Origin of the sequence: Aliivibrio sp. EL58 (assembly GCF_900312675.1) — a bacterium.
In the GTDB taxonomy this organism is placed as follows: Bacteria; Pseudomonadota; Gammaproteobacteria; order Enterobacterales; family Vibrionaceae; genus Aliivibrio.
On record NZ_OMPC01000008.1, the window covers coordinates 115,343 to 288,386 of the forward strand.

A 173,044-nucleotide genomic window follows, 5' to 3' on the forward strand; every position below is an offset into this window, starting at 1 on the left:
CGCGTCATTAAGGATATAAGCGGCTTGCTTTGGCGTGTTAGTTGGATAGATAGGTACAGGAACTGAACGCAATTGCATAGTAGCAAAATCAGCGATTGTCCAGCGAGGCATGTTATTTGAGAATATACCCACCTTTTCTTGCACATTTAACCCATGAGCCAATAGCGCTAATGATAGCGTATCCATCTGCTCTCCAAATTCACCCCAAGTAATGTCACTCCATGCAGCGCACTGAGTGTCACTCCAAGCACCACATTTACGTTCACGTAATGCTGTTGCATTGGGTTTATTTGCGATATGTTTGCGGATCTCTTTTACAATATGTAGGTTTTGAATAGTCATCTCGAATTCACCTTTAGGCTTACACTTGTAAGCTATAATCTGCACAAAGTGTACAAGTGGCAGTAAAAAAGGCAACTATTTCTCTGTATAAAATGTAAGTATTGTTGTGTGAAACTCATTTCCGCTTGCTCTATTAACAAATTGATTATTTAAAATCTACATTTTGTTTATATCGTACAGCTACCTACAAAAAAGGCAGCGTCAATTCGCTGCCTTTCTATTTATTACTTTTATTATAGCTTTAAAACATCATACCTTTGCTTGAAGCTACAACTTCTTCACCACAAATAAGCATTAGTTGATCTCTCATCCAGATATGCCCTTTGTCTTTTTGGTATGAATCATGCCAGCTTAAATAACCACTGATGCCTTTTGATTCAATCGGTAATGGAAGGATCGCAAGTTGATCACGATTAGGCATAGAATTCACCAACCATTTTGGAGCTACGGTAATTAATTCAGATTGAGAAACAACATATAAGATATTACTGATACTTGCGCCTTTATACGCTTGCTCATACAGTGAATCCATATAAATGTGATCCGCAAATCCTTTCGTATTTTCAAGACGAGCTGGCACTGCATGTTTTTCATTTGCCAATTGCTCTTTAGTAATACCGCCTTGAATACGAGGGTGATTAACTGAAGTCACAACAACAAGTTCATCCGTAAATAACTCAGTACTCATATAACCAGGTTCATCAAAGCGCACATAATCAATCACGAAATCCACTTCTTGATAACGTAGCTTTTGAGCAATTTCTGGATCATGCTCACCTGATAATTTCAGATTAATGTATGGCGATTTTTGTTGAATATCTCGCATGATGCGCGGGGCAAAACGAATATCTGATGGACTACAAATGGATAGCTTAAATTGTCTTGCTGATGTTTCAGGAGAAAAAGTAGAGCTTGGCAGCTCGTTCTTCACTAACTGCAGAGCTTGTCGCATTGGAGCAAACAGTTGACGTGCTCGCTGAGTTGGCTGAATACCTCTTCCATGACGAATAAATAGTTCGTCGTTGAACATCACTTTCAAGCGAGAAACCGCATTACTTACCGCAGGTTGCGACATCCCTAAATTTTGCGCAGCACGAGTAATATTTTGCTCCTGCATTACGGCATCAAAAACAGTTAATAAATTTAAATCAACACTGCGTAATACTTGTTCTGAACTTGCAACAGGTACGGAAATAGGGCTAGGTTCTGACATATTCATTTAATGACTCTCTCAATCGGCCAATCGGCAATTTTATTCAAATTAATAGTTAATCATGGCTGCATATTTTTATTATTATTTCGAGATATTGATCTCATATATGTTAGCCAGTTCTTAATCATCATTACTGAATAGATTTACAAAATCCATAGCACCTACAGAATTTTAATTTTAATTTATGCTTAATGAATTTAAATAACAAAATAAAACTTATGGATCAGATAATTAGCAATAAATATAAATTTATCTAAAGCCATATTGAATCCGTTTTTTCCTACAAACCAAAAAAAACCATGCAATATTGCATGGCTTAATAATAAGAAACATCAATCAATTATGTTAAAAAAGTGACGATATTCGATTTAAGTCTGATTGTATTGCACCCGCCGTTACTTCCCTACCTGCGCCAGGTCCTCTAATAACTAATGGATTATCTTTATACCATTTGCTTTCAATGGCAAAGATATTATCGCAAGGGAGTAAATTAGCTAATGCATGATGCTCTGCAAGTGCTTCGATACTCACAGTAGCGCTCCCATCTTTGTTTAAACGAGCAACATAACGCAAAACCTTTTGCTCTTTTTGTGCTTTCTCTAAACGCTCAAGCAAGGCAAGATTAATTAGCTCTCCTTTTGCGAGAAAGTCATCCAAGCTAACATCTTTTAATTCCGCAGGAACCAAAGACTCAACTTTAACTTGCGTTGGTTCAATCTTCAATCCAGCTTCACGCGCTAAGATCACCAATTTTCTCATGACATCAGAACCATCTAAATCATTTCTAGGATCCGGTTCAGTTAAGCCTTGTTGCCAAGCTAGATCGACTAACTCAGTAAAAGGGACATCACCATTATACTGTTGAAATAACCATGATAAAGTTCCAGAAAAAATACCTGATAACGCAACTATTTCATCACCGCTTTCTCGTAAATCTCTAACGGTGTGATTAATAGGAAGACCGGCGCCTACTGTTGCATTATACAACCAGTGACGCCCTGTTTTTGCAAACGCATCCACCATTGCTTGATATTCTTCGCTTGGCGCTGAACCCGCCACTTTGTTTGCAGAAATAAGATGAATCCCCTGCTCTGCAATTTTCGTATATTGTTGTGACAGCTCGGCACTTGCGGTGACATCAAGCACGACAACATCATCGTAGCCTTGAACTAATCCAAGCTTTTCTATCCAATCAAAATTCTGATATGAAATCGCTTCATCATCAAATTTTTCAACTACTGACGTTGAATCTAGTCCATCAAAATCTAACCAATGACGATGACGGTCAATGACACCGACAAGTGAAAACTGCATACCATGACGTTTTTCAAGATTACGTTTTTGATCAGTAAAAAGAGACAACCATTGAGAACCAATATTGCCATGCCCACACAGCACAAGCGCAACACGTTTTTGAGCTTGGAATAAATGAGTATGGATATCATTAATTACTGGAGTCGTATCCACTTTACGTAATATCGCAACTAAACTTAAACCAGATTCAGATTCACACACAAACTCTAGTGGGCAGTTCTTTAATTGATGGTAAAAGCCATGGCTATGAATCGCATTACTCGTCACGCCAGCACCAACCGCCGCAATCATCGAATAGCCTTCTTTAAGCTTGATTTCAGCATGAACCGCTGAGTTCTGTAACACCTCTAATGCTTCATGAACGACTTCTGAAGTATAAGTAAGTAATAACGTAAACTGATCAGCCTGCGCTTCTAATGCCAAAGGTTGAAGTTGAGAGCGAGTAAGAAGAGAAAGTACCTCTTGTTTCGCACGTTCAAAATCTTGTCCACGACCAAAACCTAATTGGATCAAATACACATCTTCTAATGAAGTAACGATCTTTGCACCACGACCAGAAGCCAATACACGTTCAATACGAGTCGAGCCAGATTCTGGCTGGTAACTACAACGTAAGCTTAAATCCAATGCACTTTGAGCAACAGGTTGCAGGGTTCGGCTGTGTAATACTGGTGCCGCTAATCGAGCCAACTCACTCGCTTCATCTAAACGAAGCAAAGGCAATAAGCAAGCATCTGCCACTTTTCGAGGATCGGCACTAAATACCCCAGCGACATCACTCCAAATAGTAACGCGAGAGACTTCAGCTAATGCCCCGATCATGGTCGCTGAATAGTCAGAGCCATTACGACCAAGTAGAACGGTTTCTCCTTTTTGATCGCGAGCCATAAAGCCGGTGATCACGATTCGTCCATGAGGATGCTGAGCCATTTGCTCTTTAAATAGCGGCCACGACAGTGAACGGTCTACTTCAGGTTGAGCAGCTCGCTCCGCACGTAAAAAAGTTCGAGAATCGAGTGGCGCTGCCTGTAAATCTATTTGATTTAAATACGCAGAAAGCAGTCGAGATGACCATACCTCACCATGCCCAAGAACATCAGCCTGTTGAACTTCAGTTAATGGCGCGTGCAATTGACCAATAGCAATCAGTTCTTTATGCAGTAGCTCAAGTAATGGTTCCGCATTTTCAGCGCTAAGTAATTCTGAAATCAGCTCTTGTTGGTACTTGCGTAAAGACTCCAAGACTTCATGTGCTAATCGGCCATCTTTTAATAAACCATCAAACCATTCTAAAATTCGGTTTGTGGTGTTGCCCGCAGCAGACACGACAACCAGATCATGCTCGCTTGAGTATTCTTTTAAAATAGTCGCGACACGGCGATAGCATTCTGGATCGGCAAGGCTGCTACCACCAAACTTATGTAATTGACGTGGTACTAATCCTGTCATTACTTCACCTCTGCAGCGATAACGAAGGCTTGTTTCAGATCCGCGATAAGATCACGGCTGTCTTCTAATCCAACCGAAATACGTAGCAGTGTTGGAACTAAACCCGCTTCGGCTTGTGCTTCATCTGACATTGCTCGGTGAGTCATAGTACCTGGGTGCGCAATCAAACTTTCTACACCACCAAGAGATTCTGCTAAAGAGAAATATTTTAGCTCTTTCACAAACACTTTCAGCTGTTCTAGTGATCCATTTAGCTCAAAACTTAACATCGCACCAAAGCCTGCTTGCTGACGCTTTGCAATCTCATGTCCTGGATGTTCAGGTAAACTTGGGTGATAAATTGTTCCTACTAAAGCTTCTTCTTGAAGGCACTTAAGCACCTCCATTGCATTCTCTTCATGTACTCGCATACGAGCACTAAGGGTACGAATTCCACGTAAGGTTAGGTAGCTATCAAAAGCCGTTCCCGTCGCACCAATACAGTTTCCCCACCACGCAAGATCATCTGCGTGTTCTTGTGTTTTAGCGATTAATACACCGCCGACTACATCTGAATGACCGTTAATGTATTTGGTTGTCGAATGAAGGACAAAGTCAGCACCTAAAGTTAAAGGTTGCTGTAATACAGGAGAAAGGAAGGTGTTGTCGACAGCGACTAAAGCGCCGACTTTTGCAGCTTTTTGACAAATCTCAGCAATATCAACCACTCGAACTAATGGATTAGAAGGGGTCTCTAATAGAATAAGTTTTGGCTTTTTAGCAATCGCAGCATCAAGTGCGTCGGTATCAGATTGGTCGACAAATAGAGTTTTGAAGTCACCTTTATTAGCACGAGTATTAAATAAACGATACGTACCGCCATAACAGTCATGAGGCGCAACAATAAGATCATCTGGGCCAAGCAGAGCTGAAACCATTAGATTAAGTGCTGAAGTTCCGCAGTTTGTAACAACCGCACCAGCACCACACTCTAAATCAGATAAAGTGGTTTCTAATTGAGTTCGGGTTGGGTTACCTGAGCGAGCATAATCGTATTTTGGTACATCACCAAATTCAGGGAAGCTGTAGTTAGTTGATAAGTAGATAGGAGGTACAACCGCATTGTGTTGTGAGTCAGTCTCAATACCGGTACGAACAGCAATAGTTGCAGGTTTTCTCTCGCTCATAATTTCCCTTCCAAACTGCTAGGCAGTGGCCTGATACCAATCACCTTAATGAGATATAAAGCGGTAATTTTCTACTCATCTATCTCAGATGACTGATATAATCTAATCCATAAGTTATATTCTTCTACTTTACCATCACAAAATGAGACGTCAATACTTCTAGACGTCTATATATCTTTGCTTATAGCCGTAAATATCGCTAGAATTAGCCTATCGTATTTTAAACAACAATAATCCAGAACGAAGGTGAACAATGGCTGATTGGAATGGTGACTATTTAAGTCCTTATGCCGAACACGGTAAGAAAAGCGAACAAGTAAAAAAAATTACTGTTTCTATTCCAACAAAGGTACTACAAATCCTTACTGATGAACGTACGCGTCGCCAAGTAAGTAACCTACGTCACGCAACGAACAGCGAATTATTATGTGAAGCATTCCTTCATGCTTACACTGGCCAACCTTTACCAACAGATGAAGACTTACGTAAAGATCGCCCAGATGATATTCCAGCAGAAGCAAAGGCCTTAATGACTGCAATGGGTATTGAGTTCGAAGCATTTGATGAAGAGTAAATATTGAACTTTTTCTAACCAACAGGGTCTACTGTTGGTTAGCTCACATTTCTGATCATTCCCTATTTTCTTTATCCTCTCCATTTTCACATTAATTCCAATTTCAAAATATCTTCCTACGTGAACCTCATCTCATAAATATACTCAATCACTCCTACCAAATGTGATTATCGTCAATAGATGACCTGTACCCAAATTTTCTCCTCCCTAGCTCTACGCCCTACTCTTTATAAAGTAAGGATGAGTTCAACATTATGATTTATTTTTAATCTATTTCTCGTCAACTGAATTGAATGCTTATGAAACCGCCCTACACTGCCTTGGTTAAGTAAACATTCTTAAATAAAAATATCCTGTTAAAGGAAAAGGGATTTAAGATGAAAATGAACAAATACACTTTGCTTGCTGCAACAATCTCAGCCGCCCTGCTTGCTCCAACCGCTTCTGCTGTTGATTTTAGCGGATATGTTCGTTCTGGTGTCGGTCTGAGTGGAGACTCAGGCGAGAATATAGGTTATGAGAAAAGTAAGGTTGGTCGTTTAGGTAATGAAAACGATACTTTCTTTGAAGTTGGTTTAGGGCAAGAGTTATACAATGAAGACGGCGTAAGTTTTTACCTAGATTCATTAATCGCCCATGCAGTTGATGGTAACAATGATTGGGAAGCGAGTGATTCAGCCCTTCGTGTTATTAATATTCAAGCTAAGGGTCTTATCAAAAACGACAAAGATGCGGTAGTTTGGACAGGTAAACGCTACTACCAACGTCGTGATGTTCATATTACTGATTTCTACTACCTAAACACTTCAAGCGGTGCTGGTGCTGGTATCGAAAACTTATCTCTAGGTGGCGGAAAGTTGTCTACAGCAATCATCATGGACGCAGGTAAGCAAGATGGTTCAGCAAAATATGGTTGGGTTGAAAATAAAGTCGATCCAACACTAGATCCAACTTGGGAGCAAACTGGTTATGCTTCAGATGATGTTGATGCTTATACGTTAGATGTTCGCTATGCTGGCATTAACCTATGGGAAAATGCATCTCTTGAACTAGCGGGGGCTTATAACTTTGCTAATGCAAAAGATGGCCAAACAGTCGTCGCTGATGATGGCGTGTTATTGACTGCCATTTTACAACAAGGTTTAGATTCTGGCTTTAACCAAACGGTTTTCCAATATGGTACTAGCTCTTACGCTGCACAAATGCCAGGTTTAGGTGGCGGCAATAACTTTGACCGTTCAGGTGTAAACAATGACGGTACTGGTTTCCGTGTTCTTAACTGGGGTGTAGTTGGCCTAGGCGATAATTGGGAAGTGGGTCATCAAGTAATGTTTGCAAGCGCCTCTGATATTGGTGAAAATTCTTGGGACCAAGCATCACAAGGTTATGCAGGTTTAAACAAGTTCGATCATACTCTAGCTAACGTTGTTGTTCGTCCTGCTTATAAGTGGAACAACATCATGAAAACCATTGCTGAAGTTGGTTACTACACAGAAGAAAAAGACGACAACAAAGCATCTGCATCTAAGTTAACATTAGCGCAAGCTTGGTCTGCTGGCTCTAGTTTCTGGGCACGTCCTGAAATCCGTGTTTATGGTTCATACTTTATGGACTTAGAAGATAACCACTTCGGTGATACTGTACCTGGAGACGCTGATTCAGAATTTAGTGTCGGTGTTCAGTTTGAAGCGTGGTGGTAATACCTAAACGTACATAATAAAATACAGAATAACCGATATTTTGATATTGGTTATTCTTATTAACCACCTTTTGGAGTCATAATGAAACTCAATAGCATTGCCTTACTTTGTGGCTTATTTCTTACTGGTTGTCAAAATACTCAGACACTTAATTTATCAACGCCTTCTGTTGGTACTGTTTCAAGTATCGAACAACTAGATACTCAATCATTACCACTATCAAGTTCAACTAATATTATCATTTCAAATGCCACTCAAAAAATAAACAGTGATAATATTCAAAGCCCTGTAATCAATATTGCCCTACCTATTAACCAAGGTCCATTAAGTATAGAGCTAACCAGTAAAATAAAGGACAGTGTATTTTCACCGGTTGCCGCTATCTATGATGAAAACCAAAAAATCATACAAACAATTCCAGCGTCCGATTTTAATTATGTAAAGCCTCGCCTTTCCAAAGGAAATCGATTAGTTGCAGAGTTCTCATTTTTTCCATCAAATACAATTTCAGCAGCGAACCTGATCATTTACACAACTCAAGTCGAATTACAAAAACAGACAGAAGTTATTCATCCTGCTCGCTTAGATGCAGAAGCAAGAGGGAATTACTTCCCTGAAGCCAAAGATATCCCAATGCCACATGCGTTAACTGGCGAGTTAGTCATTGATATCAAACCATATACTTCACATTCGTTTTTTGGTTCAAATTCAAAAGAAAATAATACACCAAAAGAATCACTAAAAGTTAATGAAGAGACGGTGCAATATTATTCTCATAATATCCAGAAGGCTGTTTCAGAAGACAATATACCAAAAGCACTCAGTCTATTAGAAGAGGCTAAAGCATTACATATTGATGGTGCAGAAGAAATATTCGTAAACGCCATTAATAGTAAATAACCAAACAATAGTTCTATTAGATATATCTAACGAACCCCCAACAAAAAGGCTTCCTCATCAAACGATGTAGGAAGCCTTTTTTATGCTTACAAGAAAGACAAAAGCGACTTACGCTTCCATGTAGTTCTCTGGCATTTCAATACGTGCTACGCCTGAATCAACGGCTGCTTGTGCTACTGCTTTAGCAACGCGAGGAAGTAGACGAGGATCCATTGGTTTAGGAATGATGTAACCTTTACCAAACTCTAGTGCATCAACCCCTGCGGCTTTTAATACTTCAGCAGGTACTGGTTCTTTTGTTAACTGACGAATCGCTTCAACTGCAGCTAACTTCATCTCATCGTTAATCACGCTTGCACGAACATCTAGTGCGCCACGGAAAATGAATGGGAAACAAAGCACATTGTTTACTTGGTTTGGATAATCTGAACGACCCGTACCCATGATTAAATCATCACGAACCTCATGAGCAAGTTCAGGTTTAATTTCTGGATCAGGGTTTGAACATGCAAATACAACGGGCTTGTCAGCCATTAACTTTAACGCTTCAGGTGGTAATAGGTTTGGACCTGATACCCCTAAGAATAAATCTGCACCTTCAATAACATCTTCAAGCGTGCGCTTATCCGTGTTATTAGCAAAACGTTGTTTGTATTCATTAATATCATCACGACGAGTGTGAATTACGCCTTTACGATCCAACATGTAGATCTTCTCACGCATTGCACCACACTTGATCAATTGCTCCATACACGCAACTGCAGCAGCGCCAGCACCAAGACAAACGATGATCGCATCTTCTAATTTTTTACCTTGTAGCTCAATCGCATTCAGCATGCCCGCCGCTGTTACAATCGCGGTGCCATGTTGATCATCATGGAATACAGGTACATCACAACGCTCAATCAGGCGACGTTCAATCTCAAAACAATCAGGTGCTTTGATATCTTCTAGGTTGATACCACCAAAAGTATCTGCGATGTTCGCAACCGTATCAACAAACTCATCGATAGTGCGGTGTTTTACTTCGATATCAATAGAATCCAAACCAGCAAAGCGTTTGAAAAGTAATGATTTACCTTCCATAACAGGCTTTGAAGCCAAAGGACCTAAGTTACCTAAACCAAGAATAGCAGTGCCGTTTGAGATAACTGCAACCATGTTGCCTTTTGATGTGTACTTATAAACATCATCTGGATTCTTTGCGATTTCACGTACTGGTTCAGCAACGCCTGGGCTATAGGCCAAAGCTAGGTCTTCTGCAGTATTTGCAGGCTTCGTCAGTGCTATTTCAATTTTACCCGGAGTTGGATAAGCGTGATAATGGAGAGCTTGTTCGCGAAAGTCGTCAGACATGATGTTTTCCTGAATGCTAATAATTATAAGAGGATTGTTTCAAAACAGTGAATTATATAATAGTTGATCTAGTTCAAACTTCATAGTCTTGGCATACACATCGTACCAACAAGAATAAGGGATTAAATGGAGAAACTCTGTTTTACAGGCATAAAAAAAGGAGCCCTATAGGACTCCTCTTTTATCGGAAATTGGTAATTATTTCTTAGAACCAATTGCACCGAAACGTTTGTTGAAACGATCAACACGGCCGCCAGTATCTACGATACGTTGCTTACCAGTGTAGAACGGGTGACATTCGCCACATACGTCTAGGTGGATTGTGTCTTTGCCTAGCGCAGATTTGAATTCAAATTCGTTGCCGCAAGAACAAGTAGCTTGAACAGCTTTGTATTCTGGGTGGATACCTACTTTCATGGGGAAAACCTTATAGTTTAGGCCGTGTCGCCATCCGAATCTAAGCCGAACACCACACGTAGTTTAACAAAAATAGTAAGCGTAAACAGATTACACCTACTTAAGGTCGCGTATAATAATGAATCCTGAGCGATCAATCAACTAATCTGTTACTTTTTTCACCGATTATTTTACTCCGTTGCGATATTCTTATCTAAGAGTAGACTATTCCCTATCTTATTCCTTACTGATGTTAGCCATGCCGTATTCAATCGCCCACATTGCACTGCCTGTTCCTCTTGACCGCACCTTTGATTATTTAATCAAACCGGGTCAAACACCTGCCATTGGCGGTCGTGTAAAGGTGCCTTTTGGTCGTCAACGTTTGATTGGCATCGTTGTGAAGCTCAGTAATGAATCTGAATTTTCTCGTGAAAAATTAAAAGGCATTGATGCGGTACTTGATAACAGTTCATTGTGGCCTCCTCATCTTTATAAGCTACTTAATTGGAGCAGTACCTATTATCAATATCCTTTAGGGGAGACCTTAGCTAACGCAATGCCTGCATGGTTACGTAAAGGCCGAGAAGCCAGTTTTTCCGCATTAAAAGCATGGCAAGTCACTGAGCTAGGCAAAAACCAAGATCTCAATAAACTGACTCGTGCCCCTAAGCAAGCTAAAGCTCTCAATTTAGTGCGCCATCAACAATGCAGCCATGAACAAATGCTTGAGGAAGAAATTACCCCTGCCACGTTAAAAGCGGTAGCAGATAAAGGTTGGATAGAAGAGATCTCTCTTGCTCCAAAACCGAGTTATTGGCAGCGCAATGTTGAAGTTACCCAAGAGAAACCACAACTCAATGAAGAACAAGCCATTGCGATTGCAACCGTCAATGCAAGTCCTGAATTCGGCTGTTACTTATTAGATGGCGTAACAGGTTCAGGAAAAACCGAAGTTTATTTGCAATTATTAGAGCCCATTCTAAAAGCAGGTCGCCAAGCTCTGGTTTTGGTTCCTGAAATTGGCTTAACCCCACAAACGATTAATCGCTTTAAACGTCGCTTCAATGTTCCTGTCGATGTAATTCACTCAGGTCTAAATGACACTGAACGCTTAAATTCATGGTTGGCAGCACGAGACAATCACGCTGGCATTATCATAGGCACTCGCTCAGCCCTTTTCACTCCATTTAATGATCTTGGTATTATCATTGTGGATGAAGAGCACGATGCTTCTTATAAGCAACAAGACAGTATGAGATATCACGCTCGTGACTTAGCCGTAATGCGTGCCAATTTAGATAACATCCCTATTATTTTAGGTTCAGCAACGCCTGCGCTAGAGACGTTACACAACGCTAAAATTGGAAAATATCATCACTTAACGCTAACGAAACGTGCTGGTACGGCAATTCCAGCTCGTCATGGAGTATTAGACGTAAAAGGCCTGTATTTAAATAGTGGATTATCTGCACCCTTGATCGCTCAAATGAGAAAACACTTATCTGAAGGCAATCAGGTCATGCTGTTTTTAAACCGTCGAGGCTTCTCTCCTGCCTTAATGTGCCACGAATGTGGTTGGATGGCAGAATGTAAACGTTGCGATGCTTTCTACACCTTCCACCAGCACAGTAGCGAGATCCGTTGTCACCATTGCGGCTCACAACAGCCAATTATGCATCAATGCGGTGGATGTGGCTCAACTCAGTTAATCTCAGTTGGTGTCGGCACAGAGCAACTTGAAACTCAGTTAATGAACTTATTTCCTGAGTACAAGACGGTACGCATTGATAGAGACAGTACTCGTCGAAAAGGCAGCCTAGAGAATTATTTAGAAGCGATCAAAAATAATGAATATCAAATTCTGATTGGTACTCAAATGTTAGCTAAAGGCCACCATTTTCCCAATGTTACTTTGGTAGGGCTAATTGATGTCGATAGCTCGCTATTTAGTAGTGATTTTCGCGCACCAGAGCGCCTAGCTCAGTTATTTATTCAAGTGGCAGGACGTGCAGGACGTGCGAGTAAGCCGGGGGAAGTGATTTTACAGACCCACCACCCTGAACACTCCCTATTACAGAGCTTATTACATCAAGGCTATGGGCACTTTGCTGAGTATGCTTTACAAGAGCGTAAATTTGCACAATTGCCACCTTACACCCACTTGTCTCTGTTTAGAGCGGAATCAAATAACAATGAAAATGTAGAGCAGTTTCTACGCCAAGTGCGTGATATTTTAGAAAGTCACCCACAGTTTCATGATGCAACTCCTGTACTCGGTCCCATTCCAGCACCTTTAGCACGACGCGCTGGAAAATACCGTTGGCAACTGCTTTTTCAAGCTCCGAATAGAACCGTTATGCAATCCATGTTACGTGGTGCAAAAACAGCGATTGAATTGCTTCCTCTCGCAAAAAAAATTCGCTGGACGCTAGATATAGAGCCACAAGACCTTAGTTAATTTAAGGAATTACATGGCGATTGTTTTTGCACAAAAAGAAAACAATCGGCCTTCATGTGAGTCAAGTCACAATATAGATGTAACTTTTGTTAAATCACCCGTATTTAAATCTTTATTTTGCACATAAAATATCTCTTAAAATAATTAGGCAATCGTTTACTTTAGATTTAATTTTAGTTGGGAGAGGAATATTATGGCGACAATGAAGGATGTTGCTTTATCGGCAGGTGTATCAACAGCTACCGTATCACGAGCGTTAATGACTCCAGAGAAGGTTTCACTATCGACCCGTAAGCGCGTTGATGATGCCATTTCAGAAACGGGATATTCTCCAACGACATTAACACGTACGTTGCGCCGTAATGAATCAAAAACAATTGTGACTATTGTTCCTGATATTTGTGACCCTTACTTCAGTGACATCTTACGAGGTATTGAAGACGCCGCAGTAGAGAATGGTTATGTCATTTTAGTTGGCGACAGCAGCCAACAACAAAAACGTGAGCAGTCTTTTGTAAATCTTGTTTACACTAAGCAAGTGGATGGAATGGTATTGCTAGGTTCCGATCTTCCTTTTAATGCCAGTCGTCAAGAACAAAAGAACTTACCTCCTCTTGTAATGGCATGTGAATATGCACCAGAACTCGAACTTCCAACCGTACATATCGATAACCTCACTGCCGCATTTGAAGCCGTAAACTACCTAACCAAATTAGGTCACAAACGAGTGGCTGAATTATCAGGCCCTGAAAGCTCTTCGTTATGTCAGTTTAGACATCAAGGTTACCAACAAGCCTTACGCCGCGCAGGTATCGCAATGAATAATGCCTATATTCATTATGGTAACTTTACTTTTGAAGCAGGCGCTGCAGCAATAACTCAACTACTCTCTCTCTCTTCACCACCAACGGCTGTTTTTTGTCACAATGACATCATGGCTATTGGCGCAATTCAAAAAGCAAAACAGATGGGCTTTCGTGTTCCACAAGATATTTCAATTATGGGTTTTGATGATATTGAATTCTCACAATACTGCGATCCGCCATTAACCACTATTTCGCAGCCTCGCTATGAAATTGGTCGTCAATCCATGCTCATGCTACTAGAGCTATTAAAAGGCAATGATGTTCGTTCAGGCTCACGATTATTAGAATCATCTTTAGTTGTCAGAGAGAGTACCGCACCACCAAAAAATCGTTAAACTTAAGATTAAAACGATAGATAATGAGAATAATTCATTAGAAATGGTTCTTTAAAGTAATCTATTTGTCTAAATAGTGACTTTTTGCGTACTTTTTTACACAAGTACTGGTATGAGTTCATACAACTGATTACCATGAACTACTCTCTTTAAAATCTAGTAAAGTAAAGAACTGTGGCTAATAAAGATTACGTAAAACGTGGACGCTCTCCTAAGAAAGCGACAAAAAAAACAACCAAGAAAAAAGGCGCTAAGCAACCTGTATCGACAGGTTCAACGCCATGGAAAGCCGTGGCTGTTGCAGGCCTCTTAGTTGCTGTTTTTGGCTATGCACTTTACTTTTTAAACGACGCTCCAACACCAGAGAAAAAAACAACGGTAACGGAAGTCGCTCCAGTAAAAACGAAAAAGAAAACCGATAGTGAAGATATCCCTCCAATGCCAGAAGAGCAATGGAGCTATATGGATGAACTGCCAAATAAAGAAATTGAAGTCGTACAAAAAGATCTGAAAGTCTCAGAGATCCCTTACATTATGCAATGTGGTGCCTATAAATCGAGCTCGCAAGCTGAAGAACGTAAAATGGATATCGCTTTTCAGGGCTTAAGCTCAACGGTACGAAAAAAATCAGGAAGCAGTTGGTATCGTGTCGTTCTTGGCCCATACAAATTTAAACGTGATGCAGAAAAAGATCGCCATAAATTACAACGCGCTAAAATTGAGCCTTGTGCAATTTGGAAAGATCAATAATCACGTAGCATAAGAACAGCGATTAAAATCGCCAATAGCATCACACATTTAAAAAGGAGCGCATTGAGTGCTCCTTTTTTCTATCCATTCAACTTGAAAACCCTTCCCCTTCCCCCCATTACAGTAGTAATAATCATGAAGATGGTGCCATGCTTTAATTAATGACATTATCGAATAAGAGGTTTTACTCGTGACTACAATTGTTTCTGTACGCCGTGAAGGCAAAGTCGTGGTTGCTGGCGATGGCCAAGCATCTCAAGGTGATATGATCGCCAAAGGTAACGTTAAAAAAGTACGTCGCCTATACAATGATTCAGTACTTGTTGGCTTTGCAGGCAGCACTGCCGATGCCTTTATTCTGTTCGACCTGTGTGAACGTAAATTAGAAATGCACCAAGGCAACCTAACTAAAGCTGCGGTTGAGTTAGCAAAAGAGTGGCGCAGTGACCGTACTCTACGTCGTCTTGAAGCAATGTTAATCGTTGCTGATAAAACGACCTCTTTAATCATCAGTGGTACAGGTGATTTAATCAATGCTGATAATGATCTATTAACCATTGGTTCTGGTGGTTACTTTGCTCGCTCTGCAGCGACGGCATTACTAGAAAACACCGATTTAGATGCTCGTGAAATTGCCACAAAAGCACTGACTATTGCTGGCGATATTGACGTCTACACTAACCATAATCATACCGTTGAAGAACTGAACGTTTAACGACAAATAATAAGGAATACCCATGTCTGAGATGACTCCTCGTGAAATTGTACACGAATTAGATAGCCATATTATTGGTCAAGATAAAGCAAAACGTTCAGTGGCAATCGCATTGCGTAACCGCTGGCGTCGTATGCAACTTAACCCTGAGCTTCGCTCTGAAGTAACGCCTAAAAATATTTTGATGATAGGTCCAACAGGTGTTGGTAAAACTGAAATTGCCCGCCGTTTAGCTAAATTAGCAAACGCGCCATTCATTAAAGTTGAAGCGACTAAGTTCACCGAAGTGGGCTATGTTGGCAAAGAAGTTGATAGCATCATTCGTGACTTAACTGATGTGGCAATGAAAATGACCCATCAACAAGCGGTAGAAAAAGTAAAATTCCGCGCTGAAGAGCAAGCAGAAGATCGCATCCTTGATATTTTATTACCACCAGCACGCGATGCATGGGGTAAAAATGAAGAAGGTGATAATAACTCTGGCACTCGCCAATCTTTCCGTAAGAAATTACGTGAAGGCAAACTAGACGACAAAGAAATTGAAGTTGATGTTGCAGCCCCTCAAGTTGGCGTAGAGATCATGGCTCCTCCTGGTATGGAAGAGATGACAAACCAACTTCAAGGCATGTTCCAGAATCTTTCTGGCGGCGACACCACTAAAAAGCGCAAAATGAAGATTAAAGATGCGCTTAAAGCACTGACTGAAGAAGAAGGTGTGAAGCTGGTTAATCCTGAAGAGCTAAAAGAACAAGCCATCTTCAATGTTGAAAACCATGGCATTGTCTTTATCGATGAAATTGATAAGATCTGTAAAGGCTCAAACTCTCAGTCTGGTGATGTTTCCCGTGAAGGTGTACAACGTGATTTACTTCCGTTAGTTGAAGGCAGCACAGTAAGTACTAAACACGGCATGGTAAAAACAGACCACATGCTATTTATCACATCGGGTGCTTTCCAAATGGCAAAACCATCTGATTTAATCCCAGAACTACAAGGTCGTTTACCGATCCGAGTTGAGCTTGAAGCACTTACAGCTAATGACTTTAAACGTATTCTAACAGAGCCAAATGCATCGTTAACAGAGCAATACATTGCTTTATTGGCGACAGAGAATGTGAATGTTGAGTTTACTGAAGATGGGATTAGCCGTATTGCTGAATCTGCATTCCAAGTGAACGAAAGCACAGAAAATATTGGTGCTCGTCGTCTGCATACCGTGATGGAGCGTCTGATGGAAGAGATCTCTTATGACGCATCAGAAAAAGACGGTGAAAGCCTTGTGGTTGATGCAGATTATGTCACTTTGCGTTTAGGTAAATTAGTTGCAGATGAAGATTTAAGCCGCTTTATCCTGTAATAAATAATTATCACACCAAAAATAAAGCCTTACTCTATAAAATGAGTAAGGCTTTTTCTTGATTGTCATTTAATCAAAAATAGCGATTAAGCTAAAATCTCCCAAGAATGTGTCATTTCAATGCCTTCCCCCAGCATTAGACACACAGAACAATATTTTTGTAATGAATCCGCAGTCACCTTCTCAACAACTGCCTTATCAAGATCATGACCTGATACTTCGAAGTGAATATTTACATGAGTAAATATTTTTGGTGCCGTTGCTCTGCGCTCACTTGATACTTTTGCGATGCAAGCTGTGACTGCTTGATCTGCTGATTTCAAACCATCAACAACATCAACTGAACTGCAGCCACCCGCAGCCATTAGCACTAATTCCATTGGGCTTGGTGCCTTTTCTCCACCATTACCATCCATTACAACAGAGTGACCAGATTGAGATTGACCTAAGAAAGTAAATCCATCAATCCATTTAACTTCAGCGTTCATAAAAGCCTCTTTACTATATAAAAGGAAAACTCGTGATCCATTTCACGAAATTGTGCCCTTGGTCGCACATTTCATACGATCAAAGTCAAGAAATCAACGGCGAAACAGGGTATGATTTTATCAATTATCTCAACGAACATGCAGCCTTGTTCCGATAACCATATTGTATAGGCCAAACTGATATTTGGCTCAGTTATTTTAAAATGGACATCGCCTACTTGGCAAACGCAGAGGAAGTATAAAGTATGGTTCTAGGTAAACCTCAGACAGATCCAACATTAGAGTGGTTCTTATCTCATTGTCACATTCATAAGTATCCTTCAAAAAGTACTTTGATCCACGCTGGTGAAAAAGCTGAGACTCTTTACTACATCGTAAAAGGTTCTGTTGCTGTACTAATTAAAGATGAAGAAGGAAAGGAAATGATCCTTTCTTACCTTAACCAAGGTGACTTCATTGGTGAGCTTGGCTTGTTTGAAGAAGGTCAAGAACGTTCAGCATGGGTTCGTGCAAAAAGTCCTTGTGAAGTTGCTGAGATTTCATTTAAGAAATTCCGTCAACTTATCCAAGTAAACCCAGATATTCTGATGCGTCTTTCTGCTCAAATGGCAACTCGTCTACAAATCACTAGCCAAAAAGTAGGTGATTTAGCATTCCTAGACGTTACAGGCCGTATCGCTCAGACTCTATTGAATCTAGCTAAACAACCAGATGCAATGACTCACCCAGATGGCATGCAAATTAAGATCACTCGTCAAGAGATCGGTCAAATTGTAGGTTGTTCACGTGAAACTGTTGGCCGTATCTTGAAGATGCTTGAAGAGCAAAACTTGATTTCTGCACACGGTAAAACAATTGTAGTTTACGGTACTCGTTAATTTAACGCTTACCTTAAACAAATAAAAACGCAGCCCTTGAGCTGCGTTTTTTTATGCCTAAATTTTAGAATTAACTGTCTGTGCTTTCAAAAATCTTATCAGCAGATGCAGCGACAAATCCTGTATATATCTTGCCATTAGGTAGCGAATAACGCTTAGCAAACTCATAAAATCCACCAGGAATTTCAAACTCACCCTCAGTAAAATTCACTTTGACTTTATCCGCCATTGTTGATGACTGTTCTAAGTAAACCTCAGGAGAGCCTTTCACTTCACCACCCACTTCGTTCATTGCAAAACCTGCATCACGTAAGTGTTTGTTCACATCAACCACTTCAGCAAACGCTTCAAGCTGATTAACGTAAACCGTAAAGTGATTAGCGCCATAACCATGAGCCGCTAACCAAGAAGCGTACTCACTTTCCTTCGCTAATACTTGATAGTCTTCGAAACTTAATGTCCAAGGCCTACCGGAAGAAAGAAAATCACTGGTGGCAAAATAGTGGGCTGGTACTTGTTCAACCAAGCCATGAATAATGTCCTGTATTTCAGGTGATAGCTCTTCTACTAATAATTCACTAATAAAAACGAGTGGCGCATTAGGATCTGGGTGCTCAAAATGCTGCGCTTTCAGTTTTTTAGCTTCAAAGTCATAAGTCTCACACGCTTTATAGCCTATTGCTAAAAATGGTGCAGCAAGAGTCTGTAGTCCAACTTTAGGTAAATTAAACGTACGTAGCGCAATATGATCGTTAATCAGTTCATCGTTATTAGATAGTAATTGATGGACCTTCCCAGCAGATGGGGATAAGCGCGCAATATAATCTTGCCACAATGACGAAAATAAAGAGTTTACATTATTCATGTTTATCGCCTCTTATAGAGTTAAACCCGGAGAGAGTTGAGCTGGAATTTCACACGCATCGCCTTCCATTGATGCCATTGGGTATGCACAATAATCCGCAGCGTAATAAGCACTTGGTTTCATGTTTCCTGATGCACCCGGACCACCAAATGGCGCGTCACCACTTGCTCCAGTCAATTGACGGTTACGATTTACAATACCTGCACGAATATGCTCTACAAAATATTCCCACTCACTGTCATCCGTTGAAACAAGGCCTGCTGATAAACCATAACGGGTGTCATTAGCAAGCTCTACGGCTTCTTCTAATGTCTCGTAACGCACCACTTGCAGTAATGGTCCAAAGTATTCTTCATCTGGTAATTCAGCAACTTTAGTCGCGTCAATAATACCGGGTGAAACGAAGGCATGACCTAAGCTTTTGGCTTCGAGTAAAGACTCGCCACCCAAGTCTTGTAAACTCTTCTGGGCGTTTAGAATAAATTCTGCCGCTGCTACTGATATTTGCGAGCCCATAAACGGAGCGTTATCAGCAAACGGTTGGTCAACAACGATACTTTTTGCCACTTCAACAAGGCGAACTAACAATTCATCGCCTGCTTTTCCAATAGGAACATATAAGCGACGAGCACATGTACAACGTTGACCCGCACTAATGAATGCCGATTGAATAATGGTATAAACTGCCGCTTCTTGATCACCAAAATCTTTTGAAATAACCATCGGATTATTGCCGCCCATTTCTAGAGCCAGCATTTTTCCTGTGTCTCCTGAGAATTGACGATGCAGGATATGTCCAGTATTCGCACTACCGGTAAATAACAGGCCATCAATACCTTTAGCGCCCGCTAACGCTTCACCTGTTGCACGAGCACCTTGTACTAGGTTAATAACACCATTTGGCAAGCCTGCTTGTTGCCATAATTTCATGATCACTTCACTGGTCCATGGCGTCTGCTCTGAAGGTTTTAACACGACTGTGTTACCGGCAAGCAGTGCTGGAACAATATGACCATTAGGAAGGTGCCCAGGGAAGTTGTACGGCCCAAAGACAGCCATAACACCTAAAGGGCGATGTCTAAGTACAATTTTATTTCCTGCGGCTTCTCGCTCTTTATAGGGCGTTCTTTCATGATAAGCACGAATAGAAATGGCGATCTTACCAACCATCGCACCGGCTTCCGTTTTGGTTTCCCAGAATGGTTTACCGGTTTCTTTAGCAATCACTTCTGCTATTTGATCTGCATTTTCTTTTACTAACTCAGCAAAACGCTCAATGATCACTTGGCGCGCTTCAAAAGGCTGTTTTTTCCACTCAATAAAGGCATGGCGTGCCGCACCAACGGCTGACTCAACCTGTTCTTTGGTTGCGCTGTTCCCTTCCCACACCACTTCACTGTTGTACGGGCTTACTGATTGTATTGTTTCACCATTACCTGAAACCCAATCCCCTGCAATCCAATGTGTCATATCCTTTGTCCTCTATTGAGCTAATAAACGTACGTAATCATCCACTTCTACTTGCAATGCCGTTGCCGCTTCTTGTGTTAAATGAACGGTATCGGTCGCTTTATCATAAGCGGCGGTGGTTGCTGTTGCTCTGAAATTCTCAAACGATGTATTTGCAATTAAATACTGCTGCGAGCTGTTATGCTCAGTGATGATCACTTTAGCTTTAAATGAATTTCGCACTGATTCAATGCTGCGCAAATCACATTCAACCGTCGGCCCTGCATCAAAAATATCGACATAACCTCGACAGCGGAAACCTTCATTTTCTAATAGTCTTAGAGCCGGTTTAGTATTGTCATGTACCTTACCAATCACCGCTTGCGCTTCTTTACTTAATAAGCTGACATAAATCGGTAATTTAGGCATAAGATCCGCAATAAAACCTTTATAACCAATCCCCGTTAGGTAATCAGCTTCGGTAAAATCGATCGAAAAAAAGTGCTTTTGTAGCCATTTCCAAAAAGGAGATTGTCCCTCCTCATCTGAGACACCACGCATTTCAGCAAAAATGGTGTCTGAGAAACGGTGCGGGTGCTCTGCCATCATTAAAAAACGCGCTTTAGACATTAAGCGGCCATTAAGGCCTTCACGAAATTCGGGACGTAAGAAAAGCGTACAGATCTCTGTGCTACCAGTATAATTACTGCCAAAAGTCAGTACTTTCACGACATTATTAACATTGAGTTTACGTGAGAAATGAACCACTTTACTGATGTGATAATTATAGAAAGGTGAATCCAAACCAACTGCGGCTTCTACCCCTGTCGTTCCCGTAACCTCACCGGTGACCGAATCTTCCCCAACCATGAGGTAACCTTCCGTGCCAGGGGATTGAACTTCTTTTTCAAAGCTCCCAATAGAGTGATCAATTCGATTTCGTAATTGCTCTTCATTGACAGGTAGTGAGGTAAAGCCGTGGCCAGATTCTACGGCACACTGATGAAGTGCAGGATAATCTTCCTGAGTGATAGGACGAATAACAAGCATCAATATTCCCTCCGATGCGATGTTTCATAGACTGTGCTAAGTCCAATAGATAAAACTTCAAGGCTATCTATTGGAATGAACACCTAGGTTTTAAATCTAAATAAAAAGAGGGCAACCCAAACTCCGGAGTTGCCCAAATCCCTATATGAATCTATTTATTTAATGACGCAAGTGCCTTATCTAAACGAGTAAAACCAAGCTCAACGTCTTCTTTTGTGATCACTAATGATGGTGTAAAACGAACTACATTCACGCCAGCCACAAGTACCATTAGGCCTTGTTCTCCTGCGGCAACAAGGACATCACGAGCACGACCTTGCCATGCTTCATTTAATGCTGCGCCAAGTAGTAAACCTTTGCCACGGATCTCTGCGAACATATCGTATTTTACATTTAACGCTTCTAATCCATCGCGGAACCATTGCTCACGCTCTTTTACGCCAGCCAATGTTTCTGGTTTGGATACTTCTTCAATCACAGCTTCAGCCACTGCACACGCTAATGGGTTACCACCATAGGTTGAACCGTGAGTACCCACTTTTAAATGTTGAGCCAACTCTGTCGTTGTTAACATGGCACCAATAGGGAAACCACCACCTAACGATTTTGCTGTACTTAAAATATCAGGGGTAACACCTAGACCTTGATAAGCATAAAAGTCACCAGTACGACCATTACCGGTTTGTACTTCATCAAAAATAAGCAGCGCGTTGTATTTATCACACAGGGCTCTTACACCTTCTACAAATTCTGATGTAGGTGAGATCAGTCCACCTTCACCTTGCAATGGTTCCATCATAATTGCACAAGTCTTTTCTGACATGTGCGCTTCTAGTTCTGCAAGATTATTGTATTCAAGGTGAGAAATATCACCTGGTTTAGGTCCAAAACCATCAGAATAAGCTGCTTGACCACCAACCGTTACTGTAAAGAAAGTTCGACCGTGAAAGCCTTGTTTAAATGCGATGATTTCACTTTTCTCTGCACCATGAACATCAACTGCCCAGCGTCGAGCTAATTTCAATGCTGCTTCGTTCGCTTCTGCACCAGAATTCGCAAAAAATACTTTTTCTGCAAATGACACTTCAGTTAATTTTTTCGCTAAACGAATAGCAGGTTCATTGGTCATTACATTACTAAGATGCCACAGCTTTTGTGACTGCTCTTGCAAGGCATTAACCATGATAGGATGACAATGCCCTAAGCAACTCACGGCAATACCACCAGCAAAATCAATGTACTCTTTTCCTGCTTGATCCCATATACGAGCCCCTTCCCCTTTAACTGGAATAATTTCCATTGGGTTATAACAAGGTACCATTACATCATTAAAATCGTTACGTTCGACGTTTGAATTGGTCGTCATCACACTTTCCTTCTGCGTATGCCGTTTTTCAGCATAGTATTTACAAACCATTAACCTTTTCAATAGCACAAAATTCTTTTTTTGAACTAAAAAAGTTCCATTTTATATCGACAAATGACTGAAGAGTCAGTTTATTAGAATAGTTATAATTCAAAGCTATAGTAGGCGACTAGATAAGTAAACGAATTTATAAGAATAGAAGGCATTGCTCTTATGCATAAATCATCAGATAAAAAATGCACAACAGAGACAAAAGAAAAAGTAAGAAGGGTGAGCTAGATCGCTCTAGGGAATTGAGAAGATATTAATTATTTATTAAAAAAATTAGCAAGAATATCGTGACCTTGCTCTGTCATTATCGATTCAGGGTGAAATTGTACCGCTTCTATCGGTAATGTTTTATGGCAAAAACCCATAATTTCATCCATATCACCCACTTCATTTTCCGTCCATGCAGTGACTTCAAAGCAACTAGGTAAGGTCTCAGCTTTAACAACAAGAGAGTGATAACGAGTAACAGTAAGAGGATTATTCAACCCTTGGAATACACTTTGATTGGTATGAATAATTGGGGAGGTTTTTCCATGCATCACTTTTTTAGCACGTACCACATCACCACCAAATACTTGAGCAATGGCTTGATGACCTAAACACACGCCAAGGATTGGTAATTTTCCTGCGAAATATTCAATGGCTTGCAAAGAAATGCCAGCCTCGTTAGGAGTACAAGGGCCGGGAGAGATAACTAAGTGAGATGGGTTAAGTACTTCAATGCCTGCAATGTCAATTTCATCATTACGAACCACTTTTACCTCTGCACCTAACTCACAGAAATACTGATATAAGTTATAGGTAAACGAATCATAATTGTCGATCATTAACAGCATAAAAAACTACTTAGGAAGATAAATAAGAAATAAAAATTGCCCGTAAGGAAACCCTACGAGCAATCTATTTTATCAGAGCGACAGACTATGGGCGAGTAACAAAACCAACCGCTTCAAACGCTTTTTTCAATGTAACTGCTGCACGCTCAGAGGCTTTCTCTGCACCCGCTTTCATTACAGAATCCATGTAGGCACGATCTTCACGAATACGCTTGTATTCAGATTGAATCGGCTCAAGCATAGTCACAATTGCTTCACCAACGTCTTTCTTGAATGGACCGTACATTTCAACACCTTGGTATTGAGCTTCGATCTCTTCAAATGTTTTACCTGATGCCGCAGAGTACAGACCCATAAGGTTTGAAATACCCGCTTTATTTTCCCAATCATGAGCAATACGCGGTGGCATTTCTGCATCTGTTTGTGCTTTATTAATCTTCTTAAGAATCGACTTAGGATCTTCTAGCAGCGTAATAACGTTCTTACGGTTATCATCTGATTTAGACATTTTCTTCGTCGCATCTTGCAGGCTCATTACACGCGCATTCACTTGTGGAATGTACGGTTCTGGCACGGTAAATAATGGCGCTTCAGGGCTATAGATATTGTTAAAACGGTTGGCAATATCACGCGCTAATTCTAAATGTTGCTTTTGATCACTACCTACAGGCACTTGATGTGCGCCATAAAGTAGAATATCTGCCGCCATTAATACTGGGTAATCAAACAAACCTACGTTAATGTCATTTGCATAACGTTTTGATTTATCTTTGAATTGAGTCATACGATTCAATTCACCCATTTGAGTGTAACAGTTAAGAAGCCAACCAAGTTGAGCATGCTCTGGTACGTGCGACTGAACAAATAGCGTGCTCTTCTTTGGATCAACACCAACCGCTAGACAAATTGCCAGTGCATCGAGTGTTGCTTCATGCAGTGCTTTAGGATCTTGGCGAACCGTAATTGCATGAAGGTCTACTACACAATACTGACAATCATAATCGTCTTGCATCTGTTGCCATTGACGTAGAGCACCCAAGTAGTTACCGATACTTAGTTCACCTGATGGTTGAACACCACTTAATACGATGGGCTTGCTCATGGTTATGATTCCTTGTTTAACTGTAAAAATTAAATGATCCACGATGGGATCATTTAATGGTTATTCTATTGTATTGATAGTCTTTATTTGTACTTATCAATGAATACTATCTTGCCACACTCATCACGGCTAATAAATGATTAAATTCATCACTTACTACATCTGGCTTACTGTCTGCTATTGGCTCGCCATGGTTATAGCCATAAGTCAGGCCAAAGCTATAACAACCCGCCGCTTGTGCCGCTTGAATATCATTTCTTGAATCACCCACCATCAACATCTCAGAAGCGCTTAATTGATGCTTATCGAGTAACCAATTTAGTGCAAATGGGTTTGGTTTTTTCTCAACGAAGGTATCGCCACCAATAACATCAACAAAAAGGTGAGCCAATTGATGTTGCTCAAGCAATTCTGGAACAAATTGCGCAGGTTTATTAGTCACTAAAGCTAAGGTGTATCCTTGCTGATGAAGTGCTTCTAGTGTCTCTTTTACCTTTGGATACAAGTGACTTAACTCATGTCCACCATCATGGTAGTGATGATCTAAACGAGCACGAGCTTGCTTAATCAATTCAGGGTCTAGCCCTTCTTGAACGGTAACACTTTGGCTTAGTGCACGAGAAACAAGAACATCAGCACCGTTACCAATCCAATGAGACGCTTGTTCTAGTGTTACTCTTGGGTAACCTACATCTTGCATAGCAAGGTCAACTGCGCGAGCTAAATCTGGAACACTATCAAGCAGCGTTCCATCTAAATCAAAAGCGATCAGTTTGATGTTTTCAAACATGATTCTTAGTTACCTTTCACTTTTGCTAATTCAGCGCGCATTTCATCAATCACTTCTTTGTAGTTTGGTTGATTGAAAATAGCAGAGCCTGCAACGAACATGTCTGCACCCGCTTCAGCGATTTCACGGATGTTATCAACCTTCACACCACCATCAATTTCAAGACGAATATTACGGCCTGATTCATCGATAAGTTTACGAACTGCACGCAGTTTATCTAGAGTATGAGGAATGAATGATTGACCACCAAAACCTGGGTTTACAGACATAAGTAAGATCATATCTACTTTATCCATAATGTAATCAAGGCAAGATAATGGTGTTGCTGGGTTTAATACCACACCAGCCTGACAGCCGTTTTCTTTAATTAATTGAAGAGTGCGATCAACATGTTCTGATGCTTCTACATGGAAAGTGATCATTGTTGCGCCTGCTTTAGCGAACTCAGGAACAATGCTATCGACTGGCTTAACCATTAAATGAACATCGATAGGAGCAGTAATGCCGTAATCACGCAGTGCTTTACAGATTGGCGCGCCAAACGTTAGGTTTGGTACATAGTGGTTATCCATTACGTCGAAGTGAACGACATCGGCACCTGACGCTAATACTTTTTCAACGTCTTCACCAAGACGAGCAAAATCAGCAGAGAGAATAGATGGTGCGATCAAAAAATCTTTCATGTTGAGCCTCAGGTTAATCATTATTTAAGTACCGCTATAACGATATAGCGCAATCGATTAAATCGACGGCGCAATTCTACCTGATAATTACAAACCTGTCTTAGGCTCTGTTAACCTTTTGAACGGAATTTTGAAGGGGAATGTTCTATTTACTCAGTACATTTAGGCGCATAAAACAGAGCCATTAGCTCATCTACTTTATTTCTGCTACCACCATTTCGACTAATAGTGCGTTTCACCTTAATCGTATTCAAGGTTGCACCATGGTACAAACGTCGTGTGAGTGTTGTATCGTGGTTAGAAATCAGAACGGGGATATCACGCTCAAATGCTGCTTTTTCAGCGATATCAGCCAATGCAGCCTGATCATCTAATGAAAAACCGTTACCGGCATAAGAGGTAAAATTCGCGGTTGTTGATAGTGGTGCATAAGGAGGATCACAATAAATCACGCAGCCTTTACGAGCACGCTTAAATGTTTCTACGTATCCCTCACAAACAAACGTTGCTTTCTTAGCTTTTTCAGCAAAAAAGTACATCTCTTTCTCAGGGAAATACGGCTTCTTATACGAACCAAAAGGCACATTAAAACCGCCTTTTTTGTTATAACGGCATAAACCATTAAAACCATGACGATTCATGTATAGGAAAAGTAACGATCGACGATAAGTATCTGTACATTGATTAAATTCAATACGTAGATCGAGATACACTTCTTTTTGATTGTATTCTGGTTGGAATAACGCACGAGCGTCTTCAACAAAACGTTCTGGGTCATCTTTAAGGTGATTATAAAGATTAATCAAATCAGGATTGATATCGGCAAGAAGGTATTGATCATAGTCAGTATTCAAAAAAACTGAGCCCGCACCGACAAAAGGTTCGATCAGTTTTCTAGCATCGGGAAGATGGCGTTGAATTTCTTCTACCAGGCTATATTTACCGCCAGCCCACTTGAGAAATGCACGATGCTTTTTCATACGTCTTTTACGCCCTATTACCTTGATCCAGAAAGCGGGGGATTGTACCCTATTTTTTCACTATGGTCTGTTTATCTTAGCGCTTATTTTACAGAATCAATCTCTCGATGCACCTGCACTAAAGATTTCGCCCAAGGCCCTAAGCTTTGTACTGAACTTGGTAATGTTTGCACTGCACCACGCGCTGCTGAGATTGAAGCATAATCACCAAAAGTAACGATGTACCAAATAGAACCATTCCGCAATGCTTGATAGATTCGAGCTGATTTTTCAATCTGGTGCTCAAGTAGAAACTCTTGTACTGCTTCTTCATTAGTTAACGCTGCTAGCTGTAAGATATAACGTTTTTGAGAAATACCTTTTAACTCGCTATTCGCCAAACTAAATGTGATGTTTGAACTAGCTTCCTGTTTAACTTCAGGCTCAGTTATTGACTCTTCTTTTACTGTTTCAACAGTCACGGCGCGAGGCTCATCTTTCACCGTCGCATCTTCTTGCTCTAATGCATCTTCTGAATCACCAACTAAAGAGTCGACCAACTCTGAAGGAACAACAACACGCTTACCCTCTTCAACAGTCGTCTCAGCAATGATAGGTGTATCGATCACTTCGGGAGGAATAGTATGAGTATCATCTTCTGGTAAGTTCACACTTTTTAATTCGGTACTATTAATCGCACCGCTAATTTGATTATCTAATCCAGCCGCTAGTTTTGTATCGTTTTCTAGTACCGTATCTACCACAGAAGATATAGGTACTGTGGTTGCTTGATTTAACCACCAATAGCCACCCGCAGCTGCCAATAATAGAACCCCTGCCACGCCTAAGATACCAATAGGAGAACTTGTCACTGGGCGAATAATAACTCGGCGTTCTTTTTTCTTTTCACCTAATGCAATTAACTCTGCAGGAAGAGGATTACTTTTATCTACCAAATTACGGATACGACGCTTCTCTTCGCCATTTGCTTTAAAGCGAACCACCAACATTTCAGTAAACGTTGCGGCTTCTTCAGCGCTCAATAATTCAATATCAATATCGATAGGTTTATTATCTTGCCCATAAGACATTCTTGATAATGCTGGTATTAATTTCCCAGCCTCTGAAAAGAGCAGAACGTTGATTTGCCAATTTGGCGTTGATTGTGCTTTTTGCACTAAAAGCCAAAGTTCACTGAGTAATTCAGTAGAAAGTAAATGTGCGTCATCAATAACCAACAATAAGTTACACGTTTCGCCAGCTAACATACGACCAATACTGTCGACAACAGTATCAAACTCATTAAAAAGTGGGTCTCGGACCACTTGTTTTAAGATGATCCCACGCTGCTGTTGAATCGATTGATTTTTGTGGCACATAAGCAGAGCTTGATTGGCATCATCACTCCACTTTTCAAGATAGCGCTGAGCAAGCCATGACTTTCCAGAGCCTTTGACTCCTTCAATATGTACTAAATTAGAACCAAAACGAGACACAAATTGAATGCGTGATAACACATCAATTTGGCTTTCTAATTCCAACACAGTTAAATCATGACCAATACTCATATTTTACGCCTTACATTGCTCAATTACATCAGCAAGCACATCTTCAGAAACACCAGTTACGACTTCAGAACTGCCAATTGATGTTGGCAATACCAAACGTAACTTACCTGACAACACTTTCTTGTCACGCATCATGTGCTTCATAAATGCATCTACTGTCATCTCTTTGGGTGCTTTAAGTGGCAACTTCGCTTTTTCTAATAGAGCACAAATACGCTCTACGTCATTTTGCGAAATTAACCCTTCTTTTTGAGCTGTTACTGCCGCCATTACTGTGCCTGCAGAAACCGCTTCACCGTGAAGCCAATTACCGTAACCCATTTCAGCTTCAATCGCATGACCAAAAGTATGACCTAGGTTCAAGAGTGCACGCATCCCTGATTCTTTTTCATCTTTTGCTACAACATCTGCCTTAATTTGACAACAACGTGAAATAGCATAAACCAACGCATCATGATCCAATGCATACAGTTTATCCATGTTCTCATCAAGCCAGTCAAAGAATTCACGGTCAATAATAATGCCGTATTTAATCACCTCAGCCATCCCTGCTGCGAATTCACGCTCAGGTAATGTTTTCAGGCAATTAATATCAATAATAACGGCTTTTGGTTGATAAAATGCACCCACCATATTCTTACCAAGCGGATGATTTATTGCAGTTTTACCACCAACAGATGAATCAACTTGAGAAAGAAGTGTTGTAGGTATCTGAATAAAATCAACGCCACGTTGATAACATGCGGAAGCAAAACCAACCACATCACCAACAACTCCGCCCCCTAAGGCTACAATCGTTACGTCACGACTGTGATTTTCCTCAAGCAGAAAAGTTAGGATTTTATTGAAAGTGTCTAGATTCTTATATTGCTCACCATCGTCTAATTCCAACAATGATACTTGGCATTCAAACGTGTTTAATGTGTCGATGACTTGCTGAGCATACAACGGTGCAACCGTTACATTACTGATAACGACAACACGTTTTTTGGCAGGTATTACAGATGAAAAATGCGCCGGGTTGCAAAACAACTCGGCGCCGATAGAGATGGGATAGCTACGTTCTGCTAAATCTACATGAATCGTTTCCATGATTCGTTCCCAGTATCTGTCTTAGTAAATGACTTGAATTAACGCTCTTCAAGCATTTGGATGATTTGATTTGCAACTACTTTTGCACTTTGATCATCGGTGCGAACAACGTAATCAGACACTTCTTCATAAAGTGCGTTACGCTCTTTCGCTAGTGCTTCTAACACTTCACGAGGTTCATCAGTTTGAAGCAACGGACGTTTTTTATCGCGTTGTGTGCGAGCTAATTGCTTCTCAATTGTAGTTTCAAGATATACAACAACACCACGAGCAGATAAACGATTGCGACTCTCTTTACTAATAACAGAGCCACCACCCGTCGCAAGTACAATGCCTTGCTCTTGAGTTAAATCGTTAATTACACCTTCTTCACGTACACGGAATCCTTCTTCACCTTCCACGTCGAATACCCAAGCAATATCTGCGCCTGTGCGTTCTTCGATTACCGTGTCAGAATCAAGAAACTCCATATGAAGTTGCTGTGCTAAGTGTCTACCAATTGTACTTTTGCCGGCGCCCATTGGGCCAACAAGGAAAATATTTCGTTTTTCAGCCATTTTTTAGAAATTATGCAAAGTTCATTAACGACATTGCCAACAGTTGTCTCTTCTAGACATGCTTCTGTGGCACCATATTCCTCACAGATATTTTGTGATCAGACTAAAAATTATCTCAGTTAATAGCTAGTGATTGCAATAGCTAGATGAAAAGTTCAGCATAATAATTTTTTTTACTCCTTATTTTAATAACATTTCACACCTTAAAATAACGCTATCTTATTACTGTATAACAACTTTTGGGGTAACGAAGATTAATAATTCTTTTTTACCTATATTTTCTGAGCTGCGACGAAATAGTGCTCCTAGCAGAGGAAGATCGCCTAACAAGGGAACTTTTTCTACACTATTTGATAAGGAATGCTGATAGATACCACCTAAAACCACCGTCTCACCATTATCTACTAACACTTGAGTTCCTATTCGCTGAGTATCAATTGCTACCGCCTCACCTGTTCCGGTTTTAACGACCTGACCGGGTCTATCTTGCGTCACAATCAAATCAAGAACCAAGCGATTATCTGGGGTTATTTGTGGTGTCACCATTAAACTTAACACTGCTTTTCTAAAAGAGACCGATGCAGCTCCACCCGAAGAGGCTTCTAAGTATGGGATCTCGGTTCCTTGCTCAATATAAGCTGGTTGTTTGTTGGTAGTGATCAGTCGAGGGCTCGAAATTATTTCAGCCTTAGACTCCGCTTGCAGCGCCGAAAGTTCCAGATCCAACAATAAGTTAGAGCCTAATTTGGCGACCTGAAAAGCGACACTCGATGCTGCTGGATTTATCAACCCAAGATTTACATTTAAAAAATCATCAACAGGAAGTCCAGATTTACCACCATCATAGAGCCCAATCGTCGCTAAATTATTTTCAATTGAACCGCCAATCGTAGTACTGCCATTAATATTAGTTACCCCCCAACGAACGCCAAGTTCATCTAAGTGCCCTTCATTAATAGTGACAATTCTTGCTTCAATCTGAACTTGTTTGATGGGTACATCTAAGGTTTCAATAATATCTTTAATAACGTCAATACTTTCTGGTAAGTCACGCAGTAATAGTGAGTTGGTTCGCTCATCAACGGTGATGCTACCGCGCTGAGAGAGCATAGTTACCTCACCATCTCCAGTGAAAAGTTCGGCAATATCGGAAGCTTTAGCATAGCTAATTGGAAGTATGACAGAAGAAAGTTCCGTTAATTCCGAGGCCATTTTTGCTTGCTCTAAACTCTTTTTCTTTTGTATATCAAATTCTGATGTTGGAGCTACCAAGACCACATTACCTTCAACACGCTTGTCTAAATACTTGGCCTTTAGAATGATATCTAAAACTTGTTGCCACGGTACGCCATCTAAACGCAGCGTTAAATTGCCTTCTACCGAGTCTGATACCACTAAATTAAAATCATTATAATCCGCGATCAACTGCAATACATGCCGCACTGATATATCTTGGAAGTTAATCGAAATCGGTTTGTTTTTATGATTATTTAATAAGAGATCATCCGAGCCCGTTGATTTCTTAGACTTAGAAACGATAACTTTCACTTGTTGATCTATTACATCGTAATCGTATTGATAGGTGTCATTCACCTCCACCGATAATCTTGTGCTACTCCCTTCTCTAAAGGTTTCAATTCGAGAAACTACTGTAGAAAAATCGTCAACATCCAAGATAACTAACTTATCATCGCTGATCTTCGTGTCATGCAACTCAATAATTAATTTACGATCTTCTTTTTTAAAATCAACCAAAGCCGATGAAGAGGCGAGATCAATGATGATCACCCCCTCTTTTTTCTGACCCAATTTAAAATCCACGTTCAAAAATTGATTCGTCACTATTTGATTCGCCTGAACCGCCAAGCTCACCCAACTGACAATAAAAATGGCACTACATTGAATACTGAACAATTTGATACTTTCTCTGCACCCTTGCAACATGCCTAATCCCTATTTTTGTTCCGCACTTATCTTAATACCAAGGCGAACTTTCTTTTCTTCCAGCAACCCAAACCATCACTTAAGATCTCTTTGATAATGATTTTATTTGATTGAATACTGATGAACTTCCCATTGTTCTGTCCTATATATTGGCCTTTACGGACATTAACCACGTTGCCACTTGGGGTTTCTATCAAGGCGATAACATCAGACTCAAACCCCATCATTCCTTTCAATCTCAACTGTTCCAAAGAGTAGTATTCCAGTGGATCTTTTTTCTTTCTAAGCAGTGGCTGCCAACAGTCCTTTGTCTCTAACGGTTGTGAGTTTATCTCTGTTTGATTTGGTAATGAAAAGGGAGAACGGAGATTCGCTTTAGTATATAACTCAACATCAAAAGAGATCGCGGGAGATAAGCCTTCAATTTCAGCTGCTCCTTTTTGTTTCGCTTCACTATAAAAGAGATCCAATGGTTCTTTATTCGCTTTGCAACCAATAAGAGAGAGCATAAAAATAATGAAAGTTATCAACCTAAATCGATTATTCATAAGCGCTCTTAAGTTGATAGGTATTTGCCATCACTCGAACGTGCAACATATCACTCTCTGGCGTGACTCTTTGAATATCCACCACATCTAAGCTAATCATCCGCGGCAGATCGGCAATGGCTTCTGAAAATGCACCTATGTCATGGTACTTGCCTGTTGCTTCAATATTCAGTGGTAACTTATAGAAGAAAGGCTGTTCTTCTCTCTCACCCCAATCAATTCGCGTAAAGCTTAATTGATGATTAATACCAACCTGATTAATAGACGAAAGCACACTTGCTAACTCTTTCTGTTCTGGTAATTGCCGCGCTAAAAAATCATAGCGTAAGTTCAACTCACTAAGTTGATGATTTATTTGAGGCTCCACTGCCATTTGGCTATATTTATATTCAACTGCACTTCTTAACGAGAGTTCTTCTGCTTTCAACTGCTCGATATCATCACTAAGGGGCTGCAAAAAAAACCAATATCCGGCACTTTGAACCACAAGACATAACAGTAAAATAACCAATATTTTTGGCAGCAGTGGCCACTCTGCTATTTCATCCAAATCCAACGCTAACCAGTCAGTCATAATCCCTCAAAGCCCACAAAAGGAAGTAGCGAAAATGAAACGTCAAAACGGTTAACCTCGCTATCAAATACAGATCGTTCAGAAACAATAGAGTGCATTTTCACTGATGTTATATATTGCGATTGTTCTAATTTATCTAACATACTGGCAAGGTGAGCATGACTGTCACTCACCCCATTTAGTTCCACCTTCCTTTCATGGATACGAACTCTATTAAGATAAATACCCTCTGTAATAATCTCAGGTAACGTATTCAGTAATTGAGTGGTTTTATTTTTATTCTGTTGCAGTTCTTCCACCGCCGTTAAGCGCTGTAATCTCTCTTGATACTGTTTTTTGATGGTGTTTAATTGTATTAACTCTTGTTCCAGTTTCTCTATATGCGCTTCTAGGGATCCATTTCTCTTCGCTTGCTGTGAGTACTGACTGTGCAAATAATTAAAACCACGCCATTGGATCATTGCAGCTAAGACAATGACAACAATCAATACCAATACAAACTGGTACTTATGCTTGGTTCGCTCTTTCTCCCTCCAAGGCAATAAGTTTATTTGGTAAGCCATTCAATTCCTCTTAATCCCAAACCTAAAGCCGAGGCATATTGATTAATAGGTGTATCTACAGAAGGCAGTGACTTACTTGATGGTTGAAATAAGGAGAGAAGATTAAATTCTAAAATCGGCAATGATATTTCATCACTCAATAAATAAGCTAAATCGGGATACAGGGAGCCACCACCAGTAATCCACACGCCTTCTACTTTGTGATCGTGAATTGAAGAATATAGAGTGATTTGACGACGAATATGTTCGGATAATTGAGCGATGTATTGCTCTCTATTATTTGTATTTTGAACCATTGATGCACCAAAAGTAACTTGCTTACTGTATAAGTGCTGATTAGGAGAGGCGATACAAAATATGAGTTGTTGATATCCAATATCGACTAACATCCAGTTATTTTTATCCGGATAGGCCATCACCCCTCGCTGCCATAACGCTAATAATGAGTGCGAATGTATTTCTGCGAGTACCGTCAGAAAGCCAGCACTTTCTATGCACTCCTGACGAGAGTGAACAATCTCTTTACGGGTAGCGAATACTTGATAATTCGTTATTTTAAAATCATCACTTTCCAACGGTTTTATCATAGAGAAATCGATATTTAATTCAGCAGAAGAGAGCGATGTTTGTTTTTCAAACGCATGAATCAGAGTAAATTCTATTTCTTTGTCATCCAATTGGCTGTCTATCTGAATTAACTTACTCATTATGTGATGATCAGGAATAGAAAAAGCGACCCGTTTTTGATTTGATTTTAATCTTCTTTTTAATTGAGATAACTGCAGTTTTACACTTTCATTTAATAATCGACCTCCCTCAACAAATACTGACGCAGACAATGGTATTTCATGATAGCCAACCAATTCTAATTGACCTCTTTTTAACCTTACTGAGACGGCTTTAATGCTATGATGCCCTATATCTAAACCGGTAATGGTGGGATAGTTCATCTTGGGTTAACTCCAGGTAATAAATAAATATCTCAAATTTAAGCGTTTATTTGCGTTATCTTTTGTTGTGTTATATTTATACTACTCAGTTACGGGTTAGAAACGACAATACAGATTAAAGTAAACGGGAATTATCAGGTGAAGTTCATAAAGGCACTGCTTATAGCTACATTGGTTTGCATTATTCTTGGGGTCACAACAATTTTTGGTTTTTACCAATATGTGAAACCAGAATTACCAGACGTGGCAACATTGAAAGATGTACAACTACAAACACCAATGCAGGTATATAGCCGCGATGGTAAATTAATTGCTCAATTTGGCGAGAAGCGTCGTATTCCTCTTAAATTAGAAGAGATGCCTCCTCATTTACTTGAAGCGATTATTGCAACCGAAGACAGTCGCTTTTATAGCCACTATGGTTTTGACCCTATCGGTATTACTCGTGCTGCTTTTGCTGTTTTAGCTTCTGGCTCAGCAAAACAAGGGGCGAGTACCATTACTCAACAACTTGCGCGTAATTTCTTCTTATCTAATGAGAAGAAAATCATGCGTAAGATTAAAGAGATTTTTATTGCCGTTCATATCGAGCAATTACTAACAAAACAAGAGATCTTAGAACTCTATCTAAATAAGATTTATCTTGGTTACCGCTCTTATGGCGTTGGCGCAGCAGCTCATGTTTATTTTGGTAAAGAAATTGGACAGCTCACTTTAGGTGAAGTTGCCATTATTGCAGGCCTACCAAAAGCCCCATCGACAATGAATCCTATCTATTCTGTTGATCGTGCAACGACTCGTCGCAATGTTGTTTTAGCTCGTATGCTTGATGAAGGTTACATTACTAAGCAAGAATTTGAAGATGCTAGAGCCGAAGTTATCATCTCTAAATACCACGGAGCAGAGATTGAACTTCAAGCGCCTTACATTGCAGAAATCGCTCGTGCTTGGATGGTGAATAAGTACGGTGAAGAAGCCGCTTACACTTCTGGTATGAATATCTACACGACTGTCGATTCAAAAATGCAAGCAGCAGCAAACAAAGCATCAATTGATAATCTACTGGCTTATGACGAACGTCATGGCTTCCGTGGTGCAGTGAAAACAGTGTGGGAACCAAAAGCAACACCATTAGATGAAGATGCAATTATTAAGCATTTAAGAAATGAACCTTCTTATGGTGATCTAATGCCTGCCGTTGTTCTTTCTGTTAAAGGAAAAACAGCAACGGTTGATATTAAAAATACAGGTATTGCAACTATCCCTTGGGACGGTTTGAAATGGGCTCGTCGCTTTAAAACAGACAAACGCCAAGGCCCTGCGCCTCGTCGTGCCGCTGATATCTTAGCTGCAGGTGAGCAAGTGTATGTTCGCCCATTAAGCCAAGAGACTACCGATGACGTAACAACAACGGTGTGGAAGCTAAGCCAAGTGCCTGCTGCAAATACCGCGTTTGTTGCTATGGACCCAACCGATGGAGCTATCACCTCTTTAGTAGGTGGTTTCAACTTTGTTCACAACAAATTTAACCGTGCTACTCAGTCTGTGCGTCAAGTTGGTTCTAGTATTAAGCCATTTATCTACTCTGCTGCTCTTTACCACGGTAAAACACTAGCAAGCTTAGTAAATGATGCTCCGATCAATACTTGGGATCAGAGTCAAGGTACAGCATGGCGACCTAAGAATTCGCCACCAACTTATGTTGGCCCTGCTCGCCTACGTATTGGTTTAGCTCAATCTAAAAACGTAATGGCTGTTCGTGTGTTACGTGAAGTCGGTTTAGATGAAACCATTGATTACCTGACTCGCTTTGGCTTTAAAAAAGAAGACATCCCACACTCTGAAACCATTGCACTAGGTGCGGGTAGCTTAACGCCAGTACAAATGGCACAAGGCTTCTCTGTATTTGCCAACAATGGTTACTACGTAGAGCCTTACTACATTGACCACATCAATGGTCCATTTGGTGATGAAGTTTATAAAGCAACGCCAAAAACCATTTGCCAAAGTGATTGTTCTCAACAAAATGATGACGACTCTCCTTATGCTAAAAAAGTTATCTCAGCGCAAAATGCATTCTTAGTTAAACAAATGATGTATAGCAATATCTGGGGTGGCGGTAGCTGGCGTAAAGGCACTGGCTGGAATGGTACTGGCTGGCGTGCACAAGTTCTAAAACGTCGTGATATTGGTGGTAAAACAGGGACAACTAATGACTCAGTTGATGCATGGTATAACGGCTATGGCCCCAATGTAGTGGCAACGGCATGGGTTGGTTTTGATAATCCATCACACCGATTAGGCTATACCACTAAAAACGACAACATGACCAAAGAAGAGATGCCTACCGGTGGCGAAGCTGGCGGTAAAACGGCTATTTACGCTTGGGTTAATTTTATGAAAGTTGCGCTTGATGGTGTTCCAGAAGAGAGCCAACGTCTTCCTGCTAATATCATCAAGGTAAAAATAGATCGCGAAACAGGTCTATTAACCAATAAAAATGATGAAACCAGTATGTGGGAATATTTTGCTGGTGGAACTGAGCCGACAGAATACGTAAAACAAGATTTCCAAGATACGCTTTATTCATCTGGTGATACGGATGGTGATGGTGAAGAAGACGAAAGTTTATTCTAAATCAATTATCTAAAGAAAATAAAAAGGGACGCTACTTAAGCGTCCCTTTTTTATTCTTAACAGCCTAGAGTTAGAGGTTTAATTAATAACGGCTGTCATTTTATGTTCTATTTCTTTCGCTAGCGCTTCGTAACGACTTCTTAATGGCGAACCCGGACGATAAGCCAATACGATTTGACGATGCGGGATCGGCGCTTTAGCGGGTAAATAACACACCCCATCTCGCTCTTTTTCTTTTGGTACAGAAAGGTATGGCATCAATGTTATCCCACTACCCGCAGCAACCATATTACGCAAGGTTTCTAAACTAGTGGCCTTGAAGTGATCATCATCTTTAGCTCCTGCAGCAAAGCAGAATCCTAAAGCTTGATCTCGTAAGCAATGACCATCACCTAGCATTAAGACAGATTCCCCACTTAAGCGCGACATATCAATTGACTCTTCAGACGCCCATTTATGATCTTTAGGAACGGCTAAAACCATTGGCTCGTCATAAACAGGGACTTCAATAAAATTATTTGTTTCATCTACAGAAGCCAATATCATGCAGTCAATTTTACCTTCTTCAAGCATCTTAACTAATTGATGAGTTTGCGCTTCATGAAGATATAAGTTTAAATCAGGAAACTGTGCTTTTAGTGTTGGAACAATCCAAGGTAAAACATAAGGTCCAACAGTAGGTATAAAACCTAGATGTAATGGCCCCGTCATTTCCTTGCCTTGTTGGTTAGCAAGTTCAGAGAAACGTTTAACTTCAATGAGGATCCGTTTAGCCTGCTCTACTAATTGTAAGCCTGCATCAGTAAATAACACCTTACGACTGGTTCTTTCCAATAAGGTTAATCCAACCTCTTCTTCTAGCTTCTTGATCTGTCCACTTAATGTCGGCTGACTAACAAAACAAGACTCTGCCGCCTTACGAAAATGTTTATGCTCAGCAAGTGCGACCAAGTACTCAAAATCACGGATATTCATGTATTACACTCCTGACAGCTTTGATTCATAATATGACAATATAGTTGATAGATTTTAACGATTGAAACGATAACACCAAACGATTAGAACTATCAAGCAAGCTTTTGCATAATAGCTACATCAACCGGGCAGACCCCGAATAAGAAATTCAAAATTAATTAAAATTTAAAGGACATCATTATGTTTACATCTAAAGAAGGTCAATCAGTTCCTCAAGTTACTTTTCCAACACGTAAAGGCGATGCTTGGGTTAACGTAACAACAGAAGAACTATTTAAAGACAAAACCGTTATCGTATTTAGCCTTCCAGGTGCATTTACTCCAACGTGTTCTTCAAGCCACCTACCTCGTTACAACGAGCTGCATTCTGTATTTAAAGAGAATGGTGTAGATGACATCTTATGTGTTTCTGTAAACGATACGTTTGTAATGAACGCATGGAAAGCAGATCAAGAAGCTGAAAACATTACTTTCATTCCAGATGGTAACGGTGAGTTCACAGATGGCATGGGTATGCTAGTTGAGAAAAATGACATCGGTTTTGGTAAGCGTTCATGGCGTTACAGCATGCTAGTTAAAAATGGCGTAGTTGAAAAAATGTTTATCGAAGAAGATGTTGCAGGCGACCCGTTCAACGTATCTGATGCTGATACTATGCTGAACTACCTAGCTCCTGAACACAAAGAGCAAGAGTCAATCACTGTATTTACAAAACCAGGTTGTCCTTTCTGTGTGAAAGCAAAACAAAACCTAATCGATAAAGGTCTTAACTACGAAGAAGTTGTATTGGGTAAAGATGCAACAACAGTAAGCCTACGTGCAATTACTGGTCGTTCTACCGTTCCTCAAGTATTCATCGGTGGCAAACACATCGGTGGCAGCGAAGAACTAGAAACGTTCCTAGGTTAATCAATTAAGATAGACCATCAACTAGCCCACCACTTTGTGGGCTAGTTAATCACTTCAAAGATTAGAAAACACAGCAACGCAAAATACTCAAACTAACCTATTATCTGACTGACTTAAAAAAAATAATAAAAGTCGGAAGGGTTCGTTCATTCAAAATAAAGCGATTACGAGAGAATTATTATGAAACAAGTCAATGTAGATGTAGCTGTTATCGGTGGTGGTACAGCAGGTTTAGGCTCTTACCGTGCAGCAAAAGCACATACTGACAGTGTTGTCATGATTGAAGGCGGACCTTATGGTACCACTTGTGCTCGTGTTGGTTGCATGCCATCAAAGCTATTAATTGCAGCAGCAGAAAGCGTTCACCAAATTGAAAAAGCACCTCAATTTGGTATTCACCCTCAAGGTGAGATCGTAATTAATGGCCGTGAAGTCATGGACCGAGTAAAATTTGAACGTGACCGTTTTGTTGGCTTTGTTTTAGAAGGCGTTGATGAAATACCAGCAGAAGATAAAATCTCTGGTTACGCTAAATTTTTAGATGACAACACGTTACAAGTTGACGACCACACTATCGTCACTGCAAAACGCATTGTTATCGCAACAGGCTCTCGCCCTGCTTACCCTGCAGTATGGAATGAGTTAGGTGATCGTTTGATCATCAATGATGATGTATTTAATTGGGATGATTTACCAAAATCAGTCGCGGTATTTGGCCCTGGCGTTATTGGCCTTGAGCTTGGTCAATCGCTTCACCGTTTAGGTGTTGAAACCAAGCTATTTGGTTTAGGAGGTCAAGTTGGTCCGGTAACAGACCCTGAAGTGATGGCGTATGCAAACAAAGCCTTCAATGAAGAGTTTTATCTTGATGCTGATGTAAAAGTAGAAAGCATGAAGCGTATTACTACTGAGTCAGGTGAAGATCGCGTTGAAATTAAATTCATCAACAAACAAGGTGAACTAGAAACTAATCTTGTTGAATATGTATTAGCCGCAACAGGCCGTCGCCCAAATACCGATAAATTAGGTCTAGAGAATACTTCTCTTGAACTAGATGCTCGTGGCGTACCAACCGCTGATCACTACACATTACAAACATCACAACCAACTATTTTCATTGCGGGTGATGCAAGTAATCAACTGCCACTATTACACGAAGCAGCAGACCAAGCTCGTATTGCGGGTGATAACGCAGGTCGTTTCCCCGAGATCCGTGCAGGCCTTCGCCGTTCGAAAATCTCAGCGGTTTTCTCTGACCCACAAATTGCGATGGTTGGTGAAACGTATAAAGAAATTACAACACGTTTAGGCACTTGTGGTTGTTTCGCAACAGGCGAAGTCTCTTTTGAAAACCAAGGTCGCTCACGAGTGATGCTACGTAATAAAGGGATTCTTCATGTATACGGAGAACAAGGAACAGGTCGTTTCCTAGGTGCTGAAATGATGGGCCCAAATGCGGAGCACTTAGCACACCTATTGGCTTGGGCACATCAAAATAAGATGACGATATCAGACATGCTCGATATGCCTTTCTACCACCCAGTGATTGAAGAAGGCGTTCGTACTGCCCTTCGTGATTTAAATGCTAAATTACACTTAGGCCCAGAGACGATCAAACATTGTATGGATTGTGGCCCAGGTTGTTAATCTGATTCAATAATGCCTAAAAAATAAAAGACCAATGTTTGCGCATTGGTCTTTTTGCATTTAAAGTTCAGATCATTACGTATTAGTCTAAGAATCTATCATCATGTCATGTAAAACTTGCCGTTCAGACATCTTTAAACAAAAGCTCGGTCGTTGCTCTCGTTGCATGAAACAGCTGACTTTTCTCTCTATCGGTGGCTGGCTTACCTGGCTAGAGTTCTTTCAATCAACCCCCTATCAAATAGAAGCGATTGCTACTTTTATGATAAGTAGTGCTTTTACTGGGTTACTTAGTCTGCATCTATTAATGATGTTCTACTATCGATTAACATCAAAAAACACTATGACGTACAAAAAATAAAGCCCCGATATCAAAATAGATATCAGGGCCTCTTAGAATCTTTCTAAGAAAAAGCAGTATTAATAAGACTAGTATCTAATTAAAAAGTTCACCACATTTTCTTTTTTATTTTGAGTATTTAGTTAACTGTCTCGCATAACTATTGTAATACTCATTAAGCAACACTGGTTTTAATGATCACTTGTTCTTGTAGGTTAACTTCAAGTGCAACCTCATCACATGCGTGTTGACGAGGACACTGATCACAATCTTTCAGAACTTTCTCAGGCAGCAATGAGCGAGAGGTTGGAATAAAGTCTTGCTTCATAAAGAACTCAGGAACACGAGTTAGTACAAAGACTTTCTTAATCGCCATCTCACGAGCTTTCTCAACTAAGTGTTGAACAATCGCCTTGCCTTGACCTTGGCTCTGCCAACCCGCTTCAACACCGAGTGAGCGAATCTCTGCTAAGCCAGAATCGTATACATATAAAGAGGCACACCCTGTAACCTCACCATGATGCTCTGATACAGCAAACGAGCCGATATCACGCACTAATTCATTACGATTACGAGGTAAGTTCTCACCAAGGCCAGCCCAATACGCAACCATTCCTTCTAACGCATCTAAATCAGTTAAACGAGCTGGACGTACTTTCACGCCAGTTGAATCGCGCTCTTCTAAACGTTTACCTGCTTGCTCTACAGCATAAGCGACCTGCTCTGGTGCAACGCCACCAAGTGCACAACGTTTAGCTAAACAAGATTCAATGGTTAAGATCTCATATACATCGTCTTCAATTACATCAGAGAATGCTTTTAATTCTGCGATAGAAAGCTCTTCTAGTGCACAGCCTTTCTCAATCGCTCCGACAACAGCTACACCGACAATATGGTGCGCTTCACGGAATGGGATGCCTTTTGCTACTAAGTAATCCGCTAACTCTGTTGAGTTTGCATAACCTTGTTTTGCCGCTTCAAGTGTACGCTCACCATTGATTTTGATGCCTTCAAAACATAAAGCGGCCATTTCGATACAATCAGACCAGCTGTCTAGGGCATCAAATAAGCCTTCTTTGTCTTCTTGCATATCCTTGTTGTAAGCCAGAGGTAGCGCTTTTACTGTCATCATCATGCCAGCCAATGCTCCGTAGACACGACCACATTTACCACGAATAAGCTCTAATGCATCTGGGTTTTTCTTTTGTGGCATTAACGATGAACCTGACGTTACCGTATCAGCCAGCTCAATGAAGTTTGATTCACCTGAGTTATAAAAAATCATATCTTCTGCAAGACGCGATAAATGAACCATTGAGATAGAAGCAATCGACATTAACTCCATCACATGATCACGATCCGATACCGAATCTAAACTGTTACGCGTTGCACGTTGGAAACCAAGATTACGAGCCAGTTTCTCACGATCCATTGGATAAGCAGTACCCGCTAGCGCGCCTGACCCTAATGGACAAGTATCTAAACGATTAATCGCATCTTCAAGACGAGAGTGATCACGCTCAATCATTTCAACATAAGCTAAACACCAATGAGCAAATGTCACCGGTTGTGCACGCTGTAAGTGTGTATAACCCGGAAGTACCGTTGCTTGATGCTCAGACGCAACATTAACTAACTGATTAAGAAGTAGATCAAGAGTACGAAGTAATTGGTGGCCTTGTTGACGACACCACAGTTTTAAATCCGTCGCGACTTGGTCGTTACGCGAACGACCTGTATGTAATTTCTTGCCTAGGTCACCAACTTTACCAATCAGTTGTGTTTCTACCCAGCTATGAATATCTTCAGCATCAGACAATAAAATCTGCTCTGGATCTTCCATCACCTCTAATTTTAATTCATTCAGTGCTAATTCAAGCTTTTGCTGCTCAAGATCATTAATAACATTGACAGAAAGTAGTGCTTTAGACCATGCAATAGAACCAACAATATCTTGTTCTGCAAGGCGATAATCGATACGAAGTGAATCGTTAAACTGTTTAAATCTTGTGTCTGCTGCTTGACTAAAACGTCCGCCCCATAATGCCATGGTGTTTCTCCTAAATGCACAGTGCTCACTGCTTTTTGCAAATATTAATTCTGATTCAATTCAGTATTTTTCTTGATGGTTCAAACTTACGGCAATTCACGACAAAAATAAAGGTTTAATTCACTTTAATTACATATTTATTCATTAAACCGTAAGGTATCTTTATTGTAATCGTTTAGACAAAAAAATCGAAGCGCATTTAATAACTAAATGCGCTTCGACTAGTGTAAATCAAATTGTTTAACAGTTGTTATTAATTATATTTTAGCCACTGACGTCTGTTAATGGGAACCTTAGCCTATTTGCTATTTAGTGCACGAATACGACTTGATAGTGAGTAAAGACGAATAAAGCCTTCAGCATGGCTTTGGTCATACACTTCATCTGCACCAAACGTTGCAAACTCTTCAGAGTATAAACTGTTATCAGAACGCTTCTGAGTTACTGTCGCTTGACCTTTATATAGCTTAATCACAACATCACCATTCACATCTTGTGCTAGCTCTTCAGTCGCCGCCAAGATTGATTTACATAGTGGAGTGAACCAACGGCCATCATAAACAAGATGAGACGCTTTAATGCCTAGCTCTTCACGGAACTCAAACGATGCTTTATCTAGAACCAATTGCTCAACAGCACGCAACGCTTCATTAATAATCGTACCGCCCGGAGTTTCATAACAGCCACGAGATTTCATGCCAACTAAACGGTTTTCTACGATATCAATACGACCAACACCGTGCTTGATGCCTTTCTCGTTTAGGTAAACAACCACTTCATAAGGGGTCATCGCTTTACCATCAACAGCAACAACCGCGCCTTTTTCTACTTTAATTGATACTGTTTCTGATTCATTTGGCGCTTGTTCTGGATCAACCGTCCATGCCCAGCAATCATCATTTGGCGCATTCCATGTATCTTCAAGCACACCACCTTCTGTAGAGATATGCCATGCATTCGCATCACGAGAATAAATCTTAGTTAATGATGCTGAACAAGGGATATTACGCTCAGCTAGGTAATCAAGACACTCTTCACGACTCACTAAATCCCACTCACGCCATGGCGCAATTACGTGTAGATCTGGTGCTAATGCAGCAAAGGCACCTTCAAAACGGATTTGGTCGTTACCTTTACCGGTACAACCGTGACAAAGTGCATCAGCACCCACTTGGCGCGCTACTTCTACTTGTGCTTTTGCGATAATAGGACGAGCCATTGAAGTACCTAGTAGGTACTTACCTTCATAAAGCGCACCCGTTTTTAATGTTGGGAAGATATATTCTGATACCATTTCTTCTTTTAGATCAGCGATATAACATTCAGAAGCACCCGATGCGATGGCTTTTGCTTCAATGCCTTCAAGCTCTTCTTCACCTTGACCAACATCGGCAACAAAAGCGATAACTTCACAGCCGTAGTTTTCTTTTAACCATGGAATAATTACTGACGTATCTAGACCACCAGAGTATGCAACAACAACCTTGTTTACTTCTACTTTCTTGCTCATTCTATTCTCCTTGATCCGCATACTCGCGGTGACTGTATTCTTAAAAATTTAAACTTAAAAAATGGGACTTATTGCCTATTAAGGCTGAAACTGGGTGCCAATGCTGTTTCCAATAAACAACTCAGCTAATTTTTCTGGAGAGCGCCATGACGCCACTTCTATCGCTCTTCCTAATTCTTGTGCCGCTTCTAGTGCCGCACGAACTTTCACAATCATGCCATCGGTAATGACATCTTGTTGGATCAATAACTCAGCTTGCTCTGAATCTAAATGGGTGATCAGTTGTTTTTCACTATCCAAAACACCAGCCACATCCGAAAGTAAGACTAAGTCAGCATCTAATGCCGCCGCAACAGCGACTGCAGCTTGATCGGCATTAACATTCATTAACTCACCTTGAGCTGTAATACCAATCGAACTAATTATAGGAGTAACTTGCGTCGCTAAAATAGCATTCAACACAGTTGCATCACCTGCGGTCGCTAAACCAACATTACCTAGCTCAGGGTTCAGTTGAGCGATATGACATAAACCGCCATCAGCCAAACTAAGTCCAATTGCCTTTACACCATTCTTCATCGCTTGGCCTTGCAGCATTTTATTTGCCGTACCAGCCAGAGCACCAGTGATATAACCAATTTGATCTTTTGGTGTAACGCGTAAGCCTTCTTTTTTAATGGTTTCAAGTTGAAGTTTGTCCATCAACTCGTCCACTAAATAACCACCACCATGAACAATCACTAATGCTCGGTTTGCTTGCTGTTGATAGTTTGAAACCGTTTTAAACAATTGTGTTAACGTTTCGGTTGATGACAATACCGCGCCACCTAACTTAATCACTAAAGGACGTTGCTTCATACTAAATACCATACTTTATATTAAAGACGTTAACATTGGAAAACCAAAACGAATATTAATGCATTGCATTGCTTGGCTTGATGCACCTTTTAATAAATTATCAATCGCAGAGACAACAATCAGATGCTCACCTTGCACTTTCCAGCCAATATCACAGAAAGGCGTTTTTTCAACAGATTGAATTTTTGGCATCTCATTACCAAGTAAACGAACCACTGGTGTTTCTGTATAGGCGCTATTAAATACCTTTTGAATGTCCGCTTCTGTTACGCCTTTCTCTAACTTGGTTGTGATCGTCGCTAAAATGCCACGTTTGAAATTACCAAGATGAGGAGTGAAAATAACATCACAACCTAAATGCGCTGCAATTTCAGGCTGATGACGGTGATTAAAGACACCATAAGGCTGAAGGCTAACCTCACAAAAGCTGCTGACTAAATTCGCTTTACGACCTGCCCCAGTAACGCCACTGGTTGCATTAATAACAGGCCATTGATTTTTATCTAATAAGTTAGATTCTACTAATGGTTTTAGTGCTAATTGTGACGCCGTTGGATAACACCCCGGAACCGCAACCAATTGAGCTTGAGCAATCGCTTCAGCGTTCCACTCAGCCAACCCATAAACGGCTTTATCTAACCACTCTTCATATTGATGCTCAAAACCATAATACTCAGAATAGAAACCTTCTTTTTTTACACGGAACGCACCAGATAAATCAAAAACGACGCAATCATGCTCTAAAAATGTCGCCACTAAGTCGTGGCTAACTTCATGGGCAGTCGCAAGTAACACAACATCAGATTCTTTAGCAACTTGAGTAATATCCAACAACGGCTGTAATGCGTCATCGACAATACCCTTTAGTGAACCATAAAGATCACTGATCGCTTTTCCTTTATCCAAGCTATTTTCTGATACGTACAAACCCGCTAAAGAAAGGTGTGGGTGCTTAAATATCATCAGTGCCAATTCTGCACCTGTGTATCCGCTTGCTCCGATGATGGTTGTTTTCAACATAATACGTCCGTTTATCTCTTCATCTATTGAAGGAAAATGCCATTCAGGGTAACTTGAGCGTTACACATATTCGATACTGACTTTCCTTTTTATAATTTAGTTTATTCATTAAAATTAAACTAAACTGTATTTCTATTCACTTTACGTGAGTTAATATGTGTTTTACAGGGTTCTATCTTTTGTGTCAACAGTGGATGTATGAATAAATGAAATTTCCAGAATTTAAAGAGTATTATCAGCAACTCATTTCGACCTCATCGATCAGCTCAACTGACTCAAGTTGGGATGAAGGCAATGCCGAAGTCATCCATAAATTAGCGCAATGGTGTGAAGATTTAGGGTGTGAAGTCGAAATTGAAGAGATTGAAAAAGGCAAACTCAATCTATTGGCTAAATTAGGTTCAGGCGAAGGTGGGTTATTACTCGCAGGGCATACAGATACTGTGCCTTATGATCAAGGACGTTGGAACTATGAGCCTCATGCCTTAACCGAAGCCAATGACCGATTTTATGGTTTAGGTACTGCCGATATGAAGGGCTTTTTTGCTTTCATCTTAGAGGCGATTAAAAATATCAATTGGAAAGACCAATCTAAGCCACTTTATATTCTAGCAACCTGCGATGAAGAAACGACCATGCTAGGGGCTCGTCACTTTGCCTCAAACACTCAAATCAAACCGGATTACTGCATCATTGGTGAACCGACGAGTTTAAAACCTATTCGTGGGCATAAAGGGCATGTTGCTAATGCCGTTCGAGTTACAGGAAAATCGGGACACTCTTCTGATCCTGCTCATGGTGTGAATGCATTAGAGATCATGAATGAGATCATGTTTGCCTTAATGCATTTAAAAAACAAACTGGTTAAGGAATACCATAACCCTGGATTCTCGATTCCATACCCAACATTAAACCTCGGTCATATCCATGGCGGTGATAGCCCTAACCGTATCTGTGGCTGTTGTGAGTTGCACTATGATGTGCGTCCATTACCAGGGATCAGCCTTGATGGGTTAGACAATATGCTGCGTGATGCATTAAAAGAGGTTGAAGCTAAGTGGCCTGGTCGTATTGATATCACCCCTCTTCATGAGCCTATTCCAGGTTACGAATGTAGCGCAGACAGCCCAATTGTGACCAGTACTGCTGAGATTTGTGGTCAAGAAGTCGAGACCGTGAACTATTGTACCGAAGCGCCTTTCTTACAAGATCTTTGTCCAACGCTCGTTTTGGGTCCTGGTTCAATTGAGCAAGCACACCAACCTGATGAATTTTTAGCATTTTCTTTTATCGATCCAACGATCAATGTATTGAGTAAGTTAATGTACAAGCACTGTTTTTAGGTGAAATAAATTTACAAAAACCGTCAACATCAAAATGAATATTCGATGATCTACGGCAAGATATTGTTTAAAAAGTCATCGTTTATTCTTCAATATTTGACGAAGCGCCGTAAATTCGGATAGATTGGTGGTAGAAAAAACTTAGGATGTAACAAAATTACAGTATAGGAAGTATGTATGAATGAAAAGTACGCTGCTTTAAAAAGCAATGTCAGCATGTTGGGTCACTTACTTGGAAACACGATTCGAGACGCACATGGTGAAGAGCTATTAGCAAAAGTTGAAACCATTCGTAAGCTGTCTAAAACAGCACGCGCAGGAAGCGACGATGACCGTAATGCACTGATTGAAGAAATTAAAAGTCTTCCAGATGATCAACTGACTCCAGTTGCTCGTGCATTCAGTCAGTTCCTAAATTTAACCAATATGGCAGAGCAGTACCATACGATTTCACGTCATTGTGAAGCACACGTATGTGAACCTGATGCCATTAGCACCCTATTCTCTAAACTAAGCCAAAATGACGTTAGTAAGTTGGATACAGCACAAGCGGTTCGTGAATTAAACATTGAGCTTGTTTTAACAGCACATCCAACCGAAATTGCACGTCGCACTATGATCAACAAGTTGGTAAAAATCAACGAATGCTTATCAAAGCTTGAGCTTGGTGATATCTCTTTCTCTGAACGTGATAAAACGGAACGTCGACTTGAACAACTGATTGCTCAAGCGTGGCACTCTGATGTTATCCGTCAAGAACGCCCAACCCCATTAGACGAAGCAAAATGGGGCTTTGCCGTTGTTGAGAACTCGTTATGGCAAGGTATTCCGGATTTCTTACGTGAATTCGACCAACGTTTAGAAGGTCACCTTGGTGAAGGTCTTCCAATTGATGCTCGTCCTGTGCATATGTCCTCTTGGATGGGCGGTGACCGTGATGGTAACCCGTTTGTAACACACACGATCACTCGTGAAGTAATGCTTCTTTCTCGCTGGAAAGCGGCTGATCTGTACTTGAAAGACATTAACGAATTGATCAGTGAACTTTCGATGGTGAAATGTTCTGATGAAGTTCGTGAGCTCGCTGGTGATCAACACGAACCTTACCGTGCAATCCTAAAACAGCTTCGAGTACTGCTAGGCGACACACTTGAAAGCCTAGATGCACAAATGAAAGGTGAACGAGCTCCGAATAAAACGATTCTGACCGATGCTGACCAACTATGGGCACCACTGTATGCGTGTTATCAATCACTGCATGCTTGCGGTATGGGTATCATTGCAGAAGGTTCACTATTAGATACATTACGTCGTGTGAAAGCGTTTGGCGCGCACCTTGTACGTTTAGATATTCGTCAAGAAAGTACTCGTCACTCAGATGTTCTATCAGAGCTGACTCGTTACTTAGGCATTGGTGATTACGACCAGTGGAGCGAGCAAGACAAAATCTCTTTCCTTGTGAACGAGCTAAGCTCTAAGCGCCCTCTTTTACCTCGTAATTGGGAGCCATCTCCTGAAGTTCAAGAAGTTATCGACACCTGTAAAGTCGTTGCTGAGCAATCTAAAGAAGCGTTAGGCTCTTATGTTATTTCAATGGCTCGTACTGCATCTGATGTATTAGCGGTTCACTTATTACTTCAAGAAGCTGGCTGTCCATTCCGTATGGATGTATGCCCACTGTTTGAAACTCTGGACGATTTGAATCGCTCAAAAGAAGTAATGGAACAGCTATTCTCTATTGATTGGTACCGTGGGTTTATCCAGAACCATCAAATGGTAATGATCGGTTATTCTGATTCTGCAAAAGATGCTGGTGTAATGTCAGCAGGTTGGGCGCAATACAGCGCGATGGAAGCACTGGTTGAAGTGTGTGAGAAAGAGAGCATTGAGCTTACTTTATTCCACGGCCGTGGCGGTACTATTGGCCGTGGCGGCGCTCCAGCGCATGCAGCTCTTCTGTCTCAGCCACCGAAAAGTTTAAAAGGCGGTTTACGCGTAACAGAACAGGGGGAAATGATCCGCTTTAAATTGGGTCTACCTGAAGTTGCTGTAAACAGCTTTAACCTATACGCAAGTGCGATCCTTGAAGCTAACCTTCTGCCACCACCAGAGCCAAAACAAGATTGGCGTGATCTGATGGAAGTGCTGTCTGAAGTGTCATGTGAAGCCTACCGTAATGTGGTTCGTGGCGAAAAAGACTTTGTTCCTTACTTCCGTGCAGCAACACCGGAGTTAGAACTAGGTAAACTTCCGCTAGGATCTCGCCCTGCTAAGCGTAACCCAAATGGTGGCGTTGAGAGCTTACGTGCTATTCCATGGATCTTCTCATGGAGTCAAAACCGTTTGGTTCTTCCTGCGTGGCTAGGTGCTGGTGAAGCAATTCAATATTCAATTGATAAGGGTCATCAAGAGCTATTAGAAGAGATGTGTCGTGAATGGCCTTTCTTCTCTACGCGCCTTGGTATGCTTGAAATGGTTTACACCAAGTGTAATCCACAGATGTCTGAATACTATGACCAACGTTTAACAGATAAGTCTCTATGGCCTCTAGGTGAGCGTCTACGTAATCAATTACAAGCGGATATTAAAGCGGTATTGAACGTAGAGAACAGCGATCACTTAATGGAAAGTGACCCATGGGGTTCTGAATCAATCAAGCTACGTAACATCTATGTTGATCCACTAAACATGCTGCAAGCTGAACTGCTGTTCCGTACCCGTCAGCAAGAAGATACGTCACCAGAGCTTGAAGAAGCACTAATGGTTACGATTGCAGGTATATCTGCAGGTATGCGTAACACGGGTTAAGCCTAAGCGTTAAAACCCCCTTCCTATTATTCAAAGGTTACTTCGGTGGCCTTTTTTTTATCTTTTAGAAAGATACCGACATAAAAAAACCGCTACAGTGAGCGGTTCTTTATCAATGATTCTTAGGCAATTTTAGCCTTTAGGACGAACACCTAGCGTATGACACAGTGCGTAAGTATGTTCTGCACGGTTTAGAGTGTAGAAGTGAAAGTCTTTCACACCTTCACGACTTAGAATACGCGTCATATCAATCGCATGACTTGCACCGACCATTTGACGAGTTACTGGATCATCATCCAAGCCTTCAAACTGCTGTGCCATCCAACCTGGGATCTTCACATTGTTCATTTTCGCAAAGCGAGATGCTTGTTTGAAGTTCGATACAGGTAAAATACCTGGAATGATCTCAACATCAATACCCGCAGACACACAACGGTCACGAAAACGCAGGTAACTTTCTACATCAAAGAAGAATTGAGTAATCGCACGATTCGCACCCGCATCCACTTTACGCTTTAAATTAAGTAGATCAGCCTGTGCACTTTTCGCTTCAGGATGAACTTCAGGAAATGCCGCTACTGAAATATCAAAGTCATGTTGAGACTTTAACAACTCAACCAAATCTGATGCATACATTTCTGGAGCACCGCCGCCAGCTGGAATATCACCACGTAATGCAACGATATCTTTAATACCATTTGCCCAGTAATCATTGGCAATATCAACAAGCTCTGAACGGCTTGCATCAATACAGGTTAAATGCGGCGCTGCAATAAGACCTGTTTGTTCTTTGATTTCTTTAATGATTGAGTGTGTACGATCACGCTCGCCAGAGTTTGCACCATAAGTAACGGAGACAAATTTTGGTTTCAATGTTTTTAAGCGGTGAATCGAGTTCCACAATGTTTCTTCCATCTTCTCTGAACTTGGCGGAAAAAACTCAAAAGAGACATTGATATTACCATCAAGCTCAGCAATATTTTGATTTAGTGATTCTAGGTGGCTTGCGTGTGAATAGGCCATATCTTGCTCTCCCTGCTGTAATGCTAAACATAGTGCATTACAAAAATATATCATCCGTGTCGACATCATTTAGACGTCTATATGTCTACAGAATGTATGTTATAGCGTTCAATGTCAAGGGGCTGATTATGAATTTTTCTCAAGTTGTTATTGAGTTATTTTCAAGATAGAAAAAAGTGATAGGGAGAATGGAAAGGATATATGAATGTAATTGAAAGACAAAAAAAACGCCAGCACTAAGGCTGGCGTTTAAATTATAAGTTAGCTAGTGATTACTCAGCAGCAGTAACTTCTAATTTCAATGTAGCAAATACTTCAGAGTGAAGTTGGATGCTAACTTCGAAAGAACCAGTTGTACGTAGAGCGCCTTCAGGAAGACGAACTTCGCTTTTCGCGATTGCAACGCCAGCAGCTGTAGCAGCGTCAGCGATGTCACGAGTACCGATTGAACCGAATAGTTTACCTTCGTCACCAGATTTTGATGCGATAGTAACTTCTAGAGCGTTAACAGACTCAGCACGAACTTCAGCAGCAGCTAGTTGCTTAGCAACGTTAGCTTCTAATTCAGCACGACGAGTTTCAAACATCTCTACGTTAGCTTTAGTTGCCATAACAGCCTTACCTTGTGGGATAAGGAAGTTACGTGCGTAACCAGCTTTAACGTTAACTTGGTCGCCAAGGCCACCTAGGTTACCGATTTTATCAAGTAGAATAACTTGCATTATCTTAGTCCTCTATAAACTTATTAAACCGCTATCGACTTACAGATGCTTATCTGTGTACGGTAGAAGTGCAAGGTAACGAGAACGCTTGATAGCGCGAGCTAGCTGACGTTGGTATTTAGCACGAGTACCAGTGATACGGCTAGGTACGATTTTACCAGCTTCAGTGATGTAGTTTTTTAGAGTTGCTACGTCTTTGTAGTCAATCTCTTGTACGCCTTCTGCTGTAAAACGGCAGAATTTACGACGACGGAAGAAACGAGCCATGGGCTATCTCCAGATCTAAATTAATTTAATATGCTCAGCATGTAACACTACTCTCGCCACGCCATTTCGGCCTGTCTGATAAGTGATAAAACCACCTACCGTAACGTTACTGCTTTGAGCTAAGTTTGCAGTTAAAGCTTGAGACCCTTGTCCACTAACTACCACGTTCATTCTGCAATAGACTTCACGTGATAAGCCAGCTTCCTGTTTAATCGAACGATGCTCAATGACAAAATGACAATGAGGTATGCCCGCAGGACTAAGACTTCGAACCGGAGCCTTGGCGATAATACCGCTCAACTCCAATCGATTGGTCATCAAATCAATTACTCAGCAGCAGCTTCTTCAGCGCGTGGTGCAGCGTCTTCACGCTTAGCAGAACGCTCTTCTTTAGCTTTCATCATTACTGATGGCTCAGTGATCGCAGCTTTAGTACGCATGATCATGTTACGTAGAACAGCATCGTTGTAACGGAATGCAGTTTCTAGTTCATCAATAACAGATTGCTCAGACTCAACGTTCATAAGAACGTAGTGTGCTTTATGCAATTTGTTGATTGGGTAAGCCATTTGACGACGACCCCAATCTTCTAGACGGTGGATAGTACCACCAGCTTCTGTGATTGAACCTGTGTAACGCTCGATCATGCCAGCAACTTGCTCGCTTTGATCAGGATGCACCATGAATACGATTTCATAATGACGCATTGGTTGCTCCTTACGGATTATTCAGCTTCCACGATTGGCTCAGTCATCCAAGGGAAGCAAGGAACTAAAAAAAAGACTGAGAATTAAGAACGGCGGATAGTATAGAAAAACAGCGTTATTGGCAAGAAAAAGATATCTAAATCACAAAAATATTTTCTTTGATTCAGTTAAAAAAAAGAAGGTAATGGAATACTCATCACCCTCACTCTTAGCCACTTGTTTTTATAGACTATTTAGCCTTGTAACGAACGTTGACGTACTGCTTCAAATAAACAGACACCTGACGCTACAGAAACATTTAAACTGCTTACAGAGCCTGCCATTGGGATTTTAATTAGGTCATCACAGGTCTCGCGAGTTAGGCGGCGCATACCGTCCCCTTCCGCTCCCATAACGATAGCTAATGGGCCTGTTAACTTAGCTTGGTATACATTATGTGTCGCTTCACCAGCAGTACCGACAAACCATACGCCTTTTTCTTGCAGAGCACGCATAGTACGAGCTAAGTTAGTCACACGAACCAAAGGAACCACTTCCGCAGCGCCACAAGCGACTTTACTTACCGTTGCTGTCATTGATGCAGACTTATCTTTAGGAACGATAACCGCCGCTACACCAGCACCATCAGCATTACGTAGACAAGCACCTAAGTTATGAGGATCAGTAACACCATCAAGAACTAGAAACAACGGGTTCTCAGTCTTGTTGATGATGTCATCTAAGTCATGTTCATTAAGCTGCTTAGCAGGAGTAACACGAGCAATAATACCTTGGTGATTCGCACCATTTGCTTTGTCATCCAACGTTTTACGTGGAAGCTCTTGGATTTTAAACCCAAGATCAGTCAGTTCCTTGATAATAGGTAGCAAACGATCGTCTTCACGACCTTTCAATACAAATATTTCAATAAAACGGGCCGGATCACGCTCTAATACTGCTTTGGTTGCGTGGATACCAAAAAGAAATTCATTACTCATGTTATCGCTTCTTTCTATTACAAATTAGTGGTTCTAATGAGGCAAGTTTGCCTCATTATCGAAGGGTTGCTTATTCCGCTTTTGGCTTAGGCTTTCTTGCGCGCACTTTTTTCTTGTGCTTAGGTTTTGGCTTTCTTTTTGCCTTAACCTCTTCAGCAGAACCGTCTGGGCGTTTTGTTGGCTCAACCATGGCTTGAGCTTTTGATTTCACTTTGCTCTTACCTTTGGGTTTACGTTCACCTAATTGACCACGACCTTTTGGCTCCGCTTTATCCCCTTTTTTCTTCGCTTTGAAGTTTGGATCACGGCGCGGTTCTTTTTTGCCATCGCGTTTCTTCGCATTGTCTTTGGCAGTTTTACCGTGGCCACGCGCTTTACGCATTGAACTTGTGCATTCAAAGTCAATATTGCGATCATCAAGATTTACCGCAACCACTTTAACCGTAACTTGATCACCAAGACGGAAAACTTGACCCGAGCTTTCACCCGTTAAGCGTTGACCAGCAGCATCAAACTGATAGTAATCATTCGCTAACGATGAAATATGAACCAAACCATCAATGTGTAGATCATTCAATCGAACAAAGAAACCGAAGCCGGTGACATTAGCAATCACACCTTCTAGCTCTTCACCGATATGATCTTGCATGTATTCACATTTAAGCCAATCAGCAACATCACGTGTCGCATCATCAGCACGACGCTCAGTCATTGAACATTGCTCACCAAATACATCCATATCATCGAATGAATAGTGGTAACCACCTGTTGGTGTCCAACGATCGTTGTTTTGGCCTTTCTCTTTGGCAATGAGATATTTAATTGCACGGTGTAACAGTAGATCAGGGTAACGACGAATTGGCGACGTAAAGTGCGCATAACGCTTCAATGCGAGACCGAAGTGGCCTTGATTATCTGCGTTGTATACTGCTTGCTTCATTGAACGCAGCAGCATCGTTTGAATCAATTCTTTGTCTGGACGATCGGCAATCAAATGCACCAATTGACCATAATCTGTTGGTGATGGTGTTAATCCACCCGACAAACTTAGACCAAGCTCGCCTAAGAAATCACGGAAACCTTGCAGACGTTCTTCACCTGGAGACTCATGCACACGGTACAGCGCAGGCTCTTTCGCTTTTTCTACAAAGCTTGCCGATGCGATGTTAGCTAAGATCATACATTCTTCAATGATCTTATGTGCGTCGTTACGAATAACAGGTTCAATACGATCAATTTTACGATCAGCATTAAAGATAAACTTGGTTTCAATGGTTTCAAATTCAATTGCACCACGCGCTTCACGTGCCGTTTTTAGCACCTGATACATGTTGTGTAATTCTTTAAGATGCGGAACTAATGGCTCATAACGTTGAGTCAGTTCTTCATCTCCATCTAGAATGTCACTTACTTTGTTGTAAGTAAGACGAGCGTGTGAGTTCATCACCGCTTCGTAATGTTTAAAGCCTGACAATTTACCAGATGCTGAGATAGTCATCTCACACACCATACATAAACGGTCAACTTGAGGATTCAATGAACACAGGCCATTCGATAATACTTCTGGCAACATTGGAACCACTTGCGCAGGGAAATAAACCGAGTTACCACGCTGAATCGCTTCTTTGTCTAATGCATTGTCTGGACGAACGTAATAACTTACATCGGCAATAGCAACCCATAAACGCCAGCCACCAGAGGCTTTCGCTTGACAGAATACCGCATCATCGAAATCTCGAGCATCTTCACCATCAATCGTTACTAATGGTAGTTCACGAAGATCAACACGGCCTACTTTTGCTTCTTCTGGTACTTCTTCTGCTAAGCCTTCAACTTGTTTTTCAACGGCTGTAGGCCATACATGAGGAATATTGTGAGTACGCAGTGCAATATCGATCTCCATTCCTGGCGCCATATTCTCACCAAGAACTTCAATAACCTGACCTGACATGCCACGAGCACGGCCACCACGGTCAGTAATATTAATCACAACGACATTACCCATGCGAGCACCCATTTTGTGCTCAGTAGGAATGAAGATATCTTGATTAATACGTGAATCATCAGGGACAACAAAACCTTGACCATCTTCAATAAAGAATCGACCAACAATGCCGTCATTGTGAGGTTCTAATATTCGTACTACGCGACCCTCTTTACGGCCTCGCTTATCTGTACCAGTTGGCTGAGCTAGTATCACATCACCATGAATGAGTTTCTTCATTTGGTGGAAAGGTAAAAGCACATCGTTGTCTTTACCAACACTGCCTTCAGGACGGATCCAACCGAACCCATCACGGTGTCCAAGTACAACACCTTTTAATACTTCAATGCGTTCTGGTAATGCATAACACTGACGACGAGTGAAAACTAATTGTCCGTCACGCTCCATCGCTCTTAAACGACGACGTAAGCCTTCATAGTTATCTTCACCAGATAAACCTAGGGCTTCGAATAAGTCATTACGATTTAAAGGCGCTTCTGCTTTTTGGAAAAATTCAAGAATGCACTCACGGCTTGGAATTGGATTCTCGTATTTTTCTGCTTCTCGATCTTTGAAAGGATCGTTTTGAATAATCTTAGACATAGGCTGACCTGCTTAGTCGGAGGAGATAATAAGGTAATTGTACCTGAGTATAGAAACAACAGATAGGAAAGGATCTTGAATTACAAGCTTAAACTCGCTTTAACAAAATCAGTAATTCGCTGTTATCTGTAAGCATATCTTGAATCGTATAGTTATCTAACTCATCCAAAAACGCTTGCTTGGCTTTAGCAAGGGCACTCTTCAATCGACATGCTGATGTAATATGACAAAAATCAGGTGCGCAATTAACGACTTGTAATGGTTCAATCGAACGAATAACGTCACCAATAATGATCTGCTGAGCTGGCTTACCTAAGCAAATCCCCCCATTCTTTCCTCGAACGGTTTTTACGTAACCTTCTTGACCCAGTTTATTGATAATCTTCACCATATGGTTACGCGAGACATCAAATGTTTCAGTCACTATTGTAATGCTAGTCAATTCATCTTTCGGTAATGATGCTAGATATATCAAGGCTCTCAAGCCAAAATCAGTAAAATTTGTAAGTTGCATATCCTCTCCCTATCTCTTTTTTATTGTAATTCTTCTCTTGACTAAAAGATATATTTTAGATACAACTTATAACATATATAATAAATACACCTTTAAAGGTAACTACTATGCTCAACAAAAATACTATCGACATTATCAAATCAACTATTCCATTACTTGCACAAACTGGTCCTGCATTAACCGCTCATTTCTATGATCGTATGTTTACTCATAACCCTGAGTTAAAAGATATTTTCAATATGAGCAATCAGCGCAATGGCGATCAACGAGAAGCGCTATTCAATGCGATCTGTGCTTATGCGGGTAATATTGAAAACCTAGCCGTTTTACTGCCTGCGGTTGAAAAAATAGCACACAAGCACACGAGCTTTATGATCACAGCCGAGCAATACAATATTGTTGGTGGCCACTTAATTGCGACGCTTGATGAGATGTTTTCTCCAGGCCAAGAAGTATTAGATGCATGGGGCGAGGCTTATGGCGTACTTGCTAATGTATTCATTCAACGTGAAGAGCAGATCTATCAAGATAACAACGCTCTTGATGGCGGTTGGCGTGGACTGCGCGAGTTTGAATTAGTCGCCAAAGAAAAAGAGAGTGAACACATCACTAGCTTCACGTTTATGCCGACAGATGATCAACCTGTTTCACACTTCAAACCAGGTCAATACATAGGTATCTACTTAAATCCTGAAGAGTTTGAAAACCAAGAAGTTCGCCAATACAGCCTATCTTCTGCACCACAAGAAAAAACATATCGTATTTCAGTAAAACGAGAAGACGGCGGTAAAGCATCAAATTACCTACATGCATCTCTGAATATTGGCGATAAGGTAAACCTTACAGCCCCTGCTGGAGATTTCTTCTTAGAAGTTGAAGCATCAACACCTGTTACGCTTATTTCTGCTGGTGTTGGCTTAACTCCAACTCTTTCTATGCTAGAAACACTTACCCAACATGAAGAAAAAGTAACGTGGTTACACGCAACGGAAAATGGCTCTCAACATGCATTTAAACAACACATTTCTGCTTTAGCTGAGAAGCATGAACATATCTCTGCGTATACTTGGTATAACCAAGCACAGGAAACAGATACGCTAAATCAAGACTTCCAGTTTAACGGTCTAATTAATTTAACTGAGGTTAAAGAAGCGATCGTCTCTGATAATGGCCACTACTACTTTTGTGGTCCTGTCGGCTTTATGCAACATGTCGCTAAGCAATTGATTGAACTTGGTGTTACTGAAGATCGTATTCATTATGAGTGTTTTGGCCCTCATAAGGTTCTATAAATTAATAGAGTTTTAAATGCAAAAACGCCCAGCGACAATTTATCGCTGGGCGTTTTTTGAGCTGATGAAATTACATATCTAACAAAAACAGTTAACTATCAAACTTTAGGTTCTACCAGAAGGTATCTCGTCTTTTTGCTCTCGCAATCACATTGCCAGGCATACGCATTTCTAAACCATCTCTTAGGTTAGCAATTCGTTTATGTTTACGTCCATCGGCAGTAACCGTGTTATATAACCATCGATACGCATCTTCGTAATCTAACGGGCTACCGTAATCACTCAGAAGTAACTCCGCGAGGTGAATACGAGCGTTTACATTTCCCATTCCTGCGGCTTCGCGTAAGTATGGAATTGCTCGCTCTCTATCTTGTTGCACTAATGTTCCCTTGGCATAGTATCGGCCAATTTGCTCAAGTGCGGCTGGTAAGCCTTGCCTTGCTGCATTTTCCATATAGTAAAGCCCTAGCTCTACATCACGGTCCACACATACTCCCCACGCTAACATGTCTCCATAAAGGAACTCATAAGCGGGAGAATCAATTTTGGTTGCACGAGCAACAATATCTTCAACTAATTGACAATTATCCACGTTCTTCACACGAGTTAACTGTGAATTAGTATCAAACAACCGGAATAATTGGTTTTCGGTGTAAATTGGGATCGGTTCCCCGATCTCTTCGCTAGAAGCATGCATGGGTACAAGGGCTACCATACAAGCTGCTACGAGATGTCGTAGTTTCATAATTCATCAACTCTTTATAACTGTATTTATTGTATCGACGTCAGCGGCAAGTTCTTTAGACAAAATTTGCCCTAAGTGGCAATTTTTTGCCCATACTTTATAAGTTGTTGATTAAATGAAATTTAGAAGCTTAATGGGGAAGAGGTAAGGGCTAGGGGCTAAAACAACAGATATAAAAAAACCAGCTACATGAGCTGGTTTTTCTTCATTCTCTAAGCGATTACGCCTGGAATGGGTGTACTTTGATGATTGTCTCGTTACGGTCTGGACCAGTAGAGATAATATCAATAGGCACGCCTGTTAACTCTTCGATACGCTTAACGTAATTTAGAGCAGCTTGTGGAAGCTCTTCAATTGTTTTCGCACCAAATGTGTTTTCAGACCAACCAGGCATAGTTTCGTATACTGGTGTTGCTTCTTCAAATGCTTCAGCAGCCATTGGAGAAACTTCTAGTACAGAACCGTTATTCATCTTGTAACCAGTACAGATTTTAAGTTCTTCTAGGCCATCTAATACGTCTAGCTTAGTTAGACACATACCAGATAGTGAGTTGATTTGAATTGCACGACGCATAGCAACGGCATCGAACCAACCAGTACGGCGTAAACGGCCTGTTGTTGCGCCAAATTCATGACCAACATCGCCTAAGTGCTTACCAACTGGGTCTTGTTTTTCTAGACCGTCATATAGCTCTGTAGGGAATGGACCTGAACCAACACGAGTACAGTATGCTTTGGTAATACCTAGGATATAACCTAAGTGACGAGGACCAAAACCAGAACCAGCAGCAACACCGCCAGCAGTCGTGTTAGAAGACGTTACATAAGGGTAAGTACCGTGGTCGATGTCTAGAAGTGTACCTTGAGCACCCTCAAACATAATCTTGTCGCCACGCTTACGTGCAGCATCAAGAGTATCAGTAACATCAATAACCATTGAAGTAAGTAAATCAGCATAGCTCATTGCTTGCTCAAGAACTTCTTCATAGCTTACAGCGTCTACTTTGTAGTAGTTAACTAATGCGAAGTTATGGTATTCCATTACTTCTTTTAGTTTCTCTGCAAAAGCAACTTTATCAAACAGATCGCCAACACGTAGGCCACGACGAGATACTTTATCTTCGTACGCAGGACCGATACCACGACCAGTTGTACCAATTGCTTTGTTACCACGTGCGATTTCACGCGCTTGGTCTAGCGCTACGTGATAAGGAAGAATTAGAGGACAAGCTTCAGAAATGAATAGGCGTTCACGAACTGGAATACCGCGCGCTTCAAGTGGCGCCATTTCTTTTAGTAAAGCATCAGGTGAAAGTACTACGCCATTACCAATAATGCATTCAACATTATTACGTAAGATACCTGATGGAATTAAGTGTAGAACGGTTTTTTCACCGTCGATAACTAGAGTATGGCCTGCATTGTGACCGCCTTGATAGCGAACCACATACTTTGCATCTTCAGTTAAAAGGTCTACTATTTTACCTTTACCTTCGTCACCCCATTGGGTGCCCAGAACGACTACGTTATTTCCCATCTTTCCAAAGTCTGCTTGTTAGTTAAAAATGGATTCTAGCATTGATAGACAAATGTTTCATTTATTTTTAAGCGAAATCTCACTTTCACAATAAAGCGCTGTCAATATAAACAAATTTATCATTTATTTTCTCAATAAAATCAAAAACAAGTTTATGACTTTACATTTATCGTAAAATTCAAAGCATCACACTACAGATAACAACACCAGCCACCACTAAACAACCGCCAATGCGTCGTAAAGTATTATCTGGTTGCTCACTCAACTGAGCCACCATATTACGCCATCCATTGGGAGCAATTAAAGGACCTAATCCCTCAACAATAAGTACACCACCAATCGCTAACCATATCGCATTACTCATCACTTACCTCTTCAAATATCTACCTAGCAGAAACAAAACAAGGCCCCGCAGGACCTTGTTAATTAAGATGAATTAAAATCTAAAACTAGACTTATTTCGCACCTTTTGGATCATTCATGTATTTGAAGAAGTCAGTCTTAGGATCAAGTACTAAGATGTCATTCTTGCTGTTAAATGATCTCTCATATGCTTTCAATGAACGAATAAAGCTAAAGAACTCAGGCTCTTTATTAAACGTATCAGCATACAGTTTTGCGACTTTCGCATCCGCATCACCACGAGTAATCTGTGCTGTCTTATCCGCTTCTGCAATGATCGTTGCTACTTCAAGTTCTGATTGAGCACGAATTACTTCTGCTTTTTCACGACCTTGAGAACGTAGCTTACGAGCAACCGCTTCACGTTCTGCACGCATACGACGGTAAATCGATTCAGAGATTTCTTCTGGTAGGTTGATTTTCTTGATTCGTAAATCAATCACTTCAATACCTAAGTCACCCGTGCCTTCTTGAGAATCAAGAAGTACAGTTGCCATTACTTGTTCACGTTTCTCAGAAACGATCTCTTTCACCGTTTTACTACCGATTTCAGCTCGTAAGCCATCAGATACACGACGTTGTAATAGTGACTCTGCTGTTAGAATATTACCACCGCCAGTCGCTAAGTAGAATTGACCAAAATCTTTGATCTTCCATTTCACGTATGAATCGATAATAACGTCTTTTTTCTCAGAAGTTACAAAACGGTCTGATTGATCATCCATTGTTTGAATACGAGCATCTAACGTATTAACGCGATCGAACATTGGCATTTTAAAATGCAAACCAGGTTCGTAGATACGTGTAATTTCGTTATTGTCTTTAATCAAACGACCAAATCGAGTAACAATACCGCGCTCGCCTTCTGGGATCACAAACAGTGACATTAAGAAAATAGCGATAACAACGATAAGCGTTGGGATCATTAACTTACGCATGATTAATATCTCCCTTCACGAGTTGAGTTACGACCAGTAGTATTAGTCTTTGAATCTGGCTGTCCATTCTTCTCTAACTCAAAATCATAATTCTTAGATGATGATGTTGATGTTTTAGGAGATGACTTCACTGAACCTTGCTGATTACCTGTAATTTTATCTAGTGGAAGATATAACAAGTTACCATTTGATTCAGAATCAATCAGAACCTTACTTGTATTACCGTATACTCGTTCCATTGTATCTAGGTACAAACGAGTACGAGTAACTTCAGGTGCTCTATTGTATTCAGGCAATAGTTTTTCAAACTGTGCAATCTGACCAATCGCTTCGTTGACTGTACGCTCTGTATAACCTTGAGCCTCTTTCTTCAAACGCTCAGCACGACCTGTTGCTTTTGGAAGAATATCATTGCTGTAGGCCTCAGCTTCACGAATGAAACGCTCTTCATCTTCTCGAGCTGCAATCGCATCATCAAATGATGCTTTTACTTGCTCTGGCGGACGAGCTAGTTGGAAGTTGACATCAACAACAATCAAACCCATATCGTATTTATCAATAATACGATTCAGTGTTTCTTGCGTACGTTGACGGATAACTTGACGACCACTGGTCAAAATATCATCCATCTTCGCATCACCAATAACGGCACGTAGTGCAGAGTCAGTTGCTTGGCGTAAGCTGTCATCTGCATTAGTTACTGTGAATAGGTATTTTCTTGCATCAGCAACACGGTACTGAACACCCATTTCAACAGTTACAACGTTCTCATCTTTCGTTAGCATTAAGCCTTTTGAGTTTAATGAACGAATTGATTGAATGTTTACAGGCGTCACTTGGTCAATAAATGTTGGTTTCCAGTTTAGACCTGGATCAACCATACGATCGTATTTACCTAAACGTAAAACGACACCGCGCTCACTCTCACCAATAGTGTAGAAGCCAGAGAATACCCAAATACCAATAGCAACTACTGCAATAAGACCTAAGCCAATTGCGCCGCCATTGCCAAATGAAGGTAAACCGCTACCACCTTTATTGTTTCCGCCTTTATTGCCACCACCGAACTTACCGCTCAGTTTTTGGCTTAGTTTATTAAAAACTTCATCAAGATCTGGTGGACCTTGATCACGACCGCCACGATTTTTATTACCCCAAGGGTCTTTATTATCGCCGCCGCCATTATTATTGTTGTTATTTCCAGGCTCATTCCACGCCATTAGAAAACTCCAAAGTAATTATGAAGACAAAGAATTCTGTGAACTCTCATTAGTAATAATAAAATTACTTAATGGAGTCTCTTCACGTTTTTCTAACTTAGACCAATCAACTTGCTGCATACGTACATCGAGAAGCAAGCTGCCATCATCCTGATATTCTTCTTTTATAATGCTTTGCATTTGAAAGAATTTACTTCGAAGACGTCCAACCGACTCTGGAGGTAGCTGCAATGTATGCATTACCATCTGCCCAGCTAATCGTTCCGTTAATGCTTGAAAAAGTAATTCAATGCCTTGGCCTTCCATTGCTGAAACCCAAACACATCGAGGAACTCCCTCCTCATCACGTTCGATTCGTGGCTGTTGATCTTCTAAGCTATCAATTTTATTCATTACGAGAAGATAAGGCACCTCATGGGCATCAATCTCTTCAAGAACAATATCTACTGCTTCAATATTCTCACGAAAACGCTCATCACTGGCATCAACAACATGTAACAAGATATTTGCTTCTTGCGTTTCTTGTAATGTCGCCTTAAAAGCAGCAACAAGATCATGTGGTAAATGACGAATGAACCCTACCGTATCTGCAAGTATTGAAGTACCAACATCAGCGACATCAATCTTACGCAATGTAGGATCGAGTGTTGCAAATAATTGGTCAGCGGCGTAAACCCCAGCTTCGGTAATTCGATTAAATAACGTAGATTTCCCTGCGTTGGTGTATCCGACTAACGAAATGGTTGGAATTTCAGCTCGGAGCCTTGCTCGGCGACCTTGCTCTCGCTGCTTTGCAACTTTACCTAATCGACGTAGAATTGCTTTGATACGATCTCGCAATAATCGTCTATCGGTTTCTAATTGAGTTTCACCGGGACCACGTAAACCAATTCCGCCTTTTTGACGTTCAAGGTGTGTCCATCCGCGGATCAACCGAGTAGATATATGACGTAATTGTGCTAATTCAACCTGCAACTTACCTTCATAGGTTCGCGCACGTTGAGCAAATATATCCAGTATTAGACCTGTACGGTCTATTACTCGACATTGACATATTTGTTCTAAATTTCGTTCTTGAGCAGGGGACAGTGCATGATTAAAAATCACGATATCCGCATTATTAGCTCGAACAGCATCGGCAATTTCTAGTGCCTTACCCTCACCTACATAATATTTAGGGAGTGGAGATTGACGGGTTCCCGTCACAACACTTAATGTGTTTACCCCCGCAGAAGATACCAACATCTTACATTCGTCGAGATCTTCTAACTCCCCTTCATAAGTGAAGTTAATATGCACAAGAACAGCCTGTTCACCGGATTCATAACGGTCAAACAAGCATTAACTCCTTAATAGACCCTCTATTCAATAATAGAATAGGACTATTCTTCCGTTGTTTCTTGTGGACGCTCGCCTTGTGGGCGATCACTTGCAGTGTGATGGCTTACAGCACGAGCTGGAACTACAGTAGAGATCGCATGCTTATATACCATCTGGTTTACTGTGTTCTTCAATAGGATAACAAATTGATCAAATGATTCGATTTGTCCCTGTAATTTAATCCCATTCACTAAATAGATAGACACTGGAATCCTTTCACGACGCAGCGCATTCAAAAATGGGTCTTGCAAAGATTGCCCTTTAGCCATTTTTTTTTCCTTTTTGGTTTGTAATTGTAATTTTATTTAGCTATTAGTCTTTAGCTTATGACTAAATGCTCTGAAGTTAAACAACATTGATACGTTTTTGTGCTTATTTTTTCTCTAAACGATCAGAGATCATATGTAGGGCACCATCAATGTCATCACTATCCAGCCAAGTTAGTTCTTTCCAGCTACGTAGCCAGGTGATTTGTCGCTTGGCTAATTGACGAGTAGCGCACACGCCGCGGAAAATCGCGTCATCTAATGTACCCTCCCCATCAAAATAGTCCCACATTTGTCGATAACCTACGCAACGAATAGAAGGAAGGTCAGCATGAAGATCATCGCGCTCATACAAGGTACGAGCCTCTGCTTCAAAACCGGCGTCCATCATCATCTTGAAACGCAGTTCAATTCGACGGTGAATTTCCGCTCTCTCTTTCGGTGCTATCGCAAATTGATGCACTTCATAAGGTAGAGGATCACCTTTAATCTGGGTTAATTCTGTTAAAGTTTTACCCGAAATTCGAAATACTTCCAACGCTCGGGAAAGTCGTTGTGGATCATTTGGATGAATTCTCTCTGCCGATACAGGATCAATTGTTTTTAATTGATCATGCATTGCTTCCCATCCAAATTGCACCGCTTCTTGCTCAATTTGAGCTCTAATATCAGCATCCGCTGCTGGTAATGGTGAAAGACCTTCAAGTAGCGCTTTGTAGTACAACATGGTACCACCAACCAATAAAGGTATCTTTCCTTGAGCAACAATGTCATCCATTTCTTTCAGGGCATCACGACGAAAGTCAGCCACTGAATAGCTCTCTTTTGGGTCAAGAATATCAATAAGACGATGAGGAGCCTGTAAAAGTTCCTCTTCATTTGGTTTTGCCGTACCAATATCCATTCCCTTATAGATAAGGGCTGAGTCTACGCTTATCAACTCTACAGGAAAACGTTTTCGCAATTCAATTGCTAAGTTTGTCTTTCCTGATGCTGTTGGTCCCATCAAAAAGATGGCTTGAGGTAATGCTTTATTCATGACTAAATGCTTGTACCGCTTGAGTAATATCGATATTTTTTAACAGTTTTTTATTAAACTTGGGTAGTTCACTTCCCCATAACTGTTCTAATTCCATCACTAGCTGTATCGCCTGAGCGGTACTGTAACTGGCTTCTTCATGCTGAATTTGATGAGAAAGCCAAATTATCACCTGTTCAAGTGATGGGTTAATGCTATCTAGATACCTTAACAGATTCGGGATCAATTGTTGTAAATTCTGCTGTCTAATCGGCTGACAAACCGCCATAACGATTATATTTGTCTTGTTTTTTACTTTAAGATCAATACCAAGAGGTTTCAAGAATAAAGCATAATCCAATACTTTATTACAAATTTCTTCTTCTATACCAATCGAGATAGGTATTAATAACGGTTGAGCCTTCAAAGGTTCAAAATGAACACTGTTTAACTGGCCATAACTTTTTACAAATTCAGCATATCGCAAGTCCAATAATTGCAATTGCCCATCTTGCTGTAGCAAGGCAAAGACCTTCTCAACAATCGTTAATACTTTACCAAGAGGGGCCGCTTCATTTGAAGTAGCCGAAACCATAGGTACACACTTCTCAACAATCTCTGGCACAACTTGATTTAAGCGAGCTTCTTTTACCTGATTATATAACGAAGCTTTGCTTTCATTAGCAGGGCTTAATAATGCCTTATACGTGTTCAGCTCTTTTTGAGAAGGCTTATTAGAAACCCAAGAATCTGAGGGGGCTTTATTTGGATAACTTGGTGTCGAATCTACCGCCTTTCTTAATTGTTCCGTCTTATCAATACTCTCTTGATACGGTTGACGAACGTACTCTTTCATTGGCGGAAAATACGTTTCTTTGTTGTTAGGTATAACGATTTCAGATTCGACTTCATGGTCATGAGTCAATTCACTCATTGGCATATTCGACAAGCTTGCACTTTGCTGTAATGCACCATAAATCGCTTGATAGATAAAATCATGCACTAAGCGAGCTTGATGAAAACGCACTTCATGTTTTGCAGGATGAACATTCACATCGACATCATGAGGACTAATCTCAATAAATAGAATATATGCCGCATATTGATTGGCTAGTAGAGACGATTCATAACCTTGTCGAATAGCATGATTGATTAACTTATCTTTCATCATACGGCCATTCACATAACAGTATTGGATATCACCTTGTGCTCGCGCCCCTTCTGGTGCAGAAATCCAACCATGAAATTTAAGTTCACCATGCTCCAGTTCAACTTCTAATGCATGCTGTAGAAAATTAGAACCACATACCGCAGCAAGGCGCTTTTCAACTTGAACTTTCGTTTGAGCCGCTCGATATTGACGAATTTGTTTGCCGTTATGACGCAGATTGATCGTAATATCCAATCGACTCAAGGCTATTCGCTTTAATAGCTCATCAATATGAGTGAATTCCGTTTTTTCTGTTCGGAGGAATTTTCGACGAGCTGGAGTATTAAAGAAAAGATCAACCACATCGATAGTCGTACCAATTGGGTGAGCTGCTGGTTTTAACTTTACCGTCATATCTCGACCTTCAGCATACGCTGACCATGCTTCTTCTTGAGCAACGGTTCGAGAGGTTAACGTTAGGCGAGAAACTGAGCTGATCGAAGCAAGCGCTTCACCACGAAAACCAAGACTAACAATGGCTTCTAGATCATCAAGAGTGGTTATTTTTGAGGTCGCATGTCGACTTAAAGCGAGGGTTAATTCATCTTTTGCGATACCAAACCCGTTATCACGGATACGAATTAACTTACTGCCGCCTTTTTCAATCTCAATATCGATGCGAGTCGCCCCCGCATCGATACTGTTTTCGACAAGCTCTTTTACAACAGAAGCAGGGCGCTCTACAACCTCACCCGCCGCAATTTGGTTGGCTAATCGAGCTGGTAAGATTTGAATTGGCATAACCCTGTCCTTTAACTGGTTGGTATAACGAGTACCTGTCCGATTGCCAATTCATCTGAACGTAATTTATTGGCCTTTCTAAGACTGGATACAGACACTCCATATTTAGTCGCAATTTTACCTAAGAACTCACCACGTTTCACCGTATGTTTCTTAACTGGCGCAACAATACTCACTTTCAATTTTTGACCGACAAATAAGGTATCTGACTTCAATCTATTTAATGAGCGAATGCTACTGGTTGATACTTTATACCTAGATGCAATTTTTCCTAAGTATTCACCAGAACGTACTTTATGAGTAATAATCGTACGAGCTTGCGTTGAACTTGATGTTGTCGCTTTTGATGTCGTCGCTTTCGGAGCAACATACACAGGTTTATTACTTGGAATTATCAGTACTTGCCCTACCGCTAAACCAGTACTCTTAAGCTTATTGGCACTTTTTAGCTTGGCCGTCGTGGTGCCGTACTTTTTCGCGATAACTGACAGTGATTCACCAGAGCGTACTTTGTGTTTCTGCTCCTGTCCTTTTGCTGCCAGCAAAGTACCTTGCGGAGGGTTATCTTTAAAGTAACGAGTAATAGCCCTTGAGATCGCTCGAGCAATCTTATCCTGATGAGCACGCTGGAACAGTTGCTTCTCTTCAGTAGGGTTCGACATAAAACCCGTTTCAATTAAGATTGATGGAATATCTGGTGATTTCAAGACAGCCAAACTCGCATGTGCAGGTTTAGATTTATGCAGTTTAATCACTTTACCCATTTCAGAAAGTACATTAACCGCTAATTTATAGCCTTCTTCCGTTGAGTTTTGAAACTGCATATCTAAAATAGTTTGGCTTACGTTTCTGTCTTTATTATTTTTAGATAGCACATCTCCTGCGCCTCCTAAAAGCTCTGATTGCTTCTCATGTTTCTCTACCCAGCGACCAATTTCGGTATTTGCACGACGTGTATTTAACACAAAAACAGAACCACCTCGTGGCTTTGGAGAGCTAAAACTATCGGCATGGATCGACACTAAAAAGTGAGCTCTATTTTTTCTCGCTAATTCAGTTCGTTGGTTTAAATTAACAAAGTAATCACCGCTACGAGTAAGTATTGCTCTCATGCCCGGTTGAGCATTAATTTGCGCGACCACTTTCTTTGATATAGCGAGAGTTGCATGCTTCTCATATTTTCTTGTCGGTCCAATAGAACCAGGATCTTCCCCACCATGTCCAGCATCAATGGCAATAATAATCTCACCACTTCCAATAATTTGATTGGCTTGGGAATTAATAATTGGTTTTGAAGAAGCGGTAGGTTTACTTTGAACTGGTTTTGAATTTCCTTTAGATTTATGAGGTAAATCCATTACTAAACGGTGTCCATACTGGCCACCAGGAGTTGGTGCTAATTTAAAAATCTCTGCTGTAACGGAATGTTTTAATTCAAAAACAAGTCGAGTCGTCCCTTTTGATGGCGCAGAGCTCTTTCTTATTTTTGATAACACCTTACTATCACTAACGGTAAGTGGTAGTTTTGCTTTTACATTGGTATTTTTAAGATCAACCACTAAACGATAAGGGCTACTAAGCGTAAAATAGCTATAGTTAGCTTCTGAGTTTAGATCTATAACTATGCGAGTTTCATCTGGCGATGGCCAAACTCGAATTCCCTCGAGGGTATTAGCAGACACAAAAAAGCTACTTGTTGATAAAACAACAAATAGCGCATACCAAATAACTCTAAAATATTTACCGATTAACACAAATCCAACCGCTGTACTAAACCACATCCATACTCATTATTACCCGTGATCACAACATGACGAGCTTCACCATCATAGCGAATATCAATATCAATATCAGGACTTGGTAATAACCCTTCCCCTCTTTCTGGCCACTCAACTAAACAAATTGCATCATCAGTAAAGTAATCACGGATCCCCATAAACTCGAGTTCTTCAGGATCAGCCAAACGATACAGATCAAAATGATACACTTGCCATTTATCCAATTCATAAGGTTCAACTAAGGTATATGTTGGGCTTTTTACATTACCAACATGACCTAATGAACGAATAAAGCCTCGACTAAAGGTTGTTTTACCAGCGCCAAGATCACCATGTAAATAGATGGTGGTTTGTTGAGTACAAGCTTGAGAGAGCTGTCTACCAAATTCAACCGTGTCGTCTTCAGTAGCTAAATTAAATTCAAAGCGTTCCATTATTCACTAATTTCACTATTTTAATTGTCTAAATTGATGGACTTGGTATCAGATTCACAATTTATTTGCTGAATATTTACACACAAGTTCGCATAGGTTGCGTTGATTCAATGTCTTTTGAGTTCATTGAAGTACGTCTTATCAATCCTATATGATAAACTTTTACTCATAATACTGTAATAAAAAAATGTACTCTCTCTGTGAATATCGATTATCAAGCACTCGCAAATAACATCAAACTATGGGCACAAGAACTCGGCTTTCAAAAAGTTGGGATCTGTGACGTTGATTTATCTCAGCACGAAGCCGCTTTAGAGCAATGGCTTGATGCCGGCTATCATGGCTCTATGGACTGGATGGCTCGTCATGGCGTCATGAGAGCAAGACCCGATGAACTTCATCCTGGCACCATTAGAGTCATCAGTGCCCGTATGGATTATTTACCTCCTCAAGCGGGTTTTGCAAGCAATTTAAGCGATCCTACACAAGCTTATATCAGTCGATATGCGCTCGGTCGTGATTACCACAAACTCATTCGTAACCAACTTAAAAAACTAGGTCAAAAAATCGAGGCTGAAGTTGAGCAACTTGGTTATCGTCCCTTTGTTGATTCTGCACCAATCTTAGAGAGGCCTTTAGCAGAAAAAGCGGGGCTTGGTTGGACCGGAAAACATTCGCTTCTACTTGATAAGGACGCAGGGTCTTGGTTTTTCTTAGGCGAGCTCTTAGTTGATATCCCACTGCCGGTTGATTCCCCTGTTGAGAACCAATGTGGTAAATGCACCGCCTGTGTCACATCATGCCCGACAAATGCGATATTAGAAAATGGAGTGATTGACGCCCGTCGTTGTATTTCTTACTTAACCATAGAAAACAGCGAGGTTATTCCTGAAGAGTTTCGTTCATTGATGGGCAATCGAATTTATGGCTGTGATGACTGCCAACTCGTTTGTCCTTGGAACCGTGAAGCCGATATAACACAACAAAATGATTTTCATCGTAGAGAGTCTCTAGACAACGCTAACTTACTCTCTCTTTTTGCATGGGATGAACCTACCTTTTTAAAAAATATGGAAGGCTCTGCAATCCGTCGTATTGGTCATTACCAATGGCTGCGTAACATCGCAATCGCAATGGGTAATGCGCCACACTCTGAAATGATCATAGCAGCATTACATGAGCGCCTTGGGCTTAATGACAATCTCGATATTCACCTTCTTTGGGCAATAGAGCAACAGCAGTCTCAACAAGTAAATACAAATAGAAAAGAACAACGTCTCATCCGAATTATCGAAAAAGGCTTACCTAGAGATGCATAAATGACTCATGAAGCCTTATGCTGCGGTTCATTAAGTCAATAAAGTTGAAGTGTATCGAAAAAATGTGGAAAAGATTATTAGACAGGGTAAACAATAGGAATAATCGAAAAGTTAAACACAAGACAGGAATATGATTAGGATCAAAGAAGTCAAGCAAAAAGATCTTTTAAATCACCAAGAATAATGCATGTAAAACAATAATTACTTATTTATCATAAAGATACAGTTACACCAAAATATCTTCGATCATAAAATAGAAATAAGATCTTTATTTAAACTCTTTTTTGGAAGGCAATTTCCAAACAACTAACAGAGTTATCCACAAAAACTAATATGTGGATAACTCTGTTAGTTATATGGTAATTAACAGATATAACTGTTCCTCTGCGGCTGTATCTAATTAAAGAGACAATAATATATGCAGATAAATAGACGGTTCGATTCTTTAATTTATAGGAATCAGAATATTCTAAAGAGCAGGGATTTTTTCGTGGGGTTAATGCTTCACAGCATTAATTTTAAAGAAAATAAAAGCGCTGAATATAATTCAGCGCTTTTATTTTGTTTGGAGCGACACACGAGGCTCGAACTCGTGACCTCAACCTTGGCAAGGTTGCGCTCTACCAGCTGAGCTAGTGTCGCATGATCAACGCTTAATAAAGCATTCAATCTAAATGTGGTTGCGGGAGCAGGATTTGAACCTACGACCTTCGGGTTATGAGCCCGACGAGCTACCAAGCTGCTCCATCCCGCGTCCGGATGCATTRTTTAAGACAATGAGACTATAAACCAAAYTCTCTTTTCGAGAAGAACCATCAGGCTCTTAAAGAGAAAWTGGAGCGACACACGAGGCTCGAACTCGTGACCTCAACCTTGGCAAGGTTGCGCTCTACCAGCTGAGCTAGTGTCGCATGATCAACGCTTATAAAGCATTCAATCTAAATGTGGTTGCGGGAGCAGGATTTGAACCTACGACCTTCGGGTTATGAGCCCGACGAGCTACCAAGCTGCTCCATCCCGCGTCCGGATGCATTGTTTAAGACAATGAGACTATAAACCAAACTCTCTTTTCKAGAAGAACCATYAGGCTCTTAAAGAGAAATTGGAGCGACACACGAGGCTCGAACTCGTGACCTCAACCTTGGCAAGGTTGCGCTCTACCAGCTGAGCTAGTGTCGCATGATCAACGCTTATAAAGCATTCAATCTAAATRTGGTTGCGGGAGCAGGATTTGAACCTACGACCTTCGGGTTATGAGCCCGACGAGCTACCAAGCTGCTCCATCCCGCGTCCGGATGCATTGTTTAAGACAATGAGACTATAAACCAAATTCTCTTTTCGAGAAGAACCATCAGGCTCTTAAAGAGAAAATGGAGCGACACACGAGGCTCGAACTCGTGACCTCAACCTTGGCAAGGTTGCGCTCTACCAGCTGAGCTAGTGTCGCATACTGATATTCTGATAAGGAGTAGCTCCTCGTTCAGAGGCTGCGAATTATACGAGTAAAACGTGATGATGCAAGCGGATTTTGAAAAAAAACTAAAAAATCTTTAAAATCCGCCACTTTCGCTCAACAATTCATCTAAAAGAACTAGATTGTGAAAATATGTTGACGATAATACTTCAATTCAGCGATCGACTCTCTAATATCATCCAATGCTAAATGAGTACCTGACTTTTCAAAACCGTCTAATACTTCAGGCTTCCAACGGCGAGTTAACTCTTTAATTGTACTTACATCCACATAACGGTAATGAAAATACTCTTCCAGCTTAGGCATATGTTTGTATAAGAAACGACGATCTTGTCCGATGCTGTTACCACAAATTGGTGACACACCTTTTGGTACCCATTGTTCAAGAAAAGCAATCGTCTCTTCAATCGCTGCCGCTTCATTATATTTACTTGCTTCTACACGAGCGACTAATCCACTGTTAGTATGTGTATTTGTGCACCAGTCATCCATCTTAGCCAATTCTTCTTCTGGCTGATGAATAGCAATAACAGGCCCTTCTGCTAAAATATTTAGCTGAGCATCAGTTACAATGGATGCGATTTCGATGATTTTATGTGTTTCAGGATCCAGTCCTGTCATCTCCAAATCAACCCAAATCAGGTTTTGATCATTAATTGCCATAGAGAATTGCCTATTTTGTAACTAAAAAGGGTATGATACTCGGGCCGATTTATCTTTCAACATAAAACTGAAAGCCAACCTTACAAGTGAAATAATTTCGTGGCAAAGAAAAAAAAGCTAACTAAAGGCCAAGTACGCCGAGTACGTTCTAATCAAAGCAAACGTATAGAAAAAATAAAAACCACTATCGAGTGGGATGAATCCTCGTTAGAAGCAGCTAAAGAAGGGTTAGTAATTACTCGCTTTGGTCAACATGCGGATATCGAAGATCCAGAAAGCAAAGAGATACATCGTTGTAATTTACGTCGAGGTATTGAAAGCTTAGTCTCAGGCGATCGTGTTATTTGGCGTCCAGGTACCGAAGTACTTGCAGGGATCTCTGGTGTTGTTGAAGCCGTTAAGCCACGTACATCTATGTTAACTCGACCTGATTATTACGATGGCATTAAGCCGGTTGCAGCCAACGTTGACCAAATGGTCATTGTCTCTTCTATCCTTCCTGAGTTGTCATTAAATATTATTGACCGCTACCTTATTGCTTCAGAGACACTAAAAATAAAACCACTTATCGTTTTAAATAAAGTGGATTTACTTTCTGAAAAAGAGTTCTCTGATGTAAAGCAGCTGCTTAGCTTATATGAAGACATCGGCTATAAAGTTCGATACGTCAGTAAAGAGTCGGGCTACGGTGTAGAAGAGCTTGAAGCAGAGCTAAGAGACCATATCAATATTTTTGTTGGTCAATCAGGTGTGGGTAAATCAAGTTTAGTGAATGCGTTAATGCCTGAATTAGAAATAATGGAAGGTCTTGTTTCTGAAAACTCCGGACTTGGGCAGCACACAACAACCGCTGCACGTTTATACCATTTCCCTCGTGGCGGCGATCTTATTGATTCCCCTGGCGTTCGAGAGTTTGGCTTATGGCACTTAGAAAAAGATGAAGTAACAGCTTCTTTTGTTGAATTTAAAGACTTCTTAGGCGGTTGCAAATTTAGAGACTGTACGCATAAAGATGACCCAGGCTGTATTCTTCAAGAAGCGGTATCAAACGGAAAAATAGCTAAACTTCGCTTTGAAAGTTACCACCGAATTATTGAAAGTATGTCTGAGAATAAGGCTAATCGCCAATTTTCTCGTAGTAAAAAAGCGGATTAATAAACCATGTTAATATGTGGTAATATCTATCTTAAGTGATAACTAGTAGGCAAATAACGTGTCAGATAATTTAAAAATTGGGTTACAGTATTTAACCCCAAAACATGCACTTACTCGTTTGGCTGGCAAATTAGCATCAGCAAAAATGGGTTGGTTAACAACAGCGGTAATTAAGTGGTTCATCAAACAATATAAAGTTGATATGAACGAAGCTAAAAACCCAAATCCAGAAGCATATTCTACGTTCAACAACTTTTTTGTTCGCGAATTAGAAGATGGCGCTCGCCCAATTGATGACGATGTGAATGTTATTTCTCATCCAGCTGATGCATGCGTAAGCCAATTTGGCCCGATTACTGATGGTCAATTAGTTCAAGCTAAAGGTCATGTATATTCAGCTCAAGAGCTGCTTGGTGGCGATGAAGATTTAGCTGAAGAATTTATGGGTGGCGAATTCGCAACTCTATATTTATCACCACGCGACTACCACCGTGTACACATGCCTTGCGATGCTACATTACGTAAGATGGTTTACGTTCCTGGTGATCTTTTCTCTGTTAATCCATTAACAGCAGAAAATGTACCAAACCTATTTGCACGTAACGAACGTGTGGTCTGTATTTTTGATACTGAATTTGGCCCAATGGCTCAAGTTCTTGTTGGTGCAACTATCGTTGGTAGTATTGAAACAACATGGGCTGATACAGTAACGCCACCGACAGGACCAGCAGTTAAGACATGGCACTACCCATTAACCGGTGATGATGTCATTCGCTTTAAGAAAGGCGAAGAAATGGGTCGCTTTAAATTGGGCTCAACGGTTATTAATTTATTTGCACCAAACTCAGTGAAGTTTGATGCATCAATGGAAAACGGAGCTCCAACTCGTATGGGTACTCCATTTGCGCATATCGTAAAATAATTAAATCCATTAATAAATCATAAAATAGCGAACCTTGTGTTCGCTATTTTTTTATCTATTTTATTCTTTAGTTGAACAATAGCCCAGTTCAGATAATCTGGAGGGATGGACAATTACAATCAACGGAATGATTAATGGGATATGAATGGTTAGCACTTGGCGCTGCTTGTTTATGGGCACTATCAAGTATGATATCTGTCGCTCCTGCTCGCCACCTTGGTGCATTCGCTTATAGCCGCTGGCGCATGGGCTGCGTAACAATAATGCTCTCCACGCTCGCTTGGTTTACAGGCGGCTGGCTCTCTATTGATTCTTCTCACCTTTATCCAATGATGCTTTCAGGTTTGATAGGCATTTTCATTGGCGATACCGCCTTATTTGCCTGCTTTAATCGCATGGGACCTAGACAAGCTGGGTTACTCTTCTCATGCCACGCTCTATTTTCGGCTATCCTTGGTTACTGGCTATTTAATGAAACCTTACAAGGTTGGGAGCTAGCTGGTGCTATTTCTGTTTTCTCAGGCGTCTCTATTGCCATTTTCTTTGGTAAAAAAACAGATAATCAAGGGACATGGGAAGAAGTCAGAGGCAATATTTGGATAGCCATATTTTTAGGGCTACTTGCTGCTTTTTGCCAAGCTCTTGGAGGGGTAATAGCAAAACCGGTGATGTTAACCAGTGCTGATCCTATTGCTGCATCAGCGATTCGAATGGCGTCAGCATTTGGTGCTCATAGTTTACTAAGAATGACTAATGTCCCTCTGGCACGCCCAATTACTCCTATTAACTTACGCATTCTTGGTATTGTGGCACTAAACGGATTTCTTGCGATGACCGTCGGCATGACCTTAATCTTATATGCTCTACAAAAAGGCAATGTAGGTATGGTCGCCCTACTCTCTTCAACGACTCCCATCATGATCTTGCCTTTACTGTGGCTATATACAAAAAAAGCACCTAACCGTTTTGCTTGGTTAGGTGCTTTTTTAGCGGTCATTGGTACCGGATTAATCGTCAGCTAATGAACGATCCAAATAACTAGGCTCTATCAAAAGGAAAAGCCATCACTTGATCGATGTGCTTTTCTCCCATTGCCAACATAATAAGACGATCAATCCCTAGAGCAACGCCTGCGCAATCAGGAAACCCTGCTTCTAATGCGGCAATCAAATGATAATCAATCGGCTGTTCAATTAAGCCCATTGATTTACGTTTCGCATTGTCATCTTTAAAGCGAGCAAGCTGTTCTTTGGCATTATCTAGCTCATGAAAACCATTCGCTAGTTCAATCCCTTTAAAGTACACCTCAAAACGTTCAGCCACGCGCGGATCCGTCGGATTAATCTTAGCAAGAGCCGCTTGAGACGCCGGAAAATCATAAACAAAAGCAGGAACGTCTAAACCAATCTTCTCTTCTACGCCCATACTGAATAATAACTGCAATAATGTATCTCTATCTTCTTCAATGTCTGCAATATCTGATAGTCCCAACGGAGCTGCAACTGCTCTTAATTCATCCATAGAAGCCTCTAATGGGCAAACTCCAAGCACCTTAATAAAGGCGTCTTGATATGTCATGCGTTCAGAATCATTGCACTTTAGCACTAACATCAGCAGTTCATTCATTTCATCCATCAGTTGATGATGATCGAACATTGGTTGGTACCATTCCAGCATCGTAAATTCAGGGTTATGAAAACGCCCCGCTTCTTCATTACGAAATGCCTTATTAATTTGGTAAATCGCACCACTTCCTGCCGCTAATAATCGCTTCATATGAAACTCAGGGCTGGTCATAAAATATAAGTGAGCGCCATCAGCATAACCAGGCCCAACAAAATCCGTTTGGAAAGTATGAAGATGCACGTCCGTCACAGTGGCATGGCTCATTGCAGGGGTATCCACTTCCATCACTTTTCGCTCAGAAAAGAACAAACGAATCGAAGCAAGAATATCAGCGCGTTGGTGTAATTGTTCAATTGATGCACTAGGCATCCAAGATTGGCTAGTCATAATTTTATACATTAGAAAAACTTATCCAAAATGATACCTGATAACCCATTTTAAGGTTACCTATTTTTTAACTTTATAAATACCCTTACCCATCAAGGGGATACGAAGCCGATAAGAATCATTATCACTTATAAAGCAACAACTTACCTACAACCACTGGCGAATATTAACAGCTTTAACTAGTTGACGGAGATCACATTATTCATAACAAACCACCCCATTAGTGGTACTTGCACGACAAAACTTTATCCATATCAATTTTTATTACAAAAGCTCACATAGAATAGGCATCAGAATTTTTAAGTTTTATTTGCTCTTTATTTGTCACACGAGCAGGCTAGATTCTCATAATTAATCACATTTAGGTGGTTAATTTAATTTTTTATCTTTTATCCCGGAGAATAACTGTGAAAACGATAACCACAGATATTGCAGTGATCGGCGCGGGCGGTGCAGGTCTACGTACTGCCATTGCAGCAGCAGAAGCTAACCCAGAGCTAGAAATTGCTCTAATCTCAAAAGTTTACCCAATGCGTTCGCACACTGTTGCCGCAGAAGGTGGGTCAGCAGCCGTGACCAAGGAAGAAGATACACTAGACAATCACTTCAACGATACTGTTGGTGGTGGTGATTGGCTGTGTGAACAGGATGTTGTTGAATACTTTGTAAAAAATGCATACCGCGAGATGACTCAACTAGAACAGTGGGGTTGTCCTTGGAGCCGTAAAGAAAATGGCGAAGTAAACGTTCGTCGTTTTGGTGGTATGAAAGTTGAACGTACGTGGTTTGCAGCCGATAAAACGGGCTTCCACATGCTTCACACCCTATTCCAAACTTCAATGAAGTACCCTCAAATCAATCGTTTCGACGAGTACTTTGTTGTTGATATTTTAGTTGAAGATGGTCAAGTTCAAGGTCTGATTGCTATTCATATGGCTGAAGGCGAACTTATCTGTATTAAAGCAAAATCTGTTGTTCTTGCAACGGGTGGCGCAGGTCGTGTTTACCACTGTAATACCAATGGCGGTATCGTTACTGGTGATGGTATGGCAATGGCATTCCGTCACGGTGTACCTCTACGTGATATGGAATTCGTACAATATCACCCAACAGGTTTACCAGGTACTGGCATCTTGATGACTGAAGGTTGTCGTGGTGAAGGCGGTATCATGGTTAATAAAAATGGTTACCGTTACCTACAAGATTACGGTATGGGCCCAGAAACGCCTATCGGTGAGCCAAAGAACAAATACATGGAACTGGGTCCTCGTGACAAAGTTTCTCAAGCATTCTGGCATGAACTGCAAAAAGGCAACACTATCAAGCACCCTCTTGGTGATGTAGTGCATTTGGATCTTCGTCATCTAGGTGAAGAGTACCTAAATGAGCGCCTACCGTTTATCTGTGAACTTTCAAAAGCTTACGTTAACGTTGACCCAGCAAAAGAGCCAATTCCAATTCGTCCAACGGTTCACTACACCATGGGTGGTATTGAAACTGATAAGAACAACGAAACAAACATCAAAGGCCTATTTGCTGTTGGTGAATGTTCTTCTGTTGGTCTTCACGGTGCAAACCGTCTAGGTTCAAACTCGCTTGCTGAATTAGTCGTATTTGGTCGTCTTGCTGGTGAAAAAGCGGCTGAGCGTGCTGCTGAATTTACGGCTTGGAACGACGATGCAATCAAAGCACAAATTGAAGAAGTTCAAGGTCGCATTGATGCACTATTAGCTCAAGAAGGCGATGAAAACTGGTCTGATATCCGTACTGAAATGGGTCACTCAATGGAAGCTGGTTGTGGTATCTACCGTAAAGAGCATGAAATGCAAGATACGGTTGATAAACTGGCTGAGCTGAAAAAACGTTACAAAAACATCAGCATCAAAGACAAAGGAAAAGTGTTCAACACTGACCTATTGTACGCAATCGAAGTTGGTTACGGCCTTGAAGTTGCAGAAACAATGGCTCACTCTGCGATTCTACGTAAAGAGTCTCGTGGTGCACACCAACGTCTAGATGAAGGTTGTACTGAACGTGATGATGTGAACTTCCTAAAACACTCATTAGCGTATTACAACAAAGATGCAGCGCCGACGATTAAATACAGCGATGTAACTATCACTAAATCTCAACCAAAAGCTCGCCTATACGGTGAAGCAGCAGAAAAAGCAGCAGCGGCAGAAGCTGAAGCAGCTAAGATCCCAGAGGAGCAAGCATAATGACAGCTGGTAAGAGAGTTCAAAAAGTAAACATTATGCGTTACGATCCAATGGTAGATGAGAAACCTTATCTACAAGCATTCGACGTGCCTTGTGATGATACAACTTCTGTTCTGGATGCAATTGGTTACATCAAAGATAACCTAGACAAAAACCTATCTTACCGTTGGTCTTGTCGTATGGCGATCTGTGGCTCTTGCGGCATGATGGTAAACAACGTACCTAAGCTTGCTTGTAAAGCGTTCTTACGTGATTACCCGAATGGCTTAACACTAGAACCATTAGCAAACTTCCCTATCGAGAAAGACTTAATTGTTGATATGACACCGTTCATCGAACGCCTAGAAGCAATCAAGCCTTATATTCTTGGTAACGACCGTACTCCAGATCAAGGTCCTAACACTCAGACTCCTGAGCAAATGGCAAAATACAAGCAGTTCGCTGGTTGTATCAACTGTGGTCTATGTTATGCAGCGTGTCCTCAATTCGGTCTAAACCCTGAATTCATCGGTCCTGCAGCACTGACTCTTGCACACCGTTACAACCTTGATAGCCGTGATAACGGTTCTGCTGAACGTATGAAGCTTATCAATGGCGACAATGGCGCATGGGGCTGTACGTTTGTAGGTTACTGTTCTGAAGTATGTCCAAAACACGTTGACCCTGCAGCAGCAGTTAACCAAGGTAAGATCGCATCGTCTCAAGACTTTGTTATCGCAATGCTTAAACCACAGGAGGCATAAGGATGAGCAACCGTAAACCTTACGTTCGCGAAATGACACGTACTTGGTGGAAAGATCACCCTTTCTACCGCTTCTACATGGTTCGTGAAGCAACAATTTTACCGCTAATTTTCTTTACTATCTGCCTGCTTGTTGGTCTAGGTAGTTTAGTAAAAGGTCCACTAGCTTGGGCTTCTTGGTTAGATTTCATGGCAAACCCAATCGTGGTTGCTCTGAACATTGTTGCTTTAGCGGGTAGCTTATTCCATGCTCAAACTTTCTTTAGCATGATGCCGCAAGTAATGCCTATTCGTATCAGTGGTAAAACACTAGATAAGAAAGTCGTTGTTCTTGCACAATGGGCAGCTGTTGCTGCAATCACATTACTTGTACTGGTTATCGTTTAAGGAGAATAATTGTGGTAAATCTTAATCCAAAGCGTTCTGACGAACCAGTATGGTGGGGCTTATTCGGTGCCGGTGGTACTTGGTTTGCAATGCTAACACCTGTAACTATCTTAGTTCTTGGTATTTTAGTTCCACTAGGTGTGATTGGTCCTGAATCAATGAACTACCTACGTGTTGCTGGCTTTGTTACTAGCATCATTGGTGCATTATTTGTTATCGGTTCTATCTCTATGCCTATGTGGCATGCGATGCACCGTTTACATCACGGTATGCACGACCTGAAATTCCATACAGGTACAGCAGGTAAAATTGCTTGCTACACAACAGCGGCGCTATTTACTGTGCTTTCTGTTGTATTCATCTTTATGATCTAATCTAAAGTTGAAGCAATAAAAAAGGTTGGCTCTGATGCCAACCTTTTTTGTATCTACGATACCCATAATCCCAATCCCATTAATTATCTAATAGTGTAGATAATAAAAAAGGCCACCGAAGTGACCTTTTGTATAAAGCTAATCTCAATATACATCGAAATTACTTAACACGACCTACGTATTCGCCTGTACGTGTATCAACTTTAACTACTTCACCGATAGCGATGAATAGTGGAACACGAACAACAGCACCTGTTGCTAGTGTTGCTGGTTTACCACCAGTACCTTGAGTATCACCTTTCAGACCTGGGTCTGTTTCAGTCACTTCAATCTCAACAAAGTTTGGCGGTGTCACTGTAATTGGATTATCATTCCAAAGAGTCACAGTACATGTGTTGTTTTCTACTAGCCATTTAGCCGTATCACCAACCGATTTAGCATCAGCAGCGATTTGCTCAAAGCTTACGCTGTTCATGAAATGGAAGAATTCGCCATCGCTGTACAAGTAGTCAAGTTCTACGTCGACAACATCAGCAAGCTCAAAGCTTTCACCTGATTTAAATGTTTTTTCTAGTGTTTTACCAGAAAGCAATTTGCGAAGTTTTACACGGTTGAATGCTTGGCCTTTACCAGGTTTAACATATTCATTGTCGATAATTGAGCATGGCTCGTTATCAAACATAAATTTCAAACCGCCTTTGAATTCATTGGTACTTACTGACGCCATGATTTCCTCTTAACATCGTTGAGTTATAAATAATGTCACACATAATAACCCGAAATGACGCTCCTGTTGAGCAAAACTGGCTCAAAGAGATCTCAAATGCGATCTCAGATCCTCATCAACTGCTTTCAACTCTAGGGATTGATAGCTCTCCGTGGGAGAAAGGATTAGAAGCGAAAAAGTTATTTGCGTTACGTGTGCCGACAAGTTTTGTCGATCGAATGGAGTTTGGCAACCCTTTTGATCCTTTATTACGTCAAGTATTGCCTTTAGATCAAGAATTCGAAGTACATGACGGATATTCGAACGATCCTCTCGATGAGCAAGACAACGAACAACCTGGATTACTGCATAAATACAAAAACCGTGTTTTGCTAATATTGAAAGGAGGCTGCGCTGTAAATTGCCGTTATTGCTTCCGTCGTCATTTTCCTTATCAAGATAACAAAGGCAGTAAGTCCATCTGGCAAAAATCCATTGATTATATTGCTGAACATCCAGAATTAAATGAAGTGATTCTTTCTGGTGGTGATCCACTAATGGCAAAAGATCATGAGATTGATTGGTTAATTCAACACTTAGAAGCCGTTCCTCATATTAAACGACTGCGTATTCATAGCCGTTTACCTGTGGTGATCCCCAACCGCATAACGGATACTCTATGTCAGCTATTCAAACAAACACAACTGCAAATTATTATGGTCACTCATATTAATCATGCTAATGAAATCAGTGTTGAGCTCGAAAATAAAATGACTCAGCTAAAACAAGCTAACGTCACTCTATTAAATCAAAGTGTCTTACTCAAAGACGTCAACGATACAACAAAAGCGTTAACAGATTTAAGCGAAGCCTTATTCGATGCAGGCATCCTACCTTATTACCTTCACGTGTTAGATAAAGTGCAAGGGGCGGCTCATTTCTTTGTCTCAGATAAAGAAGCAAAGCGATTAATCGGAGAGTTAATTGAAAACGTTTCAGGTTATCTAGTGCCTACTTTAGCGCGAGAGGTGGGAGGAAGAAAAAGCAAAACCCCACTCGATCTGTATTTAGAGTAAAAAAACATCTCAATTCAACTAAATTAAAAAATACCTCATTTTTCAAACATAAAAAAACCGAAGCCTAAACTTCGGTTTTTCTTTTATAGCATTGGTCTATTCTAAATTAGAATAACTCTTCTGCTACTTTATAAAGTTCTAGTTTCTCTGGACGACGCATGTTTTCGATTGCATCGATGATATCGTGGTGAACAAGCTGTTCATTTTGAATACCAACACAACGACCACCATGACCTTCAACAAGCAGTTTAACGCCGTAGTTACCCATACGAGATGCTAAGATACGGTCAAACGCACCAGGTTGGCCGCCACGTTGAATATGACCAAGAACTGTTGCACGAGTCTCACGACCTGTTTCTGCTTCAATTTCTTTTGCTAATGCGTTCGTATCTGTCATTAACTCAGTAATCGCGATAATTGCGTGTTTCTTACCTTTCGCAATACCATCTTGAATGTTTTGAATTAACGCTTCTTTGTTTAGGCCAGTCTCTGGAGTAATTACGTACTCACAACCACCTGCAATTGCAGCCATTAATGTTAGATCGCCACAGTGACGACCCATAACTTCTACAATAGAAATACGTTGGTGAGAAGAAGACGTATCACGTAAGCGGTCAATTGCATCAATAACAGTGTTTAATGCCGTTAAGTAACCGATCGTGTAATCCGTACCTGCGATATCATTATCGATAGTACCTGGAAGACCGATACATGGGTAACCCATTTCAGTTAGCTTCTTAGCACCCATGTAAGAACCATCACCACCGATAACGATTAACGCATCAATGTCGTGTTTCTTAAGGTTTTCAATCGCTTTTTCACGAACTGCTACTTCTTTAAATTCAGGAAAACGTGCTGAACCTAGGAATGTACCGCCGCGGTTGATCATATCAGATACGCTATGGCGCTCTAATTTCTCGATACGATCTTCAACAAGACCTAAGTAGCCATCATGAATACCAAATACTTCTAGGCCTTCGGTTAATGCTGTACGAACAACACCACGAACTGCCGCATTCATACCTGGCGCATCGCCACCACTTGTTAAAACACCAATCTTCTTGACCATGGTTACCCTCTAATATGGTTGGGAATTTCAATTTCAATTTCTAATACAGCAAGTAAACTCCCTAATCTACTCACCATTAATAATCTGTAATTTTTTTTCTTATGTAAGAGTATTACCAGTTTACTGAAAAAGTTCGTTGATTCACATCAGAATCAATCACGACTATTTCATTTTTCTGTTACCAAAAAACAATAACTGCTAATAATACTACTAATTCTTACTGAAACTGTGTTTGCTCTCTGTCTGAGTCTAGCACAACTGAAAGTGGGTCTTGATGAATTATAATATCAGAATGTGGGAAAACTGTTAAAAGTTCATCTTCCACTTTATCCGCAATTCGATGCGCTTCAACTAATGGCATCTGATCTGGCAGCTCTAAATGCAATTGAATAAATCGGGTTGGGCCAGCTAAACGAGTTCGTAAGTCATGGATACCTTTAACACCATCGACACGACAGCACGCTTCTCTTATCTGCTCTAATTCTTCCTTTGGCAGTTGTCTATCAAGTAACAATTGGATTGCTTCATACGCCATTTTAAAGGCGCTAATTAAGATATACACCCCAATGACTAGAGCGAAAATAGCATCCGCTTGATGCCAACCATACCAGCTTAACCCAAGTGCTAACATAATAGCCGCATTCATAAATAAATCGGTTTTGTAGTGTAATGAATCAGCAGCAATGGCTTGGCTTCCGGTTTGTTTAACGACCCATTGTTGAACCATTACCAAACCAAAAGTTAATACAATCGCAAAACCACTAACATAAACCCCTAATTCAGGAGAAACAACATCTTGAGGGCGGAAAAAACGCTCAACCCCATTCAATAATAAGAAACAGGCAGAGCCAGAAATAAACATCGCCTGAGCTAATGCCGCTAACGACTCCGCTTTACCATGACCGAAACTATGCTCTTCATCGGCAGGTTGTAATGCGTAGCGCACCACCAAAAGATTGGTAATAGATGCCCCCATATCAAGCAGAGAATCAACTAATGACGCCAATAAACTTACAGAGCCGGTTACCCACCAAGTTCCTAATTTGAACAACATTAAAATTGTCGCAACAATGGTTGCAAGCCATGCAGCCATGGTGACTAAAGACGCATATCGTTGGGTCATCTTTTTTCCAATACTTAAAAAATCAGTCCTTAGTATAAAGCCTTAATCTAATGATCGTTATTCCATTTATTAATATATTTACAACAAAAAAAGTATAAACGAAAAAGCGGGCCTCTATTTATCATAAAGGCCCGCTTTCATTTACTACAGATACTTAAGATTATTTAGCGCAATCTGCGATGTATTTATCTTGGTTTGCTTTAAATTCTGCTTTTTGATCTGGAGTTAGAATATTCATCATTTCATGACGTTTCTTCATCATCTCAACACGGCGATCAATTTGACGCTGTGACATTTTTTCAGCCAAATCTCGTACCGCTTGCTCATCAAAGTTATCAGCTAACATTAAGTTTTGCATTGCTTCATGATCCGCTTTCATCTCAGCTGTTGGTTGACGTTTTTGACCTTTTTTCGCTTTCATTTCAGCTTTACGAGCGTCACGCATTTCATCGAATTGGTCTTCTTGAGCATCAGTAAGATCTAAATCTTTAAACGCTTTTTTATTGGCTTTCATCATGCATTTGCCACCGTGCATGCCTTCGCCTTTCATTCCGCCTTCATGATGGCTTCCACCTGCAGCAAACGCTGATGCAGAAGCTAAAGAAAGAGGAAGAACAACTGCGCCTAAAACCATTTTTTTAATCATGTTCATTGTGTTATCTCCGTTACAGAAAATTTATTTCAATCAAAGGCAGCTCGTTGCTGCTTGGTATGGGATAAGAATAGCTCAGTCAACGTAAATGTGTGTATTTTGAGCGTAAAGCAACGTAAAGGTCATTATCAAGGTTGGTATTCATTCGTTTATTTGGCGATACTATATTCAGAAAATATTACGCAGGTAAATGAGAATGGCAAAAATTTTATTGGTTGATGACGACGTCGAGCTAACCGCATTATTAAAAGATATCCTAAGTCTAGAGGGCTATCATGTTGTAGAAGCAAATAATGGTATTGAAGGCCTTGAAGCGGTTACCGATGATTTGGATCTTATCCTGCTTGATATCATGATGCCAAAAATGAATGGCATGGACATGCTACGAAAGCTACGTGAAACCAATGAAACGCCGGTACTAATGCTAACAGCAAAAGGCGAAGAGATTGACCGCGTCATTGGTTTAGAGCTCGGTGCAGACGACTATCTACCAAAGCCTTTCAGTGATAGAGAGTTACTGGCGCGTATTCGTGCCATTTTGCGCCGAACACAAAGTAAAACCAAAGAGAGCAGTAGTAGCAGTATTAAATATCAAGGAATTGAAATATTCGTAGGCAAACAAGAGGCCTACAACCATGGTGAATTACTGGATTTAACCGGCACAGAGTTTGGATTATTATCTCAATTTATTCAAAAACCTGGTGAGATCATCTCTAAAGAAGAACTCAGCCTAGAAGTACTTGGTAAACGACTTGCTCCTTTTGATCGCGCTATTGATATGCACGTATCAAATCTACGTAAAAAACTGCCTCCTTTATCAGAAGGAAAGCCTCGAATTAAAACCTTACGTGGCCGCGGCTATCTGTTTGTTGAGGAATAATCCTTGTTTAACAAGAAAATGAAATTCCCTCTTATTTCGAGCCTATATGGTCGTATCTTTGCCATATTTTGGTTTACCTTACTATTGGTTTTAATTGGGGTCGTTATCGGCCCTAATTTTGACCCACGCGCTCGCCATAATATTGCAACAGAGCATCTGACTAAGATGACGCAAATTGCAGCTTACATTACCGGTAAATATTCAGAACGCGATGATCTCAAGGCCACATTAAGAGTTATCAGTCATAAAGCGCATAAACACGACGAAAATCTAGACCTATTTTTCACCACACCAACTGGTGAAATTTTAGATAAACCAAAAGAATTACGAGGTAGAAAAAAAGCCTTACTTAATTTTTTAACTTTATCTGATGATCCAAAGCTACCACAACAAAAGCTCTACGGCAGAACTATGATGGCTGGCCCGTTTGATATTGTGATCGCTCATGAAACGGTTTACATGTACGTCGGGAGATATTGGAAAAAGCCTCCTCCTTTTATCCTTCGTATTTTAGATAAACCAATACAGCTCTTATTAGTAACTATGCTCGTTAGCACCCCATTTTTATTATGGTTAGCTTGGGCATTAAGCCAACCTGCAAGACGATTACAAAAAGCCGCGGAAAGGGTTGCCAGAGGTCAATTTGAAAAAGACGAAGCTTTAGAAAAAGGCCCTAAAGAATTCAGAAAAACAGGACAAAGCTTTAACCAAATGGTGGGGTCATTAAACACCATGATTTCAGGTCAACAGCGATTACTTTCTGACATTTCACATGAATTGCGTTCACCATTAACTCGCTTACGAATGGCCACCGCACTTGCTACCCGTAAACAAGGGGAAAGCGCTGAATTATCTCGTATTGATATGGAAGCAGATCGACTTGAGCAGATGATTTCAGAGCTATTAGAGCTATCTCGTATTCAAGTGAACAGCCATCAAGAACGAGAGAAAACAGATGCCTACACACTTTGGTTTGATATTTTAGAAGACGCCAAATTTGAAGCGGAGCACATGAACAAAACACTCTCATATGTAGGGTTAACAGAAACCCCTATTTTTGGTAATCCTAATCTATTGATGAGTGCGATAGAAAATGTCATAAGAAACGCGATTAAATATGGTAATGATGTCATCACCATTCATCTCGCCGTACATGAAAACTCCCTAATTATTCATGTTGATGACAATGGTGATGGTGTTCCAGAAGATGAACTGAATGATATTTTTAAACCTTTCTATCGTGTATCAACCGCCAGAGACAGAAGCAGTGGTGGCACCGGTTTAGGTCTTGCTATTACTGAGAGTGCAATGCACCAACATAGCGGAACCATCATTGCGAGTAAAAGCCCTCTTGGTGGATTACGAATGACGATCACCTTGCCTATCGAACAATAATGATCTCTAACAACATGGCTTACCTCAAAGTAAGCTATGTTGTTACGAGTACGCCCTACCCCGATACCAATCAATTAGATATACTGCGTTTAATTTCCGTTTATTCAAGAGTTCACTATGTTTGATATTGCGTTGTACGAACCTGAGATCGCCCCAAATACGGGTAACATCATTCGCCTGTCTGCTAACTGTGGTGCAAATCTGCATTTAATTGAACCGTTAGGATTCGATTTAGAAGAGAAAAAACTTCGCCGTGCTGGGTTAGATTATCATGAATTAACTCATGTAAAACGCCACAAAAATTACGCAGCCTTTCTTGATTATTTAGAGAATGAGAGTGAAGGTGAGCACCGTATCTTTGCCTGCACCACTAAAACCACCGGTCATCATACAACCCCAAGTTACCAAAAAGGTGATGTGCTACTATTTGGTCCAGAAACTCGTGGATTACCCGCGGATTTGATTGATGGCTTACCAATGGAGCAACGTGTTCGCATTCCTATGATGCCAGACAGCCGCAGTTTAAACTTGTCTAACTCCGTTGCTATTATTGTATTTGAAGCATGGCGTCAAATGGGATTTGAAGGCGGGTTATAATTTCTCTTTTCTCATAGTCAAAATACAAAAATAGCCACGATTAAGTGGCTATTTTTTATCGATAAAGATAAGTAATAAAATGGATTAACTGGATCTAATATTAAATACCATCACCAGAAATAAACGTCTGAGATTTCCCATTAAATTGCTGATCCATATCTAAAGACGGCATTTCAGAACTTGGACGTCCAACGATTTTTGCAGGAACTCCCGCCACTGTTGTATGAGGAGGCACCGCCTGTAAAACAACGGAACACGAACCAATCTTCGCGCCAATGCCCACTTCAATATTACCTAAAATCTTCGCACCAGCGCCAATCATAACGCCTTCACGGATCTTAGGGTGACGATCACCACACTCTTTACCTGTACCACCAAGCGTTACGTCTTGTAAAATAGAAACGTCATTTTCAACCACCGCGGTTTCACCAATAACAATGCCCGTAGCATGGTCAAACATGATCCCTTTACCAATGGTTGCCGCTGGGTGAACATCTACCTGACAAGCGACTGAAATTTCATTTTGAAGATACGTCGCAAGTGCAACACGTCCTTGCTTCCACAACCAATTTGACACACGATAACCTTGCAGAGCGTGATACCCTTTTAAATACAACAAAGGCATCGAATACATAGAAACAGCAGGATCTCGATTGACCGTCGCACAGATATCGCAAGCAGCCGCATCCGTTAAACTAGGATCTGAAGCAAATGCCTCTTCTACAACTTCTCGTACCGCCATAGCAGGCATAGATGCCGTGGCTAATTTATTAGCAAGAATATAACTTAATGCCGCAGCAAGGTTTTCATGTTTAATAATGGTGGCATGATAAAAGCTTGCAAGCATAGGTTCTTGTTCTGATTGCTCACGCGCTTCTTGAACAATACATTCCCATACTTTATGTTTCTTACATTCTTTCATTTTCATACCATCCTTGAATTATGATTCTGATTTTTTGTCGCGTGCTAATAAATCCTGAGCAGCAACTCTTGCATCTTTCCCTTGATACAATACTTGATAAATTTGCTCAACTATAGGCATTTCCACACCCATACGTTCTGCAAGTAAAAAGACTTCTTTAGTATTTCTATAACCTTCAACAACTTGGCCAATTTCTTCCTGTGCACTATCAACATCACCACCTTTACCTAACGCTAAACCAAAGCGACGGTTACGTGATTGATTATCGGTACAAGTAAGAACTAGGTCACCAAGACCCGCCATGCCCATAAAGGTTTCAGCTTCAGCTCCTAACGCTACGCCTAAGCGCGTCATTTCAGCCAAACCACGAGTGATCAATGCCGTACGAGCATTAGCACCAAAACCAATACCATCAGACATACCAGCACCAATAGCGATCACGTTTTTCACCGCACCACCAAGCTGCATGCCAGTGAAATCATTGTTTGCGTATACTCGGAACGTTTTTGAACAGTGGATCTTCTCTTGAAGATCTTTTACAAATTGCTGATCAGGTGATGCAACTGCAATCGCTGTTGGCATACCAGAAGCAAGTTCTTTAGCAAAAGTAGGTCCAGAAAGTACGGCCAGTGAGTGTGATTCACCTAAAGCCTCTACTGCCACTTCTTTTAATAAACGACCTGTTTCAGGCTCTAGCCCTTTTGTCGCCCAACACACACGAGAATCTTCACGTAAGAATGGTTTCACATTACCTAACACCAAACCAAATACATGACTTGGAACCACAACAAGTAAATCACGACTTGCTTGCACTGATTTTTCAAGATCAGTAGACATGATTAATGATGGTGGGAAAGCAACACCAGGTAGAAACTCTTCATTCGCACGGTCCGCTTCTAAACGAGCCATGTGCGTCTCTTCATGTCCCCATAAAATGACTTTTGCGCCATTACGAGCAAGAGAGATAGCAAGAGAAGTTCCGTATGAACCGGCACCAAGTACGGTCATTGAAATATCAGAGTAATCAGTTTGTGTTGTCATAGTGACCATCCAAAACAAGTATCAAAAGATACTAGGTAATAAAAACAAAATGCACTTGTTATCAAAATATAGAAGCTATACAAAAATATAGGACCATATTAGATAAAAAAGTGCATTTATTCTCTACAAATTAATCAATAGCAAATACTATCAACTTATTATATTCAAGATTACGCTTGAGCTGGTGCTTCTGCGTTTTCTTGAGCTTGGTTTTGTAGGTAGTTCATGAACAATGCGTCAAAGTTAACTGGCGCAAGGTTAAGTTGTGGGAACGTACCTTTAACCACTAAGCTTGAAATAGTTTCACGAGCATATGGGAAAAGGATGTTCGGGCAGAATGCACCTAGGCAATGTGCTAGTTGAGCTTCTTCCATTTGACCAGCAGTAAAGATACCACCTTGTTGAACTTCACATAAGAATGCAGTTTCTTCTTCGTTCTTAACAGTAACTGTTAGACGAAGAATAACTTCATAAACACCTTCGCCTAGTTCACGGCTTTGAGTATCAAGATCCAGTTTAACATCTGGATTCCACTCTTTTTGGAACATAGTTGGTGAGTTAGGCGCTTCAAAAGAAACGTCTTTTAGGAAGATACGTTGAATTGCAAAGTTTTGTTGTTCTTGTTGTGCTGCTTCAGCCATGGGAAAAGTCCTTTCTATTTAAATATGTATGAACGCAGAATAACGATGTAATATTACTCTGCATTCGTGATATCTAAAAAATGAGCCAGATATCACATCAATATGAATCAGTTGCCTAGGAAATCAGCAATTACTTTTTACCTTTAACTAACGGTAGGTTAGCTTCATTCCAAGAGATTAGGCCATTCTTAAGTAATTTAACTTGCTCAAAGCCTGCAGCATGCAAATCATTTGCAGCAGTTTGAGCCGTTTGGCCTGTTTTACATACCACAATAATTGGGGTTGTTTTTGAGTTTTCAAGACCAGATAAGTTACCCGCTTTGATATCGCTTGGTAAAATGTGACGTGCATCCGTAATGTGACCTGATTTGAACTCATCTTTAGAGCGAACATCTACAACAATCGCGTCTTCACGATTCATTAAGGTTGTTGCTTGTGCAGGATCAACCTCTTGGTAGCCTGATGTTTTTTGCTTTACTACGTTCTGAATTAACGCAACAATAATACCAACCCAAACAACAGCTAAAATCATGTTGTTGGTTACAAAATCGATGATTGACGTTTCCATATTCTTTATCTCTAATGTTTTAGATAATCTGATGCGTTCACGCGATTCAGTTACCGTGGGCTCTAAAATTAAGTCGAAAGTATACCCTAGGGTTTGTTCCGAGACTAGCGAGGATAAAAAAACAGGCCGACACAACGAAAATGCTGTGATATTGGTTTTACAATTGAGACCAAACATCAACTCAGTCTAGTCAGACTCAACTCTATCTGAAATAATGCAATGATGAAAATATCCCTTATGAATACGCTTTTCTCTTGTCGTCAAATTTGTACGACGGCGTTAGTGTGCCTGACACTTACTCTTCCGATTTCAGCTCATGCTAACGACGCAGAGTTAAAAGGGATGAAACAAGAAATATCACGCCAAAACTCAGTATTAAGCAAACAAAAAAAAGAACTGACTAGTCTGCAATCGAGTCTTAAAAAACATGAGCTCTCAATCGCTAACGCCTCAAAGAAAGCTCGTCGTGCTGAAAAAGATCTTGATGACGTAAAATTGTCCATTTCAAAACTAAAACAACAGCAGTCTGAATTAGCTCAACAGCAAATTGGGCAAATAGAGATATTAAAAGATTTATTGGTTAACTATTATCTTACTAGCCGTAACAATCAATTATCCAATGTATTGAGTGGCGACGATGTCACTAAAATAGACCGCATGACTCAATACACACAACGCCTCTCTGAAGCCAGAGTCGGCGCTATTTCTCAACTAGAATTCACAACCATGCAGCTAAAAGAGAAAGAAGCGTCTCTTCTTAAACAGCAGCAGCGACAAAGTGAGTTACTTGCTCAATACAAAAAAGAGAAAGCAACCCTTCAAACATCGCAAAACAAACGTAAGAGCACCGTTTCAAGTATCAAAAAACGCATTTCAAACGAAAATGGCTATTTAAATGAACTACAGCAAAATGAAAAACGCTTAAAAGTTGCCATCGCAAAAGCAAAGGCAAAAAACAACGTGCCTATGGATGGCATCGCCCGCCAAAAAGGTCGCTTACCTTGGCCTATCAGCAACCCAAAAACACTACACAGTTTTGGGACGAAACAAACTGGCCAATTAACTTGGAAAGGCATGGTGTTAGCGAGTGAATATGGCGCACCAGTAAAAGCTGTTGATTCAGGAAAAGTTGTTTTTGCTGATTGGTTACGTGGTTATGGCTTAATGGTTCTGATTGACCACGGTAAAGGTGATATGACCTTATATGGCTATAATCAAAGCTTAATGAAGAAGGAAGGCGATAAAGTACGCGCAGGTGAAACCATTGCCGTCGTTGGTGACAGTGGCGGTCAAGATAGACCTTCCCTGTACTTTGAAATCCGCCGTAACAGCAAAGCACAAAATCCTCGTTCTTGGTTAAAACGTTAGGGCTTAATTAATCAGTAAGTTCAGACAGTAAAAAAGCCGCGTTCTCAATTCATATAGAAAGAGAGCGCGGCTTTTTTAATTCAATTTATATATCGGTGATTATTTTAGGGTTTTATTCGGATCGTCTTCTTTACGCTGAAACTCACCTTCAAATACATCGCCTTGCTGATCATTGTGGTTTGCCTGATCAAATGGATTGCCTTGATTAAAAGGCCCGTTTTGGTCAAATCCACCGCCGAAACCTGCATGGAATCCACCTTGTGATGCTCCCATACCATTCACTTTTACACGACTCATTAATTGTTTTGCTAAATATGCTCTTGGTGCCGGCAATAACACCAACATACCTAATGCATCTGTCATAAAGCCAGGAACAAGCAATAACACGCCAGCAACCGCCAACATAACGCCTTCTACGATTTGTTGTGCAGGTAACTCGCCTTGTTGTAATTTTGATTGTACTGACATTAACGTTTGAATACCTTGGCTTCGCACTAATGATGCACCAACAAACGCAGTGATAATTACCAACCCAAGCGTCGGCCACATACCCAACATGCCCCCCACTTGCACAAACAGTGCAATTTCAATAATGGGAACAAAAATAAACATCAGTAATAAAATAGGAAACACAACACACCTCGATTGGATTTAAGACGATCTTTCGCTTTATATTTCTTTATTTAGTGTAGCAGGCATTAACCGCAAACCACTTTTTATCTCTCTATTATGATAGATGCGGCACTTCTGTTCAATTTTCAAGAAAGAACTCTGTAAAAGAGTGTAAACAGCCACCAAATTCATTAACTCAAGTAGCAGTTATATAACCTATAAAGTAAAGATATTAACAACTAGTGAGAGCATTATCTCAATTTGAAATATTTTGCAAAAACTAGACTTAAAAAGTGATCAACTTAACACTTTTACCCCTAAAGAGGTGTATGATGACGTTAAAACAAGGCATCAGGTACGATATTGATCACCTTCTGACGAACGGATTCTACTCGCAGATATGGTCACTTGGACAGAATCCAATAATTAAAATATAGAACCTTAAAGGCTTACTATGACTCAGATGCTTGATTTAGAAAAAACAAATACCGCTACTCGTATTGAAGAAGATTTGCTAGGTGAACGTCACGTTCCTTCAGAGGCTTACTACGGTATTCATACCCTTCGCGCTATGGAAAACTTCAACATTTCAAATGTAACTATTTCTGATGTTCCTGAGTTTGTTCGTGGCATGATCTACACTAAAAAAGCAGCCGCTTTAGCTAACAAAGAATTAGGTGCTATCCCTTCACAAGTTGGTGAGTACATCATCAAAGCATGTGATTTAATTCTTGAAACTGGCAAGTGCATGGATCAATTCCCATCAGATGTTTTCCAAGGCGGTGCTGGTACTTCAGTTAACATGAATGCTAACGAAGTTATTGCTAACGTTGCTCTTGAACTTATGGGTAAAGAGAAAGGCGAATACGATATCATTAACCCTAATGATCACGTAAACCGTTCTCAATCAACTAACTGTGCATACCCAACTGGTTTCCGTATTGCTGTATACAACAGCATGATGAAACTAATTGAAGCGATTGAATACCTAAAAGGTGCATTCGATCTTAAAGATCAAGAATTCCGTAACGTTCTGAAAATGGGTCGTACTCAGCTTCAAGACGCTGTTCCAATGACTGTTGGTCAAGAGTTCCACGCTTGGGGTGTTCTACTTCAAGAAGAAGTGAAAAACCTTAACTACACAGCGCAACTTCTTTTAGAAGTAAACATCGGCGCTACAGCAATCGGTACTGGCTTAAACGCTGCGACTGGTTACCAAGAAGCGGCAGTTCGTCACCTAGCTGAAGTTACAGGCCTAGAGTGTGTTGCTGCTGAAGACTTAATCGAAGCAACATCTGACTGTGGTGCTTACGTTATGATCCACGGTGCGCTAAAACGTACTGCGGTTAAAATGTCTAAAATCTGTAATGACTTACGTCTTCTTTCTTCTGGTCCTCGTGCTGGCCTTAATGAATTGAACTTACCTGAGCTTCAAGCTGGTTCTTCAATCATGCCTGCTAAAGTAAACCCAGTAATTCCAGAAGTTGTAAACCAAGTATGTTTCAAAGTAATTGGTAACGATACTACAGTGACTTTCGCTGCTGAAGCTGGTCAACTGCAATTAAACGTAATGGAGCCTGTTATTGGCCAAGCACTTTTCGAATCTATCGAAATCTTGAAAAATGCATGTGTAAACCTACGTGACAAATGTATCGACGGTATTACTGTAAACAAAGAAGTATGTGAAGCTCACGTATTTAACTCTATCGGTATCGTTACTTACCTAAACCCATTCATTGGCCACCACGAAGGTGACATTGTTGGTAAGATTTGTGCTGAAACAGGCAAAAACGTTCGTGATGTAGTTCTTGAACGTGGCCTTCTAACAGAAGAACAGTTAGATGACATCTTCTCAGTAGAAAACCTGATGCACCCGCAATACAAAGCAAAACGTTACGATTAATCCGTAACACCTCAAATAGCGAGCTCACTGAAGCTCGCTTTTTTTATCTTCTCAATATTTTATTTATAAAAAGATAAGTAATCATTCATACTTTTATTGGTTTGCTGTATATAGCTGTGCAATAAAAATCTGAATAATTATTTTAAATTTAAACACTGGAGTTATCTATGATTGCTGTACAGCTTCTTGTCGTACTACTGTTCATCTATTTAGGTGCACGTATTGGCGGTATCGGTATCGGTTTTGCGGGTGGTGCGGGCGTACTTGTTCTTACCATGATCTTAGGACTAGACGCAGGTTCTATCCCTATCGACGTTATTTTAATCATCATGTCTGTAATTACTGCCATTGCTGCTATGCAAGTGGCTGGTGGTATGGATTGGTTGGTTGACCTAGCAGAGAAATTCTTACGTAAAAATCCAAAACGCATTACTTTCTACGCACCAATCGTGACTTATTTCATGACGATGCTAGCAGGTACAGGTCACACTGCATTCTCTACACTTCCTGTTATTGCAGAAGTAGCTAAAGAACAAGGTGTTCGCCCTTCTCGCCCACTTTCTATCGCTGTTGTTGCTTCTCAAATTGCAATCACTGCGTCTCCAATCTCAGCGGCGGTTGTTTTCTTCTCTGGTATCCTTGAGCCATTAGGTGTGGATTACTTAACGCTATTAGCAGTATGTATTCCATCTACATTCCTAGCGTGTATGGTTGGTGCATTCGTTGCTAACTTCCTAGGCTGTGAATTGAAAGATGACGTCGTTTATCAAGAGCGTCTTGCAAAAGGCCTAATTAAAATGAACGGCGCAGGTAAACGTGAAATCTTACCTACGGCAAAAGCATCTGTTTATATCTTCTGTGTTGCTATCGTTGCGGTTGTTGCTTATGCAACCATGATCAGTGGCAGTGTTGGTCTGATTGAACACCCAACCATTGGTCGTAACGAAGCTATTATGGCATTAATGCTAACCGCTGCTGCTGCTATCGTGACGTTCACTAAAATTGATGCATCTAAAATTGCTAACGCGGCAACATTCAAATCAGGCATGAGTGCGTGTGTGTGTGTTCTTGGTGTTGCGTGGCTTGGTGATACGTTTGTCTCTTCTCACATTGGTGAAATCAAAGAGTTCTCAGCAGAGATCCTTGCACAATACCCGTGGATGCTAGCAATTGTTTTATTCTTTGCTTCAATGCTTCTTTACTCTCAAGGCGCGACAACTACCGCTCTAATGCCTGCAGCCCTTGCGATTGGTGTTGCTCCAATTACGGCAGTTGCTTCGTTTGCTGCAGTAAGCGCACTGTTCGTTCTTCCTACTTACCCAACGCTACTTGCTGCGGTTGAAATGGATGACACCGGTTCAACACGTATTGGTAATCTTGTATTTAACCACCCATTCTTTATTCCGGGTGTTGCAACGATTTCAACGTCTGTTGCACTAGGTTTTGTATTCGGCGGTATTATTCTTTAATTAAGAAAATGCATATATACCTCCCAAAATGGCAGCTAGTATTAGCTGCCATTTTTTATGCCCGTTCTTTATGAGCTGATCGGGACAACTAAAATATCGACTGGAGTATGATGAATTAACGGTCGAGAATACGAAATTATTTTACTTAAAAAGTCATGATGATGCCCACAAATCAATAAATCGATCTCATGCGCTTTCACTGCAGCTTCAACTTTATGACTCAGATCCCCCGTCCCTACCCAAAAGCTTTCAATCGGAAAGTCGGTATATTGCTGAAAATCAGTCAACCATTTATTTGATGGTTCATTTAATGGCTTACGCTCAGGATCAGCCTGTATATCAATTAAATCTGGATAAATCTCACCATGAGTTCCATCAATGTGAATAAAAGAAACTTTTGCATTTAATAACTCCGCCATTGAAACGGCTCTATCAATCAACACATGACTCTCTTTGGAAAGATCTAATGCAACAAGGATATGTTTGTATTTCATCACGCAGTCCTCTTATGACTCATTCTATTAATTAATCATCGCAACAAGCATAGTTTCTAAGCAGACAAAAGAGTGTCGTAGGGATCTCGAAACCGTGACAAATAAAAAATAATTACACCAAGTACCGAAGAGAAATGAGCAGATCATTAACGTAATTGATACTATACTTGCCGAACTCTTGACCATTTCGATAGTCATATCCATATCTATTTTTATAAAGACTTTCACATGACGAACTTACTCCGTTTTCGAGCAGCCCTTTTATCATTTTTCATTCTATTCAGCTCCTTTGCTCCTCAGGCTGTCGCGTCTTTTGACCTGACTAAATTACAAGGTGATCAAACCTCTTCTTTTGTGACAGTGAATGAAGCTTTCCCATTTAATTTCATGCAGCAAGGGGATCGTGTCTATTTAGATTGGCAAGTAATGCCTGATTACTACCTTTATCAACAACGAATTTCAGTTACTGCGAATGGCGCTGAAATTGCGAATTTAGTCATGGAAGAAGGTACGCCCCATAACGATGAATTCTTTGGTAATGTAAACATATATACAGAACCGCTTACGATCACAGTTCCTCTTATCTCGGTTAGTGATAATGCAGAGTTAACCGTGCGATACCAAGGTTGTGCCAAAGCCGGATTCTGTTATCCACCTGAGATCCGTAAAATTCCACTATCCGCACTAACAGGGCTAAGTTCATATCAAGATGAAGCGGCCAACACCCATGTTGTGGCAAAAAGTGATAGCGCACCGGTTAGTGTAGAAAAGAACACATCGTTGACTCCTGAACCAAAAGTAGTCTCTCAAACTCAACAGCAAGAACTGGCTGACAACTTGGGTGATGCTTGGTGGACTCCATTTTTATTCTTAGCGCTTGGTATTGGACTTGCGTTCACACCTTGTGTACTGCCTATGTACCCTATCTTAACGGGTATTGTTTTAGGTGGCGGTAAACTGTCTCATGGCAAAGCTTTCAAGCTCTCTTTTGTTTACGTGCAAGGCATGGCATTAACTTACACCTTACTTGGGTTGGTGGTTGCTTCGGCGGGTATGCAATTTCAAGCGGCACTACAGCATCCTTATGTATTGATTGGTTTGAGCATCATGTTTGTTCTGCTTGCCCTATCAATGTTCGGTGCTTACACCATTCAACTGCCAAGTAGCCTACAAACTAAATTAAATGACATTAGTAACCAGCAAAAAGGCGGAAACTTAGGTGGCGTTTTTGCAATGGGCGCAATCTCAGGTTTAGTCTGCTCACCATGCACAACAGCACCACTGTCTGGAGCCCTGTTGTACGTTGCCAAAAGTGGAGACTTACTAACGGGTGCTGTTGCCCTTTATGCTCTGGCTATTGGTATGGGCATCCCACTAATTCTAGCTGCTGTATTTGGTAATAAACTGCTACCAAAAGCCGGTGTTTGGATGACACATGTAAAAACGCTGTTTGGTTTTATTTTACTGGCTGTTCCTGTTTTCCTACTAGAGCGTATTCTTCCTCATAGCATCACACCATTTATTTGGTCTGCTCTTGGCGTTGCTGCGTTTGGTTGGCTCTATCATGTCAAAGCAACCATGCCTCAATCTTGGAAAACAAGTGTTGCTGGGATCATCGCGATCTTAGGTATTGTTGGCTCAGCAATTCCGGTGATTGATGCTATTTCAGGGAAAAGCAATACAGAAGTAAACACCACCACTCAAGCAGTGACGTTTAAAAAGATAAGTACGATTGAAGACTTAAACAGAGAGTTGGAAGCAGCCAAAGCCCAAGGAAAACCAGTCATGCTCGACTTTTATGCTGACTGGTGCGTCGCGTGTAAAGAGTTTGAAAAATACACCTTTCATAATGAAAAAGTAGAACCACTTTTAGGTGAATTTATTTTACTGCAGGCTGACGTAACCAAGAATAATTCGGAAGATATTGCCTTATTACAGCAACTAAAAGTTCTTGGTTTACCAACCATCGATTTTTGGAATGCAAATGGGGATTATTTATCTGATGCTCGATTAACAGGATTTATGAAAGCAGAGCCATTTATACAGCATTTGCAGCAAAGTGTGAGCTCGGTTAAATAATTTAGGTCCTTTATTGACCAAAATCATTAGCATTACGAAGACACTTATTTTACAATGCGAATTAACGCAATTAAGCAAACTATTACATTAATTTTTTGAGGTATATGATGAGACTTATTCCATTAAACCAAGCAGAACAAGTAGGCGCATGGTCAGCACAGCACATTGTTAACCGCATCAATGAGTTTAACCCAACAGCAGATCGTCCATTCGTTCTTGGTCTTCCAACTGGTGGTACTCCTCTTAATACTTACAAAAAGCTAATCGAACTGCATAAAGCTGGTGAAGTAAGCTTTAAGAACGTAGTAACATTCAACATGGATGAGTACATCGGTCTTGATGCTAACCACCCAGAATCTTACCGTACTTTCATGTTTGAAAACTTCTTCAACCATGTAGATATCGAAGAAGAAAACATTAACCTTCTAAACGGTAACACTGATAACCACGAAGAAGAATGCCAACGTTACGAAGACAAAATTAAGTCTTACGGTCGTATTAACTTATTCATGGGCGGTGTTGGTAACGACGGTCACATTGCATTCAACGAGCCAGCTTCTTCTCTAGCATCTCGTACTCGTATCAAAACACTGACTGAAGATACTCGTATTGCTAACTCTCGTTTCTTCGATGGCGATATCAACCAAGTACCTAAGTACGCGTTAACAATCGGTGTTGGTACTCTACTTGATTCTGCTGAGATCATGATCCTAATTACTGGCCACAATAAAGCTCTTGCACTACAAGCTGCTGTTGAAGGTTCAGTAAACCACCTATGGACAGTTTCTGCGCTTCAACTTCACCCTAAATCAGTAATCGTTTGTGATGATGCATCACAACAAGAACTGAAAGTGAAAACAGTTAAGTACTTTAAAGAATTAGAAGCTGAAAACATCACTCACGTGTAATTTTTGACTTCAATTAAATAAAAAAAGGAGAACATAATGTTCTCCTTTTTTTTAATTTGATTAACCACATCGTCTCATATCCCCTAGTTAGTAAATTCATCCGCTTTTATTTTCCTACGTCCTTCTTCTATTCAGAACATTCACAGTCTTTTTAAAACCTAAATTCTTTGCTTTTGGTAAACGACACCCATGATTAACCAAGATAGACCTTAATACCCCTCACCCCTTAAGGGGTAATTATATTTGTAATAAAGTTTCACTTTAAGGTATTAACAATGAAGCCATTTAATTCGAATCGTGAAAGAAATATCAAAGTGAGATCTAGATCTTGTTGGGGTTTTATTATTTAAATATAAATTCAAAATAAGTGATTCGCATCACCTTTTTCCCTCTAGGTGGATACCAATAAATGTGACGTTGCACGATTTATTATTATTGACAATATTGCTTTTAACTATTTGTTGTAAAGTTTCATATCAATAACGTTATGGAGATCTACTTTATTTGGATTAGTTGCTGAGGTTTTGTGGAGAGAATCACGAATTTCCCGTTATCGGTTCTATTAAAAAATCTATGGTAAATTATGTCTGTACTTAGAAATTAACCAATGGCTTTGGCGAGCCATTTTAGAATATTTAATAAAACCTCAAACGGGGAATCACTTATGATATCACCAGATGCAAAGATCAAGATACAAAATTTTGGTCGTTTTTTATCAAATATGGTAATGCCTAATATCGGTGCGTTTATCGCATGGGGCTTTATCACTGCTTTATTTATCCCAACAGGTTGGATCCCTAACGAAGCATTAGCGAAACTTGTTGGCCCGATGATTACATATCTACTTCCACTACTAATCGGTTATACCGGTGGTAAATTAGTTGGCGGCGAACGTGGTGCTATCGTTGGTGCTATTACAACAATGGGTGTCATTGCCGGTACTGATATTCCAATGTTCATGGGCGCAATGATGGTTGGTCCTATGGGTGGCCTAGCGATTAAACTGTTCGATCAAAAAGTCGATGGTAAAATCAAAAGCGGCTTTGAAATGCTAGTAAACAACTTCTCAGCCGGCATTATTGGTATGCTATGTGCGATTGTTGCTTTCTACTTTATTGGTCCTTTTGTTAAAGTATTATCAGCCGGCCTTGCAGGGGGCGTAAATTTCCTAGTAGAAGCTGGTCTTCTTCCGCTGACTTCTATTTTTGTTGAACCCGCAAAAATTCTATTTCTAAATAACGCGATTAACCACGGTATTTTCTCTCCTCTTGGTATTCAACAAGCAAACGATGTTGGTCAATCTATTTTCTTCTTAATTGAGGCGAATCCAGGTCCAGGCTTAGGTATTCTTCTTGCTTACATGTTCTTTGGTAAAGGTTCTGCAAAACAAACAGCTGGTGGTGCATCAATAATCCATTTCTTTGGTGGCATCCATGAAATTTACTTCCCATACATTTTAATGAATCCACGTCTAATCCTTGCTGCTATTGCAGGTGGCATGACAGGAGTATTTGTTTTAACTCTATTTAATGCAGGTATGGTTGCTCCAGCGTCTCCAGGTTCTATCTTTGCTATTTTATTACTAACACCAAAAGCATCAGCTATCGGGGTTATCTGTTCAATTTTATCAGCAACAGCAGTTTCATTTACTGTAGCTGCACTACTAATGAAAATGCAGACAACATCAGATGAAGATGACGGTACGTCATTAGATGACGCCACTGCAGCAATGCGTGATATGAAATCAGGCTCAAAAGGCAAGGCTTCTGGCATTACTGCTGAGAAAAGTAATTCACCTAAATTAAATAATATCCAAAAAATCATCGTAGCGTGTGACGCCGGCATGGGTTCAAGTGCCATGGGTGCCGGACTTCTTCGTAAAAAAGTCCAAGCAGCAGGCCTAAACATTAGCGTAACAAACTGTGCTATCAATAACTTACCTACGGATGTCGATATTGTGATTACTCATAAAGATTTAACGGACCGTGCACGTAAGCACGCAGAAAATGCAGAGCATATTTCACTTACTAACTTCTTAGATAGCCATATCTACAACGATTTAGTTGCACGTATCATGGCATCAACTTACCCAGAAGCCGCGAACGATGATGAAATACCACAAGTCTCTCCAGTAGCAGCGAATGATGAGTTTTTTGAACCACAAAAAGCACAGCCATTTCAAATTGAAGAAAAAAATATTCACCTTGGACTAACCTTCAAAACAAAAGAAGAAGCCATTCAATACGCCGGAGAACAACTTGTATCTCTTGGCTACGCAGAACCAGAATATGTAGCAGCGATGTTTGATCGTGAAAAACTAGTACCAACCTATCTTGGTGAATCTATTGCCGTACCACATGGAACAATAGAAGCCAAAGACCGTGTAATCAAAACAGGCATCGTCATCTGTCAGTATCCATCAGGTGTTCAATTCACTGAAGACGAAGATGATGTAGCTAAATTGGTTATCGGTATCGCAGCTAAAAATGACGAGCACATACAAGTAATTACCTCTATTACCAATGCGCTTGATGAACCTGGTGCCATTGAAAAACTAACATCCACTAACAGCGTTAGTGAGATTTTAGAAATTCTTTCAGGCGAACAAGCAGCATAACAATCATATAGAAATATAGATCAGCTCTCCCCCTATAGGGTTGATCTATCTCCTAATATCAAATTGAAGGTAATTATTATGAAAGCAGTACATTTTGGCGCAGGCAATATCGGTCGTGGTTTTATTGGTAAAGTTCTTTCTGATTCAAACGTCGCTGTTACATTTGCAGACGTTGATGCTCCATTAGTTGATCAACTATCTCATGACCAATCATATAAAGTGAAAGTCGTTGGTTCTGAGTGCCAAATAGACACAGTTACACACGTAACTGCTGTAAATTCGGCAAGTGCCGATGTAATTGACCGCATTGTACATACCGATTTACTAACAACCGCGGTAGGTCCTAACGTATTAAATATCATTGCGAAAACCATCGCAAAAGGCTTAACCAAGCGTTTTGAAGCAAACAATAGCTCACCACTGAATATCATTGCTTGTGAAAATATGGTTAGAGGTACCACTCACCTTAAAAACGAAGTCTACTCTCATCTTGATGAATCTTTTCATGCCCGTTGTGATGAGCTAGTTGGTTTTGTTGATTCTGCGGTTGACCGTATTGTTCCGCCGTCAGAAGCGGCGAATGACGACTTACTTGAAGTGACTGTAGAAAGCTTCAGTGAATGGATTGTTGATGAACAACAATTCAAAGGTGGCGTACCTAATATTGCAGGAATGGAAAAAACAGACAACTTAATGGCGTTTGTTGAGCGTAAGCTTTTCACCTTAAATACAGGTCACTGTATCACCGCTTATCTTGGTGCGTTAAAGGGCCATGAAACTGTACGTGATGCTATTCAAGATCCTGAAATTAGAGCTGAAGTAAAAACAGCAATGGAAGAAAGTGGCGAAGTACTTATTCGTCGCTACGGTTTTGATAAAGAATTACACGCTGCTTATATTGAAAAAATTCTAGGCCGCTTTGCGAATCCATACTTACGAGATGAGATTGATCGTGTTGCACGCCAGCCAATTCGTAAATTAGGTGAAAATGATCGCTTAATCAAACCCTTATTAGGTACAATAGAATATGGCACCAAGAACAAAACATTACTAAAAGGTATTGCCGCTGCATTTAAATATGTCAATGAAACAGACCCTCAAGCAGTTGAACTACAAGATTATCTAAAAGTGTCAGGATTAAAAGCAACATTAGCTCATTACACAGGGCTAGATGAAAACGGTATCGAAGCGATGGAAATTGAAAAAATATTCAACGCACTAAACTAATAATAAAAATAAGAGAGGCGACGGCCTCTCTTCTTATGGCTATTTTATGACAGAAGTAATTAATGAATCTTACATTATTGAGCGATTAGACAACGCCCCATCAATGCGTGGTTTTTTTATTATTGCCGTCGATATTCTAAATGAATCTATTGACGGTTTAATTCAGCGCATTTTCCAAAAAGATAACTTTGCGGTTCAATCTGTAATTGGTCCTTTACTACAAGATTCTGGCCCATTGGGTGATTTAAGTGTGCGTTTAAAGCTGCTCTTTGGCTTAGGTGTTCTACCGAATAAAACCTATCATGATATTGAAGGCATCATTAAAATACGCAATGCCCTTAATTCAGCAATGGAAGATGTACAGTTCACAGATCCTCAAATAATCACCCCAATAAACAAGCTTAATTTAATTACAAGAATGGGAATGATGCAGTTAGAAATACTACCGCTAAATGATGATACTGATTTGATTTTTTATCAGATGCAAGTCGATAGACAAAAGCAAATGATCCGTTCAGGACTCTCACTTGCTATTGTAGATATTTGTTCTGAATTACAAAAAGAAAGTCCATTTTAACGGCTTTCTTTTTGCAAAAATTTATCTCTTAGGCAACTTAATCGATATCACCGTAGCCAATAGCAAGAACCCAAACGACACCCATAAACAGGCAGCTAGCCCTGCTATCTGAAATACCAATCCCGATAAAATAGTCCCAATTAAGCGTCCCATCGCATTTGCCATATAATAAAAACCAACATCCATCGACACCCCATCACCTTTGGCATAGCTGACAATTAAATAAGAATGTAGCGATGAGTTAATCGCAAACACAGCACCAAAGATTAATAATCCAATGACGATAACATATTGAGCTTGCCACCCTATTTGCACACCATAGGCAATAAGCCCAGTAACCAGAGTTAATAAGCCAGCCCACCACATTGCAGCGCGGCCATCCGGTACTTTACCTTCTGCTTTACCTGTTATTTTTGGTGCGAAGCCTTGTACAAATCCATAACCAATCACCCACAGAGCGAGAAACCCACCAACCCACGAATGGTCCCAGCCAAAGGTTGTGCCTAAGTAAATCGGTAATGCGATCACAAACCAAACATCTCTCGCACCAAATAAAAATAAGCGCGCAGCGGAAAGAATGTTGATCTCACTCGATTTAGAAAACAGCTGTGTAAATTTAGGCTTAGATTTGGCTTTACCCATATCTCCATCAAGAAAAGCTAAACTACCAATCAATACCACAAAAAGAACCACCGCCATGGCGATAACTGCCGCTTTAAATCCTATGGTAGAAAGTAGAACCCCTCCTAAGAAGAAACCCGCTCCTTTTAGTGCATTTTTAGATCCCGTTAAGATAGCAATCCACTTGTAGAGAGCTCCTTCTTGATCGCTTGGCACTAATGTTTTTATCGCACTTTTAGCACTCATTTTATTGAGATCTTTTGCGATACCAGAAAGAGCTTGAGCCGCCATTACCCAAGGGATAGTGAGCCACACAGTAGGCACAGCAAGCATCAATAATGCAAATACCTGCATCCCTAAACCGACGTTCATGGTTTTATTTAACCCCAAACGTGCACCAAGCCAACCACCAATTAAGTTAGTCACCACACCAAAAAATTCATAAAACAAAAAGAGCGAAGCAATTGCTAAGGTGCTGTAACCTAAATCATGAAAATAGAGCACCACTAACATGCGTAATGCGCCATCGGTAATAGTGAAGTTCCAGTAATTGAACGTCACTATCATGTACTGTCGTACACTATGACTTAATTGAGAAAACATAAAATTCATCCGTTCAAATAAAAAAGCCCCAGAAGATAATCACTTTCTGAGGCCTTATCTAAAATTGATTATTTGCTAGCAAGCGCATCAATATATTCAATTTGTACTGGCTTCGTGAAGGCGCCTGGACGTAATACTTGAACCTGCTGCTTAATCACATCCAGATCCCAACCTAAGTCCAACAATAAATGCCCAGCAAGCAAGCCTGTGCGACCAGACCCGCCCATACAATGCATTGCTACCTTGCCATTATTTTCTAATACTTGTTGCAGCTCAGGAGTCGCTGATTTCCATTGTGCTGCAAACTCATCACCCGGTGCACAATCGTCTTCAATTGGTAAATAAAACCATTTCATGCCTAGACGTTGCACTTCTTCACCAAGAGAGCCTACGCCTTTTTCTGTTAACTCATCTTGGTTTAATGCCGTTGCTACCGCTTCAACACCTTGTGCTTTTAATTGCTCTAATGAGGCCGTTAACTCAACCCCTTTTGTTCCCGGACACGGAGTCAAAATTAATGCGCCATTAGTGCCAGTAACTGGTAGTTCCCAAATAGGATGTGTCATTTTAGATTCCTTAAAACAATGCCATTAATATTAAGCTAAACCAACGTTACGAGCCAACTCAGCAGTACGAGTTGCATAGCCCATTTCGTTGTCATACCAAGCGTAAATCTTCACCATGCGCTTACCCACAAGCATAGTAGATAGCGCATCAACAATCGTTGAGCGCTGGTCGCCTTTGTAATCAATCGATACAAGTGGACGCTCTTCGTATCCTAAAATACCGTTTAGATCACCTTGTGCTGCATCCTTTAATAACTGATTTACTTCTTCAACCGTGGTGTCTCTTTTTACTTCAAAGATAATGTCAGTCAGTGATGCATTAGCTAAAGGAACGCGTACCGCATGACCATCAATTTTATCTTTTAGCTCAGGGAAAATTTCTACAATCGCTTTGGCAGAGCCTGTTGTTGTTGGGATCAAACTCATGCCACACGCACGTGCACGGCGAAGGTCTTTATGGGGAGCATCTAAAATGGTTTGTGTATTGGTCAAATCATGAATAGTGGTAAATGCTGCATTTTCGATACCCAACCCTTTATTGATAACTTTAACAATTGGAGCGAGACAGTTGGTTGTACAAGATGCTGCAGTCACAATTTGGTGAACAGCTGGATCAAAAATATCGTCGTTCACACCAACTACAATATTCGCAACGCCTTCTTCTTTGACCGGAGCAGAGACAACTACTCGCTTAACACCTTGTGCTAAGTATTTATCTAAAAATACGCGCTTACGGTGCACGCCCGTCGCTTCAATCACAACATCACAACCAGACCAATCAACCGCGTCGATGTCTTTTTCTTGCGTGGTTTTAAGCTTTTGGTCACCGATGATCATAATACTTCCATCGGTAGTCACTTCATGGCTCCAACGCCCTTGAATTGAATCAAACTCAAGTAAATGCGCCAATGTATGGGTATCTCCTGCCACATCATTGATTTGTACAAACTCCAGTTCAGGCCAATCAAATGCCGCTCTTAATGCTAAGCGTCCAATGCGGCCAAAACCGTTAATACCTACTTTAATTGTCATCGTCTTAATCCTTAATTTAGCAACACACTTTCATTGCGTTTAATTTATCAGTGTCTTTTTTGTATTGAGCTTGCAAACAATTCGATTGCTTCAAACCCTCTATAATTTTGTTTAACCAGCCTGGTAATTCGGTGCTGATTTGGTAATACACCCACTGACCTTCACGCGTATCAACCAATACACCTGATTGACGTAGCAAAGCTAAATGGCGTGAGATCTTCGGTTGGCTTTCATCTAATGCTTCTGTCAGTTGATTTACGCATAAACGACTTTCACGAGCGATAAGTAACAGACAGCGCATGCGCGTTTCATCAGACAGCAGTTTGAAAAATTGATGAGGTAACATAAAAAGCCTTAAATATGGATATATGCATTTCCATATATAATAGATAAAAAATGGGAAAGATCAAGGATGGAAAACTAAGTGCCATAAAAGATTCATATAAGATTCATATAAGAAAAATAAAACAAAAAATAGCGCTTCAGCAATCACTTTCCTAAACTAAAAGATAAATAGTGTGGTTTTAAAGTTAATTCAAAGAAATTAATATTAAATAGTGATAGTTTTATAACTATATAAAGTTCAAATAATAATCGCTTTACATGGATGTGCGTATGACAGCATTTTTGACTTCTCGTTTTGATTCACAAGATAACATTATTGACCTATCAAAATGGCAAGAACTTGCAGATTTAATTGTTGATATTTTTGATGCTGATTGTGGTGCTATTATCGAATTTACAGGCCGTTCTTTTCATACTCTTGTAAGCAGTAATAATGACACAAACTTTCTTCATCAAGGCTCTCAATGGTCTAGTGACAGTAAAAGTTTTTGTCGTACGATTGTTGAAACAGGTAAAGAGCTATACGTTCCGAATGCATTAGAGAGTGAATATTGGATAAATGCACCCGCGGTTGAGAATGGCCCTGTAAGATCATATTGTGGAGTTCCCGTCTTTCACCCTGATGGTTCTATTTATGGAACTGTTTGTGCGATAGATACAAAACATACCAATTATAAAAATGCATTAATTAAACTATTATTTCACCTTTCAAAGCTCATCACTGCTGACTTAAAAATGGCATACGAAGCTCAACAACATAAACAAATGGCCCTGACCGATTCAATGACAGATCTACTTAATCGTCGCGGTTTAGACGTTTTAGGTAAGCAAAAACGAAAAGATGCAAAACGATACCAAAAAACTATTGGTATTCTTTATCTTGATATTGATAACCTAAAACAAGTAAATGATAATTTTGGTCACTCAACTGGAGATCAATGCATTCAAGTCTTGGCAGATATTCTAAAAAGCGAAGTCAGAGAGTCAGATCTTATCGCTCGTACGGGTGGCGATGAATTTATTGTCTTAACGTTATTAAATAAAGAACAAGAAACTGAATTAAATGCCCTTTCATTACGCATTCGTCAACGTTACCAAAAGAAAACACAACACCAGCCAGGTTTACATATCAGTAGCATCAGTATTGGCCTGCACCTTGAATCCCATAACTCAACAACCTCACTAAAAGACATGTTCATGAATGCTGATGCCTCTATGTATAAAGAAAAAGAGCAGAAAAAAAACACCATCGAATAATGTAATTCAAACAAACTGCCAACTATTACGTATTAGTAAAAGTGATTTTCTTTTTATGGCTATTATCACGGTTTAAGAAATAAATATAATGCTCACATCCAAGCAGAGTGCACTATTTAAATACTCTGTTAAATAATACATTCCGGCCTTTGCCAACGCTTTGAATTGATTTCAAAGTTTATATTATGTGAGTAAAAATTATGTCCCGAATCATTGTGGTTGGTGGTGGCGCTGCTGGCCTAGAATTATCAACCCTATTAACTAAATCAACCCGTAAACAAGATGAAATCATTTTAGTTGAACCAGAAACGCATCACTACTGGAAACCTCGATTGCATGAAATTGCTGCTGGTACGTTCGATAGTGATTTAGATTCGGTCTGTTATTTTACTCACGGTGCTCACCATGGCTATCAACATTACCAAGGGGCAATGACAGATATCGATCGTGAAAATCAAACCCTCTTCGTTCGTCGCCCTGATGGTACAAAATCAGGCCTAAGTTATGATTATCTTGTGGTTGCTATTGGTGCAATCAGTAATGATTTTAATACCTTAGGCGCTCAAGATAACTGTTTATTTTTAGATTCAGCAGGACAAGCTCGCCAGGCGTGGAACCAAATTAGTCAAATATTACGTGAAGGTAAAAACAGCACTATTAATATAGTTGGTGCAGGTGCAACAGGCGTAGAGCTGTCAGCAGAATTAGCTCGAGTAAGTAAAAAACTAAAACGTTATAACGCCTCATCTTTAAATATTAATTTGATTGAAGCAGCGCATCGAGTTCTACCAAATAGTCCACAAAAAATGTCTGACAAAGTATTAAAAGAACTAGAGAAAAGCGGTGTTAATGTATTACTTGAAACTCGTATTAGTGAAGTAACGACTAATGGAATGAGAACCAATACTGATAAATTCTTGGGTGCCAATATTCAATTCTGGGCCGCTGGTGTAAAAGCACCTGATTGGCTAAATGGGATTGGGAACTTAAGCTACAACCATATGAACCAAATTAACGTAAACCAAAATCTGAGCTCAACAGAAGATCCTCGCATCTTTGCTATTGGCGATTGTGCTGCTATTCCACAATCTGATGGTTCTTTTGTACCACCAAAAGCGCAGGCGGCTAACCGTGCAGCTGTTCACTTAGCAAAAAGCTTAGGTCGTTATTTACGTGGTAAAGAGTTAACTGATTTTACCTTCCAAGACGGTGGTATGGTGGTTGCTGTAGGTCATCACTTTGCCGTTGGTACCTTTGCTCCAGGTACGCGTTTAGAAGGGAAATTAGTATTACAAGGTCGATTGATTCGTCGTTTATACGATACTATTTTCCGCCTACACCAGAGAACAGTAACGGGTATGTTTACCGTTTCACGATTAATGATAACTAAGCGATTAAAGGCTTTCTTTAAACCTGCTGGTATTTAAGTTATATCGATTCGACTTCTGATAAAAAGTGATACAAATAAAATGGCAGTCAATTATAGACTGCCATTTTATGATTATAATCTTATTACTTTCACTATTTAGCTAAAATAATGAACACTATATTCCCATCCCAACCTGGAAATAAAGCGCGGTATCTTCTTCGCTAAACGCTAAATCAATACCTGTTTTCATGCCATAGCGACGAGCAATTAAATAGCGAAATCCGACACCGTAAGCGTATTGTTCATCTTCTTTAAGTAATGAATTATGGTGTGAGGATGCGTAGCCCAATCCAGCAAATAGATTGCTTGACCAACGCGTTGTCCATTGATAATTAACTTGTCCTTCAAGCGATAGCGTCTGCTCACCTTGATATCTATTTCTTGCGATACCACGGAGTTCAATATCAGGATAGGCAGGAGGAGGTAACACGGTTTCATCAGTGAACAACGATTTATAGTAGCCTCTAAATGCTAAAGACCATTGTGGGCTTAACGTCCAATAATGATGACCTTTCACATTAAAAGTATCAAAGTCGTAGTCACTGCCAATATCATCCCGAAACCAAAGATATTCAACCGTGTAGTTAAGCCCTTCTGTTGGATTTAAAAAATTATTCTTACTATCATATTCCATCAAAAAACCAACACCTGATGCTGTTGGCGTTGTATTCCCTAATCGATTTAAAATTTCATCGGCTTTTGGGTGACTATTAATACTTAACTCTGGCTGAAAATATTTCTGCACGACCCCAATAAACAACGGCGTATCCTCAACTCGAAACTGAAGCTGCTGCATTCCACCGCCGCCATTCATTCCAAACTCCACACCACTATTTTCAGCAATAGGGCTAAGTGCCCCGGATTTATTATCTTGGCGATAAAACGTCATATTCATATCGCCATAAGCTAACCCTCCCGTATAACGGATAGAATCTTTATTCCACGTTCTTCTGTGCCCTATAAACCCCATCCATGTACCATTCTCTGTTGCAAAGCCACCAGCAATGGTAATCGCAGGAGTTAATAACTGAGCGCCACCGTCTAATGATGTTGCAGCTAACTGCTTACGTTTTTCTCTTTGAGCATCGGACTCATGTAAAAACACACCAGCAAAACCAAAACCATAACCAAGGGCTGGTTCCGTAATTAAAATAGGTACCGGCAGAAAACCATACGCATTTTCAGCAAGATACTCCCCCATATCGAGATTCCCATCAATGGGATCAGTAAACTCAACCGCGAGAGAAGAAAAGGAAGTCAGAAAACTAATAAGTGTGCAGTGTTTCCATGAGATAAAACGCATCATAAACATCCATATTTAAGAAGCTGAGCATAGGTAATACGGTAAGTATGGCTAAAAGTCATTCAAAAACAAAATATTAAATAAAAAATGGCGATACCCATCATTGGATATCGCCATTCGAATTATATTTTTGTATTTACCCGTTAGTGGGGTCGACTTAACAAAATTACTCTACCGTTACCGCTTTCGCTAGGTTACGAGGTTGATCGACATCCGTCCCTTTAATTAAGGCAACATGGTACGAAAGTAACTGCATCGGTACTGTGTAGTAGATAGGTGCTGTTACTTCACTTACGTGAGGCATCTTGATGATCTTCATGTTCTCATCCGCTTCAAAACCTGCTTGTTCATCAGCAAATACATAAAGTAAACCACCACGAGCACGCACTTCTTCTACGTTTGATTTTAGTTTCTCTAATAAATCATTGGTTGGTGCAACCACAACCACTGGCATGTCAGCATCAATTAATGCTAATGGGCCATGTTTTAATTCACCGGCGGCATAAGCTTCAGCATGAATATAAGAGATTTCTTTAAGTTTCAGAGAGGCTTCAACGGCAATTGGATAAAACTCACCACGCCCTAAAAATAGCGTGTGTTGTTTGTCTGCAAAATCTGGGGCTAACGCTTCAATCTCTTTATCAAACGATAACGCTTGTTCGATTTGAGCAGGCAATGCATGCAAGGCTTCTACGATCTCTTTTTCTTTTTCTTTTGAGATACGGTTTTGCTGTTTACCTAATGCCGTAACTAACATCAATAACGCGGCAAGTTGTGTGGTAAAGGCTTTCGTTGATGCAACGCCAATCTCAGTTCCTGCACGTGTCATGAAAGCAAAATCAGATTCACGAACCAGAGATGAGCCTGCCACGTTACATACTGTCATTGCGCCCATGTAGCCACGCTCTTTGGCTAAACGAAGTGCTGCTAAGGTATCTGCCGTTTCACCTGATTGAGATAAAGTGATCAATAAGCTATTTGGACGCGTCACAAATTTACGGTAACGGAATTCAGAGGCGATTTCGACATCACAACTCACGCCCGCCAATGATTCAAACCAATAACGAGCCGTCATGCCTGCATTGTAAGAGGTACCACAAGCAATAATTTGTACATGTTCTACTTTATTTAGTATCTCAACCGCGTTAACACCAATACTTTCAGTCACAACAGAGTCATTGGTAATGCGGCCTTCCATGGTATTAATTAACGCTTTTGGCTGCTCAAATACTTCTTTTTGCATAAAGTGACGATATTGCCCTTTATCACCCGCATCGTGCTCAGCATTTGATTCTGTTATTTCACGCTCTACTCGTTCACCGCGGGCATCGAAAACCACCACATCACGACGAGTGATCTCTGCAACATCACCTTCTTCAAGATACATAAAGCGACGAGTCACATTAAGTAAGGCAAGTTGATCAGAAGCCAAGAAGTTTTCACCAACACCACGGCCAATCACAATTGGGCTACCAGAACGAGCAACAACAAGACGTTCTGGATCACGACGATCCATAACCACAGTACCGTAAGCACCATCTAATTGTTTTGCTGTTTTTTGTACTGCTTCAATTAATGAATCTGAAGTACGTAGCTCCCATTCAACTAAATGAGCAATCACTTCAGTATCGGTTTGAGATTCAAAAACATAACCACGCTCTTGCAATAAAGAACGCAATGTTTCATGGTTTTCAATAATGCCATTATGAACAATCGTAATATCACCAGAGACATGAGGGTGCGCATTAATTTCAGAAGGCTCACCATGAGTTGCCCAACGGGTATGAGCGATGCCTGTACCGCCAACGACATGAGATTCTTCTACTGCATTCGCCAGTTCTTTTACTTTACCCAAACGACGTAAACGAGTGTAGTTACTGTCTGCATCAACAACCGCAACCCCTGCAGAATCGTAGCCGCGATATTCTAAACGACGTAATCCTTCAACTAAAATTTCAGCTACATCTCTTTGTGCAACTGCACCTACGATCCCACACATGGCAATACTCCAACTATTCTAATTTTAAATTCTAGGTTTTAAGAAGCCTCTTATTGCTTCTTAAGTTATAAATAACCGCTGATCGGCAGCAAAAATGTCAGCGGTATCGTATAAATTAAATCACTGAGCTCTGATGACTCGTACATTATGTGATTCAATTTTCTGTTGTTGTTCTTGGCTTAAATCATTATTGGTGATCAACACATCAATGCTGTCCCATGGCAATTCAACGTTAGGGATTTTTCGACCAATTTTTTCAGATTCCACCATTAAAATAACTTCACGAGCCACTTCAGACATCACGCGGCTTAAACCCACTAATTCATTAAATGTGGTTGTTCCGCGTTCCAAATCAATCCCATCAGCACCAATGAACAGCTGATCAAAATCATAGGATCTTAAAACCGATTCGGCCACTTGACCTTGAAATGAATCAGAGTGACTGTCCCATGTTCCACCTGTCATCAATAACGTTGGTTCGTTTTCAATTTCTTGCAGTGCATTAGCAACAGGTAATGAGTTGGTCATTACAACTAAGCCATTTCGTTTCGATAATTGATTAATTAATGCTGCTGTTGTACTGCCACTATCAATAATGATCCGATTATGATCTTTAATCAGTTCAACGGCGGCAGTAGCAATAGATAACTTTCGTTTCGAAACTTCTTCACAGCTATCTTCTTGAATGATATTTGATGGCATTAAAACTGCGCCGCCATATTTACGCATCAGTAACCCATTTTTTTCTAATTCTGTTAGGTCTTTTCTGATGGTAACTTCTGATATATCAAACAAATCAGAGAGAGATTCAACACTCACCTCACCTTGCTCCGTTAATAGAGAAAGGATCATATGGCGGCGTTGTTTAGTGTTTCTTTTTGACATAACAAACTCAATAAGTTTCGATTTGAAAGAAGTTTAGTTTCGTTTCATTCGATTGTCTATAGCAAGAAGTTAATTCGTTTTAAATAATAAGATCCTCAATATCATTATTTTCCTGCAAACCACTAATAAGTAAGAGAGGCAGCGCAGACTTTAGCGCCTAAAAATTGCTCAAGAGAAAGTAAGATGTTAATTTTGCTTTATAACTTATAAGGAATTTTGTAGCTATGGACGACAACTACACTATTATTATTGCGGATGACCATCCCTTATTTCGCAATGCACTTTTTCAATCTATTCATATGGCGATCAGTGGGGCTAATTTACTTGAAGCGGATTCTCTTGAAGGCTTATTCGCGGTATTAAACAAAGAGCCTGATCCTGATTTACTCCTATTGGATTTAAAAATGCCCGGCAGTAACGGAATGTCTGGATTAATACAGCTTCGCTCTCAATATCCAGATCTGCCTATTGTTGTTGTCTCGGCCAGTGAAGAAGCCAGTATTGTTTCTCAAGTCAAAAGCCATGGCGCTTTCGGTTTTATTCCTAAATCCAGTGACATGAAATCACTCATTACCGCCTTAAACCAAATTCTTGCTGGTGATTCATATTTTCCTGAAGGCTCAATAAAAAACTCAGCAGCTTGTGATGATTTAGCGACAAAAATAGCAGCCCTTACCCCTCAGCAATATAAGGTGCTTGGCATGCTATCTGACGGCTTACTCAATAAACAAATCGCCTATGATTTAGAAGTATCAGAAGCCACGATAAAAGCGCACATGACGGCAATATTTAGAAAATTGGGCGTTAAAAATCGTACTCAAGCGGTTATTTTGTTGCAACAAACGGAAAGTTAACCTTGATATAACACTCTAGCCGTTAAAATCAGTTAGGTTACCCACTCATTATTTTAATCCCTCTGCGTAACCTAACCTCTGGGAGAACCCATGATAAGTATCCTCATCACTCAATTTGTTGTTCTTTGGGCTGTCATTGATCCTATTGGATCCGTTCCTGTCTATCTTTCACAAACTCAGCACCTAACCGCCAAGCAGCGTAAAGTAGTGGCACTTAAAGCCGTTGCGATCGCGACTGCTGTACTTTTATTTTTCCTTGTTATTGGGCAACTCCTCTTAGAAGCCATGCAAATTCCTCTACCAGCCTTTCAAGTCGCTGGTGGATTAGTTCTGTTAATCTTTGCTCTTACTATGATTTTTGGTGAGAGCAAGCCAGACCAAGAACAGAAAATGAGTGAAGAGCTAAGTCATTCAGACCTGGCTGATTTAGCCGTTTATCCTTTAGCTATTCCGTCAATTGCATCGCCTGGTGCCATGATGGCTATTGTTATGCTGACAGATAATTCTCGTTATTCTTTTTTAGATCAATCAATTACCGCTGCAGTAATGATTGTGGTTCTCGTCATTACGTTATGCTTATTACTTGGCGCAACATTTATCCATAAGATAATTGGTAACGTCGGTGCTGCTATTATTAGCCGCGTGATGGGGTTAATTCTAGCGGCGGTTGCTGTCAATAATTTACTTCTTGGGATTAAGAACTTTTACTTTTAGTCCTTTATAAAGTCTTAGACCTTGGTATTAATTAACATAATATCAACATAATAAAAAAGCTATCCACTTCACATAAAACGCTCATATTTTGGGCGTTTTTCTTTATCTGCTCGACTAAAGTTGCACTGTTTTCTTCTCTTCTCACTGCTAATCTCTTTTTGGTTACATATTTTTAACATTAAAAAGGAGCTGGCTATGGCGTTCGAAACAAAAGAACAAGCACAAGCCTATTGGAAGGAAAATCTAGGGATCATGGGCGGACTGCTCACGATCTGGTTCTTAGTCTCATATGGCGCAGGGATATTATTTGTTGATGCACTTAATGCATTTCAATTTGGAGGATTCAAATTGGGGTTCTGGTTTGCACAACAAGGTTCAATTTATACCTTTGTGGCACTGATCTTTATCTACGTTGCACGCATGAATGCACTAGATAAAAAATACAACGTACAAGAAGACTAGAGGAATTAGCATGGATATCCAAACTTGGACGTTTATATTAGTAGGTATCACTTTTACCCTTTATATCGGTATTGCGATATGGGCTCGCGCTGGATCAACCAGTGAATTCTATGTCGCGGGCGGGGGCGTTCACCCTATTGCCAATGGCATGGCAACAGCCGCTGACTGGATGTCGGCAGCATCGTTTATTTCAATGGCGGGTATCATTTCCTTTGTTGGTTATGATGGCGCTGTATATCTTATGGGTTGGACCGGCGGCTATGTGTTATTAGCGCTTTGTCTTGCGCCTTATCTACGTAAATTTGGTAAGTTCACCGTGCCAGATTTTATCGGTGAGCGTTACTATTCTCGAACTGCTCGTATGGTGGCGGTTTTCTGTGCCATCTTTGTCTCTTTCACTTATGTGGCAGGACAAATGCGTGGTGTGGGCGTTGTATTCTCTCGATTCCTAGAAGTTGATATTAATATCGGTATCATCATTGGTATGGGTATCGTATTTTTCTATGCGGTACTAGGTGGCATGAAAGGCATCACTTATACGCAGGTTGCTCAATTCTGTGTCCTCATTTTCGCCTTCCTTGTTCCTGCGGTTTTCACCTCAATCATGATGACTGGTAATGTATTCCCTCAAATAGGTATGGGCTCAACCGTTACTGGTTCAGAAGTCTACTTATTAGATAAGTTGGATGGATTAACCACTGAACTTGGCTTTACGCCATATACTGACGGCTCTAAGAGCATGGTTGATGTCTTCTTTATCTGTGCGGCTCTTATGGTAGGTACTGCGGGTCTCCCTCATGTAATCATTCGTTTTTTCACTGTACCTCGTGTTAAAGACGCACGTATCTCTGCTGGTTGGGCATTACTATTTATCTCATTCCTATACACAACTGCACCTGCGGTAGCCGCATTTGCTCGTGTAAATATGATTGAAACCATTAATGGTCCAGATAGCCAAGGGGTTGCCGCTGCTGATGCTCCAAGCTGGTATAAAAACTGGGAAGACACTGGCCTAGTCGGTTGGGAAGATAAAAACGGTGATGGCAAAATGTTCTATTCTGGTGATGAACGTAATGAAATGGACATCAACCGAGATATCATCGTTCTAGCATCACCTGAACTAGCAAATTTACCAAACTGGGTTGTGGCATTGTTGGCTGCAGGTGGCTTAGCTGCTGCATTATCAACGGCTGCTGGTCTACTACTGGTAATATCGACCTCTATCTCTCATGATTTATTGAAAAAAGGCTTTAAGCCAAATATGACAGATAAACAGGAGTTGCTCGCCGCCCGACTTGCCGCCGTTGTTGCCATCGTTGGTGCTGGTTACTTAGGGATTAATCCGCCAGGCTTTGTTGCACAGGTGGTTGCGTTCTCCTTCGGTTTAGCCGCCGCATCCTTCTTCCCTGCGATTATCTTAGGTATTTTCTATAAGAAGATGAATAAAGAAGGGGCGATTGCAGGTATGGTTTCAGGTGTCGCATTCACTACCGCTTATATCGTTTACTTTAAATTCATTAACCCTGCAGCAAGCACACCTGATAACTGGTGGTTTGGTATCAGCCCTGAAGGGATCGGTACGCTAGGTATGTGTCTGAACTTCATTGTCTCGATTGTAGTGAATAAAGTAACCGCTGAAGTACCACAAGATGTGCAAGATCTGGTTGAGTCTATTCGTTACCCTAAAGGGGCAGGTGAAGCTCACGATCATTAATATCTTATTAATTAAATAGATAACGTCAGATATTGATTAATAATCTAGGCTAGAAAAAGGGAGTTAGTGAATGCTAACTCCCTTTTTATCTACACTGGATTAAACCTAATTATTTACGCTTTTACATGCCGATTTAATACCGCCCTAAGCTTTAACGGCTTAACTGGTTTTGCTATAAATCCAAAGCCATTGCTTTTAATACTTGCCAATAAATCATCGGTTTTGTCGGCACTGATCATCACTCCTTCAAACGTATTCCCTAAACGTAAACGGCATTGTTGTAATACCTCCAGCCCTGTTCTGTCGTTATCCAAGCGATAATCTGAAAAGATAACATCCGGAGTCCAGCCTTCTTCCAAACACTGTAAACTGCTCATTAAATCTGTTGCCGTTTTCACTTCACAACCCCAACGAGACACCAATGATTCCATACCGATAAGAATGTCTGGTTCATTATCCACGCATAACACGCGAACGAAACTTAATGGCAATTCAGGCTTTTGCTCTACCGTAGGCTCATTGCTCTCAAGCAGTACACCTCTATCAAGCGTAACGGAAAATACCGAGCCTTGATTAAGCCATGAACGTAATGAAATCGTATGACCAAGCACATGAGAAATACCGCGAGCAATAGCAAGTCCCAACCCTAATCCTTGATCTGCTCGATTTTGATCAACACGGGTAAACTCATCAAAAATAGCCTGTTGTTTCTCTTCCGGAATACCAATACCGCTGTCCCATACGTCCACACGGATCTTGCCTTCAACTCTTCTCGCACCAAGAACTACTTTACCTTGTGGATTATATCTAAATGCATTGGTTAGAAAATTTTGCACCACTCGACGCAGTAATTTTGGATCAGATTCAACGATCACATTCGAATGAATAACAGAGAACTCGATGCCTTGTTGTTTTGCTAAAGCACCAAATTCCGCTTCTAAATTTGAAAACAAACTGCTCAATGAAAAGCCTTGAACATGTGTCTCTAACTTACCAGCTTCTAGACGAGAGATATCTAATAAGTCACCAATCAGCTCTTCTGCTGCACCTAAAGCACTCTCAATGTGACCGGATATTTTTTTGGTTTCTGCTTCTTTTGCTACTTCACTCAATGAAGACGCAAACAAACGCGCTGCATTTAAAGGTTGCATTAAATCATGACTAACGGCGGCGAGTAGCCGACTTTTTGATTGAGAAGCCAATTCTGCACTTTGGGTGGCGCTAACTAATCGCTGATTTAATTTTTCTAACTCTTTGGTTCGCTCATGAACTCGAAACTCCAAGCTCTCATTGGTTTCTTTAAGTGCTTTTTCTGCTTGTCTAAAAACGGTGATATCTGTAAAACTCATCACAAATCCACCATTAGGCATCGGGTTACCCTGTACTTCAATAACCTGTCCATCCGCTCGAATTCGAGAAGACACGTGTCGGGTCCCACGTTCTAAATGCTCAACCCGTCGCTTAACATGCACTTCAGGATCTCCGGGCCCACAAAGACCTTGCTCTGCGTTGTGTCGGATAACATCTGCAATGGGTCTTCCTACTTGAATTAACCCTGGTGGGAAGGTGAATAATTCCAAATAGCGTTGATTCCATGCAACCAACTTCATCTGCTTATCAACTACTGCAATTCCTTGGCTAATGTGCTCAATTGCCCCTTGCAATAAACCACGGCTAAAATCATACAACTCAGAGGCTTCATCAACGATTGTTGCGACCTCTTCCAATTGCATATTTCTGCCTTGCAATGCTGAAGTAAGAACTAAACGCGAAGAAGATGCGCCAAAGACTCCGGCCAATACTCGCTCAGTATGACGGATCAACGCAGAGCTCGCTTGTTGTTGTGGCAATAAGGATTCATCATGCTGTTGAGAGAACTGGCGAAAGGCTTTTTGAGCTCGGCGGCGACCTACAAATCGCGAAGCCAACATTTCCAATTCACCAACCGTCACTCGAGTTTGATAAACACTAACATCTTCATTTTCAGGTAAAGGGGCTCCAACAAAAGAGGCCGCTTGTAAGCGCTCACTTAACGATGCTCGAGTGATTGATGATACAAAAATAAATAATAGGGTATTAAGTCCTAAACTGAGCATCATACCCCAATCCGAGGTCTGCACCTCAAGCGTTTGCAACCACTGCGGCGGCGTAATAATCCATAACAAAAGATTATTTTCGGCACTGCCTGCGAGTATCTGAGTCTGGCTCATTAACGTGATTAACCACATTAAAAAACCAATCATTAAGCCTGCATATACTCCTTTCTTATTGGCATTTCGCCAATACAATCCACCAATTAACGCCGGTGCAAATTGGGCTATCGCCGCAAAAGCTAATAAACCAATGACCGACAGTGAATCAATTGAATCAAGCGCTTGATAAAATCCCCACGCGGCTAATAACAATAAGAGAATGAGTACGCGTCGAATAGTGACTAATAAGTTTGAAAAGTGCCCAAATGAGCGTCCTGTGGTTTTGACTCGACGCAATAATAAAGGCAGAACTAAATCATTCGATACCATAATGGCAAGTGCGATAGTAGATACGATAACCATGCCGCTGGCTGCTGAGGTTCCACCAACAAAAGCCAGTAATGCCATATTCTCAGCACCTACCGATAGCGGCACGCTAATAACAAAACTATCACTAACCTCACCAGAGAGCAGAGCTTGTCCCGCCCACGAGATAGGCAGTACAAATAGACCAATCAAAAACAAGTAGAGTGGAAATACCCAACGCGCCGTGCGTAGATCTTGCGCCTGTTCATTCTCCACTACCGTAGTATGAAATTGGCGCGGTAAACAGATTATCGCCGCCATCGTTAAGATCGTATGAAACAAAAGCGTAATGATATTTGGGGATTGGTAAGTTTCTTTGGCAATTGAAATTAAATCAACATTACTATCAGAATACGCTAAATAAAGAATGAAACCTCCGACCGCAAGAAAAGCGACCAATTTCACTATCGATTCAAACGCGACCGCCATCATCAAGCCACGGTGATGTTCTGTGGTATCAATGTGTCGAGTACCAAAAAGAATCGTAAATACCGCAAGGGCACCACCAACAAACCAAGATATATGCCCATCTTGATAGCCTAAATCCAGAGCCAAATTAGGAGCGACAAGATCGAGTCCCATCGTGATCCCTCTTAATTGCAATGCAATATAAGGAAGTATCCCAACCACCGCGATAATCGTAATAACACCAGCTAAACCTTGAGATTTTCCATATCGAGCCGCGATAAAATCAGCAATAGAGGTGATATGCTCTCGCTTTGCAATCAAGATAATTCTGGCTAAAAAACGCCATGCAAATACAAACACAAAAATGGGAGCAAGATAAATGGGAAGGAAAGACCACGGGTTACTGGTGGCTTGGCCTACGGTGCCATAAAAGGTCCATGACGTACAGTAGACTGCAATAGAAAGACTATAAATCCACGGGCGATACTGAGCTAACCACCCTTTTTGCCTATCGCCATACCAGGCAATTAAAAATAATAATCCTAAATATGCCAGCGACACTGGCACTACTATCCATCCTTGTGTCATCACTCATCCTTGGTGATACCATTCTAGTGCCCTAAAAAAACGCTAGAAGGGTACAAATACTCTGTAGCACCATTCTAGCGTTATATTGTCGCTTGTTTTTTACTCAAGCTAACAAATGTGATTAAGACCTATTTATCTTTCACTTTATCCAATTTAATCAGCAGAGCAAAGGCTCCCATCACAGCCATGAACCAGAAAATATTCGCTCCCCATGCTTCATAACCCCAACCACTTAATGTCGTCATTAGTGCAATAAATGCACCTAAAGGAATCGCATTATATAAGGCTTGCAGAGGGATCATTTTATTTTGAGGGAATCGCTGAATATATTGAATTGCCGCTAGGTGCGCCATCGCAAAAGTCACACCATGTAAAGCCTGAACGAGCACTAAAGCAAACAGTTCTGTCGTTGCTGCGGTTAACCCCCAACGGACCATGACCCCAACAGCCGCAACTTTAAATAGTGTTGATATTTTCCATCCTGCAAACAGTTTTTTACTGAAAGCAAATACCATGACCTCAGCAACAACCCCTAAACTCCATAGGTAACCAATGGTACTTTCTTGATAGCCCGACTCTTTCCAGTAGATAGAACTAAAACTGTAATACGCTGCGTGACTGCCTTGAATTAAAGAAACCAAAATAATGAATTTTAATACTGGTGCTTCTGTTAATAATGCAAGCAATGGTGGACGAGTTTGATCTTCTTCAGAAACCGATACTGGCATTGGGTTAGGGTTTCGCATCACTAAAAACAGTGCCGCTAATATCCCAGCAATCGCGGTATACACGATCATATCGGTGCCAAAGCCTGACACTAAATAACCCACCACCGTAGAGCCGGCAATAAAACTCACCGAACCCCATAAACGAGTTCGACCATAATCTAATAAATTATTCTTCGCGTAATAGTTTGTCATCGCATCAGACAATGGAACTGCAGGACCACAGGATAAATTAAAGAGCACCGTGACAAATGCCATCCACCAGAAACTTCCCCCATTAATTAAAAACAGACCAAGTGCAATTAACGAGGCGAAAGTAAGAATTCGTAACGCGGGAATTAAGTATTCAACCTTATGCAAACGAGGAGTTATTACCAAGTTCGCTACACAACGCGTCGCAAAACCTAAACCAATTAAGACACCGATATCTCCAGCAGATACGCCTTGGTCTTCAAACCACAGCGCCCAAAATGGTAAATAGACACCATAGGCGAAAAAGAACCCACCAAAGTATTGAGAGATCCAAGCAAAAGGAGAAACGCGAAACATGACAATGTCCAAAGGGAATAAAAAGAGACGCTCATTATGGCATTGTATTTGTTTATAAAAAGGGAAAACAAAAGAGAAGAAAAGTGCACCTTTTAAAATGTGACTTCGCCTTCAAATTTCACACCTTTTATGAAAACTCTAGACTAAAGTCGTCTTCATTCTTAGTTCATTTCTAGCGAGAATAGAAAAAATCGTCGATTAAAGGATGGAGTTATGCCAACTGAACTCAATTTCTCAATAGCCCCATTCAATATTCTGACAGCTGCACAACAAGAACAATTATCTCGTCATGTCGATATCGCTTACTTCCGCTCAAATGACATTATTTTGCATCAAGGGCAATCCTCAGAAAGCTTATACATTATAATAAAAGGCGTAGTTGAAGAGCGATCTCATGACAGTGGGGAGATCTATGCTCATTATACTCATGATGATATTTTTGATGTTCGCTCTCAATTAGATCACTGCGTAAAACACAATTATCACGCCCTTGAAGACACCTTATGTCACCTTATTCCTACTGAACTATTTCTCTCTATTTATCATGAGAATCCAGATTTCTCCGCTTACTTCAATGGCAGTTTAGCAAAACGAAAAGCGCTTCTAGCCCAAGCAAATCAACAACAAAATTTGGCTGAATTTATTCTCACAAAAGTTGATGATGATACGATTCACAAATCAATTACGGTAGATTGGAATACTTCATTAAAACAAGTCACTCACCTGCTTAAAGAAAATAATATTGATGCGCTTTTTGTGGCATTAAATCAGTATGACCCAAGGCATAAAGAAAGTGAAAATCCGTTACCCATCGGGATCATTACTCGTACCGATTTATTACACGCGTTGGTACTTGGTGATCATGAACAAAATCATCCTGTCGGCCCAATAGCAACCTACCCAATCGTATATATTCAAAAACATGACTATCTATTTAATGCCATGACTCTTATGACTCGCCACCACGTAAAAAGAGTTGCAGTGTTAGAGGAAAAAAAATTAATTGGTATGCTCGATATGACACAGGTATTGAGTCTTTTTTCTACTCATTCTCATGTATTAGCTCTGCGTATCGCCCGCTCACAAAGCATTGAAGAGCTAGCAATAGCAGCCAATAGTCAAACCCAACTCATTAATACTTTAATAAATAATGGCATTCGTACACGATTTATTATGGAGCTAATATCTACCGTTAATGAACAGATCATTGAAAAGGCGTTTACGTTAACTATTCCAAAAAGCCTTCATGATCATTGCTGTTTACTGGTTATGGGATCAGAAGGACGTGGGGAACAAATTTTAAAAACCGATCAAGATAATGCCTTAATCATTAAAAACGGATTGGAATGGCATCAAGTTGGTGAGCTGATGACACAATTTACCCAGACATTACTGCAACTTGGCTACCCTTTATGCAAAGGCAACGTAATGGTCAGTAACCCCCACTGGGTAAAAACAGAACAGGGGTGGCAGCATTATATTCATCAAATATGCACTGAACATAATGGCGATAATATGATGAATTTAGCCATATTTTCTGATGCCCAAGCCATTGCGGGTAATCGAGCTTTACTCTCTCCATTAAAACAGAGCGTCAGTGAGAAATTAAAAGACAACGAACTTGCGTTGAGTCTTTTTACTCGACCCGCCTTGCAATTCACCGTGCCACTCACCCTGTTTGGTAACGTCAAAAATAAAAAAGAAGGCATCGATATTAAACAAGGAGGGATTTTCCCTATTGTTCATGGCATTCGCGCCCTTTCTTTAGAGCAAGGACTAGAAAAAACCAACACCTTCCAACGTATTGAAGAATTAAGTTCACGCAGAGTATTAGAGCCATCAACCGCCGATAATTTAACTGAAGCATTGAAATTATTTTTTAAATGGCGACTTCGTCATCAACTGCAAGAAAGCCAAAATAGAGTCTCCAATTATATTCATATTGAACAACTCGATAGAACAGAAAGAGACTTACTGCGCCATAGCTTACATGTGGTAAAAAAGTTTAAAGAGTGGCTTGGTTACCATTATCAAATAAGGGATTAAGCGATGAATATTCTGCAACGATTATGGTGGCGATATAAATTACAAAATCATGCTCACCACCCTCTCTTTTCATCCTATTCTGGTGATGAGTTAGTCTCTATTGATTGTGAAACCACCAGTCTTGACCCTAATCATGCTGAATTGGTTTCGATCGCGGCCATTAAAATTAAACATAATCGAGTATTAACCAGCCAAACAATCCATTTAAAGCTGACACCACCACAAAGTTTGAACTCTGATTCCATTAAAATTCATCAACTTAGACATCAAGATCTCATTTATGGCCTATCAGAAAAAGAAGCGCTCAATCAGTTAATTCAATTTATTGGCAATCGACCAATCGTCGGCTATCACATCCACTATGATAAAAAGATTTTAGATCGCGCTTGCCTACGTCACTTTGCTCACCCTTTACCCAATGCACTCGTTGAAGTGTGTCATATCTATCATCATAAATTAGAGCGATTATTACCAAACGCCTATTACGACCTCAGCATTGAAGCCATTTCTAGACATTTAGACCTACCGCAGGCCGAACGCCATGACGCATTGGAAGATGCCATTGCCGCCGCACTAATCTATGTTCGCTTAACTCATGGGGATTTTCCTGATTTACCTAAAATAAGAAATGCACACAGTTACTGATCTGCGTCTCAAAAATCAACACTCACTCCCCTAAAAATTCAGTAAACCCTTCTTTCTCTGACTAAAGTCTAATTGTTGAAAAACCATTTCTAACCGAAAGTAATATCAACCCTACCAATAAAAAAACAGAGCCAATGACGGTGCTGCAATGAAATCCAGTCATAAATTGGATATTTGCTGTATTCACAAGGAGAAACAACATGAGTGACATTCACGTATACCCAGTCAATCAAGACATCGCAATCAATGCCCATGCCGATGAAGATAAATACCGTGAAATGTATCAGCAATCCGTGATTAATCCTGAAGGATTTTGGCGTGAACATGGACAAATTGTGGATTGGATGACTCCTTATACCAAAGTAAAAAACACCTCTTTCGATACTGGTCATGTAGACATTAAATGGTTTGAAGATGGCGAATTAAATGTCTCAGCAAACTGTATTGATCGCCACCTTGCTACTCGTGGTGACGACGTTGCTATTATCTGGGAAGGCGATGATCCTCAAGATGATGCCTCAATTACCTTCAATGAACTTCATGAACAAGTATGTAAATTTTCAAATGCACTAAAAAGCCAAGGGGTACGCAAAGGCGATGTGGTTTGTATTTATATGCCAATGGTGGCAGAAGCCGCAGTCGCAATGCTTGCTTGTACCCGCATCGGTGCGGTCCATACCGTTGTTTTTGGCGGTTTCTCCCCTGAAGCACTAGCAGGACGAATTGTTGATTCCGATGCAAAAATCGTGATCACGGCAGATGAAGGCGTTCGTGGCGGACGCACGGTTCCACTAAAAAGTAACGTGGATGATGCTTTAAATAACCCAGCAGTTACCACGATTGAAAAAGTTGTTGTGTTCCAACGTACAGGTAATGACATTGAATGGACTGAAGGTCGTGATGTTTGGTGGCATGAAGCAACCACGATTGCTTCTTCACATTGTGAACCTGAAGCGATGAATGCAGAAGACCCTCTATTTATTCTTTATACTTCTGGCTCAACAGGAAAACCAAAAGGTGTATTACATACCACTGGCGGCTATCTTGTTTATGCAGCAATGACCTTCAAATATATTTTTGATTACCAAGAAGGCGAAGTATTCTGGTGTACTGCCGATGTTGGTTGGATCACTGGGCACACTTATCTGATTTATGGTCCATTAGCGAATGGGGCAAAAACCATTTTATTTGAAGGCGTACCTAACTATCCAAGCACCAACCGCATGAGTGAAGTAGTAGATAAACACAACGTAAATATTCTTTATACTGCACCTACTGCAATCAGAGCATTAATGGCTCACGGTAAAGAAGCGATAGAAGGTACATCAAGAAGCTCTCTTCGAGTGATGGGGTCGGTAGGTGAACCTATAAACCCTGAAGCATGGGAGTGGTATTACAACACTATTGGTGATGCTCGTTGTCCAATCGTTGATACGTGGTGGCAAACTGAGACCGGTGGAATATTAATATCTCCACTACCTGGTGCAACCGCATTAAAACCAGGTTCAGCAACTCGTCCATTCTTTGGCGTTCAACCTGCTCTGGTTGATAACATGGGTAACCTCATTGAAGGTGCTGCCGATGGTAATTTAGTTATTACTGATTCTTGGCCGGGGCAAATGCGCACCATCTACGGTGATCATGAGCGTTTTGAACAAACTTACTTCTCAACCTTTAAAGGTATGTATTTTACCAGCGATGGCGCTCGACGTGACGAAGATGGATATTATTGGATCACTGGCCGTGTTGATGACGTATTAAATGTCTCAGGTCACCGAATGGGAACCGCTGAAGTTGAGTCAGCCTTAGTCGCTTTTGATAAAATAGCAGAAGCCGCGATTGTTGGCGTTCCTCATGATATTAAAGGGCAAGCCATTTATGCCTACATCACACTAAACTCTGGTGAAATACCAAGTGCAGAACTGCATAAAGAAGTAAAAGATTGGGTTAAAAAAGAAATAGGCCCTATCGCTACACCTGATTTTCTACACTGGACCGACTCATTACCAAAAACACGTTCAGGAAAAATCATGCGTCGTATTCTTCGTAAAATTGCCACTGGTGATACTTCAAATCTAGGAGATACCTCTACTCTTGCCGATCCAAGTGTGGTTGATAAACTGATTGAAGAACAAAGAAAAATTGCCTAAGTGAATCTATTTACCAACACCAACCTCTAGAGTAAAAACTCTGAACAAGGTATTGAGTCGCTATTAGCCATAATAGCGACTTTTTTCTTGTGACTTCTAGCTCAAATTTACAGAACTGTTAGCCCTTTCCTCATTAACTTGCTAATAAACAAAATTAAAAACTGTATAATTACTCAACAAATTAGAAAGTATTTGTTAACTAACAAGTAAAATTACGGAACTTAACTGCCCTCTTTGCTTCTTATTATCACATTTGAGTCAAAATATGTTTTATTCTCTTCTCATAAAGTGAGAACTTAGAGCTGATAAGACCAGTATTTTGCTGCGATTTGCTGTGATATTGTCTATAATTGCTTTTTATGAGTATTTGTAAGCCAATATTTGCAAAAACTCATTAGATCGAATATAAAAATTATGCTTTTTTTACTTCAATCGCAAGAACAAGGAATTTAGCATCACAATGTCGACTCAATCACGAATTTTAGTTCTCAATGGCCCGAATCTAAACTTATTAGGTCTTCGAGAGCCTGCACATTATGGCAATCAAAATTTAGAACAAATTGTTAATTCTCTAACTATTCAAGCCAATGCATTGAATATTGAACTTGAGCATTTACAGTCAAATCGTGAATATGAGTTGATTGAAGCAATTCATAATGCTTATCAAAACATTGATTTCATTATCATCAACCCAGCAGCGTTTACGCATACTAGTGTCGCTTTACGCGATGCATTGCTTGGGGTTGATATTCCTTTTATTGAAGTACATTTATCAAATGTCCATGCTCGCGAACCTTTCCGCCATCACTCTTATCTTTCAGATAAAGCGGTTGGTGTGATTTGTGGTTTAGGCGCTGATGGCTACGAATTTGCTTTGAATGCAGCAGCAAAACGTCTGCGTTCAAATTAATCACTGAATATAAAACAGAAGAGATTACACAATGGATATCCGCAAAATTAAAAAACTGATTGAACTAGTTGAAGAATCTGGCATTGCTGAACTTGAGATCTCTGAAGGTGAAGAATCAGTACGCATCAGCCGTGCTGTTGCACCAATGGCTCAATTAGCACCAATGCAAGCAGTTGCAGCTCCTGCACCTGTAGCGGCTCCAATCGCAGCACCTGCGGCAGCTCCTGTTGCTGAAGTACCAGCTGAAGTTGCTGGTCATAAAGTTTGCTCTCCAATGGTTGGTACGTTCTATGGCGCTTCAAGCCCTGACGCAAAACCATTTGTTAAAGTTGGCCAACAAGTAACTGCTGGCGATACATTATGTATCGTTGAAGCAATGAAAATGATGAACCAAATTGAAGCAGACAAATCTGGTGTTGTTACCGCGATTCTAGTTGAAGACGGTAACCCGGTTGAGTTTGATCAACCTCTTGTTATCATCGAATAATAGAGGTCTCTATGTTAGATAAATTAGTTATCGCAAACCGTGGTGAAATTGCACTACGTATCTTGCGAGCATGTAAAGAACTTGGCATCAAAACCGTTGCTGTACACTCTACAGCTGACCGTGACTTGAAACACGTTCTACTTGCTGATGAAACGATTTGTATTGGTCCTGCTCGTGGTATCGACAGCTACTTAAATATCCCTCGTATTATCAGTGCAGCTGAAGTTACTGGCGCTGTAGCGGTTCACCCTGGTTATGGCTTCCTGTCTGAAAATGCAGATTTCGCTGAACAAGTTGAACGCTCTGGCTTTATCTTTGTTGGTCCAAAAGCGGAAACTATCCGCATGATGGGTGACAAAGTGTCAGCAATCACTTCAATGAAAAAAGCTGGCGTACCTTGTGTACCTGGTTCTGACGGCCCATTAGATGATGATGCCGCTAAGAACAAAGCTCACGCAAAACGTATTGGTTTCCCTGTAATCATCAAAGCCTCTGGTGGCGGCGGTGGTCGTGGTATGCGTGTTGTTCGTGCAGAAAAAGATCTTGTTGAAGCAATTGCAATGACTCGTGCAGAAGCAAAAGCATGTTTCAATAACGACATGGTTTACATGGAAAAATTCCTTGAAAACCCTCGTCACATTGAAGTTCAAATTCTTGCTGATGGCCAAGGTAATGCTATTCACCTTGGTGAGCGTGATTGTTCTATGCAACGTCGTCACCAAAAAGTGGTTGAAGAAGCTCCGGCTCCTGGTATCACTGAAGAGATGCGTAAATACATCGGTGATCGTTGTACTCGTGCGTGTATCGAAATTGGTTACCGTGGTGCAGGTACGTTTGAATTCCTATATGAAAATGGCGAATTCTACTTCATTGAGATGAATACACGTATTCAAGTTGAGCACACGATTACTGAAATGGTAACGGGTATCGACTTAGTAAAAGAGCAACTGCGTATTGCTGCTGGCCAACCATTATCTTATACCCAAGATGATATTAAGCTACGTGGCCACTCTATTGAGTGTCGTATTAATGCTGAAGACCCAGTTAAATTCTTACCGTCTCCAGGTAAGATCACGCGATTCCATGCTCCAGGTGGTATGGGTGTTCGTTGGGAATCTCACATCTATACTGGCTATACAGTGCCACCACACTACGATTCAATGATCGGTAAGCTAATTACTTACGGTGAGAACCGTGATGTTGCTATTGCTCGTATGAAGAACGCATTAAGTGAAATGATTATTGAAGGTATTAACGTAAATACGTCTCTTCAACTATCAATCATGAACGATGAAAACTTCCAACACGGCGGTGCTAATATTCATTATCTTGAGAAAAAATTAGGTCTTCAATAAGACGCTAATTTTATTCTTTTAAGTTAAAGAAATAAATAAAGGCCGTGAGTGATTACACTCACGGCCTTTTTCTATGATAAAATTCGCCGATATTTCCAACTAAAAAAAGTGATCCCCATGCCTTGGATTCAAGTAAAACTAAACGCAACCTCTGAAAATGCTGAACAAATCAGTGACATACTAATGGAAGAGACTGGTGCTCTTTCTGTAACTTTTTTAGATGCTAAAGACGTACCTATTTTTGAGCCTCTTCCTGGAGAAACTCGTTTATGGGGCGAAACGGATATTGTTGCTCTTTATGATGCAGAAACCGACATGGATTTAGTGATTGCACAGTTAAAATCAAGCTCAGTACTTGATGATAATTTTGCTTATAAAGTAGAGCAATTAGAAGACAAAGACTGGGAACGCGAGTGGATGGACAACTTCCACCCTATGAAATTTGGTGAGCGTTTATGGATTTGCCCAAGCTGGCGTGAAATCCCTGAGCCTGATGCTATTAACGTAATGCTTGACCCTGGTCTAGCGTTCGGTACAGGCACACACGCAACAACCGCACTTTGCCTTGAATGGTTAGAGAGTATCGACCTAACTGGTAAAACCGTTATCGACTTTGGTTGTGGTTCTGGCATCTTAGCGATCGCGGCGATCAAACTAGGCGCAGCGAAAGTGGTTGGGATCGACATTGATCCTCAAGCGATCACCGCTTCAAAAGAGAATGCCGCTCGTAATGGCGTTGTCGACCAATTAGAATTATTCTTACCGGAAGAGCAACCAGAGAACCTTGTCGCTGACGTAGTTATTGCCAATATTCTTGCTGCTCCCCTACGTGAACTTTCAAGCATTATCACTGCTCACGTTGCCCCTGGCGGCGCTCTAGCAATGTCTGGTGTACTTGATACTCAAGCTCTCGATGTCGCTTCATATTATTCTGAGAACTTCACTCTTGATGCGATTGCAGAGCAACAAGAATGGTGCAGAATCTCAGGAATTAAGAAGTAACGTCGCCTCAGACCTACTCCTCCTAGAAAAAACTTCAATGCCTCAATACTAAATTTGAGGCACAAAACCGTCTAATTGACTGAAATATAAACAAATTGCATAAACTATTTGTAAATGCTCAAAATTTGCTCTTTTCAGGCGGACAAAAAATGCGTAAAATGCGCGCCCTTGCTGACACAAACGTGTGTGGATGTTTTGCAGATAGGTAAATATACATTAAAGAACAATCTTATCGTTGCTCCTATGGCTGGTGTAACTGATAGGCCCTTTCGTGAGTTGTGTATGCGTTACGGCGCAGGTATGGCTGTGAGCGAAATGATGTCTTCTAATCCAAAACTGTGGAAAACATCTAAGTCCCAAAATCGCATGGTACATGAAGGTGAATCTGGTATTCGCTCAGTACAAATTGCAGGGGCAGATCCAAAGTTAATGGCGGAAGCAGCGCAACACTGTGTTGAAACTGGTGCGCAAATCATCGATATCAATATGGGATGCCCTGCTAAAAAAGTGAATAAGAAGCTTGCAGGCTCAGCGCTTCTACAACGACCAGATTTGATTGAAGAGATCTTACTGGCTGTGGTGAATGCAGTTGATGTTCCTGTCACTCTGAAAACGCGCACAGGCTGGGATCCAGACAATAGAAACTGTGTTCAGGTTGCAAAAATGGCAGAACAGTGTGGCATTCAAGCTTTAGCGCTCCATGGGCGAACCAGAGCTTGTATGTACAAAGGTGATGCTGAGTACGACAACATTAAAGCGGTAAAAGAAGCGATTTCTATTCCGGTTATAGCGAACGGTGATATCGACTCGCCGGAGAAGGCTCGTTTTGTGCTTGATTACACAGGCGCTGACGCTTTAATGATCGGCCGTCCTGCACAAGGTAGGCCATGGATTTTTCAAGAAATCCAACATTATTTAGAAACGGGCGAACTTATGCCACCTCTTCCAATTGAAGAAGTGAAGGCCACTTTACTTGGCCATGTTCATGCGCTTCACCAGTTTTATGGTGAGTTTTTAGGCCCTCGCATTGCTCGTAAGCATGTGGGTTGGTATTTAAAAGAGCATGAGCAAGCAAATGAGTTCCGCCGCGGCTTTAATGCGATAGAGGACGCCTCACAGCAACTCCATCAGCTTGAAAGCTATTTCGACCACGTTGCATCATAATAACAGAAGAGCTAAACAGAATATGTTCGATCAATCTATGACTTCAGAAGCATTAACAGTTACAACAGTTACAGCACAAGACCAAATTACTCAGAAACCACTACGTGACTCTGTTAAGGCTTCGCTGAAAAACTACTTAGGCCAATTAAACGGTCAAGAAGTTAACGACTTATATGAATTAGTATTAGCTGAAGTAGAGCAACCTCTACTAGACATGATCATGCAGCATACTCGCGGCAACCAAACAAAAGCAGCAAATATGATGGGTATCAACCGTGGTACACTTCGTAAGAAACTTAAAAAATACGGCATGAACTAATATAGATTCATATCTTATTGAAAAATTTAAAGCAGTGTTAAGCAATTAACGCTGCTTTTTTTATACCTAAAATAAACACATTCATACCTTTCTAGGGACAATAGGTATAAAAAAACCGATACTACATTTCTGTAATATCGGCTTTTAAATCTCTTACCTACTATGGCGGCCAAGCTCGTTTCTTGCCACCACCAGCCCCAGCTCCTGAGCGAATAAGCTCAACAGCTTTTGCTGTTTTCTCTTCAATTCCTTTCAAGCGCTCATCAAGTTCACTTAAATCAGCAGAGGCTCCTGCAGTACTCGTACCTTGAGTAGCAACACCATCAATCATTTTACCGATCTTGGCATTCTGAGCTTCAATACGCTTAATACGAGCATCAAGCTCCATTACTGCTTTGCCTTGCTCACTGATTTTTTTATCGATAACTTTCAGAGCGGAAAGCAATTTCATTACGTATTGTTTTTCCATTAATTGGCTCTCACCTAATTTTTGCTCGTATTCTTATACATAAACTATCGACCATTTTATCAACATCTTGAGTAAACAGGCATAATAATTTACGCTTTTTTCTCTTCTAGCTCAGCCAAGGCTGAAAGAATCGAACAATGTGAGGCATCATCATCAATATGACCACAACATGCATCATTAATACTTTTTAATGCGGTACGAATATCTGTTAACTGCGCAATTTTTTCATCAATGGTATTTAACTTAGCTTGGGTGATCGATTTAACCTCAGCACAACTGTGTTTAGTGGCCTCTAAACGGATCGCAAGTAATTCCTGGATCTCATCTAACGTTAACCCTAGCTGCTTTGATTTTAAAATAAACCGAATTTGAGCCAAATTTTCTTCATTATAAAGACGATAACCACTGCTACTTCTTCCTGATGGAATAAGTAAGCCATTTTTCTCGTAGAAGCGTAACGTATCACTGGTTACCTTACACAGTTTTGCCAATTCACCAATCAAATACATTTTATTTTGCCTCATCCCTCTTTATACAGGCCTATTTTTATTCTTTTTTTAGAGAAATGGCATCTTTTTTTTACCAGTGCAAACGATTGCGCGAGCTTTTTTGTTTAACTTTAGTTAGAATATGCGCCATTGCGTTGATGTGATGTTTCTAACTTCACTCTCGATTAGGGTATTTCCCAAAACTGGCCAATTACTGTTTATTACTTTTACTACTTAATAAAAGACAAACAGAACAAGTTCATTTTTGGCAAAAATCCTAACTTAATTCTAAAGGAAGAAAGTAGCAATGAATAACCCACGTCCGATCCGTCGCGCGCTAATTAGCGTATCTGATAAAACTGGTATTGTAGAATTTGCTCAAGCACTGACTGAACGTGGTGTTGATATTTTATCTACTGGCGGCACAGCTCGCCTGCTGGCAGAAAAAAATATCCCTGTAACAGAAGTATCTGATTACACAGGCTTCCCTGAAATGATGGATGGCCGCGTTAAAACTCTTCATCCTAAAGTACATGGTGGTGTTCTTGGTCGTCGCGGTCAAGATGATGACATCATGGCTCAACATGGTATCAACCCAATCGATATTGTTGTTGTTAACCTTTATCCATTCGCTGAAACCGTAGCAAAAGAAGGCTGTACTCTAGCTGATGCTGTTGAGAACATCGATATCGGTGGTCCAACAATGGTTCGCTCTGCGGCTAAAAACCATAAAGACGTTGCTATTGTCGTTAATGCTCACGATTACGATCGCGTAATTTCTGAAATGGACGCTAACGACAAATCACTGACTCAAGCAACGCGTTTTGACCTTGCGATTGCAGCATTTGAGCACACGGCCTCTTACGATGGCATGATCGCTAATTACTTCGGCACTATGGTTCCTTCTTATGGAGAGAACAAAGAAGGTGATGAAGAGAGCAAGTTCCCTCGCACCTTCAACCAACAGTTCGAGAAAAAACAAGACATGCGCTACGGTGAGAACAGTCATCAAGCTGCTGCATTCTATGTTGAAGCAAATCCTGAAGAAGCGTCAGTATCAACTGCTCGCCAGATCCAAGGTAAAGCGCTTTCTTACAACAACATTGCAGATACAGATGCTGCTCTAGAGTGTGTGAAAGAATTTGACGAACCTGCATGTGTTATCGTTAAACACGCAAATCCATGTGGTGTTGCCCTAGGTAAAGATGTTCTTGAAGCTTATGACCGCGCTTTCAAAACAGACCCAACCTCTGCATTTGGCGGTATCATCGCATTTAACCGCGAACTAGATGCAGCTACAGCAACAGCAATTACTGAGCGTCAATTCGTTGAAGTTATCATTGCTCCTTCTGTTTCTGCTGAAGCAATTGAAATCGTAGCGGCTAAGAAAAACCTTCGTCTACTTGAATGTGGTGAGTGGTCGACGAAAACAACTGGCTTTGACGTGAAACGCGTTAACGGCGGTTTACTAGTTCAAGATCGCGATCAAGGCATGGTATCTGAAGATGAGCTTAAAGTGGTTTCTAAGCGCCAACCAACGGCTGAAGAATTAAAAGATGCATTGTTCTGCTGGAAAGTAGCTAAATACGTTAAATCTAACGCGATTGTTTACTCTAAAGGTGACATGACTATCGGTGTCGGCGCTGGCCAAATGAGCCGTGTTTACTCTGCAAAAATCGCAGGTATTAAAGCCGCTGACGAAGGTCTTGTAGTTGAAGGCTGTGCAATGGCATCTGATGCGTTCTTCCCATTCCGTGATGGTATTGATGCTGCAGCTGAAGCAGGTATTAAATGTGTTATCCAACCGGGTGGCTCTATGCGTGATGACGAAGTTATTGCTGCCGCTGACGAACATGGCATGGCGATGATCTTTACCGGTATGCGTCACTTCCGTCACTAATCAGAAAAGGCTCTAGATTTTCCTAGAGCCTTTTTTATTCGTTTAACAGTTCATCAATGTTGGCTTTTTACTCATCAACATTAATAGAAGTTTTAATTTTTAGAGCAAAATCAGATTGCCTAGTTCAAGGCAAACACGCGGAGCTTATGACTATAAGTGAGCATGTTTGACGCCGAAATCGGTAATCTGATGAAGCTATCAAAGGTAAAATAAAATGAATGTATTAATTATCGGCGCAGGCGGTAGAGAGCATGCTTTAGGCTGGAAAGCGGCACAAAACCCAAACGTTGAAACGGTATTTATCGCTCCAGGTAATGCAGGTACAGCGCTTGAACCAAAATTAGAAAACGTGGCGATTGATGTTGAAGACATTACTGCTCTTGTTGCGTTTGCTAAAGAAAAAGAAATTGAACTGACTATCGTTGGTCCAGAAGGCCCATTAGTGATTGGTGTGGTTGATGCATTCCGTGAAGCCGGATTACCTATCTTTGGTCCTACGAAAGCGGCAGCACAACTAGAAGGATCTAAAGCGTTTACTAAAGACTTCTTGGCTCGCCATGATATTCCAACAGGCTACTACGCTAACTTCACTGAAATTGAGCCAGCATTAGCTTATGTTCGTGAACAAGGTGCACCGATTGTCGTTAAAGCCGATGGCCTTGCTGCTGGTAAAGGCGTTATTGTTGCAATGACGCTTGAAGAAGCAGAAGACGCAATTAAAGATATGCTTGCTGGTAATGCCTTTGGTGACGCTGGCAGTCGTGTCGTTATTGAAGAGTTTTTGGAAGGCGAGGAAGCAAGCTTTATCGTTATGGTTGATGGCGCAAGTGTTCTACCAATGGCGACTAGCCAAGATCACAAACGTGTAGGCGATAAAGACACTGGCCCTAACACAGGTGGAATGGGCGCGTACTCTCCTGCTCCTGTTGTTACTCCTGAGATCCATAATCGTATTCTAGAAGAAGTTATCTATCCTACGGTTCGTGGAATGGATGCTGAAGGCGCACCTTATACTGGATTTTTATATGCTGGTTTGATGATTGATGCTGATGGCACACCAAAAGTCATCGAATATAACTGTCGCTTTGGTGATCCAGAAACACAGCCTATCATGATGCGTATGGAATCAGATCTTGTTGAGCTATGCTTAATGGCAATTGATGAGAAACTGGATGAAGCTGAATCTAAATGGGATCCACGCGCTTCTATCGGTGTTGTCCTTGCTGCTGGTGGTTACCCTTCAGATTACGCAAAAGGAGATATCATCTCTCTTCCTGCGACTGAAGTTGAAGGCCAGAAAGTATTTCATGCCGGCACAAAAAACAACGACGCTGGTGATGTAGTTACAAATGGCGGACGTGTGTTATGTGCAACTGCATTAGGTAATACCGTCTTAGAAGCTCAGGAACGTGCATATGAGCTTACAAAGCAAGTTAGTTGGAATGGAATGTTCCACCGCAATGACATTGGTTACCGTGCCATTGCTCGCGAATTAGAAAGCAAATAAACATTACTTTTCTACAAATAGCAAAAAGGCGCTAATGATAGCGCCTTTTTTATTGTTCAATAATCTACAACTGGTATTAATCTTCAATAAGATTTGGACGTTCTACACACTTATAACTGTCATCGGTTAATAACAATAACTCCGACATTTTTAAGATTTTCTTATCTCGATTTTTCTCTTCACCTAAAAATGAAATAAAGCTATCTAAGCCAGACAATCTTGCCACGACAAAATTAGGTAAGATCTGATTAAACTCTAATTGACTGTATTGTTTCCCATCACAAGAATTAAATGTCTCGCCGTCCCACTCACCTTGAAATAAAGAAATGTTATCTTTATTTAACCCTTCAACTTTAGCAATTAGATACGTTGATTGATCTTGAAATTGAGCTAACTGGGTTGGCATTAATGGAAATATACGGCCGTTTTTACGGTAGCGTTGATACACGGCTTCTCCGTTACCGTTATAACGAACGTGCATCATGTATGGAATAAGTCCATCGGTACTATCCAGCATTTCGCCTTCACGAACCGCTTCAACCAGTATGTTTTTTTCCCAACGGTAAGTCGTTTGATACCAACCATAATCACCCATGGTCACGTAATCAGACGCATTAATAGATTGTTGTAGTCGACGGGTATACCAATAAAAACTGGTCGCATCACCTTGTATTTGACCACCCGTTAAAGTGACCGATTTGATGCGTTGCTCATCTGAAGGATTTGATGAACAGCCAAAGAGAAATAAAGAAAGAAGTAAGGTAGAGAGAATGCGCTTCATAAAAAATGCCGAGTTAAGGGTTAACTCGGCAAAGTATATCTTAGTTCACTGATTCTTTCAGTGCTTTACCTGCAACAAATGCTGGTACATTAGCCGCTTTGATTTGAATCTCATCGCCAGTCTTAGGATTGCGACCAGTACGAGCTGCACGGTGATTTACTTTAAACGTACCGAAGCCAATAAGTTGTACCTGTTCGCCATCTTTAAGTGCGCCAGTTACGCCTTCTAGAGTCGCTTCAAGAGCTGCTTTTGCTTGTGCTTTTGATAGGTCTGCTTTTTCAGCAATAGCATCAATTAACTGGGTTTTATTCATTAGGGTTTCCCTTCTATTTTTTTGAAATCTTGTTCACTCTAATGCATAAAGACCCTATCTGGCAAAGGTTTGTCACGCTTCTTGCTACAGAATGCGTGTTCTTTAGGCACAAACTGAGTAACGTCTCACAAATTGTTACTATTTTTCACTTATGAGTCATTGTATTTTGGTCAATCAGCACCCATTTTATAAGGGCTTGCTTACTTTTTTGAGATTAATAATGTTTATTTTATCCATCTATATCGCCATTTCTATTAGCGTATCTTTCATTTGTTCTGTTCTTGAGGCTATTTTACTTAGTATTAGTCCAAGTTATTTAGCCCAAATGCGCCAGGAAAATCACCCTGCAGCAGAAAGATTAACGAAACTTAAAAATAATGTAGACCGTCCTTTAGCGTCTATTTTAACACTAAACACTATCGCTCATACTGCGGGTGCAGCAGCATCTGGTGCTCAGGCCTCTATTGTTTTTGGTAGTGAATGGTTAGGCGTATTCTCAGCGTTCTTAACGTTCGCTATCCTATTATTCTCAGAGATCGTACCTAAGACGATTGGTGCCACTTACTGGCGTCAACTAGCACCAATGGCAGCAAGAATGCTTTATTGGATGGTTCTATTACTGACTCCTGTTGTTTGGGCTTCAGAGCAACTGACCAAACGTTTAGCTCGTGGCCACCAAGCGCCAAAATTAAGAGATGAAATTGCAGCAATGGCGACGCTTGCAAAAGAGAATGGTGAGTTCGCTGAAGGTGAATCAAAAATACTAACAAATATCTTAAACATTAAAGATATCCCTGTGACACAGATAATGACACCAAGAACAGTATTGTTTCGCGTTAATGCAGAAATGACGGTTGAAGGCTTCCTAAAGGAACACATGAATACGCCATTCTCTCGTCCTTTGATTTACAGCGAAGACAGCGACAATATCATTGGCTTTACTCACCGCTTAGAATTGTTCTCTGCAATGCATGAAGGGCAAGGAAAACGCCCTCTTGGCTCTATCATGCGCCCTATCCAGATTGTCATCAGCACATCAACCTTACCAAAGGCATTTGAACACTTGATGAAGCACAGAGCGCAGCTTGCTCTAGTCATTGATGAATATGGCACGGTTCAAGGTTTATTAACGCTAGAAGATATCTTTGAATACATGGTTGGCGAAGAGATTATTGATGAAGCTGACAAAACAACAGATATGCAGCAACTTGCTCAACAACGTTGGACAAATTGGAAAACTAAACACGGTGTTATCGATAATACAGATAAAGAAGAACACTAAGTAAATTCAAAAATAAATATAAAGGTGTTAGCAAGCCCCTTTAGATTAAAACAAAAAAACCGATGAATTATCATCGGTTTTTTTATGCAAGTAAGAGTATTAGTAGCTCAGTTCAAGTCCAATATTACTTACATTTTCATCTCGTAACTCTTGGCGTAGATCTTTAATTAAATCGATATCACGCTCTTCTGCTTCACGAAGAGGACGGAAAATAGCCCACTGGACATCCCACTCTTCACAAATCACCTCAATTTCTTTTTGATTTTCGTCTGTTACTTCTTCACCCGTTTCCGCTTCAACTAGTTGAGCAACGGTCATCACAGATAATTGACTGATCTTAAACATCGCGTCTTCTAATACATCACGATCTAAGATCCCGTGTAAGAAAGTCGATAGCGCAACACACGCATCAATAGCCGGATAAGTTAGGTAAATTGAGTCATCATCTAACTCAGGGATCATTTCTTCTAGCTTTTCTAATTGACGTTCAAAATTAATCTTGGCATTTTTAACGGTCAATAGTTCCCAAATACTATCTAGTATAACGCGATAGGTTTGAGGCTCAGCAAAGCCTGTAGCTTCACAATAATGGGCATAGTTTGGATACATACGCTCACATAAAGAAGCCATAAAAGTAATTTGTTGCCATGGTTCAAACTTTTCTAAACGAACTTGGATAGGATTGCGTAACATATACGATTCTACACTATAAAAAAATGACGCTTTAAGTGTACTTGATAACCACGAATGACAAAAGGAAGGTTATGAATAAATTACTTATCATTTCAAAAGAAAAAGAGAAATACCTCTCACTTTTCAAGCCATCGGATCTTCCTGATCTCGAAATTTGTCACGATCTTAGAAAGGCTGACATTGTTCTTGCCGATCCACCACTCATTCTAGATTTACTTAACCAATTTGAATCTGTCGACTGGGTTCAATCTACCTTTGCGGGTATTGACGCTTTAACACACCCAGACTTAAGACAAGACTACGATCTGACCAATGTAAAAGGGATCTTTGGTCAACAGATCTCTGAGTATGTCTTGGGTTATTGCATTCAATATTTTCGTCACTTTACATTGTATGAGCAACAACAACAGCAAAAACAATGGCAACCTCATAGCTACTCATCACTCACCGATAAAGTCATGGTCATTCTAGGTACGGGATCGATTGGTTGCGCTCTTGCAAATACGGCGAAAGCATTAGGCTTTACTGCTTATGGTATTAATCGTTCAGGCATTCCACCCAAAGATTCTCCCTTTGAAAGAGTATTTCACATTACTGAAATGAGCAGCGCTTTTAAGCAAGCAGACGTGATTGTCAGTACTTTACCTAAAACAGAACAAACCGTTGGCTTACTTAATATTGATACGTTAAACGACTGTAATGGCGCATTACTATTTAACGTTGGACGTGGTGATGTCATCGATAACTATGGCTTATTGCATGCCCTAGAGTCGCAATCCCTCTCTCATGCTTTTCTCGATGTGTTTACTAACGAGCCCTTATCTCAAGAATGTCCCTATTGGCACCACCCTAACATCACAGTGACTCCACATATTGCTGCAATCAGTTTTCCTGAGCAGGTTTTTGAGCAGTTTACTGAGAATTACTTACGTTGGCGTGATGGGTTTTCATTATTGAACTTGGTGGATTTTGATAAGGGTTATTAAGATCATTTAGTAAAAAACAAAGCCTGTTTATGCGCAGGCTTCAATATTCTGTTAATTAATGTTCAGTTACTGATGTTTTGGTGCGGCGGCAAGTTTTGCTCGTATAAACTCTAAATGATCAAGATAGATCAAATCGGAGACTTGGCGAATAACAGCCTCTTCCATCGGTTCAATTATGCCATCGGCATACGCAACAGCCCACATCGCTTCGATTAAATCATAACGCTCATTTGGCATTAAGGCTCTCAGCTTAGTCGTAAACTCATATAAAGACGTCGACGCTTTACTTTTAGCTACCGCTTCCAGCAATAATTGCTGTGCTTGTTCTTCACTAATATCGAGCAGTTTTACCAATAACTGTAGTTTCGCGCTATCTTCACGCTCATCACTTTGATGATCAGCGCCCGATACTTCGCAAAGTAATGAGGCCATTGCTAAATGCATCGAGGTCGTATCATTTGAGCCGCTTTCTGCCGCTTCATTGATGACTTTTTTTAATAAGGTACGTAATTGTTTAAACATAACTGGCTCTTTATTGCTTTCATCTAATTTATGACAATAAAATTATAGCTCTGTTCTAATAAAAAAGGAGACTACAATGAGTCTCCTTTCTATCTAGGATCTTAAACTAAGATTTTATTTATGGTAAGGCTTAGATAAATCATGAACCGCTTCCACAAATACACCTGCATTTTCTGGCGGAACGTCTAAGTGAATACCATGACCTAAGTTAAATACGTGGCCTGTTCCTTCATTACCAAAACCTTCTAGAATAGTACCCACTTCTTGGCGAATACGTTCAGGTTGTGCGTAAAGGATTGATGGGTCCATATTACCTTGTAGAGCCACTTTATCACCAATGCGAGCTTTCGCATCTGCAATATTGATTGTCCAATCAAGGCCTACGGCATCACAGCCTGTTGCTGCAATTGACTCTAACCACATACCACCATTCTTTGTGAATAGCGTTACTGGTACACGACGACCTTCATTTTCACGAATTAAGCCATCAACGATCTTATGCATGTACTGCAAAGAGAATTCGTTGTAATCACGAGGCGTTAATACGCCACCCCATGTATCAAATACCATCACTGATTGTGCACCCGCTTTAATTTGCGCGTTTAGGTATTCAATAACTGTATCAGCTAATTTATCTAGCAATAGGTGCAAAGTTGCAGGCTCTGCATACATCATTTTTTTGATCTTAGTGAATGCTTTTGAGCTTCCGCCTTCAACCATGTATGTCGCTAGTGTCCAAGGACTACCAGAAAAACCAATCAGTGGCACTTCGCCTTTTAGATCTTTACGGATTTGACGCACTGCATTCATTACGTATTGCAGCTCACCTTCTGGATCTGGAAGGCCAATTTTAGTTACGTCAGCTTTACAAGTAATTGGGCGTTCAAACTTAGGGCCTTCGCCTGTTTCAAAGTACAGACCTAAACCCATCGCATCAGGAATAGTCAGAATATCTGAAAATAGAATCGCTGCATCTAGAGGAAAACGACGTAAAGGCTGAAGAGTCACTTCTGAAGCAAGCTCTGCATTTTTGCACAGAGACATGAAATCACCAGCTTCTGCTCGTGTCGCCTTGTACTCTGGAAGGTATCGACCTGCTTGGCGCATCATCCAAACTGGTGTGTAATCTACTGGTTGTTTTAATAACGCACGTAAATAGCGGTCATTTTTTAATTCTGTCATGATCTTTCCTTATATTAGCTCCCGCTATTGTAGCACTCAATCTCTGGAACAAAAGCTTACCTTTGTTATCAAGATCATATTTACTTAATCTTCTACTAAATGCGAATTATTCAATTCTTTGCTGGGCTTCTATTTCATCAAAGGTCGCCTCGATTAACGAACGAGCTATTGTGCCCTTTGGTGCTAACTCTGGCAGATTATCTTGAGGGTACCAATCCGCTTTTATTAACTCATTTTTATCTACTTTGATCTCACCAGAGTCATAATCAGCCATATAGCCCATCATTAAACTGGAAGGAAAGGCCCATGGCTGACTACCAAAATAGCGAATATTAGAGATGTTAATCCCCGTTTCTTCAAACACCTCACGCGCGACAGCCATCTCTAACGTTTCGCCAACCTCAACAAAACCAGCAAGAACAGTGAATAATCCACCTTTATGTCGTTGGTGCTGTGCTAATAAAATGGTGTCATCTCGACGTACTGCAACAATAATTGAAGGAAAAATACGGGGGTAATGCAATTTTCTACATTCATTACATTGCATGGCTATTTGGTTGAGGTTTAATTGCGTTCGGCCACCACATTGAGGGCAAAAGCGAAATTCACGAGCCATGAACCCATATTGAATCGCTTTACTTATCATTAGAAATAACGGTTCTTTGATCTGTAGTAGGTCTCTCAAGCTAGTATATTCAACGGTTTGCTCTATGTGTTCATCATTGATCCACATCACAGGGAAACCGTCATAATCACCAATGCATACCGCTTGCTCAAAAGGTAAATTAAGTTCAATGGCACTCCCGCAAGGAAGGTTACTGCCCTCTAGCCAAATTGCTGAATCATTTACGACACACCAGTACGCGTTTGTATGTTGGTTTAACATCTTTATCACAACCCTCTTGCAGCCATCAATATTTACTGGCAATCTTAAAGAACATAGTAATGAGTGTATACCCAACCGATCTTCTCTGAAACTGTATTTTAATATGTTGGGTATAGATATAAGACGTTGGTTTATTGCTTGCAACTACAAGGATATCGTTATGCTTACTAAACTAAATCAATTCCAAGAACAATGGGGTGGGAATAACGATGTTATTGACCACTGGCTCTCTACTAGACAAGATTTGTTGGTTGAATACTGTAAATTAGCAGGGCTTCCTCCCTTTGAAAGTTCAGCAACCTCTCTGCCTTCTTTTTCTTCCATTCAATCATTTACTCAGCACCTGATTGATTACATTTCAGAAGGGCATTTTAAAATCTACAATATGGTCATGGCAAAGTGGGACGCAACAGGGTTCTCTCCAACAGAGGAAATGAGCCTCTCCTACGCAAACATCACTAAAACGACGGATCCTATCCTTAATTTTACGGATAAATACGCCAAAGAAGATGAAGATCTTCTGCTAATTGATTTTGATAACGATTTTTCCACTCTCGGTGAGATTATTGAAGCAAGATTTGAATTAGAAGATGGGCTGATAGAGCAAATTTCAAGTAGCCTAGCACATCCTCCGGGGGCGTAAGCCTTAAAATACGAGGATCTTTATTAAATGGCAGACCCAACTATACTTACTAATCAACAAACCGTTGAAAGGAATTCACTTTGTATAGTAAAGATGCCTTACGGCTATTGTTCATCACAAAAAATCAAAAACTAAGCACGTTAATTTCTGACATATTAATCGAAACGCTGCCAAGAGTAGTCATGAACTCAAGTCTTGACTACTCAATGCTGCCTACGATATCCAACTTATCTCTCGCGATTATAGATTATAAAACAACATCGCTCTTCGCCCCTGATGTTTACACACCAAAATCAACACCCTATCCTTGGTTAATCATCAACACTAACCAAAGCTTTGAACTTTCAGCTCAATTAATAGAACAAGGATATTGTGGTGAGATTTATCAAACACAGGTCATAGAGCAAATAACCAAAGCCGTAAAATCCATCCTTTGTGGTGAGTTATGGTTTTCTCGCCATACACTATCAAAGGCCCTAAAAGAATCAGTAAAACCCGCATTTGAGAGCGCTTTTATCTGTCAAAAATATGCATGTCACTATGATTTAACTAAAAAAGAAATCCACATTTGTAAGTTACTAATTCAAAATAATACCAATGCCCAAATATCTGAACGATGCTTCATTAGTCAAAACACCGTTAAAACACATTTATCAAATATTTACCGTAAATTAAATGTTCACTCACGAAGAGAGGTTCTAACTCTGTTTCAAACCCTATCTCATTAAATCACCCATAAATCCCCCGATAAAGACAATAAATCTCACCCCTTGGTATGACGTGGAAAAAGCCGGCATTAACTAGACTTCTTTTGCGAACATGTGAATTCACATATGCATAGACGAGGGATTGAATATGAAAACAACATTATTAGCAGCAACCGTTGCTTTAATATTTTCGCCAGCATTAATGGCAGCCACTCTTTCAACAACAGAAGCTGAAACATTTACAGGCTCTAGTGATACTGTTGTTTTAGATATATCGGGGAACATTCCGGTTAAGTGCGTTATGACATTTATGGACTTATCTGCAGCAAGTAATTTTACATCTTTAGATTTGTCAGTGGCGGGGGCTGGAAAAACACAAGTGGGTGAAGTACTCGTATGGTGTAACGATGGACACGGTAGAGCCAATATCAATGTAACATCACTAAATGATGGTCAATTAATGAATGATGATGGCGGCAGTATCGATTACTTATTCCGTTTCCATGAAAATAACAATAATACAGGGATTGTCAGTGATAAATTCTTCCCTATTGACGAACCTACCGATTTGGTTGAAAGCATTTGGACAAGCTCAAATGGATCGGCATTTGATCCAGCAGTCGTCGCGCTTTCACCTCAATCGAAAAAATTATACGTAAAACCTATTGGCTTAACCGGAATGGAAAGAGCTGGTGATTATAACGATGTCATCACTTTAACAATTTCTCCAGTAAGTCTTTAAATAGTCACTATACTTAAAGCGAACCTGTTCAGGTTCGCTTTTCTTTTGAAAGGGACTTTACTATGAAATATATTCTTTATTATCTGTTATTTTTCTTTTCTCTTAATGTTTCTGCCTTTCAAGTTGAACCCTTTGTTCAGGTTATGGAACCGGTAGGTCAAAAATCCAATGCTGTTTTTAAAATAACAAATACTTCCGAAGAGTCATTACCAATAGAAACTGAACTATTAAAATCGATGTTAAATGACAACGATGTGGAACAAACGACTGTTAGCGATGATTTTTTCATCATGCCTCCTCAAGCATTAATCAAACCCAATAGTTCTCAAATATTTCGGGTTCGTTATTTGGGCGATCCAAGTATTACCTACACCTACCCTTACCGAGTAATATTCAAACAACTATCCCTCGATAAAGATGCCATCACAGGTTCTCATATTAAAGTGTTATTTAATTTTAGTGCCTTGATTTTAATCAGCCCAAAAGACGCTGAAGAAGAGTTAAAAGTCAGCATAACTCCGTCAGATAAAAACTATAAAATCACAATAGAAAATCAAGGGAACAAGTTTATAGACCTTTCTCAAAAGAAATTAAAAATAATAGGAGAGAAGAAAACCTTAACGCTAAATTGGCAAGAATTTTCAGATCTGACTCAATTCCAATTCATATTACCAAATAGAAATAAGTTTTTTTTCTTAACACCTTCAGCCATACCTTCTATTGGTAACTTTCAAAATATTGAATTCACATCAATGTAACTATGCTTCGAATATTGTGTCTTCTTTTGCTCATATCACACAATGTTACCGCTAATTGGATTATGGAATTTCCAATAGAAATGAATGAGCGTAATATTTCATCGATTCAAGCAACGACAAACGGCATCACAATCATAGGGTTGGATACGTTAGAACTGAAATTGGCGCTGCATGGAATCGTCACCGATGATGTACTCGAAGACATCCGCCGTAAAGAAGGAGATTCAACAACGCTACTGTCGTTAGGAAATTATGGTATTCAAATGACGTTTGATACCCAATCTCTAGTTTTAAGACTCTCTCTATCTCCACAATTAATGGCGCTTTCCCGTCTCGATTTTAATAAAAACTATCAAGTTCCAAACTATACCATTCCTGCAAATTATACGTTTCAAAATGCATTCAATCTTGTCTCTTCGTATAGCCCCGATAGCCATCAGCACTCAAACAGTTTAGAGCTTGTTGGTGCCCTAAATATAGGTGGGGTTTATGGTGCAAATCTTATTTGGAATGGCTATGTCGATTGGGAAGATGATAATCAAACGACGACAGGCCGAGGTCCCATCCAACTTTATTTTGATAATCCAGATTCACCCTATCGCTTAACTCTAGGCGAGGTTGATACCTCCTCTTCTAGTCAACTGTCCTCTTTAACCATTGCAGGTATTGAAGTATCAAGAGCAAGAAGCCAATTAAGACCTACAGAGCAAGTTACCTCATCACCAAATCAGGAATTTCAATTAACAGAAAGTGCAGATGTAACCATCACGGTTAACGGGCTCTTTATAACCAAGATTCGTTTAGCTCCAGGGCGTTATTCTCTTAATGACTTACCTGTATCCGCGGGTGCTAACGATGTCGTTCTGACACTTGAGTACTTATCAGGAAAGGAAGAAACCCTAACTTTTAGTAACTTCTTTTCTCATCAGATTTTAGCTAAAGGATTCGATGACTTTAATTTTTCTTTAGGGATAGCAACAGATTACTCTTCTACATTACAGGCAACTTATACCGAAAATATTATTGCATCTGGTAATTATCTATATGGTTTAACTAACGAAGTAACAATCGGGTTAAATAGTACTTATCATCCTAATGGACAGATCTTAGGTGGGAATATGACAGTTAATCATCCTATTGGAGTTATCACTATTCGCCCAAGTTTTGCGTATTCAGAAGGATCGATATCCTCAGTTGCAGCCATTGATTATTCGAATACTTTTTTTTCGACTCCAACCTATTCAGGAACTGATATTCGGTTCAATGTAGAGCATTTATCTAACTACTCGAGCTCACCTTGGGATGATAATGAAGCGGTCACTGTAAATCGTTATAATATGAACATTAATCAATCTATCATGCAGCAATTAAGCTTTGATTTTATTGGTAATTATGATGACTACAAGGAAAGTGACAACTATCGTATCCAAGCAGCTTTAAATTGGTCAATTCATAATATTACGTTAAAGCTTGGATCGAGTTATGAATATATTGGCGAAAGCAATTTTGATGAAACGCTTTATTTTGCCAATATTCGTTGGAGGGAATCGATTCCTAATACAGAATTTCAATCACTCATAACTTATGACAGTCGGTATGACTATACTAGAGCTGAAGTAAGTAAAAATACAGATTCATATGTTGGCAGCACAGGAGGGCTAATTGCCTACAATCAATATGAAGACACCTCCAGCACAGAAGCAGAAGTCCGCCACATAGCCAATCGTTTTAGAGCATCTGCCTATTATTACCAGAACAATACTAATAAGACATCCAATGTCAGTACTAACCTATCTTCAACCTTGGCAATTGTTGATAATTCAGTTTCAATATCACCCCAACCTATTGCACCTATTGCGATAGTTTCTGTTCATCCGTCACTAAAAAGTGCTGTAAATATAAACCCCACCATTGAACGAAACATCGAAGCGATTGCAACACCTACATTGTCTTCACATATATCACTAGCACCCCATATGAAAAACCAGCTAATTACAGAGTCACCAATGGCCCCTCTTGGCTATAATTTAGGTTCTGGCTCTCATCAAATCACCCCAGGAAGCCTTACTGGTTATAAAATAATGGTGGGTTCTGACTATTCAAAAACAATTATTGGCACTCTAAAGCACATTAATGGGGAGCCAGTTATATTACAAAGTGGTATTGCGAAGAAAAATGAGCACAGTGTTTCATTTTTTACAAATAGTCAGGGCCGATTTGTTCTTGAAGGTATGAGTTCAGGGAGATATTTATTAAGCATTACGACAATGAAAAATAGTGAAGGCGAATTACTCATTCCTGACACCCCTGAGCTATTGCTTAATATAGGAGATGTGATGCTAAGGGCAAAAAACACTCCGACCCAACTTCGCAATAAGGAGTAAATTATGACGTATTTAAAAATCATGATACTACTTGTTTGTTTACCACTTTATGCCGAAGCCCAATGCAATATAAAATGGTCCATTCAACAAAAAGTAGCTCAAAAATCATCCCTGCAGAAGAATGAACACTACATACCTGTTCATATTTCCTTTCATCAGAGCTCTCTCTCTTGCGCTGATTATATTATTGTAAAAGTAACTCGCCCATTCGATTTCTCTCACATAAATTATCAAGCATCCGATTCATTATTTAATAACTCGTTAAATCCTCTTAAGAAATTGCAGTCTCAACAGTACCTACTACCTATTAGTACAAAAAATACGACTCAATTGATGGTAAAGGTTCCTAGTCAATTATTATTATCACCAAAAACTTACCGACAGGATTTAGAAATACTCGTTATGGAAAGCAATAAAGAAAGGCCTGTTAAGCAGAAAAAATTAGACCTTCTTTACGTTGTTGAGCCTATCGCCACACTCAATATTCACTCAGGAATAAGCGGCAATATTTTATCGAAGCATTCCCTAGATTTTGGAGAGATAAAAGAAGGAAAAAGTAGAGAAGTTCAACTAATTGCACAAAGTAATACTAAAACAAACCTACTCATAACATCACAAAATGCAGGATTAACTCACACCCGATATAATTCGTCGAAAATTGAATACCAAATAAGAATCAAAGATAATAAATTTATTCCGACTCAACATGAAAAGAGTAAAAAACTCTATAGATTCACTCAATTTGGGAAAATAGCCATCCCGATTGAAATTCTAATTACTGATAAAGCAAAAATACATAGAGCCGGAAATTACACCGATCAACTAACAATTAAACTTGAAGTAAAGCTATAAAATCTGATTGGTTTCTGATGCGTATTTACGAAAAATAGGATTATCTTTGCTGTCTGAATTTGCTGGGCGCCATAGCTCTTGATTTAGCCACCGGTACAGCCTCAGCAAATAACAACAATAATGCGACTATAGCTCAGTATTAGATCACTAAAATTTTTAATTGTATAAAAAAAGCCCTGCATCTCTGCAGGGCTTTTTATTTAGCGATTATTAAATCTCAATTACTCTTCAGAAGAGAAACCTGCATTTAATAGTGCTGCTAAGTTGTCCGTCGCTTGCTCAGCAGATGGAGCTGCTTGCTCTGCTGTTTTTTGCTTTTGACGTTCTTGGTGGTAAGCGAAACCTGTACCCGCTGGAATTAGACGACCAACGATTACGTTTTCTTTCAGACCACGTAGTTCATCACGCTTACCAGAAACCGCAGCTTCAGTAAGTACGCGCGTCGTTTCTTGGAACGATGCAGCAGAGATGAACGACTCAGTAGCAAGAGACGCTTTAGTAATACCTAGTAGATCACGACCGAAACGTGCTGGTTGCTTGCCTTCTGCTTCAAGCAGACGGTTTGCAATCGTTACGTTAGCGAATTCTAGTTGCTCACCTTCAAGGAAAGTAGAATCACCAGAATGTGTAATCGTACACTTACGTAGCATTTGACGAACGATAGTTTCAATGTGCTTATCGTTAATCTTAACGCCTTGTAAGCGGTAAACTTCTTGAACTTCGTTAGTGATGTATTCAGTAACTGCATGGATACCACGTAAACGTAGGATATCATGTGGAGTTTCTGGACCATCAGAGATAACGTCACCACGTTCAACTTTATCACCATCAAAGATGTTAAGTTGACGGTGCTTATGAATCATTTCTTCATAAACTTCGCCGTTATCGTCACGAGTGATCAATAAGCGTACTTTACCTTTAGTTTCTTTACCAAACGCAACAATACCTGCGTGCTCAGCAAGAATTGCTGGCTCTTTAGGTTTACGAGCTTCAAATAAGTCCGCAACGCGTGGAAGACCACCGGTAATATCTTTAGTACCACTTGAAGCTTGAGGAATACGAGCTAGTGTTTCACCGATACCTACGTTACCGCCATCTGCAAGGTTAACAATCGCCTTACCAGGTAGGAAGTATTGTGCTGGCATTTCAGTGCCAGGGATCATGATGTCACGACCATTCGCATCAACAAGTTTCACTGTTGGACGCATGTCTTTACCAGCAGACGCTCGCTCAGCCGCATCAAGGATTACAATTGAAGATAGACCAGTTAACTCATCAGTTTGAGTTGTGATCGTAACACCATCAATCATGTCCACGAATTGAACTTGACCTTGTACTTCTGTAATGATTGGCATTGTATGCGGGTCCCAAGAAGCGATCTTATCGCCTTGAACCACTGCATCACCATCTTTCTTAGAAAGAATAGTACCGTAAGATAGCTTATAGCTCTCTTTCGTACGGCCATGCTCATCAATAACTGTTAATTCAGAAGCACGAGAAGTAATAACTAAGTTACCTTCGCCATTCGTTACGTGCTTAGCATTATGAAGTTTAATCGAACCAGTCGTTTTAACTTGAATGCTGTTGTCTGCTGCTGCCGTAGATGCCGCACCACCGATGTGGAACGTACGCATCGTTAGCTGTGTACCTGGTTCACCGATTGATTGAGCAGCAATAACACCTACTGCCTCACCTTGGTTTACCATGTGGCCACGAGCCAAGTCACGACCGTAACAGTTTGCACAACAACCGAAGTCAGCTTCACAGCTTACTACTGAACGTACTTTAATTTGGTCAACTGAGTTATCTTCAACGATTTGACACTGCTTCTCATCAAGAAGCGTGTTACGCGGAAGAAGGATCTCATCTGTACCAGGTTTCAATACATCTTCAGCAACCACACGACCTAGAACACGCTCGTGTAAAGGTTCTTTAACATCACCACCTTCAATTAGAGGGGTCATGGTCACACCTTCGTATGTACCACAGTCATCTAAGTGAACAACTACATCTTGAGCAACGTCTACTAAACGACGAGTCAGGTAACCTGAGTTCGCTGTTTTAAGTGCTGTATCGGCAAGACCTTTACGCGCACCGTGCGTTGAGATGAAGTATTGGTTTACGTTTAGACCTTCACGGAAGTTCGCCGTGATCGGTGTTTCGATGATTGAACCATCTGGTTTCGCCATCAGACCACGCATACCTGCTAGCTGACGAATCTGAGCTGCAGAACCACGAGCACCTGAATCGGCCATCATGTAAACGCTGTTAAACGATTCTTGTTGCTCTTCTTCACCATCGCGGTTAAGCACAGTTTCTGAAGACAAGTTATCCATCATCTCTTTAGCAACTTGTTCGTTCGTTGCTGCCCAGATATCGATAACTTTGTTGTAACGTTCGCCCGCAGTTACAAGACCAGATTGGTACTGTTCTTGAATTTGCTTAACTTCTTCTTCTGCATCAGCCACTTTAGTGTACTTAGCATCAGGAATAACCATGTCGTCGATACCAACAGACGCACCAGACAATGCTGCGTATGCGAAACCTGTGTACATGATTTGGTCAGCAAAGATTACTGTCTCTTTCGAACCAAGAGTACGGTACGCTTCGTTTAGTAGGTTAGAGATTTGCTTCTTACCTAACTTCTGGTTAATGATGCTGTAAGGTAGACCTTCAGGAACGATCTGCCATAGCATTGCACGACCAACAGTCGTATCAACCAGTTTAGTTTCACGAGTTTCAATACCGTTTTCATCACGAAGTACTTCTGTGATTCGAACTTTAACGCGAGCATGCAGCTCTGCACAACCTGTACGGTATGCTTTCTCAGCTTCAGCAAAACCTTCAAGGTACATGCCTTCGCCTTTCGCGTTAATTTTGTCACGTGTCATGTAGTACAGACCTAATACAACATCCTGAGAAGGAACGATGATTGGGTCGCCTGATGCTGGCGACAGAATGTTATTCGTCGACATCATTAGGGTACGTGCTTCTAATTGAGCTTCCAGAGTTAGAGGTACGTGTACCGCCATCTGGTCACCATCGAAGTCGGCGTTATATGCCGCACACACTAGTGGGTGAAGCTGAATCGCTTTACCTTCGATTAGTACTGGTTCAAACGCTTGGATACCAAGACGGTGAAGTGTTGGTGCACGGTTAAGCAGTACTGGGTGTTCACGAATTACGTCATCTAGGATATCCCAAACGATCGCTTCTTCACGCTCTACCATTTTCTTAGCAGCTTTGATTGTCGTAGCAAGACCACGACCTTCTAGTTTGCTGTAGATAAATGGCTTAAATAGTTCAAGTGCCATCTTCTTAGGAAGACCACACTGATGTAGACGAAGGTATGGACCTACTGTAATTACAGAACGACCAGAGTAATCTACACGTTTACCAAGCAAGTTCTGACGGAAACGACCTTGTTTACCCTTGATCATATCAGCAAGAGATTTCAGAGGACGCTTGTTAGAACCTGTAATCGCACGACCACGACGACCGTTATCAAGCAGCGCATCAACAGACTCTTGCAGCATACGTTTTTCGTTACGTACGATGATGTCTGGTGCAGCTAGGTCTAAAAGACGCTTCAAACGGTTGTTACGGTTAATCACACGACGGTATAAGTCATTTAGATCAGACGTAGCAAAACGGCCGCCATCTAGTGGTACTAGAGGACGAAGATCTGGCGGAAGTACTGGTAGAACAGTTAAGATCATCCACTCTGGGTTATTACCAGATTGAACGAATGCTTCTACAAGTTTCAAACGCTTAGTCAGCTTCTTACGTTTTGTTTCAGAGTTAGTTGTTTCTAGCTCTTCACGCATGTTCTCGATTTCAGCTTGCATGTCCATAGAACCAAGCAAGTCTTTAATCGCCTCAGCACCCATTTTAGCTGTGAATTCGTCACCGAACTCTTCTAGCTTATCAAGGTACTCTTCTTCTGAAAGAAGTTGGCTGCGCTCTAAGTCAGTCATACCTGGCTCTGTAACCACATATGATTCAAAGTAAAGTACACGTTCGATATCACGTAGAGGAATGTCCATTAACAAACCAATACGAGATGGAAGTGACTTAAGGAACCAGATGTGTGCAACAGGAGACGCAAGTTCAATGTGGCCCATACGGTCACGACGAACTTTAGTTTGCGTTACTTCTACGCCACATTTTTCACAGATAACACCACGGTGCTTCAGGCGTTTATATTTACCACATAAGCACTCGTAGTCTTTAACTGGGCCAAAGATACGTGCACAGAAAAGACCGTCACGTTCTGGCTTAAAGGTACGATAGTTGATTGTTTCTGGCTTTTTAACTTCACCAAAAGACCATGAACGAATTTGGTCAGGTGAAGCAAGACCGATTTTGATTGCATCAAATTCTTCAGTCTTATGTTGTGCTTTCAGAAACTTTAATAAGTCTTTCACATTCGGCTCCTGTAAGGAGAAAAAAGGCGCTCGGCGAGCGCCTTATATTCTACCGGACAATCTCAATGAGATTATTCTTCGTCTTCTAACTCGATGTTGATACCAAGTGAGCGGATTTCTTTCAACAATACATTGAATGATTCCGGCATACCAGGTTCCATACGATGATCGCCATCTACGATGTTTTTATACATCTTAGTACGACCGTTCACGTCATCCGACTTAACGGTTAGCATTTCTTGTAGAGTATATGCAGCACCATATGCTTCAAGTGCCCATACTTCCATCTCACCGAAACGCTGACCACCGAACTGAGCTTTACCACCAAGTGGTTGCTGAGTTACAAGGCTGTAAGAGCCGGTAGAACGTGCGTGCATCTTGTCATCAACTAAGTGGTTTAGTTTTAGCATGTACATGTAACCAACAGTTACAGGACGCTCAAACGCATCACCAGTACGACCATCAAACAGTTTCAACTGACCAGATTCTGGCAGATCTACAAGTTTTAATAGTTCTTTAATTGATGCTTCTGGAGCACCATCAAAGATTGGTGTTGCGATTGGTAAACCACCACGTAAGTTCTTAATTAATGTACGAACTTCGTCATCAGACAATGCAGCGATGTCTACTTCTTGGCGAGTTTCACCAAGATCGTATACTTTTTGTAAGAAGTTACGGAACTTATGTAGTTCTTGTTGCTCTTTAAGCATTTGGTTGATCTTATCACCAACGCCTTTCGCAGCAAGACCCATATGAACTTCAAGGATTTGACCGATGTTCATACGAGAAGGTACACCCAGTGGGTTCAGTACGATATCTACTGGCTGACCTTTTTCATCATAAGGCATGTCTTCAACAGGGTTGATCTTAGAGATTACACCCTTGTTACCGTGACGACCCGCCATCTTATCACCAGGCTGAATACGACGTTTTACCGCTAGGTAAACTTTAACGATTTTCAGTACGCCCGGTGCAAGATCATCACCTTGAGTGATCTTACGACGTTTAGTTTCGAATTTCTTATCGAACTCTGCTTTAAGCTCATCATATTGCTCAGCAAGCTGTTCAAGTTGATTTTGTTGAGATTCATCATCAAGAGTGATTTCTAACCACTGCTTACGATCCATCGCATCAAGCTTAACTTCAGAAGTACCTGCAGCAAGTAGAAGTGTGCGAACACGTGCTAATAAGCCACCTTCAAGAATCTGGAATTCTTCAGTGATGTCTTTCTTAGCTTCTTTAAGCTGCATTTGTTCGATTTCTAGAGCACGTTTGTCTTTTTCAACACCATCACGAGTAAATACTTGTACATCAATGATAGTACCTGAAACAGAGTTTGGTACACGTAGAGAAGAATCTTTAACATCAGATGCTTTTTCACCGAAGATAGCTCGTAGTAGCTTCTCTTCAGGAGTCAGTTGAGTTTCACCTTTAGGCGTTACTTTACCAACTAGGATGTCACCACCCTTAACTTCAGCACCAATGTAAACAATACCTGACTCATCAAGTTTAGACAGTGCAGCTTCACCTACGTTAGGGATATCTGCAGTGATCTCTTCTGAACCAAGTTTAGTATCACGAGCCACACAAGATAGTTCTTGAATATGGATTGTCGTGAAACGGTCTTCCTGAACTACACGCTCAGATACAAGGATTGAATCCTCGAAGTTATAACCATTCCAAGGCATGAACGCGATACGCATGTTCTGACCAAGTGCAAGCTCACCAAGATCCGTTGAAGGACCATCAGCAAGTACATCACCACGAGTTACAGGTTCACCAGGAAGTACTGTAGGACGTTGGTTGATACACGTATTTTGGTTAGAACGAGTGTATTTAGTTAAGTTGTAGATATCGATACCAGCTTCGCCAGGTACCAATTCTTCTTCGTTCACTTTAATAACGATACGAGAAGCATCTACTGACTGAACCATACCGCCACGTTTAGCAACAGCAGTTACACCTGAGTCAACAGCTACATTACGTTCAATACCAGTACCAACTAAAGGCTTATCAGCTCTTAGTGTAGGAACGGCTTGACGTTGCATGTTCGCACCCATTAGGGCACGGTTCGCATCATCGTGTTCTAGGAACGGGATAAGCGATGCAGCTACAGATACAACTTGGTTTGTCGCGACATCCATATATTGGATGTGTTCACGTGGGTGTAGTCCAGATTCACCTTTCTGACGAGCGATGATTAATTCATCAGCGAAAGTACCTTCTTCTGTTAACACGGCATTCGCCTGTGCAATAACAAAAGTACCTTCCTCGATAGCAGATAGGTAATCAACATCTTCAGTAACAATACCATCAACAACACGACGGTATGGAGTTTCTAGGAAACCATACTCGTTACATTGTGCGAATGCTGATAATGAGTTAATTAGACCGATGTTTGGACCTTCAGGTGTTTCGATTGGACATAGGCGACCGTAGTGAGTCGCGTGTACATCACGAACTTCGAAACCAGCACGCTCACGAGTTAGACCGCCAGGACCTAATGCAGAAATACGACGCTTATGCGTAACTTCTGACAATGGGTTATTCTGATCCATAAACTGAGATAGCTGTGAAGAGCCAAAGAATTCTTTAACTGCAGCTGAAATCGGCTTAGCATTGATAAGATCTTGAGGCATAATTGCATCAAGGTCACCAAGACTTAAACGCTCACGAACAGCACGTTCTACACGAACTAGACCAACACGGAATTGGTTCTCTGCCATTTCGCCAACAGAACGAATACGACGGTTACCAAGGTGATCGATATCATCAACCTCGCCTTTACCGTTACGAATATCGATCAGCTTACGCATAACCTCGATGATATCTTTCTCATCAAGAATACCATTACCTTCGTCATTATCACGGCCAATTGAGCTATTAAACTTCATACGACCAACAGTCGATAAGTCATAGCGATCTTCAGAGAAGAATAGGCTTTCAAATAATGATTCAGCAGCTTCTTTTGTTGGTGGCTCGCCTGGGCGCATCATTCGGTAAATTTCAACTAGAGCCGATAAACGGTCAACAGTTGAATCAGCACGTAATGTGTCTGAAATGTATGCACCATGATCAAGATCATTGGTAAATAATACTTCGATCTTCTTATGGCCAGCTTGAGATAAATTAGCAAGATCTTCTAAGCTAAACTCTTGGTTAGCTGCGATAATGATCTCACCTGTGTCTTCATTCACATAATCGTGAGAAGCCACTTTACCTACGATATAATCCACTGGTACTTCGATATAATTTACTTCGTCTTTCGTCAATTGACGAATGTGACGCGCAGTAATACGACGACCGGCTTCAACATAAACCTTGCCGTTCGATTCGATATCAAATGTTGCAGTCTCACCACGTAAACGCTCAGGAAGTAATTCCATCATTAGCGTTTGATCTTTCACTTCAAATACAACTTTATCGAAGAATAGATCTAAGATTTCTTCAGTTGTCTTACGAAGTGCACGTAAGATGATCGTTGCTGGTAATTTACGACGACGGTCGATACGTACGAATAAGTTATCCTTAGGATCAAATTCGAAATCTAACCATGAACCACGGTAAGGAATTACACGTGCGTTATAAAGAACTTTACCAGATGAATGGGTTTTACCCTTATCGCTGTCGAAGAAGACACCTGGGCTGCGGTGCAGCTGGGATACGATAACCCTTTCAGTACCATTGATTACAAAAGTACCGTTGTCTGTCATAAGCGGAATTTCGCCCATGTAGACTTCTTGTTCTTTAATGTCTTTTACCGTGCCTGCAGGTGCATCTTTATCATACACAACTAAGCGTAATTTAACGCGTAGTGGTGCAGAATATGTAACACCGCGGATTTGACATTCTTTAACATCAAATTCTGGCTCACGGAGATTGTAGCTAACGTATTCTAGCTTAGAGTTGCCATTGTAGCTCTGAATTGGAAAAACAGAACGGAAAGCAGCCTCAAGACCGTATTGCCCTTCAGGATCTTGCTCGATAAACTTAGTAAAAGAATCAAGCTGGATCGATAGCAAGTATGGTATGTCCAACACTTGTGGACGCTTACCAAAATCCTTACGGATGCGCTTTTTCTCTGTATAAGAGTAAACCATGGGGTTCCTCAGCTCGCTGATAAGTGACCCGAACCATCCGCCTTCGAAAGGTTGGGACAGTAACTAATAACACTGTTTTCTGTAGGACATAATCTCTGATTGAGACTATGTTTTTTGCTCGGATATAGGGACTTTAAACAGTGTGAAATTACCCTAAACCCTACAGCGCAAAAAGGCCGGTGGTTAATAAACCACCAGCCATTAGCCGTTAGGCTATGAAACTAAGTAATAATTACTTGATTTCAACAGTCGCACCAGCTTCTTCTAACTGTGCTTTAAGACCTTCAGCTTCAGCTTTGTCAACGCCTTCTTTTAGAGGTGCTGGAGCTGAGTCTACAAGACCTTTAGCTTCTTTCAGGCCAAGACCTGTAGCGCCACGTACAGCTTTGATTACAGAAACTTTGTTTCCGCCAACAGCAGTTAGGATAACGTCAAATTCAGTTTGCTCTTCAGCAGCGTCAGCGCCTGCAGCACCACCAGCAACTACTGCAGCAGCAGCAGTAACACCGAATTTTTCTTCCATAGCTTCGATAAGCTCAACAACTTGCATTACAGACATTTCTGCAACTGCGTCTAGGATTTGCTCGTTAGTAATAGACATAACAATTCTCTTTTAAGTCAACAATAATTTATTTTGTAATCAAATAAAGCAGGGCTTATGCCGCAGCTTCTTCTTTTTGATCACGAACAGCAGCGATAGTACGTACCAGTTTACCAGCAGAAGCTTCTTTCATGCACATCATTAGGCGTGCGATAGCTTCGTCGTAAGTTGGTAGTGTCGCTAGTACATCAGCATCAGTAACTGCGCCTTCAAATGCAGCAGCTTTAATCTCGAAGTTTTTATTCTCTTTAGCAAAATCTTTAAAAAGACGTGCTGCAGCACCTGGGTGCTCATTAGAGAATGCAAGTAGAGATGGACCAGTAAATGTGTCTTGTAGACACTCATACTGAGTACCTTCTACTGCACGACGTGCTAGTGTGTTACGAACAACTCTCATGTAAACACCCGCTTCACGCGCTTGTTTACGTAGAGAAGTCATTGCGCCAACAGTAACGCCACGAGAGTCAGCTACAACTGCAGAAAGTGCACCACTGGCTGCTTCGTTGACTTCAGCAACAATTGCTTTTTTGTCTTGAAGATTTAAAGCCATTTGGATTAACCTCTGGTTGTGATTACACCACTCACTACAAAATTGTAGGAGAGTAATTACGATGCATTCCCAGAAAACTAATATAAAAAAAGTTTTTAGTTCGGGCACCGTCTACGCAGGTTTTATTAAGCTCTTTCGAGCGCCTACGGTCTTGGACGGAGACTATTTAATTAAAAATTAAACAGCCCCAACCATAAATTTGATAAGCGAAGAATTATACACAAACTCTACGCTTTTGCAAATTAGTTTGTAGCAGTATCTAGAGTCGTTTGATCTAGAGATACGCCAGCACCCATTGTAGTTGAGATGCTTACCTTCTTCAGGAAAGTACCTTTCGCTGAAGTTGGTTTTGCTTTCTTAAGTGCAACTAGAAGAGATTCTAGGTTCTCTTTAAGTTGAGCAGCATCAAAATCCACTTTACCAATAGTAGTGTGGATGATGCCGTTTTTGTCGTTACGGTAACGAACCTGACCAGCTTTAGCATTTTTAACTGCTTGAGCAACGTTAGGAGTTACAGTACCAACTTTAGGGTTTGGCATAAGACCGCGAGGACCTAGGATTGTACCTAGTTGACCAACAACGCGCATTGCATCTGGAGAAGCAACAACAACGTCAAAGTTCATTTCGCCTTTCTTAACTAGTTCAGCAAGATCTTCCATGCCTACTAGATCAGCGCCTGCTTCTTTAGCAGCTTCTGCGTTTGCACCTTGAGTGAACACAGCAACACGGATATCACGACCAGTACCGTGAGGTAGCACAGTTGCGCCACGTACGTTTTGATCTGATTTACGTGCATCAATGCCAAGGTTGATAGCAACATCAACACTTTCATTGAATTTAGCAGTAGCTAATTCTTTAAGAAGAGCAACAGCTTCGTTGATTTCGTAGTCTTTAGTAACTTCCACTTTTTCGCGGATATTACGCATACGCTTAGTAAGTTTAGCCATTTTATTAACCCTCTACCACTAGACCCATTGAACGAGCAGTACCAGCAATTGAACGCTTCATAGCTTCAATGTCAGCACCAGTCATGTCCGCAGCTTTAGTTTCTGCGATCTCTTGTACTTGAGCGTCAGTAATAGTACCAACTTTCTCAGTGTTTGGACGACCAGAACCAGACTTAACGCCAGCAGCTTTCTTTAGAAGAACAGCAGCAGGTGGAGTCTTAGTAATAAACGTAAAAGAACGGTCGCTGTATACAGAGATAACAACTGGAGTAGGTAGACCTTTCTCAACAGATTCTGTTCTTGCGTTAAACGCTTTACAGAATTCCATGATATTCACACCGTGTTGACCTAGAGCAGGACCAACTGGTGGACTTGGGTTCGCCATACCTGCTGCAACTTGCAGTTTGATATAAGCTTCAACTTTCTTAGCCATAATATTTCCTAATTTTGGGTTCAATCGCCATCCAACTGGATTAGCTCCCCGTTAACAAAAACGCGCGAAATTATAATAATAATTCGCGCGCTTTACAATAGCTTTGATGATTTTTCGATCAGTTTTTTTCTACTTGGCTAAACTCTAGTTCAACTGGAGTTGCACGGCCGAAGATAGAAACAGATACTTTGATGCGACTCTTCTCGTAATCGACTTCTTCAACAGTACCGTTAAAGTCAGCAAATGGGCCTTCTGTAACACGAACCACTTCACCAGCTTCAAATAACGTCTTAGGACGAGGAGCTTCGCTCGCTTGTTCAAGACGATTCAAAATAGCATCAGCTTCTTTATCTGTGATAGGTGCTGGGCGATCTGAAGTACCACCAATGAATCCCATAACACGTGGAATACTACGTACCAAGTGCCATGATTCATCATTCATGATCATTTGCACTAACACGTAACCTGGGAAAAATTTACGTTCGCTTTTACGACGTTGACCGGCACGCATTTCTACCACTTCTTCAGTTGGTACAAGTACTTCGCCAAATAACTCTTCCATGTTATGAATTTTAATATGTTCGCGTAGCGATTGTGATACACGACCTTCAAAACCTGAAAAGGCTTGAACTACATACCAACGTTTCTTTGGAGCTTCACTCATGATCACTTATCCTCAAACACCTGTGATTAAGCCAATTAGTCTTACCATGATACCATCAATACCCCATAAAATAAGGGCCATAACGATACATACAGCAAGAACAATGAAAGTTGTCTGTGTTGTTTCTTGGCGTGTAGGCCAAACAACTTTACGTACTTCCATTCTTGATTCACGAGCAAATGCAATTGCAGTTTGACCTTTTGCTGTGAAAGCAGCAATACCACCAGCAGCAGCAATTAATGCAACTACACCGGCAGCTCGAATAACAACAGACAGATCAGCTAGTAAATAATTACCAATTACCGCAGCAGAAAGCAGAACTAAAACTAGTAACCACTTAATTGTATCAACTGCGCCTGAAGTTTCTGTCGTCTCAGTATTTGTTTTCATAAACCAACCTGTGACATAACTAAAATCATTTTCCATCATTAGACAGAAATTCAAAAACAAGAGTAAATATACCCTACTCTCTTCATCCTATAAACCAGCTATTTGCTAATTTGTCTGCGCTGTACTCTATATTTTCTTATTAATTTAGATGAAAAATAAAACAACACACAATACAACGCAGAAAAAGGGCATCAAATGATGCCCTTTTTACTAGTACTTCGTCAAATCTTACGCGAAGATTTTAGCAACAACACCAGCACCAACTGTACGGCCACCTTCACGGATTGCGAAGCGTAGACCTTCGTCCATAGCGATTGGAGCGATTAGCTCAACCGTCATTTGAACGTTGTCACCAGGCATTACCATTTCAACACCTTCAGGAAGTGTGATATCACCAGTTACATCCGTTGTACGGAAGTAGAACTGTGGACGGTAGCCTTTGAAGAAAGGAGTATGACGGCCGCCTTCATCTTTAGAAAGAACGTATACTTCTGACTCAAATTTAGTGTGTGGGTTGATTGAACCTTTAGCAGCAAGTACTTGGCCACGTTCAACGTCATCACGCTTAGTACCACGTAGAAGTGCACCAACGTTCTCACCAGCACGACCTTCGTCAAGCAGTTTACGGAACATTTCAACACCAGTACATGTAGAAACTGTAGTTTCTTTGATACCAATGATTTCTACTTCGTCACCTACACGTAGGATACCACGTTCGATACGACCAGTAACAACAGTACCACGACCTTGAATTGAGAATACATCTTCAATTGGAAGTAGGAAAGGCATGTCTACAGCACGCTCTGGAAGTGGAATGTAAGTATCTAGAGCTGTTGCTAGCTCAACGATTTTATCTTCCCACTCTTTTTCGCCGTTTAGAGCGCCAAGAGCTGAACCTTGAATTACTGGTAAATCATCACCTGGGTATTCGTATTCAGAAAGAAGTTCACGAACTTCCATTTCTACTAGCTCAAGAAGCTCTTCATCGTCAACCATGTCACATTTGTTCATGAATACAACGATGAAAGGGATACCAACTTGACGACCAAGTAGGATGTGCTCACGTGTTTGTGGCATTGGACCATCTGTTGCAGCAACAACTAGGATACCACCATCCATTTGAGCAGCACCAGTGATCATGTTTTTAACATAATCGGCGTGTCCAGGACAGTCAACGTGTGCATAGTGACGCTCAGGTGTATCATACTCAACGTGAGAAGTTGAGATTGTGATACCACGCTCGCGCTCTTCTGGAGCGTTATCGATTGATGCGAAATCTTTAGCAACACCACCGTACACTTTTGCAAGTGTAGTACAGATAGCAGCAGTTAGAGTTGTTTTACCGTGGTCAACGTGGCCGATAGTACCAACGTTTACGTGCGGTTTCGTACGTTCAAATTTTTCTTTAGACATGATAGTCCCTCTAGGTACGGCATTGGTGGTTATAAATGACCACGTAACCAAAAAATATATTTGAAATATAAGGAAAATAGGAGATGGAGCGTGCAGCGGGAATCGAACCCGCATCATCAGCTTGGAAGGCTGAGGTAATAGCCATTATACGATGCACGCAATGTAACTCGACAGAGCTATTTTACCTTGAAAATGGTGGAGGGGGACGGATTCGAACCATCGAAGCTTTCGCGGCAGATTTACAGTCTGCTCCCTTTGGCCACTCGGGAACCCCTCCAAATTTTATATCTATTCTTTAATATAATTTAAAAATAGAATGGTGCCGACTACCGGAGTCGAACTGGTGACCTACTGATTACAAGTCAGTTGCTCTACCTACTGAGCTAAGTCGGCACAATTGGTGCGCATTCTAGTTAATCTCTAAATATCATGCAACCGAAAAATCAAATAAAATGATTTTTTTTACCTTTTCACACCAATTTAGCGAATTATAATCAGTTCTATGACTGAAAAAGAGCAACTACTCTTTTTTCTTATACTTCCTTATTGTATTGTTTGCCCTTCATTAAATCCCTCTGGTAAACAATGTGAGCACTTACTTAACTTTTTCTCGTAAAGAATGGGCTGAATTACGCAATTCAACTCCTTTGACATTAAGCGAACAAGAATTAACTAGCCTGCGTGGGATAAATGAGAATATCAATATTATGGAAGTAGAAGAAATTTACTTACCATTAATTCGATTGCTTCAACTTCACATAGAAAGCCATAAAGAAAAAAACATCATTTTAGAAAATTTCTTATTAAACAATACCATCAACTCACCATTCATTATCGGAATCGCTGGTAGTGTTGCTGTTGGGAAGAGTACAACCGCGAGAATCATTCAAACGTTATTACGTCAATTAATACCAAATTTAAGCACACAATTAGTGACCACTGACGGCTTTTTATATCCAAATCAGGTACTGATTGATAAGGGGATCATGCACAAGAAAGGGTTTCCTGAATCATATGACATGAAATCTCTCGTTTCATTTGTCGCTGACGTTAAAATGGGAAAACGTTCTGTTGAAGCTCCCATTTATTCGCATTTAACTTATGATATTACTGATGAGAAAAAAATCATTTCAAATCCCGACATTTTAATTATTGAAGGATTAAATGTTTTACAAAATAATTATGACTATCCAGGGCAGCAGCATAACCAATTCGTTTCTGATTTTTTAGACTTTTCTATTTATGTTGATGCTACCCAAGAACAGTTAAAACTTTGGTATACCGAGCGTTTTTTAAAACTAAGAACCAGTGCCTTTAGACAAAAAGGAGCTTATTTCTCGCACTATACTGAACTGTCTATTGATAAATCAAAAGAAAAAGCAGAGCATATTTGGGATACTATTAATGGTTTGAATTTAAGAGAAAATATACTACCAACAAAAATGCGTGCTAGTTTGATATTATCAAAAACTAAAAACCATTCAATCAATCAGGTCTCAATAAAAAAATAGTTACTCTTTCTTAATCGATATCTCACCACCAATGAAGGATAGTATCTCTCCATTAATTTCAACTAATATTGCGCCTTGTTCATCAATCCCTTTGCAAATACCCGTCACTCCATTACTGCCGGTTTGTAAAGTAATTGTTTTATCCATAAAATTATCCAACGTCTTCCATCTTTCAATAAATGGACGTAGCCCAGATATTTGAAACTCCTCCATAGTTTGATGCATTGACTTTAATAAAGTATTTGCAAGCTTATTTCGTTGGTTTTCTTTATTAAGGACCTCTTTCAAATCAGTCCATGGTTGATCTATCTCAGCATTAAAACGATCATCAAGATCTACGTTTATACCAACACCAATAACAACATGGGCGGCACCGCCTGACTGAGCCGATAACTCAATAAGTACTCCCGCTAATTTTTTCCCATTCCAGTAAATATCATTAGGCCATTTAAGTTTTAAATCTTGGCAGCCAAGTGATTCTAACGCATTAACAACAGCAATCCCGATAGCAAGGCTCAAACCCATTGCGCCGGCTAATCCGCTTTCAAGCTTCCAATATAAAGAAAAATAGATATTACTTCCGAATGGCGAAACCCAAGTACGACCGCGGCGCCCTCTTCCTGATGTCTGATATTCAGCAAAACAAGATTGTCCCGATTTCAACGTCTTCATTTCGTCGAGTAAATACTGGTTAGTAGAGTCAGTAACACCTAATAAAATAGGAATAGGCAATTTTTCATAGCCTACCTTATCAGGGGATAACAGTTCGAGGGGCTCAGATAACGAATAACCCTTACCTTTGATTTTATATATGACTAGTCCCCACTCTTGCAGAGCAGAAATATGCTTGCTGATTGCAGATCGTGAAACATTAAGACTCACACCTAGGTCTTCACCTGAATGAAAGCGTCCATCACTAAGTTGACGAAGTATCGCAAGTTTCTTTACGTGTTCTTTCACTTAAAATAACTCCGTTAAAGATGTTTCTTTTGAACCGGAATAGAATCTAACTTCATGTTCCAAGTCAATTTGATACAGCTCGTATACTTTCGTTTTAATATGATTCGCTAAACTTAATATATCGCTTGAGGTCGCATTACCATTATTGACAAGAACAAGAGCCTGATCTTTATGAACCGATGCATCATTAATTTGAAATCCTTTTAATCCAGCATTATCGATAAGCCAACCCGCCGCAATCTTTTTATTCTCCCCAAACTCATACGCAGGAAGTTCCGGGTATTTCTCCTTCAAAAGACAATAATGATCATTTGAAATGATAGGATTTTTAAAAAAGCTTCCTGCGTTACCTAATAATCTAGGATCCGGCAACTTATTAGACCTAATCTCACAAACTTTCAAAAAAATATCTTTTGCTGTATTACTCGTAGCATTAAATTGCGAGAGTGGGCCATACGATAGAAGGGGCTGCCATATTTTAGACAAACGTAATATTACAGCTGTGATTATGACCTGATCTTTAAGCTCTTGTTTGAAAATTGAATCTCGATAACCAAATCGACATTCAGAATGCTCAAGTTTTTTAATTGTTAGTGTATTAAGATCTAAATATTCAACAGATTCACAAATGTCTTTTAACTCTAATCCATAAGCTCCAATATTTTGAATCGGTGATGAACCGACACAACCAGGAATCATTGCCAAGTTTTCGATGCCGTAGTAATCATGATCTACACACCATTCAACAAAGCTAGGCCAGTCTTCACCACTTGCAACCGTAATTAAATAATCATTACCCTTTTCTTCAACCTCTTTTCCTAAAAGACGATTAAGAACAACAATCCCTTCAAATGGACCACAAAAAAGAGTATTACTTCCTCGACCTAAAGGAAGCTTTACTGATTTTGAATACTTTTCTGATGACCAAATATCAATTAAATCTTGAGTCGTTTCAGCTTCTATGATCAGTTCAGCATTTTCATCTATCGAAAAACTGTTATATGGCTTTAACATTTTTGTAGGTAAAATTTTCATATCGACTATATTTAAAAGACTAAATTAAGTACATTCTAACTTAATATTAAAAAACTATATAGAAAACCCCATGAATCTTACTGTGTCTTACCTAGAGAAATTACGACTCCCCCTTCTACATAAGCTATATAAAGATAACTACCCCTCAGGAAAACCAAAAGGGAAAGAAGACATAGTCATTCTAGAAGAGGATAAAAAAATAATCGGCTCAATCCGAATAAAAACTTATGACGACTGTCATTTCTTGACTGGAATGATGATAATAAATGAAAAAAGACAACAAAATTATGGCAGCATATTATTAAAAAACTTGCCTCAATTCTTAACTTTAGATGCAGCTTACTGCCTATGTGAACCTAGCCTAACTCCATTTTACATTAAAAATAAATTTAACTACGCTAACAGTTCTGAAGTTCCACATATTGTAAAAAACAAATATGAACGTTATACAAAAGATGGAAAACTCTTAGACATTTTAGTATATCAAGGCTGACTCTTTGATATTACTCTCGGCAATATCACTTTATTTTGCTAAAATGATTGATCTTATATTGATAATTTAATGACTTGTTATGAATACAAAACCTCTAGAAAGTAAAGAACAGCTATCTATGCTTCCAATGTTGTCTCAAAATCCTGAGAGTTTAAAGACTCTTCATACTGCAGAAGATTTTCGCTATGAGCTATTAAAGCAAATTGAGAATGCGAAACAACGGATCTATATTGTTGCGCTTTATTTAGAAAATGATGATGCTGGTCGCGAAATATTTACCGCATTATACGAAGCAAAACAGAAGCAGCCGACACTTGATATAAATGTCTTAGTTGATTGGCATAGAGCTCAACGTGGGCTTATTGGTGCTGAATCTAGCGATGGTAACGCGGCTCTTTATAGAGAGTTTTCAGAAAAATACAAACACTCAATTAATGTTTTAGGTGTTCCAGTCCGTAATAAAGAAGTGTTTGGGGTGCTACACCTTAAAGGTTTTATTTTTGATGATACTGTAGTGTACAGCGGAGCTAGCTTAAATGATGTCTATTTGGCTCATAAAGAGAAATACCGCTGCGATAGATACCATTTATTGAATAATCAATTTCTAGCAAACTCTATGGTGTCGTTAATTAAAAATACACTAATAGCGAGCCCTGCTGTAAATTGTTTATCTCAACAAAATAGACCAAATACCAAATCATTAAAACCTGCGATCAAAGAACTTCGCAAACAACTAAATGTAGTTAATTACCAATTTACTCCTCAAATGCGAAAGTCAGGAGAAATAGGTATAACCCCACTTATTGGTCTGGGTAGAAAAGGCAATAAGCTTAACAGTCATATTCTGCTTCTATTGGCTTCTGCTGTATCAGAAATAACAATTTGTACTCCATATTTTAATTTCCCTAAACCTATTGCTAAAGAGCTTAAGAAAGCCTTACGCAGAGGTGTGAAGGTAACCGTTATTGTTGGTGATAAAACAGCTAATGACTTCTACATAGATCCAGAAGAAGAGTTTAAAACCATTGCTGGTTTACCGTATTTATATGAGATCAACCTTCGAAATTTTGCTAAAGCGAATGAAACCTACATAGCAAATAGACAGTTATCCCTTCGCCTTTGGAAGCATGAAAATAATAGTTTCCATTTAAAAGGTGTCTGGGTTGATAACGAATTCACGTTAATTACTGGTAGTAATTTAAATCCAAGAGCTTGGAAGTTAGATCTAGAAAATGGCTTGCTTCTTCAAGATCCTGAACAGCTATTACTAGGTGAGAAACAAGCCGAACTTGAAGTTATCTTAAAACATACTCAGCTTATAGCTACTTATAAGCAAGTTGATAAATTAGATAGTTATCCGCTAGAAGTTAAACGTTTAATAAAACGAATCAAACGAATCAAAGCTGATCATATTTTAAATCAAATCTTATAATTAATTTGATGCCTAGCGTGAGTTTGAAAGAACTCATGCTATTTACTGTCTTCGCCTCTTCACTGAATATCCACCTTATCTAACGCAATCGATACTAAAGGTTTGCTTAACGATAGAGATGGAAGAACAGCTCTCTATAACCGCTCACTAAGCTCTCCATAGACAGCCTAACCAACTGAGCTACCGCTTCGCAGTATCTATTCTGAGTCATTTTACTTTTAGACAGACGTAAAAAAGCCCTAATCTTTCGATTAGGGCTTTTTAAAATAGTGGCGGAGTGGACGGGACTCGAACCCGCGACCCCCGGCGTGACAGGCCGGTATTCTAACCAACTGAACTACCACTCCGCAGTGTCTATTCAGCATAATGCTATTACTTAAATAAAACATATTATGTTTTATTTTGCTTTTATCTTTAAAAAGATAAAAACTAAATTCAAGCCTGGCGATGTCCTACTCTCACATGGGGAAACCCCACACTACCATCGGCGCTATTACGTTTCACTTCTGAGTTCGGCATGGGATCAGGTGGGTCCATAACGCTATGGTCGCCAAGCAAATTCTTTCTATCTACCTCAATAAGAGATAAATAATAATCTGGAAAGCTGTGTATGYGTTCTTAATCACATTCAATACGTTTCTTGCAACTTCAAATCCGTTCAAAACCCCTTGGGTGTTGTATGGTTAAGCCTCACGGGCAATTAGTACAGGTTAGCTCAATGCCTCGCAGCACTTACACACCCTGCCTATCAACGTCGTAGTCTTCAACAACCCTTTAGGATACTTAAAGTATCAGGGATGACTCATCTCAAGGCTCGCTTCACGCTTAGATGCTTTCAGCGTTTATCGATCCCGAACTTAGCTACCGGGCAATGCTACTGGCGTAACAACCCGAACACCAGAGGTTCGTCCACTCCGGTCCTCTCGTACTAGGAGCAGCCCCTTTCAATCATCCAACGCCCACGGCAGATAGGGACCGAACTGTCTCACGACGTTCTAAACCCAGCTCGCGTACCACTTTAAATGGCGAACAGCCATACCCTTGGGACCGACTTCAGCCCCAGGATGTGATGAGCCGACATCGAGGTGCCAAACACCGCCGTCGATATGAACTCTTGGGCGGTATCAGCCTGTTATCCCCGGAGTACCTTTTATCCGTTGAGCGATGGCCCTTCCATTCAGAACCACCGGATCACTATGACCTGCTTTCGCACCTGCTCGAATTGTCATTCTCGCAGTCAAGCGGGCTTATGCCATTGCACTAACCACACGATGTCCAACCGTGTTTAGCCCACCTTCGTGCTCCTCCGTTACTCTTTGGGAGGAGACCGCCCCAGTCAAACTACCCACCAGGCACTGTCCGCAAYCCCGATAAGGGACCAACGTTAGAACATCAAGCATACAAGGGTGGTATTTCAAGATTGCCTCCACCAATATTKYKTTYTTRWTKMWAMGGCKMCCACCKAGATCTACACATGTAGGGTCAATGTTCAGTGCCAAGCTGTAGTAAAGGTTCACGGGGTCTTTCCGTCTAGCCGCGGGTACACTGCATCTTCACAGCGATTTCAATTTCACTGAGTCTCGGGTGGAGACAGCGTGGCCATCATTACGCCATTCGTGCAGGTCGGAACTTACCCGACAAGGAATTTCGCTACCTTAGGACCGTTATAGTTACGGCCGCCGTTTACTTGGGCTTCGATCAAGAGCTTCGACCCCTCTCTATATAGAGAAACAATCTAACCCCATCAATTAACCTTCAAGCACCGGGCAGGCGTCACACCGTATACGTCATCTTACGATTTAGCACAGTGCTATGTTTTTAATAAACAGTTGCAGCCACCTGGTATCTGCGACTCCCGGCAGCTTAGAGAGCAAGTCTCATCACCGCTAGGAGCGTACCTTCTCCCGAAGTTACGGTACCATTTTGCCTAGTTCCTTCACCCGAGTTCTCTCAAGCGCCTTAGTATTCTCTACTCGACCACCTGTGTCGGTTTGGGGTACGATTCCTTATAATCTGAAGCTTAGAGGCTTTTCCTGGAAGTATGGCATC

General features: G+C 40.5%; 152 protein-coding genes, 11 tRNA genes and 2 rRNA genes (1 of these 165 only partly in view). 64 read left to right on the plus strand and 101 right to left on the minus strand.

Annotated features, from left to right (window positions below; all coding sequences use genetic code 11):
• The 4 genes from ED622_RS09910 to ED622_RS09925 all read right to left on the minus strand — a co-directional run.
• Window positions 1-342: the 5' portion of a long-chain fatty acid--CoA ligase gene (locus ED622_RS09910; RefSeq protein ID WP_122033725.1), read on the minus strand. The gene continues 1,506 nt to the left of window position 1, outside the view; only the first 342 of its 1,848 coding nucleotides appear in the window; it begins with the start codon at window positions 340-342; its stop codon lies off the left edge, out of view.
• Between the two features lie 241 nt (window positions 343-583).
• Window positions 584-1,561, minus strand: coding sequence for a transcriptional regulator LeuO (gene leuO / locus ED622_RS09915; protein ID WP_254052621.1), 978 nt, complete (start codon window positions 1,559-1,561; stop codon window positions 584-586).
• A gap of 339 nt (window positions 1,562-1,900) precedes the next feature.
• Complete coding sequence (locus ED622_RS09920) at window positions 1,901-4,318, minus strand: bifunctional aspartate kinase/homoserine dehydrogenase II (RefSeq protein ID WP_122033726.1); 2,418 nt, start codon at window positions 4,316-4,318, stop codon at window positions 1,901-1,903.
• Window positions 4,318-5,484: an O-succinylhomoserine (thiol)-lyase gene (locus tag ED622_RS09925; RefSeq protein ID WP_122033727.1), complete on the minus strand. Its 1,167-nt coding sequence runs from the start codon at window positions 5,482-5,484 to the stop codon at window positions 4,318-4,320. The genes ED622_RS09920 and ED622_RS09925 overlap by 1 nt, the downstream gene beginning before the upstream one ends.
• 253 nt (window positions 5,485-5,737) lie before the next feature.
• Here ED622_RS09925 and metJ point away from each other — a divergent pair, with 253 nt between their 5' ends.
• The 3 genes from metJ (at window position 5,738) to ED622_RS09940 (ending at window position 8,658) form a co-directional block, all read left to right on the plus strand.
• Entirely contained in the window at window positions 5,738-6,058 is a 321-nt protein-coding gene (metJ, locus tag ED622_RS09930) for a met regulon transcriptional regulator MetJ (RefSeq protein WP_005421050.1), read from the plus strand.
• Window positions 6,059-6,441: 383 nt separating this feature from the next.
• Entirely contained in the window at window positions 6,442-7,758 is a 1,317-nt protein-coding gene (gene lamB / locus ED622_RS09935) for a maltoporin LamB (protein ID WP_122033852.1), read from the plus strand.
• An 81-nt stretch (window positions 7,759-7,839) separates the two neighbouring features.
• Window positions 7,840-8,658, plus strand: a complete 819-nt coding sequence (locus tag ED622_RS09940) for a MalM family protein (protein WP_122033728.1) — start codon at window positions 7,840-7,842, stop codon at window positions 8,656-8,658.
• A gap of 108 nt (window positions 8,659-8,766) precedes the next feature.
• Here ED622_RS09940 and ED622_RS09945 read toward each other — a convergent pair whose 3' ends face one another.
• Together ED622_RS09945 and rpmE are read right to left on the minus strand one after the other, a co-directional pair.
• Window positions 8,767-10,014 carry a malic enzyme-like NAD(P)-binding protein gene (locus ED622_RS09945; RefSeq protein WP_122033729.1) on the minus strand — a complete coding sequence of 416 codons (1,248 nt, stop codon included), beginning with the start codon at window positions 10,012-10,014 and terminating at the stop codon, window positions 8,767-8,769.
• A gap of 198 nt (window positions 10,015-10,212) precedes the next feature.
• The gene (gene rpmE / locus ED622_RS09950) at window positions 10,213-10,431 is read right to left on the minus strand and encodes a 50S ribosomal protein L31 (protein ID WP_122033730.1); all 219 of its coding nucleotides are present in this window, start codon (window positions 10,429-10,431) and stop codon (window positions 10,213-10,215) included.
• Between the two features lie 238 nt (window positions 10,432-10,669).
• Here rpmE and priA point away from each other — a divergent pair, with 238 nt between their 5' ends.
• From priA to hslU, 5 genes are all read left to right on the plus strand, one after another.
• Window positions 10,670-12,871, plus strand: coding sequence for a primosomal protein N' (gene priA / locus ED622_RS09955; RefSeq protein WP_162922500.1), 2,202 nt, complete (start codon window positions 10,670-10,672; stop codon window positions 12,869-12,871).
• A gap of 193 nt (window positions 12,872-13,064) precedes the next feature.
• Window positions 13,065-14,072 (plus strand): DNA-binding transcriptional regulator CytR, encoded by a 1,008-nt coding sequence (gene cytR / locus ED622_RS09960; protein WP_122033731.1) that lies wholly within the window; start codon window positions 13,065-13,067, stop codon window positions 14,070-14,072.
• A gap of 174 nt (window positions 14,073-14,246) precedes the next feature.
• Window positions 14,247-14,822, plus strand: coding sequence for an SPOR domain-containing protein (locus ED622_RS09965; protein WP_122033732.1), 576 nt, complete (start codon window positions 14,247-14,249; stop codon window positions 14,820-14,822).
• A 190-nt stretch (window positions 14,823-15,012) separates the two neighbouring features.
• Window positions 15,013-15,537 carry an ATP-dependent protease subunit HslV gene (gene hslV / locus ED622_RS09970; protein ID WP_122033733.1) on the plus strand — a complete coding sequence of 175 codons (525 nt, stop codon included), beginning with the start codon at window positions 15,013-15,015 and terminating at the stop codon, window positions 15,535-15,537.
• Window positions 15,538-15,559: 22 nt separating this feature from the next.
• Window positions 15,560-16,894 (plus strand): HslU--HslV peptidase ATPase subunit, encoded by a 1,335-nt coding sequence (gene hslU, locus ED622_RS09975; protein WP_122033734.1) that lies wholly within the window; start codon window positions 15,560-15,562, stop codon window positions 16,892-16,894.
• Window positions 16,895-16,980: 86 nt separating this feature from the next.
• Here hslU and ED622_RS09980 read toward each other — a convergent pair whose 3' ends face one another.
• On the minus strand, window positions 16,981-17,382 hold the full coding sequence (locus tag ED622_RS09980) for an OsmC family protein (RefSeq protein ID WP_122033735.1): 402 nt from the start codon (window positions 17,380-17,382) through the stop codon (window positions 16,981-16,983).
• Window positions 17,383-17,627: 245 nt separating this feature from the next.
• Between ED622_RS09980 and crp the strand changes: the two genes are divergently transcribed.
• Window positions 17,628-18,260: a cAMP-activated global transcriptional regulator CRP gene (gene crp / locus ED622_RS09985; protein WP_005421074.1), complete on the plus strand. Its 633-nt coding sequence runs from the start codon at window positions 17,628-17,630 to the stop codon at window positions 18,258-18,260.
• A gap of 70 nt (window positions 18,261-18,330) precedes the next feature.
• Here crp and ED622_RS09990 read toward each other — a convergent pair whose 3' ends face one another.
• The 17 genes from ED622_RS09990 to pilM all read right to left on the minus strand — a co-directional run bounded on the left by ED622_RS09990 (window position 18,331) and on the right by pilM (window position 35,207).
• Entirely contained in the window at window positions 18,331-19,125 is a 795-nt protein-coding gene (locus ED622_RS09990; protein ID WP_122033736.1) for a DUF1338 domain-containing protein, read from the minus strand.
• A gap of 12 nt (window positions 19,126-19,137) precedes the next feature.
• Window positions 19,138-20,595 carry a succinylglutamate-semialdehyde dehydrogenase gene (gene astD / locus ED622_RS09995; RefSeq protein WP_122033737.1) on the minus strand — a complete coding sequence of 486 codons (1,458 nt, stop codon included), beginning with the start codon at window positions 20,593-20,595 and terminating at the stop codon, window positions 19,138-19,140.
• Between the two features lie 12 nt (window positions 20,596-20,607).
• Entirely contained in the window at window positions 20,608-21,624 is a 1,017-nt protein-coding gene (astA, locus tag ED622_RS10000) for an arginine N-succinyltransferase (RefSeq protein WP_122033738.1), read from the minus strand.
• A gap of 151 nt (window positions 21,625-21,775) precedes the next feature.
• Window positions 21,776-22,990: an aspartate aminotransferase family protein gene (locus ED622_RS10005; protein WP_122033739.1), complete on the minus strand. Its 1,215-nt coding sequence runs from the start codon at window positions 22,988-22,990 to the stop codon at window positions 21,776-21,778.
• 308 nt (window positions 22,991-23,298) lie between these two features.
• Window positions 23,299-23,877 (minus strand): aminodeoxychorismate/anthranilate synthase component II, encoded by a 579-nt coding sequence (locus tag ED622_RS10010; protein WP_122033740.1) that lies wholly within the window; start codon window positions 23,875-23,877, stop codon window positions 23,299-23,301.
• An 85-nt stretch (window positions 23,878-23,962) separates the two neighbouring features.
• A complete protein-coding gene (gene trpS / locus ED622_RS10015) occupies window positions 23,963-24,979 on the minus strand; it encodes a tryptophan--tRNA ligase (RefSeq protein WP_060992628.1) in 1,017 nt (338 codons plus the stop codon).
• Window positions 24,980-25,085: 106 nt separating this feature from the next.
• Complete coding sequence (locus tag ED622_RS10020) at window positions 25,086-25,769, minus strand: phosphoglycolate phosphatase (protein WP_122033741.1); 684 nt, start codon at window positions 25,767-25,769, stop codon at window positions 25,086-25,088.
• 5 nt (window positions 25,770-25,774) lie between these two features.
• Window positions 25,775-26,452 (minus strand): ribulose-phosphate 3-epimerase, encoded by a 678-nt coding sequence (rpe, locus tag ED622_RS10025; RefSeq protein WP_065594201.1) that lies wholly within the window; start codon window positions 26,450-26,452, stop codon window positions 25,775-25,777.
• Between the two features lie 149 nt (window positions 26,453-26,601).
• On the minus strand, window positions 26,602-27,432 hold the full coding sequence (dam, locus tag ED622_RS10030; protein ID WP_122033742.1) for an adenine-specific DNA-methyltransferase: 831 nt from the start codon (window positions 27,430-27,432) through the stop codon (window positions 26,602-26,604).
• 83 nt (window positions 27,433-27,515) lie between these two features.
• Window positions 27,516-28,979: an SPOR domain-containing protein gene (locus tag ED622_RS10035; protein WP_122033743.1), complete on the minus strand. Its 1,464-nt coding sequence runs from the start codon at window positions 28,977-28,979 to the stop codon at window positions 27,516-27,518.
• A 3-nt stretch (window positions 28,980-28,982) separates the two neighbouring features.
• Window positions 28,983-30,071, minus strand: coding sequence for a 3-dehydroquinate synthase (gene aroB / locus ED622_RS10040; RefSeq protein WP_122033744.1), 1,089 nt, complete (start codon window positions 30,069-30,071; stop codon window positions 28,983-28,985).
• A 38-nt stretch (window positions 30,072-30,109) separates the two neighbouring features.
• Entirely contained in the window at window positions 30,110-30,628 is a 519-nt protein-coding gene (aroK, locus tag ED622_RS10045; protein ID WP_045101110.1) for a shikimate kinase AroK, read from the minus strand.
• A gap of 222 nt (window positions 30,629-30,850) precedes the next feature.
• Entirely contained in the window at window positions 30,851-32,572 is a 1,722-nt protein-coding gene (locus tag ED622_RS10050; RefSeq protein ID WP_122033745.1) for a type IV pilus secretin PilQ, read from the minus strand.
• A gap of 26 nt (window positions 32,573-32,598) precedes the next feature.
• Entirely contained in the window at window positions 32,599-33,120 is a 522-nt protein-coding gene (locus ED622_RS10055; protein WP_122033746.1) for a pilus assembly protein PilP, read from the minus strand.
• Window positions 33,113-33,694: a type 4a pilus biogenesis protein PilO gene (locus ED622_RS10060; protein WP_122033747.1), complete on the minus strand. Its 582-nt coding sequence runs from the start codon at window positions 33,692-33,694 to the stop codon at window positions 33,113-33,115. Before ED622_RS10060 ends, ED622_RS10055 begins: the two co-directional genes overlap by 8 nt.
• Complete coding sequence (locus ED622_RS10065) at window positions 33,691-34,257, minus strand: PilN domain-containing protein (protein ID WP_122033748.1); 567 nt, start codon at window positions 34,255-34,257, stop codon at window positions 33,691-33,693. The genes ED622_RS10060 and ED622_RS10065 overlap by 4 nt, the downstream gene beginning before the upstream one ends.
• On the minus strand, window positions 34,242-35,207 hold the full coding sequence (gene pilM, locus ED622_RS10070) for a type IV pilus biogenesis protein PilM (RefSeq protein ID WP_122033749.1): 966 nt from the start codon (window positions 35,205-35,207) through the stop codon (window positions 34,242-34,244). Before pilM ends, ED622_RS10065 begins: the two co-directional genes overlap by 16 nt.
• A gap of 138 nt (window positions 35,208-35,345) precedes the next feature.
• Here pilM and ED622_RS10075 point away from each other — a divergent pair, with 138 nt between their 5' ends.
• A complete protein-coding gene (locus ED622_RS10075; protein WP_122033750.1) occupies window positions 35,346-37,844 on the plus strand; it encodes a penicillin-binding protein 1A in 2,499 nt (832 codons plus the stop codon).
• A 78-nt stretch (window positions 37,845-37,922) separates the two neighbouring features.
• Here the strand turns inward: ED622_RS10075 and oxyR are convergent, their stop codons facing one another.
• The gene (oxyR, locus tag ED622_RS10080) at window positions 37,923-38,819 is read right to left on the minus strand and encodes a DNA-binding transcriptional regulator OxyR (protein WP_122033751.1); all 897 of its coding nucleotides are present in this window, start codon (window positions 38,817-38,819) and stop codon (window positions 37,923-37,925) included.
• 180 nt (window positions 38,820-38,999) lie between these two features.
• Between oxyR and ED622_RS10085 the strand changes: the two genes are divergently transcribed.
• The 3 genes from ED622_RS10085 (at window position 39,000) to ED622_RS10095 (ending at window position 41,736) form a co-directional block, all read left to right on the plus strand.
• Window positions 39,000-39,728 (plus strand): glutathione peroxidase, encoded by a 729-nt coding sequence (locus ED622_RS10085; protein ID WP_122033752.1) that lies wholly within the window; start codon window positions 39,000-39,002, stop codon window positions 39,726-39,728.
• A 180-nt stretch (window positions 39,729-39,908) separates the two neighbouring features.
• Window positions 39,909-41,375, plus strand: a complete 1,467-nt coding sequence (locus tag ED622_RS10090) for a dihydrolipoyl dehydrogenase (RefSeq protein ID WP_122033753.1) — start codon at window positions 39,909-39,911, stop codon at window positions 41,373-41,375.
• A gap of 103 nt (window positions 41,376-41,478) precedes the next feature.
• Window positions 41,479-41,736, plus strand: a complete 258-nt coding sequence (locus ED622_RS10095; RefSeq protein ID WP_122033754.1) for a DUF3624 domain-containing protein — start codon at window positions 41,479-41,481, stop codon at window positions 41,734-41,736.
• Window positions 41,737-41,890: 154 nt separating this feature from the next.
• Here the strand turns inward: ED622_RS10095 and argH are convergent, their stop codons facing one another.
• From argH to argC, 4 genes are all read right to left on the minus strand, one after another.
• Window positions 41,891-43,765: an argininosuccinate lyase gene (gene argH / locus ED622_RS10100; protein ID WP_122033755.1), complete on the minus strand. Its 1,875-nt coding sequence runs from the start codon at window positions 43,763-43,765 to the stop codon at window positions 41,891-41,893.
• A gap of 298 nt (window positions 43,766-44,063) precedes the next feature.
• Window positions 44,064-45,275, minus strand: coding sequence for an argininosuccinate synthase (locus ED622_RS10105; protein WP_122033756.1), 1,212 nt, complete (start codon window positions 45,273-45,275; stop codon window positions 44,064-44,066).
• A gap of 78 nt (window positions 45,276-45,353) precedes the next feature.
• Complete coding sequence (gene argB, locus ED622_RS10110; protein WP_122033757.1) at window positions 45,354-46,133, minus strand: acetylglutamate kinase; 780 nt, start codon at window positions 46,131-46,133, stop codon at window positions 45,354-45,356.
• 15 nt (window positions 46,134-46,148) lie between these two features.
• Window positions 46,149-47,153 carry an N-acetyl-gamma-glutamyl-phosphate reductase gene (argC, locus tag ED622_RS10115; protein WP_122033758.1) on the minus strand — a complete coding sequence of 335 codons (1,005 nt, stop codon included), beginning with the start codon at window positions 47,151-47,153 and terminating at the stop codon, window positions 46,149-46,151.
• Window positions 47,154-47,359: 206 nt separating this feature from the next.
• On the opposite strand from argC, the gene argE reads away from it, so the two are divergent.
• Together argE and ppc are read left to right on the plus strand one after the other, a co-directional pair.
• Window positions 47,360-48,496 carry an acetylornithine deacetylase gene (argE, locus tag ED622_RS10120; RefSeq protein WP_122033759.1) on the plus strand — a complete coding sequence of 379 codons (1,137 nt, stop codon included), beginning with the start codon at window positions 47,360-47,362 and terminating at the stop codon, window positions 48,494-48,496.
• Between the two features lie 177 nt (window positions 48,497-48,673).
• Window positions 48,674-51,304, plus strand: a complete 2,631-nt coding sequence (ppc, locus tag ED622_RS10125; protein ID WP_122033760.1) for a phosphoenolpyruvate carboxylase — start codon at window positions 48,674-48,676, stop codon at window positions 51,302-51,304.
• Window positions 51,305-51,436: 132 nt separating this feature from the next.
• Here ppc and metF read toward each other — a convergent pair whose 3' ends face one another.
• The 8 genes from metF to nsrR form a co-directional block, all read right to left on the minus strand.
• Window positions 51,437-52,327 carry a methylenetetrahydrofolate reductase gene (gene metF / locus ED622_RS10130; RefSeq protein ID WP_122033761.1) on the minus strand — a complete coding sequence of 297 codons (891 nt, stop codon included), beginning with the start codon at window positions 52,325-52,327 and terminating at the stop codon, window positions 51,437-51,439.
• A 272-nt stretch (window positions 52,328-52,599) separates the two neighbouring features.
• A complete protein-coding gene (rplI, locus tag ED622_RS10135; RefSeq protein ID WP_122033762.1) occupies window positions 52,600-53,049 on the minus strand; it encodes a 50S ribosomal protein L9 in 450 nt (149 codons plus the stop codon).
• A 39-nt stretch (window positions 53,050-53,088) separates the two neighbouring features.
• On the minus strand, window positions 53,089-53,316 hold the full coding sequence (rpsR, locus tag ED622_RS10140; protein ID WP_005421136.1) for a 30S ribosomal protein S18: 228 nt from the start codon (window positions 53,314-53,316) through the stop codon (window positions 53,089-53,091).
• A 15-nt stretch (window positions 53,317-53,331) separates the two neighbouring features.
• Entirely contained in the window at window positions 53,332-53,634 is a 303-nt protein-coding gene (gene priB, locus ED622_RS10145) for a primosomal replication protein N (protein WP_045101092.1), read from the minus strand.
• 8 nt (window positions 53,635-53,642) lie between these two features.
• A complete protein-coding gene (gene rpsF, locus ED622_RS10150; protein WP_045101091.1) occupies window positions 53,643-54,023 on the minus strand; it encodes a 30S ribosomal protein S6 in 381 nt (126 codons plus the stop codon).
• Window positions 54,024-54,256: 233 nt separating this feature from the next.
• Window positions 54,257-55,000: a 23S rRNA (guanosine(2251)-2'-O)-methyltransferase RlmB gene (gene rlmB / locus ED622_RS10155; protein ID WP_122033763.1), complete on the minus strand. Its 744-nt coding sequence runs from the start codon at window positions 54,998-55,000 to the stop codon at window positions 54,257-54,259.
• Window positions 55,001-55,070: 70 nt separating this feature from the next.
• A complete protein-coding gene (gene rnr, locus ED622_RS10160; RefSeq protein WP_122033764.1) occupies window positions 55,071-57,587 on the minus strand; it encodes a ribonuclease R in 2,517 nt (838 codons plus the stop codon).
• 88 nt (window positions 57,588-57,675) lie between these two features.
• Window positions 57,676-58,101 carry a nitric oxide-sensing transcriptional repressor NsrR gene (gene nsrR / locus ED622_RS10165; RefSeq protein ID WP_122033765.1) on the minus strand — a complete coding sequence of 142 codons (426 nt, stop codon included), beginning with the start codon at window positions 58,099-58,101 and terminating at the stop codon, window positions 57,676-57,678.
• Window positions 58,102-58,208: 107 nt separating this feature from the next.
• On the opposite strand from nsrR, the gene hmpA reads away from it, so the two are divergent.
• Window positions 58,209-59,393 (plus strand): NO-inducible flavohemoprotein, encoded by a 1,185-nt coding sequence (gene hmpA, locus ED622_RS10170; RefSeq protein WP_122033766.1) that lies wholly within the window; start codon window positions 58,209-58,211, stop codon window positions 59,391-59,393.
• A 112-nt stretch (window positions 59,394-59,505) separates the two neighbouring features.
• Here hmpA and ED622_RS10175 read toward each other — a convergent pair whose 3' ends face one another.
• From ED622_RS10175 to tsaE, 11 genes are all read right to left on the minus strand, one after another.
• Window positions 59,506-60,138, minus strand: a complete 633-nt coding sequence (locus ED622_RS10175) for a tetratricopeptide repeat protein (protein ID WP_122033767.1) — start codon at window positions 60,136-60,138, stop codon at window positions 59,506-59,508.
• Window positions 60,139-60,358: 220 nt separating this feature from the next.
• Window positions 60,359-61,675 (minus strand): adenylosuccinate synthase, encoded by a 1,317-nt coding sequence (locus ED622_RS10180; RefSeq protein WP_122033768.1) that lies wholly within the window; start codon window positions 61,673-61,675, stop codon window positions 60,359-60,361.
• Between the two features lie 178 nt (window positions 61,676-61,853).
• Window positions 61,854-62,039 carry a DUF2065 domain-containing protein gene (locus ED622_RS10185; RefSeq protein ID WP_060992657.1) on the minus strand — a complete coding sequence of 62 codons (186 nt, stop codon included), beginning with the start codon at window positions 62,037-62,039 and terminating at the stop codon, window positions 61,854-61,856.
• A gap of 91 nt (window positions 62,040-62,130) precedes the next feature.
• Window positions 62,131-63,015: a protease modulator HflC gene (gene hflC, locus ED622_RS10190; protein WP_122033769.1), complete on the minus strand. Its 885-nt coding sequence runs from the start codon at window positions 63,013-63,015 to the stop codon at window positions 62,131-62,133.
• A gap of 2 nt (window positions 63,016-63,017) precedes the next feature.
• On the minus strand, window positions 63,018-64,235 hold the full coding sequence (gene hflK, locus ED622_RS10195; RefSeq protein ID WP_122033770.1) for an FtsH protease activity modulator HflK: 1,218 nt from the start codon (window positions 64,233-64,235) through the stop codon (window positions 63,018-63,020).
• 18 nt (window positions 64,236-64,253) lie between these two features.
• Entirely contained in the window at window positions 64,254-65,573 is a 1,320-nt protein-coding gene (gene hflX / locus ED622_RS10200) for a ribosome rescue GTPase HflX (RefSeq protein WP_122033771.1), read from the minus strand.
• A 44-nt stretch (window positions 65,574-65,617) separates the two neighbouring features.
• A complete protein-coding gene (hfq, locus tag ED622_RS10205) occupies window positions 65,618-65,884 on the minus strand; it encodes an RNA chaperone Hfq (RefSeq protein ID WP_017022675.1) in 267 nt (88 codons plus the stop codon).
• Between the two features lie 103 nt (window positions 65,885-65,987).
• A complete protein-coding gene (gene miaA, locus ED622_RS10210; protein WP_122033772.1) occupies window positions 65,988-66,920 on the minus strand; it encodes a tRNA (adenosine(37)-N6)-dimethylallyltransferase MiaA in 933 nt (310 codons plus the stop codon).
• Window positions 66,913-68,850 carry a DNA mismatch repair endonuclease MutL gene (mutL, locus tag ED622_RS10215; protein ID WP_122033773.1) on the minus strand — a complete coding sequence of 646 codons (1,938 nt, stop codon included), beginning with the start codon at window positions 68,848-68,850 and terminating at the stop codon, window positions 66,913-66,915. The genes miaA and mutL overlap by 8 nt, the downstream gene beginning before the upstream one ends.
• An 11-nt stretch (window positions 68,851-68,861) precedes the next feature.
• Entirely contained in the window at window positions 68,862-70,604 is a 1,743-nt protein-coding gene (locus ED622_RS10220; RefSeq protein WP_122033854.1) for a LysM peptidoglycan-binding domain-containing protein, read from the minus strand.
• Window positions 70,598-71,062, minus strand: coding sequence for a tRNA (adenosine(37)-N6)-threonylcarbamoyltransferase complex ATPase subunit type 1 TsaE (tsaE, locus tag ED622_RS10225; RefSeq protein WP_122033774.1), 465 nt, complete (start codon window positions 71,060-71,062; stop codon window positions 70,598-70,600). The genes ED622_RS10220 and tsaE overlap by 7 nt, the downstream gene beginning before the upstream one ends.
• A 206-nt stretch (window positions 71,063-71,268) precedes the next feature.
• Between tsaE and queG the strand changes: the two genes are divergently transcribed.
• The gene (queG, locus tag ED622_RS10230; protein WP_162922508.1) at window positions 71,269-72,381 is read left to right on the plus strand and encodes a tRNA epoxyqueuosine(34) reductase QueG; all 1,113 of its coding nucleotides are present in this window, start codon (window positions 71,269-71,271) and stop codon (window positions 72,379-72,381) included.
• Between the two features lie 566 nt (window positions 72,382-72,947).
• Here the strand turns inward: queG and ED622_RS10235 are convergent.
• The 8 genes from ED622_RS10235 to orn form a co-directional block, all read right to left on the minus strand.
• Window positions 72,948-73,023 (minus strand) — tRNA-Gly (locus ED622_RS10235).
• Window positions 73,024-73,058: 35 nt separating this feature from the next.
• Window positions 73,059-73,135: transfer RNA gene (locus ED622_RS10240), tRNA-Met, on the minus strand.
• 81 nt (window positions 73,136-73,216) lie between these two features.
• Window positions 73,217-73,292 (minus strand) — tRNA-Gly (locus ED622_RS10245).
• 34 nt (window positions 73,293-73,326) lie between these two features.
• Window positions 73,327-73,403, minus strand: a tRNA-Met gene (locus ED622_RS10250).
• A gap of 81 nt (window positions 73,404-73,484) precedes the next feature.
• Window positions 73,485-73,560 (minus strand) — tRNA-Gly (locus ED622_RS10255).
• A 34-nt stretch (window positions 73,561-73,594) separates the two neighbouring features.
• Window positions 73,595-73,671, minus strand: a tRNA-Met gene (locus ED622_RS10260).
• 81 nt (window positions 73,672-73,752) lie between these two features.
• Window positions 73,753-73,828: transfer RNA gene (locus ED622_RS10265), tRNA-Gly, on the minus strand.
• A 144-nt stretch (window positions 73,829-73,972) separates the two neighbouring features.
• Window positions 73,973-74,518, minus strand: a complete 546-nt coding sequence (gene orn, locus ED622_RS10270) for an oligoribonuclease (protein WP_122033776.1) — start codon at window positions 74,516-74,518, stop codon at window positions 73,973-73,975.
• Between the two features lie 99 nt (window positions 74,519-74,617).
• Between orn and rsgA the strand changes: the two genes are divergently transcribed.
• The 3 genes from rsgA (at window position 74,618) to ED622_RS10285 (ending at window position 77,617) form a co-directional block, all read left to right on the plus strand.
• On the plus strand, window positions 74,618-75,673 hold the full coding sequence (gene rsgA / locus ED622_RS10275) for a small ribosomal subunit biogenesis GTPase RsgA (protein ID WP_122033777.1): 1,056 nt from the start codon (window positions 74,618-74,620) through the stop codon (window positions 75,671-75,673).
• 58 nt (window positions 75,674-75,731) lie between these two features.
• Window positions 75,732-76,595 carry an archaetidylserine decarboxylase gene (asd, locus tag ED622_RS10280; RefSeq protein WP_122033778.1) on the plus strand — a complete coding sequence of 288 codons (864 nt, stop codon included), beginning with the start codon at window positions 75,732-75,734 and terminating at the stop codon, window positions 76,593-76,595.
• Window positions 76,596-76,729: 134 nt separating this feature from the next.
• Window positions 76,730-77,617, plus strand: coding sequence for a DMT family transporter (locus tag ED622_RS10285; protein WP_122033779.1), 888 nt, complete (start codon window positions 76,730-76,732; stop codon window positions 77,615-77,617).
• Between the two features lie 16 nt (window positions 77,618-77,633).
• Here ED622_RS10285 and epmA read toward each other — a convergent pair whose 3' ends face one another.
• On the minus strand, window positions 77,634-78,608 hold the full coding sequence (epmA, locus tag ED622_RS10290) for an elongation factor P--(R)-beta-lysine ligase (protein WP_162922501.1): 975 nt from the start codon (window positions 78,606-78,608) through the stop codon (window positions 77,634-77,636).
• Between the two features lie 407 nt (window positions 78,609-79,015).
• Here epmA and frdA point away from each other — a divergent pair, with 407 nt between their 5' ends.
• The 4 genes from frdA to frdD are packed head-to-tail and all read left to right on the plus strand — an operon-like array spanning window position 79,016 to window position 82,330.
• Complete coding sequence (gene frdA / locus ED622_RS10295) at window positions 79,016-80,827, plus strand: fumarate reductase (quinol) flavoprotein subunit (RefSeq protein ID WP_122033781.1); 1,812 nt, start codon at window positions 79,016-79,018, stop codon at window positions 80,825-80,827.
• Window positions 80,827-81,570 (plus strand): succinate dehydrogenase/fumarate reductase iron-sulfur subunit, encoded by a 744-nt coding sequence (locus tag ED622_RS10300; RefSeq protein WP_122033782.1) that lies wholly within the window; start codon window positions 80,827-80,829, stop codon window positions 81,568-81,570. The genes frdA and ED622_RS10300 overlap by 1 nt, the downstream gene beginning before the upstream one ends.
• 2 nt (window positions 81,571-81,572) lie before the next feature.
• Window positions 81,573-81,956, plus strand: a complete 384-nt coding sequence (frdC, locus tag ED622_RS10305; protein WP_045101069.1) for a fumarate reductase subunit FrdC — start codon at window positions 81,573-81,575, stop codon at window positions 81,954-81,956.
• A gap of 11 nt (window positions 81,957-81,967) precedes the next feature.
• The gene (gene frdD / locus ED622_RS10310; RefSeq protein ID WP_162922502.1) at window positions 81,968-82,330 is read left to right on the plus strand and encodes a fumarate reductase subunit FrdD; all 363 of its coding nucleotides are present in this window, start codon (window positions 81,968-81,970) and stop codon (window positions 82,328-82,330) included.
• 160 nt (window positions 82,331-82,490) lie between these two features.
• On the opposite strand, the gene efp is transcribed toward frdD, so the two are convergent.
• Window positions 82,491-83,057 (minus strand): elongation factor P, encoded by a 567-nt coding sequence (gene efp / locus ED622_RS10315; RefSeq protein ID WP_122033784.1) that lies wholly within the window; start codon window positions 83,055-83,057, stop codon window positions 82,491-82,493.
• A 32-nt stretch (window positions 83,058-83,089) separates the two neighbouring features.
• On the opposite strand from efp, the gene epmB reads away from it, so the two are divergent.
• Complete coding sequence (epmB, locus tag ED622_RS10320; protein WP_122033785.1) at window positions 83,090-84,112, plus strand: EF-P beta-lysylation protein EpmB; 1,023 nt, start codon at window positions 83,090-83,092, stop codon at window positions 84,110-84,112.
• A gap of 106 nt (window positions 84,113-84,218) precedes the next feature.
• Here the strand turns inward: epmB and pfkA are convergent, their stop codons facing one another.
• The 3 genes from pfkA to ED622_RS10335 form a co-directional block, all read right to left on the minus strand.
• Window positions 84,219-85,181, minus strand: coding sequence for a 6-phosphofructokinase (gene pfkA / locus ED622_RS10325; RefSeq protein WP_122033786.1), 963 nt, complete (start codon window positions 85,179-85,181; stop codon window positions 84,219-84,221).
• A 217-nt stretch (window positions 85,182-85,398) separates the two neighbouring features.
• Entirely contained in the window at window positions 85,399-86,304 is a 906-nt protein-coding gene (fieF, locus tag ED622_RS10330; protein WP_122033787.1) for a CDF family cation-efflux transporter FieF, read from the minus strand.
• Between the two features lie 160 nt (window positions 86,305-86,464).
• Entirely contained in the window at window positions 86,465-86,956 is a 492-nt protein-coding gene (locus ED622_RS10335) for a CpxP family protein (RefSeq protein ID WP_122033788.1), read from the minus strand.
• Window positions 86,957-87,152: 196 nt separating this feature from the next.
• Here ED622_RS10335 and ED622_RS10340 point away from each other — a divergent pair, with 196 nt between their 5' ends.
• The 3 genes from ED622_RS10340 (at window position 87,153) to ED622_RS10350 (ending at window position 89,828) form a co-directional block, all read left to right on the plus strand.
• On the plus strand, window positions 87,153-87,836 hold the full coding sequence (locus ED622_RS10340) for a response regulator (protein WP_122033789.1): 684 nt from the start codon (window positions 87,153-87,155) through the stop codon (window positions 87,834-87,836).
• A gap of 18 nt (window positions 87,837-87,854) precedes the next feature.
• Window positions 87,855-89,231, plus strand: coding sequence for an envelope stress sensor histidine kinase CpxA (cpxA, locus tag ED622_RS10345; RefSeq protein ID WP_122033790.1), 1,377 nt, complete (start codon window positions 87,855-87,857; stop codon window positions 89,229-89,231).
• A 117-nt stretch (window positions 89,232-89,348) separates the two neighbouring features.
• Window positions 89,349-89,828, plus strand: a complete 480-nt coding sequence (locus tag ED622_RS10350; protein ID WP_122033791.1) for a tRNA (cytidine(34)-2'-O)-methyltransferase — start codon at window positions 89,349-89,351, stop codon at window positions 89,826-89,828.
• 100 nt (window positions 89,829-89,928) lie between these two features.
• On the opposite strand, the gene cysE is transcribed toward ED622_RS10350, so the two are convergent.
• The 4 genes from cysE to ED622_RS10370 all read right to left on the minus strand — a co-directional run bounded on the left by cysE (window position 89,929) and on the right by ED622_RS10370 (window position 93,000).
• The gene (cysE, locus tag ED622_RS10355) at window positions 89,929-90,750 is read right to left on the minus strand and encodes a serine O-acetyltransferase (RefSeq protein WP_122033792.1); all 822 of its coding nucleotides are present in this window, start codon (window positions 90,748-90,750) and stop codon (window positions 89,929-89,931) included.
• An 18-nt stretch (window positions 90,751-90,768) separates the two neighbouring features.
• Complete coding sequence (gpsA, locus tag ED622_RS10360) at window positions 90,769-91,800, minus strand: NAD(P)H-dependent glycerol-3-phosphate dehydrogenase (RefSeq protein ID WP_122033793.1); 1,032 nt, start codon at window positions 91,798-91,800, stop codon at window positions 90,769-90,771.
• A 161-nt stretch (window positions 91,801-91,961) separates the two neighbouring features.
• Window positions 91,962-92,432: a protein-export chaperone SecB gene (secB, locus tag ED622_RS10365; RefSeq protein ID WP_065592917.1), complete on the minus strand. Its 471-nt coding sequence runs from the start codon at window positions 92,430-92,432 to the stop codon at window positions 91,962-91,964.
• A 130-nt stretch (window positions 92,433-92,562) separates the two neighbouring features.
• On the minus strand, window positions 92,563-93,000 hold the full coding sequence (locus ED622_RS10370) for a rhodanese-like domain-containing protein (RefSeq protein ID WP_122033794.1): 438 nt from the start codon (window positions 92,998-93,000) through the stop codon (window positions 92,563-92,565).
• Window positions 93,001-93,237: 237 nt separating this feature from the next.
• Between ED622_RS10370 and ED622_RS10375 the strand changes: the two genes are divergently transcribed.
• Window positions 93,238-94,368: a murein hydrolase activator EnvC gene (locus ED622_RS10375; protein WP_254052622.1), complete on the plus strand. Its 1,131-nt coding sequence runs from the start codon at window positions 93,238-93,240 to the stop codon at window positions 94,366-94,368.
• Between the two features lie 99 nt (window positions 94,369-94,467).
• Here the strand turns inward: ED622_RS10375 and ED622_RS10380 are convergent, their stop codons facing one another.
• Entirely contained in the window at window positions 94,468-95,001 is a 534-nt protein-coding gene (locus ED622_RS10380; RefSeq protein ID WP_122033795.1) for an FxsA family protein, read from the minus strand.
• A gap of 433 nt (window positions 95,002-95,434) precedes the next feature.
• On the opposite strand from ED622_RS10380, the gene aspA reads away from it, so the two are divergent.
• Both aspA and ED622_RS10390 read left to right on the plus strand, forming a co-directional pair.
• Entirely contained in the window at window positions 95,435-96,883 is a 1,449-nt protein-coding gene (gene aspA, locus ED622_RS10385; RefSeq protein ID WP_060992688.1) for an aspartate ammonia-lyase, read from the plus strand.
• Between the two features lie 167 nt (window positions 96,884-97,050).
• Entirely contained in the window at window positions 97,051-98,352 is a 1,302-nt protein-coding gene (locus ED622_RS10390; protein WP_060992689.1) for an anaerobic C4-dicarboxylate transporter, read from the plus strand.
• 68 nt (window positions 98,353-98,420) lie between these two features.
• Here the strand turns inward: ED622_RS10390 and ED622_RS10395 are convergent, their stop codons facing one another.
• On the minus strand, window positions 98,421-98,846 hold the full coding sequence (locus ED622_RS10395; RefSeq protein ID WP_122033796.1) for a universal stress protein: 426 nt from the start codon (window positions 98,844-98,846) through the stop codon (window positions 98,421-98,423).
• Window positions 98,847-99,074: 228 nt separating this feature from the next.
• Here ED622_RS10395 and ED622_RS10400 point away from each other — a divergent pair, with 228 nt between their 5' ends.
• The 5 genes from ED622_RS10400 (at window position 99,075) to ED622_RS10420 (ending at window position 106,254) form a co-directional block, all read left to right on the plus strand.
• Window positions 99,075-100,925 carry a protein-disulfide reductase DsbD gene (locus ED622_RS10400; RefSeq protein WP_122033797.1) on the plus strand — a complete coding sequence of 617 codons (1,851 nt, stop codon included), beginning with the start codon at window positions 99,075-99,077 and terminating at the stop codon, window positions 100,923-100,925.
• A gap of 107 nt (window positions 100,926-101,032) precedes the next feature.
• Complete coding sequence (gene nagB / locus ED622_RS10405) at window positions 101,033-101,833, plus strand: glucosamine-6-phosphate deaminase (protein WP_122033798.1); 801 nt, start codon at window positions 101,033-101,035, stop codon at window positions 101,831-101,833.
• 664 nt (window positions 101,834-102,497) lie between these two features.
• Entirely contained in the window at window positions 102,498-104,450 is a 1,953-nt protein-coding gene (locus ED622_RS10410; RefSeq protein WP_045101048.1) for a PTS mannitol transporter subunit IICBA, read from the plus strand.
• Between the two features lie 78 nt (window positions 104,451-104,528).
• Entirely contained in the window at window positions 104,529-105,677 is a 1,149-nt protein-coding gene (locus tag ED622_RS10415; RefSeq protein WP_162922504.1) for a mannitol-1-phosphate 5-dehydrogenase, read from the plus strand.
• A 46-nt stretch (window positions 105,678-105,723) separates the two neighbouring features.
• Window positions 105,724-106,254, plus strand: a complete 531-nt coding sequence (locus ED622_RS10420; protein ID WP_122033799.1) for an MltR family transcriptional regulator — start codon at window positions 105,724-105,726, stop codon at window positions 106,252-106,254.
• 21 nt (window positions 106,255-106,275) lie between these two features.
• Here ED622_RS10420 and arsJ read toward each other — a convergent pair whose 3' ends face one another.
• The 4 genes from arsJ to ED622_RS10440 form a co-directional block, all read right to left on the minus strand.
• Entirely contained in the window at window positions 106,276-107,478 is a 1,203-nt protein-coding gene (arsJ, locus tag ED622_RS10425; protein WP_122033800.1) for an organoarsenical effux MFS transporter ArsJ, read from the minus strand.
• 68 nt (window positions 107,479-107,546) lie between these two features.
• Complete coding sequence (locus tag ED622_RS10430) at window positions 107,547-108,044, minus strand: dual specificity protein phosphatase family protein (RefSeq protein WP_122033801.1); 498 nt, start codon at window positions 108,042-108,044, stop codon at window positions 107,547-107,549.
• A 30-nt stretch (window positions 108,045-108,074) separates the two neighbouring features.
• Entirely contained in the window at window positions 108,075-109,076 is a 1,002-nt protein-coding gene (locus tag ED622_RS10435) for an ArsJ-associated glyceraldehyde-3-phosphate dehydrogenase (RefSeq protein WP_122033802.1), read from the minus strand.
• A 16-nt stretch (window positions 109,077-109,092) separates the two neighbouring features.
• Window positions 109,093-109,422 (minus strand): metalloregulator ArsR/SmtB family transcription factor, encoded by a 330-nt coding sequence (locus ED622_RS10440; RefSeq protein ID WP_122033803.1) that lies wholly within the window; start codon window positions 109,420-109,422, stop codon window positions 109,093-109,095.
• Window positions 109,423-109,691: 269 nt separating this feature from the next.
• Between ED622_RS10440 and ED622_RS10445 the strand changes: the two genes are divergently transcribed.
• The gene (locus ED622_RS10445) at window positions 109,692-110,678 is read left to right on the plus strand and encodes a sensor domain-containing diguanylate cyclase (RefSeq protein ID WP_254052623.1); all 987 of its coding nucleotides are present in this window, start codon (window positions 109,692-109,694) and stop codon (window positions 110,676-110,678) included.
• 200 nt (window positions 110,679-110,878) lie between these two features.
• The gene (locus tag ED622_RS10450; RefSeq protein WP_122033805.1) at window positions 110,879-112,105 is read left to right on the plus strand and encodes an NAD(P)/FAD-dependent oxidoreductase; all 1,227 of its coding nucleotides are present in this window, start codon (window positions 110,879-110,881) and stop codon (window positions 112,103-112,105) included.
• Window positions 112,106-112,222: 117 nt separating this feature from the next.
• Here the strand turns inward: ED622_RS10450 and ED622_RS10455 are convergent, their stop codons facing one another.
• The 3 genes from ED622_RS10455 to ED622_RS10465 form a co-directional block, all read right to left on the minus strand.
• Window positions 112,223-113,410 carry a BamA/TamA family outer membrane protein gene (locus ED622_RS10455; RefSeq protein WP_122033806.1) on the minus strand — a complete coding sequence of 396 codons (1,188 nt, stop codon included), beginning with the start codon at window positions 113,408-113,410 and terminating at the stop codon, window positions 112,223-112,225.
• A gap of 166 nt (window positions 113,411-113,576) precedes the next feature.
• Complete coding sequence (gene glmS, locus ED622_RS10460; protein ID WP_122033807.1) at window positions 113,577-115,409, minus strand: glutamine--fructose-6-phosphate transaminase (isomerizing); 1,833 nt, start codon at window positions 115,407-115,409, stop codon at window positions 113,577-113,579.
• 120 nt (window positions 115,410-115,529) lie between these two features.
• Window positions 115,530-116,294, minus strand: a complete 765-nt coding sequence (locus tag ED622_RS10465) for a DeoR/GlpR family DNA-binding transcription regulator (RefSeq protein WP_122033808.1) — start codon at window positions 116,292-116,294, stop codon at window positions 115,530-115,532.
• A gap of 224 nt (window positions 116,295-116,518) precedes the next feature.
• On the opposite strand from ED622_RS10465, the gene ED622_RS10470 reads away from it, so the two are divergent.
• From ED622_RS10470 to ED622_RS10485, 4 genes are all read left to right on the plus strand, one after another.
• The gene (locus ED622_RS10470) at window positions 116,519-117,148 is read left to right on the plus strand and encodes a response regulator transcription factor (RefSeq protein ID WP_122033809.1); all 630 of its coding nucleotides are present in this window, start codon (window positions 116,519-116,521) and stop codon (window positions 117,146-117,148) included.
• Window positions 117,149-117,238: 90 nt separating this feature from the next.
• Window positions 117,239-117,862, plus strand: coding sequence for a MarC family protein (locus ED622_RS10475; protein WP_122033810.1), 624 nt, complete (start codon window positions 117,239-117,241; stop codon window positions 117,860-117,862).
• A 195-nt stretch (window positions 117,863-118,057) separates the two neighbouring features.
• The gene (locus ED622_RS10480) at window positions 118,058-118,324 is read left to right on the plus strand and encodes a DUF4212 domain-containing protein (protein WP_122033811.1); all 267 of its coding nucleotides are present in this window, start codon (window positions 118,058-118,060) and stop codon (window positions 118,322-118,324) included.
• A 10-nt stretch (window positions 118,325-118,334) separates the two neighbouring features.
• The gene (locus tag ED622_RS10485; protein ID WP_122033812.1) at window positions 118,335-120,038 is read left to right on the plus strand and encodes a sodium:solute symporter family protein; all 1,704 of its coding nucleotides are present in this window, start codon (window positions 118,335-118,337) and stop codon (window positions 120,036-120,038) included.
• Between the two features lie 113 nt (window positions 120,039-120,151).
• Here ED622_RS10485 and ED622_RS10490 read toward each other — a convergent pair whose 3' ends face one another.
• The gene (locus tag ED622_RS10490; RefSeq protein WP_122033813.1) at window positions 120,152-123,592 is read right to left on the minus strand and encodes a PAS domain-containing hybrid sensor histidine kinase/response regulator; all 3,441 of its coding nucleotides are present in this window, start codon (window positions 123,590-123,592) and stop codon (window positions 120,152-120,154) included.
• A 128-nt stretch (window positions 123,593-123,720) separates the two neighbouring features.
• Window positions 123,721-124,866: a 3-phenylpropionate MFS transporter gene (locus ED622_RS10495; protein ID WP_122033814.1), complete on the minus strand. Its 1,146-nt coding sequence runs from the start codon at window positions 124,864-124,866 to the stop codon at window positions 123,721-123,723.
• Window positions 124,867-125,079: 213 nt separating this feature from the next.
• Between ED622_RS10495 and ED622_RS10500 the strand changes: the two genes are divergently transcribed.
• The 9 genes from ED622_RS10500 to fis all read left to right on the plus strand — a co-directional run bounded on the left by ED622_RS10500 (window position 125,080) and on the right by fis (window position 134,944).
• Window positions 125,080-126,912 (plus strand): putative nucleotidyltransferase substrate binding domain-containing protein, encoded by a 1,833-nt coding sequence (locus tag ED622_RS10500; protein WP_122033815.1) that lies wholly within the window; start codon window positions 125,080-125,082, stop codon window positions 126,910-126,912.
• A 3-nt stretch (window positions 126,913-126,915) separates the two neighbouring features.
• On the plus strand, window positions 126,916-127,557 hold the full coding sequence (locus ED622_RS10505) for a 3'-5' exonuclease (protein WP_122033816.1): 642 nt from the start codon (window positions 126,916-126,918) through the stop codon (window positions 127,555-127,557).
• A gap of 200 nt (window positions 127,558-127,757) precedes the next feature.
• Window positions 127,758-129,707, plus strand: a complete 1,950-nt coding sequence (gene acs, locus ED622_RS10510) for an acetate--CoA ligase (RefSeq protein WP_122033817.1) — start codon at window positions 127,758-127,760, stop codon at window positions 129,705-129,707.
• A 460-nt stretch (window positions 129,708-130,167) separates the two neighbouring features.
• Window positions 130,168-130,617, plus strand: a complete 450-nt coding sequence (gene aroQ, locus ED622_RS10515) for a type II 3-dehydroquinate dehydratase (RefSeq protein WP_122033818.1) — start codon at window positions 130,168-130,170, stop codon at window positions 130,615-130,617.
• Between the two features lie 31 nt (window positions 130,618-130,648).
• A complete protein-coding gene (accB, locus tag ED622_RS10520) occupies window positions 130,649-131,104 on the plus strand; it encodes an acetyl-CoA carboxylase biotin carboxyl carrier protein (RefSeq protein WP_122033819.1) in 456 nt (151 codons plus the stop codon).
• An 11-nt stretch (window positions 131,105-131,115) separates the two neighbouring features.
• Complete coding sequence (gene accC / locus ED622_RS10525) at window positions 131,116-132,459, plus strand: acetyl-CoA carboxylase biotin carboxylase subunit (protein WP_122033820.1); 1,344 nt, start codon at window positions 131,116-131,118, stop codon at window positions 132,457-132,459.
• A 117-nt stretch (window positions 132,460-132,576) separates the two neighbouring features.
• Window positions 132,577-133,461 (plus strand): 50S ribosomal protein L11 methyltransferase, encoded by an 885-nt coding sequence (gene prmA / locus ED622_RS10530; protein WP_122033821.1) that lies wholly within the window; start codon window positions 132,577-132,579, stop codon window positions 133,459-133,461.
• Window positions 133,462-133,656: 195 nt separating this feature from the next.
• Window positions 133,657-134,625, plus strand: coding sequence for a tRNA dihydrouridine synthase DusB (gene dusB, locus ED622_RS10535; RefSeq protein WP_162922509.1), 969 nt, complete (start codon window positions 133,657-133,659; stop codon window positions 134,623-134,625).
• A 22-nt stretch (window positions 134,626-134,647) separates the two neighbouring features.
• A complete protein-coding gene (gene fis, locus ED622_RS10540; RefSeq protein WP_005421285.1) occupies window positions 134,648-134,944 on the plus strand; it encodes a DNA-binding transcriptional regulator Fis in 297 nt (98 codons plus the stop codon).
• A 160-nt stretch (window positions 134,945-135,104) separates the two neighbouring features.
• Here fis and ED622_RS10545 read toward each other — a convergent pair whose 3' ends face one another.
• Both ED622_RS10545 and zntR read right to left on the minus strand, forming a co-directional pair.
• Complete coding sequence (locus ED622_RS10545; protein WP_122033822.1) at window positions 135,105-135,413, minus strand: hypothetical protein; 309 nt, start codon at window positions 135,411-135,413, stop codon at window positions 135,105-135,107.
• Between the two features lie 89 nt (window positions 135,414-135,502).
• Window positions 135,503-135,922 (minus strand): Zn(2+)-responsive transcriptional regulator, encoded by a 420-nt coding sequence (gene zntR, locus ED622_RS10550; protein WP_122033823.1) that lies wholly within the window; start codon window positions 135,920-135,922, stop codon window positions 135,503-135,505.
• Between the two features lie 286 nt (window positions 135,923-136,208).
• Between zntR and purH the strand changes: the two genes are divergently transcribed.
• Both purH and purD read left to right on the plus strand, forming a co-directional pair.
• Window positions 136,209-137,801 carry a bifunctional phosphoribosylaminoimidazolecarboxamide formyltransferase/IMP cyclohydrolase gene (purH, locus tag ED622_RS10555; protein WP_122033824.1) on the plus strand — a complete coding sequence of 531 codons (1,593 nt, stop codon included), beginning with the start codon at window positions 136,209-136,211 and terminating at the stop codon, window positions 137,799-137,801.
• Between the two features lie 214 nt (window positions 137,802-138,015).
• Window positions 138,016-139,308, plus strand: a complete 1,293-nt coding sequence (gene purD, locus ED622_RS10560; protein ID WP_045103097.1) for a phosphoribosylamine--glycine ligase — start codon at window positions 138,016-138,018, stop codon at window positions 139,306-139,308.
• 76 nt (window positions 139,309-139,384) lie between these two features.
• On the opposite strand, the gene ED622_RS10565 is transcribed toward purD, so the two are convergent.
• Window positions 139,385-140,089, minus strand: coding sequence for a DUF1481 domain-containing protein (locus ED622_RS10565; RefSeq protein WP_122033825.1), 705 nt, complete (start codon window positions 140,087-140,089; stop codon window positions 139,385-139,387).
• A gap of 40 nt (window positions 140,090-140,129) precedes the next feature.
• Entirely contained in the window at window positions 140,130-140,402 is a 273-nt protein-coding gene (locus ED622_RS10570) for an HU family DNA-binding protein (protein WP_122033826.1), read from the minus strand.
• Window positions 140,403-140,622: 220 nt separating this feature from the next.
• Here ED622_RS10570 and ED622_RS10575 point away from each other — a divergent pair, with 220 nt between their 5' ends.
• Window positions 140,623-141,684: a CNNM domain-containing protein gene (locus ED622_RS10575; RefSeq protein WP_122033827.1), complete on the plus strand. Its 1,062-nt coding sequence runs from the start codon at window positions 140,623-140,625 to the stop codon at window positions 141,682-141,684.
• A 99-nt stretch (window positions 141,685-141,783) separates the two neighbouring features.
• On the opposite strand, the gene ED622_RS10580 is transcribed toward ED622_RS10575, so the two are convergent.
• On the minus strand, window positions 141,784-142,377 hold the full coding sequence (locus ED622_RS10580; protein ID WP_122033828.1) for a YjaG family protein: 594 nt from the start codon (window positions 142,375-142,377) through the stop codon (window positions 141,784-141,786).
• Window positions 142,378-142,448: 71 nt separating this feature from the next.
• Between ED622_RS10580 and ED622_RS10585 the strand changes: the two genes are divergently transcribed.
• Entirely contained in the window at window positions 142,449-143,363 is a 915-nt protein-coding gene (locus tag ED622_RS10585; RefSeq protein ID WP_122033829.1) for a D-2-hydroxyacid dehydrogenase, read from the plus strand.
• A gap of 66 nt (window positions 143,364-143,429) precedes the next feature.
• Here ED622_RS10585 and ED622_RS10590 read toward each other — a convergent pair whose 3' ends face one another.
• The 3 genes from ED622_RS10590 to nudC all read right to left on the minus strand — a co-directional run bounded on the left by ED622_RS10590 (window position 143,430) and on the right by nudC (window position 145,953).
• Window positions 143,430-143,885: a TerB family tellurite resistance protein gene (locus ED622_RS10590; RefSeq protein WP_162922505.1), complete on the minus strand. Its 456-nt coding sequence runs from the start codon at window positions 143,883-143,885 to the stop codon at window positions 143,430-143,432.
• Window positions 143,886-143,999: 114 nt separating this feature from the next.
• Window positions 144,000-145,067, minus strand: a complete 1,068-nt coding sequence (hemE, locus tag ED622_RS10595) for a uroporphyrinogen decarboxylase (protein WP_045103104.1) — start codon at window positions 145,065-145,067, stop codon at window positions 144,000-144,002.
• 106 nt (window positions 145,068-145,173) lie between these two features.
• Window positions 145,174-145,953, minus strand: a complete 780-nt coding sequence (gene nudC, locus ED622_RS10600) for an NAD(+) diphosphatase (RefSeq protein ID WP_122033830.1) — start codon at window positions 145,951-145,953, stop codon at window positions 145,174-145,176.
• A 160-nt stretch (window positions 145,954-146,113) separates the two neighbouring features.
• On the opposite strand from nudC, the gene rsd reads away from it, so the two are divergent.
• The 6 genes from rsd to ED622_RS10630 all read left to right on the plus strand — a co-directional run bounded on the left by rsd (window position 146,114) and on the right by ED622_RS10630 (window position 152,039).
• On the plus strand, window positions 146,114-146,596 hold the full coding sequence (rsd, locus tag ED622_RS10605) for a sigma D regulator (RefSeq protein WP_122033831.1): 483 nt from the start codon (window positions 146,114-146,116) through the stop codon (window positions 146,594-146,596).
• A 182-nt stretch (window positions 146,597-146,778) separates the two neighbouring features.
• The gene (locus tag ED622_RS10610) at window positions 146,779-147,324 is read left to right on the plus strand and encodes a LuxR C-terminal-related transcriptional regulator (protein WP_122033832.1); all 546 of its coding nucleotides are present in this window, start codon (window positions 146,779-146,781) and stop codon (window positions 147,322-147,324) included.
• Window positions 147,325-147,451: 127 nt separating this feature from the next.
• Entirely contained in the window at window positions 147,452-148,045 is a 594-nt protein-coding gene (locus ED622_RS10615; protein WP_122033833.1) for a hypothetical protein, read from the plus strand.
• A 62-nt stretch (window positions 148,046-148,107) separates the two neighbouring features.
• A complete protein-coding gene (locus ED622_RS10620) occupies window positions 148,108-148,803 on the plus strand; it encodes a fimbria/pilus periplasmic chaperone (RefSeq protein ID WP_122033834.1) in 696 nt (231 codons plus the stop codon).
• A 62-nt stretch (window positions 148,804-148,865) separates the two neighbouring features.
• Window positions 148,866-151,187, plus strand: coding sequence for a fimbria/pilus outer membrane usher protein (locus tag ED622_RS10625; protein ID WP_162922506.1), 2,322 nt, complete (start codon window positions 148,866-148,868; stop codon window positions 151,185-151,187).
• A gap of 3 nt (window positions 151,188-151,190) precedes the next feature.
• On the plus strand, window positions 151,191-152,039 hold the full coding sequence (locus tag ED622_RS10630; protein WP_122033836.1) for a hypothetical protein: 849 nt from the start codon (window positions 151,191-151,193) through the stop codon (window positions 152,037-152,039).
• Between the two features lie 221 nt (window positions 152,040-152,260).
• Here the strand turns inward: ED622_RS10630 and rpoC are convergent, their stop codons facing one another.
• From rpoC to ED622_RS10690, 12 genes are all read right to left on the minus strand, one after another.
• Window positions 152,261-156,466 (minus strand): DNA-directed RNA polymerase subunit beta', encoded by a 4,206-nt coding sequence (rpoC, locus tag ED622_RS10635; protein WP_122033837.1) that lies wholly within the window; start codon window positions 156,464-156,466, stop codon window positions 152,261-152,263.
• A gap of 71 nt (window positions 156,467-156,537) precedes the next feature.
• On the minus strand, window positions 156,538-160,566 hold the full coding sequence (rpoB, locus tag ED622_RS10640) for a DNA-directed RNA polymerase subunit beta (protein WP_122033838.1): 4,029 nt from the start codon (window positions 160,564-160,566) through the stop codon (window positions 156,538-156,540).
• A gap of 232 nt (window positions 160,567-160,798) precedes the next feature.
• The gene (gene rplL, locus ED622_RS10645; protein WP_105053812.1) at window positions 160,799-161,167 is read right to left on the minus strand and encodes a 50S ribosomal protein L7/L12; all 369 of its coding nucleotides are present in this window, start codon (window positions 161,165-161,167) and stop codon (window positions 160,799-160,801) included.
• 55 nt (window positions 161,168-161,222) lie between these two features.
• Window positions 161,223-161,717: a 50S ribosomal protein L10 gene (gene rplJ / locus ED622_RS10650; RefSeq protein ID WP_122033839.1), complete on the minus strand. Its 495-nt coding sequence runs from the start codon at window positions 161,715-161,717 to the stop codon at window positions 161,223-161,225.
• A 242-nt stretch (window positions 161,718-161,959) separates the two neighbouring features.
• Window positions 161,960-162,664 (minus strand): 50S ribosomal protein L1, encoded by a 705-nt coding sequence (gene rplA / locus ED622_RS10655; RefSeq protein ID WP_122033840.1) that lies wholly within the window; start codon window positions 162,662-162,664, stop codon window positions 161,960-161,962.
• A gap of 4 nt (window positions 162,665-162,668) precedes the next feature.
• Window positions 162,669-163,097 carry a 50S ribosomal protein L11 gene (gene rplK / locus ED622_RS10660; protein ID WP_122033841.1) on the minus strand — a complete coding sequence of 143 codons (429 nt, stop codon included), beginning with the start codon at window positions 163,095-163,097 and terminating at the stop codon, window positions 162,669-162,671.
• A gap of 118 nt (window positions 163,098-163,215) precedes the next feature.
• Window positions 163,216-163,761 carry a transcription termination/antitermination protein NusG gene (gene nusG / locus ED622_RS10665; RefSeq protein WP_060992739.1) on the minus strand — a complete coding sequence of 182 codons (546 nt, stop codon included), beginning with the start codon at window positions 163,759-163,761 and terminating at the stop codon, window positions 163,216-163,218.
• A 12-nt stretch (window positions 163,762-163,773) separates the two neighbouring features.
• Window positions 163,774-164,151 (minus strand): preprotein translocase subunit SecE, encoded by a 378-nt coding sequence (gene secE / locus ED622_RS10670; protein WP_023604471.1) that lies wholly within the window; start codon window positions 164,149-164,151, stop codon window positions 163,774-163,776.
• Window positions 164,152-164,379: 228 nt separating this feature from the next.
• On the minus strand, window positions 164,380-165,564 hold the full coding sequence (gene tuf / locus ED622_RS10675; RefSeq protein WP_122033842.1) for an elongation factor Tu: 1,185 nt from the start codon (window positions 165,562-165,564) through the stop codon (window positions 164,380-164,382).
• Window positions 165,565-165,648: 84 nt separating this feature from the next.
• A tRNA-Gly gene (locus tag ED622_RS10680) sits at window positions 165,649-165,723 on the minus strand.
• 34 nt (window positions 165,724-165,757) lie between these two features.
• Window positions 165,758-165,841 (minus strand) — tRNA-Tyr (locus tag ED622_RS10685).
• A gap of 40 nt (window positions 165,842-165,881) precedes the next feature.
• Window positions 165,882-165,957, minus strand: a tRNA-Thr gene (locus ED622_RS10690).
• Between the two features lie 194 nt (window positions 165,958-166,151).
• Here ED622_RS10690 and coaA point away from each other — a divergent pair.
• Window positions 166,152-167,075 (plus strand): type I pantothenate kinase, encoded by a 924-nt coding sequence (coaA, locus tag ED622_RS10695; RefSeq protein WP_122033843.1) that lies wholly within the window; start codon window positions 166,152-166,154, stop codon window positions 167,073-167,075.
• Here coaA and birA read toward each other — a convergent pair whose 3' ends face one another.
• Both birA and murB read right to left on the minus strand, forming a co-directional pair.
• Complete coding sequence (birA, locus tag ED622_RS10700) at window positions 167,076-168,035, minus strand: bifunctional biotin--[acetyl-CoA-carboxylase] ligase/biotin operon repressor BirA (RefSeq protein ID WP_122033844.1); 960 nt, start codon at window positions 168,033-168,035, stop codon at window positions 167,076-167,078.
• Window positions 168,036-169,070, minus strand: coding sequence for a UDP-N-acetylmuramate dehydrogenase (murB, locus tag ED622_RS10705; RefSeq protein WP_122033845.1), 1,035 nt, complete (start codon window positions 169,068-169,070; stop codon window positions 168,036-168,038).
• A gap of 70 nt (window positions 169,071-169,140) precedes the next feature.
• Between murB and ED622_RS10710 the strand changes: the two genes are divergently transcribed.
• On the plus strand, window positions 169,141-169,563 hold the full coding sequence (locus ED622_RS10710; RefSeq protein WP_122033846.1) for a GNAT family N-acetyltransferase: 423 nt from the start codon (window positions 169,141-169,143) through the stop codon (window positions 169,561-169,563).
• A gap of 79 nt (window positions 169,564-169,642) precedes the next feature.
• The gene (gene pssA, locus ED622_RS10715) at window positions 169,643-170,995 is read left to right on the plus strand and encodes a CDP-diacylglycerol--serine O-phosphatidyltransferase (RefSeq protein ID WP_122033847.1); all 1,353 of its coding nucleotides are present in this window, start codon (window positions 169,643-169,645) and stop codon (window positions 170,993-170,995) included.
• A 270-nt stretch (window positions 170,996-171,265) separates the two neighbouring features.
• Here pssA and ED622_RS10720 read toward each other — a convergent pair.
• The 3 genes from ED622_RS10720 to ED622_RS10730 form a co-directional block, all read right to left on the minus strand.
• Window positions 171,266-171,342, minus strand: a tRNA-Asp gene (locus ED622_RS10720).
• A 92-nt stretch (window positions 171,343-171,434) separates the two neighbouring features.
• Window positions 171,435-171,550 (minus strand): 5S ribosomal RNA (gene rrf / locus ED622_RS10725).
• 124 nt (window positions 171,551-171,674) lie between these two features.
• Window positions 171,675-173,044, minus strand: a 23S ribosomal RNA gene (locus ED622_RS10730); the annotation flags it as partial.

Excerpts from the sequence above, each read along its gene's own strand:
- leuO (WP_254052621.1), bottom strand. The coding sequence starts at position 1,561 with ATGAATATGTCAGAACCTAGCCCTATTTCCGTACCTGTTGCAAGTTCA.
- ED622_RS09920 (WP_122033726.1), bottom strand. The coding sequence starts at position 4,318 with ATGACAGGATTAGTACCACGTCAATTACATAAGTTTGGTGGTAGCAGC.
- ED622_RS09925 (WP_122033727.1), bottom strand. The coding sequence starts at position 5,484 with ATGAGCGAGAGAAAACCTGCAACTATTGCTGTTCGTACCGGTATTGAG.
- metJ (WP_005421050.1), top strand. The coding sequence starts at position 5,738 with ATGGCTGATTGGAATGGTGACTATTTAAGTCCTTATGCCGAACACGGT.
- lamB (WP_122033852.1), top strand. The coding sequence starts at position 6,442 with ATGAACAAATACACTTTGCTTGCTGCAACAATCTCAGCCGCCCTGCTT.
- ED622_RS09940 (WP_122033728.1), top strand. The coding sequence starts at position 7,840 with ATGAAACTCAATAGCATTGCCTTACTTTGTGGCTTATTTCTTACTGGT.
- ED622_RS09945 (WP_122033729.1), bottom strand. The coding sequence starts at position 10,014 with ATGTCTGACGACTTTCGCGAACAAGCTCTCCATTATCACGCTTATCCA.
- rpmE (WP_122033730.1), bottom strand. The coding sequence starts at position 10,431 with ATGAAAGTAGGTATCCACCCAGAATACAAAGCTGTTCAAGCTACTTGT.
- priA (WP_162922500.1), top strand. The coding sequence starts at position 10,670 with ATGCCGTATTCAATCGCCCACATTGCACTGCCTGTTCCTCTTGACCGC.
- cytR (WP_122033731.1), top strand. The coding sequence starts at position 13,065 with ATGGCGACAATGAAGGATGTTGCTTTATCGGCAGGTGTATCAACAGCT.
- hslU (WP_122033734.1), top strand. The coding sequence starts at position 15,560 with ATGTCTGAGATGACTCCTCGTGAAATTGTACACGAATTAGATAGCCAT.
- ED622_RS09980 (WP_122033735.1), bottom strand. The coding sequence starts at position 17,382 with ATGAACGCTGAAGTTAAATGGATTGATGGATTTACTTTCTTAGGTCAA.
- crp (WP_005421074.1), top strand. The coding sequence starts at position 17,628 with ATGGTTCTAGGTAAACCTCAGACAGATCCAACATTAGAGTGGTTCTTA.
- ED622_RS09990 (WP_122033736.1), bottom strand. The coding sequence starts at position 19,125 with ATGAATAATGTAAACTCTTTATTTTCGTCATTGTGGCAAGATTATATT.
- astD (WP_122033737.1), bottom strand. The coding sequence starts at position 20,595 with ATGACACATTGGATTGCAGGGGATTGGGTTTCAGGTAATGGTGAAACA.
- astA (WP_122033738.1), bottom strand. The coding sequence starts at position 21,624 with ATGCTTGTTATTCGTCCTATCACTCAGGAAGATTATCCTGCACTTCAT.
- ED622_RS10005 (WP_122033739.1), bottom strand. The coding sequence starts at position 22,990 with ATGACGACCAATTCAAACGTCGAACGTAACGATTTTAATGATGTAATG.
- ED622_RS10010 (WP_122033740.1), bottom strand. The coding sequence starts at position 23,877 with ATGCTGTTAATGATCGACAATTATGATTCGTTTACCTATAACTTATAT.
- trpS (WP_060992628.1), bottom strand. The coding sequence starts at position 24,979 with ATGAGCAAGCCCATCGTATTAAGTGGTGTTCAACCATCAGGTGAACTA.
- ED622_RS10020 (WP_122033741.1), bottom strand. The coding sequence starts at position 25,769 with ATGTTTGAAAACATCAAACTGATCGCTTTTGATTTAGATGGAACGCTG.
- rpe (WP_065594201.1), bottom strand. The coding sequence starts at position 26,452 with ATGAAAGATTTTTTGATCGCACCATCTATTCTCTCTGCTGATTTTGCT.
- dam (WP_122033742.1), bottom strand. The coding sequence starts at position 27,432 with ATGAAAAAGCATCGTGCATTTCTCAAGTGGGCTGGCGGTAAATATAGC.
- ED622_RS10035 (WP_122033743.1), bottom strand. The coding sequence starts at position 28,979 with ATGAGTATTGGTCATGATTTAACTGTGTTGGAATTAGAAAGCCAAATT.
- aroB (WP_122033744.1), bottom strand. The coding sequence starts at position 30,071 with ATGGAAACGATTCATGTAGATTTAGCAGAACGTAGCTATCCCATCTCT.
- aroK (WP_045101110.1), bottom strand. The coding sequence starts at position 30,628 with ATGGCTGAAAAACGAAATATTTTCCTTGTTGGCCCAATGGGCGCCGGC.
- ED622_RS10050 (WP_122033745.1), bottom strand. The coding sequence starts at position 32,572 with ATGTTGCAAGGGTGCAGAGAAAGTATCAAATTGTTCAGTATTCAATGT.
- ED622_RS10055 (WP_122033746.1), bottom strand. The coding sequence starts at position 33,120 with ATGAATAATCGATTTAGGTTGATAACTTTCATTATTTTTATGCTCTCT.
- ED622_RS10060 (WP_122033747.1), bottom strand. The coding sequence starts at position 33,694 with ATGACTGACTGGTTAGCGTTGGATTTGGATGAAATAGCAGAGTGGCCA.
- ED622_RS10065 (WP_122033748.1), bottom strand. The coding sequence starts at position 34,257 with ATGGCTTACCAAATAAACTTATTGCCTTGGAGGGAGAAAGAGCGAACC.
- pilM (WP_122033749.1), bottom strand. The coding sequence starts at position 35,207 with ATGAACTATCCCACCATTACCGGTTTAGATATAGGGCATCATAGCATT.
- oxyR (WP_122033751.1), bottom strand. The coding sequence starts at position 38,819 with ATGAATATCCGTGATTTTGAGTACTTGGTCGCACTTGCTGAGCATAAA.
- ED622_RS10085 (WP_122033752.1), top strand. The coding sequence starts at position 39,000 with ATGTTTACATCTAAAGAAGGTCAATCAGTTCCTCAAGTTACTTTTCCA.
- ED622_RS10090 (WP_122033753.1), top strand. The coding sequence starts at position 39,909 with ATGAAACAAGTCAATGTAGATGTAGCTGTTATCGGTGGTGGTACAGCA.
- ED622_RS10095 (WP_122033754.1), top strand. The coding sequence starts at position 41,479 with ATGTCATGTAAAACTTGCCGTTCAGACATCTTTAAACAAAAGCTCGGT.
- argH (WP_122033755.1), bottom strand. The coding sequence starts at position 43,765 with ATGGCATTATGGGGCGGACGTTTTAGTCAAGCAGCAGACACAAGATTT.
- ED622_RS10105 (WP_122033756.1), bottom strand. The coding sequence starts at position 45,275 with ATGAGCAAGAAAGTAGAAGTAAACAAGGTTGTTGTTGCATACTCTGGT.
- argB (WP_122033757.1), bottom strand. The coding sequence starts at position 46,133 with ATGAAGCAACGTCCTTTAGTGATTAAGTTAGGTGGCGCGGTATTGTCA.
- argC (WP_122033758.1), bottom strand. The coding sequence starts at position 47,153 with ATGTTGAAAACAACCATCATCGGAGCAAGCGGATACACAGGTGCAGAA.
- argE (WP_122033759.1), top strand. The coding sequence starts at position 47,360 with ATGAAATTTCCAGAATTTAAAGAGTATTATCAGCAACTCATTTCGACC.
- ppc (WP_122033760.1), top strand. The coding sequence starts at position 48,674 with ATGAATGAAAAGTACGCTGCTTTAAAAAGCAATGTCAGCATGTTGGGT.
- metF (WP_122033761.1), bottom strand. The coding sequence starts at position 52,327 with ATGGCCTATTCACACGCAAGCCACCTAGAATCACTAAATCAAAATATT.
- rplI (WP_122033762.1), bottom strand. The coding sequence starts at position 53,049 with ATGCAAGTTATTCTACTTGATAAAATCGGTAACCTAGGTGGCCTTGGC.
- rpsR (WP_005421136.1), bottom strand. The coding sequence starts at position 53,316 with ATGGCTCGTTTCTTCCGTCGTCGTAAATTCTGCCGTTTTACAGCAGAA.
- priB (WP_045101092.1), bottom strand. The coding sequence starts at position 53,634 with ATGACCAATCGATTGGAGTTGAGCGGTATTATCGCCAAGGCTCCGGTT.
- rpsF (WP_045101091.1), bottom strand. The coding sequence starts at position 54,023 with ATGCGTCATTATGAAATCGTATTCATGGTGCATCCTGATCAAAGCGAG.
- rlmB (WP_122033763.1), bottom strand. The coding sequence starts at position 55,000 with ATGAGTAATGAATTTCTTTTTGGTATCCACGCAACCAAAGCAGTATTA.
- rnr (WP_122033764.1), bottom strand. The coding sequence starts at position 57,587 with ATGTCTAAGATTATTCAAAACGATCCTTTCAAAGATCGAGAAGCAGAA.
- nsrR (WP_122033765.1), bottom strand. The coding sequence starts at position 58,101 with ATGCAACTTACAAATTTTACTGATTTTGGCTTGAGAGCCTTGATATAT.
- hmpA (WP_122033766.1), top strand. The coding sequence starts at position 58,209 with ATGCTCAACAAAAATACTATCGACATTATCAAATCAACTATTCCATTA.
- ED622_RS10175 (WP_122033767.1), bottom strand. The coding sequence starts at position 60,138 with ATGAAACTACGACATCTCGTAGCAGCTTGTATGGTAGCCCTTGTACCC.
- ED622_RS10180 (WP_122033768.1), bottom strand. The coding sequence starts at position 61,675 with ATGGGAAATAACGTAGTCGTTCTGGGCACCCAATGGGGTGACGAAGGT.
- ED622_RS10185 (WP_060992657.1), bottom strand. The coding sequence starts at position 62,039 with ATGAGTAATGCGATATGGTTAGCGATTGGTGGTGTACTTATTGTTGAG.
- hflC (WP_122033769.1), bottom strand. The coding sequence starts at position 63,015 with ATGCGTAAGTTAATGATCCCAACGCTTATCGTTGTTATCGCTATTTTC.
- hflK (WP_122033770.1), bottom strand. The coding sequence starts at position 64,235 with ATGGCGTGGAATGAGCCTGGAAATAACAACAATAATAATGGCGGCGGC.
- hfq (WP_017022675.1), bottom strand. The coding sequence starts at position 65,884 with ATGGCTAAAGGGCAATCTTTGCAAGACCCATTTTTGAATGCGCTGCGT.
- miaA (WP_122033772.1), bottom strand. The coding sequence starts at position 66,920 with ATGAATAAAGCATTACCTCAAGCCATCTTTTTGATGGGACCAACAGCA.
- mutL (WP_122033773.1), bottom strand. The coding sequence starts at position 68,850 with ATGCCAATTCAAATCTTACCAGCTCGATTAGCCAACCAAATTGCGGCG.
- tsaE (WP_122033774.1), bottom strand. The coding sequence starts at position 71,062 with ATGGAACGCTTTGAATTTAATTTAGCTACTGAAGACGACACGGTTGAA.
- orn (WP_122033776.1), bottom strand. The coding sequence starts at position 74,518 with ATGGCAATTAATGATCAAAACCTGATTTGGGTTGATTTGGAGATGACA.
- ED622_RS10285 (WP_122033779.1), top strand. The coding sequence starts at position 76,730 with ATGGGATATGAATGGTTAGCACTTGGCGCTGCTTGTTTATGGGCACTA.
- epmA (WP_162922501.1), bottom strand. The coding sequence starts at position 78,608 with ATGACTAGCCAATCTTGGATGCCTAGTGCATCAATTGAACAATTACAC.
- ED622_RS10300 (WP_122033782.1), top strand. The coding sequence starts at position 80,827 with ATGACAGCTGGTAAGAGAGTTCAAAAAGTAAACATTATGCGTTACGAT.
- frdC (WP_045101069.1), top strand. The coding sequence starts at position 81,573 with ATGAGCAACCGTAAACCTTACGTTCGCGAAATGACACGTACTTGGTGG.
- efp (WP_122033784.1), bottom strand. The coding sequence starts at position 83,057 with ATGGCGTCAGTAAGTACCAATGAATTCAAAGGCGGTTTGAAATTTATG.
- epmB (WP_122033785.1), top strand. The coding sequence starts at position 83,090 with ATGTCACACATAATAACCCGAAATGACGCTCCTGTTGAGCAAAACTGG.
- pfkA (WP_122033786.1), bottom strand. The coding sequence starts at position 85,181 with ATGGTCAAGAAGATTGGTGTTTTAACAAGTGGTGGCGATGCGCCAGGT.
- fieF (WP_122033787.1), bottom strand. The coding sequence starts at position 86,304 with ATGACCCAACGATATGCGTCTTTAGTCACCATGGCTGCATGGCTTGCA.
- ED622_RS10335 (WP_122033788.1), bottom strand. The coding sequence starts at position 86,956 with ATGAACATGATTAAAAAAATGGTTTTAGGCGCAGTTGTTCTTCCTCTT.
- ED622_RS10340 (WP_122033789.1), top strand. The coding sequence starts at position 87,153 with ATGGCAAAAATTTTATTGGTTGATGACGACGTCGAGCTAACCGCATTA.
- cpxA (WP_122033790.1), top strand. The coding sequence starts at position 87,855 with ATGAAATTCCCTCTTATTTCGAGCCTATATGGTCGTATCTTTGCCATA.
- ED622_RS10350 (WP_122033791.1), top strand. The coding sequence starts at position 89,349 with ATGTTTGATATTGCGTTGTACGAACCTGAGATCGCCCCAAATACGGGT.
- cysE (WP_122033792.1), bottom strand. The coding sequence starts at position 90,750 with ATGAAAGAATGTAAGAAACATAAAGTATGGGAATGTATTGTTCAAGAA.
- gpsA (WP_122033793.1), bottom strand. The coding sequence starts at position 91,800 with ATGGTCACTATGACAACACAAACTGATTACTCTGATATTTCAATGACC.
- secB (WP_065592917.1), bottom strand. The coding sequence starts at position 92,432 with ATGGCTGAAGCAGCACAACAAGAACAACAAAACTTTGCAATTCAACGT.
- ED622_RS10370 (WP_122033794.1), bottom strand. The coding sequence starts at position 93,000 with ATGGAAACGTCAATCATCGATTTTGTAACCAACAACATGATTTTAGCT.
- ED622_RS10375 (WP_254052622.1), top strand. The coding sequence starts at position 93,238 with ATGAATACGCTTTTCTCTTGTCGTCAAATTTGTACGACGGCGTTAGTG.
- aspA (WP_060992688.1), top strand. The coding sequence starts at position 95,435 with ATGACTCAGATGCTTGATTTAGAAAAAACAAATACCGCTACTCGTATT.
- ED622_RS10390 (WP_060992689.1), top strand. The coding sequence starts at position 97,051 with ATGATTGCTGTACAGCTTCTTGTCGTACTACTGTTCATCTATTTAGGT.
- ED622_RS10395 (WP_122033796.1), bottom strand. The coding sequence starts at position 98,846 with ATGAAATACAAACATATCCTTGTTGCATTAGATCTTTCCAAAGAGAGT.
- ED622_RS10400 (WP_122033797.1), top strand. The coding sequence starts at position 99,075 with ATGACGAACTTACTCCGTTTTCGAGCAGCCCTTTTATCATTTTTCATT.
- nagB (WP_122033798.1), top strand. The coding sequence starts at position 101,033 with ATGAGACTTATTCCATTAAACCAAGCAGAACAAGTAGGCGCATGGTCA.
- ED622_RS10410 (WP_045101048.1), top strand. The coding sequence starts at position 102,498 with ATGATATCACCAGATGCAAAGATCAAGATACAAAATTTTGGTCGTTTT.
- ED622_RS10415 (WP_162922504.1), top strand. The coding sequence starts at position 104,529 with ATGAAAGCAGTACATTTTGGCGCAGGCAATATCGGTCGTGGTTTTATT.
- ED622_RS10420 (WP_122033799.1), top strand. The coding sequence starts at position 105,724 with ATGACAGAAGTAATTAATGAATCTTACATTATTGAGCGATTAGACAAC.
- arsJ (WP_122033800.1), bottom strand. The coding sequence starts at position 107,478 with ATGTTTTCTCAATTAAGTCATAGTGTACGACAGTACATGATAGTGACG.
- ED622_RS10430 (WP_122033801.1), bottom strand. The coding sequence starts at position 108,044 with ATGACACATCCTATTTGGGAACTACCAGTTACTGGCACTAATGGCGCA.
- ED622_RS10435 (WP_122033802.1), bottom strand. The coding sequence starts at position 109,076 with ATGACAATTAAAGTAGGTATTAACGGTTTTGGCCGCATTGGACGCTTA.
- ED622_RS10440 (WP_122033803.1), bottom strand. The coding sequence starts at position 109,422 with ATGTTACCTCATCAATTTTTCAAACTGCTGTCTGATGAAACGCGCATG.
- ED622_RS10445 (WP_254052623.1), top strand. The coding sequence starts at position 109,692 with ATGACAGCATTTTTGACTTCTCGTTTTGATTCACAAGATAACATTATT.
- ED622_RS10450 (WP_122033805.1), top strand. The coding sequence starts at position 110,879 with ATGTCCCGAATCATTGTGGTTGGTGGTGGCGCTGCTGGCCTAGAATTA.
- ED622_RS10455 (WP_122033806.1), bottom strand. The coding sequence starts at position 113,410 with ATGCGTTTTATCTCATGGAAACACTGCACACTTATTAGTTTTCTGACT.
- glmS (WP_122033807.1), bottom strand. The coding sequence starts at position 115,409 with ATGTGTGGGATCGTAGGTGCAGTTGCACAAAGAGATGTAGCTGAAATT.
- ED622_RS10465 (WP_122033808.1), bottom strand. The coding sequence starts at position 116,294 with ATGTCAAAAAGAAACACTAAACAACGCCGCCATATGATCCTTTCTCTA.
- ED622_RS10470 (WP_122033809.1), top strand. The coding sequence starts at position 116,519 with ATGGACGACAACTACACTATTATTATTGCGGATGACCATCCCTTATTT.
- ED622_RS10475 (WP_122033810.1), top strand. The coding sequence starts at position 117,239 with ATGATAAGTATCCTCATCACTCAATTTGTTGTTCTTTGGGCTGTCATT.
- ED622_RS10480 (WP_122033811.1), top strand. The coding sequence starts at position 118,058 with ATGGCGTTCGAAACAAAAGAACAAGCACAAGCCTATTGGAAGGAAAAT.
- ED622_RS10485 (WP_122033812.1), top strand. The coding sequence starts at position 118,335 with ATGGATATCCAAACTTGGACGTTTATATTAGTAGGTATCACTTTTACC.
- ED622_RS10490 (WP_122033813.1), bottom strand. The coding sequence starts at position 123,592 with ATGACACAAGGATGGATAGTAGTGCCAGTGTCGCTGGCATATTTAGGA.
- ED622_RS10495 (WP_122033814.1), bottom strand. The coding sequence starts at position 124,866 with ATGTTTCGCGTTTCTCCTTTTGCTTGGATCTCTCAATACTTTGGTGGG.
- ED622_RS10500 (WP_122033815.1), top strand. The coding sequence starts at position 125,080 with ATGCCAACTGAACTCAATTTCTCAATAGCCCCATTCAATATTCTGACA.
- ED622_RS10505 (WP_122033816.1), top strand. The coding sequence starts at position 126,916 with ATGAATATTCTGCAACGATTATGGTGGCGATATAAATTACAAAATCAT.
- acs (WP_122033817.1), top strand. The coding sequence starts at position 127,758 with ATGAGTGACATTCACGTATACCCAGTCAATCAAGACATCGCAATCAAT.
- aroQ (WP_122033818.1), top strand. The coding sequence starts at position 130,168 with ATGTCGACTCAATCACGAATTTTAGTTCTCAATGGCCCGAATCTAAAC.
- accB (WP_122033819.1), top strand. The coding sequence starts at position 130,649 with ATGGATATCCGCAAAATTAAAAAACTGATTGAACTAGTTGAAGAATCT.
- accC (WP_122033820.1), top strand. The coding sequence starts at position 131,116 with ATGTTAGATAAATTAGTTATCGCAAACCGTGGTGAAATTGCACTACGT.
- prmA (WP_122033821.1), top strand. The coding sequence starts at position 132,577 with ATGCCTTGGATTCAAGTAAAACTAAACGCAACCTCTGAAAATGCTGAA.
- fis (WP_005421285.1), top strand. The coding sequence starts at position 134,648 with ATGTTCGATCAATCTATGACTTCAGAAGCATTAACAGTTACAACAGTT.
- ED622_RS10545 (WP_122033822.1), bottom strand. The coding sequence starts at position 135,413 with ATGGAAAAACAATACGTAATGAAATTGCTTTCCGCTCTGAAAGTTATC.
- zntR (WP_122033823.1), bottom strand. The coding sequence starts at position 135,922 with ATGTATTTGATTGGTGAATTGGCAAAACTGTGTAAGGTAACCAGTGAT.
- purH (WP_122033824.1), top strand. The coding sequence starts at position 136,209 with ATGAATAACCCACGTCCGATCCGTCGCGCGCTAATTAGCGTATCTGAT.
- purD (WP_045103097.1), top strand. The coding sequence starts at position 138,016 with ATGAATGTATTAATTATCGGCGCAGGCGGTAGAGAGCATGCTTTAGGC.
- ED622_RS10565 (WP_122033825.1), bottom strand. The coding sequence starts at position 140,089 with ATGAAGCGCATTCTCTCTACCTTACTTCTTTCTTTATTTCTCTTTGGC.
- ED622_RS10570 (WP_122033826.1), bottom strand. The coding sequence starts at position 140,402 with ATGAATAAAACCCAGTTAATTGATGCTATTGCTGAAAAAGCAGACCTA.
- ED622_RS10575 (WP_122033827.1), top strand. The coding sequence starts at position 140,623 with ATGTTTATTTTATCCATCTATATCGCCATTTCTATTAGCGTATCTTTC.
- ED622_RS10580 (WP_122033828.1), bottom strand. The coding sequence starts at position 142,377 with ATGTTACGCAATCCTATCCAAGTTCGTTTAGAAAAGTTTGAACCATGG.
- ED622_RS10585 (WP_122033829.1), top strand. The coding sequence starts at position 142,449 with ATGAATAAATTACTTATCATTTCAAAAGAAAAAGAGAAATACCTCTCA.
- ED622_RS10590 (WP_162922505.1), bottom strand. The coding sequence starts at position 143,885 with ATGTTTAAACAATTACGTACCTTATTAAAAAAAGTCATCAATGAAGCG.
- hemE (WP_045103104.1), bottom strand. The coding sequence starts at position 145,067 with ATGACAGAATTAAAAAATGACCGCTATTTACGTGCGTTATTAAAACAA.
- nudC (WP_122033830.1), bottom strand. The coding sequence starts at position 145,953 with ATGTTAAACCAACATACAAACGCGTACTGGTGTGTCGTAAATGATTCA.
- rsd (WP_122033831.1), top strand. The coding sequence starts at position 146,114 with ATGCTTACTAAACTAAATCAATTCCAAGAACAATGGGGTGGGAATAAC.
- ED622_RS10610 (WP_122033832.1), top strand. The coding sequence starts at position 146,779 with ATGAACTCAAGTCTTGACTACTCAATGCTGCCTACGATATCCAACTTA.
- ED622_RS10615 (WP_122033833.1), top strand. The coding sequence starts at position 147,452 with ATGAAAACAACATTATTAGCAGCAACCGTTGCTTTAATATTTTCGCCA.
- ED622_RS10620 (WP_122033834.1), top strand. The coding sequence starts at position 148,108 with ATGAAATATATTCTTTATTATCTGTTATTTTTCTTTTCTCTTAATGTT.
- ED622_RS10625 (WP_162922506.1), top strand. The coding sequence starts at position 148,866 with ATGGAATTTCCAATAGAAATGAATGAGCGTAATATTTCATCGATTCAA.
- ED622_RS10630 (WP_122033836.1), top strand. The coding sequence starts at position 151,191 with ATGACGTATTTAAAAATCATGATACTACTTGTTTGTTTACCACTTTAT.
- rpoB (WP_122033838.1), bottom strand. The coding sequence starts at position 160,566 with ATGGTTTACTCTTATACAGAGAAAAAGCGCATCCGTAAGGATTTTGGT.
- rplL (WP_105053812.1), bottom strand. The coding sequence starts at position 161,167 with ATGTCTATTACTAACGAGCAAATCCTAGACGCAGTTGCAGAAATGTCT.
- rplJ (WP_122033839.1), bottom strand. The coding sequence starts at position 161,717 with ATGGCTTTAAATCTTCAAGACAAAAAAGCAATTGTTGCTGAAGTCAAC.
- rplA (WP_122033840.1), bottom strand. The coding sequence starts at position 162,664 with ATGGCTAAACTTACTAAGCGTATGCGTAATATCCGCGAAAAAGTGGAA.
- rplK (WP_122033841.1), bottom strand. The coding sequence starts at position 163,097 with ATGGCTAAGAAAGTTGAAGCTTATATCAAACTGCAAGTTGCAGCAGGT.
- nusG (WP_060992739.1), bottom strand. The coding sequence starts at position 163,761 with ATGAGTGAAGCTCCAAAGAAACGTTGGTATGTAGTTCAAGCCTTTTCA.
- secE (WP_023604471.1), bottom strand. The coding sequence starts at position 164,151 with ATGAAAACAAATACTGAGACGACAGAAACTTCAGGCGCAGTTGATACA.
- tuf (WP_122033842.1), bottom strand. The coding sequence starts at position 165,564 with ATGTCTAAAGAAAAATTTGAACGTACGAAACCGCACGTAAACGTTGGT.
- murB (WP_122033845.1), bottom strand. The coding sequence starts at position 169,070 with ATGAAAATTTTACCTACAAAAATGTTAAAGCCATATAACAGTTTTTCG.
- ED622_RS10710 (WP_122033846.1), top strand. The coding sequence starts at position 169,141 with ATGAATCTTACTGTGTCTTACCTAGAGAAATTACGACTCCCCCTTCTA.
- pssA (WP_122033847.1), top strand. The coding sequence starts at position 169,643 with ATGAATACAAAACCTCTAGAAAGTAAAGAACAGCTATCTATGCTTCCA.